The following is a 227,083-nucleotide window of genomic DNA, read 5'->3' on the forward strand; positions in this document are numbered from 1 at the left end:
CGGTCGCTGGCGCGGGTCGTCGTGACGCCTGAAATGCGCGAAAGCGCCGATGCGCTGGTGGAAACCCTGATGGGCAAGAAACCTGAACTGCGCTTCCAGTTCATTCAGGACAATGCTCCCTTCGTGGAAGACGTGGACGTCTAGGCTCCATACCGGCCCATTGATCGACAGCCTTCATCGCTAGCGGGAAGAGTCTCGACCCGGGACTCGCCTATGGGTTGTTTTTCGATTAACGTCATTCTCCTGACAGGCGCGCGCCCTCTGCGCGTGTGATCAGGGTCTGGCGCATCGGAGGCCCCATGACGGCACGTCTCTTCTTGATCTTCATGGCATTCACCCTGCTTCTCGGTGGATCGCAGGCGCTTGCACAGGATGACGAGCCGCCCCGAGCGGACGAGTACCAGACGAGAACCGATTTTCTGGCGTGCCGCGGCAATGGGTATGCGCTGTGCTATTATTCGGGGCCCTCTGGCGAACAGCCCACAAAGGTCGGGACCACATCCCCGCCACTGCCCTGCAATCCCAATATTTCCAATACTGCGGCGTGTACCTGTTACGCCCTGCCGGATGGCCGCTATCAAGGCGAGCAAACCTGGAACTATGTTGAAGTCGGCTCGATCCTCAATGAAACGGTTCGCGAGCTGACGATCGCACGTTGCGGCGAGACCGGCGAACGCTGTCTCAATCTGTACTCGCTACACCATGACTGCCGGGAGCCGGACGGAGTCATAGCTGCCCGGGCCGAGTGCGAGCAGGCGCCTGTATGCGGCTTTCTGGGCAATCCCGCGGAGGGCGTGCCCCAGACACTGTACCCGGAATTGGGCGATGCAGTCCTGATCTCGACATTCTCATTCGCCTATCGGGACGTGCATGAGCTCGGAACGACCGATTGCACCCAGCTTGAGTCGGCCTCCTATGCCGGCTGCATGACTGCTCCATGCCGGGCGGATGAGAATGGGCTGACCAGCTGCGAATGTCCGGTTTATCAAGGCCCCTATCAGGTCGGGCAGCGCTATCCCGAACTTCAGTGCACGCTCGACGCCCATATCTGGTCCGCCGCCTATCACGAGACCTCCGACGCCGAAGAGTGATTCCCCTCGGTGTAAATCTGCGGGCCCTCCCAGGGAGGGCCCGCATTTTTTTACGGATGTGCGTACGAGGTGGCGTCGGTCAGCAATCGCTCCGCCATTTGTCGGCGAAAGAGCCTGACATCATCAAAGCTGGATGCTTCGGCATGGAGAGCGAAAACGATCGGGGCTCGCTCCTCCCGAACCAGATAGCCGACATACCAGCCCTCATAGCGGCCATCCTGGTCGGTCAGCACAACCGGGCCTGCGCCCGTCTTGCCATGAAGCTCGCCATCAGGGCGCTGGCCTGCGAGAGACACCTCATCAAGCGCTGCGAGGCTCGCTTCACTGACGCCAAGCTCTCGCTTCAGAAGATGCTCGAGAAAATTGATCTGCTCTCTGGGAGAGATTTCCAGCGTATGGTCGAGCCAGAACCGGTCCGAGCCGTCTGCGACTTCTGCATCCCCATACGACCAGGCCGGCAGGATGTCCTGATAGATGTCCGTCCCGATCTCGAGCGCCAGATCCTGGAACGCCCAGGCGGCCGACCGGACAAAGGCGCTTCTCAGGGTCTGGTCCTGCCGCCAGTCCTCTGGCCAATAGCTGGCGGGCGGACGCTGGGCCGAGTCCCAGGGCAGCTCAGTGTCGAGGCTCTCCGCCGCCCCGGTTTCAAGCGCAATGACCAGATTGGGAATCTTGAAGGTCGACCACGGACCACGACGATGATCCGGCTCACTGCCCTCCAGGATATGTGTTTCGCCAGTTTCCAGATCCCGGGCAATGAAACTGATCTGCCGATCTCCGATAAACTCGAGATGGGGTTGGCGACTGATCCTGATTTCCGACGGCGCCTGCTGCGCCCAACCTGACGCGCTTGCGGTCAGGCCGAGAAACAGCGCGCACAGGCCAATAGATGCAGATTTCATAGGTCGTCCCCTGTGATGAAGTCTGTGGGGTGTCTCACTGCAAAGGGGCGAAGACGAGGCGGAAATGGCGCCATTGAGGGGGAGCCGGGTCGAACCGCCTTTCGGGGTTATCAAGTAACACCTTCCCTCACCCCTTCAAATTAAGCCAGTCTGCGGCTTCGCGATCCGCGCCTCACGACCGGCGCGATAATAAGGGGAGAGTTCCGTGCACAGAACACTGAAGGCGCTCGGCGCGTCGATAGCGGCCTTGTCCGTTGTCGGCCTCGCCGCGTGCTCAAACGACACCAGCTCCGGATCGGATCAGAACGGCGATGTCGATGTCGTCCGCTATGATCCCAATCCGTTTCCGAGCACCTATGAACCGGTCCCGTCCGGCGTGACGCTCCTGACGGGCGCCACGGTCTTCGACGGCGTGGGCGGTCAGCTCGAGAACACGGATATCCTGATCGAGAACGGGCGCATCGCAGCGATCGGTTCAGGCCTGTCCGCGCCAGAGGGCGCCAGCGTTATCGACGCTCGGGGCCGGTTCATCACGCCCGGCGTCGTGGACATTCACTCACACCTCGGGGTGTATCCCTCCCCCAGCGTGAACGCGCACTCTGATGGCAACGAAGCTGTGGCGCCCGTCACCGCCGAAGTCTGGGCCGAGCATAGCGTCTGGCCCCAGGATCCCGGCTTTGATACCGCGCTGGCCTCCGGCGTGACCACGCTGCATATCCTGCCCGGGTCCGCGAACCTGTTTGGCGGACGCGGCGTCACGCTGCGCAATGTGCCCTCGCGGACCATGCAGGGCATGAAGTTTCCGGACGCGCCCTATACGCTGAAAATGGCCTGTGGCGAAAACCCCAAGCGCGTTTACGGCAACCGCGGCGGTCCCGCCACCCGCATGGGCAATCTCGCCGGTTACCGGCAAGCCTGGCAGCAGGCGAGCGATTACCGTCAGAGCTGGCACGAATACTGGGAGGCCGCCGAGGCGGGCGAGGATGTCGATCCGCCCACCCGCAATTTCGAGCTCGACACGCTGATGGGCGTGCTCGAAGGGGAAATCCTGGTCCAGATGCACTGCTATCGCGCCGATGAAATGGCGATGATCCTCGATCTCGCCGAGGAGTTCGACTACCAGGTCACCACCTTCCATCACGCTGTGGAGGCCTACAAGATTCCTGACCTCCTGGCCGAGCACAACACGTGCGCCGCCGTATGGGCGGACTGGGGCGGCTTCAAGATGGAGGCCTATGACTCCATCCGTGAGAACCTGCCGCTCACCCATGCGGGCGGGGCCTGCGCCATGATCCATTCGGACTCCGATCTCGGCATCCAGCGCCTCAATCACGAAGTCGCCAAAGCCCTGTCGGATGGGCGCCGGATGGGCATCGAGATCTCCGATGCCGAGGCCGTGAGCTGGTTCACATCGAACCCGGCCCGCGCTCTGGGAATCTTCGACCAGACGGGCTCCATCGAGGAAGGCAAGCGCGCCGACCTCGTCCTGTGGTCCGGTCACCCGTTCTCCAGTTATGCGCTGGCGGACAACGTCTATATCGACGGCGCGCTGATGTTCGACCGCGCCGATCCCGAGCGTCGCACCGTGCGCGACTTCATGCTCGGCCAACCCGGTGAAGGAGACTACTGATGAAAAAGCTCCTGACATCGCTTCTGCTGGCAGCGGCCGTCATCGCCCCCGCCAGCGCGCAGACGCTCGTCATCAACAATGGCCGCGTGATCACCAACACCAGCACCGGCGTGATTGAGAACGGCGCCGTGGTGATCCGCGACGGCGTCATTGTCTCTGTGGGCGATTCCGGTGAGGTGCAGGATGACTCGATCGAAGTCATCGACGCCCAAGGCGGCTGGATTACGCCGGGCCTGTTCCATCCCCAGACCCAGCTCGGTCTGATCGAGGTGGGCGCCGAGCCTTCCACCCATGACGACGCCGCCGATGACAGCAGCTTCACCGCTGCGTGAATGTGGGGCGGACGGTTTCAACCCGTCCGCCACCCATATCGACTCGGCGCGCCTTGAAGGCGTCACCCGGTTTGCCGTTCATCCCACGACCGGCTCGGCCATTCTGGCCGGACGCGGCGCGCTGGCGGATGCGACGGGGTCGGAAGACAGCCTGTTTGCAACCCGCCAGTTCATGCTGGTGGACATGTCCCAGTCCGGGGGCCGCACAGCGGGCGGATCACGGACGGCGGCCTGGGCCTTCCTGCGCGCCGCCATCGAGGACGCCCGCTTCTATCCGGGGCGCTTCATGTCCCATCATGAAGGCGACGCCATTGACCGCTATGACGCAGCGGCGCTGGTCAGTGCGGTGCGGGGCGAAATCCCGCTGATCATGCTGATGGACCGGGCGGCGGATATCCGTCGCGCTATCGCCTTCGCCGATCAGTATCCCGCGATCCGAGTGATCATCGCCGGCGGGGCTGAAGCGCATCTCGTGGCGGATGAACTCGCGGACGCCAGCATTCCGGTGATCTATGATCCCATGCGGAACCTGCCCGACAGCTTTGACACCCTCGCCTCCACCAATGAAGGCGCGTCGATCCTGCACGAGGCGGGCGTCCAGCTCGCATACACCACGCTGGGCTCCGACCTCTACTTCAACCCGCGGCTTCTGGCCCAGCATGCCGGCATCGCCGTCGCGCACGGGGCCGACTGGGCGGACGCCTTCCGGGCGATCACGCTGACGCCGGCCGAGATCTATGGCGTCGGCGACCGCTTTGGCGCCCTGGCGTCCGGCTATGCGGCTGATGTGGTGGTCTGGGACGGTGACCCGCTGGAAGTGATGAGCGCGCCCACCAGCGTCATCATCAATGGCGAGATCCAGAGCCTCGAAACCCGTCAGACCCGTCTGCGGGACCGCTATGCGGAGATCGTGGACGAGCATCAGTACGCCTACGAGCACTGATCGCGTCCCTTAAACGTCACACACTGGCGTTTAAGTCACAGAAAAGGGCCGGCCGCGTTGACAGCGCGCGCCGGCCTTTTATGTTCGCGCCACGCAAATGCGCCGGATGAGCTGGCGCCGGTTAGCCAGGATCGACCCCGCTCCTGACCGAATAAGCGACTTCAGAGGCGCATGACGTTTGAAGACCTCGGGCTGAGCCCCGCACTCCTGTCAGCTATTGCTGACGCCGGCTACGAAAAACCCACTCCGATCCAGGAGGGCGCCATTCCGGTTGCGCTCACCGGGCGGGATGTTCTGGGCATCGCCCAGACCGGCACCGGCAAGACCGCATCCTTCACCCTGCCCATGATCGAGCGCCTCTCGCGCGGTCGCGCCCGCGCCCGCATGCCGCGCTCTCTGGTGCTGGCGCCGACCCGGGAACTGGCGGCGCAAGTGGCGGACAACGTCAAGCTCTACGCCAAGAACCACAAGCTCAACATGGCGCTGCTGATTGGCGGCGTGTCGTTTGAACCGCAGAAGAAGATTCTGGATCAGGGCGCGGACATCCTCATCGCGACGCCAGGCCGGCTTCTGGACCACTTTGAACGCGGCGGCCTCCTGCTGACCGGCGTCGAGATCCTCGTGATCGACGAAGCCGACCGCATGCTCGACATGGGCTTCATCCCCGATATCGAGCGGATCCTGAAATTGCTGCCGCCACGCCGTCAGACCCTGTTCTTCTCCGCCACCATGCCGGGAGAGATCAAGCATCTGGTGGACACCTTCCTGCGTGATCCCGAGCGGGTTGAAGTGACGCGCCCGGCTCAGACGGCTGATACGATCACCCAGTTCATCCTGCGCGTGTCCGACAATCAGGCTCGCACCAAGCGCGAAGCCCTGCGCGCCGCGATCAACCGGGACGGCGTGAAGAACGGCATCATCTTCTGCAATCGCAAGCGCGACGTGGATATTGTCGCACGCTCGCTGCAACGCCACGGCTTTTCCGCCGCTCCGATCCATGGCGATCTTGACCAGAGCCAGCGCACGAAAACCCTGGCCGAATTCAAATCCGGAGAACTGCGTCTTCTGGTCGCATCTGACGTGGCCGCCCGCGGTCTCGATATTCCGGCGGTGAGCCATGTGTTCAATGTCGATATTCCGCGCAATGCTGACGACTATGTGCACCGCATCGGCCGGACCGGCCGCGCGGGACAGAAGGGTGAAGCCGTCACGCTCGTGTCCTCAGAGGACAACAAGGCGCTCGCCAAGGTCGTCAAGCTGATCGGCAAGGAACCGGCGGAGCTGAAGCTGTCCGGCGAAGCTCCCGAGGCACCGGTTGCAGAAGCGTCCAAGGCGGAAGCCGTCGACGAGAAACCCAAATCCCGTCGCCGTTCGCGCTCCCGCGCCAAACCTGAAGCCGAGGCGCCCGCCGCTGAAGCCGCAAAAGCCGAAGCAGTCTCCGAGCGCGCCCCGGCTCCGGCCCCGGCCCAGGACAAACCCGAACGCAAGGAACGGTCGTCCCGCAATGAACGCTCCTCGCGTCAGGATCGTCGGGACCGCCATGAGCGCGATCTCAGCCCGGTCGGGTTTGGCGATCATGTGCCGGAATTTTTGCTCCGTCCCGCGCTTCCCTAGGCAAAATCGACGTTGCGTTTACCCGATCTTTTGATTCAGATGCGATAGTTCCCGCCAAGAACCGCAGAATAGCGGTCCAAGGTCAGGGGTTCGTTTTGAACGGTCGTCTACACGCAGCTGAGGGTATCGAGATCGGGCGCAAAGCGCTTGATTTGATGGCAAGTCTCGGGCTTGTGCCCACGCCTCACAACTATGCGATTTTCACCGCATATGTGTCTGATACGATACCGGAGTTGTGTTCGGTCATTCAGGGACATCTGGATCGGGATGAACCGATGTCTCCCGACCTTCTGGAAGACCTTTACGACACCCATTTCAGTTTCAAGCGGATCCAGAGCGCCGTCCTGGACGCCGGCGGCGCGATGAGTCGCGAACTGGGCTCTGTGGTGCAGACCCTTCAGGCCGCCGAGCGTGACACCGCCGCCTATGGCGCGGAGCTGGCCGGCGCTTCAGGCCGTCTCGACAAGGTGACGGACGCCAGCGCAATCAAGCAGATGGTGGAAGGCCTCGTCGCCGCCACGGCGCGGATGCAGCGCCGTTCGCGTGATCTGGAACGCCGCCTGCAGGAAACCAGCCAGGAAGTGAACCAGCTTCGCAGCAATCTTGAAAAGGTGCGCGAAGAAGCGATGACCGACGCCCTGACCGGAGTCGCCAATCGCAAACGCTTTGACGAATCCATGCGCAAGTCACGCCGAGAGGCGGATCTGACCGGCGCGCCCTTCTCGCTCGTGCTCTGCGATATCGACCACTTCAAGCGCTTCAACGACACCTGGGGACATCAGACCGGAGACCAGATCATCCGCTTTGTCTCCGCCTGTCTGGCGCGCTACGCGTCGGACCATCATGTCGTGGCGCGCTATGGCGGCGAGGAATTCGGCATAGTCATGCCCAACACCTCCTTGCAGGATGCAACCGAAATCGCTGAAAAGATCCGACAGGTGGTTGAAAGCAAACGCCTGTTGCGCAAGTCGACCAATGAAGACCTTGGCAATATCACCGTTTCGATGGGCGTGTCGCAATTCCGACCGTCCGAGGTTGTGGAATGCCTGATCGAGCGCTGCGACGCCAATCTGTACAAGTCCAAGCAGAAAGGCCGGAACCGCGTCACGGTCGATGGGGCCGAGATGAACGGAGGCCGCGGCACGGCTGCTGCCTGACGCAACTCACAGCGCTATAAGAAAGCCCTCATCCATGGATGAGGGCTTTCTTGTTTCCCGGATTGGTCAGGCCGCTGGCGGGCGCGTCTGTTCGAAGCTGGCGCGCTGATCCCAACGCGCGGCGAATTCGCCCAGTTCAGGATAGTCTCCGCGCCAGTCGAGCTCAGGGTAGCGCAGGTCCAGATAGAACAGCGCAACTGCAACGCTGAGCGCCCCTAGATCCACAGACCGCTCATACTGGCCGCGGTCGGCGTATAGCGCGTCGAGCGTGCGGCGAATGCCCCGCTCCCACCGCTCGGACCAGTAATCCCATTGCTTGTCCGCCTCCCGTTGCATTTCGATGCGGCGGCCAATGGTCAGATCGATCAGACCGTCGGCCAGAGCCTGCTGGCGCAGCACCAGAATGCGGCTGGCGCCCCGCTTGGGAATCCAGTTCTCGTCATCCAGACTGTCGATGAACTCGCAGATCAGAGGGGAATCCATCAAGGCCGGCGCGCCTTCGCGGGTCAGGGCGGGAACCTTGCCCAGCGGATTGGCGTCCAGCAGCTCCGCCGGATCGCTGCGTGGGTCGCACTCGATCACTTCGATCTTGTGCTCCAGGCTTTTCTCGATGATCAGCGCCCGGCATTTGCGTGCATAGGGCGAGGTCGGCGACACAAAGAGTTTCACAGCACCAGTCCTCCGTCAGAACCGGCATGAGGCCGTGCGTCCCGCAGAAAGGCAAGCTTTGGTGGCAGGCTGAAGGCTAGTCCGCGACCTGCGCAGGCACGAGGGTCACACTCTCGCCGCAGCCGCAGGCATCCGTCTCATTGGGATTGCGGAAGACGAACTTGGCGTGCAGCGGAGTAACCTCATAATCGATCTGGGCGCCCAGCAGGAACAGCAAGGACTTGGCGTCCACCACGATCTCGACGCCCTGATCCTCGACCCGCTCATCGAGTGGATCGGGCTCGGCGACATAGTCCATGACGTATTCCATGCCCGCACAGCCGCCATTCTTGACGCCCACGCGCAGATAGCCGAGATCCCGGTCTGCCATGAGCTTCTTGACGCGCGTGGCGGCGGCTTCGGTCAGGGTGACGGCCTTGGGTCGTTGTCGGGCCATAATCGGCTCCTCAGAACATGTTCAGCGTCAGCTTGGCTTCGTCGGACATGCGGTCCGGCGACCAGGGCGGGTCAAAGGTCAGCGTGACATCGGCGCGGTCCACGCCCTTGACGGTCTCACAAGCGTCCCGGACCCAGCCGGGCATCTCGCCCGCCACCGGACAGCCCGGGGCCGTCAGGGTCATCTCGACCTTCAGGACATGATCCGGCTCAAGATCAACCTGATAGATCAGGCCGAGCTCATAAATGTCGACCGGAATTTCCGGATCAAACACCGTCTTGAGCGCTTCAATCACATCGCGGGTGATCCGCTCGATCTCTTCCTGCGGAATGTCGAGCTCCTGCTTGGCGTCTGCCTCAACCTCAGGGACCGAGACGGTCGCACCCGCTTCAGCCGGCTTGTCTTCGGTCATGGACGGGGCGGCGCCCAGATCCAGCACGTCACGTGCATCGGCCTTGTGTTCAGTATCCATGCTCATCATGCCCTCTAGATGAGAAAGCTCTTGGCTTTTCGCAATGCTTCAAGCGCCGCGTCCACATCCGCCTCATTATTGTAGGCGGCGAAGCTGGCGCGCACCGTTCCGACCACGCCGAAGCGCTGCATCAGAGGATGGGCGCAATGATGCCCGGCCCGCACAGCGACGCCATACTTGTCCATGAGTTGCGCCAGATCATGCGGATGCGCGCCCTCCAGACTGAAGGAGGTGATGGCGCCCTTGTCCTGGGTCCGACCAAGAAGCGTTACGCCCTCAAAGTCCGCCAGACCGGCTTCGAACCGGTCCATCAGCTGACGCTCATGCTCCATCAGTGCGATGCGGTCGAGGCTCGTGAGCCAGTCAAGCGCGGCGCCCAGACCGATCACCTCGGCGATCACGGGTGTTCCGGCCTCGAACTTGTGCGGTACGTCGGCATAGACCACGCCGTCCTCGCGCACTTCCGCAATCATCTCGCCGCCGCCCTGATAGGGCCGCAAGCGATCCAGCCAGTCACCCGACGCATAGAGCGCCCCGACGCCGTTGGGCCCATACAGCTTGTGCCCCGTGACCACGTAGAAGTCACAGCCAAGCGCCTGCACATCGACCGGCATGTGTACCGCGCCCTGGGAGCCATCCACCAGCACCGCCGCGCCAACCGCGTGCGCCTTCTCCACTATGGCTTCGATCGGAGACACCGTGCCCATGACGTTGGACATGTGGGTGATGGCGACCATCTTCGTGCGCTCGGTCAGCAGGCTCTCGAACGCCGCCATGTCGAGCGCGCCGTCATCGGTCACCGGCGCCCATTTGAGCACCACGCCCTTGCGTTCACGCAGGAAATGCCAGGGGACGATGTTGGAGTGATGCTCCATCTGGCTGACGATGATCTCGTCGCCCTCTTTGAGCGTCGCGCCAAAGCTGTCGGCCACAAGGTTGATGGCCTCGGTGGCGCCGCGTGTGAACACGATCTGGTCCGGCGATGCGGCGCCCAGAAAGCGCGCCAGCTTGCCCCGGCTCGCCTCGAACGCCTCAGTGGCCTCATTGGCGAGGGTATGCAGACCCCGGTGCACGTTGGCGTAAGAGTGACGCCAGACATTCGCCACCCCTTCAATCACGGCTTCCGGCTTCTGGGCCGAGGCCGCGCTGTCGAGATAGACGAGCGGCTTGCCATTCACTTCACGCGTCAGGATCGGGAACTGACGGCGCACCGCCATTACGTCCAGCCCGGCCACAGGTTTCAGCTCTGCGGTCATGACAGCGCCTCCAGCCCGACCATAAGACGCGCCAGCAGGCGCTCACGGTCATCCTCATCGCGAATGCGCTCGATCGGTTCCGCCAGGAAGCTCTGTGTCAGAAGAGCCCGCGCCTTGCTCTCGGGCAAGCCGCGCTGACGCATGTAGAACAGGGCGTCCTCATCCAGAGCGCCAAAGGCGTTGCCATGAGCGCAGACCACATCATCGGCGTAAATCTCAAGCTCGGGCTTGGCGTCGATCTCGGCCTTGTCATCCAGCAAAAGGCCGCGATGCTGCATCTGGGCATCGGTCTTCTGCGCCGCCTGCTCCACATGGATCTTGCCCTGGAAGACGCCTTTTGCGCCCCTGGCCGCCGCGCCCTTGAACAGCTCCTTGGTCACCCCGTTCGGGCCCTCATGGCGCACAAGCGAGGTCTGATCGAGATGCAGGCCCTCATCGAGCACATAGGCGCCATCAAGCTGCAGCTCGGCGCCCTCGCCGGCATGGCTGACATGGGTTTCAAGCCGGGCGAGTTTTGCGCCGAAACCGAGCGTCGTCTGGTTGAGCTTGGCGCCCGGCGCCAGATCAATCAGGCTCGTCACGACCAGCGCCGCATCCGGGGACGCATGCTGCTCGATCACACGATCCAGCTCGGCGCCCGGCATCACGACGATAACCAGCGTCAGATTGGCGAAGCCGTCCGGTTCCACCGCATAGCTTTCAACGAGCTCGGCCTTCACGCCTTCAGGCACCAGCACCAGAACCTGCTGGTTGGAGACGCCGGAGCTGGCTTCCAAGCCCAGTTCCAGACGCTCGCCGTCTTCCAGCGTGTAGACCTGAATATCCTCGCCAAGTGCAGAAGCGAGGCGCGGCATGAGAAGGCTCGGCTCCTCGTCCTGTTCAGCCCAGGCGTCAGGCTCACGTGAGATGGTGAAGGTCAGGACGCCCGGCTCGGCGGGCAGCTTGCCCACCACCGTGCGCAGATCGGTCCATTTCCATTCTTCCACCCGGCGATGCGGCAAGCCGTGTTCGGAGAGGACGGCGCGCAGGGGCGCGTCCTGCGGCAGCTGATCGATCAGCGCCGTTTCCATGTCCGTAAGTTTGAGCGCAACCGTCATTACGCCGCCTCGCCTGCGTATTTGTCATAGCCCTCTTTTTCGAGCTTGTGCGCCAGCTCGGGCCCGCCGGTTTCCTGAATGCGGCCCGCCGCCATGACATGAACCACGTCCGGCTTGAGGTAATCGAGCAGCCGCTGATAATGGGTGATCACCAGCATGCCGCGCTCTTCATTGCGCAGGGCGTTCACGCCTTCTGCGACAACCTTCAGAGCGTCGATGTCGAGCCCGGAATCGGTCTCATCGAGGATCAGGAATTTGGGCTGCAGCATCAGCGCCTGGAAAATCTCCATGCGCTTCTTCTCACCGCCCGAAAAGCCCACATTCACCGGGCGCTTGAGCATGTCATTGCTGATGCCCAGCTGAGCCGCAGCTTCGCGCGCCAGCTTCATGAAGGCGGGCGCCGGGACTTCGTCCTCGCCGCGCAGACGCTTCTGGGCGTTCAGCGCTTCCTTGATGAAGGTCAGGGTCGGAACGCCCGGGATTTCCACCGGATACTGGAAGGACAGAAAGACGCCCGCCGCGGCGCGCTCTTCGGGCTCCATCTCGGCGAGGTCCTGACCGTCAAAGCTCATCGAGCCGCCGGTGATCTCGTAACCGTCCCGACCCGAGAGCACATAGGACAGCGTGGACTTGCCGCAGCCATTGGGCCCCATGATCGCGTGCACCTCGCCCGCGGGGACTTTCAGGCTCACGCCCTTGAGGATCTGGCGGCCGTCGCCGTCTTCCGCATCAACGCGCGCTTGCAGGTTCTCAATCACCAACATGGTCGTCTTCCTTATCGTCGCGCCGGCGCATGAGAGGGAGGCCGGCTCGAACCCTTTATCGTTTCAGGCGCAGCGCCCGAAGGCGCGCGCCCCGTCTTCATCCTAAAGCTCCGCCTCGCAGCCGTTCAGCAACAGGTCGGCGTCATGGCTTGAGGCTTCAAAGGCCGGACCTTGCGTCAGCACGCAGGCGGCGTCGGCGTAATCGGCATCAAGTTGATAGACGAGCACCAGCCCGTCCTCGGTGAGCACATGGGTTGTGTAGCTGTACTGAACCGCAGAGCCGCGCGAGGAGATGCCGATCAGGCCGGTCTGAACATCCGGCGTCAGATCAAACCCGCTCACCTCGCCTGCAGGCTCGAAGCGCTCTTCGCTGACCTGCTGCCAGATGCGATAGACCGTGTTCACATTGCCGGTGAAGTCCGGAATGATCAGTTCGAGATCGCCATCCTGATCGAGATCTTCAAGCGACGGTCCGGACACGGCGTTGCCATGCTCTTCACCGAACCGCTGCAGCTCCGCGCCGTCTTCCAGCGCCAAGAGGCGGAATTCATATCCGCCGTCGGTGGATGAATAGATCAGACCCGTCGTATCGCTCACGGCTTCCACGCAGCCTTCCGCCAGTCCGTCGCCACACATGGCGAGACGGGCAGAGTGTGCAGGCGCGTCAGCTTCCGATGACGATGACGGCTGGGAGCACGCACCCAGAAGCGTCAGGCTGACAACACCGAGGGCAGACCAATACACGTTCATCACCCCACGCTCCCCTCGAGCGAGACTTTCAGGAGCGCCTGGGCTTCCACGGCGAATTCCATGGGCAGTTCCTGCAGCACTTCGCGGCAGAAGCCATTCACCAGCAGCGCCACGGCGCTTTCCTCATCGAGGCCGCGCTGGCGGGCGTAGAAGAGCTGTTCTTCGGAGAGCTTGGAGGTGGTCGCCTCATGCTCCAGCGTCGCCTTGGGCGTCTTGCACTCGATGTAGGGCACGGTGTGCGCGCCGCAGGTATCACCGATCAGCAGGCTGTCGCACTGGGTGAAGTTGCGTGCGCCCTCGGCCTTGCCATGCACGGAAACAAGCCCGCGATAGGTCTGGTCGGATTTGCCCGCCGAAATGCCCTTGGAAATGATCCGCGACTTCGTATTGCGCCCCAGATGGATCATCTTGGTGCCGGTGTCGGCCTGCTGACGGCCATTGGTCACGGCGATCGAATAGAACTCGCCCTGGCTGTTATCGCCCTTCAGAACGCAGGACGGGTATTTCCAGGTGATCGCGGACCCGGTCTCGACCTGGGTCCAGCTCACCTTGGAGTTCCGCCCCCGGCAGTCGGCGCGCTTGGTGACGAAGTTATAGACCCCGCCCTTGCCGTCCGAGTCGCCCGGCCACCAGTTCTGCACGGTGGAGTATTTGATCTCGGCGTCATCGAGCGCCACCAGCTCCACCACGGCGGCGTGCAGCTGGTTCTCGTCGCGCATCGGCGCGGTGCAGCCCTCGAGATAGGACACATAGGCGCCCTCATCCGCGACGATCAGCGTGCGTTCGAACTGGCCCGTGCCTTCGGCGTTGATCCGGAAATAGGTCGACAGTTCCATCGGACAGCGCACGCCCTTGGGCACATAGACGAACGAGCCGTCCGAGAAGACCGCGCTGTTGAGCGTGGCGAAGAAATTGTCCGTCACAGGCACGACCGAGCCGAGATACTTCTTGATCAACTCGGGATGCTCGTGAACCGCTTCAGAGATCGGCATGAAGATCACGCCGGCCTTTTTGAGCTCCTCCTTGAAGGTCGTCGCCACCGACACGGAGTCAAAGACTGCGTCCACCGCCACCTTGCGCTGGGAGCCCTCATTACGCGCTTCAGCCGCGCTCGCCTCGGCGCCTTCAACGCCCAGCAGAACCTCGGCCTCTTTCAGCGGGATGCCGAGCTTCTTGTAGGTGTCGAGCAGCTCCTGAGGAACTTCGTCCAGGCTCTTGTATTTGGCTGCATCTTTCGGGGCGGCGTAATAATACGCCTCCTGATAGTCGATGGGCGGATAGCCGACCTTGGCCCAGTCGGGCTCCTTCATCTGGGTCCAGCGCTTGAACGCTTCCAGACGCCATTCGAGCAGCCATTCCGGCTCGCCCTTCTTCGCCGAGATGAAGCGCACGGTGTCTTCGCTCAGACCCTTGGGCGCGCGCTCTTGCTCGATCTCGGTGGTGAAGCCGTATTTGTACTTGTCAGACTCGAGCTGACGTACGTCTTCAATGGTTTCCTTGACCGCAGGCATAAGCCGCTTCCTTCTTCAGTCTCACACCGCCGCGCGGGGGCGCATGCGGGCATATTCATTCAGCCAGGCGTTCGCGAACGCCTCGATATCATCTTGCGTCGTCGTCCAGCCCAGCGAAATGCGCAGCGCGCTTTCCGCATCCGCCGCCGACGCGCCCATAGCTTCGAGCACCTTGGATTTGCGCACCTTGCCTGAGGAGCAGGCCGAGCCGGCGCTGACGGCAAAGCCATTGAGATCGAGCGCGATCACCTGAATTTCACTCGGCCAGCCCGGCGCAGACAGGCACAAGGTGTTGTCCAGTCGCTCTGCATCTTCGCCCCAGATTGTAATTTCGGGTGCGCCCGCTTTCAGTCGCGCTTGCAATTCGTCTCGCAAAGCCCTGATTTGGCTGAACTCTTCCGCGCCGCCAGCAACAGCTGCCGCGGCGCCAAATCCGGCGATACCGGCGACATTCTCGGTGCCCGCACGGCGGTTCTTCTCCTGTCCGCCGCCGATCAGTTGCGGCGCCACACCCGCTTCACACGCCACCGCCAGAGCGCCCACGCCTTGGGGTCCGCCGAGCTTGTGGGAGGAAAACGCGGCGAAATGAGCGAACGATCCGGCGAAATCAAACCCGGCCTTGCCCAGCATCTGAACCGCGTCGATGTGATAGAGATGACCCGCTTCGCGGATCATGCGCCCGGCCTCGGCATAGGGCTGGATCACGCCGGTTTCGTTGTTGGCCGCCATCAGCGCGAACAGGATCGGGGTTTCGCCTTCGGTTTCAGCGCGTTGAAGGCGATCCTTGAGCCAGTCTATGTCTGCCTGACCGGTCTTCAGAACCGGCCAGATTTCGCAAGAAACGCCCAGCGCCTGTGCGGCAGCGCCGACGGCGTCGTGCTCAATCGCCGAAACGATCACACGGGTCGCGCCCGCCGCGATCCCGGCCCTAAGACCCAGATTGTTCGCTTCCGTGCCGCCCGAGGTGAAGACGAGGTCTTCCGCCCGTGCGCAGATCTTTTTCGCGATCACGCCGCGCGCCATCTCGATCCGGGCGCGCGCCGACCGCCCCGGCCCATGGACCGAGGACGGATTGCCCACAGCTTCCAGCGCCGCCATCACGGCGTCGCGGGCTTCAGGCCGGACCGGAGCGGTCGCATTATGGTCGAGATAGACCGTCACTCCGCCGCCGCCTCCAGCGCTGCATCCGGCGCCCGACGTCGCATGGACATGCCCATGACGCGGCGCTCCAGCACGTCTTCCAGCGTCACGTCATTGAGGAAGAGATGGATATGGCGGCTCAACTCATCCCACAGATCATGGGTGATGCAGCGGCGCCCGCTTTCCAGACAGCCTGTCGCCTTGCCCTGGCAACGCGTTACGTCTACCGGCTCTTCAACCGCCAGCATGATGTCCGCGATGCGGGTTTCCCCCAGAGGACGCGCCAGCTTGTACCCGCCGCCCGGACCGCGCACGGATTTGACGACGCCTGCACGGCGCAACTTTGCGAACAATTGTTCGAGATAGGAGAGAGAGATTTCCTGACGCGAGGCGATATCGCCCAGCGGCACGGGCTTCTCGAGGCTGGCCTGGGCGAGATCGACCATGGCCATCACTGCGTAACGCCCCTTGGTGCTCAGCTTCATGACATTATCCTTGGCTAACCCGAACAAATAAGCGCGGCGCGCTCGCATTATGCGGCCCTGCTGTGCTATGAGGCCGACCCGTTTGTCTCACATCTGTCGCGCTACAGGGAGCTAATATCCCAAGCGCGAGAGTCAAGTATTAGGACTTGGTTTTCCCATACCCCTTGCACCACCTGGAAATCAATTCCTGAGTGCAGAGCTAGGGAAATTGCAGCAGGACCCGTAATCCTTCCATGCCCGACGTTATCATTCCCGGCCCTGCCGGCCGCCTTGAAGGCAAATACAGCCCGTCCAAGACCCCTGGCGCGCCCGTTGCGCTGATCCTGCATGCGCACCCGCGCGGCGGCGGTCATATGGACACGCCGGTCACGACCATGATGTACGACGAGTTCAAGGCGCGCGGCTTTTCCGTGCTGCGGTTCAATTTCCGCGGCGTGGGACGCAGCCAGGGCACGTATGATCAGGGTCTGGGCGAGCTCTCTGATGCGGCGACCGCGCTCGACTGGGCGCAGGCGCACAACCCGAACGCCTCCTATTGCTGGGTGGCCGGGCATTCCTTCGGCGCCTGGATCGCCATGCAGCTCTTGATGCGCCGCCCCGAGATCGCAGGCTTCATCTCGGTGTCTCCGCCCACCAACATGTATGATTTCAGCTTCCTCGCGCCCTGCCCGGCCTCTGGCCTGATCGCGCACGGGGAATCGGACGCCATCGTGCCGCACGATGAAATGGAGCGCGCCATGAGCAAGGTGCGCACCCAGAAGGGCATCGTGATCACCCACGACATCATCAAGGGCGCCGGTCATTTGTTCACCGACCACCTGGATCCGCTCGAAGCGTCGGTTAAAGGCTATCTCGACAAACGCTTGCCTGAAGTGGAAGTCGAACGCTCTGAAATGGCGAGCACCGGCAAACGCTAGAACCGACTCTGAACGATATGAAAAGCCCCGGTCAGCTGGCCGGGGCTTTTTCTATGAAGGATGAGCGATCCGGCCACCCGTTTGCGGCTGATCGACACCCGTCGTTCCCGGAAAACTTAGCGGCAGGCCGCGCTGCGTGCGTGCGGCGAGAACGGCGAAGGCTTCCGCCTCGATCAGATCCCCACGCCAGCCCACCGCTTCGGCGCTGCACACCGAAATGCCTGTCGCCGCGCTGATCCGGCGCAGGAGGTCGGCATTCTTGCGGCCGCCGCCGCAGACGATCAGGCGGCGGGGCCGTTCACTGCAGGCCTTGAGCCCCAGCGCGATGGACTCTGCGGTGAATTGTGACAGCGTCGCCGCTCCATCCTCCACGCCGAGATTGCGCGCCGCGTCGAGGGAGAAGTCCCAGCGATCAAGTGATTTGGGGCCCTCCAGCGCAAAATGCGGATGCGCCAGCAATTCCGCCAGCCCCGCCTCCAATACCCGCCCTTGGGACGCCAACGCGCCGTCGCGGTCCATGGGAGCGCCAGTGTGGTCCTCCACCCAGGCGTCGATCAGGCCATTGCCGGGGCCGGTGTCAAAAGCGTCGAGCGCGCCATCCGAACGGAGCAGCGTAAGATTGGCCACGCCGCCAATATTCAGAACGCCCAGAGGCTGTTCCAGCCCGGCCCAGCGCGCCAGCACCTGGTGATAGATGGGCGCCAGCGGCGCGCCCTGACCGCCCGCCGCCATGTCCGCGGTGCGGAAATCATAGGCGACCGGGACGCCCAGCCGGCCCGCCAGGGACTGTCCATCCCCCAGCTGGCGGGTCTGACCGTCGCGCCCGTCCTTGGGAGGGTGGTGCACCACGGTCTGACCGTGAAAACCCACGAGTTCAATATCGGCGACGGCGATGCCCGCCATCACGGCGACGCGCTCCACCGCCCGCGCGTGAGTGGCGGTCAGAACGCGCTCGGCCTCGCGGAAGATCGCAGGCTCATCACCGTCGAACCGCCAGACCAGAGCTGCGTCCACAGCCGCTTTCAGAACCGCGCGTTCATCTGGCTCGAACGGCGTTTCGCACCCGGGACCGAAGCGGGCGATCATTTCTCCGTCCGTCTCGAGCAAGGCTGCATCCACGCCATCCAGAGAGGTGCCGCTCATGAGTCCGATCGCGATCATGGAGCATCCTCCTGTGGTTCCGGTTCGGCTTCGGGTGGGGTGTCAGGCTCCGGTGTCGTCGCACCGTCCGCCTCGCGCGATTGAGCGGCTTGCGCCTGTTCAGCACGGCGTTCCGCTTCCAGCGCGTCCAGTTCGCGTTCGGCCGAAGTGCCCTCAAAAATCCTGCGAAACACGCCCGGCGCCAGCGCAGACAGCGGGTTCGCGGTCACGCGGGTCTCACTGAAGGGGCCGCTAACGGAGAAGGTGACGCCAATGACCCCCTCGCCCTGACGCGATGTGAACAGCTCCCCCAGAACCGGCACCGAGCCCAGAATGGAATTGACGCCATAGGACGGCAGAAGTGTCCCGTTGACCGTCAGACGCTCGTCACTGAAATCGACTAGCCCGTTCCAGGTCGCGCCAAGCGATGGGCCTGCAACGCGCGCCTCACGCATTTCGAGAATGCCGCCCTGCCAGACAAACTGGCTTTCCAGTCGTTCAAAGCCGATGCCCTGGCCGCTGAGAAGCCCTCCCAGGCCTTCGAGCGAGCCAGCTGCAAGAATGCGGGCCAGGAGCGGCATGCGGTTGAGGGTGAAACCATCCACCTCGATCTCACCGCTGACGCCTCCCGGCTGCCCGAGCGGGGGAGCGGCGCCATTCAGCCTCAGGGCGCCGCCCGAGATATTATCGAAACCTGCGAAGGCGCTCAGAAGAAGCCCGGCATCCGGACCCAGCGCGCTCAGGCGACGCACGCTCGTCTCTTCTTCCGGCTCAAATCGGACAATGACCGGTCCGCCGTCAGCATCCGCCTCCAGCACGAAACGCGCAACGCCTTCCGGGCGCGCGTTCAGGGTCAGGCCGACATTGCTGAATGACTGGTCGCGCACCAGGACGCGGTCCAAAACGCCTTCGAAGTTGACCGCGGCGGCCAGGTCCCCGCCGCCTGAGGGCGCCGCCATGCCGAACAGGTCCCGCGCATCCAGAAAGGCGCCGCGCACAGCGATGTCCAGCACGCCTTCGGGGCCGTCAGGTCGGGAAATCTCGGCGCTGAGGTCCATGCGCCTATCGATGAAGACGCGAGAGGCCTCAGCCGCCAGCAAGCGCCCATCCACCGCCATCTCGGCGCTGGTGTCGAGCGCCACGCCCTCTGCGTTGAGCTGCAGCCGGTCGAGCTGGATCGCGCCCTCGCTGGAAATGTTGGCGGCCAGTGAGGCCGTGGCCGGCTCACCGGCCGCCTTGTCCCAAAGATTGGCGGGGAGCGCGATCGCAGCGTTCTGAAGATCGAGATCAAGACTTACATCGGAGAAGTCCATGCCCCGGCCGTTCAGCACGGCTTCCACGCCGACCGCCCCGTCCATGAAGCGCCGCAAGGGCAGGCCGATCTGATCGAGCTCCCGCGCCGTCATTGTCGAGGTTACACGCACCTGGGTGGGCTTGGCCGCTTCGCCCAATCCGAAGGTTTCCGTCCAGACGATATGGGCATCGGCTGAAGCGATGCGGGCGTCGCCTTCGGCGTTCAGTCCCTCGGGCGTCACGGAAATGGAGACGACGCCGTTTGACAAGTCCACTCCGGGCGGTCCGGCAGGACCGGAGACATCCTCGAAGCGACCGGAGAACTCAAAGCCCAGATCCTCCGCAGGCACGGTCCGCAGCATGGGGCGGCGGATCTCGAAGCTCAGCTCCCCCTGCCCGCCGAACGCTTGTGGATCGAAGCCGTATTCGCTGGCGAGATTAAGGGGCGGCTCGCTGACCAGCATGAGCACGTCGGCCACATCGCCCCGACCGGCGCCGCCGAAGCGGGCGATCGCGCCCTTGGGATTCAGACGCGGTATGTCGACATAGATACGCGTCGCTTCAATTGCGCCGATGGCGCCGCCGTAGCCCTCCAGCGACAGTGAATTGCCGCGCAGAACCGCATCGCCGGACAACCCCAGCAATGGGGTCATGGTGCTCATATAGCGGACGTCGGCATCTGTGAAACTGAAGCTGAGCGTCAGATCCTCATCCGCGATGGTTTTCGCGGCCAGCGCCTCCGCTCTGAGATTGATATCCAGCGTCGCGCCGGTCACGCGTCCGTCCAGAATGCTGTCGCGCACCCAATCCCGGGCGCCCAGCGCGAAATCGACGGGCCAATGATTGAGCACATCGCGTTTGGTCAGCGTGCCTTGCACCGGTCCATTGAGCTTGAGTGTCGGAAGCAGGCCCGCAGACGTATCCTCCAGGGCGAGGGAGCCTGAGAACTCTGCGGCGGCGGCCGGCAGGACAGCGTTCAGCTCATCAAAACGGATCTGTCGTTGATCAATGTCCAGCCCGCCGGCAAGCGCAACCGACCGCCATTGCAGGGGTTCGGGAAAGACACCGCTCAAATCAAGACGCCCCTGCCCGGCGTTCAGTTCATAAAGGGCCCGCGCCGGTATGGCGTCGTCATAGGCGGTGAAGTCATGCAGGGCCCCGTTCAGAGACAGGGTCAGCAGATCTGAATCCACGCTCAGCTCATGCAGGTCCAGACGGCCCGCCTCCACATCAAGCGAAGCGTCGATGCGCGCCGCCCGGATATCGGTCTGACGGCCTGCCGACCGGATCACGCCGGTATCCGCCTCCATCTGGAGACTCGCCTGGCGCAGTCCGGCCTCACGTGAGGCGTCAAAGACCAGATGCATGTCAAAAGGCGCGTCCAGCGCCGAGAGCCCGGTAAAGGGGCCCTGAAGCGGCGCAGCGGCGGCCGGAACGAGGTCCGTGAGCGCTGCGTCGACAAAGACGCTTTCCAGCGACCGGCCTGACTGGACGTCCAGCGTGATGGGTGCGAGCCCCGCAGAGGTCACAAGCGCGCCTTCCGCGCGCAGGGAGAGCGCCCCGTCACTGAGCTCGAGCGCACCGCCCATTCCGGTGAAAAGGCCGGTCCAGTCGTGATACTCGTCTCTCACCTGCAAGCTGACATTGGAGACATCCACGCGCAAAAGCCGGGCGAAGACCCGACTTGCCCGATCCATGTTGAAGTCAGGCGCGGCGTCCTCGGACTCCTGAGCGGCTCCGAACCGGTCCTCCAGGGCGCCCAGACCGCCGGTCAGACGCCCGAGCTCATCGCGGTAGAGCCAGAGGGTGCCTCCCCGCGCTTCCAGACTGACCGGCGCGACACGTCCGGCCAGCAGCAGGTCAAGGGCGACGCCGGCTTCAATCCGCTCCGAGGCGATGATGGTATCCCCGTCAGCGCGGGAAATGCTCACATCGCGCGCTGTGACCACAAGCGCGGCGTAAGCGGGATCGAAGCTGAGCTCGAGATCGCCGATGGCGGCGGCGTCGCCCTTCACCGCCTCGAGCAGGATCTCGGTGACGGCCGGACGGATCATTTCCGCATTCACGGGCCCTTCCGCCAGCCGCCAGAGCGCCGCCCCGAAAGCCACCACAGCCAGAGCCAGAAGCGCAGCAATCGCTTCAAGCAGGTAGAGAAGTGACAGGCGGGCGATACGGCGCATATGAACTCAAAGTCGGGTCGCGACTGGACGCGGCGGGACGAAATGACAATCTTCCGCACCAATGGTTCGGAAATCATCAAGGATGACACTCATGAGCGAGCTCAAGCCCGGCGACAAGGCCCCTGACTTCACGCTTCCTGCAGATGGCGGTCGCCAGATCTCATTACGGGAGCTGCAAGGCAAATCGGTCGTCCTGTATTTCTATCCCAAGGACGACACCCCGGGCTGCACGACAGAGGCGATCGGTTTCTCCGAGGCGATTGACGATTTTGAGGCCGCTGGCGCTGTGGTTATCGGCGTGTCCAAGGACAGCGTAGCCAAACATGACAAGTTTCGCGACAAGCATGAGCTGAAAGTGGTCCTGGCGTCTGACGAGGCGGGCGATACGGTCGAAGCCTATGGCGCCTGGGTCGAGAAAAACATGTATGGCCGCACCTATATGGGTATTGAACGCTGCACCTATCTGATCGGCCCCGACGGCGTGATCCGGCAGGTCTGGCGCAAGGTGAAGGTCAAGGGCCATGTGGACTCCGTGCTCGAGGCCGTGAAGGCCTCCTGATGACCCGTGAGGCCCCGACCTGCGTGATGGAGATGGCGGCCCGCGTAGTCGCGACCGCCGACCCGTCCGAAAAGGTGCGCCTGGCGCACGAAGCTGCGCACGCCTGGAGCTCAGGACAGCTTGACGCTCCACGGTCGGGAGCGGCGTCCTGCGCGCCGGATGCGCCAGGCCGCCCCCCTCGTCCTGAACTCAAGCCGCCGGCTCAGGTTCCCCGACGCAGATTGGGCAATCCCGCCGGTCGCTTCGCGCTGATGCACGCCGTCGCCCATATCGAGTTCAACGCCATCGATCTGCATTTCGACATGGTCGCCCGGTTCGCCGGAGACGCCCGCATTGCCGACGCGCAACGTCACGGTTTTGTCTCGGACTGGATCTGCGTTGGGGATGACGAGGCGAGACACTTCACGCTGGTGCGCAGACGATTGCAGGAGATGGGCGGTGATTACGGCGATCTGCCCGCCCATGACGGACTGTGGGAGGCCGCCAGCAACACTTCAGGCGATCTGGCCGCCCGACTTGCAGTCGCGCCCATGGTGCTCGAAGCGCGCGGTCTCGACGTCACTCCGATGATGATCGAGAAACTCGACTCGGTCGGGGATGAGGCGAGCGTGGCCATCCTCCGGATCATCTATGAGGAGGAAGTCGGACATGTCGCCGCAGGCTCGCGATGGTTCGAACATGTGTGCCGCGATGAGACGGATAGCGCCGAACACTGCTTTCATCGCCTTGTCTCGACATACTTCCGTGGACCGTTGAAGCGCCCCTTCAATGCACCGGCGCGCTCCGCCGCAGGCCTGCCCGGATGCTTCTATGAGCCCTTGGCGGAAGCCCTGTCCTGAAACCAGCGCTTGCAAGACGCGCCGACGCACGAGACATATTTCATAACAATCCATGGGAGCCGGTACGCGGCTTGCAACGGATCAGTTGATAAACGATGCGTTATCATGCGAGATAGCGCATCGAGGGGCGAGGATAGCGAGGCGACGCAGTCGGATGGTGAAACGACTACTGGCCGGACCTTGGGAGCAGATCAAACAGCGCTTCCCGGATCGGCAGATCTATCACCGGACCGAAGGTCAGGTGAGATACTTCGCTATCACTACCGAGATGCAGCTCTCGGCGATCGGCGGCGTGTGCCTGCTGGCTGTCTGGCTGTCTCTGACTACGGTCGGCATGCTGCTGGACGGTCGCGCCGACCAGCGCGCCAAACAGCAATTCGCCCAGATCGAAGCGGAATACCGAAACGAGGTTGATGAGGCGCGTGCGGCTGAAGCCGCCGCCATCGCCTACATGGAATCGCGCACCGACGCCTTTGACCGCACGGCGGGCGAGTTCCAGATGCGCCATGACACGCTGCGCCGTCTGCTCGATTTTGCGGACGATCTGTCCGTGGGCGAGGAGCGCGAGAGCCCCAGCCTTGATGAAGGCCGTATCCTGATGGCCGCCTCGCCAGCGGATCCCGATCCGCGTCAGGCGCTGCTTGACCCGGTTGGTGAAGAAGCTTTTGACGGCCTCGCGGAAGAACGCGTCGCCGCTCTGCTCGCAGATCAGGAATCCGCTCTGGCCGAGGCAGAGAACGCTGCCGAACGCCGTCTCGAAAATCTGCGCGCTGTCCTGCGCCTTACCGGCATGCGCGTGGACGAAGCCATGCAGGAAGGTCCGTTGGAAAACGAGGATGGCGGCACGGGCGGCCCGCTGATCAGTCTCGATCAGGCGCCATTGTTCAGCGACGCTCTCAATCTCGAGGACCCGTTCAATGCCCGCGTCGCCCGCATCGCCAACCGGCTTGTGGAAAGCGAGCAGGTCGAAGCTTTGCTGAACGCGACGCCGCTCGGCTTGCCGATTGATGGCCCGTTTCGTGAGACATCGCGTTATGGCGCGCGAATTGACCCGTTCACGCGTCGTCTGGCCATGCATGCGGGCAAGGACTTCGCGGCGTTCCGAAACGCACCGATTGTGGCGCCTGCGCCGGGTCGGGTCGTTTACGCGGGCTGGCGGGCCGGGTATGGTCGGACCGTCGAAGTGGATCACGGATACGGGTTCCGCACGCGATATGGCCACCTTCACTCCATCGACGTGCGCCGCGGCGATGATGTGGAGCTGGGACAAAGACTGGGGGGGATGGGGTCGACCGGTCGTTCAACCGGGACGCACCTCCACTATGAAATCTGGTTCCGCGGCGAACACATTGACCCCGAAGACTACATAAGAGCCGGACGCTATGTTCACTAAAAAAGATATGCCCCCGAGCGACAACTCAGCAGCCGCCGCCGCTCCTGCTCCGACCAAGAGGTCCGCCATGAAAGCCAAAGCCCCCTCCATCCTGAGCGCTGATCTGAAGATCACCGGCTCCATCGTCTCTGATGGCGAAGTGCAGCTGGACGGCACCGTTGAAGGCGATGTGCGCGCCACCGACCTCACCATTGGCGAGGAAGCCTCGATCAAGGGCGAAGTGATCGCCGAGAATGTGGTCATCCGTGGCCGCGTGAACGGATCCGTTCGCGCCCGTCAGGTGCAGCTCTCTTCCACCGCCCGCGTGGAAGGCGACGTCATTCACGCCACCCTGGCAATCGAGAGCGGCGCGTATTTCGACGGCCTGTGCAAACGCTCCTCCGACCCGCTGTCTGATGTGAAGGCGCCGCCTGCCAGCGCCAAGCCGGCTGCGCAACCCGCCAGCTCGAGCAGCAGCTCCACGGCGTCCTCCACCACTCCGCCTCCCGCGACGACAGCCAGCGCCGACAAGGCCGTGGCCAACGATCCGTTCACGTCGAAGTCCTGAGACTGCAGACGCCTCCGATGAGAAAAGGGCCGGTGCTGAGCACCGGCCCTTTTGCGTTCAGGCATACCTGAGGGCTAGTCCTCTTCGGTCTTTCCGACGCGCTGCGCCAACGCAGCGGCCATGAAGTCATCCAGATCCCCGTCGAGCACCCCTTGGGTGTCCGAGGTCTCCACCTGCGTGCGCAGATCCTTGACCATCTGATAGGGCTGCAGGACGTAGGAGCGGATCTGATGGCCCCATCCGATATCGGTCTTGGACTCCGCATCCGCCTGGGCGGCTTCCTCGCGTTTCTGCAATTCGAGCTCATACAGGCGCGCGCGCAACATGGTCCAGGCGTTCGCCCGGTTCTTGTGCTGGGAGCGATCGGTCTGACACGCGACCACAATGCCTGTGGGTTCGTGGGTCAGGCGCACGGCGGAGTCCGTCTTGTTAATGTGCTGCCCGCCCGCGCCCGAAGCCCGGTAGGTGTCCACACGCACATCCTTGTCCTCGATCTCGATCTCGATGGTGTCGTCCACCAGCGGATAGGTCCAGACAGACGCAAAGCTGGTATGGCGGCGGCCCGAGCTGTCATAAGGCGAGATGCGCACCAGACGGTGCACCCCGGCCTCGGTCTTCAGCCAGCCATACGCGTTCTCGCCTTTCACCAGGATGGTGATGGATTTCAGGCCGGCCTCCTCGCCCGCCTGCGCCTCGATCACCTCGACCTTGAAACCGGACTTCTCCGCCCATCGGGTGTACATGCGCGCCAGCATGGAGGCCCAGTCCTGCGCCTCGGTGCCGCCGGCGCCGGGGTGAATCTCGAGATAGCTGTCATTGCCGTCCGCTTCACCAGACAACAGAGCTTGCAGTTCGGCCTTGCCCGCCCGCGCGCGGAGCGCTTTCAGCGCTTCGGTCGCGTCCTGATAAAGGTCGTCATCGCCCTCCATCTCGGCCATCTCGGCAAGCTCGAGCGTGTCGGCGAGATCGGCGACGATCTCCTGAACCTCGGTCATCGACTGATCGAGGCGATTGCGTTCGCGCATCAGCGCCTGTGCTTCAGTCGGGCGGTCCCAGAGTGTGGGGTCTTCCGCCCTGGCGTTCAGTTCATCCAGTCTTTTCTCAGCCGTAGGCCAGTCAAAGACGCCTCCGTAGCAAGGCGGTGGACTGTTCGATGGCGTCTTTGAGTTCAGCGATCTCGGCGCGCATGGCGGATCTCCTGAGAGTCTGGGTAAAAGGGTCGGAGGGGGTCGATAAACGAGGCGCAGCCCCTGGACAAGAGACTGCGCCTGTTTCGATCAGGAACCAGAGGACATACTGCTAGTAAAGGCCGCCCAGTGCGTCCTCATCCTCTTCATCATCGGGTGTGTCGGACGGGTTTCCATCCGAGAAGTCCACCCCAAGGGCGTTCGCGCCAAAACTCAGAGTTTCTTCCGCCGCCGTCTGGCCGCGTTGCGGCTCAGTGCCCGGCTTGAAGGCTTCCAGAATGACGCCGGGCCGCCCGATCACGCCGGGTTCTCCGGTTTCACGATCGATCGGCGCCAGGCTCACCCCGTCAGGAACGCGGAAAGGCGCCACCGAATAGGTCTCCAGCGCGGCGCCCAGGAACTCCGCCGCCACAGGCGCCGCCACACGGCCGCCCGCCTCGCCCGAGCCCAGCGGGCGCGGATTGTCGAAGCCGACATAGACGCCGACGACAAGGTCGGGGCTGAACCCGACAAACCAGGCGTCATGGAAATCATTGGTGGTGCCGGTCTTGCCGCCCAGCGGACGGCCGAGCGAGCGCAGGGCCGTCGCGGTGCCGCGCTCAACGGCGCCTTCCAGCATGTGCACGATCTGATAGGCGGTGACAGGATCAACCACCTGTTCGCCCAGTTCGGGCAGACGCGGCTCTTGTAGGGAGGGATCATACCCGCCCGGCACATCACAGCCGACGCACTCGCGCTCATCATGAATATAGATGGTATCGCCCGACCGGTCCTGAACCCGGTCGATCAGGGCCGGCTCGATCAATCGTCCGCCATTGACCAGCGCGCCATAGGCGCCGATCAGACGCATCAGCGTGGTTTCCCCTGCGCCCAGCGACATGGCGAGGGTGGGCTGAAGCTCGTCATAAATGCCCGTCCGCTCACCCATGTCGACGATGGGGGCCATCCCCATATCCTGCGCAAGACGCACGGTCATCACATTACGAGACAGCTCGAGCCCGCGACGCAGGGTCGAGGGGCCGTAGAAGACCTCGGAATAGTTCTGCGGGCGATAGAACCGCATTTCCGCATCGCCCGACGCCACAAAAGGCGCGTCCAGAATGATGGAGACCGGCGTATAGCCGTTTTCCAGCGCGGCGGCATAGACGAACGGCTTGAAGGAGGAGCCAGGCTGACGGCGCGCCTGAACAGCGCGATTAAACTGGCTGTGCTGGAAGGAATAGCCGCCTACCATGGCCAGCACCCGGCCCGTGAACGGGTCGATGGCGACAATACCGCCATTCACGGCCGGAATCTGGCGCAACCCGTAATGATCCTCCTCGACCGTCTCGTCCGGCGCGTCTTCGGCCACCAGATCCTCAACGATCACCACATCGCCCAGCTCGAACACGTCCGAAGGCTGGCGAATGGCGCCGCCTGTGCGGGGAAAACCATTCTCGTCGCGGCGCGGTTCCCTCGCCCAGGCCAAGGCATAGAGCGGGATCCGGCCCCGGCTGCGGTCGGCGAATCCGATCAGCGCGTCCGTGTCGGTCAGCTCCAGCACCACCGCGAGCCGCCAGCCATCATCCATATCGGCAGGCGGTTCAATCTCGGACAGCTGGTCAGGCCAGGCATCAAAACTTTCAAGCGTGGCCACCGGACCACGATAGCCGTGACGGCGGTCATAGGCCTCAAGCCCGTTGCGCAGGGCCTGACGAGCGGCGAGCTGCATGCGGGTATCAAGCGTGGTGCGGATCGACAGGCCGCCTTCATACAGCTGGTCCTGACCATACCGATTGAACACTTCACGGCGCACCTGCTCGACGAAGTATTCCGCCGCCAGATATTCGTCGCCGTCCAGGCGCTCGGCGGTTTCCAGCGGCATTTCCATGGCCGCCTCGCCCGCCTCGCGGCTGACGACGCCATTGGCGATCATGCGCGAGATCACCCAGTTGCGACGACCTATGGCCTCTTCCGTGTTCCGGGTCGGATGATAATTGCTCGGGCCTTTGGGCAAGGCCGCAAGATAGGCCGCTTCATGCAGCTCAAGCTCATCGAGCGACTTGTCGAAATAGTTCAGCGCCGCCGCCGCGATGCCGTAGGCGCGATTGCCCAGATAGATCTCGTTCAGATAGAGCTCGAGAATCTGATCCTTGGTGAAGGCCCGCTCCATGCGACGGGCGATGACGATCTCGCGAATCTTGCGGTCAATGCGCTGGTCGGAACTGAACAGGAAGTTCTTGGCGACCTGCTGGGTGATGGTCGAACCGGACTGCAGCGCCGCATTGGGATTGCGCATGCGTGCGATGATCGAGCGGATGCCCCCGCGCACCATGCCCAGATAGTCCACGCCGCCGTGGTTGTAGAAATTCTTGTCCTCGGCGGACAGATAGGCGTCGATCACCAGAGGCGGGATATTCTCGATCGGCACGAAGACCCGATGCTCGATCGCGTATTCCTGGATCAGACGTCCGTCGCCGGCATGAACACGGCTCATGATGGGCGGTTCGTATTCAGCCAGCTGCTGGTAGTCGGGCAGGTCGTCCGTCACCCGGACCACATACACAGCGCCGGCGATCACGCCGATCACGCCCAGAACGACCGCCGCGCCTGCGCCCCAGATCAGGACCCGCAAGGCGTTACTCCAACTCAACAGCTTCATCTTGCCCTCATAGACGGCGCGCAAGGCCTGCCCGCCCACGCCTTATTACGCCCGCTGATGGCGCTATTATGGCGTGGGTTGGCCGTCAACCCAATGACAGATGCAGATATGAGGCCAGATCAGCGGGTGCTGGAGGCAGAGGCGGCGTTCTGGGCGATATAGCGCTCGCCCTCGCCGCCCTGACAATGCGCAAAATGAGCGTCAATGGCTGCAGCGGCAGACTGCATCAACCGGCGCCGGTCCGTCGCGCTGTTCAGGCGGCGCGCATCATTGCGATTGGTCAGGAAGCCCATCTCAAAGAGCACCGCCGGGACTTCCGCATCGATCAGCACAGCGAAATTCGCCCGCATCGGCGTGTTGCGGAACAACGGATTGACCCGGCCCACCTCGCTGCGCAGCGCATCCGCGAAACGCTCGGACTGGCTTTCCTTGTTGGTCAGCGACATCTCGACAAGGATGCGCGAGACTTCTTCGGGACGGTTGGAGTCCACCCAGTCACCCTGGCTGATGGCGCGCGAACGCGCCCGGTCCACGGCCCGGTGATTCATCGAATACACGGTGGCGCCCTCCGGGGTGGACGAGCTACCCGCCGAATCCGCATGCAGGGAGATGAAGAGATCAGCTTCCGCCTCACGCGCAATCTCGACCCGATCATACAGGTCCACGAACACATCGCGATCCCGGGTCATGATGACCTCATACCGGCCCGTCGCATTGAGAAGGTCACGCAGTTCGAGCCCGGCAGCCAGATTCACATCCGCCTCATCCCCACCGCCAAATCGGGCCAGGGCGCCCGGGTCGCGGCCGCCATGGCCCGGATCAATAACCACGCGTACGGCTTCACACGCCGGCGGCGCGGCGGAGACCACGGCGTTCTCGACAAGGAACTGGGCCATGTTCGTCGTTTCGGCCGGAAATCCGGACACCTGCTGAAAGGTGCTGGAGCCAACCGGAATCAGGTCCACGACGGTGCGGTAGCCGCCGCCATCGGGATCCAGCGAGAAATGGTGATCAATCGTGGACGGCGCTGTCAGCGCGAAGACCAGACGCGGCGCACCCGCCTGTCCATCAAACTGGAAACGCCCCACCAGGCCGTCGCCCTCGCCCTGACGATTGGGCAGTTCGGGCACGTCCCATCCGGCCTGGTCAAAGGAGACAACCAGTCGCGAAACAGGCTCAGCCAACGTGAAAGCGCGAGAATCAAGCGGGGTTTCGCTTTCGATGACGATGCGCGTGTGCGTTTCGTAGGCGCCGAACCGCACTTTCGTGATGTCGGACGCGAACGCTGACCCTGAAATCACCGTCAGGGCGCACGCGACAAGACTCGCCATCAATCGCATCATGACCACCACCATCCCGAGGTCCCAAGCGGGTTTTGCGTCATTTCAAGGCGCGCAAAACTCCATTCGACGACAAGGTAAAACGACACGCCTTGAGATTCGGTTAGCGAGTCCTTTACGAGACTCTAACACGGCGAAGCTCGCTTTTCATTGGCGACATTCTCGTGCAATGTGATTATGTTCGAAGGTCAGGAACGGACGCGTCCGCGCGCCGCCTGCATCGAATACCCTTGAAGATGGGCGCACAGGCGCAAATCTTCAGATCAGACAGATTTCTGGACGACGCGGGAGGGCCAAGGCCCGCCGCCGGCGCCACAAGCCAGAATAACTGGCGCACGGGTGACAGTTCGAATCAGAACCGCCCTTGCCCGGTTAAGGACAGACCCATGATGCGCGCTCCCGCCGCGAGATCATCTTTACTAAGAACAGATCGCCGCCGAGCGCGTTCCATCCACAATCGCTGCATGTCTGACGCCGCCTCCCAGTCGAGCGCGGCGATCGGCATGCGGTATGGAGCGTTTTTTAATGTCACGCAAAATGCTGATCGACGCCGCCCACCCGGAAGAGACCCGGGTGGTGATTGTCGACAACAATCGGGTTGAGGAATTCGATTTCGAATCGGCTTCCAAGAAGCCGATCCGGGGCAACATCTATCTTGCCAAGGTCACTCGCGTAGAGCCGTCGCTGCAGGCGGCCTTTGTTGAATACGGGGGCAACAAGCACGGCTTCCTCGCCTTCAACGAGATCCACCCCGATTATTACCAGATCCCGCACGAGGATCGCGCCGCCCTGCGCGAGGCCGAGGCCGAGGTCGCCGCAGACCTCGGAGAAGACGCCGGTTCGGACGAAGAGAACGAGGACGCCCCGGCGCCCGACGAGGATGATCTGATCGATGAAGCGGCGCGCCGTCGCCGCTCCTTCCTGCGCAAGTACAAGATCCAGGAAGTCATCAAGCGCCGTCAGGTGCTGCTCGTTCAGGTCGCAAAGGAAGAGCGCGGCAACAAGGGCGCCGCGCTGACCACCTATCTGTCGCTGGCCGGCCGGTATTGCGTGCTGATGCCCAACACCGCCCGCGGCGGCGGCATTTCTCGCAAGATCACCAATGCGTCGGACCGCAAGCGCCTGAAGTCAGCTGTCTCCGAGCTGTCCGTGCCCCAGGGCATGGGTCTGATCATCCGCACTGCGGGCGCAGCGCGCACCAAGGTCGAGATCAAGCGCGATTACGACTATCTGATCCGCCTCTGGGAGACGATCCGCACGACGACGCTGGAATCCAGCGCGCCCAAGCTGATCTATGAGGAAGGCAATCTCGTCAAACGCGTGATCCGCGATCTCTATGACAAGGAAATCGACGAAGTTCTGGTGGACGGCGAAGAGGCGTACAAGGAGGCCAAGGCCTTCATGCGCATGCTGATGCCCAGCCACGCCAAGAAGGTCCAGAACTATCGCGACGCCACTCCGCTGTTCCTGCGTCATCAGGTGGAAAGCCAGCTTGAAGCAATCCATTCGCCTGTCGCACAGCTGAAATCGGGCGGCTATATCGTCATCAATCCGACAGAAGCGCTCGTCTCCATCGACGTGAACTCGGGCAAGGCGACCAAGGAACGCAATATCGAGCAGACTGCGCTCAAGACCAATATGGAAGCGGCTGAGGAGGCCGCCCGCCAGATGCGTCTGCGCGACCTCGCCGGGCTGCTGGTCATCGACTTCATCGACATGGACGAGAACAAGAATGTTCGCGCTGTCGAGAAGAAGATGAAGGACTCCCTCAAGCGCGACCGCGCCCGCCTGCAGGTGGGCCGTATCTCCCAGTTCGGACTGATGGAGATGAGCCGTCAGCGCCGCCGGACCTCGCTGGTGGAAGGCTCCACCGATGTATGTCCGCACTGCCAGGGCTCGGGCCATATCCGCTCGATCGAATCGAGCGCACTGGTCGCCCTGCGCACGCTGGAAGAGGAAGGCGTGCGGGGCCGGACGGCCAAGGCGCGTCTGCGCTGCTCGCCTGAGGTCGCGCTGTATATTCTCAACGAGAAACGCGATCACCTCACCGCCATCGAGGCGCGCTACGACATGAGCGTCACGGTGTCCGCCGATGACAGCCTGATCCGTCCCGATTGTCAGCTCGAACGCCTGGAAAGCCGTCGCGAAGCCGCCCGCGCAGTCGCCGAAGCCGCCCGCGCCGACACCCCGCTGACCAGCGCAGACGCCGTGGAGCCGGACCTGGATATCGATGAGGACGAGTCTGACGAAGCAGAAGACAGCGCCGAACGCGACACTCGCCCTGCCCGCTCCGCATCGGATGAGACCAATGAAGACGGCTCCAAGAAGCGCCGTCGCCGTGGTCGTCGGGGCGGACGCAACCGCCGCAAGCGGAATGATGAAGCTGGCGGTCAGGACGACGCCCAGGCCGCGCTCGATAATGCGGACGATGAAAACCGTGCCGAGACCACCGACACCGCTTCGGATGATGAGGTGGCGGGCCTGCAGGTGATCGAACCTTCCGAGTCTGAACCCTTTGGCGCCAGCGAAGGCGAAGACGGCGAAGAGGCCGCACCGCGCCGCAAACGCCCCAGCCGTCGCCGTCGCAAACCCTCGGAGCGTAGCGAATCCGCCCCAGATGACAGCGAGTCGTCTGAAACCGCCGCAACTGACACGTCTGAGGACGCCCAGGCTTCTGACGACAGCCCCGCCGCGGATCAGGATGAGGCGCCGGCGAAACCCAAGCGTCGCACCCGCCGCAAGAAACCGGCTGAGACTGAGTCTGCAGCCGAGGCTGAGGACGCGGGCACCGCGAAACCGACTGCAGACGCTCAATCTGGCGATGCAGAGGATGAGGCGCCCGCCAAGCCCAAACGGCGCACCCGCCGCAAGAAGGCCGAGCCCGCTGCTGACGCCGCGTCTGAAACCAATGCGGCTGACGACGAAACGGCATCCGCTGATGCGGGTGACTCTGCGAAGCCCAAGCGTCGTACGCGCCGCAAGAAGGCCGAGCCGGAAAACACCGACAAGGCGGCGCGCGAAGCCATGGAACAGGCCAGCGCACCGGCCGAACTGAGTGTTGAAGAGGCCAAGGCCGAGATCCAGGCGTCAGAGACCAACGCCGAGCCTGCGGCAGAGGCGAAAAGCGCCGAGAGTGACAAACCGGAAGACGCTGCCTCCGAGACCCGTCAGGAAACCGGCGACAGCGAAGAGGCGCGCCCCGCCAAACGCGGTTGGTGGCAGAAATCCTCCAAATTCCTTGGTCTGAGCTAGGCGAGCGAACGGCGCCGGATGTCACAAATCCGGCGCCGTTCTCACGTTCTCTGGCGTATCGTCCGCCAAGTAGATAGACTTTCGCTTCGGCTGGGCGGCTGACACTGAGGAAGGCGTTCTGAATGCTTACATCCGTGCGTCACAGCTTGACCCGACTGGCCGCCGCCGCAGGCCTGGCGCTCGCCAGCCTCTCCAGCGCCCATGCTCAGGGACTGATCCGCGATACAGAAACCGAGCTTGCCATGCGGCAATATTCAGATCCGCTTCTGGAAGCGGCAGGGCTGGATGTGAACGCTGTCGATTTCTATCTCGTCGGCGACATGGACTTTAATGCCTTCGTGACGGGCGGCCAGAATATATTCCTCAATACCGGCACCATTATTCGAGCCGAAAACCCTAACGAAATCAAAGGTGTTATTGCTCACGAAATCGGGCATATCGAAGGCGCCCATATCATCCGTCGCGGCGAAGCCAGTCGCGCGGGCCTCGCCACCATGGCGGCCTCGCTGGGCGTGGGTCTGATCGCCGCGCTCGCTGGCGCCCCGGACGCCGGGGCCGCGATCATGGCTTCCGCACCGCAATTCGGTCAGCTCAACATGCTGACTTATACGCGCGCCCAGGAAGCCTCGGCCGATCAGGCGGCCGTCCGCTTTCTGACCGAGACCCATCAGTCCGGCCGAGGCCTGGTCGCCACTTTCGAGCGCCTCGCCTATCAGGAGCGCATCTCCTTCCAGCGCCGCTGGGAGTACTTCCGGTCTCACCCCCTGTCCGCCGACCGAGTCGCCGCCCTCCGCCGGAATGTGGAAGCCTCCCCCTATGCGGATGTGCCCGATACAGAGGCGGAAATTGCAGAGCTCCAACGCCTGCAAGCCAAGATCATTGGCTTCATGGCGCCGCCCGCGCAAACGTTCTCGCGCTATCCCGAAACCGACACCTCCATTCCGGCGCGTTATGCCCGGGCCGTGGCCTATTACAAGCAAGGTCTGACCGAGAGCGCCGAGACGGCCGTCAACGAGCTGCTGGAAATCGAGCCGGAGAACCCGTTCTTCTTCGAACTCAAAGGCCAGATGCTCTATGAAAGCGGTTTCATCGAACGCTCGATCGAACCCTATCGCCGGTCCGTGGAACTCCTGCCGGACGCCCCGCTTCTGCGCATCGGCTACGCCTCCGCGCTCATCGCGACCAATGATGAGGCGAATGCCCGCGAGGCCCTCAGCCAGCTCCGGGTGGCGCTGGTGAGCGAACCGCAGAATGCCTACGCCTGGTTCCAGCGTTCCCTGGCGCACCAGCAACTGGGCGAAACCGCGGAGGCCGAACTGGCGACGGCGGAGCGCGCCTATGCAGTAGGCGACGAAATGCAGGCGCATATTTTCGCAACGCGCGCCCAGGAAGAGCTGGAACGCGGTACGGAAGCCTGGGTCCGGGCGACCGAGATCCTCGCCGTGACCCGGCCGGACACCCGCGAAATGCGCGAATGGAACCGGCGGGAGCGTGAACGCCGGCCCAACTTCCAGCCTCAGAGCCGGCAGATGCTGTTGCAGCCCTAAACACGCTTGTGATTGTGCCTGTTGCATCAAACGCGCTAAACGCACGGTCATGTAAGACCTGAATCCTGACTGGAGCTTTCATGCGCACCTTGCTGCTCGCCCTCGCCGTCTCTCTGGGCATGACCGCCTGCGCCCCGGCGCAAGAACCGGCCGACCGCGCCGAGATCGAACAGATCGTTCGCGATTACATCCTGCAGAATCCCGAGATCATCGAGGAAGCGCTGATCGAGCTTCAGCGCCGCGCGCGACAGCGGGAGCAGGACGCCCTGATGGGCGCTGTGACCTCCAGCGAAGACCAGCTTTTCGGGGATTCGCGTGATCCGCAGGTCGGCGCTGAGAATCCAGTGATCACCGTCGTCGAATTCTTTGACTATCGCTGCCCGTACTGCACCGTCTCCAACGAGTGGATCCAGTCCGTCCTGGAAGAGCATGGCGATCAGGTGCGCTTCATCTTCAAGGAATTTCCGATCCGCGGCGAACAATCGACCAACGCCGCGCGCGCATCGCTCGCAGTCTGGCGCGTGGCGCCTGAGAGCTATGAGGCGTTCCATAACGCCGTCATGAATGCGAGCGGCCCCCTGCCCGACGAACGCATCGACGCTTTCGCCGTCACGGCCGGGGTTGATGTGGCCGCCATGCGGGCGGAAATGGAGTCCGAAGAGATCACTCGTCAGCTCGCCGATGTACGCCAGCTGGCCCAGTCGATCGGCATTACCGGCACGCCGTTCTTCATTGTGGGCGATACGGTCATCCCGGGCGCCGATATAGACAGCCTCGATCGCGCGGTCTCCGAGGCCCTGACGCGTTAATCACAAAATGACTGCGGCGCCGGGATTTATCCCGGCGCCGTTTACAGCTTGTTTCCCTCTCAGGGTTAATCATCCCCGCAATCTGGAGGGGATGATGACGCATTTCAGACTTCTGCTCGCTGCCTGTGCAGCGCTGTCCGTGGCCGCCTGCGCCAGCAAGGACGCCATAGCCGCCCGTCAGGCGCCTCAGCCGTTGACGACCCAGAGCGTCAGGGTGGACGCCGCAAGCCCCTTCTACCATCAGATGGCGCTTGGTCCTGTCACTGGAACCTCGCAATTCTCCTGGTTCCTGCCGGAACCCAACCGCACCATCCTACGACCGCGTTTTGAGACCGCACTCGAACAGGCGGGTCTTGCCGCGCCGGATCGCGATCAGGCGCGATACGTCATATCTCTGGACTTTGACGCCGTGCACGGTCCCGACTTCGGCTCTCATATGGACGCCGCCCTTCTGGGCCGGGTCTGGATCACCGACCGCCTGACCGGACGGATCATCATGGATGAACCCGTCGCCGCCCGCCGCGAGGCCTATTGGCCCGGCGTGGAAGAAGCAGGCTGGGCCGATGGCCGCGTCTATGGCGTGCTGAACATCCTGCCCTTCTTCTATGACAGCCCCTGGTTCAGCGTCGGCGCCCGCTGGGACACCACCTACACGCCCTATAATGGACCGGAATGGTTCCCCCTCGTCCCGATCCGCATGCGCGAAACTGATAATGCGCTGATGGTCGGCCCGTCGGGTCGCGCTTATGGCGCCTGGTCTGGCGCAGAGCGCGCCTGGCAGGTCAATGCGCTCGTCAGCGACGCCCTCGCCGCCGCGGTCATGCGTGGCATGGCCGAGCGGGACATGATCGAGATCACCCATGTGCTGCCCTGCATGGGCGGCACAGCGATGCGCGAGTATGAGCGCAGCCTGCTGATGCGCGGCGAACGCGTGTCCCGCCCGGTCTGTGGCGAAGTCGTGGATGACCTGCCGGTGGGTGCGGAAGCGCTGCGCCGGTCCAGCGCGTCCTAGATCAGTCCCGCCAGCGGGCTCGACGGATCGGCATAGCGCTTTTTCGGCATCCGGCCCGCCAGATACGCTTCCCGACCTGCAATGACCGCGTGCTTCATGGCGCTGGCCATGCGGATCGGGTCCTTGGCCTCGGCAATGGCGGTATTCATCAGGATTCCGTCACAGCCGAGCTCCATGCCCACCGCGGCGTCCGACGCCGTGCCGACGCCCGCATCCACGATCACCGGCACCTTCGCTTCTTCAATGATGAGACGGATATTGACCGGGTTCTGGATCCCGAGCCCCGAGCCGATCGGCGCGCCGAGCGGCATGATCGCGCAGGCGCCCGCCTCTTCCAGGCGCTTGGCGTAGACCGGATCGTCCGAGCAATAGACCATGACCTCAAAGCCTTCCTTGACCAGCATTTCGCAGGCCCGAAGGGTTTCCGCCATGTCCGGATAGAGGTGCTTGGGATCGGACAGCACTTCGAGCTTCACCAGATCCCAGCCGCCCGCTTCGCGCGCCAGACGCAAGGTGCGCACCGCGTCCTCGCCGGTGAAGCAGCCCGCCGTGTTGGGCAGGAAGGTGTATTGCCTGGGATCAATGAAATCGACGAGACGCGGCTGGCTGGGATCGGACAGGTTGACCCGGCGCACCGCAACCGTGATCATCTCCGCGCCCGAGGCCTCGAGCGCCCGCGCGTTCTGCTCATAGGTCTCATACTTGCCCGTGCCGATGATCAGGCGCGACTTGAACGTCCGGCCCGCAATGACAAGCGGGGAGTCTTGCTGGGTCTGAGCGGTCATGGCTCACCCTCCTCCGACAAAATGCACGATTTCGAGCCGGTCGCCCGCTTCGATGCGAATCGAATCATAGCCGTCGCGTGGGGCGATCTCGAGATTGCGTTCCACGGCCACCTTTCGCGGATCCAGCTCCAGATGCTCCAGCAGCCCTTTGAGGGTCAGGCTGGAAGGGATCTGGCGGGTTTCCCCGTTCAACTCGACATCGATCTGGCTCATAACCTGCGTCCCACGCACGGGTTTGCTTGTTCACACCCCCATCAGGTCGTAGAACCGGGGCTGGCAGTCAAGGCGCGCAGGCGCCCTTCAGCCTCGTCGGAGTGAGCAAACGTGTCGACCCTGAAACCCGTTTTTGTGCTGAACGGCCCCAATCTCAACCTTCTTGGGACTCGTGAGCCGGAGATCTATGGTTCGACGACACTTCAGGATATCGAAGCGCTGTGTCAGCAAACCGCTGAAAGTCTTGGCGCATCCATCGTCTTTGAACAGACCAATCATGAAGGCGCGCTGGTGGAGCTGATCCACAGGGCGGGCGCCGACGGCTCCGCCATCGTGATCAACCCCGCCGCCTACACGCACACATCGATTGCGCTGCTCGACGCAATCAAAGGGGTAGACGTGCCAGCGATAGAGGTGCATCTGTCGCAGCCTGTTGCGCGAGAGGCCTTTCGTGCGGTCTCTTATGTGTCACTTGCCGCCGCTGGCACCATCAGCGGTTTAGGCGCGCGCGGCTATGAGCTGGGGGTTAGAGCCGCTGTGCAACTGGCGCAGGCGCGTGCGAAATAATGACTAGAAAGGGTAGTGAACCTATGGCGTCCACCACGTCGAACCCGCAGGTCGATTCCAAACTCGTCCGCGAGCTGGCCGATATTCTCAATGACACCGAGCTGACCGAGATCGAGGTCGAAAAGGGCGAACTGCGCATCCGAGTCGCGCGCGAAATCACCGCTGCGCCCGCTGTTTATTCCGCCCAGCCCATGCATGCGCCGATGCCAGCGCCCGCCGCCGCACCCGCTCCTGCGCCGGCCACCGCTCCGGAAACCCCGGCCGCGACCGGCGCCGCCGACGCCAAGAGCCATCCCGGCGCCGTCACCTCTCCGATGGTCGGCACCGTCTATCTGCGTCCCTCTCCGGAAGCGGACCAGTTCAAGAAGGCTGGCGACAGCGTGAAGGAAGGCGAGACCATCCTGCTGGTTGAGGCCATGAAGACCTTCAACCCCATCACCGCCCCGAAATCGGGCACTCTGACCGAGCTGCTGGTCGATGACGCGCAGCCGGTGGAATACGGCGAAGCCCTGTTCATCATCAGCTAGGCGGCCGCTCATGTTTGATAAAGTCCTTATCGCCAATCGCGGCGAGATCGCCTTGCGGGTCCACCGGGCCTGCAAGGAAATGGGCATCAAGACGGTCGCGGTGCACTCCGAAGCCGACGCCAACGCCATGCATGTGAAGCTGGCCGATGAAAGCGTCTGCATCGGTCCGCCGCCCGCCGGCCGCTCCTATCTCAACGTGCCCGCCATCATGGCCGCGGCCGAGATCACCGGCGCCCAGGCGATCCACCCCGGCTATGGGTTTCTGTCCGAGAACGCCCGCTTCGCCGAGATCGTGGAAGCGCACGGCCTGACCTTCATCGGCCCCACCGCGGAGACGATCCGCCTGATGGGCGACAAGATCACCGCCAAGCAGGCCGCCATGGACGCCGGCATTCCGGTCGTCCCCGGCTCTGACGGCGCGATCACCGACATGGACGAGGCCCGCAAGGTCGCCAAGGCCATCGGCTTCCCGGTGCTGATCAAGGCCGCATCCGGCGGCGGCGGTCGCGGCATGAAGGTCGCGGAAAGCGAAGACAAGCTTGAAAGCGCGCTGCAGACGGCCTCGTCCGAAGCCCAGGCGGCGTTTGGCGATGGCGCGGTCTATATCGAGAAATATCTCGGCAAGCCGCGTCATATCGAGATCCAGGTCCTCGCTGACCAGCACGGCAATGTGGTGCATCTGGGCGAGCGCGACTGCTCGTTGCAGCGCCGCCACCAGAAAGTCCTCGAGGAAGCGCCGTCAGTGGCGCTGGACGCCGAAGCCCGCGCCAAGATCGGCAAGGTCGTCACTGACGCCGTGAAGGCCATCGGCTATCGCGGCGCCGGCACGGTCGAGTTCCTGTATGAGAACGGCGAGTTCTATTTCATCGAAATGAACACCCGTCTTCAGGTGGAGCACCCGGTCACCGAAGCCATCACCCGTATCGACCTGGTGCGCGAGCAGATTCGCGTCGCAGCGGGCCACAAGCTCGATTTCACCCAGGACGACATCAAGTTCGAGGGCTGGTCCATCGAGTGCCGCATCAATGCGGAAAACCCGGAAACCTTCACGCCCTCCCCGGGCACGGTCACCGAATTCCATGCACCAGGCGGTCTGGGCGTGCGTCTCGATAGCGCGCTTTATACCGGCTACCGCATTCCGCCCTATTACGACTCCATGATCGGCAAGCTGATCGTGCACGGGCGCAATCGTGAGGAGGCCCTGCTGCGCCTCAAGCGCGCCCTGTCGGAAATGGTGGTGAGCGGGGTTGAGACCACCATTCCGCTGCATCTGGCGCTTCTGGAAGAACCTGCATTCCTCAGCGGGGACTACCATATCCGCTGGCTGGAAAGCTGGCTGGCCGAGCGCCAGGGCTCATAGACCGCGGAGATTTGTCATGCGCGGCTTCGGCGTTGAGGAATTGCTGGCTTGCTATGCACGCGGCGTATTCCCGATGGCGGAGTCGCGCAGCGACACGCGCGTCTATCTCCTGGAGCCCGATGAGCGCGGCGTGATCCCGCTCGACCGGTTTCACATCCCCAAATCCCTGAAGAAGACCGTTCGCCAGGATGCCTTCACCTTCACGGTGAACCGCTGCTTTGAGACCGTCGTGCGCAGCTGCGCCGCGCCCGCTCCCGGTCGCGAGGACAGCTGGATCAATGACCAGATCCTGATGCTCTATCTGGACATGCATGCCGAGGGCCATGCCCATTCCATCGAGGCGTGGAAGGACGGCAAACTTGCGGGCGGGCTCTATGGAGTCTCGCTGGGCGCGGCTTTCTTCGGGGAAAGCATGTTCTCGCGGGAGACGGACGCCTCCAAGGCGGCGCTGGTGGCGTTGGTGGCGCGGCTCCGCACGGGCGGTTACCAGCTGCTCGACACGCAATTCAATACGGACCACCTCAAGCGATTTGGCGCCGAGACGATCTCTCAGGCAAGCTATCGAGACCTGCTGGATGCGGCGATTGAACAGCCGTCAGATTTCTTCGCCCTGCCCGAAGGCGTCAACGGCGATCAGCTTCTGCAGTCGATCACCCAGACGTCATAGACGGGATGCTCCAGCGCGTTGAGCGCCGGGTTGGATGCAAACATCCAGCCCGAAAACATCAGCTCGCCTTCCGCCTGGACGCCAAAGCCGTCCGTCCGCCGATCCTCGATCTCGAGAAAGGCATAGACCTCCGGCGGCTCTTCCGGGGGACGTTTGCGGCAATAGGGCACGGTGATCGACAACGCGCCAAAGCGCACTTCCTCACCGATCGGGGCCTCAAAATCGCGCGTGCGGGCCGTCACCTTGTCCAGACCGCGCAGAACCACGACCGATCCCGGTTCGGAGGTCAGCTCCGGCGCCTCGGGATCTTCAAGGGCTTGCAGTCCGGACGGGGCTTGCTCAGGCGCCTCGGCGCTCTGGGCGAAGAGCGAAGCAGACGCCAGTGAGGCGACGGAAAAGGCTGTGGCGGCGGTAAGAAACAGGGTGCGGATCATGGTCATCACTGTGTCAGACGTTTGAGGCGAGACCAAGGCTGTCTCAGGAGCCAGACCCTTCGCTCTGCGAAGATCCGCGGTTCATCACCGCCTGACCAATGAGGTCAAACATGTCCACTGCGCCCTGCGTGTAGGAAATCTCACCACCCGCGGCCAGAACATCCATGTCGCCGCCCGGCTCGATCTCGACGAAGGAACCGCCCAGAAGACCGGCCGTCGCGATTTTCGCGGTGGAATCCGTGGGAATTTCGATATCGCCGCTCAGCTCGAGCTCGGCCTCGGCGAAATAGGTCTCCTGGTCGAGTCGAACCGCCGTCACGGTGCCGACGGGCACACCCGCTACCCGCACATCTGCTCCGCGCGTCAGATCCCCGACCGAGGAAAAGCGCGCCGTCAGCTTGTAACCGTCCGCACCCGAGCCGTCGTCCACCTGCCCCTGAGCGTAGATGAAGAACGCCCCCGCAGCGATGAGCACGATCAGACCCAGAACGGTTTCAAGGATGGCGCCGCCACGCATGGGCTTAATCCCCCGGGGTCCAGGCTTCGTAATCGGATGCGGTCGCCTGGCGCTGCCGGGCGGACCCAGCGGTCAGCGAGCCGGTCGGGCGATAGGCGTGAAGCGTGCCTGTCAGATTGGGCTGGTGCTCCTGCTCCCAGTCCTTGCGCGGCAGCGGCGTGTTGACCGGCGCTTCATCGAAGGTGTGATGCATCCAGCCGTGCCAATCTGAGGGCACGCGGGAGCCGTCGGCATAGCCATTATAAACGACCCAGCGACGGACCTTGCCGTCCGCGCCCGTGCCGCCCTTGCGTTCCTGATAGTATTTGTTGCCGAACTCGTCCTCACCGACGAGCTCGCCCGAGCGCCAGATCGTCCAGGCCGCGCCGGCTGAGGCGCCATTCCACCAGGTGAAAGCTTTTGACAGCAGGCCAAGCATGGCGTGCTCCTTCGAACTAAAACTCGTAACCGCTATATGCCCCTGTGCATGCTCCGGGTCCAGTCATGCACCCTCATTTGGGCGCCAAAACCCTGCTTTCAATCACGCAGCGTGGCCCTTTGGCCGCTCTAGCCAGCCAGTTTTCCACGTTCAGGTTAAGACCGTCCTGTTCAGTCTTCGACTCCGGACCAGAGGCTCCGGTACCATACGGGTGATTCGCGCGCCCGATCGGTAGGAGCCGTCATGAGCCAAAATCGTCGCCTGTCCCGCAAGGGCGTTTCACCGCTGGATGATTTCGCCTTCCTCAGCCGCCAGGCGGACAGCCCGGATCCCGATACCGTGGGTGAGGAATCTGAGGTTGAACTTCTGGCCCCCGAAGGCTGGGACGCGCGAAACATTGCGGCGCTGGTGGCGCTCAGCGACGCCCAGCCGGGTGATCAGCTCCACGCCGGGCATGTACTCGGCGAGCTGGCCGAGCTTCTGTCACAAGACAGCGAGGTCGAGCGGGACGAGATGCTGGCGAGCCTGCTTCATCGCGAAGCGGCTCCCGTTGCGGCCATGTGGCGCGGCGCCCCCCTGTCGTCCCAGAAGACCCGTCCTGTCATCGGCGCAGAGGGGCTGACGGACGCCCTTTATACGCTCAACGCCGCGGAGATGGGACAGGCCGCCGCCAATGTGGGCGCACGCGTTCTCGCCGAACGGCTGGAAGCTGTGGCCTTGGCCTGCGTCAATTGCGACGGCGCGGATGATGAGTGCTTCGACCCCCGCCGCAACCGCGCGCTGGCCCGCGCCGTGCGCGCGGCCCGACGCGACGGCGCGCCGGATCCCATGATCGAGCGCGCGATCGCTCGCGCCCGTCAGGGTCTGATCACGCCGGAACAGGGGCTGTTCGCCACGCCCCAGGCGCCGGAGCTGCCCGATGTTCAGCTTGATCCCGCCTTCTTTGAAGCTGTGGAAGCAGATGCGCGCCTGGCTGATGGCGAGAGCGCCCGCGCCGTCATGAACCGCCTGTCCGAAGCGGTCTGGACCCATGGCCGCCCGGTCCTGCATTTCACCGAACCGCAAGCGGTCACCCCGGCCGCCATCATTCTGAACCTGGCGCGGTTTGTTCGCGAGCAGACGCTGGATGAAGACGGGCTGGCCTACGCCGCGCGCCTGTGGGGCCAGACCGCCGCGCATCAATCAGGGTCGCTCTTGCTTGCGGGACTGGGGGCGTCCCTGACCGCTCTCGCCCTGCCCTTTGACAGCGAAGCGGCGCGAGACCGCGCCCAGCACATCCTGCGCATTGTGCGCAGCGAATGTCCGGCGCCCGTCAGCCTCGAACGCCCGGACGCGCTGGCGGCAGGACTGATCGGCGCGGAATCGGTTGGCGTTCATCCGCCTGCCGCGCTGGACGCGCCGGGCGGCCGGCAGTTCGCCGCTTGCGTGAACGCCGCTCTGAGCGCGCTGACGCAAGACGAGCAGATTGGCGCCCGCAGGCACGCGCTTGGCGCAGGCGCCCTTGCCGGTCACAGCGCCAACTGGATCACCCAACTTGAAAACGCCGGCGTGGATCAGGCCGGGTTTGCGCGCATTGACGCCGCCCTGAGCGACGGCGTGCCGTTGCGCTTTGCGATCAACCGCTGGAGCCTGGGCCCGGAAGTTGCGCGACGGTGCGGGTTGAGTCCCGAGCATTTTGACGAAGCCGGCCCGCGTCTTCTGGAAAAGCTGGGTGTGGACCCGCTCGAAGTCGTTGCGGCCGAACGCTATGTGCACGGCGCTGGACGCCTGGATGATTGTGAAATCCTGAGCCCCGAGCTGCGGGCGGTCTTCGCCGACCCGGCGCCCGAAGCGCGTCTCGCCATGGCGGAAGCGTGCGAGGATGTGCTGGAAGGCACGGCGAGCCTTGAGCTGGCGCTTCCAGGATCGAGCTCGATTGAGGAGCTGGGCGCCCTGATCGCCTCCAGCGCCCGTCGCGGTCTGACAGGCCTTTCCATCCGCCGTGAGGGTGATGCGCTCTACGATCTTCTGAACACCATCGAATACGAAACGGGCGACTCCGTGCGCCGCTCGGTGATCGCCGAGGAGCGCGTCGTCGAACGTGTGGTGGAGAAATATGTCGAGCGAGCCGCCGAGCGCCGCAAGCTGCCCGACCGACGCAAGGGCTATATCCAGAAATCCACCGTGGGCGGCCACAAGGTCTATCTGCACACTGGCGAGTTCGAGGATGGCGAACTGGGCGAGATCTTCATCGACATGCACAAGGAAGGCGCCGCCTTCCGCTCGCTGATGAACAATTTCGCCATCTCCATTTCCATCGGCCTGCAATACGGCGTGCCGCTTGAAGAATATGTGGACGCCTATCTGTTCACCCGCTTCGAACCTGCTGGCGATGTGGACGGCAACGACTCCATCAAGCACGCCAGCTCGATCCTCGATTACATCTTCCGCGAACTGGCGGTGAGTTATCTGGGCCGTGAAGACCTCGCCCAGACCGATCCGCACAATTACGATCCCGGCGGGCTGGGCAAAGGCGTCGAACAGGAGAAGCTGGTGCGAGAGGCCGATCCTGCGAGCCTGATCTCCAAGGGCTTCTCCCGAGGTCAGCTGCCCGACAATGTGGTCATGCTGGGGAGCCGCCCCAAGCCGGGAAAGTCTGAGGACGCTGCAGAAGGCAGCGGGTTCGAATTTGATCCCAAACCCAAATCTGGCGGCGGATCATCCGGCGGCGCCCATGTGGAGCGGCTGGAAGACCATATCGTCAACTATCATGGCGACCCCTGCCCGGAATGCGGACATTTCACCGTGATTGAAAACGCAGGTCTGTTGGGGTGCGATGCGTGCGGCTGGGCCGGAAAGGTCTAGGGGGCAGGCCTGAAACTTGCGAGACCCGGACCGGTAACTGACAGGGTATGCGCCATGATGAAACAGATTTCGGTCCTTCTGGGTCTCGCGCTGAGCGTCGCCAGCCCGGCTTTCGCCCAGAACGCCAGCGAGATAGCGCGCGTTCAAGCCGGCCAGTCCTGTCCGGGCTGCAACCTGTTCCAGGCGGATCTGAGCTATCTCGACCTTCCGGACGTGGATGTGTCCGGAGCGCGTCTGCGTCAGGCCGATCTCAGCCTGGCCACAATGAACCGGGCGAATTTCACCCGCACCAATCTGTCGATCGCCAACCTGTTCGGCGCCCGCTTCACCGCAGCGAGCTTCGCCTACGCCGATATGAGCCGGGTGACCGCGGTCGGCGCCTATTTTGGCGGCGCGGACCTGACGGGCGCGCGTCTGGACGGCGCGAATCTGTCGGGCGCCGAGATGGCTGCGACGCGCGGACTGACCCAGTCACAACTCGACCGCGCGTGCGGCGACGAAAGCACGCAATTACCGGCAGGGCTGTCGATTTCACCTTGCCGCTAAACGGGTTCACTGCAACTTACTACGAATTAAGTCGCTCCCTGACGGCAAGCGGACTACATCTAAATCATGCATTATCGCACCGTCATACTGGCTCTGGCGCTCAGCACGGTATTGTCCGCCCCCGGACAAGCCGGCGAACCGCATCGCCGTCTCTACATTGGCGGTGATTGTCGGTCCTGCGTATTCGCAGACGGCAACTTGGCCGGCGCCCAGATCGTGGGTGGCGACCTGTCCGGCTCCAATTTTTCCGATGCTCAGATGCTGGGCGCCCAGCTGGTGGACCTGAACCTGACGGGCGCGGACTTCATGGACGCCACCTTGACCGAGGCCCGTCTGTCCAATGTCACGCTCGACGGCGCCAATCTGCAGGATGCGCAATTGCAGCGCCTGCGCGCTCATCAGGTCAGCCTGCGCAGTTCGGATCTTCAGGATTCCGACCTTCAGGGCAGCGTCTTCCTGTTGTCTGACCTGACCGCCGCCAATCTGCGCGAAGCCAACCTGCCTGACTCCGTGTTCCGGCAAGCCGATTTCAGTCACGCCAATCTGCGCGACGCCAGTCTGACCCGGGCGCACTTTTTCGGAACCCGGCTGCGCGGCGTGGACGCCCGCGGCGGCCTGTTCCAGAACGTGATTTTCGAGAACACCGACCTCAGCTATGCAGACCTGCGCGACACCGAATTCTCGAATGCGCGTTTCATAGCGGTCAATCTGTCATCGACGGATCTGCGCGATGCGAGTGGTCTGACGGCGGAGAGCTTCCAGCATGTTTGCGGCGATGAGAACACCCGTCTGCCCTTCGACTACACGCTGACGCGCTGCTCGGAAGATGGCGCGCTGGTCTTCACGCTGCGCCGATCATCTGAGGCTGTGGCCGCTGTCCCTTCACCAAGCCTTGAAACCCAGCGCGACGAGCTGGAACGCGTCAGCGCCGAACTTGAAGCCGCGCTGGCCGAAAACGGTCTCACCAATCGCATGCGCGAGCGCGAAATGACTCTGGCCCTGCGTCAGGCCGTCGCCGAATTGCGCAGCGCCGCTCAGGACATCACCGTCCGCATCAACGAATCCGAAAGTCAGGACAGCGTCGAACTGGCGATCGAACAGGCCACGGCCGAAGTCGTCCGCGACTCCCTGCGCGTTGCTGCGCGCGCCCTCGCTGAAGCCCAGGCGAATGGCGATCTACAGGATGTGAGCTGGGAGTTCGACATTCATCCGACGGAGCTGGGCGATCACATCCGCACGATTCTCGAACAGGCGGGCCCTGCCCCGAAACCTGTCCTGGAGACGCCGTCCGATCCCGCTGCCGCCCCGGTTTTTCCGCCCAAGCAACCGACCCCGCGCATGCAGGCGGAGCTGGAGCGGATCGAGGCTCGTCGGGCCGAACAGGAGGCCGAGCGGGCGCGTCGCCAGCAGGAGGCCGCCCAGCGGGCCGAGGAGCGACGTCAGCGCCAGGAAGACCGCGACCAACGGCCCCAGCCGCCGCGACCGCCACAACCTCCCCAGGAAGAACGCTGAACCCATAAAAAAAACGGCGGGTCGATGACCCGCCGTTTTCCTGTCTGGCTGACGCCTGGCCCCTAGCCTTCTTTTTTGGCTTCGGGGACCACGGTGCGCAGGTGCAGTTCGCGCAGCTGACGCATCTCGGCCGGCGCCGGCGCGTTCATCATCAGGTCGCGGGCCTGCTGGTCTTTCGGGAACATCACGACTTCGCGCAGATTCTCCTGATCGGCCAGCATCATCACGATACGGTCCACGCCCGGCGCGATGCCGCCGTGCGGCGGGGCGCCATAGCGGAAAGCGTTGAGCATGCCGCCAAAGGCTTCTTCGACCACGTCCGCGCCATAACCGGCGAACTCGAAGGCTTTCAGCATGACGTCCGGGCGGTGGTTCCGGATGGCGCCCGAGGACAGCTCGATACCGTTGCAGACGATGTCGTACTGCCAGGCTTTCAGGCCCAGAAGCGTCTCATGGTCGTCCTTGCTGAGCGCCATGAACGCTTCGGGATCCATTTGCGGCATGGAGAACGGGTTGTGGGAGAACTCCACCTTCTTGTTCTCGTCATCCCATTCATACATGGGGAAATCGACGATCCAGCAGAAGCGGAAGACGTTCTTCTCAAACAGATCAAGCTCACGGCCGACCACGTCGCGCGCCTTGCCGGCGAAGCTGGCGAAGGCGGACGGCTCGCCCGCCGCGAAGAAGACCGCGTCGCCAGCCTCAAGGCCCAGCTGGGTGCGGATCGCATCGGTGCGTTCGGGGCCGATATTCTTGGCGATCGGGCCCGCGCCTTCCAGCGCGCCGTTCTCTTCACGCCAGAAGATGTAACCCAGACCCGGCTGACCCTCTTTCTGCGCCCAGGAATTCATCCGGTCGCAGAAGGCGCGGCTGCCGCCCTTGGGAGCCGGGATCGCCCAGACTTCCACTTTCGGGTTCTTCTCGATCATGCCCGCAAAGACCTTGAAGCCCGAACCGGCGAAATGCTCGGTGACGGCTTCCATCTCAATCGGGTTGCGCAGATCTGGCTTGTCCGAGCCGTATTTGCGCATGGCTTCGGCGTACGGGATGCGCGGGAAAGCGCCTTCAGGCACTTCACGGCCATCGGCGAATTCGTTGAACACGCCCGCCAGAACCGGCTCGATCACGCCGAACACTTCGTCTTGGGTGACAAAGCTCATTTCCATATCGAGCTGGTAGAATTCACCCGGCGCCCGGTCGGCGCGGGCGTCTTCGTCACGGAAGCAGGGCGCGATCTGGAAGTAGCGGTCAAAGCCGGACACCATGATCAGCTGCTTGAACTGCTGCGGCGCCTGGGGTAGCGCGTAGAAATGGCCCGGATGCAGACGGGACGGCACCAGGAAGTCGCGCGCGCCTTCGGGCGAGGACGCCGTCAGGATCGGGGTCTGGTATTCGGTGAAACCTTCATCGACCATGCGGCGGCGCAGGGAGTCGATGATCTTCGAACGCAGCACGATGCGCTTGTGCAGGCTCTCCCGGCGCAGGTCGATATAGCGGTGCTTCAGGCGCACTTCCTCGGACCAGTCCGGCTCGCCGAACACCGGCAGCGGCAGCTCCTCGGCGGCGGACTGGACCACAAGGTCTTCCACCAGCAGCTCGATCTCGCCCGTGGGCAGGTTCGGGTTGATGGTGTCCTCGGTGCGCGCCACGACCTTGCCGGTCACGGTGACCACACTCTCTGCGCGCATGCGCTCGAGGGTCGCGAAATTGGGATTATCAGGCTCCAGCACGCATTGGGTCAGACCGTAATGGTCGCGCAGGTCCACGAACAGCAGACCGCCATGGTCGCGTTTACGGTGGATCCAGCCGGAAAGACGCGCGGTTTCGCCCATTTGGGCTTTGCGCAGCTGTCCGCAGGTATGAGTGCGATAGGCGTGCATGGAAATTCGTCCGTTTCAATTGGGCGGTCGAGAAGCGGTTGGAAAAGGAACGTTTGCGGCCTTTCTGTCAAGCCATGCAACAGAGTTAAGCGCAAAGCGCTGCACACTGAGCGCTTGTGAGGCGGAGCGAACACAACGAATTTGCCTCCATGCGCGCCAAGATCTTCCATACCGGCTTCTGGGCGCTGGCGGGAACGCTGGCGATTCTGTGCTCACCGCTTCTTCTATGGCCGGGCCCGAGACCTGCGACATTCGCCATCGGCGCGTTCGCCAAACTCTTCCGGCGCTGGCTGCAACTCTGCGGCGTCAGGGTCGAGTATCGCGGCCTTGAGCATATTCCGAAGGATCAGCTCGTCATCCTCGCCGCCAAGCACCAATCCTATGGCGACGGCCTGTGTCATCTCGCGCGTGACCCCGCCCTCGCCTACGTCATCGGCGACCATATGCTGCGCTTCCCGCTGGTCGGCCTCTACCTTCAGCGCGCCGAAGCGGTGGTGGTGGACAATGACGCCGGCCGGCGCGCCAATGGCGCGCTGGATGAAGGCGTGGCGCGTCTGGCGCGAGACAGCCGCTCGGCCCTGATCTTTCCCGAAGGCGGCCTGACGCCCGTCGGCGGCGGACGCCGCTTCCGCAAGGGCGTACACCGTCTGGCCCAGACTCTGGATCGTCCAGTCATCCCCGTCGCCACCAATCTGGGCTGTTTCTGGCCCGAACAGGAGCCGGTGCTCTATCCGGGCACGGCCGTGATCGAATTCCTGCCTGCTATGAGCGCAGATACAGACAGCCGCAGTTTCATGACAGAGCTTCAGACGCGTGTGGAGGCCCGTACGCGGGAGCTGGAGGCGGAAGCCCTGGCGTCGAGATCACACATCGCCTGACCCGGCGAGTTTCATCCCCCTCACCGATGCCGCGCTAGAGACCGGGTTTCCCCTGGATCATCTTCACCTTCAGAACCCTTCGCCTCCCATGGTCCACCTGAGATGGTCCGTCTACGACCATGTTTCGCCCGGGAGTTTGCGAAACGAGAGCACAAGAGTGAGTGAACACTCACTCAGTATTGACAGCCCCGATTTTGAAAGGCAGATTGACGGCGCGGTGAGTGAACGCTCACTCGGCATACGAGCGCCCTCCAAGACAGGGCTGAGAGAACTGGAGATGACAATGGCGAATGACGCACTTCCGGACGCCCCTGACCCGCGCGGCGTGACGGCCGTGGACGGCACCGCCAAGGCGCGGATCGAACGCGCGGCGCTGGTGCTGTTCTCACAAAACGGCGTCGACGCGGTCTCCACCCGCGAGATCGCCGGCGCCGCTCAAGTGGCGGAAGGCTCGATCTACCGTCACTTCAAGAGCAAGGAAGTGCTGGCCGAGGCCCTGTTCGAGGCCATCCACTCACGCCTGTTCGATCTCGTTGAAACCGCGCTGGAAGACGCGGACGGGTTTGAGGACGCCGTGACCCGCGTTGTGGAGGTTTATTGCGAGGCGGCGGACGAAGACCCGGCGCTGTTTGAATACCACCTCATCCACATGTTCCGCTTTGGCCGCACAGACCGTGAGGGCCGCCCCGACCCGGTCCGCCTCATCGCAGAGGCCGTCGCGCGGGGCATCGAGGCTGGCGACTGTCCGCCCGGCGATCCGGAGCTGAAGACCGCCGCCGCGCTCGGCGTGGTGCTCCAGCCCGCCGCTCACCGCATGGCTGGACGGCTGCACGGCTTGATGACCGTGCGCAAGGCCGAGCTGGCCCGCGCTGCGCTCGCCGCCCTCAAGGGAGCCTGATCCACTCCCCTTTTCACGACGGCTACAGGAGGATTCCCATGATCCGCTCCGCCGCCTATTTCGTCGCCTACTGGCTGATCACCGTGATCTTTGCGCTGGTCTGCTCGCTGCTGGCGCTTATCCCAGGCCGCAAGCCCCTCGCCTATGGAATCCAGATGTACGGCTCGGCCCAGCGGGTCGCGCTCTATTTCATCGCCGGCGTCAGCGTCGAGGTGCGCGGCCGGGACCGCCTGCCGCGCCAGCCCGCCGTGATCGCCGCCAAGCATCAGAGCTGGGGCGATGGCTTCGTGATGATCTCCGAACTCGCCAATCTGTCCTTTGTGGCGGGCGACCACCTCTATCGCTTCCCGCTTGTCGGCCGCATCCTGAAAAAGCTGGGCGCCATCGTGCTGTCCAATGGCGGCGGCGATGGGGCCCGCGCCCGGATGAATGAGGGGCTGGACGTGCTGCGCGGCGAAGGCCGCGACGTTCTGATCTATCCCGAGGGCCATCTGGCCGCGCCGGGCGAGAAACATGCCTATCGCAAGGGCGTCTGGCACCTATACGCTGATCTCAACCGGCCTTGCGTTCCGGTGGCCACCAATCTGGGCCTCGCCTGGGACCAGCAATCCTTCCGCAAAACCCCGGGCCGCGCTGTCGTGGAGTTTCTCGACCCGATCGAACCCGGCCTTGAGAAGGATGCATTCATGGAACGGCTGGAAGCCGTGATCGAAGCGCGCACCGACGCGCTGGTGAAGGAGGGGCTGAAATGAGCCTGAAGATCGTCTCTGCGCTGATGACCCAGCGTCGCTTCCTGCCGCTCTGGATCGCCCAGACCCTGGGCGCCTTCAATGACAACCTGTTCCGCTATGCGCTGGTGGCGCTGGCGACCTATCAGGGCTGGACGGTGTTCGGCCTCGACAATCAGATCATGGTGCCTTTGGCGGCCACCGCCTTCACCGTTCCGATCTTCGCCTTCTCCGCCATTGCGGGTCAGGTGGCGGACCGGTTTGACCGCACGAAGATCATGCGCATCGCCAAGTTCGCCGAGATCATCCTGATGATCCTCGCCGCCATCGGATTCTTGTTCCAGCTGCCGCTGGCGCTCCTCGTCACGCTCTTCCTGATGGGCGTGCAATCGACCTTCTTCCTGCCCGCGCGCAATTCCGCGCTGCCCTCTCTGATGGCGCCCGAAGAGCTCGTCCCCGCCAATGCCGCGCTCTCGGGCGCCATCAATGTCGCCATCCTTGTGGGCGCCATTGGCGGCACGCTGCTGATCGCGCCGGACTGGGGCGTGCCCCTGATCAGCGCGCTTCTGGTGGTGATGGCCGTGCTGGGCTGGTTCGCCATGCGCCAGCAAACCCCGGCCCCGGGCGGCAATCCGGATCTCAAGGTCCGCTGGGGCGTTCTGGGCGTGGTCTGGGAAACCCCGCGCATGCTGGGCTTTGCGTTCCGGGCGCCGGACGTGATGCGGCCCTTGCTGGGCGTGGCGTGGTTCTGGATGCTGGCCGCGGCGGTCATCACCGTGCTGCCGCTCTTCACACGCGATGTTCTGGGCGCGGATGAAGGCGTGGTTGCCGTCTTCCAGCTGATCTTCACCATTGGCGCGGCTCTGGGCGCAGTGATCTGCGGGTCTCTGGCCAAATCCGGCGACGCCCTGCGTTTCTCGCTCATTGGCGCGATCATGCTGACCGTCTTTCCGACCGATATTGCGCTCTACACGCTCGGTCGCACGCCCGGCGAGGCGTTGATCAGCGCCGACGCCTTCCTGACAGATCGCGCGAACTGGCGGATCCTGTTTGATCTTGCGGCCTCGGCGGTTGGCGGCGGACTGTTCCTGGTGCCCTTGCAAGCCATGGCGCAACGTCGCGCGAAGGAAGAGATGCGCGGGCGCCTTCTGGCGGCGTCCGGCGTGCTCAACGGGCTGGGCGGCACTCTGGGCCCGCTGGTGCTGCTTGTGATCGGGGCCAGCGCCCTGCCCTTGCAGGCCGCTTATGGATTTGTCGCCCTGGGCTCTTTGGGGGCCGCGCTTTTCATCATCTGGCGCATGCTGGCGCGGCGAAAAAGCGCTCAGTGAGCAGAAGGCTCGCCAAAGGGCGAAGTTCGGTATAATCGAGCACGCTATGGAATGGATCGCCGATACTGAGTCCCTCGCCCAGGCGTGCGCCAAGCTGCGCCAGGCTGAATATGTCGCCGTAGACACAGAGTTTATGCGCGAAAGCACCTTCTGGCCGCAGCTGTGCCTGATTCAGGCCGCAGGCGATGACACAGAAGTGCTGATCGACCCTCTGGCCGAAGGCCTCGACCTTCAACCCTTCTATGATCTTCTGACCGATCAGAACGTCATCAAGGTCTTCCATGCCTGCCGGCAGGATCTGGAGATCTTCTTCCACGAAGGCGGCGGCATCATCCCCAAACCGCTCTTTGACAGCCAGATCGCGGCCATGGCCGTGGGGCTGGGCGACTCGATCTCCTACGACAATCTGGTGCGCGCGCTGGTGAAGGTGAATCTCGACAAGGGGTCGCGCTTCACCGACTGGTCGCGCCGCCCGCTGTCGGACAAGCAGAAGGAATACGCGCTCGCCGATGTGACCCATCTGCGCGACCTGTTCCCGATCCTGCGCGAGAAGCTCGCCAAGGTGGGCCGCGAGGCCTGGCTGGCCGAGGAGATGAAGACCCTCACCGACCCGGCCACCTATGAAATGCACCCTGAAGACGCGTGGAAGCGTCTGAAGCTGCGCAAGACCACCGCAAAATGGTTGGCGGGCCTGAAGGCCGCCGCGCTGTGGCGCGAGACCGAGGCGCAGACCCGCGACATTCCCCGCTCGCGCATCATCAAGGATGATGGCCTGTATGAGCTGGCCCATGCCGCCCCGACCTCGCTCGATGATCTCAAGGGCCTGCGCGCGGTGCCCAAGGGCTTTGAACGCTCAAAACCGGCCGAGCGCCTGATCGCGCTGATGACCGAAGCGCTGGCGGACCCCAAGGCCTATGCCCCCAAGGTGGACAAGCCCGAAGCGAGCCCGCCCAATCTGGGCCCGATCATCGAAATGCTGAAAGTCTTCCTCAAGGTCGTGTCCGACCAGGAAGGCGTCGCCAGCCGCCTGATCGCCACCGTGCCCGATCTGGAAAAACTCGCCGCCGACGACAATGCCGACATCCCCGCCCTCAAGGGCTGGCGTCGGGACGTCTTTGGCGCCGAAGCCCTGCGCCTCAAACGCGGCGAGCTGGCGCTGGTGCTGGAAAACGGCAAGGTCGAAGCTGTCGAGCTGGAATAGCGGTTTCGCTATGGGTCCCCGGATCAAGTCCGAGGACCGAGATACAAGCGCATAACGAAAAAGCCCCGGTCCAGATGACCGGGGCTTTTCAGTAATCAGTGCGACACGCTTTAGAGCGGAATATTGTCGTGCTTCTTCCAGGGATTGGTGAGTTCCTTGTTGCGCAGGGTGCGCAGGGCCTTGATCAGGCGGAAGCGGGTGTTGTGCGGCTGGATCACATCATCCAGGAAGCCGCGTGAGGCCGCGACGAACGGGTTCGCGAAGCGGTCTTCATAGGCCTTGGTGTGTTCGGCCATCTTGGCTTCATCACCCAGATCCTTGCGGTGGATGATTTCCGCCGCGCCCTTGGCGCCCATCACCGCGATTTCCGCGCTCGGCCAGGCATAGTTGATATCGCCGCGTAAATGCTTGGACGCCATCACGTCATAGGCGCCGCCATAGGCCTTGCGCGTGATGACAGTCAGCTTGGGGACGGTGGCTTCGGCATAGGCGAACAGAAGCTTCGCGCCATGCTTGATCAGCCCACCATACTCCTGCTTGGTGCCCGGCAGGAAGCCCGGCACGTCCACAAAGGTGATAAGCGGAATTTCAAAGGCGTCGCAGAAACGCACGAAACGCGCGGCCTTCTTGGAGGCGTCAATGTCGAGCACGCCCGCGAGCGAGAGCGGCTGGTTGGCGACGAAGCCCACGGTCTGGCCTTCCAGACGGCCAAAGCCCACCACGATATTGGTCGCATAGTCGGGTGCGATTTCATAGAAATCGCCCTCATCGGCCACTTTCTCGATCAATTCCTTGATGTCATAGGGCTTGTTCGGGTTCGGCGGAACCAGCGTATCAAGGCTCGGCTCGGCGCGGTCGGGCGCGTCGAACACCTCCCGGAGCGGCGGCTTTTCACGGTTGGACGCCGGCAGGAAGTCGATCAGGCGACGGACCTGAACCAGCGCCTCGATATCGTTCTCGAACGCGCCCTCGGCGACGCCGGATTTCTTGGCGTGGACGGACGCGCCGCCTAGCTCTTCATGGGTGACGACCTCGTTGGTGACGGTTTTCACCACGTCGGGGCCGGTCACATACATGTAGGAGGTGTCCTTCACCATGAAGATGAAGTCGGTGATGGCGGGCGAATAGACATCGCCGCCCGCGCACGGGCCCATGATGACGGAGATCTGCGGGATCACGCCCGAGGCCAGCGTGTTGCGCTGGAAGATCTCGGCATAGCCGCCCAGCGCGTCCACGCCTTCCTGGATACGGGCGCCGCCGGCGTCAAACAGGCCGATGATCGGCGCGCCGTTCTTCAGCGCCGCGTCCTGCACCTTGCAGATCTTGCGGGCGTGGGCGGCGGACAGCGAGCCGCCGAACACGGTGAAATCCTTGGCGAAAACATAAACCAGACGGCCATTGATCGTGCCGGAGCCCGTCACCACGCCATCGCCGGGGGTCTTCTTGTCGGCCATGCCGAACTCGGTGCAATCATGCTCGACGAACATGTCGAGCTCTTCAAAGCTGCCTTCGTCCAGCAGCACGTCCAGACGCTCGCGCGCGCTCAGCTTGCCCTTTTCATGCTGGGCCTTGATGCGGGCTTCGCCCCCGCCCATGCGGGCCGCTTCACGTTTCGCGTCGAGCTGTTCCAGGACGGCTTTCATCAGCCTTCACTCCCAAGTTTTTTGTTCGTTGTGAGCTAGCTAGCACCGGTCTGGCGGTGGGCGCAAATCATGGGTGGTGCTGAGCTGAATTCCCTCATCCTCTTTCCCCGCATAGGCGGGGATCCAGAGGTAATGAAACGTTGAGCTCTCGGCTCTGGGCCCCCGCCTGCGCGGGGGAAGAGAAGTGAGTGGGTTTGGTCGCTCCGCTTGGCCGGGATTCAACGTCTGAGCTAAAGCCCCGCCTCATCAAGCGCCCGCATGACGGTCTCGCTGGCGATGAGATCGCGCTTGCGGTTGGCGGCGGCGAGCGCGGCTTCGGCGTCTTCGCCCCAGCGCTCGATCTGATAATCGTCATCCACGCGCGCCGCTTTCCAGACGGCTTCGGCGTCCGCCTCGCCTTCGAGCAGCGCGAACGCCAGGATCGCCGAGCCAAGGATGGGCGTGACGCTGACCAGAGCCGTCAGACGCAGATCATCCTGCGCCAGAGCGCGGGCCTTGAGCGCCGCGATGGAGCTTTCAGGCTGTTCCAAAGCCAGCACGGTCGCAGCGGCGTTGAGCGGCGCGTCGAGCGCGGTTTTCGCCCATTCGAGATACGGGTCCCACAGTTCCGCCTGACGGGCGGCGAGCTGGGACTCCTCAGCGCGATGGCTCAGAAGGTCAGTGCGGCCGAAATTCGCCACTTCCTCGGCTGCGCCTTCGCGCACCGCTTCCATCCGGTCGAGCGCCACGTGCAGGATGCGGGTGATCGGCATGGTGAAAGGGTCGATCACCGTCTCCTGCGCCGCCCATTCCGCCGCGAGCGCCGTCGCCAGCGTTTCGGACGGCACGTGCAGGGCGCGCTTGGCCGGGGTCTTCACTGGACGTCCATCGAGCAGGATCGACCAGCCGCCCTCGCCGGGCTGAGTGCTGACCTCCTTATAGAACCGCTTGGGCAGTTCCCGGTTCTCGGCTTTCGCCTTGGACATGCTCATGCCGCGCTGGCTCCGTTTTCCGCAAAGGCGTCGAGCGCCGCATTCAGACAGTCAAATTCATCATGGATGGAGTGGGCGCCGCCCTCGGCGATCTCCTCAGGGGTGTGAAAGCCCCAGCTGACGCCCAGCGCATGAGTATTCGCCGCTCGCGCCATGCGCATATCCCAACTGGTGTCGCCAATCATCACGGTGCGATGGGCGTCGACGCCGGTTTCCTTCATCGCATCCAGCACCATGCGCGGATCGGGCTTGCCCGCCCCGCCATCCACGGTCTGGAAGGTCTGGAAGTATCTGTGCAGGTCGTGATGCTCGAACACGATGTCGAGCCCGCGCCGCGCCTTGCCGGTCGCCACGCCCAGAAGCCAGCCCTCATCGGCGAGCCGTTCAACGGTTTCTTTCGCGCCCGCATAGAGCGGTTCTGAGAACCCGTCCTGGGCGCGCATCTCCACAAAGGCCTGCTTGTAGAAATTCGCCAGCTCGGGCACGCGCTCGGCGGGATAGTCGGCCGGGGCGAGTTGTGCGACGGCCTCGCCCAGCTCCAGCCCGACGATCATGCGAACCCGGTCATACGTGATCTCGCCCAAACCGGCGCGATCAAAGGCGCGTGTCATGGCGCGGTGGATCACCTCGCGGCTGTCAACGAGCGTGCCGTCAATATCGAAGACGGCGAGCTTGAGTTCGCTCATTCGAGCGCCTCCTCGACCAGCATCAGATTGTCGCCCGGATTGAACCCGAGCGCGTCAAAGCTGTCGGCCATGTGTTTGGGCAGGTCCGCCTCGATCACCAGCGGTTTCTGGCCTTCGCGCGGAATCTCGATCTTGCGCGCATGCAGGTGCAGCTTGCGCGACAGGCCTTCGGGATCGGGATAATCGCAGGTGTACTTGCCGTCGCCATAGATCGAATGCCCCATGGCCTGCATGTGCACGCGCAGCTGATGGGTGCGCCCGGTCTCGGGCCGCAGCACGACCCAGCTTGCCCGCGCGCCGGCATTGTCGGCCACCGCATAGCGGGTCAGCGCATGCTGGGCGCCCTCCTCGCCATGGCGGGCGCCGACCATCAGCTCGCGATCGCCTTCCATGGATTTCTTCATGAAGCCCTTGATCTCGCCCGCGCGCGGCGCCGGAAGCCCCAGGCAGATCGCCCAATAGGTCTTCTTCACGTCACGGGTCTGGAACAGGCGCGCCAGACGCTTGGCGCTCTGGGCGGTCTTGGCCACCACCAGAACGCCGGAGGTGTCCTTGTCGAGCCGATGCACCAGCCTGGGCTTCTGATCACCCTTGCCGAAGGCCTGCAGCAAATGATCCAGATGCATCGTCACCTTGGAGCCGCCCTGCACCGCCAGTCCCGGCGGCTTGTTCAGCGCGATCATCTGCTTGTCTTCATAGATCACCAGCGAACGCGCGAACTGCGCATCCTGACGGGTGATCGAGCCCTGCTCGCGCGGCTCGCCGGCGTCGGGCATGGGCGGCACGCGCACGGACTGGCCCGCGCTGAGGCGCTGATTGCCTTTGGCCCGGCCGCCATCCACGCGAATCTGGCCGGTGCGCAGCAATTTCTCGATCATGCCATGGCTGACATGGGGAAAATGCTTCTTGAACCAGCGATCGACGCGCATCTCGTCTTCATCGCGGGTGACTTCAACCGTCTGTACTCCGCTCATGCGGCAAACACCTTTCGCGCCAGGATCAGCCCGACGAACACTGCGGCCAGAGAAGCCATCAGCGTTCCGCCCGCATAGATCGCGGCCATCACATAAGTCTTGCGCTCTATCATCACCAGCACATCCAGGGAGAAGGCGCTCATCGTCGTGAACGCGCCCAGAAACCCGACGCCCAGCGCATAGCGCAGCTCGGTGGCGTCCGGACGGCCAGCACTGGCCAGCCAGCCCACCAGCAGCCCCATCATCAGACAGCCCAGCACATTCACCGTGAACGTGCCGTACGGCCATTCCGGCCCGATGAGCCTGAGACCCGCCTGATTGACGAAGTGCCGCGACACCGCGCCCAGCGCGCCGCCCAGCGCTATGAGAAGCACATGTTGCATGGGCGAGAGGGTTAGGCGCGTGAGCGCGATGGCGCAAGGGGATCAGGCGGCATTCAGGGCATTCAATGCCCAGACCGTCAGCCCGCCCATCGCCGCCGCCCAGCCAAAGCTCGTCAGCGTACCGATAATGACATACTCGCTCTGGCTGCGTTTGTGAGCGTATTGGAAGCGCAGCACGGATTTGGCGGCGAGCAGGAAGCCGATGGCGGTAAACTCGCCGATCAGGATCAGCACGAAGATCACCGCCCGCTCCAGTAGGCCGATCCAGGCGCCGCCATCCTCTAGCCCGGAATCAGGGGCTTCGGCGCTTGGTGCGACGGCCTTTGTTTCCAGCTCGGGCAAGGCAAACCGGTCCAGGAACTTCCCGATGGTGAACTGCCCCATCCGGGTCGCTGCGATCAAGCCGGCGAAACAGGCATAGACGCTGACAAGTCCTTGAGCGTGCTCCCCTAATCGCCAGCTCCACTCGCCTTGCGCAAACGCATCAGGGAACATAAACGCCGCCAGCACGATGACGCCCAGATGCGCCAGCTGGTCGAGACTGAACGCGGCAAAGTCCCAGCGCGGCTTCTCCCAGCGCTCCACCGTCAGCCCATAGGTCTTGATGGCGTCTATGACCGCATGACTGACTGTCACAACAGTAATCGCCCACAGGGCGTCCGAGGCTTCGAAGCTCAACACCCCCAGCGCCAGCACGCTCGTCAGCAGCACGATCCCGGTATGCAGGGCGAACGCTTCAGGCTTGCGTTTGTTCGTGATGATCCAGTTGAACTGGAGCACGAAATCCGCAGCCATATGGGCGGCCAGCAGCGCGATCGCCGTTTCAAGCATTCTGACCGCTCCACAGGTTCATAACCCTGTTTCCGTCCTTTACAGGCTCTGGGACCTGTCTGGAAACGCCTGCCCACCGGCGCATGCCGGGTAACAGCCTCTGGAGCCTGTAAAGCCCAATTACAGGCTCTGTGACCTGTAATACGATCACAGCCATTCCACCGCCTCAACTTGCTCAAGCAGATCAAGAAGGAGCGGGCCATGCGCACTTTCAAAATGCTGCTGAACGGTCTGTTGGGTAACCCCGATGCGAGAGGCGATGTCGGTTTGCGTCGGCGCGGGGAGCGGCAAGATGTGACGCATCACCAGCGCCTGTTTCTGCGTCCAGTTCTCTGCAACAGCCCCCGCCAGCGCGAAAGACACCGCGCGCCAGCTGTCTTCGGACACGGTCAGACCCGTGCGCTTCAAAGCTATCTGCGCACCTCTAGGCATGGCTTCCAACAATCGGCCGGAAATGCGGAAGGCCGGGCCGTCAGACGCGCCCAGCCCGGCCGGGTTAAGTCCTTCAAGCGGACCTGTTCCCACAGCGATGCGGGTGGCGATGGACCGGTCCACGGACGCCACCGCCGCCGAAAACATTAGCGCCGCACGCAGGGCGAAGCGCGGATCACGCACCAGCACTTGCCAGCCATCGCCGCGATACCGCTCGATGGCCGTCCCGCCCTGAGAGTCGAAATCACGCACAGCGTCACCCGCTTTGAACAAAGCGTCAAAGGCCCGCTCGACAATCTCGCGATCCGTCTTGGTGGAATTAATAAGATCGCCCGTCAGGACGGCGCAGAACTGGGACACGTTTCGCCTCGAACCAGAAAGAAGTCCAAAGTCTAAAAGGGTTCGCTCAACCGACCAACACCCTTAATCCCCGCGCTTCGCCCGCTCCGCCCTGACCGCGCGAAACCGCTCCAGCCGTTCCAGCAGGGCTGCTTCACGGCCCTGGGGTTTGGGTTCGTAGAAGGTGGGGGGCTTGCCCATTTCGGTGGGGAAATAGTTCTGGCCCGAGACGCCGCCCTCCACGTCATGGTCGTACTCATAGCCCTTGCCATAGCCCACCTCTTTCATGAGCTTGGTGGGGGCGTTGAGGATATGGGCGGGCGGCATCAGAGAGCCTGTGCCCTTGGCGGTGCGCAGGGCGGCTTTCCAGGCGGTGTAGACCGCGTTTGATTTGGGCGCGCAGGCGATATGGACCACGGCCTGGGCCAGCGCCAGATCGCCTTCCGGACTGCCCAGAAACTCATAGACATCTTTGGCCGCCAGCGCGGCGTGTACGGCGCCGGGATCGGCGAGGCCAATTTCCTCATTCGCCATGCGCACGATCCGCCGCGCCAGATAGAGCGGGTCTTCCCCCGCGCTCAGCATACGCGCCAGCCAGTAGAGCGCGGCATCCGGGTCCGAGCCGCGCACGGACTTATGCAGCGCCGAGATGAGGTTGTAATGCTCCTCCCGGTCCTTGTCGTAGACCGGGGCGCGCTTTTGCAGCACCGAGGAGAGGTCCTTGAGGTCCAGAGGCGTCTCGGGTTTCAGCGCGATCAGCTCTTCAGCGAGGTTCAGCATGTAGCGGCCATCGCCATCCGCCATGGCGATCAGGCCTTCGCGCGCCTCTTCGGTGAGGGGCAGCGTCGTCCCCTCCTCGGCCTCGGCGCACCTGAGCAGCTTTTCCAGCGCTTCGGCGTCGAGCCGCTTGAGCACCATCACCTGACAGCGCGACAGGAGCGCGGCGTTGAGCTCGAAGCTGGGGTTTTCCGTGGTGGCGCCCACAAGGGTGATGATCCCCTCCTCGGCGACCGGCAGAAAGCCGTCCTGCTGGGCGCGGTTGAAGCGATGGATCTCGTCCACGAACAGCAGCGTGCCTCGCCCCGCCTGACGACGGGCGCGGGCGCGATCAAACGCCTTCTTGAGATCGGCGACGCCGGAGAAGACCGCCGAGATAGCGTCAAACTCGAGCCCCGCCCTTTCAGCCAGGAGACGCGCAATGGTGGTCTTGCCCACGCCCGGCGGCCCCCACAGGATCAACGAGGACAGGCGCCCCTGCGCGAGCATGCGCCCCAGCGGGCCATCCGGGCCCAGCACATGGTCCTGGCCCACCACATCCTCGAGCGTTTGCGGGCGCAAACGGTCGGCCAGCGGGCGTGGCGCTTCGGTCTCAAGACCGGCGGAGGAAAACAGATCGCTCATGGCGCGGACTATGGGCTAAGCTGACCCGTGTTCGCAAATGTTCACACCAGCGGAGCGCAGAGATGAGTGAGACGACGAAACCCAACCCCGTCACGCCCTATCTGAGCGTTCGCAATGGCATAGAAGCCATCAGCTTCTATGAACAGGCCTTCGGCGCGGAAGAAGCTGAACGCTATGAGTTTGAAGGCAAGCTCGGCCACGCCGCCCTGCGCATCAATGGCGGAGTGATCTTCATGGCGGACGAGTTTCCCGAACACGAAGCCATGACCGGCAATGTGGCGCCGCCAACGCTGGGCGACCGCACCACCTTCACGATCAGTCTTCAGGTGGACGACGCGGACGCCTGGCACCAACGCGCGGTCGAGGCCGGATGCACCTCGATCCGGGATGTCACCGAGGAGTTCTTCGGCCGGCACGGCAAGGTGCGCGACCCTTACGGCCATGTCTGGTCATTGGTGACGATGAAGGCCAAGGCCTGATCAGGCGTCCGGCCCCACCTTGTAGTGATTGCCGATCAGCATGACTGTCAGGAGCGCGCCGGCGATGATGCTGGCGAAGCCGAACCAGGGCTCCCAGTGGAGCGCGTAGCTGAGGATCAGCACGAGGATGCCCGCCAGTACGGGCAAAGCCCAGAGAAGGATGGTTTTCGGCGTCAACGCGGGACGGGCGGGCGTTTCACTCATATCGGCTCTCTCTGGCCCGGACTGCGACAAACAGCCGGGAACGGTTCTCTTTTGTACGCTTTGCCTGTATATGGCGCGCCTTGCTTGAGCATGAAACCCTGACCATGACCGATCTGCACCTGGAAATCTCGAAGGACTTCACCTTCGACGCCGCGCACCATTTCGAGCACAAGGACGCCAATCATCCGTTTTCGCGGATGCACGGGCATTCCTTCGCCGGCACGGTGACGCTGACCGGTTCGCGTGCGGCCGAAAGCGGCATGGTCAAGGATTTCTGGGAAATCGAGGCCGAGATCAACAAGATCCGCGAACAGCTCGACCACCGCCTCCTCAATGATGTGGAAGGTCTGGAGCATCCGTCTCTGGAAGCGATCGCCTATTGGGTGTTCGAGCGCCTCGAGAAAACCCTGCCAGGTCTGACTGCTGTCGAGATCCGCCGCCCGAGCTGTGGCGAAAAGGCCGTGGTGCGTCGGGGTTAGCGTTCCGATACTCGGTGAAGGTCTCAGAGAACCGCTTGTCCGGCTAACGCGGATTCATCCTGTCATTAAAACACTTCTCTTGCCCTGCGAAGGCAGGGGCCCAGAGCCGAATGCGCAGCGCCAGACGATCTCTGGATCCCGGCCTACGCCGGGAAAGAGGGTTTAATGTCCCCATTCACTCTTCAGGATGAAGCGTAACAGCAAACCGAACCCGCAGGGCTCGCAAGCGCGACCGCGCGCCCGCAGCTTTAGCGAGGATCGTCACGCCCACGGGCGTGACCCCAATCATAACGCCTCAAACACATCCCGGCTGAGCCTGGGGTCGAAATGCTGGCCGCCATCCACGCACAGCACCTGACCGGAAACAGACGGCGTATTCACAAAGAAGCGCAGCGCCGCGACCAGATCCTCCGGCGTCGAGCCGCGCTTGAGCGGATTGTCGTCATGCACCCGCTCGAACTCGACCTCGGAATGATGCGCGCTCGGCAAGGTCAGACCCGGCGCAATACCGTTCACCCGCACCTTCGGCGCGAGGGATTTCGCCAGCATCTCCGTCATCGTCTTCAACGCGGCCTTGGAGAGTGTGTACGAGAAATAATCGGCATTGAGATTGAAGAGCTTGTAATCAAGCACATTCACGACGCTGGCGCGCTCAAGCCCTTGCCCGGCCACCGCCTTTGTCAGAAGCGCCGGCGCCAGCGTGTTCGCCGTCATGTGACGGTGAAAGCTCTCGGCGCCCAGATCCTCAAGCTGGTCCTGCTCGAAGATCGAGGCGGAATTGACCAGAACGCCCACGGGACCCAGCGCTTGATTGGCGCGTGCGACCAGGCTTGCCGCCTCTTCCGGCTTTGACAGATCGGCGCCCAGCGCGATGGCGCGCACGCCTCGGATCTCTTTGACCAGCGCCTCGGCCTCATCCGCCGAGCTGTTGTAATGGATGATCACATCATGGCCGTCCGCAGCCAGCGCCTCGATGAAGGCGCGGCCCAGTCGCTTGGCGCCGCCGGTGACCAGCGCTGCAGGTTTTTGGCTCGAAGGGTCGCCCATGATCATCCTATCTGCACTCTATCGGCCCAGAGCGGTTTGGCGCCGGGCCATTCCGGCTTATACCGCTCCTGAAGACTGGATGTAGAGGCCGCTTTATGAAACTCGACGCCCTGGCTGCACAAAACGCCGCGAACGCCCGTCCTGATTATGCAGGCGAGCGGGTCAGCGTGCGCGTCAATCGCCTCCGCCTTGAGGCGGAAGTGGGCGTCTATGATTCAGAGCGCGGCCGCAAGCAGCCTTTGGAGATCAGCCTGACCGCCGAGGTCGCGCCTGAAGCCACGCATCCCAATGGCGCCCTCGGGGAAGCGGTGAACTACGCCGCCATGGCCGAGACCGTGCGTCAGATCGTGGGGTCCGCGCACCATGATCTGCTGGAAGACCTCGCCCAGACAATCGCCGACACCCTGTTCGCCGATCCGCGCGTGAAACGCCTTGACCTGACGCTCGACAAGCTGACCGCACTCGAGGATGCCGAGAGCGTGGGCGTCAGCCTCAGCCGCTGGCGCTGACGACTCAGAACTTCGCGCCTATCTTAGGCCCATGGTCAAAGCCAACCGCCCCGACGCGCCCCCGCTCGACAAAGCCTCCGACGCTGGCCCCAGGCCTGCGCCGAAGGAGTATCGCACCGGGCCGGAGATCATCGCCGACTATGTAAAGAACCTGTCCCAGGGGCCGGGCGTCTACCGCATGTATGGCGAGGATGGCGAGGTCCTCTATGTGGGCAAGGCCAAGAAGCTCAAGAACCGGGTGTCGAACTACGCCAAGTCCGGCGGGCACACCAATCGCATCGCCCTGATGATCTCGCTGACGCGGTCGATGGAGTTTGTCCTCACCCGCACCGAGACCGAAGCGCTGCTGCTGGAAGCAAACCTCATCAAGCGCCTGAAGCCCCGCTTCAACATCCTGCTGCGTGATGACAAGAGCTTTCCCTACATCCTGATCCGCCGCGATCATGAAAGCGCGCAACTGACCAAGCATCGTGGCGCGCGCAAGGCCAAGGGCGATTATTTCGGCCCCTTCGCCAGCCCCAGCGCGGTCAACAACACGCTGAACACACTGCAGAAGGCTTTCGGCATAAGAACCTGCACCGACAGCGTTTATGAGGGCCGGACCCGTCCCTGCATGCTCTATCAGATCAAGCGCTGCGCAGGGCCTTGCGTCGATCTTGTCAGCCCGTCCGACTATGACGAGCTGGTGCGCGAGGCGAAGGACTTTCTGTCGGGTCGGTCAAACAGCCTGCGCCAGCGGCTTCAGGACGAGATGACCGCGGCCTCTGAAAATCTCGACTTTGAGACCGCCGCCAAGCTGCGAGACCGCATCCGCGCCATCGCCGCCGTCACAAGCCAGCAGGACGTCAATCCGGACGGCGTGGAGGACGCCGACGTCATCGCGCTCCATCAGGAAGGCGGGAAGACCTGTGTGCAGATCTTCTTTTTCCGCGCCGGGCAGAACTGGGGCAATCGCGCGCTCTATCCCAAGCATGAGCAGGACGCCGCGCCGGACGAGGTCCTGTCGGCCTTCATCGCCCAGTTCTATGACGACAAGCCGGCGCCGCGCCTGATCCTCACGAGTTCTGACCCGCAGCAGGCCGAGCTCCTGGCCGAAGCCCTGACCCTGCGCGCCGGTCATCCGGTCGAGATCCGGACCCCCAAGCGCGGCTCGAAGAAAGCGCTCGTGGAAGCGGCCGAACGCAACGCCAAGGAAGCGCTGGGCCGCAATCTGGCGGAAAGCCGCTCCCAGGCGCAACTGCTGGACGGCGTGGCGCGGGTCTTTGGTCTGGAAGAGCGACCGGAGCGGATCGAAGTCTATGACAACTCCCACATCCAGGGCACGAATGCGCTCGGCGCGATGATCGTGGCGGGCCCTGAAGGGTTCGAGAAGCAGAGCTATCGCCGCTTCAACATGAAAGGCGATGACGCGGCGACCAATGACGACTTCGCCATGATGCAGGCGATGATCCGGCGCCGCTTCACCCGGCTCCAGAAGGAGCGTGAGGAAGGAGCGCCAGTCCCTGACCTGATCCTGATCGATGGCGGCAAGGGCCAGCTTTCATCGGTCATGGAGGTCATGGAAGAGCTCGGCGTGGATGATGTGGCCGTCGCTGCGGTCGCCAAGGGCCCGGATCGGGATGCGGGCCGCGAAGTCTTCTACATGCCCGGCAAGCCGCCTATCCGCATGCCGATGAACGATCCGGTGCTCTATTACCTCCAGCGTATCCGCGACGAGGCGCACCGTTTCGCCATCACGGGTCACCGCGCCAAGCGCGCCAAGCAGATGCGGGAGAATCCGCTCGACGAGATCGACGGCGTTGGCGCCACGCGCAAGAGCGCGCTTCTGAAGCATTTCGGCTCTGCCAAGGCCGTCTCCCGCGCCAATCTGGCGGATCTCGAAGCCGTTGAGGGCGTCTCCAGAGCCCTCGCCCGGAAGATCTATGAGCATTTCCATGAATAGCGTCCTGCGACAGCTGCCCAACATCCTCACCATCGGACGCGCCCTGGCGGGCGTGATTGGCGGCTGGGTGCTGGTGCAAAGTTCGCTGGCGATGCTGGAATCAGACGCGGTCCGACTGGGGCTGATTGCCGCAGCAGTCTTCGTGGTCGCGGCCCTCACGGACTGGCTCGATGGATGGCTCGCGCGGGCCATGGGCGCGCAGAGCGCCCTCGGCGCCCTGCTCGACCCCATCGCCGACAAGGTGCTGGTGGGCGGGTATCTGATCGCCTACTGCGTCATTAGCGGTTTTGACGCCTATCTCGTCTTGCCCGTCATCGCGATCATCGGGCGGGACGCCGCCATTACAGCCCTACGTTTTATCCGCCCCTCCAAAGCCGCTCTGACCGTAACCTCGACCGCCAAGATCAAGACCGCGCTTCAGATGGTGATTACCGCCGCGCCCTTCGTTCTCGTGATGATCGGCATGACCGACCTCGCCCTGTGGTATCATTACTGGGTTGGGGCAGTCTGGTTTCTGGCGCTGCTGACGGTCTGGTCGGCGCGTCCCTATGTGCTGGCGGCCTTCAAGAACTGACGCCACACAACGCAGACGCGAAATGACCTGTTAACCAGACTGAATCGAGTGTGTGAACGTGCTCAATTTCGACGCTTCACAGCTATCCCGCAGGTCACCATGTCGTTCTCGATCGATTATAAAACGCGCATCGCCTTCATGAAGATCAAGGAGCAGGAACGCGAGCTGCTTCGAGAACTCAAACCTGTCATCGCCCGGGAATTTCCCGCCACCCTGGACGCTTTTTACGAGCATCTTAAGGGCTGGCCGGAAATCTACGGCATGTTCGGCGGTGATGCTGGCGTCAAACATGCTCGCGACAAGCAACTCGAACACTGGATGAAAATCGCGGACGCCAAGTTCGATGACGAGTACACCCGCTCCGTCACCGCCATCGGCGACGCGCACGCCCGACTGAAACTCCAGCCGCAATGGTATTTCGGCGCCTACAACTTCCTGATGATGGGACTGATCGAAGCCGTGCTGAACGATCAGCGCAAGAAAGGCTCACCCATCAACTGGAAACGCCATTCCGAAGCCGCGCGTCAACGGGTCTCGGTTCTGGTCAAGGCTGTCATGCTCGACATGGAGCTGGTGCTGACCGTGATCTATGAGCGTCAGAACGAAGAGCGTCTGGCGATCTTCGATCAGCTGGCCACCGAAATGGAAGGCCAGATCGGAGCGATTTCAGACACACTCGCCAAGACCTCGACCGATCTGGCGGAAAGCGCGCGCTCCATGGCGAGAGACGCGGAAACCTCATCCCAGCAGGCCTCCACCGTCGCCGCGGCCGCAGAGGAAGCCACCGCGACCGCACAAAGCGTTGCGGGCGCGTCATCGGAACTGACCAAGGCCATCCAGGAGATTTCAGCCAGCGCAGGCGAAGCGGCCTCCGGATCCTCGCAGGCCGCCCAACAGGCGGAACGCACACGCGTCACCATGAATACGCTGGATGAAGCCGCTCAGAAAATTGGTGAGATCATCACCCTGATCGAGGGCGTGGCCGAACAGACCAATCTGCTGGCGCTGAACGCCACGATCGAAGCGGCGCGCGCCGGCGACGCCGGCAAGGGCTTTGCCGTCGTGGCCAGCGAGGTGAAGTCACTGGCCGGACAAACCGCCAAAGCGACTGACGAAATCTCCCAACAGATCAACAATATCCAGACCGTCGTGAAAAGCGCGGTCGAAGCCATTGAAGACGTGGCGCGGTCGGTTGAACGGGTGAATGGCGTCTCCACCTCGATTTCCGCCGCCGTGGAAGAACAGAACGCGGCAACCGCCGAGATCAGCCGGAACACGGAACAGACCGCCCAAAGCTCGGGGTCTGTATCCCAGACCATCGCTGGCGTGCTCAACAGCGTGCAGAGCACGGCGACGTCCGCCAAAGGTTTGGTGCGGTCTTCTGATGAACTGGGCCAACAGGCCGCCAAGCTCCGCTCGGATGTGGCCGACTTCCTTGCCCGGTTAAGGGCCGCTTAAACCTCAGACCCTATGCAGGACGCCACAATAGAGATGTAGTTCCAAGTTATTGTATAATAACGTTATTCGGAGCACTCTGGCGCAACTTGCATCGGGTACTAATGATATGAGCGAAGTGTCTGACTCCTTCTCTGCGGATGTGGCCGAAGCCTCCGCCAGAATTCGAGCCGACTTGGGTTCCCGCTTGGAATTTCTCGACTTTTCAGAGTCGGACCGTGAATCTCTGCGCCGGCTGAAACCCTTTATCGAGCAGATACTGCCGGGCGTGCTGGACCAGTTCTATGCCGATGTCCTCGACACGCCTGCAACCGCAGCTTTCTTTCCCACTGACGCCATTCGCCGCCATGCGCAGCAGAAGCAGTTCGAGCACTGGATGGAAATCTGCTCGGCCCGTTTTGCTCAGGACTACGTGACTTCGGTCTCCAGGATCGGGATGACCCACGCCCGCCTTGAACTGGAGCAGCGCTGGTATTTCGCCGCCTACCAGAAAGTGATCAGCGGCGTGCTGTGCGCACTCAATCGCCTGCGCCTGAAAGAAGCCGGACTGATGCGCCGAGGCGTCATCGAGCGTCTCGACGCCGATATCCAGGCGCTGACCAAGGCGGCCTTCCTGGATATGGATCTGTGTCTGAGCACGATCGAGGCGGATATGCGCAATCGCCGGGACGCCGAACGTCGACGGCTGGCGAACGATTTCGAGCGGTCTGTCTCCACGATCGTCCGAACCGTCTCGAGCGCGGCTGCAGAACTCTCCGAGACAGCCCGCTCCATGTCCCATACCGCCCAATCGGCCTCGTCCCGCTCGGAGACCGTCGCCGCCGCTGCAGAAGAGGCGAATGTCACAGCGCAAATAGTGGCCCAGGCCGCATCCGAGCTCGACGGCGCCATTCAGATGATCGCGCAGAATGTGACTCTGTCCTCCGAAACCGCCAGCGGCGCGCATGCGGAAGCCGAAGAGACGAGCGAAACCATGGCCCAGCTGAGCGCTGCGGCGGATACGATCGGTGAGATCATCTCGCTCATCGAAACCGTGGCGGACCAGACCAATCTTCTGGCGCTGAACGCCACCATCGAGGCTGCGCGCGCCGGTGAAGCGGGCAAGGGTTTCGCCGTCGTCGCAAGCGAGGTCAAGGCGCTGGCAAGCCAGACCGCCCAGGCCACCGATCAGATTTCACAGCAAGTTTCCCATATCCAGAGCGTGGTCGCGCGGGCTGTGAGCGCCATCCAGGCCGTCACCCGCTCGATCCAGCAGGTCAATGAGGTGAGCACCACCATTTCAAGCGCCGTGGAAGAACAAAGCGCAGCTACAGCCGAGATCAGCCGCACCACGGATCAGACGGCCCGAAGCGCCGGTTCGGTGTCCGAGGAGATCCTGCTGGTCCAGACTGGCGCCGAGGAGACCAGCACGGCGGCGCACTCCGTCGTTCAGGCCTCTGATTCGCTTGGAAAGCTGGCCAGCCAGCTTCAGAGCGACATGACCGAATTCCTGGCCAAGCTGAACGCCGCCTAGAACAGGCTGCCCTGATCCGGACTGGACGGTTTCTTTCGGGATTTCGTCGCGGATTTTGGACGCGCAGCAGGCTTGGAAGCGCTGGAGGGCGAGGCCGAAGATGCGCCGTCAACGATGGCCCCCCTCGTCGTGTCCTCAAATACCAGCGTCACCGCCTGACCGGAGGTCAAGGCCGCGCCCTGGCGCACCAGCGCGCCGGACTCATCCTTCACCAGAGCAAACCCGCGCCTGAGCACCGATTTGTGCGAGAGCGCCTCGAGTCGCGCGCCCAGAGATCCGAGCGTCCGGGCCTGATCACCGAGTTCCCGGCGAAACGCCTGTTCCAGCCGGGCGCCGGACTGCTGGAATCGATCGCCCTTGATCGCCAGATCGCGCCTGAGGGCCGTGGGCCGCATCTGGAGCGCCGCCGCCTGCAATCGGGTCTGCTTGCGCTCCAGACCCGACTGAGCCGCGCCATTGAGCCGGCTGGCGATGAAGTCGAGCTTTTGGTTGTTCTCATTGAGTGTGGCCCGAGGGCTGGGCAGGCCGCGAGAAGCGGATTTCAGATCCGCCGCCTTGCGATCAAGACCGCGCACCAGGGCGCTCATCAGCCGGGCGGTGGTTGTGGAGATGCGTTCAACCAGTTCGCGCCGGACCGGCACGGCGATCTCGGCCGCGCCTGTCGGCGTGGGCGCGCGACGGTCCGAGGCGTAATCGATCAGCGTGGTGTCGGTTTCATGCCCAACCGCTGAAATCAGCGGAATGCGAGAGGCAGCGGCGGCGCGCACGACGCGCTCTTCGTTGAAGCACCACAAATCCTCGATCGAACCGCCGCCTCGCGCCACAATCAGAACGTCGGGAACTGGCACTGGCCCGCCCGGCTCAATCGCGTTGAAACCCTCGATCGCATGGGCGATCTGATCCGCCGCCTTCTCGCCCTGCACCAGGACGGGCCAGAGCAGAACATGGACCGGGAAGCGGTCTTCCAGACGATGCAGAATATCGCGGATCACCGCCCCTGTCGGAGAGGTCACGACCCCGATCACGCGCGGCAGGAAGGGCAGTGCGCGCTTTCCATCAGGAGAGAACAGGCCTTCGGCCGCGAGCGCCTTCTTGCGCGCTTCCAGAAGCGCCATAAGCGCTCCTTCGCCCGCCGGCTCCATCCGCTCGATGATCATCTGGTATTTCGAGCGCCCGGGGAAGGTCGACAGACGCCCCTCGGCGATCACCTCCAACCCTTCCTCTGGCCGGAAATTGAGATGAGCGGCGACGCCTTTCCACATCACCCCGTCTATGACCGCCTTGTCGTCCTTCATGTCGAGATAGACATGGCCGGACTTGGCGACGGTCACGCGGCCCAGCTCCCCCCTCACACGCACATGGTCATAGGCCTGCTCGACCGTCCGCTTGAGAGCGTTGGAGAGTTCGGAAACCGTATATTCGGGCGTGTTGGAAGCGCTGGCGTCTGTCATCCCGTCACCCTAGCCGCGGATTCGGATTGCGTGTACCGCTCAGGCGCCGTTGACCTGCGCGCCCGTCGGGGCCATTCAGCTGTCGCAGACCTTCTGACTTCTCGCTTTCAGGACCACAAGGGCGGACCATGAACATTCTCATCATCGGATCGGGCGGCCGCGAGCATGCCCTTGCCTGGAAGATTTCCCAAAGCCCGCTGGTGGACACCATCTGGTCTGCGCCCGGCTCGCCGGCCATGGACCAGTTCGGTCCCTGCTTCGACGTGCAGCCTGATGATGTGGAGAAGCTCGAACAGCTCGTCCTGCAGCTAGAACCCGATCTCATCGTCATTGGTCCTGAAGTCCCCCTCGCGCTCGGCGCCGCGGATCGTTTGCGCGCACGCGGCTTTGACGTGTTCGGCCCGAACAGGGAGCCGGCCCAGCTTGAAGCCTCCAAAGGCTTCTCCAAGGATCTGATGGCCAAGCTGGGCGTGCCGACCGCCCGCTATGGCCGCTTCACCGAGGTCGACAAGGCCAAGGCGTTTCTCGACACGCTGGAGGCGCCCTATGTGCTCAAGGCGGACGGTCTGGCCGCAGGCAAGGGCGTCGTCATCGCCCCTACCCTGGACGAGGCCAAGGCGGAAGCCGAGGAGATGCTGTCGGGCAAGTTCGGCGATGCTTCGGCAGAACTGGTCATTGAAGAATTCATGCATGGCGAGGAGGCCAGCGTCTTCGTCCTCACCGACGGGGTGAACCGCATCACCCTGCCCGCCTGCCAGGATCACAAGCGGCTTCGGGACAATGACGAAGGTCCCAACACCGGCGGCATGGGCGCCTATTGTCCCGCTCCCGTGATGACGCCTGCGCTCATGGCCGAGGTGGATGAAAAGATCGCCGCGCCGATGATCAATGGCCTGAATGAGGCCGGCCATCCCTATCAGGGCGTTCTTTACATAGGCCTCATGATGACCTCGGAGGGGCCGAAAGTCGTCGAGTTCAATGTGCGTTTTGGCGACCCTGAATGTCAGGTGCTCATGGCGTCCATGCTCGACGATATCGTGCCCGTGCTGCTGGCTTGCGCCACGGGCGGCATGCCAGCGCGGGATTTCGCACAATTGCTGCCAACTGTGGACCAGGCCCGTCCGTCAGCCACCGTCGTGATGGCGACCCGGGGCTATCCGGGCCATTACCACAAGGGCTCGGTCATCTCGAACGTCAAGGAGGCCGGAGAGGTCGAAGGCGTCACCATTTTCCACGCCGGGACCGGGACCAATGAAGTCGGCGAGCTTGTGGCCAATGGCGGTCGGGTGCTGAACGTCACCGCTGTCGGCGATGACCTCAAACAGGCCGTGGAGCGCTGCTACACCGCGGTGGACATGATCGACTGGCCCGAGGGCGTCTGCCGCCGCGACATCGCCTGGCGCGCCCTGGCGCGAGATTGATGCGGACCGCGCACACTCTTTTTTTGTGACAGTCTTGTAACGGCTCCGAACGGACCTACTTACAGTGTGGTTATGCCTTTATAACTCACTGGACGCCTCATGCGCATTCTCGAAGAAGGACAGGGTCGGGTCATACTTGATGTGGGGGACGCCTTCACGGCTGAGGCCGCTCAAAGCTTCCTTCAATTCATGCAGACCTGCCCCTATCGCAACCGCATTCGCCTGCTTGTCCTGCCAGGCCTCTCAAAGTCGCATCTGGACGAGGCTGACGCGATCGCGTTCGGGCGTGCTATTTCCGCCTGCCTGAGCGGCGGGTCGGGGCGGATTGCGGTCGTTTACGACCCCGCCTCCGAGCGCCAGGAGCTGGAATACACCCTGATCGACACAACAATCAGTCTGAATCACCGGCTGATCGCGCAATTTCGCGACATCGACGAGGCCAAGTCCTGGCTGGACTGGGACCTCGCGATATCCGAACGCAAGCAGACCGGTTAGAGAGACAGCGTCCGTGAGAAGCGTTCGCCCCGCCGTTCGATTTCCATCGGCCAGCTGTCCGCGCCCTCTTTCTCTCGCAGAATGCGGTTGAGATCGACCAGATTGTCCACGCGCTCATCCTGAATGGACAGGATGCGGTCGCCGGGCTGGAAACCGAAATAGGCGGCGGCGGAGCGGCGCGCGACCGAAGACACCAGAACCCCGTTCATGAAGGGGTCGATGCCGTTCTCTTCGTTGAAGGCCGGGCTGAGCTGAACCAGCTCGGCGCCATGAAGCGGGTTCTCGCCCGTGATCTCCATGCGCGCGCCCTCAATCGCGCCTGGCGCAGGTTCCGCATCCACGCGCAAGACACGCTCACGCCCGTCCCTCAGAACCGAAAGCTCTGCAGTGTCGCCAATCATGCGCGTGGCGAAGCGGAAACGGGCGCCCACCTCATCATTCACTTCCACGCCATCAACGGCCACCACCACATCCCCCTGCTGGAGACCGGCCCGGTCCGCGGCCCCGCCCTGCCAGATATCGGCGACAATCGCTCCACGCGGGCGGTCCAGCCCCAGGGAGCTCGCCAGGTCCTGGGTGACCGGCTGCAGGCGCGCCCCCAGCCAGGGGCGGATGATCTCGCCATCCTGAAGCGCGGCCTCGACGACCGTGCGCACCATTTCAGACGGAATGGCGAAGCCGATGCCGTTTGATCCGCCCGAGCGCGAAAAGATCGCCGTGTTCACGCCGATCAGCTGTCCGTCCATATCCACAAGCGCGCCGCCGGAATTGCCCGGGTTCACGGCTGCATCGGTCTGGATGAAGAAGGCATAGTCTGAAATGCCGACATCGGTTCGGGCCAACGCCGACACAATGCCGGAGGTGACGGTCTGGCCCACGCCAAACGGATTGCCGATGGCCAGCACCAGATCGCCAACCTCGCTGTCGCCCGCCTCATCGAACGGCAGGACCGGCAGTGCTTCGTTCGTGTCGATTTTCAGAACTGCGAGATCGGTGCGCTCATCCGCCAGGAGCAGCTCCGCCTCGAACTCCCTGCGGTCGGACAGGACGACGCGCAGATCCTGTGCGCCCTGCACGACGTGATTGTTGGTGACGATGACGCCGGTGGAATCCACGATCACGCCGGAGCCCAGCGAGTTCACCTCGCGCTCTCGCACCTGCGGTCCGAAAAAACGCTCAAAAAAGGGATCGCCTGCGAATGGGGTGCGTTGAGCAATCACGCGACGCGAATAGACATTCACCACAGCCGGCGCCGCCTCCCGCACAACAGGGGCGAAGGAGAGCTGAACCTGAGCCTGTGTTTCAGGGACCGCCCGCTCCTGCGCCGCTCCCGGAGCGACAAGGGCCACACTGGTCAACAGCGCAAGCGACAGGGTTCGGATCATGGAGCAATCTCCTCGGGCTAAGCCAGCAAACACGAAAATATTGATAGGCCGATGTAAGATCAGGCAAGCGGCCTGAACAGGGGCTGAGCGATTACGGTTTCGCAAGATCGTCGCGGCGTTCGCTCTCAAACGGGATATACTGCCCCCAGGGGGATGCATCATGCGCAAACAGATCGAGACCTTCATCTTCAGACGCGGCAAGGGCGACAAGGCTCTGGAGAAGATCCAGTCCCGCGCCGAGAAAGCCTATGCGCCGCTTTACAAGGACGGCCGGACCAAAGCGCTCGACCGGGCGGAAGAGCTGGCCCATCAGCGGGTGGAGGAAGCATCCGAGCGTACCGAGGCGGAGTTCGAGCAGGATGAAGCCAAGGTCGAGGCCAATTTCTGGCCGAAGGTCCAGCGTGTGGCGCGCCAGATCCCGTTCCTGGAGGATCTGGTCGCCGCCTATTACGCCATGCGCGATCCTGAGACGCCCTTGCAGGCCCGCGCCGCCCTCGCCTTCGGCCTGCTCTACTTCCTGTGGATCGTCGACATCATTCCCGATTTTCTGGGACTCGTCGGCTATGCCGATGACGGCACAGTGCTGACGACCATCATCCTGCAAGTTGGCGGCGCCATTACCGATAAGCACCGCGCCAAGGCCCGCAAGGCGCTTGGCGGCGATTAGCCGACCTCAGGCGAGCAGACCGCCTTCAGTCCAGATATGCTCGAATTGCGATTTGGGCCGAAGCGTGAAGCGTGCGCCGGTCAGCCGCGCCTCCCGGATCCGGTCACATCTCAGCGTCCGCGGCTCGCCCCTGAGATGATCAAAGGCGATGACATACCAGACCGGGTATTTCAGCAGCAGGTAATGCGGCTCGATCCGCCGCTCTGTGACCATCAGGTCCTCGCGCTGATAGCAGATATCGAGGACTTCCTTGTCGATGAACGCCTGGTGCAAAGCCTTCACCACTGGATCGGGCGGCAAAGACGCGCTCGCCTGTACAAAAGTGGACGAGGTGACGCCGACGAGAATTCTCGATTTCAGCGCCTCCACCCTCTCGCGCTTCTCTGGCGAGAAGGAAGCGATCAGCTGGCGTCGGACCGCGTCCAGGCTGGCCAGGAAGATCGGCGATCCTAATTGCTGCGCCACCTCGATGCCGATGAGCAGATCCACCGCCTCTGCATAAGCGAGGTTCAGTCGTCCGACGCCCCAGCGGCGATCCAGTCGCACGCCGCCTCCGCGTCCGCGATCAGTCTCGATCGGCAGCCCCTGCTCGCGCAACAACGCCAGGTCCCGCGTCAGGGTGCGCTCGCTGACCCCATGGGTCTTGGCCAAATCCTTGATGACGCAAAACGGCTCAGCCTTCAGCTGCGCCGTGAGCCTTTCAAGCCGCTGCATTCTGGTGGACGCGTCTGATCTCGTCATTCACCAAATACGACATAAAATGTCATATTTGGAAATAACCTTGTCTCTCAACGTCACAGACGCACTCAGGAGAGACAGACGTGCAAATGAATTATTTCGTCGCCGGTACGAACAATATGGAGGCTGCAATCCGCTTCTACGACCAGCTCTTCAGCCATTTCGGCATCGTACAGGCCGCACAGACCGACCGGATGTCCTACTGGCTGGGCGACGGGTTCGCTTTTGCGGTGGCGGCCCCCTTTGATGGGAAGCCAGCGACACACGGCAACGGAACAATGATCGGTTTTCATGTCGGCGCGCCCGAGCAGGTCGACGCGATCTACAGGAGAGTTCTCGAACTGGGCGGGACGGATGAGGGAAAGCCGGGACAACGCGGCCCCTATTACTCCGCCTATGTGCGCGATCTCGATGGCAACAAGATCTGTTTCAACGCCTAGAGGCGCTTAGTCCCGCGCAAACGAAAAGGGCCGCATCCCGAAGGATGCGGCCCTTGTCTCGTTCGAAAGTGCGAAGACCTTAGTCTTCAGCGCCCTCGACAGCCTCCTCACGCGCACGATCGGCGGCGCCTTTGGCTTCGGGATCGCGATCAACCAGCTCGATCACAGCCATCGGCGCGTTGTCGCCATGACGGAAACCGGCTTTCAGAACGCGGGTGTAACCACCATTGCGTTCTTCGTAGCGCGGGCCGAGGGTTTCAAACAGCTTGGCCACCTGATCCTTGTTGCGGATCTTGGAGATCGCCTGACGGCGAGCATGCAGATCACCGCGTTTGGCCAGGGTGATGAGCTTGTCCATGATCGGCTTGAGCTCTTTGGCCTTCGGCAGGGTGGTGACGATTTGTTCGTGCTCGATCAGCGACGCGGCCATGTTGGCGAACATGGCGCGACGGTGAGTCGAGGTGCGGTTAAGCTTGCGGTGGGCGACGCCATGACGCATCGGTTTTCTCCTTCAATCCCGGTTAGGGACGCCTCGCGGCGTTCCTCCTAGATTTGATCCTCATATTTCTTGGCGAGATCTTCGATGTTCTCCGGCGGCCAGTTCGGCGCGTCCATGCCCAGATGCAGACCCATCTGTGCGAGAACTTCCTTGATCTCGTTGAGCGATTTGCGACCGAAGTTCGGGGTGCGGAGCATTTCCGCCTCGGACTTCTGAATGAGGTCGCCGATATAGACGATGTTGTCGTTCTTCAGGCAGTTCGCCGAACGCACCGACAGCTCCAGCTCGTCCACCTTTTTCAGAGGGCCGGGTTGAAGTCCAGCTCCGGCTTGTCGTCCTCGGCCGCACGGGCTTCGGAAGGCTCTTCGAAGTTCACGAAGATCTGGAACTGGTCCTGCAGGATGCGAGCGGCATAAGCCACGGCGTCCTCGGGGGTCACAGCGCCGTTGGTTTCGACTTCCAGGATCAGCTTGTCATAGTCGAGCACCTGGCCTTCACGCGTGTTCTCCACGCGATAGGCGACGCGCTTGACCGGGCTGTAGAGCGCGTCCACGCCGATGAGGCCGATCGGGGCGTCCTCGGGGCGGTTGCGGTCAGCCGGGACATAGCCCTTGCCGGTGTTCACGGTCAGGACCATGCGCACATCCGCATCCTCGTCGAGGGTGCAGATGACGTGATCCTTGTTGATGATCTCGACGTCAGCGGTCTCTTCGATGTCGCCGGCGGTCACTTCGCCCGGGCCCTGCTTTTTCAGGGTCAGACGCTTGGGACCTTCGCCATGCATGCGAAGCGCGACCTGCTTGAGGTTCAGGATGATGTCGGTGACATCCTCCCGCACGCCCTTGATGGACGAAAACTCGTGCAGAACGGAATCAATCTGCACCGCCGTGATCGACGCGCCCTGCAGCGAGGACAGCAGAATGCGGCGCAGCGCATTGCCCAGGGTCATGCCGAAGCCGCGCTCGAGCGGCTCAGCAATGATCTTGGCTTGGCGCACCGGATCAAAGCCAGGTTGGATTTCCGGCTTCATCGGGCGGATCAGTTCCTGCCAGTTCTTTTCAATCACGGACATCACCCCTTCAGGCGTGCGGCGCGACAGCCAGAAGGCTGCGCGCCGGACCAAAGTCGTCAATCAGCGCCTCGGACGCTGAAAGAATTTAGACGCGGCGGCGCTTCGGCGGACGGCAGCCATTGTGCGGAATCGAGGTCACGTCGTGGATCGTCGTGATCGTGAAACCGACAGACTGCAGCGCACGGAGCGCGGACTCACGTCCCGAACCCGGGCCGGAGACCTTGACTTCAAGCGTCTTGACGCCGTGCTCTTGCGCCTTGCGGCCTGCATCTTCAGCAGCCACCTGGGCAGCGTACGGCGTGGATTTGCGCGAGCCCTTGAACCCCATGGCGCCAGCCGACGACCAGGAAATCGCGTTTCCTTGCGCGTCGGTGATGGTGATCATGGTGTTGTTGAAGCTGGCGTTCACATGCGCGACGCCAGCCGTGATGTTCTTGCGCTCGCGGCGGCGGACGCGGGACGGTTCTTTTGCCATTACCCTCGTTCCTTATTTCTTCTTGCCGGCGATCGGCTTGGCCGGGCCTTTACGGGTGCGCGCATTGGTGTGCGTGCGCTGGCCGCGGACCGGAAGGCCACGACGGTGACGCAGGCCACGATAGCAGCCCAGATCCATCAGACGCTTCACGTTCACCGCGACTTCACGGCGAAGATCGCCTTCCACGGTGTAGCCAGCGTCGATGGCTTCACGGATCTGCAGAATTTCAGCGTCGGTGAGCTGGCTCACACGCTTCTCGGCGGGAATACCCACCTTTTCACAAATTTCCGCCGCCATAGCCGGGCCGATGCCGTGGATATAGCGCAGCGCGATCGTGACGCGCTTGTTAGTCGGAATGTTGACGCCGGCGATACGTGCCACGACGCTCTCCTTGTCTCATCAGCCTTCGCAGCAGAAGACGCTGAAAGAGCGCAACCGGTTTGGCGGCGCTTATTTCGACGTCTGCCCCTGCGAGCGAAGGGCGCTTATTATAGGCGCTCACCTGTCGCGTCAACCGCGATAGGAAGCCACCCGTCCTGTTTTTCCAGACCGGACCGGCCTGGAAGCTGCTCTTTACTGGTCGAGCGCCGCTGCAATACGTGCAGCAACCTCGTCCATCTGACCCATGCCGTCCACATCAGACAATTTGCCCTGCCCCTCATAGTAGGGAATCAGCGGCGCGGTCTGGGCGTTGTAATTCTCGAGCCGAACCTTGAACGCCTCGACGGTGTCGTCGGCGCGGCCTTCCTGGGCGGCGCGTTTTTCCATACGCGACACCAGCTCGTCCTGATCCACCACAAGCCGCACGACCTTGTCGATCTGCGTGCTGCGTGACGCCAGGAGTTCATCCAGCGCTTCGGCCTGGGCCACGGTGCGCGGGAAACCGTCGAAAATGGCGCCGCCGGCGATTTCAGCCTCCGGCAGGCGTTCCTCGATCAGGGCGATGACGATCTCGTCGGAAACAAGATCCCCACGGTCCATGATATCCTTGACCTTACGGCCCAGTTCGTTGCCGGCCGCAATGGCGGCGCGCAGCATGTCGCCCGTGGAGAGCTGAAGCCATCCGTAATCGGCGACCAGACGCTTGGCTTGGGTGCCCTTCCCCGCCCCCGGCGGGCCGAACAATACCAGGTTCATCGCTTGCGCCCCCTCAGTTTGGTCTTCTTGATCAGGCCTTCATACTGGTGGGCCAGCAGATGGGACTGGATCTGACCAACCGTATCGAGCGTCACCGACACCACGATCAGCAGCGAGGTGCCGCCAATGTAGAACGGAATGCCCGAAACTTGCGCCTTCAGGAACTCGGGGAGAACACAGACCAAAGTCAGATACGCAGCGCCAATGACGGTCAGGCGCGTCAGCACATAGTCCAGGTACTCGGCCGTACGCTTGCCAGGGCGGATGCCCGGCAGGAAGCCGCCATACTTCTTCAGATTGTCCGCGGTTTCTTCCGGATTGAAGACCAGCGAGGTGTAAAAGAAGGTGAAGAAGATGATCATGGCGGCGTAGAAAGCCAGGAACAGCGGCTGTCCCGGGCCAAGCATGGCCACGATATTGGCCAGCCAGTCCGGACCGGACTGGGAAAAGCCCTGAATGGTCGCCGGCAGGAGCAGCAGCGAGGAGGCGAAAATCGCCGGAATCACGCCCGCCGTGTTCAGCTTGAGCGGCAGGAAGCTCGATTCCCCGCCCATCATGCGATTGCCCACCTGACGCTTGGGATACTGGATCAGCAGACGACGCTGGCTGCGCTCCATGAAGACAACGAACGCCAGCACGACGACGATGCCGACCAGCATGGCGATGATGACCGGACCGGCGATGCTGCCTGAAGCGCCCGCCTGCAGCGCATTGACCAGCGCGCGCGGAAGCTCGGCCACAATGCCGGCGAAAATGATCAGGGACACGCCATTGCCCACGCCGCGAGCGGTGATCTGCTCACCCAGCCACAGCAGGAACATGGTGCCGCCCACCAGGGTGGTGACGGTCGTGATCAGGAAGAACGGACCCGGATTGATGGCGATGGACGCGCCGTCTGTCACGGTCTGCATGCCGATGGCGATCGCGAAGGCCTGGGCGGCGGCCAGAACCACGGTCAGATAACGGGTGTACTGGTTGATCTGCTTGCGACCCTGCTCCCCGCCATCCTTCTTCAGACGCTCCAGTGACGGAATGGTCGCCGCCATGAGCTGCATGATGATGGAGGCCGAGATGTACGGCATCACGTTCAGCGCAAAGATCGCCATGCGCTCGACGGCGCCGCCGGACATCATGTTGAACATGCCCAGCACGCCTTGGGATTGCTGCTGGAAGGCCAGCGCAAACTGTGCGGGATCGATGCCCGGGACCGGCACGAAGGTGCCGACACGGTAGATGACCAGGACCAGGAGCGTGAACAGAATGCGCTTCTGCAGCTCCTTCGCTTGGGCGAACGCCCCGAAATTCATGTTCTGGGCGAGCTGTTCAGCGGCTGACGCCATATCGGTCGGATGCTCCCTGAGAAAGCCCTCAAAGCGCGGAGGGACCGCTTCCAGTTAGGAAGCGGTCCATCTCAACGCCAGCTTATTCGGACTGATCTTTGGCGGATTTGGCGAGGACGGTGACTTTGCCGCCTGCTTTCTCCACCGCTTCGATCGCCGGCTTGGAGCCGCCAGCCACCGTCAGCTCAAGTTTCGCTTTCAGCTCGCCGCCGCCGATCACACGCACGCCGTCCTTGGCGCGGCGGATGACGCCAGCCTTGATGAGCGCTTCGGCGTCGACCGGCGTTTTCGCGTCGAGCTTGCCAGCGTCCACAGCGGCTTGCAGCTTGGCCAGGGTCACTTCAGCGAACGCCAAGCGGTTCGGCTTGTTAAAGCCGCGCTTGGGCAGACGTTGATAGAGCGGCATCTGACCGCCCTCAAAGCCCTTGATGGCGACACCCGAGCGAGACTTCTGGCCTTTAACGCCGCGTCCGCCGGTTTTGCCCTTGCCAGAGCCGATGCCACGGCCGACACGCATACGCGACTTGGTCGCGCCGTCGTTATCGCGCAGTTCATTCAAGCGCATCGTTTGTCTCCTTGGTGAGAGGGCGCGGGATTAACCGCGCTCCTCCACGATCTCAACCATGTGAGCGACCTTGCGGATCATGCCCCGAACAGACGGGGTGTCCTCAAGCTCGCGCTCGCGGCCGATGCGGCCCAGGCCCAGACCCTTGAGGGTCGCGGTCTGGTCCTTCGGACGGCGGATGGGGCTGCCGGTTTGGCGCACCACCAGGGTTTTCTTGTCAGCCATGCGTCCCTCCTAGGATTCGATGGCTTCCGGCGAGCTGGCGCCATCTTGGCGACGCTCGACCAGATCCGCGACCTTGATGCCACGCTTGGCGGCCACGGTGCGCGGGCTGTTCTGGGCCTTCAGGGCCTCGAACGTGGCGCGAACCATGTTGTACGGGTTGGACGAACCGGTCGATTTCGCGACCACGTCCTGAACGCCGAGTGATTCCAGCACCGCACGCATCGGACCGCCGGCGATGACGCCGGTGCCCGGAGGGGCGGAGCGCAGGATCACCTTGCCGGCGCCCCAACGGCCTTTCGCATCATGGTGCAGGGTGCGGCCTTCACGCAGCGGCACGCGCACCATCATCTTCTTGGCTTCTTCGGTCGCCTTGCGGATGGCTTCCGGCACTTCACGCGCCTTGCCCTGCCCGAAGCCGACGCGGCCCTTCTGGTCACCGACCACCGCGAGTGCGGCGAACTGGAAGTTCCGGCCGCCTTTCACGGTTTTGGCGACGCGGTTGATCTGGACCAGCTTGTCGACCAGTTCCGGTTCGGCGTTGTCGTCGTCCCGGCGGCGGCGATCGCGGCCGCGATTGTCTTCTCGTGCCATGCGTTCGCTCCTTAGAAGTTCAGACCGCCCTCGCGAGCGGCGTCAGCGAGCGCTTTCACACGCCCGTGGAAGATGTAACCGCCGCGGTCGAACACCACATCGGTCAAACCTTTTTCCTTCGCCCGCTCTGCGACCAGCTTGCCGACCTCGGCAGCGGCTTCGACGCCGGACTTGGTGATCTTGTTGTCTTTTTCCATCGTGGAAGCCGACACCAGGGTCACGCCGTTCGCATCGTCGATGATCTGGGCGTAAATGTTCTTGGACGAACGGAAGACCGAGAGTCTCGGACGGCCGTTGCCCATTTTGCGGAGCCGGGTGCGCGTGCGCTGAGCGCGGCGCCGCATTTGTTCTGCAGCAGATTTCATCGCCTGGCCCCTTACTTCTTCTTGCCTTCCTTACGGCGGACATATTCGTTCGAATACTTCACGCCTTTGCCTTTGTAAGGCTCCGGCGGACGGAATTCGCGAATTTCCGCCGCGGTCTGACCCACGGTCTGGGCGTCAGCACCCTCAATGGTGATCTCGGTCGGCTTCGGCGTCGCGATCTTCACGCCCGCGCGCGGGGTGTAGACGACGTCGTGAGAGAAGCCGAGCGAGAGCTTGAGGTCATTGCCCTGCATTTGAGCGCGATAACCGACACCGATCAGTTCGAGGTCCTTCTTGAAGCCCTCGGTCACGCCTTGCACCATATTCTTGATGCGGGCGCGCGCGGTGCCATACATGGCTTTCGCGAATTTCGAATTTTCAGCCATTTCGACCGAAATGGCGTTGTCCTCTTGCTTGATGCGCACGCATGCGGGCGCTTCGAAGCTGAGTTCGCCTTTCGGGCCTTTGACCGACACCTGCGCCCCGGTGACGTTCGCCGTCACACCGTTGGGGATTTCGACAGGCAGTTTGCCTAGACGCGACATAGTTCTGGCCTCCCTGTCTCTAGCTGACGTGGCAAAGGATTTCGCCGCCGACGTTCTTGGAGCGAGCGACTGCGTCGCTCATCACGCCTTGCGGGGTCGAAATGATGGCGATGCCCAGGCCGTTCATGACGAGCGGCAGATCGCGCACCTTGCGGTATTCGCGACGGCCCGGCTTGGACACGCGTTTGATGTCGGAGATCACCGGCTGGCCTTCATGATACTTCAGTTCGATCTCGAACTGCTTGAAGCCCTTGGCGTCGGTGGTCTCGGTGTAACCGCGGATGAAGCCCTCTTCCAGGAGCACTTCGAGCACGCGGCCGCGAAGTTTCGAGGACGGGGTCACCACGGAGGTCCGCTTGCGCATCAGCGCGTTGCGGATACGGGTTAGCATATCGCCGAGAGGATCGTTCACGGACATCTAAATCCCTCCTACCAGCTCGACTTGACCATGCCCGGGATCAACCCGTGGCTGGCCAGCTGACGCAGCGCAATGCGCGACATCTTCAGCTTGCGATAATACGCGCGCGGGCGGCCGGTCACCTGGCATCGGTTACGGATGCGGGACGGCGCCGAGTTGCGCGGCAGCGAGGCCAGCTTCAGTTGCGCCGCAAAGCGCTCTTCAACCGGCTTGTCCGTGTCGCGTGCGATCGCTTTCAGAGCTTCACGCTTGGCAGCAAAACGCTGAGCCAGGCGTTGGCGCTTGAGATTGCGTTCGACTGCACTCTTCTTAGCCATTCAGTTTTCTCCTCGCGTGCGAGACCCTCACGGTCCCGCTCTCCTGCTGCGTTAGTTCGAGAACGGAAAGTCGAACTCGGCCAGCAGGGCCTTCGCTTCTTCGTTGGTGCGGGCCGTGGTGCAGACGACGATGTCCATACCGCGGATCTTCTCAACCTTGTCGTAGTCGATCTCGGGGAAGACGATGTGCTCTTTCAAGCCCATCGCATAGTTGCCCCGGCCATCGAAGCTCTTGCCGTTCAGACCGCGGAAGTCGCGGACGCGCGGCAGAGCAATGGTCACCAGGCGATCAAGGAATTCGTACATACGATCCTTGCGCAGGGTCACCTTGGCGCCAATCATCTGTTCTTCGCGCAGCTTGAAGCCGGCGATGGATTTCTTGGCGACCGTGCCAACCGGCTTCTGGCCGGCGATGGCTTCGAGATCGGCAAGCGCGCCGCGGATTTTCTTGGAATCCTGAGCCGCTTCGCCAACGCCCATGTTGATCACGACCTTGTCCAGGCGCGGGATCATCATCTCGTTCGCATAACAGAACTTTTCCTTCAGACGCGCGCGGATTTCCTCGCGGTATTTCGTCTTCAGGCGCGGTTCGTATTCAGCAACGTCAGCCATCGATCACCTCACCGGATTTCTTGGCTACGCGCACTTTCTTGCCGTCCTCGACCTTGAAGCCCACACGGGTGGCTTCGCCGGATTTCGGATCGACCAGAGCCACGTTGGACACGTGGATAGACGCGTTTTTCTCAACAATACCGCCCGGGGTCGTCTGGGCCGGACGCTGGTGGCGCTTGACCACGTTGACGCCCGACACCACCACACGGTCTTCCTTGGGAAGGACCTGGGTGACCTCGCCGGTCTTACCTTTGTCGCGACCGGTCAGAACGATGACCTTGTCGCCCTTTTTGATCTTCGCAGCCATGGTTACAGGACCTCCGGCGCGAGCGAGACGATCTTCATGTGGTTCTTGGCGCGCAGTTCACGGGGAACCGGGCCGAAGATCCGGGTGCCGACCGGCTCGTTGTTGTTGTTCAGAATAACAGCCGCGTTGCCGTCGAAACGGATGACGCTGCCGTCGCGACGCTTGATGTCGCGAGCGGTGCGTACGACGACGGCCTTGCGGACGTCGCCCTTCTTAACGCGGCCCTTGGGCGTGGCTTCCTTGACCGAGACGACAATGATGTCGCCGACGCCGGCATAGCGGCGTTTCGCGCCGCCCAGCACTTTGATGCACTGCACGCGGCGGGCCCCGGAATTGTCGGCCACGTCCAGATTGGTTTGCATCTGGATCATCGCGATCCTCCGTTAATAGTGGATCATCCACGATCAGGCTTACGCCTGGTCGGAGACGACCTCCCACCGCTTGAGCTTCGACTTCGGCGTGCATTCCTGGATCTGGACACGCTCGCCAACCTTGATCGCGCCCGACTCGTCGTGGGCGTGATATTTCTTCGTACGGCGCACGGTTTTGCGCAGCAGGGGGTGCAGGAAGGTGCGCTCAACGCGCACGATCACGGTTTTAGCCTGCTTGTCGCTCACCACGACGCCTTGAAGGATGCGCTTCGGCATGGACCCAAGCCCCCTTAATTTTCAAGCGCGCGGCGGCGCTGATCCGTTTTGACCCGGGCGATGTCCCGGCGGATCTGCTTAAAGCGCGCAGTGTTTTCCAGCTGGCCGGTGGCCTGTTGGAAACGCAGGTTGAACTGTTCTTTTTTCAGCTTGAGGAGTTCGTCCTGAAGCTGATCGTCGCTGAGAGCGCGGACGTCTTCGGCTTTCATGCTTCCCTCCTCTTACTCACCCGGACGGGTGACGACTTTGGTCTTGATCGGCAGCTTGGCTGCGCCCAGGCGCAGTGCTTCGCGTGCCACATCATCCGGAACACCATCGATTTCGAAGATGATCCGGCCCGGCTTGACTTTGGCCACCCAGTATTCCGGCGAGCCTTTACCTTTACCCATCCGGACTTCGGTCGGCTTCTTGGACACCGGCAGGTCCGGGAACACCCGGATCCACACGCGACCGGCCCGTTTCATGTGACGGGTGATCGCACGACGGGTCGCCTCGATCTGACGGGCGGTGATCCGCTCCGGCTCGACCGCTTTCAGGCCATAGGATCCAAAGGTCAGCGTGAAGCCGCCCTTGGCCTGACCGTGAATGCGGCCTTTGTGCGCCTTGCGGAATTTGGTGCGCTTCGGCTGAAGCATGGTGCTACTCCCTCGTTCCGCTTACGCTGCCTGACGGCCAGAGCGGGTGCGCTGCTCGCCAGAGTCGAGCATGCGACGCTCTTGCGCCATCGGGTCGTGTTCCATGATCTCGCCTTTGTAGATCCAGACCTTGATGCCGATGATGCCCATCGCGGTCTTGGCTTCAGCGAAACCGTAGTCGATGTCCGCACGCAGGGTGTGCAGCGGAACCGAACCTTCAGAATACTTCTCGACGCGTGCGATCTCGGCGCCGCCCAGACGGCCGCCGCACATGATCTTGCAGCCTAGGGCGCCCATGCGCATGGCGGTCTGCAGCGAACGCTTCATGGCGCGGCGGAAGGCCACGCGGCGTTCGAGCTGCTGGGCCACGCTCTCGGCGACCAGGGTCGCGTCGACTTCCGGCTTGCGCACTTCGACGAGGTTCAGGAACACTTCGCCCTCAACCATCTTCGAGACCTTGCGACGCAGCTTCTCGATATCCGCGCCTTTTTTGCCGATCACGACACCCGGACGCGCCGTGTGAATAGTGATGCGGCACTTCTTGTGCGGACGCTCGATGATGATGCGCGACACGGACGCGTTCTTGAGTTCCTTTTTCAGGTACTCGCGAATGCGCAGGTCTTCGTGCAGCAGATCGGCGTATTCCTCGCCCTTGGCGAACCAACGCGATTCCCAGGTGCGGTTGATGCCGACGCGCAGGCCGATCGGATTAACCTTCTGACCCATTAGGCGGCCTCCTCAACTTCACGCACGACGATCGTCAGCTCGGAAAACGGCTTCAGGATCTTGGCGCCGCGACCACGCGCACGGGCGCGGAAGCGTTTCATGACCAGGTTTTTGCCCACATAGGCCTCGGACACGACCAGAGAGTCGATATCCAGACCGTGGTTGTTTTCCGCGTTGGCGATGGCGCTCTTGAGCACCTTCTTGACGTCGGCGGAATGACGCTTGCGCGAGAATTCCAGGTCAGCCAGAGCGCGTTCAACCTTCTTGCCACGGATCAGCTGGGCAATGAGGTTGAGCTTCTGCGGGCTGATGCGGATCATCCGCAGCTTTGCGCGCGCTTCATTATCCGCGACGCGGCGGGGATTTGCAGCCTTGCCCATCGCTTACTTCCTCTTGGCTTTCTTGTCCGCCGCGTGGCCGTAATAGGTCCGAGTCGGAGCGAATTCGCCCAGCTTGTGACCGACCATCTCTTCGGAGACGAGAACCGGAATGAACTTGTTGCCGTTGTGGACCTGGAAGGTCAGACCCACAAACTGCGGCATGATCGTCGAGCGGCGCGACCAGGTCTTGATCGCTTGCTTGCGGCCGCCGTCATGAGCAGCTTCGGCTTTCTTCAGGAGGTATCCGTCGACAAACGGACCTTTCCAGACAGAACGAGGCATGGCGCAGCCGTCCCTTAGCGTTTCTTGCGCTCGTGGCGCGAGCGAATGATGAATTTGTCAGTGGCTTTGTTCGACCGGGTCTTGCGGCCCTTGGTCGGCTTGCCCCACGGGGTGACCGGGTGACGACCGCCCGAGGTGCGGCCTTCGCCGCCGCCGTGCGGGTGATCGACCGGGTTCATGGCCACGCCGCGAACGGCTGGGCGTTTGCCCATGTGACGCTTGCGACCGGCTTTACCCAGATTGGTGTTCAGGTGGTCCGCATTGGAGACCGCGCCAACGGTCGCCATGCAGTCCTGGTGCACCATGCGCAGCTCGCCGGACATCAGGCGAACCTGAGCATAACCGGCATCGCGGCCCACCAGCTGAGCGTAAGCGCCGGCGGAACGGGCGATCTGCCCGCCTTTGAGCGGCTTGAGCTCAACATTGTGGATGATGGTGCCGACCGGCATCGCTTTCAGCGGCATGGCGTTGCCCGGCTTAACGTCCACGCGCTCGCCTGCGACAACGATGTCGCCGGCAGACAGACGCTGCGGAGCCAGGATGTAAGCCAGTTCGCCGTCTTCGTACTTCACGAGTGCGATGAAGGCGGTGCGGTTCGGGTCGTATTCCAGACGCTCGACAGTCGCCGGCACGTCAAACTTGCGACGTTTGAAGTCGATGACGCGATACAGCTTCTTGGCGCCGCCGCCGCGACGACGAGACGTCACGCGACCGGTGTTGTTGCGACCGCCGGATTTGGTCAGACCCTCAACGAGGGTCTTTTCCGGACGACCGGAGTGCAGCTCGGACTTGTCCACCAGCACGAGAGCGCGGCGGCCAGGCGAGGTCGGCTTGAAAGTCTTCAGAGCCATGGGTCTCTCTCCTCTGCGCGCTTACAGGCCGGTGCTGACGTCGATGGAGTGGCCCTCTTCCAGGGTCACAACCGCCTTTTTGACGTCGTCACGCTTGCCCGCAATACCGCGGAAACGTTTGGTTTTGCCTTTTTGAACGATGGTGTTCACGGCCTTAACCTTGACCTTGAACAGCTCTTCGATCGCTTCGGCGATGTCTTTCTTGTTCGCAGACAGCGGCACGCGGAAGACGACCTTGTTCTCTTCAGAGAGAATGGTGGCCTTCTCGGTGATCACCGGCGACAGAATGGTGTCGTAATGGCGAGCAGCGGGCATGTTACGCAGCCTCCTGCGGCGCGAGCCGCTCGTTGATCTTCTCGACAGCCGCTTTGGTCAGGACCAGCACGTCACGACGCAGCACGTCGTAAACGTTCAGGCCTTGCGCCGGCAGAACGTCGATCAGCGGGATGTTGCGGGCGGCGCGGGCGAAGTTCTCGTCCAGCGTCTCGCCATCAATGATCAGCGCGTTCGACCAGCCCAGCTTCGAGAATTTCTCGGTCAGAGCCTTGGTCTTGGCTTCATCAAGACGCGCCTCGTCCAGGATCACCAGCTGCTTGGCGCCGGCTTTGGTGGACAGGGCGTGCTTGAGCGCCAGGGCGCGCACTTTCTTCGGCAGTTCGGTCGCATGGGAGCGAACGCGCGGGCCATGGGCCACGCCGCCGCCCACGAAGATCGGGGCGTTGCGGGAACCGTGACGGGCGCCGCCGCCGCCTTTCTGGCGACCAAACTTTTTCTTGGTGCGGGCGATCTCACCGCGCTCTTTCGTCTTGTGGGTGCCGGCCTGACGGCGCGACAGCTGCCACTTGACGGCGCGCTGGAGGATGTCCGCGCGGACCTCTTCGATACCGAACACGGCATCAGAGAGATCAATCGAGCCGGCTTTGCCGGCATCGAGCGTCACAACATCGAGTTTCATCAGTTAGCCCCTTCGTCCTGGGCTTCTTGAGCCTCAGCCGGAGCCTCGGCCGGAGCCGAATCGGCTTTTTCGAGCAGCTTGGCCGGATACGGCAGATCCTCAGCGCCAACGCCTTTGACAGCGTCGCGGATCTCGACCCAGCTTTCCTTGGAGCCCGGCACGGCGCCCTTCACGAGCACGAGGCCGCGCTCAGCGTCGACACGGACGATCTCAAGGCTCTGGATGGTGACACGCTCGGAACCGAGGTGACCGGCCATTTTCTTGCCCTTGAAGACCTTGCCCGGGTCCTGACACTGGCCGGTCGAACCGTGGGAACGGTGAGAGATCGACACGCCGTGCGAGGCGCGCAGACCACCAAAGTTCCAGCGCTTCATGCCGCCAGCGAAGCCCTTACCGATCGAGGTGCCGGACACGTCGACTTTCTGACCGACCACAAAGTGCTCGGCGGAAAGCTCGGCGCCCGCTTCGATCAGCGCATCTTCCGGCACGCGGAACTCGACCAGCTTGCGCTTGGGCTCGACAGAAGCCTTTGCGAAGTGGCCGCGCATCGCCTTGGAGGTGCGCTTGGCCTTGGCTTTGCCCGCGCCCAGCTGGACAGCGGTATAGCCATCATTTTCAGAGGTGCGCTGTGCCACCACCTGGAGACCGTCCAGGTGAAGCACCGTCACCGGCACATGATCGCCGTCTTCGGTGAAGACGCGGGTCATGCCCAGCTTCTTGGCCAGAAGGCCAGTGCGCATGGATGCAGCCTGCTTCATGGCCTTACGCTCCCAGCTTGATCTCGACGTCCACGCCGGCAGACAGGTCGAGCTTCATCAGCGCGTCCACGGTCTGCGGGGTGGGGTCTACGATGTCCAGCATCCGCTTGTGCGTGCGGATTTCGAACTGCTCGCGCGACTTCTTGTCGACGTGCGGACCGCGCAGAACAGTGAATTTCTCCAGCCGCGTCGGCAGCGGAATCGGTCCACGCACATTCGCGCCGGTGCGCTTTGCGGTGGAAACGATCTCACGCGCCGAAGTGTCGAGCACGCGGTGGTCGAACGCCTTCAGGCGGATTCTGATGTTTTGTTGCGCCATCGGTCCGGTCCCAACATGCACAAGAGCCGCGCAAAGGACGGAACGCCCCGGCAGCTCTTGCAATCCAAATTTTTTTCGCTTCGAGAACTGCGTTTGCCCAAGGGCACTGCCAGTTCGTCAGAGGGACCGTGCAATACGCGTTCCGCCCCTCCCCGTCAACACCTAGTCACAAGATTCACCACCACATCGGCAGTTTAAACTCTTCGCCAGGTGCGGCTTACGCACAGACGGGGAATTGATCGCCCTGTCGGGCTGTCAAAGAGCTTAAACGACGCCAAAGCGTCCGGTGCGGCGAGTGACTCGACGCTGACACCGCGTATGTATCCCGAGCGCGGTTGATTCACAACAGACCGTCGCAGATGCGACTGCGAGAATCATCACGATCGCCACACCCCCACATGCAAAACGCCCCGGAGCGGGGCTCCGGGGCGTTCTGTCAGCTTGCGCTGTCGAGTGAAGCGTAAGGCTTACTCGATGATCTTGGACACAACGCCCGCGCCGACCGTCCGGCCGCCTTCACGGATGGCGAAGCGCAGCTTCTCTTCCATCGCGATCGGCTGGATCAGCTCGACAGACACTTCCACGTTGTCGCCCGGCATGACCATCTCCGTGCCCTCTTTCAGGATCACCACACCGGTCACGTCCGTCGTGCGGAAGTAGAACTGCGGACGGTAGTTGGAGAAGAACGGGGTGTGACGACCGCCCTCTTCCTTCGTCAGGATGTAGGCCTCAGCCTCGAACTTGGAGTGCGGGGTGATCGAACCCGGCTTGGCCAGAACCTGACCACGCTCAACGCCTTCACGGTCGATGCCGCGCAGCAGCAGGCCGACATTGTCGCCCGCTTCGCCCTGGTCGAGCAGCTTGCGGAACATCTCAACGCCCGTGCAGGTCGTCTTCTGGGTGTCGCGGATGCCCACGATCTCGATCTCGTCGCCCACGTGGATGATGCCGCGCTCGATACGACCGGTCACCACGGTGCCGCGGCCGGAGATCGAGAACACGTCCTCGATCGGCATCAGGAAGTCCTGATCCTTCGGACGTTCCGGGGTCGGGATGTACTCATCCACAGCCGCCATCAGTTCGCGGATCTTGTTCTCGCCGATTTCCGGATCACGGCCTTCCATCGCCGCAAGCGCAGAGCCCGCGATGATCGGAATGTCGTCGCCCGGGAAGTCGTAGGAGGACAGAAGTTCGCGAACTTCCATCTCCACGAGCTCCAGAAGCTCCTCGTCGTCAACCTGGTCGACCTTGTTCAGGAACACCACCAGAGCCGGCACGCCGACCTGACGGGCCAGAAGGATGTGCTCGCGGGTCTGCGGCATCGGGCCGTCAGCCGCGTTCACCACCAGGATGCCGCCGTCCATCTGCGCAGCGCCGGTGATCATGTTCTTCACGTAGTCGGCGTGGCCCGGGCAGTCCACGTGCGCATAGTGACGGTTGTCCGTCTCGTATTCCACGTGCGCGGTCGAGATCGTGATGCCGCGCGCCTTCTCTTCCGGCGCGCCGTCAATCTGGTCATACGCGCGGAAGTCACCGAAGTACTTCGTGATCGCGGCGGTCAGCGTCGTCTTGCCGTGGTCAACGTGACCAATCGTGCCGATGTTGGCATGCGGTTTCGTACGCTCAAACTTTTCCTTGGCCATTGTCTCTTCCTACTCTTCAGACAGGCGTCGTTTCTTTGGATCGATGATCCGAATTACGCGATTTTGGAGATCACTTCGTCGGCGACGGCTTGCGGCACCGGCTCGTAGTGGTCGAATTGCATGGTGAACTGGGCGCGCCCCTGAGTGGCCGAACGCAGGTTGTTCACATAGCCGAACATGTTGGCAAGCGGCACGAAGGCATTCACCACCGTGGCGTTGCCGCGCATCTCCTGGTCGCGGATCTGGCCGCGGCGGGAGTTCAGGTCGCCGATGACGGAGCCGGTGTACTCATCCGGGGTCACCACTTCGACCTTCATGATCGGCTCAAGCAGCTTCATGCGCAGCGCAGACTTGGCTTCGCGAAGCGCAGCACGGGCGGCGATTTCGAAGGCCAGCACGCTGGAGTCCACGTCGTGATAGGCGCCGTCGACCAGGGTCACCTTGAAATCGATGACCGGGAAGCCCGCCAGAAGGCCGGTTTCGCGGACCGAGTTCAGGCCCTTTTCGACGCCCGGGATGTATTCCTTCGGCACGGAGCCGCCGACGATCTTGGACTCGAAGGTAAAGCCTTCGCCCGGCTCGGCCGGTTCGATCTGCAGCTTGATCCGCGCGAACTGACCCGAACCACCCGACTGCTTCTTGTGGGTGTAGTCGATCTCGTGAGCAACGCCCACGGTCTCGCGGTAAGCCACTTGCGGCTGGCCCACATTCGCTTCGACCTTGAATTCACGCTTCATGCGGTCGACGAGAATGTCGAGGTGCAGTTCGCCCATGCCGGCGATGATCGTCTGACCGGATTCCTCATCGGAGGACACGCGGAAGGACGGATCTTCAGCCGCCAGGCGCGCCAGAGCCACGCCGAGCTTCTCCTGGTCGCCCTTGGATTTGGGCTCGATGGCGATCTCGATCACCGGATCCGGGAACTCCATGCGCTCCAGGATGACCGGAGAGGAGGGGTCACACAGGGTGTCGCCCGTGGTGGTGTCTTTCAGGCCCGCGATTGCGACGATGTCGCCCGCATAGGCGTCCTTGATGTCTTCACGGTTGTTGGAGTGCATGAGCAGCATGCGGCCGATGCGCTCTTTCTTCTCTTTCACCGTGTTCAGCACGGTCTGCCCCGTGGACAGGGTGCCCGAATAGATGCGGCAGAAGGTGAGCGAGCCCACGAACGGGTCGTTCATGATCTTGAACGCCAGCAGGCCGAGCGGCTCGTCGTCCGACGCCTTGCGCACGATCGGCTCTTCGGTCTTCGCATCGATGCCCTTGATCGCGGACACTTCCACCGGAGACGGCAGGAAGTCCACAACGCCGTCGAGCAGAGGCTGAACGCCTTTGTTCTTGAACGCGGTGCCGCACAGGATCGGGTTGAAGGCCAGAGAGATGGTGCCCTTGCGGATCAGCTTCTTCAGCGTTTCCTCGGACGGCTCTTCGCCTTCCAGATACGCTTCCATGGCCGCTTCGTCCTGCTCGACGGCGGTCTCGACCAGCATCTCGCGGTATTCAGCGGCCTGGTCGGCCAGCTCGTCACGGATGTCGCGCACTTCCCAGGTCGCGCCCAGGTTCTCGCCCAGCCAGATCAGCTCTTTCATGGCGACGAGGTCGATCAGGCCCTCGAAGTCGCTTTCCATGCCGATCGGCAGCTGCACGCACAGCGGGTTGGCGCCCAGGCGGTCCTTGATCATCTCGACGCAGTTGAAGAAGTCCGCGCCCAGCTTGTCCATCTTGTTGATGAAGATCATCCGCGGGACTTTGTACTTGTCCGCTTGACGCCAGACGGTCTCGGTCTGGGGCTCGACGCCGGCGTTGGCGTCCAGGCAGCACACCGCGCCATCGAGCACCCGCAGCGAACGCTCGACTTCGATGGTGAAGTCCACGTGGCCGGGGGTGTCGATGATGTTCAGACGCTTTTCTTTCCAGAAACAGGTCGTCGCAGCAGACGTGATCGTGATGCCACGCTCCTGCTCCTGCTCCATCCAGTCCATGGTCGCAGCGCCATCGTGCACTTCGCCGATTTTGTGCGATTTGCCGGTGTAGTAGAGGATCCGCTCGGTCGTGGTGGTTTTACCAGCATCGATGTGAGCCATGATGCCGAAGTTGCGGTAGTCCTCGATTTTATAGTCGCGGGCCATGGGGAGGGTCCTTAATCAGGATTCAAGCGTCAGCTGGAATTACCAGCGGTAATGCGCGAACGCGCGGTTGGCTTCGGCCATCTTGTGCGTGTCTTCACGCTTTTTGACCGAGGAGCCGCGGTTGGAAGCGGCGTCCATGAGCTCAGCGGCCAGCCGCTCGCGCATGGTGTTCTCGTTGCGGTTCCGGGCCGCGGCGGCCAGCCAGCGAATGGCGAGCGCCTTGCGGCGATCCGGACGAACCTCGACCGGAACCTGGTAGGTGGCGCCGCCGACCCGGCGGGAGCGCACTTCGATTTCCGGAGCCACATTGTCCATGGCTTCGTGGAAGACGCGAACCGGCTCGCGCTTCACTTTTTCCTCGATGATGTCGAGGGCGCCGTAGATGATGGCTTCAGCGGCGGATTTCTTACCGTCGATCATGATGTAGTTCATGAACTTGGTCAGATCGCGATCGCCGAATTTCGGGTCGGGAAGAATCTCGCGCTTCTCAGCGCGGTGACGACGAGACATGAACGCCTCTCCTTATTTCGGACGCTTGGCGCCGTATTTCGAACGACGCTGACGACGGTCTTTCACGCCCTGGGTGTCCAGAACGCCGCGCAGGATGTGGTAACGCACGCCCGGCAAGTCTTTCACACGGCCGCCGCGGATGAGCACGACGGAGTGTTCTTGCAGGTTGTGACCTTCGCCCGGAATGTAGCTCACGACTTCATAGCCGTTCGTCAGGCGAACCTTGGCGACTTTACGAAGCGCTGAGTTCGGCTTCTTCGGGGTCGTGGTGTACACGCGCGTGCAAACGCCACGGCGTTGCGGGCACGCCTGAAGCGCGGGAACCTTGTTCCGCTTCGGCTTGTCTTTCCGCGGTTTGCGGATGAGCTGGTTAACTGTAGGCATCAGGCCTCTATCCGTTCCTGTTCCTGTTTTCCCGTCCGGTTGCGTGACGAAGACGCGAAAACCCGACCGGGGCGCGACGACTGTTGCCGTTCGTCCGCGGACGGTGTTGAAGCTTGTGTTTTTCTGTTCCGGGCGACGTCTAATCCAAACCCTCGCCCGCAGCGGACTCAGGACGGATTACGGCTCACCCCCGAAATCGAGCGCGGAACCTACTCAGGGCAGGCCATTCCGTCAAGATCACTGACAGGGGAAATTTGCAGGCCCGGCAAGTACCGGATATCGCCCGTCTTTCCCTGTCAACCAAGGGGTTCACACCCCCCTGCCCGCCTCACTCGCCTCATCGATTGCCGAATGCGGGCGGGACAGGCGCCGGATACAGGATTGATTTCCCCTTAACAAAAGCCGTCCGGGACGGCTGCGAATCCCTGAATGCGACCTTCACCAGCAAAAAGCCCGCCAGCATGCGCTGACGGGCTTTCCGTTTTAGATCGGGGCGGGAACGCTAGTCCTCGCCCTGAGCCTCTTCGGCGGCGGCTTCGGCGATTTCGGCCGGCAGGGCCTCGTCGCCTGAGTCCACGGCTTTCTTCTGCTCCGCAATCCGTTCCTCGTCACGCGCATCGGCCTCGACCTGATACTCGCGCATCATCGAGCCCGTGCCCGCCGGGATCAGACGGCCCACGATCACGTTCTCCTTGAGGCCCTCAAGGGTATCCACCTTGCCCTGCACCGAAGCTTCAGTCAGCACGCGGGTGGTCTCCTGGAAGGAGGCCGCGGAGATGAAGGAGCGCGTCTGCAGCGACGCCTTGGTGATGCCCAGAAGAACCGGGTCAGCCACCGACGGACGCTTGCCTTCCGCTTCCAGCTTCTCGTTGGTTTCAAGCCATTCGATCTTGTCGACCTGCTCACCGGTGAGATAGCCGGAATCGCCCGGATGGGTGACTTCCATCTTCTGCAGCATCTGCCGGACAATCACTTCGATGTGCTTGTCGTTGATCGGCACGCCCTGCAGACGATAGACCTCCTGGATCTCGTTGATCAGGTAGTCCGCCAGCGCTTCCACGCCCAGGATCCGCAGAATGTCGTGCGGAGCCGGGTTGCCGTCGAGCAGATACTCGCCGCGCTGGATGATGTCGCCTTCCTGGACCGTCAGGTGTTTGCCCTTCGGCACCAGGTATTCCACCGGTTCCGCATCATCGCCTTCAGGCGTGATGGAAATGCGGCGCTTGTTCTTGTAGTCGCGACCGAATTCGACGCGGCCGGTCATCTCGGCGATGACGGCGTGGTCTTTCGGTCGACGCGCTTCGAACAGCTCCGCCACACGCGGCAGACCGCCGGTGATGTCGCGGGTCTTGGCGCCTTCGGTCGGGATACGGGCCAGAACGTCGCCCGGCTGGACCATGTCGCCGTCATTGACGGAGAGAATGGCGCCCACCGACAGCATGTAGTTCGCCGGCTTGTCGGACAGCTTGACCGGTTCGCCGTTCTCGTCGGTGACAACCATGGCGGGCTGGATCGACGCGGACTTGGAGCCCGTGCCGCGCCAGTCGACCACAACCTTCGAGGCGATGCCCGTGGCTTCGTCGACGTCTTCCTTCACCGACAGACCGTCGATGATGTCGATGAGCTTCACGCGACCGCCCGCTTCGGTGACGATCGGCATGGTGTACGGGTCCCACTCGGCCAGACGCGCGCCGCGCTTGACCTGCTCGCCGGCGTCCACGCGCAGCTTGGCGCCGTATTGCAGCTTGTAGGTCTCGAGCGGATTGCCGTCCTGGTCCGTGACCTGCACCTGCATGTTCCGGCTCATCACGATGAAGGAGCCGTCAGAGGCTTTCACCGTATTGCGCTCCACAAAGGCGACCTTGCCCTCGTGGGTGGCTTCGATGAAGGACTGCTCGGACACCTGCGCCGTACCGCCGATGTGGAAGGTCCGCATGGTCAGCTGGGTGCCCGGCTCGCCGATGGACTGGGCCGCGATCACGCCGATCGCTTCGCCCATGTTCACCTTGGTGCCGCGCGCCAGATCGCGACCATAGCAGGTCGCGCAAACGCCGACGCGGGTTTCACAGGTCAGCGGCGAGCGCACCTTGATGGTGCTGACGCCGGCGTCTTCAAGCGCCTGGGCCAGCTCTTCATCAAGATAGGTGTCTGCCGGAGCCAGGACCTCGCCCGAGGACGGATCCTTGACCGCTTCCGCAGTGTGACGCCCCAGAACGCGCTGGCTGAGCGGCTCCACGATGTCGCCGCCATTGACCACGGCGCCCAGGGTGATGCCCTGAGAGGTGCCGCAATCATGCTCGGTGACGATGCAGTCCTGCGCCACGTCGACGAGACGACGGGTCAGATAACCCGAGTTCGCCGTCTTCAGCGCGGTATCCGCCAGACCCTTACGAGCGCCGTGAGTGGAGTTGAAGTACTCCAGGACCGTCAGGCCCTCTTTGAAGTTCGAGATAATCGGCGTCTCGATGATCGAGCCGTCCGGTCGGGCCATCAGGCCCCGCATGCCGGCGAGCTGTTTCATCTGGTTCTTCGAACCCCGGGCGCCGGAATGGGCCATCATGTAGACCGAGTTCACCTCGCCGTCGCGGCCATCCTCGGCCTTAACGGGTTTGGAGATCTCGTCATACATGGCGTCCGCCACCTTGTCGGTGCACTTCGCCCAGGCGTCGACGACCTTGTTGTACTTCTCACCCTTGGTGATCAGGCCGTCCACATATTGCTGCTCGTAATCACCAACCAGAGCGCGGGTTTCACCCACGAGGTCCTTCTTGGCGTCCGGGATCAGCATGTCGTCCTTGCCGAAGGAAATGCCGGCGCGCGCCGCTTCCTTGAAGCCCAGGGCCATGATCTTGTCGCAGAAGATCACGGTCGCCTTCTGGCCGGTGTGGCGATAGACGATGTCGATCAGGCCGCCGATGGCCTTCTTGGTCAGGAGGCCGTCGAGCACGTCCGGCTGCACTTCAGGGTGCTTGGGCAGGTGCTCGAGCAGCTTCATGCGGCCCGGCGTGGTCTCGATGACCTTGGTGTACTCATTGCCTTCGCGATCGACGCCGGAATAACGCGCCTTCACCTTGGCGTGCAGGGTGACGACGCCGGCATCGAGCGCCGCCTCGATCTCGCCCATGGAGCCGAAGACCATGCCCTCGCCCGGTTCGCCGTCCTTGATGATGGACAGGTAGTACAGGCCCAGCACGATATCCTGGGACGGCACGATGATCGGCTTGCCGTTGGCGGGCGACAGGATGTTGTTCGTCGACATCATCAGGACGCGCGCTTCGAGCTGGGCCTCAAGGCTCAGCGGCACGTGCACGGCCATCTGGTCACCGTCGAAGTCGGCGTTGAACGCGGCGCAGACCAGCGGGTGCAGCTGGATGGCCTTGCCCTCGATCAGCTTGGGTTCGAACGCCTGAATGCCCAGACGGTGCAGGGTCGGCGCACGGTTGAGCATGACCGGGTGTTCGCGGATGACTTCATCGAGAACGTCCCAGACTTCCGGACGCTCTTTCTCCACCATCTTCTTGGACTGCTTGACGGTGCCCGACAGGCCCTTGGCGTCCAGACGCGCATAGATGAACGGCTTGAACAGCTCGAGCGCCATCTTCTTGGGAAGACCGCATTCGTGCAGTTTCAGCTCCGGGCCCACCACGATCACCGAACGACCGGAATAGTCCACGCGCTTGCCGAGCAGGTTCTGACGGAACCGGCCCTGCTTGCCCTTGAGCATGTCGGACAGCGATTTCAGCGGACGCTTGTTGGCGCCGGTGATCACGCGGCCGCGACGGCCATTGTCGAACAGGGCGTCGACGGATTCCTGCAGCATCCGCTTTTCGTTGCGGATGATGATGTCCGGCGCGCGCAGCTCGATCAGGCGCTTGAGGCGGTTGTTCCGGTTGATGACGCGGCGATACAGGTCGTTGAGGTCCGACGTGGCGAACCGGCCGCCGTCCAGCGGGACGAGCGGGCGCAGTTCCGGCGGAATGACCGGCACGATGGTCAGGATCATCCATTCCGGCTTGTTGCCGGAAAGCATGAAGGATTCGATGAGCTTGGTGCGCTTGGCGAGCTTTTTCAGCTTCAGCTCGGAGCCGGTTTCACCCATCTCCTCGCGCATCTGCTCCACTTCTTTTTCCAGATCCATCGTGGAGAGGATTTCGCGGATGGCTTCCGCGCCGATGCCGGCGGTGAAAGCGTCCTCGCCGTACTCGTCGACGGCTTCGTAATACTCTTCCTCGGTGAGGATCTGGTTCTTCTGAAGCGGGGTCAGGCCCGGTTCGATCACCACATAGCCTTCAAAGTAGAGCACGCGCTCCACATCCTTGAGGGCCATGTCCAGGAACAGGGCGATCCGGGACGGCAGGGATTTCAGGAACCAGATGTGAGCCACCGGCGCAGCTAGCTCGATATGGCCCATGCGCTCGCGGCGCACGCGCGCCAGGGTGACTTCAACGCCGCACTTCTCGCAGATGATGCCCTTGTACTTGATACGCTTGTACTTGCCGCACAGGCACTCATAGTCCTTGATCGGGCCGAAGATACGGGCGCAGAACAGGCCGTCACGCTCGGGCTTGAACGTGCGGTAGTTGATGGTTTCGGGCTTCTTCACCTCGCCGAACGACCAGGAGAGAATCTTCTCCGGGCTGGCCAGCGAAATCCGGATCCGGTCGAAGGTCGGGCCTTCGGCGGAAGGATTGAAGATGTTCATGACCTCTTGGTTCATGGTCCGTCTCCTTGACGGTGGCGGCGGCGGGGCCGGTTTGAGGGGGCCGGGCCCGCCGCCTGATATCCGCTACGCGATCGCTCGCTCTCTTGTCTGATCCGGTCAGCCTACTGGTTGACCAGCTCCACATTCAGACCAAGCGAACGCATTTCCTTGACCAGCACGTTGAAGCTTTCCGGGATGCCGGCTTCGAAGGCGTTGTCGCCGCGCACAATGGCCTCGTAGACCTTGGTGCGGCCCGCCACGTCGTCCGACTTCACCGTCAGCATCTCCTGCAGGGTGTAGGCGGCGCCATAAGCCTGCAGGGCCCACACTTCCATCTCGCCGAAGCGCTGGCCGCCGAACTGCGCCTTGCCGCCCAGCGGTTGCTGGGTGACGAGCGAGTACGGGCCGATGGAGCGGGCGTGGATCTTGTCGTCCACCAGGTGGTGCAGCTTGAGCAGGTACTTGATGCCCACAGTGACCGGGCGCTTGAACTGGTCGCCGGTCCGGCCGTCGTAGAGGACGGACTGGCCCGACTTGTCAAAGCCCGCACGCTGAAGGTGATCAACGATGTCATCTTCCCGTGCGCCGTCAAAGACCGGGGTCGCGATCGGAACGCCGTTGGCGAGGTTGCGGCCCAGTTCGGCGCGCTCTTCCTCGGTCTCCGGCAGCTCCTGATCATCGCCATAGGCCTTGATCAGCATCTTGTTCAGATCACCCTGGTCGCCATTGCGCTTGTACGCTTCATAGGCTTCGCCGATCTGACGACCCAGGCCCTTGCAGGCCCAACCCAGATGGGTTTCCAGGATCTGACCCACGTTCATGCGCGACGGCACGCCCAGCGGGTTCAGAACGATGTCGACAGAGGTGCCGTCTTCCAGGAAGGGCATGTCCTCGATCGGATTGATCTTGGAGATAACACCCTTGTTGCCGTGACGGCCGGCCATCTTGTCGCCCGGTTGCAGCTTGCGCTTCACCGCGACGAACACCTTGACCATCTTCATCACGCCCGGGGGCATCTCGTCGCCGCGCTGCAGCTTCTCGACCTTGTCCTCGAAGCGACGATCCAGGCGCGCCTTGGACTCATCGTACTGCTTCTTCAGAGCCTCAACGCCGGCCATGGCGGCTTCGTCTTCAAGGCCGATCTTCCACCACTGGCTGGCCGGAACCTCTTCCAGCGCCTCAGCGGTGACTTCGCCCTTCTTGAAGCCTTTGGGGCCCGACACGGCGGACTTGCCGATCAGGATCTCGCGCAGACGGCCATAGATGTCGCGCTCGAGAATGGCGAGCTCGTCGTCCCGGTCTTCGCCCAGACGCTCGATCTCTTCACGCTCGATGGCGATGGCGCGTTCGTCCTTGTCCACACCATGACGGTTGAAGACGCGGACTTCCACGATGGTGCCGGTGGTGCCCGGCGGCAGACGCAGCGAGGTGTCGCGCACGTCAGACGCCTTCTCACCGAAGATGGCGCGCAGCAGCTTCTCTTCCGGGGTCATCGGGCTTTCGCCTTTCGGCGTCACCTTGCCCACCAGAATATCGCCGGCTTCCACTTCGGCGCCGATCGCCACAATGCCCGCTTCGTCAAGGTTGCGCAGGGCTTCCTCGCCGACGTTCGGGATGTCGCGCGTGATCTCTTCCGGGCCCAGCTTGGTGTCGCGGGCCATGACCTCGAACTCTTCCAGGTGCACCGAGGTGAACACGTCGTCACGCACGATACGCTCGGAGATGAGGATGGAGTCTTCGAAGTTGTAGCCGTTCCACGGCATGAACGCGACGAGCACGTTCCGGCCGAGCGCCAGATCACCCAGATCGGTCGACGGACCGTCCGCGATGATGTCCCCGGCCCGCACATTGTCGCCCACGCGCACGATCGGGCGCTGGTTGATGGCGGTGGACTGGTTGGAGCGCTGGAACTTGGACAGGCGATAGATATCGACGCCGGATTCCGCCGCGCCGATCTCGCCGGTCGCACGGACCACGATACGCTGGGCGTCCACCTGCTCGACCACGCCGTCCCGGCGCGCCGCCACGGCGGCCCCGGAGTCACGCGCCACGACAGCTTCCATGCCGGTGCCCACGAGCGGAGCTTCCGCTTTAACGAGCGGCACGGCCTGGCGTTGCATGTTCGAGCCCATCAGAGCGCGGTTGGCGTCGTCATTTTCCAGGAACGGAATGAGCGAGGCCGCAACCGACACCACCTGCTTGGGCGACACGTCGATATAGTCCACATCCTCACGCGGCACGAGCGTGGCGTCACGGCCCGGACCGACGCGGCAGTTGACGAACTCGTTCGCCAGCATGCCGTTCTCGTCCACGCCGGCGTTCGCCTGCGCGATGGAATAGCGGCTTTCCTGCATGGCCGACAGATAATCGACCTGGTCGGTCAGCTTGCCGTTCTCGACCTTGCGGTACGGGCTCTCGATGAAGCCGTACTTGTTCACGCGCGCATAGGTGGACAGCGAGTTGATCAGGCCGATGTTCGGGCCTTCTGGCGTCTCGATCGGGCAGATCCGGCCATAGTGGGTCGGGTGCACGTCACGGACTTCAAAGCCGGCGCGCTCGCGGGTCAGGCCGCCCGGGCCAAGCGCGGACATGCGGCGCTTGTGGGTGACTTCCGAGAGCGGGTTGGTCTGGTCCATGAATTGCGACAGCTGCGAGGAGCCGAAGAATTCGCGCACGGCGGCGGCCGCCGGCTTGGCGTTGACCAGGTCGTGCGGCATCACGGTCTCGATATCCACCGAGCCCATGCGTTCCTTGATGGCGCGTTCCATGCGCAGCAGGCCGACGCGATACTGGTTTTCCATCAGTTCGCCGACGGAGCGGACGCGACGGTTGCCCAGGTTGTCGATATCGTCGATCTCACCCTTGCCGTCCCGCAGGTCCAGAAGGACGCGCAGCACTTCAATGATGTCTTCCTGACGCAGCACGCGGACATCGTCCGGGCACTCGAGGTCCAGGCGCATGTTCATCTTCACGCGGCCGACCGGGGACAGGTCATAGCGCTCGGGATCAAAGAACAGGCCCGCGAACAGCGCTTCGGCCGTCTCCGGCGTCGGCGGCTCGCCCGGACGCATGACGCGATAGATGTCGATCAGCGCCTGCTCACGGGTGTCGTTCTTGTCAGCGGCCAGCGTGGTGCGCATGTGGCCGCCGATGGACAGGCCATCTATGTCTAGCACATCCAGGCTGTCCACGCCTGCTTCGTTGATCGCGTTGATCACTTCCTCGGTCAGCTCGTCGCCGGCTTCGGCGAAGATTTCACCGGTTTCGGCGTTCACGAGGTCCTCGGCGGCGAACTTGCCCATCAGCTCTTCAGACGAGACAAGCAGTTTCTCGAGACCGTCCTCGGCCATCTTGTTGGCGGCGCGAGCGGAGATCTTCTTGCCTGCGGCGGCGACCACTTCACCGGACTTGGCGTCGATCAGGTCGCGCTGCGGCTTGATCCCGCGCCAGCGTTCCTTCACGAACGGCATGGTCCAGCCGTCCTTGCCCGCCTCATAGGTCACACGACCATAGAAGGTGGACAGGATCTCTTCCTTGTCGAGACCGAGCGCGTACAGCAGGGTCGTCGCCGGCAGCTTGCGGCGGCGGTCGATGCGCACATGCAGGATGTCCTTGGCGTCGAACTCGAAGTCCAGCCAGGAGCCGCGATACGGAATGATGCGGGCGGCGAAGAGGTATTTGCCAGACGCGTGGGTCTTGCCGCGGTCATGGTCGAAGAACACGCCCGGGCTGCGGTGCATCTGGGAGACGATGACGCGTTCGGTGCCGTTGACGATGAACGTGCCCTTGTCGGTCATGAGCGGAATATCGCCCATGTAGACGTCCTGCTCCTTGATGTCCTTGACGGACTTGGAACCGGTCTCTTCGTCCACATCAAAGACGATCAGACGCATCTTGACCTTCAGCGGAGCGGCATAGGTCATGTCGCGCTGAACGCATTCTTCAACGTCGTATTTGGGGGGTTCGAATTCGTAGGAGACGAACTCAAGCAGAGCGCGCTCGGAGAAGTCCTTCACCGGGAACACGGACTTGAACACCGCCTGCAGCCCTTCATCCGGGCGGTCCGCAATAGCGGTGTCCTTCATCAGGAACTGTTCGTAGGAATGCTTCTGAACCTCGATGAGGTTCGGCATTTCGACCGCACCGGGAATACGGCCGAACGATTTGCGAATGCGCTTCTTGCCGGTAAACGACAGACCCATTTCCGCTCCCTTCGCAGGCTCTACAGCCTGGCGCTTGCGTTAGGACCCTAAGGTCCCCCAAGACCCGCTCTGGTCAACCGCGCCTGGAACGAGGGGTGTTCCGTCGCGGTCCATCTGCAGGCCCCAGAACGGAACGACCTGCAGAGGAAACTTTAACGGCGTGACGGGCGCGCGGGAATCCCCGCACGCCCGTACGTCGTATTACGTCTTCGGACCAGAACCAAGCCCGGCCCGAATACGCCTTACTTGAGCTCGACTTTAGCGCCTGCGTCTTCGAGCTTCTTCTTGATGTCTTCAGCTTCGGCCTTGGCGGCGCCTTCTTTGACGGCCTTGCCGCCGGCTTCCACCAGTTCCTTGGCTTCTTTGAGGCCCAGGCCGGTGATGGCGCGGACTTCTTTGATGACGTTGATTTTCTTGTCGCCAGCGTCGACCAGGATCACGTCGAACTCGTCTTTCTCTTCAGCAGCAGCGGCTTCGCCACCAGCAGCCGGGCCAGCAACGGCCACAGCAGCGGCGGCCGGCTTGATGCCTTTTTCTTCAAGAAGGTCGTTGAGTTCTTTCGCTTCCAGGATGGTCAGCGACAGCAGTTCTTCGCAGAGTTTGGCGATATCAGCCATGGTTCAGTTCCTTGCGGTAATCAGGGTATCGGTTCGATGTGCAGAGACGACTAGGCTTCGGCTTTTTCCCGGATGGTCTCGATCTGAGCGGCCAGCGTGTTGCCCGGCGCGGTGAGGCGCGAGACGATTTCGCCAGCTTGGCCCAGGAGACGACCCGCGATGGCGCCGATAAGCTCTTCGCGAGACGGCAGTTTGGAGAGTGCTTCCACGCCCTTGGCGTCGAAGATTTCCTCTTCCATGAAGCCGCCCACCAGGTCGAACTTGTCGTTCGACTTGGCGAATTCCACGACAACTTTCGGCGCAGCCGTGAAGTCTTCAGAATAGGCGATAGCGACCGGGCCTTCGAACATGTCGGAGGCGGCCTCGCCTTTCTGACCCTTCAGCGCGATCTTGGCGAGACGGTTGCGGACAACTTTCAGTTTGCCGCCCACCTCGCGCAGATCACCACGCAGCTTGGTCATTTCCGCAACGGTAAGACCCGAATAACGGGTCAGCACGACGGATCCGGCGCTTCCGAAGATTTCGGAAAGCTCCTCGACCGCCGCTTCTTTGGTCGTACGATCCATTGCGGTCTCCCTTTTTGAGCCGCCCCCTATGGACGGCTCGCTCAAGCCGCCGCAGGTAAGCCTGCTCCACATCGGATCAGGCCGCCTTGCGGCGTTGGCCTGTCCCAGGGCTCGAACCGACCCTTCCAGCGCGAGGCGGAAGTATCGATTGTCGCTCTGTCTCACCCGGGGCCGGTTGGATTAAGAGGCGCGAAGCCTCCCCCAGGATCTCGGACAGGTGGACCGGTTCATGAGCCGAAGCCCCCTTCCCGGTCCGGACATCCGTCAGGACGATCAGATCGCCCCGACGGAAACTCAGGTCCAGCGATTACGCTTACGCGTTTTCCGCCGGTGCAGACGCTTCAGCCACGTCCACTTTCACGCCCGGGCCCATGGTGGAGCTCAGCGCGATGGCCTTGACGTACTGGCCCTTGGCGCCAGTCGGCTTGGCTTTCACCAGAGCTTCCAGCAGAGCGCGCACGTTCTCGGCAATGGCGGCTTCAGAGAAGCTGGCCTTGCCGACGCCGCAGTGAACGATACCGGCTTTTTCAGCGCGGAATTCAACAGCGCCGCCCTTGGACGCTTCGACCGCTTTGGTCACGTCCATGGTCACGGTGCCGACTTTCGGGTTCGGCATCATGCCGCGCGGACCCAGCACCTTACCCAGGCGACCGACCAGCGGCATCATGTCCGGGGTGGCGATCACCTTATCAAAGTTGATCTCACCGCCCTGGATCTGCTCGACCAGGTCTTCCGCGCCGACGACTTCGGCGCCAGCAGCCTTGGCTTCATCAGCCTTCGGACCACGGGCGAACACAGCCACGCGCATGGAGCGGCCGGTGCCGTTGGGCAGGTTGGCGACGCCGCGGACCATCTGGTCAGCGTGACGCGGGTCAACGCCCAGATTGACGGCCACTTCAATGGTTTCATCAAACTTGGCGGTCGCACGCTCCTTCACCAGCTTCACAGCTTCAGTGACGGTGTGCAGTTTTTCGCGGTCCAGACCTTCGCGGCCGGCGGCGATACGCTTAGCAATCTTGGCCATGCTTACACCACCTCAAAGCCCATGGAGCGCGCAGACCCTTCAATGATCTTGGTCGCAGCGTCCAGGTCGTTAGCATTCAGGTCCTTGAATTTCGCTTCCGCGATTTCACGGCACTGGGCCGCGGTCACGGTGGCGATCGGCGCAGCCTTGCCGGCCTCGCCAGAACCCTTTTGAACTTTCGCGGCCTTCTTCAGGAAGAAGCTCGCCGGAGCGGTCTTCGTGATGAAGGTGAACGATTTATCCTGATAGACCGTGATGGTGGTCGGGATCGGCATCCCTTTTTCCATCTCTTGGGTCTTGGCGTTGAACGCCTTACAGAATTCCATGATGTTCACGCCGCGCTGACCCAGAGCCGGCCCGATGGGCGGCGACGGGTTGGCTGCGCCGGCGGGAACTTGCAGGTTGATGTAACCCGCGATCTTCTTCGCCATGTCCCTGTCCTCCTAACAGCGCCGCTAGCAGCGCCTGGGGATTGCACAATAAGCCGCGCTCATGAAAGCGCGGCTCCTCTCGATGGGCGGCGCGGTGCGGCCCCGGCATGGTCTTTCGCCGGAACCTCCCGCACCTGTCTACGATCAGGCGATCTTCTCGACCTGAGCGTATTCCAGCTCGACCGGGGTGGCCCGGCCGAAAATATTGATGGCGACCTTGAGAACGCCCTTCTCGTCGTCCACTTCCTCGACGAGCCCGTTGAAGCTCTGGAAGTGACCGTCGATGACGCGCACGGTCTCACCCACTTCGTAAGAGACAGTCGGCCGCGGACGCTCGGCGTCCTCTTCCATCTGCCCCATGATGCGGCGCACTTCAGCTTCCGGAACCGGGGTCGGACGGCGGCCCGAACCCAGGAAGCCCGTCACGCGCGGGGTGTCCTTGACGAGGTGATAGGCCTCGTCGGTCATGTCCATTTTCACCAGCACATAGCCGGGGAAGTATTTGCGCTCTGCGTTGACCTTGCGGCCGCGGCGCACCTCGACAACCTCTTCGGTCGGCACGAGCACTTCCTCGAACTTGTCCTCAAGCCCCTGCAGGGCCGCTTCGGCCTTGATCGCCTCGGCCACCTTCTTCTCGAAGTTGGAATAGGCGTGAACGATGTACCACTTTGCAGCCATTCGCTCAGGCTCCCAGACCCAGAAGAAGATTGACGACAAAGCCGATGATCGAATCGACCCCGAAGAAGAAGAGCGCCGCGAACGAGGCCATCACAACGACCATGATCGTGGAGACCAGGGTTTCATTGCGCGACGTCCAGGTGACCTTGCGGCCTTCCTGACGCACCTCGCTGAAGAATTTCAGCGGGCTCGTCGTCCGCTTGCGGGCGGGCGGCGCAGATTGCGCAGCGCCTGCCTTGCCAGCAGCGCCGGTCTTGCCGGACGGACGGTTTTTCGTGTCTCGCGCCATGGCGTTCGTCATCTTCCCTTCGGCACGTCACCGATCACGTGTTGCGGGCCTGGCAGGGGCGGAGGGGCTCGAACCCCCGACCTACGGTTTTGGAGACCGTCGCTCTACCAGCTGAGCTACACCCCTAGACCCAGCGGCCCGCGGCGCGTGCTCGCACCATCCATGTAGGGATTGCGCGCGCACAAACGAAGCGGGCCGTTATTCGGAAGCCGGTCTTTTAACGAGCCTGAGCCCAGAAGAAAAGCCCTTTTCCCATATAAAAGCGGCGGGCCTCACACAAGACCCGCCGCCCTTCAAATATGAGGTTCGATCAAGACTTAGAAGGTCTTGCGCGCACCCACATACCAGCGACGACCAATGGCGTCGTAGATGGCGCCGTCCGTGCCGGTGCCAGTGGAGTCAAAGCCTTGACCGTACTTGATGAACTCGTCGGTCAGGTTGTCCACGCCGAAGACCAGCTCGAGCTGGTTCTCGAACGCCCAGCGCACCTGCACGTCCTGGAAGGTCGCAGACGGGACCATGGCTTCAGACAGGTCGCCCGTGGCTTCCAGACGGGTTTCCGGCATCCAGTTCATGTCATAGGCGACGGTCAGCGGGCCGTTGCGGTAGACGGTGGAGAACAGGACTTCGTGCTCGAACAGACCGGCGGTGTCGGAATAGTCGATCACCTCCGCGCCCGGGAACGCCTGCTGCTCCCACTTCTCCAGATAACCGTAGGTCAGGGTGAAGTTCAGATCGCCCAGACCCCAGCTGGAGTTGGTGAACACGTCGTTCAGGCCCAGGAAGTAGCTGGCCTGCACGTCGATGCCGGCGGTTTCGATGGTGGCCAGGTTCTGCTGCAGGGCGTTCAGCTCCTTGATGGCGCCGATGGACGGGCCGGAATTGTAACGCACGATGTTGGAGCAGAAGACGGAATTGGCGTTATAGGCGCCCGTGCCGTTGTCATAGCACTGGTTGACGGACGTCTGACGCGCAATCCCGGCGATCGCGTCTTCGATCTCGATGTTGTAGTAATCAACAGAGAGCGCGAAGTTGTCGATCCACTGATTGCCGAACTCCGGAGAGAAGACCGCGCCCAGCGTGATGGAGGTCGCCGTTTCCTCGGAGAGGTTCGGGTTGCCGCCGTTGAAGCCGGCGATGCCCTGGATCTCGCCCTGGGTCGGGATGTAGAAGCCGTCCCGGTCCACACGCGCCGCAACGGACGGATCCGCAAAGCAGGCCTGGGCCAGCGAGGAGTTGACCGTGGAGGAGTCCACGCCGGAGGTGGCGTCGTCTGCGGCGTTGAAGAAGGCCGGATCGGAACCGGACAGGGTCAGGCCCGCACAGACGTCATCAGCACCCTCAAAGGTCTCTGACGGCGGCTGGAACAGCTCGCCAATGTTCGGCGCACGCACGGATTCCGAATACTGCGCCCGGAAGCGAAGCATATCGATCGGGGTGTACTGAACGTTGGCGGCCCAAGCGAAGGTCTGGCCCACAGTGGTGTAGTCAGACGCACGCGCGGACAGGTTCAGACGCAGGTCCTCGACATACTGACGCCCTTGCACAAGCGGGATTTCCGCTTCTGCGAAGAGCTCGGCCACCTGGAAGTCACCGTAAACGGCCGGAGACACGTTGCCGCCATTCAGGCCCGACTGGCTCAGCGCGTCCGGAACGCTCTCGGATTCCTCGGAGCGGTATTCCGCACCGACGACAACCTGGACATTCTCTTCCGCGAACGGGGACGCAAAGCCCAGATCGCCGGACAGGAAGCCCGAATAGACCTGCTGGGTGATTTCCGCCTGACGCGAGGACGGGGCGTTGATGTAGGCGGCAGCCTCCGGCGAGATCGAGCCCTTGCCGAAGATATTGACCGGCACGCAGCCCTGAGCCCGCGCGATTTCATCTGCGCAGACGATTTCGCCGTTCAGCGTGGTCGCGTTGAGCGCCTGACGCAGGTTCAGGACGTTGACCTGACCCGAAGAGCGTTGCGACTGGGTCGTGCGACCCAGGTTGGCGCTGACTTCATAGGACCAGTTGTCCGTCAGATCCCCTTCCAGGCCGAACACGATCCGTGCGGTCTGGCGGGTGTTGGCGGAAGCGCGCTGACCGACCTCGGTCATACGACGCACGAAACCGACCACCAGATCCTCGTCGGCCACATCCTGGATGCCGTCGCCGTCAAAGTCGGCGGCGTCACGGGCCGCCTGGCGCATGGCCAGCGGGACGTAGGGGTTGAGGATGGAGATGCCGTTGGTGGAGCGGTCATAGACGCCGTCGCCGTCAACATCGACGAACTGGGCGGCGTTGTCGCCGAACACGTCATCAGAGGCCAGAGCGAACGGCTCCAGGGAGGACGTGGTCTCGGTCGAGGCGTAGGTGCCCTCGAAGAAGAAGTTCATCTTCTCGTTCACTTCGTAGTTCACGAGCGAGGAGAAGGTGAAGCGTTCGGTCGGCACGGCGATCGCGCGGTAGGCCTGACGGTTGAAGCCGTCGAGCGCGGAGCCGTCTGGGTTCGCGGAGGTGAAGGGACGCACCTGACCGGTGGTCTCGTCAAACACCAGATTGGCCGCGTTCGTCGGCGTGCCGCCTGCGGACAGGCCCGGGATGAGGATGCGGCCGCGCTCGGAATAGGAAGAGTAATACGGGATCACGTCTTCCTGCCAGTTTTCGACGGTCGGGTCGAAATAGGCGCGAGACAGGCCGTCACGGTCCAGACCTTCACGGTCGCGGGCGTAGACGCCGTTCTCACGCGACCAGGTGGTGGAGACGACGGCATTGCCGCGGCCCTGGTCGAACATGGAGCCCATGGTCAGCGAGGCGCGGTAGGTTTCGTCATCGCCCTCGTCGGAGATGCCAGCCTGAGTGGAGGCGACAACACCTTCGAAGTCATCCTTCAGGATCACGTTCACGACGCCGGCGAGCGCATCGGAGCCGTAAACGGCGGACGCGCCGCCGGTGACGACGTCAACGCGATCGATCAGCTCGGTCGGGATGGAGTTGAAGTCCACATTGTTGGTGCCCGGCAGGCCCGCCACGAAGCGACGGCCGTTCATCAGCACCAGCGTGCGATCTTCAGTCAGGTTGCGCAGCTCAATGGTGTTTACACCCGAAGAGGCAACCGTGAAGTTGGAGTTGGTGGAGGTCAGCGAGGACACGCCGACCGCCGGCAGGGTGCGCAGCAGTTCCGCGGTATTCACGGCGCCGGACAGTTCGAACTGCTCGGAGTTGAAGGTGTTGACCGGGGTCGCCTCGGTCATGTTGCCGCGCTGAATGCGCGTGCCGGTCACCTGGATAATGTCTTGCTGGGCGTCAGCGCCCTCTTCCTGAGCCAGAGCCGGCGCGCTGACAGCGCCCAGACCAGCAAGCAGGCTTGAGGCCAGCGCCCAAGTCTTGAGATTCTTGTAGGACATTCATGTCTCCCCGAAATCAGAGGCAAGACCTGCTCAGGGCAGGTCACGAAACAGGTCGCACTCGAAGCCGAGTGGATGCCCCACGGTAGGCGCCGCATATTTCGCCTTAAAAGTGAACTTTTCAGGGTGACGTGTTTGCGCAATATCACTGTTGCAAATTTGCCCAATATACGATTTTGAATTGTGTTCTTATCCCCCAATATACCTCTTTATGTCCAGAATAGACATATTTTGTCCACAATATGGCAATGTGTCTAATTGGTAACTATTACCTCGGGGCAATGATCTCGAAAGCTTCCGGCAACAACCTGTGATGGATTTCCACGAAAGAGGCGCTTTCCCAAGCCTGCGAGGCTGTAACGCAGACGCCGGAGTACGGCTTTTCGCCGAACCGCCCGCCCCGGCGAGCATCAGCCTCGGACGAATCAAAACGAAAGGGGCGGCCAGTGGCCGCCCCTCTGCATGCCGGACGCGATGAACGCCCTAGAAGTTGGCTTTCACCGCCACCGTATAGGTGCGTCCCAGAATATCGTAGAGGCTGGGGAAGGTGTTGCCGCTGTTGAACGAGGTCGTGCCCGTATCGGAACCGATGATCGGAGGCTGCTCGTCCAGCAGGTTGTCGACGCCAAAGGACAGATTGACGTTCTCCGTCATGTACCACCGAGCCGTCAGATCGAAATAGCTGTAGGCATCAATGGAACGGAACTCTTCAAACAGGGCGGAGGCCTCGTTTGGCTGGGCGTCCAGGGAGCCGAGATAACGCCACAGCAGGCTCACGTCGAAATTGCCTGCGGTCCAGGTGGTCCGCTGCACGAAGCGGAGCTCCGGAACCGGATCGCAAGAGCTGCCGTAGAAGCCGTTACAATCGGTGACCGGGCTGAACTCGGCCGACAGACGCTCATTGGCCAGATAGTAGTTGGCGTTCAGGCCGATATTCAGGCTGCCGAAGCCGTCGGGCAAATCGATGTCGGTAGAGGCCGACAGCTCGAGACCTTCAGCCTTGCGCCATTCCAGATTGGTGATGAAGGCCTCAACGCCCGCACCCGCGGTGCTCAGACCGCCGCCGATCCGCTTGACGCCTTCGCAAGCCGCGTCATCGCCGACCACATAACAGGCGTCCAGAGCTTCCTGACCGGACAGCGTGCCGATGTAATCCTCGATCTTGATGTCATAGTAATCAAGCGAGATGGACGTGTTGGAGAACACGCCTCCCAGCTCCGGTTGCCACACGGCGCCCAGAGTGAAGGAGGTGGAGGTTTCCGGATCCGGCAGAATGTTCGGGTCGGTGCCTGTGAACACATTGATCTGCCCCGACACGATGTCGTTCACATTACCGACCTGGCTATCACGCATGCCGGTAGCGATACAACGCGCACGCAACTCGGCGTCGATATTGCCGGCATTGGTGGACGAGCACGGATCAGACAGAGCGTTGTCCAGGCCCGTGGTCACCGGAGACGCCAGCTCACCCACGTTCGGCGCGCGAACAGCTTGCTGCTGCATGATGCGGAAGCGCAGCTGATCATTCACAGCCCAGCTCAGACCGGCTTTCCAGGTTTCGTTGCCGTCGCCAGGATCATACTCGGAATAGCGGAAGCCCAGTTCAGCCTGCAGGCTCTCCATGAACTGACGACCTTCGACCAGCGGGATGATAGCTTCGCCGAAGCCTTCATAGACGCTGAAGCCGCCCGCAATCGGCAGTTGGTTGCCGCCTGCGCCGCCCTGGCAACTGACCGGCGGAAGTTTCAGGCATTCATCCGGAATGAACTCGCCGTTTTCTTCACGATACTCGGCGCCGAAGGCCAGCAGGACAGAGTTTTCAGCAAACGGGCTGGTGAGAGGAACCGAGCCGGACATGCTGGCGGATGCGATGGTCTGATCATACAGCTGCTGTTGCAGCGCTGTGGCGCTGGCGTAGGCGGCCGCTTCCGGAGTGATGGATCCGAACGGGCCGAAGATATTGATCGGCACGCACCCCGCGGTCACAGAACCGTCAGGGGTTTCACACTCGGTGTCGGAAATCGTGTTCAGAGCCGTCGCGACATTGGCCACGTTGGTGTAGCCGCCGCGAACGGTGGTCCGGTCCGATTCCGCATACTGGAACGAGGTGTCATAGGTCCAGTCGCCGAAGAACAGGTCGCCACGCATGCCGACCACGATCTGGAAGATGTTGGAGTCGAAATCTTCCGATCGGGTGCCCAGTTCCAACGTGCGACGACGAACCGGAACGCTGATGGAATCGCCCATATCCAGGACGCCATCGCTATTGCGGTCAATCACGCCCGCATCAACCAGGGTCAGAGTCGGATCCGCCGCCAGCTCGCCATTGATGTTGGCGATGATGCTCTGACGCGCAGAATCGGTCAGGAACGGATTCATCAGCGGGATTTCGAAGACGTTGCCGAACACGCCCGACGGAGCCACCTGCTGGCGGACATTCGTCGCAGAGAAGGTCGCACGGGTATAGAAATCAAAGTTGTTGTTGATTTCGTAGTTGCCGACCGTCGTGAACGAATAGCGTTCCTGCGGGGTCTGGTAATAGTTGTACGGGTTGAAGTTGAACCGCGTGCAACGGCTGCCGAGCGATCCGTCAGCGCGGAATTGCAAAGAGCCGCCAACCAGGTCGAGCACCGCCGGCATGGAGGTGGTGGAACCCGAGCCGGACACGCCGACGACATTCGGGCTCTCGCATTCTGCGGGTGGTGGAACGATGGAGCCGTCCAGCCCCGAGCCATTGGTCGAACTCACCCCGACGATGCCGAAATCGCGATCGCCCAGAAGCACGCCTTCGCGACGGGTATAGTTCGCGCCGAGCATGACATGGCCAGCGCCGTTGTCGAACTGGGTGCCGAGCAGCGTGTCGAGGGAATAAACCTCGCCGTCCGCGTCTTCCGTGATCGAAGTGGAGCCCGAGACTTCCAGGCCTTCGAAGTCATCGCGCAGGATGAAGTTGATCGCGCCCGCCATGGCGTCGGAGCCGTACACGGCAGAGGCGCCGCCGGTGACGATGTCGATCCGCTCCACCATGGAGGCCGGCAGGGTCTGGATGTCGACAAGCCCATTATAGTTGTAGGGCACCATGCGCTTGCCGTCGATCAGGATCAGCGAGCGTCCAGAGCCCAGCCCGCGCAGGTTCACCGTGGCTGCGCCAGCGGTGCCGTTGTTGACGTTGGCGCCATCCCCGGGAATGGTCACGGGCAGGTCCCGGAAAACCCGCTCGAGCTCAGGCGTCAGTTGGAATTCAAGCTCCTGCTGACCGATGGAATTCACCGGGCTTGTCGCAACCACATTGGGCGCCTGGATGCGCGTGCCCGTCACCGTGATGGTTTCGGTATTCGCGTCATCATCCTCTTCCTGGGCCAGAGCCGAGGGCGCTGCCATGGCCATGCCGGACAGCATGGTCGCGCAGAGCAGAGTTCGAGTCAGTGCTTTGCTTCGAAGCATAAGTATCTCCCCGCTTCATGTGAAAACAAAGCCGTCCGCACCTCCCCTTTTAAAAGATGCTGACAGCCTATGCATGAGCGCCCCTTTGCACACGCAAAAGGGGTGCAGGGAAAGCCTATTCCCCTGAAAAGAGAGTGGTCAACCAAGGATTGTGGCCCCAATCCCCCTTATGGGGAACGGTGACAGAGTGATCACAGTTTTTCCAACAGGTCACTGAAGCCGGAATTCATTCCGCTTGGGGGGCTTCTTGTAAATGAACTTTGAAATAGGCGAACCTTTTGTGCGCCTTATGCGGGCAAGGCCGAATCCGCCTCATCCCGGAAACAGCAGATGCGCGCCTCACGACGAGCAACAATCTGTGCGGGAGCTCTTTCTATGAGCTTCGCTTGTGAAGGCTTTCATCCCACATGCAAAACGCCCCGGAGCGGGGCTCCGGGGCGTTCTGTCAGCTTGCGCTGTCGAGTGAAGCGTAAGGCTTACTCGATGATCTTGGACACAACGCCCGCGCCGACCGTCCGGCCGCCTTCACGGATGGCGAAGCGCAGCTTCTCTTCCATCGCGATCGGCTGGATCAGCTCGACAGACACTTCCACGTTGTCGCCCGGCATGACCATCTCCGTGCCCTCTTTCAGGATCACCACACCGGTCACGTCCGTCGTGCGGAAGTAGAACTGCGGACGGTAGTTGGAGAAGAACGGGGTGTGACGACCGCCCTCTTCCTTCGTCAGGATGTAGGCCTCAGCCTCGAACTTGGAGTGCGGGGTGATCGAACCCGGCTTGGCCAGAACCTGACCACGCTCAACGCCTTCACGGTCGATGCCGCGCAGCAGCAGGCCGACATTGTCGCCCGCTTCGCCCTGGTCGAGCAGCTTGCGGAACATCTCAACGCCCGTGCAGGTCGTCTTCTGGGTGTCGCGGATGCCCACGATCTCGATCTCGTCGCCCACGTGGATGATGCCGCGCTCGATACGACCGGTCACCACGGTGCCGCGGCCGGAGATCGAGAACACGTCCTCGATCGGCATCAGGAAGTCCTGATCCTTCGGACGTTCCGGGGTCGGGATGTACTCATCCACAGCCGCCATCAGTTCGCGGATCTTGTTCTCGCCGATTTCCGGATCACGGCCTTCCATCGCCGCAAGCGCAGAGCCCGCGATGATCGGAATGTCGTCGCCCGGGAAGTCGTAGGAGGACAGAAGTTCGCGAACTTCCATCTCCACGAGCTCCAGAAGCTCCTCGTCGTCAACCTGGTCGACCTTGTTCAGGAACACCACCAGAGCCGGCACGCCGACCTGACGGGCCAGAAGGATGTGCTCGCGGGTCTGCGGCATCGGGCCGTCAGCCGCGTTCACCACCAGGATGCCGCCGTCCATCTGCGCAGCGCCGGTGATCATGTTCTTCACGTAGTCGGCGTGGCCCGGGCAGTCCACGTGCGCATAGTGACGGTTGTCCGTCTCGTATTCCACGTGCGCGGTCGAGATCGTGATGCCGCGCGCCTTCTCTTCCGGCGCGCCGTCAATCTGGTCATACGCGCGGAAGTCACCGAAGTACTTCGTGATCGCGGCGGTCAGCGTCGTCTTGCCGTGGTCAACGTGACCAATCGTGCCGATGTTGGCATGCGGTTTCGTACGCTCAAACTTTTCCTTGGCCATTGTCGTGGACCCTCAAGCTGGAACATGGATTTGCGGCGCTTGCATCAGCCGACGGTCCGACTGCTGAACGATGCGCCAGGGCGATTGCGCGGGGCATAGCGCCCGTTCTCGTCCAAGGCAAGGGAGAAAGCGTCCGGAGCGCAGGCTTCTGCAGATGAAGGCGCCCGCCCACCGCCTCTGCGCCGGCTTTCCAGACTGTTGGAACGAAGGCCCAGCCTCAGCCGTTTTACCGGCCGAGGCTGGGATTTGTCTCATGCCGTCATGAAAGGAGAACACCATGCGTATTCTCATCGCTGGCGCGACCGGCCTGACCGGCCGCCATCTGACTCGCAAGATCCAGCAATCGGGCCGCACTCCGGTCGCCCTCGTCCGCAAAAGTTCTGATCTCGGCGCCCTGCCTTCAGGAACGGAGACCCGCACCGCCAACCTCGTCAGCCTGCCTGACGATGTGGCGGAGGGCATGGATGCGGTCATCTTTGCGGCGGGCTCGGGCGGCGACACCCCGGCGGAGCTGACCGACAAGATCGACCGCGATGGCGCCATATCCCTGATCGAGAAGGCCAAGCGCGCCGGAGCGCGCCGCTTCGTCATGCTCAGCTCGGTCGGAACCGACAATCCTGAAGAAGGCCCGGAAGGCCTGCGTCATTATCTGAAGGCCAAGAAGGCGGCCGACGAGCATCTTCAGACCGCGGGCATAGACTTCGCCATCGTGCGTCCGGTCTCCCTCACCAACGATCCCGGAACAGGTAGCGTCGAGGTTTCGCCCGAGCAGGTCAGCGGCTCTGAAATCCCGCGTGAGGATGTCGCCGAGGTGCTGGAACGGTGCGTCAGCGTTTCTGAAGCTTCAGGCGCGGTTTTTCAGCTCAGCCAGGGCAAGGACTCCATCAGCGACGCCATGGCGCATGTGAAAGCGGCCTAGTCCGGCGCGTCCGGGTCGGAGCGCGCCTGGTCGCGCTCCACCCGTACATCCTTGGGCGTCGGCGGCGACCAGCGCCGATCATTCATCGCGCCCAGAACACGCCCGCCTCCGCTCAGCTCATCCTGCTGCCGGGCGAAGACCTCACGGGCCCGGGTCACGAAGGCCAGGTTCTTGTGGTTGGGAATTTCCGGATCATAGACTTCAGCCATCTCGCGCAGCATCTTGCGGTCTTCCTGAACAAAGGCGCGTGACATCTGTTCAGCGTCGAACGCATGCGCTCCCAGCGCCTCGAAGGCGCTGCGGCCGATCCGGACGCTCGAATCAAATGTTTCCCGGATCATGTCCCGACACCCCACCGCATACAGGTCATAGACATGTTCGCGCGAGACGGCTCTCGCGATCACGTGAACATGCGGGTGATGCTTGCAGACATGGCGGACCAGCTCGGTGATCTGGTCACGATTGTTCAGGGCCACGATCAGCAATTTCGCCTTTTCGATGCCCGCGGCATGCAGCAGGTCCGGACGCGTGGCGTCGCCAAAGAAGACCTTGAATCCGAACGCCCTCAGCGCCTCAAGCTGGCTGGAGGAATAGTCGAGCACGGTCGTCTCGTGGCCATAGGCGCGCAGCATGCGGTTGACGATGCCGCCCACGCGGCCGTGACCGGCGATGATGATCTCGGCATGGGAATCGATCTCGTCCGCCTCGGCGGGCCGGGTCTGCTTGGCCATGAGGGCGCAGATCCGGTCATAGAGCACGAACAGGCCGGGCGTGAGCAGCATGGAGAGCGCCACCACCAGCAAGAGCTGGCTCGACACCGTCTGCGGCAGGATGCTCTCAGACACGGTCAGCGTGAGCAGAACGAAGCCGAATTCGCCCGCCTGCGCCAATCCCAGCGTGAACAGCCAGCGGTCCGAACCGCCAATGCGGAAGGCGAGGCTGAGAGCAAACAGGATCAGCGCCTTGATCACGATGAGCCCCAGCGTCATCGCCAGCGTGGTCCACAGCTGGTCAGCCAGGAGCTGGAAGTCCACGGCGGCGCCCACAGTGATGAAGAACAGGCCCAGCAACAGACCGCGAAACGGATCGATATGGCTTTCGAGCTCGTGCCGGTATTCGGAATTGGCCAGCACCACGCCCGCCAGAAACGCGCCCAGCGCCGGAGACAGACCGGCCAGCGTCATCAAGAGGGCGATTCCCACCACCAGCATCAGGGCGGCGGCGGTGAACAGCTCGCGCAGGCGCGCCATGGCGATGAAGCGGAAGAGCGGCCGGGTCAGATAGCTGCCAATGCCCACGACGATCGCGATGGCCGCAAGACTGACCAGCCCCTTCGCCCATCCTGGCAGATGCTCGAACGGCGCGAGATCGCCACCCGCGCCATGCCCGCCGGCCGCGTCGGCGCCATGCGCGCCCGCGCCATGGGAGGCCACGCTCGCGACCAGGTCCGGCGCTGAGAGGAGCGGAAACAGCGCCAGCATGAAAATGACGGCGATGTCCTGAAACAACAGCACGGAGAAACTGCTGCGGCCGCCATCCGAACTCATCAGCCCGCGCTCGGTCAGGGTCTGCAGCACAATGGCGGTCGAGGACAGCGCCAGGATGAAGCCGATCGCCACCCCCTGTCGCCAGGGCAGTTCAAGGAACAGGCACACGCCGAACACGACAAGCGCCGTGATCCCGACCTGCAGACCGCCCAGCCCCAGAAGACGTCCGCGCATCTCCCACAGGCGCCGCGGCTCCAGCTCCAGCCCGACAATGAACAGCATCATCACCACGCCGAACTCGGCGAAATGCTGGATGGCGATCACATCCACATGCAAAAGCCCAAGGATCGGGCTCAGCACAATTCCGGCCAGCAGATAGCCCAGCACCGACCCCAGGCCGAGTTTCGACGCGATGGGCACGGCCAGAACGCCGGCGCCCAGAAACAGGGTCGTCAGCAACAGGAAATCACCCATGACCCGTCTCCCCGTCATTCAGGACCGCGTCGAGCGTTCCGGCTTGCAGAATGTGGACCTCCCGCGCCCGCTCATAGTCGTAATGACCTTCACGCAGACCGATCAGCAGGCGCTTGTAGCCGTCTTCATGCACCTGAAGCCGCTCATCCTCGGCCGCCTTCAGCGCCTCATAGAGCACATAGGGCGGCAGGAAGCGCATCTGGCACAATCGTGCGGCCTGCTCGAGCGGGGTCAGGAAGGTGCGCAGCGGATAGTGCTGGAAGCCTTCGGATGAATACGCGTCTTCCGGCGACGAGGTCGTGATGGCGCAGAGCAGCGCCTTGCCCTTCAGAGCCTCCCCGCCCTCGCCATAGGCGAAGCCGTGTTCGAGCACGAGATCGATCCAGTCTTTCAGGAGCGAGGGCGTGGAATACCAGAACAGCGGGAACTGGAAGACGATGACGTCATGCTCCAGCAACCGGTCCTGCTCGGTTTCGATCTCGATATCGTGGCGGGGATAATGCTCGTAAAGGTCGATATAGGTGATGCCCGCCAGATGACTGACTGTCTCCGCCATCCCCAGATTGGCTCGCGAATAGCGCCGTCCGGGATGGGCGAAATAGACCAGTATGCGTGACATGCTTCGCCCCTCTCACCCCGGATGACCCGTTCAAGTCAGCATGCCGCGCTTCGGGTGCAGAGTGCAATCGGGCTGGACGAGCGCTGGGCGCTACTCCCCCACCTCAACGCTGATCCGCTGCTGCGCGCGATCAAGCACGCCCTGGGACAGGCCGGCCCAGAGCGGGCCTTTCAGGCGGGTTTCGATGATCTCGTCCATGGTGGCGCCCGTGGGTTCGAGGTCCTCTATGTAGATGATCATCAGCTCTTCGCGCGGATCATTGGGATCGATGACGTGCTTCATGGTCGCGTTGATGGTTTCCGCCGGCAGGGCATAGCCCGCATCGGCCAGGACAGCCCGCATCATGGCGTTGTCGGAACCGGGCTCGGGCGTATCCCCCTCGCCTTCGCCAAAGCGCGCCCGTACGAAGAATTCGGCTTCTCCAAGCTGACGCCGCTCCAGATCGGACAGGTGAAAGTCATACCCCGCATTGGGCAGGCTTGGCAGATAGGCCTCGAACTGAATCCAGTAGAGCCGGTCGACAATGCGATCCTCGCCTGCCTCCACAAACAGATGCATCTCGGCATCCACCGCATCATGGAGCGCCCAGCGCTGCGCCCCGACATGGACCGCCTCGTCCGGCACGCTGATGCGGGCGTCAGGCTGGTAGGGCGAAGACAGGCTGGCGCCGTCGACCGTGCGCATGGGCGCTGGCCAGGTCCGCGCCTCCAGACACGCCGCTCCGGAGCAGGCATTGAGGACGGCTGTCAGGGCGAGCGTGCAGATAGTCAGGGGCATTCAGAGCGGTCTCCGTCTGGCTGAGGCAAGACCCAGCAGACCCGAGGCAGGCCGCAAACCCTAGTGAAGCATCGGTAATATGAGGCTCGCGCGCAAAGTCGCTGCGCGTTCCAGGGCCGTCAAAGGAAGAAGAAGAAGAATGGAGCGGGTGATGGGCTTCCGCACCCTGTCCAGCAATGTCCAAGCCTGTTCAACGTACCCGGTTTTCACTCTGATTCTATTGAGCAATTCAGACCCACCTGTCCAAGGCGATATCAGAAGGCCTACGGGTTTCCAGCCCGATTGTGAGTAGAAATGTGAGTAGAGAGCTGAGCCAGCCATGCCCCTGACAGATGCCAAAATCCGGGCCCTCAAGCCTGCCGACACCCTATACCGCGTATCAGATTCCAACGGACTCTCGATTGAAGTGACTCCGAAAGGAGACCGATACTGGCGCTTCCGATACCGTTTCAACGGCAAGGCCCAGATGATGGGCTTGGGACGATACCCTTCAGTCAGCCTCAAGAAAGCCAGATCAAAGCGCGATCATTATAGAGAGCTGCTGGATGAAGGCCTGAACCCTTCTTTAGAGCGGCAAACAAGACAACAAGAACTGGCGCAACTTGAACAATCCTCCTTCGGCTCGATAGCGACGGAGTTCTTGCGCAAACGCGAGACCGAAGGCGCGGCGCCTGCAACGCTCAAGAAACTACGCGCGCTCCTTCGTTTGCTTCTCCCTGATCTCGCGCCCCTACCCATTCAGGAAATAACTGCCCCGCAGCTCTTGCAGGTTCTGAGAGCCACAGAGTCGCGCGGCAAGCATGTCGTCGCCACCGAAGCGCGCGCCCTAGCAGGCCGCATCTTCCGTTACGCCATCGCGACCGGACGATGTGAACAAGACCCCAGCTATATGCTCCGTGAGGCACTGGTGACGCCAAGGGTCAAAGGTTACGCGGCCATCAGAGAGCCAGAAGCCTTTGGCGCTCTTCTCGCACGTATCGAGACTTACGAAGGCGACACTCTGATCAAGAATGGCCTCCTTCTGCTTGCCCATACATTTGTACGGCCAGGCCAGTTGCGTTTGGCCCAATGGGAGGATTTTGACCTTGAAGCGGCTCTATGGCGTGCGCCTGCAGACCGTACGAAAATGTCCCGCTTTCATATCACGCCGCTCTCCAGCCAAGTCGTCTGTCTCATCAAGGAAATGCACCGCAACAAGGCAGACGACACACTGGTAATGGGCTCCCGCGTCAAACCCGGCCACCCCATCAGCGATATGACGTTCAACAAAGCTCTGCGCTCCCTCGGTGTGATGGGTGATGTTCATGTTGCTCACGGATTTCGAAAGTCCGCGAGCACCATGCTCAATGAGCAGGAGTACAATTATGACTGGATCGAACGCCAGCTTGACCACGTGAGTCAAAACCGCATCAGAGGCATCTACAACGCCGCCCAATATCTGCAAGGGCGAACACGCATGATGCAGGAATGGTCCGATTATCTGGACCGTCTGAAAGATGACGGCACGCGGGCCAACCACCTTGTTCCTGCGGCTGAGTAAGCTCAAATGCACTTCAAAAGAGACCTCAGCTTTCGCAACATCGCGATCGACTATCTGATCGATTGCGAGTTCCGGGGCGCCGCTCCCGCGACGCTCAAAAAGATGGAGAGCCTGCTACGCGTTTTGTTACCAGTCCTGGGGCCCTGGGACATATCAGAGCTCACCGCAAAACGGCTGCTGGTCGCGCTCAAATGGAAGGTCAAACGAGGCAGGCATGACACTGTCAGAGACGCCATCAAGCTGACCAATCAGATCATCAAATATGCGATCGAGACGGATCGGTTTGAGGGTGACAATGAGTGTGATTTTCTCCTCTACCATCTGCCCAAGCGGAAGAGGAAAGGCGTGCGTCCGGCCCGAAGTTCGCAGGCTTTGGGCAACCTGATTTCAAGCATCAAAACCTACCATGGAGATCTACTTGTGCGGGCGGGATTAATGGCGCTCGCACATACATTGGTCATGCCCATGCGCGTGCGATTTGCGCGTTGGGAAGACCTTGATCTTGAGGCAAGGCTCTGGCGCTTGCCCACTCACGGAAAGAGCCCTGAGCGGTTAGTTCGGCTCTCCGAACAGGCCGCTTCAATTTTCGTGGATACCGCACGGTTTCGAACGCCTCGCTCCGAATGGATATTCAGCTCATTGCGCCAACCCAACTACCCTGTCAGTGACATGACATATACCAGCGCACTGCGTGCGCTCGCCCATGACGAGAAGCCATTTTCCGGAAGCAGTTTCCGCAAGTCGGCAAGGCATCATCTGAAGCGTTTTGGGTATACGCCAGCCGCGATCAACCGGCGCCTTTCAGGCCTGAATCCTGATGTGCTGGAAAGCTCAAATGAGTACGAACAGGCGCTTGAAATGTCGCAAACCTGGTCTGATTTTCTGGAAGCCTTGCCTGCCCAACCGCACCAGCCTCCGTCACACGTGTAACGCGAGCGCCGGGCCCGATTTGGACCTGGGAACAGATAAGGTACACATCGCAAATCTTCCCGCGACAGGATAGAGCTTTGATAAGTCTGCCACATCCCGATTTGGGTACAGGGTGTTCCTTATTCGATTCTCACTATTCAAACGCCAATCGAGCCTTAAATTTCATTTATTTCAAAAGGTTGACGCAAGGCTCAACCCTTGAGCGCACCGTGCATATTGTGTGATCAAGTACGCCGCTCATGCGGTGGCGACCTTCGGCTTCCAAATTACTCCTGACACACTCCGCAAAAGCGTTGTCGGGTACGTCTCAGAACATGTACGGCAGCCTCAGGGAAATCATCGCTCTTACACGGCGAAACTTGTTCGCGTCTCGTCGCAACCATACGCTCGCAATTGAGCGCAACTGCTAGGCGATTCTTCCATGCACATTTCTGCCCGACAACTCGCTGATTGGGCGAGCACGCCGCAGGCCCGCTCAGAGCTTCCACGTATTATCCGTCGCCTCTCGGCCAGCGCCGGATCGGTCACCGCACTCAGCATGCCGGCAGGCGCCTCCGTGCAAGCGCCGGGCTGGGATGGAGAGCTTCTGAGCACAGAGGGAGATCCCTGGGTGCCGTGTGGGCGATCGTTCTGGGAGCTGAGTTGTGAAGGCAGTTCCGCTGGCGCAATAACCCGAAAAGCCAACCGCGATTATTCGAAGCGAATGGAGGAAACGCCTGCCTCGGTTCGACAGAACTCAACGTTCATATTTGTCACCGCGCGACACTGGTCGACGAAGGCGAAATGGGTCACTGAACAACGCCAACAGGGTCTTTGGGCGGATGTCCGCGGCTATGACGCCGACGACCTTGAAGCCTGGCTCGAACACAGACCCGCCGTCAGTCTGTATCTCGCCAGTCAACTCGGTCTGGCGGGGCCCGGAGTCGCACCCCTTGAACGCTTCTGGTCAGGCTGGGCGGATCAGTGCGCCCCGGCTATTTCCAGACCAGCCCTTCTGGATCATCGGGAAGCCACCAAAGGACTTCTGCTGCAGACGATAACATCAGAACTGGCCAAGCCCTCGCCGGTCTCCCCGATCCCGATATGGGCGGACAGCGCGGGAGAAGGCGCGGCTTTCGCCTGCGCGTCTCTGCTTGATGACCTGCCGCTCTCTCGCGAGGCGGTAGTCGTGACCAGCGAGGAAGGCTGGCGGTTTGTAGAGACGAACGAGACCATCAAAATCGCCATTGCAACACGGCCCGAATTTTGTGAGGCGCCGCCGCAAAGGCGCGGCCTTGTAATCGTGGTCCCACATGCTTCGGGTGAGAGCTTGAATGCGCGGCAGGTGGATGACTCGCCCGACGCCCCCAGCCGGATCAAACTTGACCGGGTGGAACACCACCAGTTTCGCGACACACTCATCGCAATGGGGGTTGAGAACAGCGACGCAGAAAAGCTGGCCAACTCAACAAGCCGGTCCTGGTCGATCTACAGGCGCCTGCGAGCCACCAATACGGCCATCACTCAGCCCAAATGGCCCCTCCGCGCCCCGACCGCCCTGCTCCCGGCGCTCAGCCTTATAGACGGATGGGTCGCAGGCAATCTGACTGACGAGGCGATCGTTTCTGACATCACAGGCCTTGATATTGAAACGATTGAGCGAGAACTCGCGGGTATCGCACGCTGGGACGACGCCCCGATCATGCGGATCGGGAAGGTCTGGAAAGTGCGATCCCGGCTAGAGCTCCTCTTGCTGTACGGGCCCCAACTGACGCGCGGCCAGCTTGAGCGTTATTTCACCCAGGCGGCCGAGCTTCTCAGCGATCTGGATCCCACGCTCGAACTCCCCGCAGACAAGCGTCACGCTGCCCAGATCTATGGCAAGACGCGCCCTGAATCGCCCTTGTTGCGGCGGTCCTTGCTGGGCGCTTTGCCCATGCTTGCGGTCCGCGGGCGGGAGCTTGAACCCCTTGCCTCCCTTGATGTTGAGGGCAGAGTTCAGAGGGTTGTCCGAGACGCACTGATAGACGCCAGCCCAGAACAATGGCTCTCCCGCACCTCAGACTTGCGCAGTCTGGCGGAAGCGGCGCCCGACGCGTTCCTGGACGCCGTCCTGAGCGATCTTCGCCGTCCCGGACCCGCTATCAAAGCATTCTTCAGCGAGTCCGATAGCGATCCGCTCTGGGGCAGGAGATGGCATGTGGACCTTCTCTGGGCGCTGGAACTGCTGGCCTGGGCGCCCCAACGGCTGGAGCGTGTCTGCGACGCGCTGTGCCAACTGTCGAGTTTCAAACTACCAGACAACCTCTCCAATCGCCCTTTTAACTCGCTCATCAGCGTTTTCAGATCGTGGATGCCTCAAACCGCGGCAACGCTTGAACAGCGCCTGAAGGTACTCGACCGCCTCATCGCGAAGCATCCTGACCTTGGATACGAGCTTATCAATAAGCTCCTATATACAGGTCACGATTACGCCACACCCTCATCTCGCCCAGTCTGGCGGGAGGAGGACGCCGGCGCCGGGCGCGGCGTGTCCCCTAAAGAGCGAAATGATGCCCTGTGCGCCTTCGCAGACCGAGAGGTCAGCATGGCTCATGGCGTCCCGGAGCGACTGGCAGCCCTTTTAGACAAGATCGACAATCTGTCGGATCGATGGGCGGATCCGATCCTCGCCGCTATTCGCGACATCGGGAGCGAAAAGCCCGGTGATGACGCCCTCGCCCTCTTGCGTGACGCTATACGCAAAAAAGCTGCACAGGCTCCTGAACTATCGCGATGAAAGTGACGCCGGCGCCTCGATCCTGATCGAACAACTGCAAGAACTTTACGCGCTCACCGAGCCGGATGATCTGAGTTGGCGTCATGCCTGGCTGTTCGAGAACAGCTGGGTCGATCTGCCCGCCTTTAAGCGTCTTGAAGACTACAAGGCGGAAGACGCTCTGAGAACTGAGCACCGCAAACAGGCCCTTCAGGAGATTCTGGACCATTCCGGCCTGGCTGGCTTGCTTACCCTCGCTGCGCACAAGACCGATGCCTATCTGATTGGCTGCACTCTGGGTCAACTGGACGCCGCTCCTCCCCTCGATGAAGTCGTGACCTTTCTCGTGTCTCGACAGAACGGGTATCTGAGACAGGACCCGATAGGCCAGCTGACCTCAGGGTATCTCAACCACATCCTGAAGTCAGGCGAGGCTGAGCCCCTTGAACGCGTCCTGCTCCTCGCGCGCGAGGCGGGTCACGATGCAGACAGGCTTGGACGTCTGCTGAGCTGCGCGCCACAGCGCGCATTCGTATGGGATTTTCTGGAGAGCCAACCGGCCGACGTTCAGGCCAGCTATTGGCGCTCTGCGACGCCTTACTTTCTTCAAGACGCCGGTTCAGACCGCGCAGAGACAATCATCAATTGCTTGCTCGATGCGAAACGGCCTTACACCGCCTTGAATGCCCTCAAGGGACAATTTGATACTGTCTCAGCTGACACGCTGGCCAGAATTCTGGAGGCCATCGCCCAGTCTCAAGACGATGAGGAACGCTGGCCCCTTGATAGCTATAGCGTGACAGAAGCGATCAAGGCGATTGAGAACGGCGACGGCGTTGCCGAACATCGCATCGTCCAACTCGAGTTTCTCTTTTTCAGAGCCTTGAGCTTTGGCCGGTGGAGTGAGGCCAAATCCCTCTACCGTGCGATCACGACCCAACCCGCTCATCTGATCGAGCTTATCAAGATGGCCTTCAAGGAACGCTCCGCTGAAGCCAGAGACATGACGGATCAGGAGGTGTTCAACGCCGAAAACGCACTTGATATCCTGATGGATGGCAAAGCCTATCCAGGACTGGATGAGACCGGAACGATCCGCCCCGACATTCTGGATCGATTTGTCGACGAATCCCTGGCTCTGGCGGAGGCGTGTGACCGGCGCGAGATAACGGAACAGATCATCGGCCAGATGCTGTCTCACGTTTCGGACGGATCAGACGGCGTCTGGCCGCATGAGGGCGCCAGAGCGCTGCTGGATCGTGAAGCGTTTGAGGACCTGCGACTAGGTTTCGTCATTCAAATCCACAACAACAGGGGCGTGCATTCCGCCACAGACGGCGCGGAAGAGCGCGCGCTGGCCGCCCGCTATCGCGCCCATGCGGATGCCTTGATGCTGGACTGGCCCAGACTGGCGGGCGCGCTCAACTCTGTGGCCGAGGACTATGAACGGCAGGCGCAGCGAGAAAGCGTCGAGAGCCGCTTGCGGCGGGAGATTTGAGCCCACTCGGGCAGGCCAGACGCGCTTCGCCTGAACCGCCGTCTCACCGCGCAAGTCTCATTCGCCGAGAAAGACGGCCGCCAGACCAGATCCTCGCCGCTGAGCGTGCTGCCGAGGCTTTCACTGAGGGTCTGACCCACGTCGTTCGACGTGAAGTCATACGCGACCTCCGCCCCCGCGCCATTACACGCCGAGGCCGCAGCGCCGGTCAGATTGATGTCATGACAGCGGATATCCCCGCGCGCGGAATAGCCAAAGAGCGCCGCCCCGCCATTGGCGTAGCTGACGCTCTGCCGGCGCGACTGGGCGTACGTCAATTAACTTCCATTGACCACCCAAACAATGAGCGCAGTAAAAAAGCCAGAATATTAGATTGCAAACCCTAAACACTATTCGTCTACAAAAGAAACTAATATTGGGATATCACCACCTCCAATATCATAAGAATTTAAACCGCATCTGGCTCTTGCTTGAATTTGCTCACCCCCCGTATATATGACACTACCCTCAAAGCTCTCAATATTGGATACTATTGATTCAACCTCCACAGAATTAAATGTATCTTTTGAGAAGCCAAATTTTTGAATAGTGTATATGCAATAGTCTTCACCATTAAGACGAGAAACCGCACTGCCATTGCCACATGATGCAGTGAATACAAGCAGGACAAAAATCCAAAAGCCTTTAATCATTTTAGTACTCCGGACTTAGTGTAGGTATTGTACCGTTCAGGACTTCACGCGGGATACCTCGATAGGGCGTAATACGATACCACAAGACCTGATTAAGCCCTGCATCCATTTCAACATGCACCCTATAATTATTGTAGTTCTTGTTATCAATCCAAATACTACCTGGAGTCTCAAAACCAACATATCGCCTACTTCTAAAGGTCCCTATTTTCTCCCCCATCACGACCCTAGAGACTGAAAGATTAAAGGTTACTGTTGTATCAGGCAAGAACTGGTCAGCAAGAAATGTTTCAACACTTCGACGCTCCAACATTTCAGCGGCTTCATCAACATTTCGAATAAGCACTCGCCCGTAGGCTGCGGCCCCTCGAATATCCACAGCGTCCCCATAAGGCCAGACAGTAACCATCATACCTGAAACGTCAGCGGGCATCTCGAAGCTCGCAGCACGGGCGCTAATTTGGGATGACACACCTTGAATTGTAGGAAGTGAACGCGCCGATGCCTCTGGATCACTATGACCCCTTTGATCAGATAAGCTGCCCAGATTCAATTTTCCGCTGCAATTCGCGCCTTCCCGATTGTCTCCATTCTCATCCTTGATCCGTGTTCCGCACAAGCCGCTTGAGTCTCGCAGGTTCACCGGATCATTGCCCACATAGGCGTAGAGATTCATCTGGTCGGCATAGCCGATGGGATCGGTCTGCAGAAAGCGCCCCAACTCCGGATCGTAATACCGCGCCTTGTAGTAATAGAGCCCGGTTTCCGGATCGAGTTTCTGCCCCGTAAACCGGAACGGGAAGCCGCCATCGCCCTCGCCCGCCTGGCCGAAGGGGGAGTAGGTGTGCGTGTCGATCACCGCGCCCGCACTATCGCTGATCACAATCGTGGAGCCCAGACGGTTGGGATGCGCCCAGCGTTCGCGGTCGCCCGCAGGCAGGCTCTGATCGATCATCAGGACCGCTTCATCGACCGAGCCTGGCAGGCGCACATAGCGCCGGAGCAGGGTCGCGCCGTCATATTCGGCGATCTCCTGATTGGCGGCGAACTCAGTGTCCCCGGCGTCGAGATAGCCGAGGCCGCCCATATAATAGAACTGGCTGGTCAGATTGCCGGGCGCGATCTTCTCTGCCCGCGTGCCGTCCGCGTAATAGCGGTAATCGGTCGTGCCCGTGCCCGAGACCGTCGCCGTACGCAGCACATTCTCGGCGTCGAAGACATAAGACCGGCCCCGCCCATCCGAGGTGAGATTGCCATTGCCGTCATAGCTGAGCGTCGTCCCCGCGACAGTCGTGTACTGGTTCAGGCCGTTTACGGCGTAATTATCATTGGCCGAGAAGGACGGTCGCCAGACCAGATCCTCACCGCTGAGCGTGCTCACAAGGCTTTCACTGAGGATCTGCCCCACGCCGTTCGACGTGAAGTCATAGGCGATCTCCGCCCCCGCGCCAGTACACGCCGAGGCCGCAGCGCCGCTCAGATTGATGTCATGACAGCGGATATCCCCGCGCGCGGAATAGCCAAACAGCGCCGTTGAACCATTGGCGTAGCTGACGCTCTGCCGGCGCGACTGGGCGTCATAGGCGATACTGGCGAGGCGCCGCCCCGCAGACGCGCAGGGATCGTTAAAATTCGCCGCGCCCTCTTCGGCGCAGACCACCCGGTTCAGCGCGTCATAGCCATAGGCCACCCGGCTGGCGTCAGGATAGGTGAGCTCAACAAGATTGTTCGCCACGTCATAGGCGTAAGACACCGCAAGCCCGTTCTGATGGGTTTGGGATGTGATCCGCCCGAACGTGTCGTACTGATAGCCCAGCGTCAGCCCGTCATGCACCGCCGTTGTGCGCAAGCCCATCGGATGGGCATAGGCATAGGAATGGGTGACGGTGCGGCCGTTGGCCGAGTGGGTCGGCGCGCCGGGGACATGCCGGTCCAGAAGCTGACCCAGGGCGTTATAGTTGTAATCGATCACATCGCCACGACGGGTGCGCTTGCTGGCCATGAAATCAAGCCCGTCATAGCCATAGGCCTCGTAATCAGAGCTGGACCAGGTGCCCGGCGTCGTCGGCGAGGGGAAGTTCACCTGCGTCAGGCGGTCATGGGCGTCATAGGCGTATTTGGTGACATTGCCGCCCGCATCCATGATCGTGTCGATCTGGCCGGTGGAGGTGTAGGTGGTGTGGCTGTAGCACACCTGTTGCTGGCCCTGGGCGGCGAGCGTTCGCATCTGGGCGCAGTCAAGCGTTGAGCCCGTGCCATTATCATTGCCCGCCCAGGCCTGAATGACTGTCTCGATCTGATTGAGGGCGGTGTAGACTTGGCGCGTGCGGCGCCCTTCGCCATCCTGGGTGACGATGGGCCGGTCCAGCGCATCATACCAGGTGTAGCTGGTGTGATTGTCAGGGTCGCGCACCGAGTAAAGACGCTGGCGCGCATCATAGGTATAATCCGTGCTGGCGATCACGGTGGCGCCCACCAGCTGCTCGGTCAGATCCAGCAGGCCGTGACTGTTATAGGTGTGGCGCACATCCGCCCCGAGGGGCGCATCAATAAAGACCGGCGCAGCGGCGTAGGAGCCATCGGCTTGCAGTGCGCCGTCATCCGGCCCGCCAAAGCCCAGATAGGTCGTTGTGGTGACATTACCGCGCGGATCCGTGACCCGGCGACGATTGCCCGACAGATAGGCGGTCGTGACGCTGGAATAAGGCTGGACGCTGGCGTCAAAACCGTTGGCCGTGAGACGCGCGGCGATGACGCGGCCCAGGCCATCATATTCGGTCAGCGTGCCGACAATCGCGGTGGATGCGCTGTTTGACGGCAGGGATTCAAACGTCACCCGATTCAGCGCGTCATAGGTGCGCCGGCTGATGCGGGTCTGCCCCGTGCTGGTGTCGGAGATTTCGTCCTGCACCGGACGGAGGAAACCATCATACCGGATGACCGTCTGAAGATCGCCGCGCGTGATGGTCTGAACCAGCCCCTGGCTCGCGCCCGGCACATAACTGATCGTGGTCGGAGCGGAATACTGGCCGGAGACATTGGGCGGGGTGACCCCGCTAAGCCAACCGGTCGCGGTATAACTGTAGCTCGTCGTGAAGCCATTGGCATTGGTGCGCGTGCTGACCCAACCATTATCGTCAATCGTCTGGGTGAGAACCACGCCATCAGGCCGGGTGATCGTCTCGGCCTGACCGCGCCGCCAGTCATCCAGACTGACCTGCTGGTTCAGCGCATCGCGCACCCAGGCGAGCGCGCCTTGCTGGCCGCTCGTCGTGTGATAGCCGAAGGTGGCGTAAAGCGAACCGTAACGGTCCTCGCGCGTAACACGGCCGAGCGCATCATAAGTGAAATCCTTCCACAGGATCCCGTTGCGCGTCACGGTGTCCGTGAGACCCAGAATCCAGTGGTTGAGATTGTGGGCGTAAGTGGTGGCGATGATCCGGGAGCCCGATTGAACAGAGCTCGACCGGGTGACGCTCACCGGGTTGCCGAAACTGTAGTTCGAGGCGGTTTGCGTCGTGTTGAACGCTCGCAGCGTGGTGTAGGAATCCCCGTCCTGGGACAGGACCTCGGTCGTGACATGGCGCGGACGGTCGAACTTCGCGGCGTTCTCGTTGAGCAAGAGCTGGGAGCCCAGCGAAGCCTCTGCAGTCATCGTGTAGTCCACGGAGCGGACCAGCACGCCGTCAGCATAGGTTTCCGTGCGTGACAGCATGCCTTCAAACAGGCCGCCGCGGTGATAATGCGTGCGCAAACGCTCACCCGTCGGCAGCGTCACCTCGCCCCATTTCGTGGCCGGAATCGCCCCTGAGGTATAACCCGAATAGGCATAGGTCCACGTGACGGGACTGGCGCCGCGATCGCTCAGGCTGCGTGAGATCAGCGACATGTGGTCGTAATAGGGTTTGTCATCGGCCAGATGATCGGAAATGCAGCTCGCGGTCATGCTGTCATTGATCACATCCCCTTTCAGATGACGGGTTTCACGGAAGGTGAAACTGCCTGTCACGCCATCGGGATGGGTGACCGAGATGGTGTAATCGGGCGCTGCGCAATCATGTTCCGAGCGCGCGCCTGATCCGAATGCGTTCATGCTGAACGACCAGGACCGGTTATCGGGCAGCGTGACCGTTTCAAGCAGGGAGCGCCCGTTCACCAGCGTATAATCGTACACCCAGTCCCGACCGTTGACGCTGACGGTGGTTACAAGACCGTCCGAGCGTCGGGTGAGCGTGATCTCGCGTCCGTCATTGGAATGAATCCGCGTCAGGCGGTTCTGGGCGTCATACTGGTAGCGCACCCAGTTGCCGTTCACATCGGTGACCTCGGTGGCCAGCAACACGGCATCCACCCGGCCAAGCGCGCTGCTCTTCTCACCCTGGGTGACGGGAATGGCCGTCTGCGGCGCCCAGTCAAACAGATCAAAACGGTATTGGTCGCCATTGGGCGCGTGGGCGATCATGCCGCTTTGCGCGCCTGTGGCTGTGGCGCACTCGAACCACCAGAAATCGCGTGTCACCGCGACGGCTCCGCTGGGCCAGCTCACCCCGGAAGGAGAGGCCAGCAAGCGCTGGGACCCGCGACCCGGCACGGTCATCGTCATGCCATTGGAGATCTGGTACCCCTCGAAGAAGGGGTCCTCGAGCGACGGCGCATCGCCCGGAAATGTGTAGAACGCGCCTGCAGGCAGCGGCAACGCACACATGTCCGGCCCTGTGCTGGCGGCGGTATAATGGCGCGACAACTCGGTCAGCTCGATTCTGGGCAGCTCGAGAGTCCAGTCCGAGAAATCGTTCGAGATCGTTCCGCCAAAGGTCAGCGCATCAAGGTGAGGAAACGGGAAATCCTGGCCCCTTGATCGACGCAAGGCGACCTCGAGCCCGGAGTTCCCGGGTATTGAAACATCCACATGTTCAAAGCTGACCGACCCGGTGTTCAGATCAACGCTATCCCCCAACAGACCATCTGAATGCATCTGGAGGCGGTCTTCAACATTGGCCCGCTTGATATGCTCGACCGCAATCGTGGCGGGCGGCGCCTCCTCCTCTCCGCCGCCCTGCGCCTGAGCGTTGGACGCGCCCAATGCGCAAGCGGCGAGCACGCACGCCAGGGTGCTGACACAAGATTGAAGCATGGACTGTTCCAGTATTCTGATCCGCATGACCGCCCCCGGTTAGAAGCCTGGCAGGCAGATAAATCCGCCGCAGCCACCTGTTACATTCACGGTCACGGTCGCCGTATCTGTACCGCCTTGCCCGTCACTGATGGTGTAGTTGAAAGTGTATGAGCCAGCCTGCTGCGGTGCGAAGTAACTCACCGCTTTCTGGTCCGGCATCACCTGGGCGCTCGCCCCTCCGCTCACAGCGCTAACGCCTGTCACCAAGAGATCATCATCATTGAGATCGGTATCGTTGCTGAGAACAGGCAACACCAGGATCTCACCCGCGGTCATGGAATATGTGTCATTGACCGCGTTCGGGGCCTGGTTCGGCGGTGCGCTCGTGGTCACAGTCACGGTCGACGTATCGCTGCCCCCGCGACCATCAGACACCGTATAGGTAAAGGTCGAGCTCGCGGGACCCATCGGCGCGACAAATCGCGCCTGGTTGCCATTCCTGCTCACAGAACCCCCACCCGAAACGCTTGACACGCTTGCAAGCGAGAGGCTGTCGCCATCCGGATCGCTGTCATTGCCCAGAACGCTGAAGTTCGTCGTAGAGCCGGACGCCACCGTATAGCTGTTATCGACGGCTATAGGCGCCTGGTTCGGCGGTGCGCTCGTGGTCACAGTCACGGTCGCCGTATCGCTGCCCCCGCGACCATCAGACACCGTATAGGTGAAGGTCGAGCTCGCGGGCCCCGTCGGCGCGACAAATCGCGCCTGGTTGCCATTCCTGCTCACAGAACCCCCACCCGAAACGCTTGACACGCTTGCAAGCGAGAGGCTGTCGCCATCCGGATCACTGTCATTGCCCAGAACGCTGAAGTTCGTCGTAGAGCCGGACGCCACCGTATAGCTGTTATCGACGGCTATAGGCGCCTGGTTCGGCGGTGCGCTCGTGGTCACAGTCACGGTCGCCGTATCGCTGCCCCCGCGACCATCAGACACCGTATAGGTGAAGGTCGAGCTCGCGGGCCCCGTCGGCGCGACAAATCGCGCCTGGTTGCCATTCCTGCTCACAGAACCCCCACCCGAAACGCTTGACACGCTTGCAAGCGAGAGGCTGTCGCCATCCGGATCACTGTCATTGCCCAGAACGCTGAAGTTCGTCGTAGAGCCGGACGCCACCGTATAGCTGTTATCGACGGCTATAGGCGCCTGGTTCGGCGGTGCGCTCGTGGTCACAGTCACGGTCGCCGTATCGCTGCCCCCGCGACCATCAGACACCGTATAGGTAAAGGTCGAGCTCGCGGGCCCCGTCGGCGCGACAAATCGCGCCTGGTTGCCATTCCTGCTCACAGAACCCCCACCCGAAACGCTTGACACGCTTGCAAGCGAGAGGCTGTCGCCATCCGGATCGCTGTCATTGCCCAGAACGCTGAAGTTCGTCGTAGAGCCGGACGCCACCGTATAGCTGTTATCGACGGCTATAGGCGCCTGGTTCGGCGGTGCGCTCGTGGTCACAGTCACGGTCGCCGTATCGCTGCCCCCGCGACCATCAGACACCGTATAGGTGAAGGTCGAGCTCGCGGGCCCCGTCGGCGCGACAAATCGCGCCTGGTTGCCATTCCTGCTCACAGAACCCCCACCCGAAACGCTTGACACGCTTGCAAGCGAGAGGCTGTCGCCATCCGGATCACTGTCATTGCCCAGAACGCTGAAGTTCGTCGTAGAGCCGGACGCCACCGTATAGCTGTTATCGAAGGCTATCGGCGCCTGGTTCGGCGGTGCGACCACGTTGATGTTGAAGCCACAATTCACCGTACCCCAACGTCCGTCATTAATTCGGCAGTTCAGGATCGCCTGCCCCGTGGAGGACGGGGCCTTGAGATGAATCGTCTGACCGTCCTGGCTGATCTCGGCTCGATCGAAAGCCAGCAAGAGCACGTACACATTTTCAAACTGCAGCTGATCCCCATCCGGATCAGACGCGCCGAGGTCCACCAAGGTCAGATCAAGTTCCTCACCGGGAGCCATTTCAATCGAAGGTGGCATTGGGGAGGTCAGAACAGGTTTGCGGTTGACCGTCAGGGTCAGCTGGGCCGCATCCTGCTGACCGGAAGCGTTTTCAACAGTGTAGCGGTACACCTCGGCTTGATAGGCTCCCGAGGTCGGATAGCTCCCATTGTCTATGATGCGAACACGGTTGTTCACGACAGATGCCGTACTATTGCCAGATACTCGCTCAACCGAAATCAAGGTCAAACCCGTCCCGGCATCATTCGCCAGGACATCAAAGCTCTTGGTCTCGCCGACAACCATGAAACCCGTATCACCCGTCGCGAAATCGCCCGGTGTGGGATCTGGGTCAGGACCGGGATCAGGGTCAGGATCGGGATCGGGATCGGGATCGGGATCGCCGCTTGTCTGAACCGTGAGTTGAACTTGGGCCTCATCTGTCAGGCCGAACGCATCCTCAATGCGATAAGAGAACCCATAGTTTCCGTTTACTCCAGGCGCCGTGATCCGAACCTGCCGACGATCATCTTGAAGCTGCACGCCTAGAGCGCCCGAGGAGGCGGCAGGCACAGAGCCCTGAGTGACAGAGACAATGCGGATGGGATCGCCATTGGGGTCATCATCTGCGCTTCCGCTCCCGTGAACGGCGAGCAAGTCAAAGAGCCCGGTCGCCCCAGGAGCAAGGACAATCGTGTCACTGGCAGCTACCGGAGGCTGATTGCCGGCGCAACTCCCATCGCCCGCAAGCACGATCCGCTCGGTGCGGTTCCCCGCAGCGTCATAGAAATACCGGATAGTGGAGCAATCGCTATAGCTTGCACGGATGAGCCGGCCTCGTTCGTCATATTGATAAGATTGGGCGGCCGCATGAGAGGCGCAAACGACAAAAAGCGCCCATAAGGCAAGCGACCGAACAATCATGAGATTCCCCCTCAAATCCCGTAAAAAGAGATTTGTGAGGCAGAAAACACCGATTGAGGCGCATCGCGCAAGGGGCGACTAACAAAAAATTTATCACCTGCGGCGCGCAAGCTCGCAGTCTTCCGGATTAATCGACCCGAGGTTTCATCAATCAAACAAGCTGATAGTCTGTGTCTGCTCGCCTTCAAATCGCACAGAGTCCAGCCCTATAAAGGCGACACGTCCCGCTTCGGTCTCGCTCCCGACCTGGAGTGTGCTTTCAACGCCATCCAGCAGCACAACCGCAGATCGCTCGCCATTTTCGACAACAATACCGATCAGATCGATGACGACATCTCTTCTGGGCGGCGTCGGAGCAGGCTCTGGGGCAATCACCGGACGTGCATAAGGCTCGCGGTCAGGCGAAAAGGGCGAGCCTAGAGACAGAGCGACCGGGTCTGGCTCAGCCCGATTCTGGACAGGGACCGGAATGCGCTCCGCAGCCCACGTATTTTCAGACAAATCTTCAGGCGAAAATGGCGCGAACACGCCCGAAACGGCCACAGCCAAAAGCGCCACAGCCGCCAAACCTGGGTAAATCTCTGCGCGAAAATGGCGCATCATTCCGCCCCCTCCCGGTCAACGAGAACCACGAACTCCGCAACAAGCGCGAGCGTATCTTCCGGGCGACGCAAACCTATGACCTCGACAGAGAGCGACCGGACTTGAACAGGCTGCAGGTCTTCACTGAGACGGTTGAGCGCCTCATCCAGGTCAATGAGATCACCTCGCCCCTCTACGCGAACAACAGCCCAGCTAAAGCCGCTCTCTTCAGTCTCAATCTGCGAAGCGTATCGCGCTCCCTCAAAGCCCTCAAAAGCTCGCCTTACGCCTTGGTCTAGTCGGGAAAGGACAAACGACGGGTCCCCCGAGACAGACGCAAACTCAATATCGCGCACTTCAGGAAAGCGTCTCGCCAGCTCTGAGGATTGGTCTTTTAGGCGTTCCAGCCTGTCTTTCTGCGACTGTACGGAGGCAAACCGGTCGAACAGCGTGGAAGCGGGTTGTAGAAAAACGAAAACGAACAGCGTTAGCAGTATCAAACCAGCAGCGGCTTTGGAGACAGATGGGGTCATTCCGACGCCTCCTCAGAGAGACGTTGAAACTGCAGCCCGGCGCTCTCGGCGCTGCCTGTGACCTCAGTGGAGCGCCACCAGCCCCCGATCTGAACATCAACGCTTTCGGGCGCCTCCTCGCGAAACACCATTCCCAAATGGTCTGGGGACCAGGTCAGACTTCTCAGAGCGGCAGCCGGGGGAAGGTCTTGCATGATCGCGGTCAAATCAGACCGAAGGGTCGAAATCGAGCTATAGTCCAAACCCGCCCCGAGGGCGCTATTCAGCTCAGCCTGGGATAAAGCGTCCCGTAACTCCACAAGGTGAGTTCGGGCTTTAGCTTCACGCTGGGTCAAGAGGTCGCTTTCACGCTCAAGCGCGCTGTTCCAGCTGACCAGGGCCAGCCAGAGGGCGCCCGTAAGAGCCGCCCAGCTCCCGTAACTCAGCCCCAGTTGGCGAATATGGCGTTTATAACCGGCCTCGCTCAGGACCTTTAGTTCCGGTTCGCTCTCAAGCGCAAAACTGACCGAGCGAGCGCCCCCTTTCAGAAGCTCCTCGGTCCAGGCCTGAAGATCGGAATTGCGGAACGCGACAATGGCATAACGGGCGCTCTCTTCCTTTTGCTCTGGAGTTTCTCCCATCACCACAGTCAGCTGACGGGGCGGAAGCGGCAACAGGGAGTCCAGCTTAAGCGCCAAGCCCCGCTTGTGCTGATCGGCTTCGCCCTGCGGCAAGGTCATGCGAGTGCGAAAACCAAGATGATCTGGCATCAGGCAGAGAACATCCCGCCCCTGAACGGACACCTGATGGCGTTCACGCCAGCCTATGCGTTGTTGTGCCGGCTCCAGAAGCGCACGGACTTCCCGAAGCCACCACCGCAAGGCCCGTTCATGGAAGCTGACTTTGGCGTAGGGGGTGGGCTGATACTCAAATCTCATCAGCGACACCGTTTCGCGACGCTGTCATAGCGGCAGTTGAAAGGAATCTCTCGCGTCCTTGGAAAAGCGATAAGCAGCTGATTGTTCTGAGCGGATGCAAGCGTCATGACATGATCGTTAAAGCTCCAGTCCGCCGCAACGATCTGAACAAGATCGCGTTCAAGACTGACGCCATTATGCGTCAGGCTTAGTGAGGCGGCGCCCTCCGGCTGAAGCGCGACCTGGAGCACTGAGTAATCCCCTCTTCGCAGTTCAAGCGCGTCAGGAGCCAAGCTCCCGGCATCGCTATCTGCTGCTTCCAAAAGGCTCAGGAACCGGTCAAGGCTGCGATACTCACGCAAGGTTTCGACTGAGCCCGTTACGCGGTGATAGGCGCGCGCGGTAAGCGACAGAAGCTGACCGACCGAGACGATCAAAGTGCTGGCCACAGCCAGCGCCACAAGCATTTCCGTAAGCGTGAAACCTGCCTGGTTTTGGTCAGTCTTCTTCATCTTCAAACCCCCGACGATACCCGACCAGGGAGACGCTCCTGATGTCCTGCCCCACACGCCATGGGACTTCGATGCGGACCTCAAAGACATCATCGCCAATCGCCAGAGGCGAAATAGTGCGCGTCCAGACCAGACCGTCCTCACCATAGGGGCCTTCCGTCGCCAGCTCCGCCGGGTCGCCGGTTCGCGCGCTCCAAAACAGCGTCTCCGCCATCTGGAGCGCAAAGAAACGCTCTTGCGCTTCGGTGCTGGCGCGAACAGCCGTTCGCACGCCCGCCAGGACGCCGACTGCCGCGGTGGCGACCACGACAAACGCGACAACGGTCTCGACCAGAGAAAACCCGTCTTCTTTCGATGGCTGTGTTCTCATCAGATCACCCCATCGCCAATACTCGCGAGCCCGCCCAGGAAGCTGGTCATCACCCACGCAAGAAATCCGCCCATAGCCACGATCAGCGCTGGTCCTGCTGCCGCAGCCAGGCGGTCGAGACGTCGAAGCGCACGCCCCAACATGATTTCGCTGGCGCGCACGACCATGGGCCCGAGCGTGCCCGTCTCTTCGCCGACCATCGCGAGGTGGCTGATTTCATGGGGCGCGTCTTTGACCGCCATCAGGGCTCCCGCCATGCTGGCGCCATCGCGCAGCGCCTCGCCGCAGACCTCAAGTTTCTTGCGCCAATATGCGTTGGCCACGGTCGCGCGCGCGAGATCCACAGCTTTCGCCGCCGGCGTTCCCCCTGCGAGCAACGCGCCTAGCGTCTGGGCGAAAGCGCCGATATTGAGGTCCCTGACAACACCTTTGACCAAGGGGATACGCGCCCGCAGGACCGCCAGCGCAAACTTGACCGCCGGTCTTTGGAACACCCAGACAAGACCCGCGCTGACAGCGATGAGCGCCAGAACGACAACGACCGCCTGCTCACGCACAAAAGCCCCGAAGCCCAGCACCATGCGCAAGCCATCTGCCTTGCCGTTGGTCGTCTCGGCCAATAACGGCTCCAGAGCCGGGCCTGCGACGAGAGACAAGGCGATCACGGCAAAAAGCGAGAGCACAAGCAGGAAGCTCGGATAGGCCATCGCGGATCGCAGGCGTTTGACGAATTCCGCCTGACTGCGCAGCACTTTCGCGCCTGCCCTCAGGGTCAACTCAAGCTCACCTGACAGCTCACCAGCCTTGGCGAGCTCGGCGGCGAGCTGGATATCATTCGCGTCGTCCACACGGGCGGCTGCGCTCAATTCAGCCCCGGCGTCCAGACGATCCGCCATGAGGCGCGCCAGCCTTGCAACTCGCGGCGTCACCGCCTCACCGGACAAGACATCGAGCGCTCGGCGCAAAGGCACGCCGGCCTTATGAAGCGCGGCGAGATCATCCATGAAGTCCGCAAGCTCCAAGCGGCCGGGACGCGCGGAATCCAGAAAGCGCAGCAAGCCTCTAGCATCCGCAATCCGAACCGCGAGCTCGCCGCGGCCTTCGAGAATGCGCGCGGCGTCCTCTGGAGATGCGGCTTCAACGAGCCCTTTGCGGGCCTGTCCCGAGCGTGTCAGAGCGCTATAGCGATATCGGGTCATGAGCTCAGAACCCGCATCAGTTCAGTCGGCGACGTCTGCCCCGTCCTGACCTTCAGCACGCCATCCTCTATGAGGGAGTTCGGCATCAACCGCTTGGCGTGGGCCGAGAGATCTTCGTGTTGCCTGATCGATTGGGCGAAGTCCTCATTGGCCTGAAAGGCTTCCGCAATCACGATTCGCCCTTGATAGCCGGTCTCAGAGCAATAGGCGCAGCCCTTGCCCTCGAACACCGCCTCCCCTGCTTCGAGCCCCAGAGCTGCGGCCTCGCTTGCTGTGGCCTGACTCTCGGTCTTGCACTCCGGGCAAAGCCGTCTGACCAGACGCTGGGCGACAACGCCCCGCAGACAGGCCGACAACTGAAACGCCTCAACGCCCATATCAAGAAGGCGCGGCACTGCCCTGCTCGCATCGATCGTGTGAAGCGTCGCGAGCACCAGATGCCCTGTCAGTGCAGCCTGGATGGCCGTCGCTGCGGTCTCGCCATCGCGAATTTCTCCCACCAGAATGACGTCCGGATCCTGCCGCAAGAAAGCACGAATAGCCGAGGCGAACGTCACTCCTGCTTTCGGGGCGGTCTGGACCTGTGTGACGTGCTCGAAATGGAACTCCACCGGATCCTCGACCGTGATGATCTTGCGATCATCCCTGTGCAGCGCCTCAAGGGCGGCGTAGAGGGTGGTCGTCTTTCCCGACCCGGTTGGGCCGGTCACAAGAAACAGGCCATGCGGCCATTCAATTGCGCCGTTCAGCAGATCAAGCTGACGTGGCGAAAAGCCGAGCTTGTTAAAATCGAGCTCGACCCCGCCCCGGTCCAGGATCCGCATCACGGCCGCTTCACCATGAACGGACGGCACAATGGAGACGCGGATATCAATAGGCCGTCCCGCAACGACGACCGTCGTCCTGCCATCCTGTGGCGCGCGACGCTCACCTAGATCAAGATCCGCAAGGACCTTCACACGCGCCATGACGGCATTGGCGGCTTCCAGGCGTTCCATAGCGACCGTGTGGAGCACGCCATCAATGCGATAACGCACGGTCAGCGCATTGGGTCTGGGTTCAATATGAACGTCTGACGCTCGCGCTTCGACAGCGCGCATCAACCAGTCTGCGACGCGGCGCGCGACCGGGGCGTCGCGATCAAACTCAAGGGCATTCCTCAGCGCATCATCTGCGCGGTCGCTGTTCTCCAGCTGCCACCCCTCGCCGCCCTCTTCAAAGAGCTGGCTGTGAAGACGTCGCTGATCGCCCGCTTTTAGAACCCCGATCCGCATCTCGCGGCCCAAAGCAAAACGCAAACCGGAAATCGCTGCGTCATCGAGCGGATCAACAAGCCCGATCTCGGCCCAGTCTTCATCACAATCGAGGAGCAAAGCGCGTCGCGCGCGCAGAAAAGCTTTGGAAACCCGCCGCTCCTCTACCAGCGCCAATGCACTCTCACTCACCTGTGGCTTGGCCAGAGGCAATCCTGTGAGCGTTGAGAATGCCGACTGGAGCTCACCGTCATCAAGCGCGCCGAGCCTGTTGAGCACCAAAGGTCTGGGCTCGCCGCGCGTCGCCATGGCCTTTGCGACCATATCTTCGGATATAGCACTTACCAGACCGCGCTCGCTCAGCCAGCTGCAAACCGCATCGTATGTAAGGTGATCACCCATGGGCGGAGCCCATCCGCCCCGCCATCAAGGATAGCTGATGTCTGTCGCCCGGCCTTCTCCGCCGGCAGCGCCGTCGGCGCCGTAGGACACAATAGACGGCGGAACGTTGTCAGAGTCAGAGGGCACAATGACATAAGGATTGCCCCACGGGTCATTGAGTGTGCGCTCAGAGCGGACATAAGGGCCGCTCCAGCCCTCGATATCAGACGGCGCCGTAAGAAGCGCTTCAATTCCCTCTTCCACAGTGGGGTAGCGGCCAACATCCACAAAAAACTCATCCATCGCAGCTGCAAGCGTTCCGGCTTGAAGGGCTGCTGAACGCTCCTGGCTCGTATTAAAACGGCCTAGTACAGCGGGCGTGATCGCAGCCGCCAGAATGCCCAGCACCGCAATGACGATGACCAGTTCGGTCAGTGTGTACCCAGCCTCTTTCGACGGTTTCGCTTCTTGCCGTGTCTCTTGAATGCTCATCCCTCACCCCTCCTATCCGCAAGCGTTTAATTGCCCGCGATCAATCAAGCGCCAATCCATCATCCGCGACGGATCAAAGCGGTCCCCAGTCATCAACAGAACCATGTCCGCCATCTGATCCTGCCCCTGCTCCACAGCCAGGAGCCTGATCCGCGTACCCGGCGTCGGCCTGTCAAACACGCCCTCGCGATCAACCCCTTCGCCGAATCTGCGGCGACCGCCGAACACAGTGAAACCAGCCCTCAGACATTCTGTGACACGGGCATCTTCAAATGACAAATCCCCAATCAGGCGTATTGGCGTCCCGCTCTCACGGGCCGTTTCGACCTGACTCATCAGTGCCTGGACATGAGAAGTGTGGCTCAGCAGGTCTTGAGCCTGGGTCTCGATCATGTCGAGCTCGGCGTAATTGAGATCGAGCTTCTCGCTCTCCCACTCAAGCGACACATCAAAACTCACGCCCTCAATCGACAGCGTCTGCCGGGCATCATCAAAGCGCAAAGTCCGTGCGTCGGGCTCCTTGGTTAGCTCTGCGGCTGTTAGGACAGCCACGGATTCATAGAGCAGCATCATCTGGACACGCTCTTCTTCCGCACGGACTCGGCGAAGCTCCCCGACTGCGATCATCAAAATACCTGTCGCAAGCGCCCCCAGTATGATCATAGAAATGGTCGCGCTGGCGAGGATATATCCGTCTTCGCCTGACCGGCTCATTGGAACTCTTCAAGTCGGAGGCGCAGACGCTCAAGGGCGGCCGGCAAAGCCAGCCAGACATCCGAGGGTTGGCTCGGATCCGTGATAACAGTCGGCTTGAGCAGAATGACCAACTCTGTGCGATCAACGCTCTCGCTGTCGGATCCGAAGACGCGGCCAACAACCGGAAGCTCCCGCAGAACTGGCACCCCGCGCTCATTGGTCGTGCGTGTGGTCGCAATCAGACCGCCCAGCGCCACCGACTGCCCTGACGGCACGAGGAGTGTCGACGTGATCCGGCGCTGGCGAATGGTGGGCGAGTCGATCCCAGAACTGCTGGTCTGCACCACAGACGAGACTTCCTGAGTGATGTCGATCTCGACAATCCCGCCAGCACGTACATGGGGCGTCACGCTCAGAATGACGCCGGTATCGCGATAGGCGGTCTGATTGACAATAGGCGCGTCCGGATTGGTCACAGAGACGGCGCTCTGGGTGATGACCGGCACCTGGTCGCCCACTTGCAACTCGGCTTGCTGGTTATGCAGCGCCATCACATTCGGCCGAGAGATGACCTCGATCTCCGTGACTGCGTCGAGCATGTTCAGCGTCGCTTCAATATCTGTGTTGAGATAGGTCGCGGAGAAACCGGGAAAGACAGACGCGGCGGTCCCGTCTGCATTGTCGGCGAAACGCACGTCAATCTGCTCGCTGGGTGCCGCGCCCCAGTTCACGCCAAACCGAAACTCATCCTGCAGGCTGACCGAGATGATCGCCGCTTCAATCGAGACTTGCGCTCGCGGCTGATCCAGCAGCTCCACAAGGTCGCGCACTTCAGAAATGCGTGCCTCTGGACCGCGCGCAATGATCTTGTTTTGGCTCGGCACGGCGCTGATCTGCAGGCGGTCCTCGTCATTGTAGGACTGGGAAGAGCTCTGGCTCGAACGTGAGGCTGAGCCCGTGTTCACGCCTGAAGCATTTCCACCATAGACCCCGCCATACTGCCCGTATCCCAACAGCTCCCGAACCGCCGAGACAAGCTCCTCAGGGTCGGCATGACGGACCGTATACACAAGCTGGCGCGGATTACTGGACGCGCGGCGCGGCTGATCAAGTTCCCGAACCCAGCGCTCGACCAGAGCGATGCCATTAGGTCTTGCCGAAAGCACCGCGAGAGCGCTGATCCTGTCCAACGCAATCAGTTCAATCGTTGATGCGTACGGCCCGAGTAGCGGTTCAATGTCCTGGATCAGGTCAGACGGCGCCGTTGACTGAAGCGGGATGAGACTTGTCGAAATCTCATCAAGCCAGTCCACATCCATCAGAGCTAGCGCTTCCGATGCGGCGGTGAGCGCCGCAGCTTCCCCTCTGACGACAATCACTTGCCTTTGATCATCAGCCAATACGACCTGAGCGCCTGTTCCAAGGGCGTTCAAAAGCGTCTCCACATCAGAGGGATGGGCCTGCTCCAAACTCAGCATGGCAACGCCGGCCCCGGCCGGCGCGGCCTGCCCTGGCGTCAGAATGACAGAAGCCCCTTGTTGCTGACCTCCGCCTCTGACCACGGCGATAAAGTCGCCTCGATCAATCAATGAGATCGATAGAGGGGCCAATACATCGCGGAGATTCTGCAACGCATCGCCGCGGGTCGCAACATCCTGCATGCGCAAGGTCACTTGGCCCTGAACGTCCGGCGCGATCGTAAAGTCAGTCTGTAGATGCTCACCCAACACCTGATTGATCACGGTGGCGATGTCGGCATTTCGATACACAAGGGAAAACGGACCGCCCGGCAAGGTATCTGCGCCCCCCACCCCCGCCTGATCAAATGGTTTGAAGAATTCTCCGCGGCCAATCTCATGCACAGGCGCCTCATGCTGTGGCACCGGCTCATCCCCGACGGCTTGTTGGACCTGCGCGGAGGCGAATTCAACCCACAGGCACGCCATCAGACACACCGCTCCGACAACGGCAATTTCGCCAAGCTTCGACATTGTATGCAGTATTCCCCTGCCGCCCGATAAAAGCGGTCAGGAGACATTATCGGAGAAAACCAAGCCGACAATCAACCAATAAGGGAAGCTCTGATCCACGAAACCTGTGGACGCGTATGTTTCAGAGATAGCAAAAGCAGTGCTGTCATTTAGCGGCAGTACAAGCGTTCATCCATTGCCGGACATCTTCCCGACTCCACGCCACCCGCCTTGCCGCCAAACGTCGAGGCCTTGGAAACCTTCCCGCATCCACCAACGCATAGATCGTAGATCGGCTAAGCGAGGTGAGTTTTGTCACCTCTTTGATTTTCAGCATTTGCTCGGTGGCGTCCGGTTCAGAAGTCATGAGTTTCGATCCCCTTGTTTGAGATTGCTTTACAGACCTGGTGCAATTCTGCACCCCAGACCTCCTAGACCGAAGTCAGCTTGCGTTCCAAGGTTACTGAAGAGCAAACGCCATGCCCGCTTTCAAAGACACAGATGCCGACGGTAAGACGCAAAAAAACGAACCGCGAAAAGGTATTACATTCCGCTTCCCGAGCCCTCTTTATGATGAGTTGAGCGCTTCCGCCGAGAGAAACCAGCGAACGATCACGCGTGAAATAGAAGTCAGGCTTACCCGGTCGGTCGATCAAGATGTAGGACGAGGGGGGCGGGAAATCGCGGCTTTTCTTGACCATCTTGGGGCAATGGCCCAGCTGATAAGCTCTCAGATGGAAGGTGAAAGCCCTGCAGCGCGAATAATCGCTATTGAGCAAGCTTTTCTATCGTCCATTACTCGGTTTCTAAGGCTTCCACTCGAAGAAGCACGAGAAGCGTTAACCGGACAGATCCAGCAACCAGATCCAGACAAGTATCATGCTGCACTATCTGCGCGTCAGGAGGCTGGGGCAGCTTCCACGTGTGAACAAGAAGCGGTGCCGCTTGCCTTAACCCATGCGGTAGCTCCTGGCGTGCTTGAGTTCGCAATGGAGCCCCCTACACGGACAATCGCGAATATACAGAGCTTGTTATACCGGCGGGCAATATTGGAACGGGCCGGTGTATCCCCACGAGACTACGCGCTCGTCATTCATGACTTCGAATTCAGCAAAGTGAGCTTTCCTGCTTCAAGCTCGGACGCGCTTAAGAACGGGGCGGTCGATGGTCTGAAACAGGAACAGCTCTATGGCCTCAGAGCCCATCCCGTCACATCTGAGGAATGGGACTGGGCTGAAAATTACGACTCTTGCCTAGCTCAATATCACGATATCGAAAAGGAGACGCTCAGCGCTCAACTGACTGCAAAAGGAGCGCTTCAACTGATCGAAGATCGCTATGGGTTCAAATTTACGGGCAACCCTTAACCGCCCCCCCTTAACAGCTCATGTGAAATCAAGGAGCATGCTCACCATCAAACTCAGCGGTTGCTATTGTGAGTAGAAATGTGAGTAGAACCTCGGCCGAGCCCAAACAAAGCTCTAATAAATCAATGCTTTTCGGGAGGGCGCTGGAGCGGGTGATGGGAATCGAACCCACGTATGCAGCTTGGAAGGCTGCCGTTCTACCATTGAACTACACCCGCGCCGGGACCGACTTGATAGCGCGGCCCGCCTGCCCTTGTCGAGACGGCACAGGCGGCTGAGTTGCAGATGGAAGTGAGGGGGAAGATTTAGGCTTGCCCAGACGAAGCTCGCGCAGCGAGCCCTCAGAGACGCTTCTTCGCAAACGCTCTTCCCGAACCGGATTTAAGATAGGTCTCAAATTCTAGCGCCCGAGCGCGATCTTCAAACCCGATATAGGTGCGCAGCTTCCATGGTCTGCACTTGGATGTATGTCTCACCTGTCCATCATTGTGGGACGACAACCGCTTTTTCAAATCCTGAGTTTGGCCGACGTAGAAGTGAGCCCCACAACGCGATTCAAGGATGTAGACATAATGCATGCGTCACCTCTAACGCATGCTGTGTCCTGACCCTGATTGATTATATCGCGAAACTGAAACGCCGGTAGTCCGCTTTCGCCTACGGCTTCAGCGCGACATCCTTCGCTCGAATGAAAGGTACGGGCTTGCCCAGCCAAAGCTCGCGCAGCGAGCGAATGATGGTGGAGGGGGCTGGATTCGAACCAGCGTACGCCGAAGCGGGCAGATTTACAGTCTGCTGGATTTAACCACTCTCCCACCCCTCCACAGGGTCCGCATCCGCGGCGACGACTGATTGGGAGCTCAGCCGCCGGGCCATTTCGAGGATCTACCGCATCAAGCGATTGCGCCGGAGCGCCAAGGGCTTTAACGAGGCCGCTCCCCGATTTGGAGCGCGGACTATAGTCATGGCTTTTCAACGGCGCAACACCGATAAAAAGGGTTCTGCAGCGCGAAATGCAGCCCGGCGAGACAGCCCCGATCAGGGCTGGATCTGGGGCCGCCATGCGGTCCTGGCCGCCCTGGCTAACCCCAAGCGAAAACACATCTCTTTGCATGTGACGCGCAACGCCGCGACCGAGCTGGACGACACGTTCAGGAAGCTTGCGGACATCGAATTGCCCGGTCAGATCACGTCCCGCCTGCCCGACGGCGCGGTGCACCAGGGCTTTGCCCTGAAGACCAGCGCGCCGCCCGCGGAATCACTCAACGCCGTGCTGGAGCCGACCCACGGTCTTCTGGTGGTGCTCGACCAGATCACCGATCCGCACAATGTGGGGGCCATCCTGCGCTCCTGCGCGGCCTTCGGCGTGCGCGCCGTCATCTGTCAGGACCGCAAATCCCCGCCCTTCTTCGGCGCGCTGTGCAAGACGGCGGTCGGCACTGCGGAGACGATCCCGCAGGTCCAGGTGACCAACATCGCTGACACGCTGATCGCGCTGCAGGAGGCCGGACGTCATGTCATCGGGCTGGCTGGCGAGGCCGAGGCGCGGCTGGGCGACGAGATCGCCGCCCATGCCGGACCGGGTCTGGTGCTGGTTCTGGGCGCTGAAGGGTCGGGTCTGCGCCCGCGTGTGGCCGAGCATTGCTCTTCACTGGCGCGTATTCCCATGGGTCCCAAGGCGGAAAGCCTCAATGTGTCGAACGCGGCGGCGATCGCATTGTATGAGGCGTCCCGCTTTGATCCCCGGATCAATCCGAAACCGGAATGACCTTACCGGCCGGTGGTGAAATCGCCGCCGCCCGAGGTGTGGATGCGGCGCTCGCCGGTCACCGTACGGATATAGGCGTCCGACCCGCCGCTGATGCGCAGATCCACATCCTCGGCCGTGCCGCCGAACCACAGATCGGAGGATCCGGCGAGGACGGCTTCCACACTGATCGCGCGGCCCTGCTCGATTCGGATATCACCGGACCCGCCGCTGGAGACGTTGAGCACGCCATCCATGCTGGCGACCGTCAGGTTGGACGAGCCAGAGCTGCGCACATGAACGTCGGACGTTGCGCCGACGCTGAGATCGCCGCTGCCGGATGCTGCGTAATGCACGCCGGACGGAGCATTGCCGATCTCGACATTGCCGGAGCCGGACACGCTGGCGTCCAGGCTGGCCACATGGCCGGCGCGCACATGGCCGGACCCGGAAATGCCGATCTCCATATCGCTGCCCACATCCCCAAGCTCAACATCGCCGGAGCCCGAAACCGCAAGCTCCGCCGTTTCGCCGATATCACGAGCCGTCAGGGCGCCGGAGCCCGACAGCGCGGCCTGCAAGGCGCCGCCAACTTCGCCGATGCGGGCATTGCCCGAGCCGCGAATGGCGAGACGGGCGTCATTGTCCACATCACCGGCAGACAGTGACGAGCAATGCGAGAGTTCGATATCGAGACGGGATGAATCCCCCATTTCAGCCCGCACAATGGACTCACCCAGTTCAATGGCCGCCGGCGCGGGCGTGGTGATGATCAGGACCGGCAGATCATCAAAGGATTTCGCGTCCCGCCGGCTGCGTCCGACACGCTGCTCGCGCCAGCCGCCATAGCACTGCACGCGACGCATGCTCACGCCGCCGTCAATCGCGAGCTCACCGCCCGAATTGCGAATATCCGCCCGGGTTTCCCCGGAGTTTTCAATGCGGGCGTCCAGCGTGGCGCCTTCAACCACGCGAACCGTACCGATGAAATTTTCAATCTCGACAACCGGAGCGCCGCCCGCTTGCATCGCCGTCGCCAGCGCCAGAACCATGACCGTCATATCGACCCTCATTCGTTGAGTTTTATTGTCAGACCGGCTCCGGATGTCCCCCCGATCGCCGACCCTGCCTGCATGCTGAACGAACACACCCCACGACAACATTGCAGCAGTCTAAACTTTTCGCCATGTCGCTCCTGTCGACAGACACCGCGCATCGCGCTTTGATGCGCGTCATGAGACATCACGCCCCCCGCTCCGACCTTTCCACCCATACTGTCGCCAATCAGTCCGAGCCGCTTGTCGGCGTGAACTGGTATGCGGATGACGCCATGCTCAAGAGCGCGCTGTCGCGCAATGGCGCGGATGTGCATGCCGAACGGCTGTCGTCCATGGGCGCCGAGGTCGGATCGGACGGCGTGCAGGACCTGGCCCGGATGGCCAATGAAAACCCGCCCAGGTTCAAACCCTTCGACCGGTTCGGTCACCGAATTGACGAAGTGGAGTTCCATCCCGCCTATCACGCGCTGATGGAGTTGGGGCTGGGGCATGGCGTGTCCTCCGCCGCCTGGACGGTGGAACAGGCGCCGCATTCGCTGCATGCCGCCCTCTTGATGCTGATGGGCACGGCTGACGCCGGCGTGTGCTGCCCGCAATCGATGACCTATGCGAGCGTTCCCGCCCTGAGGAAGTCTGACTGGACCGGCCCGTGGATCCAGGGCGTCACGGCGGGGCGGTATGATCCACGCTTCCTGCCGCCGGAAGAGAAGGTCGGGCTTACGCTGGGCATGGCCATGACCGAGAAACAGGGCGGATCCGACGTGCGCGCCAACGCCACTCGGGCGGAAAGTGCGGACGGCGACATCGTCACCCTGACCGGTCATAAATGGTTCTGCTCGGCGCCCATGAGCGACGGATTCCTGACCCTCGCCTATGAAGGGGATGGGGATGACGCCCAGCTCAGCTGCTTTCTCGTCCCGCGCTGGACCCCGGACGGCGAGCGCAACACGATCGAGATCCAGCGCCTGAAGGACAAGCTGGGCGACAAGTCCAACGCCAGCTCGGAGATTGAATACAAGCAGGCCTGGGCCCGCCGGGTGGGCGAACCCGGCCGCGGCGTCCGCACCATCATCGAGATGGTCAACCATACGCGCCTGGACTGTCTGGCGGGATCGGCGGGCCTCATTCGAAATGGCGCCGCCTATGCCGTCTGGCATGCAGATCGTCGCAGCGCTTTTCAGCGGCGTCTGATCGACCAGCCGCTCATGCGAGAAGTTCTGGCCGAAATGGCCATGGAGGCCGAAGCCGCGCTCGCCCTCGCCTTCCGCGTCGCCGAGAGCTTTGACAAGGCGGACAGCGATCCCAACGAAGCGGCGTTGGCGCGGCTTCTCACGCCTATCGCAAAATACTGGATCTGCAAGCGGGCGCCCTATCTGACCTATGAGGCGATGGAGGCTCATGGCGGCGCCGGCTATGTGGAAGAGCACCCCCTGCCCCGCATGTTCCGCCAGAGCCCGCTCAATGCGATCTGGGAAGGGTCGGGCAATGTCATTGCGCTCGATGTGCTGCGCGCCCTGGCGCGCGACGAAGCCGCGCGCGAAGCGCTGACCGCCGAGCTGGCGCCCGCCTATGGCCGTCACCCCGCGCTTGATGCGCGCCTGAACGCCCTCACAAGAATGGCGGCCGGAGGGATTGGCGAAGCGGACGCCCGCCGGTTTGCGGAATGGGCCGCGACCGCGCTGACCGCCAGCACCCTGATCCGGGCCGGGCTGGACCCTGCGGCGGACGCCTATATCGGTCGCCGCATTGCGGAAAACCCGACTTCGCTCGGCGCTGGCGAAGCGGCCATTGATCATGAATGGCTGATCAATCGCGCCCGGCTTGCCGTCTAGATCAGGATTTGATCAGCGGTTTGGTATCTGAAGGCCCGACGGACGTGACCTGCGGCTTCTTGCCGGTGAGGGTTTCGCCCAGCGCCTCACACTGCTCAATCACCACGACCTCAAAACCGGCAGCCGCTTTCTCCCGGTCGGAATCCGGGAGACGATCCGCTGCGGCTCCCATCAAGGTGACAGCCGCCGCCAGAACATTGACGACCTGTACCACGGCCTTGCCGACAGCCTTGAGCCTGATCCCGATCCGCATGATGACGCTGCCGGCGCGCGCCTCCAGCAGCTCCACGCTCAGCTCGTGCTGGCTATCAAATTCGAGTTCGGAAGCGCCGGACCACCACTCATCTTGAGTGCTCAGCGCCTCATGCAGCCAGGCCTCAAGGCGGGGCCTGATCATCTGACGGAACGTTTCTGCATAAGCTTGCGGATCATCGGTTTGCGCATCGAGACGCACCTCAAGCTCGAGACGCATCTCGAACTCGTCATCTCCGCCCTCGTCCATCCAGAGGCGGTTCCCTCCCCCGGAGCCATTCGATTGCGGTAGAGAATAATCAACCATGTGCGCCCCCAGCCACCCGATATGAGAAGTATTTACAACCCAGAATAAAAGAGCAAGACCATTCGCTCTTCACCTCGAAAGGCCGCGTCCCGGACGCGCGAGCGAACGCGACTTGCCTGTGCGCATGGAGATCGGCTAACCGCCCTGTTGAACAACTGGAGGGGGAGACGGCATGTCGGCGCTGACGATCGGGCTGATCGCCTACATTATCCTGCAAATGGGCATCGCCTATTGGGCGTCGCGCAAGATCGCCGGGGATTCCGACTATCTGGTCGCGGGCCGGCGCCTCGGCGTTTTCACGCTTGGGGTCTCGCTGTTCGCCACCTGGTTTGGCGGAGAGACCGTGATGGGGGCCAGCGCCGCCATCGCCAATGAAGGTTTGGCCGGCGCGCGCGCCGAACCGGTTGGATACGCGCTGTGTCTGGTCGCGTCCGCCCTCTTCGTGGCCGGCGCCATGCGCGCCAAGGGCTATATGACCCTGGCGGACTTCTTCCGCGAGCGCTTCGGCAAGCGCGCCGAGGTCACGGCAGCGCTGGTCGCCATCCCGACTTCCATCATCTGGGCCGCCGCCCAGCTCATCGCTCTCTCCGCCCTTCTGAGCGCAGTGACAGACCTGCCGGTGACGGCCACGCTGCTGGGCGCCGGAACGCTGGTGATCGCCTACACATTGATGGGCGGTCTGTTGGGGGATGTGGTCACCGATCTCGTCCAGACGATCGTGGTTCTGGCGGGGCTTCTGATCATGATGGTGCTGCTGCTGCAGCGCACGGATGGGCTCGCCAATGGCTTAGCCCTGATCGACCCTGCCCAGTATGTCCTCGTGCCGCCCGGAGAAAGCTGGATCGAACGCATCGACGCCTTCGCCATCCCGATCCTGGGCTCCATTGTCGCCCAGGAGATGATTGCACGCTTTCTGGGGGCCAGAACCGCGAAGACAGCCGTTCGCGGCGGTCTTCTGGCCGGCGGCCTGTATCTGTTGTTCGGCGCCTTCCCGCTGGTCTTCGGCCTCATCGGCGCAGGGGCCGGATTTGACCCCGCAGCAGGCGATCTCTACCTGCCGCTCATGGCGGCTGAGCTGATGCCCAGCGCCCTGTTTGTGGTGTTCGTCGGCGCGCTGTTCTCCGCCGTTCTGTCCACTGTGGATTCCGCGCTTCTCGCGGTTTCCGGCCTGGCCAGTGAAAACCTCTATGGGCGGCTGCGCCCCAACGCAAATCCGCAGGAAAAGTTGATCGCCGCACGCGCACTGACCGTTGTCGCCGGTCTCGCCGCCCTGATCGTCGCCTTTTCCGGGGACAGCATTTACGGGCTGGTGGAGCTGGCCAGTTCGCTGGGATCCGCAGGCCTGTTCGTGTCGCTCCTGATCGGTTTGCATTTCCGCTTCGGCGGCGAATGGAGCGCCCTCGCCGCGCTGGCCGCCGGTCTGGTGACGATCTGGCTTGCGGACTTTGTTCTCGTCATCCCCGGCGGGTTTCTGCTGTCGATCACGATGGCCGCCATCGCCTATCTCGGCGTCGGCTTTCTGGCGCCGGGCACAGCGGCTGCAAGCGCCGAATAGACGCCGGGGCGGACTGTGTCCGCCCCGGCGCTTTGTCCCAGGAGATCGGGCCTAGCCCAGAATGCTGAACACCAAAGTGCCAAGCACTGTGCCCAGCGCATAGCCGAGAACGCCCACGAGAACGCCCGGCGTCACAAGATCGCGCCAGCCTTTCGCCGCCGCGAGCGCCGGAGCCGTGGTGGCGCCCAGAATTGCGGCGTTCGACGCGATGATGATCTCGGGCAGGGACAGCTTGCAGAACTTCGCCAGCGTGAAGGCGATCCCGGTGTGGATGGACAGAAGGATCGCGATATAGGCGATGATCATCGGCGCATTGGTGACGAGCTGGACGACGTTGGCGCCCGCCGCGATGGCGGCGAAGAACAGGAAGGCGAACACCACGCCGAGTTCAAACCCGCCATGAAGTTTCGCCATCCGGTTCGGGATTGCGGTGGGCAGAACCAGGGCCAGCACCGTGATGATCACATAGCGCAATTGCGGCTGACCGCTCAGCCGGGTCAGGAAATCGCCAACCGCCACGACGATCAGCGCATAGGCCAGAGTCAGTCCGAGGCTCAGAGGCGTTGCGCGACCCTCGCTGGCCTCACCGGATTCCTCGACTTCACCCGCCGTATGATCACGCTTGACGAAGCGCCTGGCGATGAAGGCGAAACCGGGAAGGATGGCGAGCAATCCCAGATAGGCGGCGCTGGCCATATTGTCAGCGGCCAGCATGGCTGAAACGATGCCGGGCGCCGTCTCGGCGAGGCCTGTCACATCCGTCAACGCGGCGAAGTTCACCGAGCCGCCCACATAGGAGGCGGTCAAAGAGGACGCGATGCCGACCTCATGCTCGCCGAGCGGCAAGACGAAAGCGGCGACCAGAGCGCCCACCAGCGTCGCGAACGCCGCGATCAGGAAGGCGCCTGTCATGCGGGTCGTTTCAAAGAAGATGCGCTTGAGGTCCGCCTTCATCAGGAACAGCGGGATCAGCACCGGGACGGCATAGGTGAATACAAAACCGTAGGCGGGCGCATCAAAGGGCAGAAGGCGCAGATTGGACGCCAGAATCGCCAGGAGGATCGTCCAGACCGTGCCGGTCAATAGCGCGCCGAACTTCGTCTTTTCCAGAAGGAAGCCGGCCGCGGCGATGGCGGTCAGGCCCGCCATGACCGCGAGATTGTTGTCTGCGGGGATCAGGGATGCGTCCATGATGGAGTCCTGGGGTTTTAGGCGCCGGGCGGGATCACCGCGTCGGCTTCAATTTCAATGATGAAATCAGGGCCGGCCAGCGCCGCGACCCCGATCATGGAACAGGCCGGCGGAAAGTCGGCGAACACCTTGCGGTGCGCCTGCCCGACCGCCCTCTGCGTTTCAAGGCTCATATCGATCACGAACAGGCGCGTTCGCACCACGTGGCTGATATGGGAGCCCGCCTTCTCCAGCGCTTGCGCGATGATTTCAAGACATCGTGAGGTCTGGGCCCCGGCGTCTCCCGGGGCGAAAGGCTGACCGGCGTCATCCACGGCGACCGTGCCCGCCACGAACACCTGATCGCCCACACGCACGGCGCGTCGATAGGCGACCAGGTCTTCCCAGGGCGCGCCCGTGGTGACGCGTAGACGGTCCCGCCCCGCCTCGCTCATCCCTCCTCGCCCTGCGGCACGCCGTTGGCGAACAGATCGAGCGCAATCGCGACCATGCCTTCAGAGGATACCGTCACGGCGCCTTCGCCATCGGGATAGAAGAAGGGCGAGTGGTTGGCCGGCGGGGTCTCGCCGCGCGCCTGATACTCGTCCCACACGGTCTGCGGAGCGCCGCCGACCCAGAACATGAAGATCGGCACGTCCTCATCGGTGCGGCCATAGCGGGAAAAGTCCTCGCCCCCGGTCACCGGATCCGCCGTCGCGACAGCGTCCTCGCCGAACCGGGCGGCCAGGACGGCGCCGGCCTGATCGGACAGGGCCGGGTCATTGTAGAGCGCCGGCGTATAGGTCTCCTCGACCTCCATCACCGGCATCAGCTCCTCCGGCAGGCCTGCGGCCATCGCCTGACCGCGCGCGATGCGCTCGATCCCGCTGATCAGACGCTCGCGCACCTCATCGGTATAGGAGCGCACGGTGATCTGAAGATGGGCTTCATCGGAGATGATGTTGTGCTTGGTCCCCGCATTGAAGGCGCCGACCGTGACGACCCCGGTTTCAAACGGCGACAATTCGCGGCTGACCAGCGTCTGCAGGTTGGTCACGATCTGGCTGGCCAGCACCACCGGGTCCTTGCCCAGGTGCGGCGACGCGCCATGGGCGCCCACTCCGCGCACATACAGATCGACCGAGTCCACATTCGCCATGGCCCAGCCCGGCGCATAACGGATCACGCCCGCCGGCATATAGCCCCAGGTATGATAGGAGACGACGGCGTCCGGCGTGGGAAAGCGCTCGTACAGGCCATCTGACAGCATGGCGAGGGCGCCCAGCCCCACTTCCTCGGCTGGCTGGCCGATCAACACCAGCGTGCCGGACCAGTCATCGCGGTTCTGGCTCATATAGCGAGCCGCCGCGACCAGAGAGGTCATATGGGTGTCGTGCGCGCAGGCATGCATGACCGGGAAGGTGTTGCCCATCCGGTCCTCGCCCATCACTTCAGACGCATAATCGACCGGCGTGTCCTCTCGAACAGGCAGACCGTCCATATCGGCGCGCAGCATGATGGTCGGCCCCTCGCCGTTTTCCATCACGGCGACGACGCCTGTGCGACCCACGCCTTCGGTCACCTCGAACCCGGCGTCGCGCAGCTCCTGCGCCAGACGCGCGGCGGTTTCGGTCTCCATGAAGGAGAGTTCCGGGTTTTCGTGGAAATGCTCGTAGAGCGATTGCAGATGATTGTCCCAATCCGCGCTGATGGCGGTGCGCAGATCATCCTGCGCAAGGGATGGTGCGGTCAGCGCCAGCCCAGCGGCGGCGGCCATGAACAAATGACGCATAGTGCGACTCCCCGATTATCTGGGCGGCATTGCAGACCGCCAGCCCGGAGAGGTCAACGCATAAAGGTAAGGCTGCTTGCGACCGCCTAGTCGAACAGGGCGTCCGCCGCGGCCTGGGCGGCGGCGCTGTCATCAATGCCCTCGCCCTCGATACGACCCTGCACCGCGGCTCGCGCCGCCGCCAGCAGGGATTCGATCTCGCTTCCCGCCATGGCGGATGCGCCTGCGAAATCGCCGTCCCGGACCTTGTCCTGCGCGCGTTGCAACTCGACATTCACGGCCGCAACGATGGTTTCCAGATGCGCCTTGAGCGCGTAGTCGACCGCTGCATAGGCCGCGATCACCGTTTCCTTGCCCACATAATTGGTGCGCTCGAAATGCTCCTCATAGCCCACAGGCTCCCAGGCCAGCACGTCTTCGGCGAAATCGGGCATATCGGGCAGCATTTCAAGAAGCATGACCACTTCATTGAAATGGTTGAGATAGTCGGTCGCGAGCCCGGTGTCGGGATGCACGTTGGCGGCTTTCAGCGCGTCCGCTGACAGCACCCCCTCGCCCAAGGTCGCCGCTTCGCTCATGGCTAGCCCCATCGTCCAGTCAGGCGCTGACAATGCCAAGTCAGCCTAAACGAAAGACTAACCGTAATGTGGGAATTCAGCGTCGCAGTTCGCCTCTAGCTGGCGCCGCCAAAGCGCTCTGACCATTCGGCCACCTGATCATCCTCGATCTTGGCGAACAGGATATCGGCCGGTTCAAAGCTGCGACCCGGCTCCAGCGCGGACAGCATCGCCTTTGCGTCGCCCGTGGGCCAGTCCTGCGCGCCCTCAAGACCCAGCGCCGCCAGGATCTTGCCCGCAGCCTGAGGAATGACCGGTTGCGCCACGATGGCGCACAGACGCACCAGATTGATCCCCATGCGCACGCCCAGCGCGGCCTGGTCCTTGTCGGTCTTGAAATGCACCCAGGGCTCGGCCCTGGTCAGGTATTCATTGCCCGCCGCCCAAAGGGCGCGGGTCTCGGCTGCGGCCTTGCGGAACTCCATCGCCTCGTAATGGCTGGCGATGTTGGCAAGGCGCGTTGCGACTTCGGTCTCTAGCCAGGCTTCCGCCTCGCCCGGCGTTCCGCCCTCGGGGATGACGCCTTCAAATCGCGAAGCGCCGAATTTGAGAATCCGGTTCACGAAATTGCCCAGAACGTCAGCCAGATCCTTGTTCACGCTCGACTGGAAATGATCCCAGGTGAACTGGGCGTCAGAGCCCTCGGGGCCATAGGCCGTCAGATACCAGCGCCAGTAATCGGCCGGCAGCAATTCGAGCGCCTGATCCATGAAGACGCCGCGCTTGTTGGAGGTGGAGAACTTGCCGCCATACCAGGTCAGCCAGTTGAAGGCTTTCAGCGCATCCACCGTCTTCCATGGCTCTTCAGAGCCCAGAAGCGTCGCGGGGAAGCTGACGGTGTGGAAGGCCACATTGTCCTTGCCCATGAATTCCACATAGCGGACGTCATCTGCGCCCTTGTCGGTGCGCCACCAGCTTTCCCAGTCGCCGCCATTTTGCTCCGCCCATTCCCGGGTTGCGGAAATGTAGCCGATGGGCGCGTCGAACCAGACATAGAAGACCTTGTCTTCAAAGCCTTCGCGCGGCTGGCCGTTCTTGGTGACCGGCACGCCCCATTTCAGGTCGCGCGTGATGGTGCGGTCACGCAGCCCCTCATCAAGCCATTTGTAGGCGATGGACTTGGCGAAGCTCGGCCAGCCGTCAGCCGCATCCACCCAGGCGCGAATGCGCTCCTCCATCACCGTCTGTTTGAGCTGGAGATGCTTGGTGTCGCGCACTTCAAGGTTTTTCGAGCCTGACACGGCCGAATAGGGTTCGATCAGCTCGATCGGATCGAGCAGCTTGCCGCAATTATCGCACTGGTCGCCGCGCGCTTTCTCGAACCCGCAATTGGGGCAGGTCCCCTCAACATACCGATCCGGCAGGAAGCGGCCATCATCAATGGAATAGACCTGCTGCTCGACGACTTCGGCGATCAGACCGTTCTTCTCGAGCGTTTCGGCGAAATGCTGGGTCAGTTCGGCGTTCTGCGGCGAGGAGGTGCGTCCGAAATAATCCCAGCTCAGACCAAACTGCTCGCCGATGGACTTCTGGATCTCGTGCTGCTCGTCGCAATAGGCGCGCACATCCTGACCGGCGGCGGCGGCGGCCAGTTCAGCGGGCGTGCCGTGCTCATCGGTGGCGCAGATCGCGAGCACATCATGACCTTGCAGGCGCATGAAGCGCGCATAGACATCCGCCGGCAGCATGGATCCGGCCAGATTGCCGAGATGCTTGACGCCGTTAATGTACGGCAGAGCGCTGGTGATGAGAATGCGGGCCATGGGCGGTCACGTCCAACTGATGACAGAGTATGCGCGCACACATAGCGCTGCAGGGCGCAAAGGGGAACCGGCCCCTTCACTCAGTCGGCCCGTCCCCGTGCAAACCCTCAGGGCACCACAAGGTGACGCTGTCATCTTGCAGATCGAACACCAGCCGGGCGCATTGTCTCAGGACATCCCGCCCCAGGCTGGCGCGTGGGACACGGTTTGCGCCCGAACGCTCGGTGATGGTGATGACATCAATACGCTCTGCGTGACCCGAGCCTGTCTGCGCTTCATGCATGGCCAGTTCGGCGTTACTGAGCTGGTAGGCGAGCATCTGTGGGAAATATCCGGCGATCAGCAGCCCGTGATTGGGGTGCAGCAAGGCCTGCCCCATGGCGAACATGCCGATGGGTTCGTCAACAGCGTCGGGGAGAGGCTCATCAACCAGCCCGGTTTGCTCAGCCTGTCGGAATATGCGTCTGTCCAGATGCGTCCGCTGGATCAGGCTGAGCCCCAGATCGACAGCCCCCAGCGTGGAGGAGGCTTCGAATCGCCACTCCAGCAGCCCCCTCTTTCCCGGGAGCACAGTTGCAGCGGTTTCGGGGGCGGACGCGTCCATAATCAGTTCGATCTGATCGAACGCCTCCAGAGCGCCAAGCCCGACATAGCCGTCTGCAAGCGGGGTGAACTCATAGTCAGGAATCCATATCGCTCGCCGGCGAATTCCGGCTGCGGACCCAACAGACAGGCGGGGCCTCCCCGTCCGGCCACGCAATGTCGCTTCGTCCCGGATCTGAATGGAGACCCCACGCGACAAAAGCGGCGTGGCGCGCAAACCGGCGCGTTCGGCCGTACTGGCGTTGACCAGCAAGAAGGCCGGAGCATCCAGGGCAACAATCAAACGCACCGGCTCTCCTGAGAGCGTCGCCTCCACGATAGGCTGCGCACCGTCCAACGCTTCCACGCGCAAGACCTGCGCCCGGGCTGACGGAGGGAAGGCCCCGAACAGGCACGCTGTCAGCACGACCCAGCCAACCGCCCGCCTTAATCGACCCGACATCTATCGACACCCTCTGATTGCCGTCTCTTCAGAATTCCCTCAAATGGCTAGGAACGCAAGCTTCACCCCGGCGCCTCTCTCTGTGCAATCAAGCCTGCAAGCCTGCTTGCCGAACCGGTCGTCTCCCGCGTAGAAAGCGCTGATGCGCCGGCTTAGCTCAGCTGGTAGAGCAGCGGTTTTGTAAACCGAAGGTCGGGGGTTCGAGTCCCTCAGCCGGCGCCAGATCTCCCGAATTCCCCCTGCCTGTTCACGCGCAGTCGCGCGCTCGAGCCTTCGGCGTCGCCGGGTTCACGCCGGGCCATCGCTGCGCTGCCGACCTGATTTCCGTCACATTGTGCTCTATCTGTAGCGCCTGAAAGGGCATGCCGCAGGCGCCTGCGACTCTTGGCGCGTTTGCCGGCTGTCGGCCTGCGCGCTAGATGCATGCCCGAACCTGAGTGCAACAGGAGTAAGCGCCCATGCGTATGATTTTCGCCGGTTTCGCCGCCCTCGCCCTGACCACAGCCGCGCACGCGCAGGATGACGCCGAGTCCGCCATCCTGTCCGAGCTGGGTGAGCCCTATGTGAGCGCCAATGTGGACAATGGCGCACGGATTTTCCGTCGCTGCCAGGCCTGCCACACGGTGGAAGAAGGCGGACGCAACATGGTCGGCCCGAACCTTCACGGCGTGTTCGGCCGCGAGTCCGGTCACAAGGACGACTTCCGCTATTCCCCGGCCATGTCTGAATCCGAAGTGGTCTGGTCCGCCGAGACGCTGGACGCCTATCTGACCAATCCGCGTGAATATATCCGCGGCAACCGGATGAGCTTTGCGGGTCTGCGCGATGAACAGGATCGCCACGACCTCATCGCCTGGCTGGCGATCAACACGCACTAGGCGGCCTGTCGCCAAAAACAAAAACCCCGGAGCCTCGCTCCGGGGTTTTTCCTTACTCGGCCGGGGCCGCAGGCGGATCGACCGGATCGGCGCCGCGCACATCGCGGGCTTCCTTCTCCAGCTGCCGTGACACCCAGTTCGGCGTCTTCGTGTACCGCCCCAACACGCCATACACGGCAGGCACCACGAACAGGGTGAAGAGCGTCGCCACCATCACGCCGGTGAAAATCACCAGACCGATCGTCACCCGCGTCTCCGAACCCGGGCCCGTGGCGATGACCAGCGGAAAGGCGCCGATGGCGGTGGAGACGCCGGTCATCAGGATCGGACGCAGCCGTGTGACCGAGGCTTCCAGCGTCGCTTCAGCGAGGCTGAGCCCCTCTTCACGCAGCTGGTTGGCGAACTCCACGATCAGGATGCCGTTCTTCGCCGCGAGCCCGATCAGGATGATCAGGCCGATCTGGGAGAAGATGTTCAGGCTCGATCCGCCCATATAGAGGCCGAACAGGCCGCCCGCGACCGCCAGCGGCACGGTCAGCATGATCACGGCGGGCTGGATGAAGCTCTCGAACTGGGCCGCCAGCACCAGGAAGACGATCAGCAGGGCGAGCCCGAAGGCGAAGTAGATCGCATTGTTGGATCGCAGGAATTCACGCACCTCGCCCACATAGGTGGTGCCCACTTCCGGAGGCAGGGTGTCCGCCGCCCACTGGTCGAGCCATTCCACGGCCTGACCGATGGTGTAATCGCCCTGGATGGTGGCCGACACCGTCACCGCGCGCTGACGATCAATGCGGGCGCGGCTGGGCGCCTCGCCCACTTCACGCAGGTTCACGAGGCTGGAGAGCGGAATGAGATCGCCGGACTCGGCCCTGACAAACAGGGTCTCAAGATCGTTCTGGCTGGAACGGTCCGCCTGACGGTTCTCAAGGATGACGTTGTAGGCCTCGCCCCGGTCGATGAACTGGCCCACGCGACGCGATCCCAGATGCGTCTGCAGCGTGCGGCTGATGTCGGAGACCGACACGCCCAGCGCCGCGGCGCGTTCCCGATCAATATCCACCAGAAGACGCGGCGCGGTGGGCTGATAGTCCTTGCGCGCCCGGATCAGGTTCGGATTGCGTTCGGAGATGTCGGCGATCAGGCGATCCGCCTCACGGTTGAGCATGTCGTAGTCGGGGCCCTGCAGGACGAACTGGATGTCGTCGCCGCCCCCGCCGCCGCCCAGGGGCGAGCGCATGGAGACGAAGGCCCGCACGCCGGGCAATTGTCCGAGACGCGCATTGATCTCGTTGACGATCTCATCACCCGGACGACGCTCGTCCCAGTCCGCCATGCTGCCGATGACGATCCCGGAATTATAGCCCGATCCGCCCCATCCCGGAGACACAACCAGCACCCGGCGCAGCTCGCCAGTCTCGAGATAGCTGTTCACGACCTCTTCGGCCTGCATCATCTGGCCGGTCATGTAATCAAAGCTGGCGCCCTGATGCGCCTGAACGAAACCGAAGAAGCTTCCGCGATCCGAAGGCGGGGTCAGCTCGCCCGGCAGTTTTGAGAACATGAAGGCCGAGCCCGCCACAGCGACGAGAATGAGCGGCGCCACGATCCACGGCACGCCCAGGATCAGCTTAAGGCTCTGACGGTAGGAATTCTGAACCTTGTCCAGGCCGTCATTGACCCATTTCGCAGGACCACGCAGCTCCGTGCTGGGTTTGAGGAGCTTGGAGGTCATCATCGGAGACAGGGTCAGAGCGACAAAGCTCGACAGCACCACCGCGCCGGTGATCGTCACAGCCAGTTCCGCAAAAATGCGACCAATCAGCCCAGGCAGGAAGATCAGCGGCATGAACACGGCGACCAGCGTCGCCGTGGTCGCGATCACCGCAAAGAAGACCTGACGACCGCCGCGCTCACTCGCGAGCATGGGCGGCTCGCCCAGATCCACCCGACGCTGGATGTTCTCGAGCACCACAATGGAATCGTCCACGACCAGACCAATGGCCAGCACCAGCGCCAGCAGGGTCAGGATGTTGATGGAAAAGCCCCCGGCCGCAAGAATCGCAAAGGTGCCGACCATGCAGACCGGAACCACCGCGGCGGGCACGATGGCGGCGCGGAAACTGCCCAGGAACAGGTAGATCACCAGCACCACCAGCGTCGCGGCGACCGCAAAGGTGCGCCACACTTCCTTGATGGATTCCTTGATGAAAACGGTGTCGTCGGAACCGCGAATGATCTCCATGCCTTCAGGCAATTGAGGCTGGAGCCGGTCGATGGCGGCGTTGATCTGCTCGGCGACGGCGACGGAGTTCGCCTTGCTCTGACGCACAAAGCCCAGGCCCACCATGTTCTGGCCATTGCCGCGGAACATCGCACGATGCTCTTCCGCCGCCAGTTCGACATCCGCCACTTCTCCCAGACGGATGACATGACCGTCCTCGGAAACGCGGATCGGCATGCGGGCAAAGGCCTCCTCATTGGCGAAGAGACGCTCGACGCGCACGAAAAGCTGGGTGTCAGTGGTCTCCACGGCGCCGCCGGGCGCCTCGACATTCTCCGAGCGCAGCGCATTCTCGATATCAGCGACCGTGATCGACCGGGCCGCCATTTCATAAGGATCAAGCCAGATGCGCATGGCGTAGCGGCGCTGACCGCCGATACGAACGTTCGCAACGCCGTCGAGCACCGTGAACCGGTCCACGATATAGCGGTCGGCATAGTCGGTGAGCTCTTCGGAGGTCATCCGGTCCGAACCGAGCATATACCACAGGAAGGGCCGCGCATCGCTGTCCTGCTTGGACACTTCCAGGTTCTGCACGTCATCGGGCATGCGGTCTCGAATACGCGACACCGCATCCCGCACATCGTTCGCCGCCGCTTCGATATCGCGTTCCAGCGTGAATGTGATGGTGACCCGGGACGATCCATCGCGGGAGGACGAGCTGATCGTGTCCACGCCCTCAATGCCCGACAGGCTGTCCTCAATGACCTGAGTGACGCGGTTTTCCATCACTTCGGCATTGGCGCCGGGATAGTCCGCGCTCACCGAAACCACGGGACGGTCCACATCGGGCATTTCCCTCAGGGGCAGGTCACGCAGCCCCATGAAGCCGAAAACAATGATCAGGGCGCTCGCGACAAAAGCGAGAACCGGCCTGCGGACAGCAACATCGGTCAGGGTCATTGCGCAGCCTCCCCGGTCTGGATTTCAAGGCCGCGGCCGCCGCCCTGGGCGGGCGCATTCGCTATACGCAGGGCGCCGCCCTCTCGTACGCGGTGAACGCCTTCGGCCACGATGCGTTCGCCGACCTCAAGACCACTGGTCACCTCCACCATGCCTGCGATCCGCAATCCGAGCTCGATATCTCGGCGCACGGCGACTGGCGCGTTTTCCCCTTCGGCGATGACGTAGACAAAGGTCTGTTCGTCAAACCTTACGATGGAAGAGCCCGGTATGGCCGGGCTGGTGCGTTCATCACGACGCAGCTCGACCGTCATCAGCATGCCCGGACGCAGGCGGCCGGCCTCATTGTCGATCAGGGCGCGCACCGTGACCGTGCGTGTGGCGGGATCAATCCGGCTGTCCACCTGATCCACCTGCCCGGCGAAGACCTGGTCGGGAAAGGCCGAGCTGCGCGCCCGCACCGTCTGCCCCCGCTCGATGACCGAAAGGAAACGTTCGGGGACAGTGAAGTCGAGCTTGATGACCGAGGTGTCGTCGAGCTGCGCAATCACGTCGCCCGGGCCGACCAGCTCGCCCACGCTGACATTGCGAAGGCCGATGACGCCCGAGAAGGGCGCGCGAATGATGCGGTCGGCCATGCGGGCCTCAATGGCCTCGACCCGGGCGCGGGCGCGGTCATAGGCCGCCTGCGCTTCATCAAGCCGGGTGCGCGAGGCCACGCCCCGATCCGTCAGGTCCTGGATCCGGGAGATGTCACGCTGGGTTTCCCGCAAGGTGGCGCGGGCTTCGTTCAGCCCCGCCGCTTCTTCGGTATCCAGAAGCTCGACCAGGATATCGCCTTCCTCGACCCGGGCGCCGGAATCAAAATCGAGCCGGGCGATAATGTCTGACACCTTGGCGGTGAGGTTGACGGATTCGTTCGCTCCGGCCGTGCCCAGCGCTTCAACGACGTCCGCAAAGACTTCCGGCTGGACGGTGTACGCCGAGACCAGGGTCTCCTCACCGCGCCATCCGCCTGCCTGTTCACCACCACCGGATAAGGCGCGAACGGCCACTGCAAGCGCCATGATCGCAAAGATCACCCCCGTAGCGGCCAGAAAAAGCCAACGCTGCATAACCCCGTCTCCTGAAGAATTTCACATGCCCGATATGCGCCGTTTAATGCGAAAATCAAAAATCGCACATTTCATTGCATTTAGAATTCACGCCAAAACGACAGCATGTACGCCTGCTCGGGCGCCAATCTGTCGCTGTGCACTGAATTAATCACGCCAATCTGTAAGGAAAGCCTCTCACACAGGGGCGCAATCACGGAAAGGTGAAGGCGATGGCTCTCAAAGGGGCTGTGATAGCCGCCCCAACCGTTCTGGCCCCATGCCGAATAACCTTGGGCCAGAACGCGCCAGCCTTCAGCCGGACGGACGCCCAGCGTGAGGTCCAGACGCGTCTCGGCCCGTGCTCCGTCCCAACCTGATCGGCGTCCGAGCTGGGCCTCCATGAAGACCGCCTCTCCCACGGACCGCCCGATCTGGAGACGAGCGTCTGCGCCCCAAACCGCTTTGCCGCCCAGCAGGGGGTTCGGATCCGCGCTGAACCGCACCAGGGACGTCTGGGCGCTCACCACCCAGTCGCCGGAAGTCAGGAGATTGGCCCGCAATCCGATCTCGCTCTCCCCCAAAGCCTGACTGACGGAACTGAGGGATCGAAGGGTCGGGGCGCCGCCCTGGCGTTGTTCAACTTGGAACCGGCGCTGTCGTGTCTCCTGCGACAAACGTCCGGTCAGCGTGAAACGGTCGGTCAGGCCGTACTCGGCATAGAGCGCGGTTTCAAACTTGGAATAGCCAAATCCCTCCGCCCCCAGGTCAAACCGATGATGCCCGAACGAGGTGATGAGCAGTCCGTCTCCGGCCGGCCGGGTCCAGGCGCCTGCAAACGCAGGGGCGGAGATGATCGAAAGCAGGGCGGCCACAAGAAAGGCGGCCCCGGGCAAGAGGCCGCCAGTTCTCCGAAAGTGCTGGACGCCGCCACACATCGCGCCTCTCCCCTGAGGGAATACAAACGCAAGGGTGGCGATCCGTCCAGAAAATTCCCCTTATGGGGGATTTCTACGCGTCGTAGCCCGGGCTTTCACGATCCACGCGGCCGCGCAATGCGTGCCAGGCGATTTCAAGGAAGAGTTCATTGGTCACGCCTTCCTCGCCCTGCTTGAAGACGCGGGTCTGCATGGCGTCATCCCATTCGATCAGCTCCGCCCCGGCGCCCTGCGCCAGTGTCTGGATCGAGCAGGCCCGCTCCAGAAGATACATGCGCAGATAGCAGTTGAAGGGATGGTCCCCGACCGTGAGCGTGCCGTGATTGCGCAGGATCATCAGGTTGTTCTTGCCCAGATCCCCGACCAGACGCTCTTTCTCGTCGGCGTCGAGCGCGATGCCTTCATAGTCGTGATAGGTGACATCCTTCATCACATTCATCGCGAGCTGGGAGATCGGCAGCAGACCGCGCTTCTGCGCGGAGACCGCAACTCCCTGGTCGGTATGAAGGTGCATGGCCACTTTAACGTCCGGTCGCGCATGATGAATGGCGGAGTGGATGGTGAAGCCTGCCGGATTGATGCCATAGCGAGATGGCGGCAGCACATTTCCGTCGATATCAACCTTCACCAGATTGGACGCTGTGACATCCTCGAACAGCAAGCCGAAGGGATTGATCAGGAAATGCTCATCCGGTCCCGGCACCCGCATGGAGATATGGGTGAAAAACAGATCATCCCATTTATGCATCCGGACAAGGCGGTAAAGCGCAGCGAGATCACAGCGCGCCTTCCATTCTTCCTCGGTGACCTGATCCTTGACTGAGATTTGGCTGGCGTCGTCCATAACGCTCCTCCCTCTTGATGCGGCGTGCGATCCCCGCTCTGCGGCGGCTTTGTAAACACTGTTTACCGCATTTTCGCGCCCCTGCCCATGCCTCTGCAGGCCTGAGGGCGCGGCTAAAGGTCCTTCGCCAGGCGCAGGCCCGTCATCTGCCATTGAGCGTCCGGCGGAAAGAAATTGCGATAGGTCGGCCGGGCGTGATCCGGCGGTGTCAGACAGGAGCCGCCGCGCAGCACGAACTGCCCGCACATGAACTTGCCATTGTATTCGCCGATCGCCCCTTCCGCCGGCTGATAGCCGGGATAGGCGGAATAGGCCGAACGGGTCCATTCCCAGACCTCGCCATACAGGGCCTGAAAACTTGACCCCTGTTTCAGGGGCTGAGGCTCGAGCAGCCCGTCAGGGTCAGCCCAACGCCCCTGTGAAGGGTCCATATCCCGCGCGGCGCATTCCCATTCGCGCTCTTCAGGCAGACGACACCCGGCCCAGCTGGCGAACGCGCTGGCCTCGAAATAATCGACATGACTGACCGGGGCGTCCGGGTGCAGCATCTGTTCGCCATGCAGGGTGAAGTGCGTCCACCGCCCATCCTGACGACGCCAGTAGTAGGGATGGGAACGGCCTTCCTCCTGCATGCGCGCCCAGCCTTCAGACAGCCAGTGTTCGGCTTGCTGGTAACCGCCATCCTCGATAAAGGCGAGAAACTCGGCATTGGTGACAGGCCGGCTCGCCAGGGCGAACGGCTCCAGCCACGCCTTGTGGCGCGGACCTTCATTGTCAAAGGCGAATTCAGCCCCTTCATGCCCGAATTCGATCAAGCCGCCCTCGAACCCGATCCAGACCGGATCCGGACGCGCGCCGGCCAGTTGAGGCGGCGTCTGCATCTGGCGCGGATATCCGGCTTCAGGAAAGCTGTTTCGGGACAAGACATGCTTGATGTCGGTCAGGAACAATTCCTGATGCTGCTCTTCATGCGCGAAGCCGGTTTCAATCACCGTCCGGAAGCCCTGGACCGCTTCAGCGTCCGCCTGATCGAACCAGGCGCTGACCGCCCGGTCCACATGAGCGCGATAATCCAGCACCTCGTTCAGTCCCGGCCGCGTCAGGAAGCCCCGCTCCGGGCGGGCATGGCGTTCTCCGACAGCTTCATAATAGGAATTGAACAGATAATTGAAGCGCGGATCGAACGGCGTGTAGCCAGCCTGGGCCGGCTTGAGGAGAAAGGTCTCCCAGAACCAGGTGACGTGGGCGAGATGCCATTTGCCCGGCGACACGTCCGGCATGGTCTGTACGCAAAGATCTTCAGCAGTAAAGACTGCAGCCAGGGCCTCCGTTCGCGACCGAACCGCATTAAAGCGGGCCTTGAGATCAGTAAAAGCACCTGCATTCATGTCTTTAGGCACTGCAATCTCCGCCGTTGCTAATGATTCACTAACTAAGATTCAGTCAGTTTGTTTCCTACGAATCGCATGGTCAGGCCGATTTCGCATGAGGGGTTAATGCTGCGTTCGACCTCAGACCCGCTGGCTGGACGCCCGCCGCCCTCGGAGCGCGCGGGGCGAAAGGCGTTGGCTCTGGCCGATCTTTGCACGCTTCGGGCGCTGCCTGAACCGGTGCTGTGCGAGATTGACGCGCATCTCACAGGGTTTTTACGCGCAGCGGAAGCGCGCGTCCGGGCCCGGGCCGCCATTCGGCTGGCCGAGTGCCCGTGGGCGCCGGTAGAGGCGATCCGCTCGTTGGCGTTTGACGCCTTTGAAATCGCCTCGCCCGTCCTTCAGCATTCCGAAAGGCTCAAGGAACAGGATCTGTTGGCGCTCGCCGCCTTGGGACCGCAGCAACGCCTTGCACTCGCTCGGCGCAACACGATCAGCGAAAAGCTGGCGGAACGCCTGTGTTCCTTCGGCGACCGCGATTGCCTTGAAAAGCTCTTCCGCAATCTGGGCGCCAGGCTTAACGCCCGGTGTGCAGAACAGACCGCCGATCTGATCAAGGCGGATTGCCTGCTGCGGGAGGCCCTGTCCGGGCGTGGAGCGCTTGAGGTCGAGTTCGCCCGCAGCATGTATGAGATCGCTGGAGACGCCGTCTACGCGCTGCTGGACGACATCTGCCCCCAGGCCCTGCCCCGACTGGCGGGGCTGGATGCGAGGCCGGACGCAGTCGATCTCGACGCCCTGGGCGAGACACTGAGCCACCAGCTTCACGAGATCGAGGCGCTGAACGCCGAGGATGTGCTGCGCGCCACGCAGAACGGTCGCACCGACATCGCCGATCATGCGGTGGCGCGCCTGACCGGACTGGAGCCGGCGGACTGGCGCCAGACCCTGCGACGTTCGCCCGTGCGCGTGGCGATTCTTGCGGCGCGCGCCATGGCGATGAGCATTGATCACGCCCATCTGTTCTATGCCGCCCTGTGCGAGCAGGGTCGCGCTCATCCCTTGCCCGTTGAATCCGCCAAGCGCGCCGTGGGGGAGCTTTATCAGCAATACTCACGCGACGCCGCACGTCAGGCCTTGCACCGGATGAGTGCAGACGGTTCAATCCATTAAGCCCTTCCCCCTTCCCGAATTTCAGGGCGAGCTGACTGGAGCCGACATGCGCCTGGCTTACCACGCCTCCGATCGTGACGACGCCCAAGCGGCGAAGGCGGAACTGATTGAACGCTATGGCGAAGTGGACTTGCTGGACGCTGACGTGCTGATCGCCCTGGGCGGGGATGGCGTCATGCTCGACGCCCTGCATTCGGTCATGGGACGCAAGATACCGGTTTTCGGCATGAATTTCGGCTCTGTCGGCTTTCTGATGAACGAGCCGCGGATGGATGAGCTGATCGAGCGCCTGAGCCAGGCTGAGCGCGCTGAAATCCACCCCCTGCGCGCCATTGTGCGCGACACGCGCGGACAGACCTTTGAAGCGCTCGCGATCAATGAGGTCTCGCTGCTGCGTGAAACCCGCCAGACCGCCAAGATCCGGGTCAGCGTGGACGGCAAGACGCGCCTTGAGGAACTCGCCGCGGACGGCGTCCTCGTGGCCACGCCCGCCGGATCAACCGCCTACAACTTCTCCGCCCATGGACCGATCCTGCCGCTGGACGCCACCTTGCTGGCGCTGACCCCCATCAGCGCGTTCCGCCCCCGACGGTGGCGCGGCGCGCTACTGCGTCAGTCCTCGATGGTGCGCTTCGACATTCTCGAGCCGCGCAAACGCCCGGTGGCGGTCGTGGCGGACAACAAGGAGTTCCGCGACGCGGAAACGGTCACGATCTGCCAGGCGCCGGGCCACACCCTGACGATGCTCTTTGACAAGGGCCGCGCGCTGGATGAGCGCATCCTTCTGGAACAGTTCGCCACCTAACCCCATGGCTTACCGGGCATTAAAGACTGATTGCTAGGGTGGGGACACACTGGCAGGGAGCCCCTCTTGAAGCCCAGCGACGCCTATCTGACCCTGGATCGCATGACGGTGCTGATTGTTGACGACAATGCGCCGCTGCGCGGGATATTGCGCACGATCCTTCACGCCATGGGCGCTGCAAGAATCTATGAAGCCAGCGATGTCCCCGCTGCAATGGATATCCTCCAGCATGAGCATCTGGACCTGCTCATCTGTGACTGGAAGATGAAGCCTGTCGACGGGATCGAGCTGGTGCGCTGGGTTCGCAATCCCGCGAAAAGTCCGTGCGCCACCCTGCCCATTCTCATGCTGACCTGTTATGCTGACGCCGAGCGCGTGAAACGCGCGCGAGACGCTGGCGTGACTGAATTCATGGTGAAACCGTTCAGTCCGGAAAGCATTTACCAACACATTTCGTCGATGTTTAGAAAACCAAGGCGTTTTGTGGATTCGAAGAGCTTTTTCGGACCTGATCGGCGCCGTAAGATGGATTCGCGCATTGGCGATGACCGACGCGTGCGTTCAGGGGTCAAGAGTTAGATCGGGAAGCGGAGCCTCCTCAGCATGGCAAAACCTGACAAATCGGTTGAGATCATCAATCCGCCGAACATGCTCAAGGCCAAGGTGGGCGGCAAACTGCCGCCTGCTGACCAGGCAGCGATCGAACGCGCGGAAATGGCTCTGGGCCAGATCAAGCATCAATTCCAGGACTGGCTGGCCGAAGAGGTCACCAAGATGGAAGCCCTGATGGATTCAGTCAGTCAGGACGGTCTGCTGGGCGAGAGCGGCGAAATGCTCTTCACCTGCGCCCATGACCTGCGCGGTCTCGGCTCCACCTATGAATTTCCCATCATTTCGCGGATTTCAGGCTCTCTGGCCAAGCTGATCGAGACCAAGCAACGCCGGTCGATCGCCCCGATCGCGCTGGTTCGCGCCCATGCAAGCTCGATCCGCGCAGCGCTCATCCAGAATATCCGTTCTGATGAAGACCCGGTCGGTCGCCAGCTCGCTGAAGAGCTGGAAACCCAGGTTGTGGCGCTTGTCGGCGCGGATTGATCCGCGCCGACCGCAATCATTTCTGTAATCGAAGTCCCGGTTTACGGACGTTAGCTGGCCGCCGCGAGATGGCGACGGCTCAGCTCGGTCTCGTCGGCATCCAGACGATCCATGATGTAATCCAGCTCGGCCTGAGGCACGCCCTGGAACTGGGTCAGGATGCGTTCGGCGAGCAAACGGCGGAAACGGACAATGTCCGGCGTGCCGTTCGGGCCGATTTCAAGCGAATGCCAGGCTGACACGGCGGCGCGCGCCACCGGCAGGATCCGTTCGGGCATGCCTGCGCGTTTGAAGAGGGTCTCAAGCCCCAGAGAGCCGGCGTCATGAACCAAAAGCCAGGCCTTCTCATGGCTCAGGCCGGTCATTTCGGCCATGCAATGCTCGAAGAAACTCATATGGCCGCGGAAGAGCGAGCGCAGGATCAGGGACGGCGTCAGCCGGCCATTCATCTGCAATTGCTGCACGAAACGGCGCGGCTCGTCCGACAGGCCCGCCTGCTCGACGAGATCCACGGTCGCCCGCTCACGCGCGCCTTCCGCCAGCTCGACAGCCAGCTGGGCCGGCAAGGCATGCCGGTTGACCAGCTTCTGCATCGCCTCGTCCGATATGTGGGCGATGAGCTTCTCGGTGATGTTCACGGGCAGCGCATTGCGCAGGACGAACTGGTCCAGCACATCCGCATCGCCATCAAACCGGTTGAGCGCTGAGGCATAGCCGCGCTCGTCGAACCGGGCGCCATTATTGGACGCCAGGATCTTGACCGCCTCGCGATCGCCCAGCTCCACAAGCTCGTGAACCACGCTTTCCGACACCGAGGAACGGGCCGCCACAGCCGCCTGACGTCGCGCCGAGGAGGTGCGGACGATCTCCACAAGGTCGTCATCGCTCAGAACCGGAGATCCGGCGATGACCGGCAGGGCGATGGAATCCACATCCTTGGCGAGTTTGCGCGCGACATCCGGGGGCAGATGCGTGGAACGCTGCAAGGTCACCGACAAGGAACGGCGCACCATTTCAGCCGCGTCTTCGGCGAGGAGGCGGACCACCTCGGCGCCAATGGCGCGTTCGTCGTCACTCAGGTCCACGGACGCAAAGCGCGCGCAGAATTTGCGGGCGGCGAGCGCGCGGCCTTCAGAGTCTGTCGCACTGGACAGGCGCTGAATGTCGTCACGGGTCAGTCGCGCACGAAGGGTCTGAACAGTCATGGCACTACAAGCCTCATTCTAGGTCTGTTCGCGCCTCTAGCGTCTCAACAAGAAGTTAACGACCTGTTGCGCGACTTATCGCCGTTTCATCTTTCGGAAGAGGAACGCTCCGGAGCGCGCAGGGACGCGAGGATCTCGACCACCGCTGGAGAGAGCACCCCGTCGCCTACCCGCGCCGCGCCATATCCGCCCTGGGCGAAACGCGCCCAGGACGAGGCCATGGCCGTCACCGGCGATGAGGCGTCCGTGACCTGGGCGACCTCACGCGTCAGCGTGACCGCTTCACCCGTCAGCTTCTCCATCAGCTCCCCGGCGTTCAGCGCCCGCCCATTGTCGTAAAACACTGGACGGTTCGCCGCCGCAGCGTTCGGGAACAGCTGATCAGCCCTTTGGGTCGGGTTGGATTCCACACCCTGGATAAGGCGGATCGCGCCGCCTGCGCCGAGGAAATGCGCAGCATAGAGTTCGCCGCTTGTCGGAGAGCGGCCAATGGCGCTCTCGATCCGCGAGGCGTTTTCCGCCGCCAGCTCGCCCGCCATGAAAGCAGCGGCCTGCGGATCAAAGCGCAGATTGAGCACGGCCTCTCTTTGAGACGGATCTGAAATTTGGAAGCGTCCGTCAGCATTCTGTTCGATCGAGGCCGCAGCGTCGCCCATGCCATGCTGGTCGCCATAGCGGGCGACCATGGCGAACCAGGTCTGCTCGATGAACTGGAACATGCCCGCTGCGCTGGACGTTGCGGCCCGCGCCCCGGCGTCAAAACCACTTTCGCGAGACGCCGTACGCATCAGGAAATCGAAATCCGCCCCTGTGCGCTCCGCCGCCTGCGCAATCAGTCTGGAAGGCGTGAAGGCGTTGCCGCCCGCAGGATTGATGGGATTGGACATGGCGCTCACCGCGAATCGTTACCCGTTCACGATGACAGCGATGTGGTAAACATTCGTTAAGACCTGAGCGCCTGGCGCTGCGGGGAAAAGTAGTCAGCAGTCGCGCTTCGGGGCGTCGCGCCCATGGCTTCCAGCATGAGTTCGGCCATGCCCGGCGCCGAGAGCACGCCATTGCGATAGGCGCCCAACGCCAGATACAGCCCCGGCGTCACTTCCCCGACGACCGGCATGGCATCGCGCGATTGCGGACGCAGCCCGGCCCAATGCTCCACGAAATCAGCCGACTGCAGCCCGGGCAGGGCCTGTCGGGCCGCCTTCACCAGACGCTCAAGCGTCTCAGGATCAGTCTCAAGACTGGTCTTGCCGGGCTCAACACTGGCGCCGGCGATCAGGCGTCCTTCGGACTTGGCGGCCAGATAGATCGAGAGCCCGCGCACAACACGCCGCGGCGCCTGCCCTGACGGCAGGTCAAACCGGACCATCTGCCCTTTCACGGGGATCATGCGCGCACCCTCGGCAAGCTCGACAAACCGCTCCGCGCCGGTGGCCAGGATGACGCAATCCGCCTGGCGCTCCGCCCCGTCCGACATGCGGACGCCAACCACCCGGCCGCCCTGGCGCACCAGGGATTCCACACGCATTCCTTCCTGGACTTCGCCGCCCCTGGCGCGAATGGCGTCTGCAAGAACAAGGCCCATGATGCGGTTATCAAGCTGGCCATCGTGCGGAAACACCAGGGCGCCCAGCCCCGGGGCGAGCACAGGTTCAATCTGGCTCAGAGTGCGGGCGTTCACACGCTCCGTAACGACGCCGAACCGGCGGGCCAGAACCTCCGCCCTATCAAGCCGCTCATGGTCCTGTGGCTTGAACGCCGGCGTCAGCGATCCCCGCTGATCATAGCCCAGGCGATGGGGGCTGAGCGCCTGCACTTGCGGCGCCCAGTCGCCCCACAGCCTCTGGGACCGCCTGAGAAAGCCCGCATAGGGATCGGCGAGCGGATGCCCCGGCTCCAGTTCAAAACAGGCCTCGAATCCGGCCGCCAGCATTCCGCCAGAGGCCCAGAGGGCGCCGCGCCCGACCTGCGCGGCTTCAAGGACAGTCACACGTGCGCCCGCACTCGCCAGCGCCCAGGCGCAGGCCAGTCCGACCGCGCCGCCCCCAACGATCAGGGTGCGATCGGGAAGGTTCTGGGCTAGACTGCGAGCGGGCATGGGGCGGGTCATCCCGTAGGGCGTGAAGACATCAGCGCGTTTGATGTACTCCGACATGAAAGGCATAGCCATGGCGCAAGCTGCAACCGTATCGGCCCTGTGTGCATGGGTCGCGCTCTCCGCCGCGCTGACCGCGCCTGAACAGGCCCGGGCCCAGGACGCTGACGAAACCACACGCGACTGCGTCCGCATCATGAACGTCAACGGCTATTCGACGCTGGATGACCAGCATCTGCTGCTCAATAGCGGAGCCAGCCGACACTATCTCGTGACCACGAGGCGCTCCTGCTACGGGCTTGAACGCGGCATGCAGGTGGGCCTCAGCTTTCCCGAACGCACCCGGATCTGCAATGCGAGCCTTGAGTATGTGGTCGTGCCGGATGGCGGGCGTTGCCGCATCTCCACGATCGAGGAGGTGGAGGACGCCGACGCCGCCCGCGCCCTGATCGAGGCGCGCGCCGAAGCCGGCGCCGACGGTGACAGCCGCTAGCAGCGGTCAGCTTCCAGGTGCAGTCAGAGCCTAGCTCGCCGCTTCGGACGCGCGTTCTTCCTGCTCGACACGCGCGGCGCCGTCTTCAAGCACGGCGAGGCAATCGCGGATGAAACGCTCGCCGTCATGCTCGGTGCCCGTATCCATCCAGGACCGGCCCAGCGTGCGCGTGTAGAATTCGATGATCGGGCTGCGCCAGCGATCAAGAGTGCGCGTGCGTTCGGGCGCTCCACGGGCGCCCCGAGCCGCACTCTCCAGCGCCGCTTCGTAGACATCGCGCAGATAGGTCAGGGTCGAGGGCGCGTCCGCGAGCAGAGCGAGAGAGGTTTTCGCGGCGGACTTCACCTGGCGGTCGCCTTCGCGCAGGGCCGCGGCATGGGCGGAATCCGCGCCGGCGGGGCCAGCCTCGTGCATGTCCGGCACGAGCTCGATCAGTTCAGAAAGCAGGCATAATCCCTTGCGCAGATCCTGGCGCAGGCGAATGGTCTGGGTGGGACGCCCGCTGAGCTGCATCTGGTCGAGATAGACCCGCCCGGCCTCCTCCAGCACTCGCTTGAGTGCGCCGCGATGAAGGGTCTTGATGTCATGCCGAGCGGAAATCCGATCGAGATCCGAGTCCGTATAGATCGGATCATTCTCGATGATCACAAACTGGGCGCCGCCTGAACTCAACCGTCCCATATCCGCCTCATGGCTGGAGATTCGCTTAAGGAAAATATGGTGTCGGAAAACGCCGAACTAACAAGACCTCGCGTTAACGATTTGGGCGGAACCTGTGGAGCAACTCGATAACCCCCAGCAGAACAAGGGCTTGAGAATCACAATTCGCCCCACACGCGAAAGCCGCATCTGAAGGCTCCATCCTGTCTTGAAAGGAAGATGGTACCGCCTCCCCGGTTCGAACGGGGGACCTCTAGATCCACAATCTAGCGCTCTAACCAACTGAGCTAAGGCGGCACGCTTTGCGCCCTGTCGGGGCGGGAGCCCTCACGACAGGGCGCGGAAACTAGCGCCGGGCGCGACGGCGCGCAAGACCCGTTTCTGCGCTTTGCGCACCCGTGCTCAGCGCCCTAGGCATAGCCTTGTTCAGCAATGTGACGCTGCAGATTTTCAATGCGCGTGGCGTCAGACGGGTGGGTCGACATGAACTCCACCGGGCGACGGGCGTTCTGGGCCGATTTGGCGCGCCAGAACTCCAGCGCCTCGGATGGGCGATAGCCGGCCCGGGCCATGTAATCGACGCCCAGGATATCGGCTTCCAGTTCATGCTGACGCGAATAGGGCAGCAGCACGCCATAGGTCACGCCCGTGCCCAGAATGCCTGACCAGGTGTCGAGATTCTGCACGTTGGCCGCCCCGAGCCCGGCATTGACCACAGCGAGCCCGAGGCCGGCCGTCGCTTGCTGGCGCGCCCGCTGGGCGGCGTGATTACGGCTGAGATGCGCCACTTCATGGCCCATCACGGTGGCTACCTGGTCATCATTGCTCATGGTCTCAAGGATGCCGCGATAGAAAGCGACCTTGCCGCCGGGCAGGACCCAGGCGTTCTGCTGATCTGAATCGAAGACCACGAATTCCCACTCATACTGGGTCAGACCCGAGGCGGGCACGATGCGTTGCCCGACGCGGCGGACGGTGTTGTTCAGCGTCCGGTCCCGGCTGATGGTTTCCTGCTGGCGCGCCTGCTCCCAGGCGGCCTGGGAGGCCTGCATGATCTGGGCGTCCGAGACCAGCGCCGCGCCCAGCCCGCCGCCATCCGTCGCACACCCGGCGAGCGGGAATACGGTTCCAGCCGCCAAGCCCACCAGCAATTCCCGCCGGCCCATGGTGACGCGCGGCAGTGCGTTGAGTTCGTCTTCGGTCATGGATCGTCCCCTGTTCCAGCTTTTTGGCGCTTCGCCATCAAATCGCCCTCACCTTCCCTTACCGGCTGGGGTCTGGTTGAGCGATATGGTAAATCATTGTCGCTGATCGCGGGAATTCCGCAAGCTCAGCCTCGTCGCCGCCGCCCTACCGCGCTCTCGGGAGACACCTTCATGCGCCGTCTGCTTATCGCTCTTCTGGTTCTTGTCATTCTCGTGATCGGCGTCGCCGTTCTGGCGCCCGCCCTGGTCCCCACGGACCTGATCCGCGAGCGCACCGAGACCGCGGCGCAGGAGGCTCTGGGCCGGGAGGTGACGCTGGCCGGCGATATCCGCTTGCAGGTGCTGCCCCAGCTTCAGGTGCGCGCCAATGACGCCCGCATCGCCAATGCCGAAGGCTTTGGCGAGGAGCCTTTCGCCGAGATGCAGGAAATGCGGGTCGCGGTGGCGCTGATCCCGCTTTTGCAGCGCCAGATCGAAATCGAGGAGTTCGTCCTTGTTGATCCGGTCATCCGCCTGCAGAGCAATGCGCGCGGCAACAACTGGACCTTTGGCGACAATACGGAGGCTGTTGCGCAAGCCACTCCTGAAGAGGGCTTCCAGCGTCAGCCCGGCGCCCTGCCCTTCGAGGCCAGCTTTGGCGATGTGCGGATCGAGAATGGCGCCGTCACCTTTGATGACGGCGTCCAGACCCGCCGGTTTGATGCGCTCAATCTGTCCATTGATCTGCCGTCGGTGGACCAGCCGGTGCGCTTGCGCGGTTCGTTCGAGGCCGATGGCCGCCCGATGAATTTCAACGCCGAGCTTGGATCCCTGCGCGGTTTCTTCGAGGGCCGGGAAACGCCCTTCTCGACCACGCTGAACGGCCCCCTCGCCGATCTCACGCTGGAAGGCCGCTTCCTGGAAAGCACCGAGCTGGCGTTTGACGGGGATATGGATGTAACGCTGCCCTTGCGCGCACTTGCGCGCTATCTGGGCGCAGACCTGCCCGATGGCGACATTTTCCGCCAGTTCAGCGCGCGCTCCGCGGTCTCCGGAGAGCCGGGTCTTTTGCGCCTGCGCGAGGCGCGCATCAGCTTTGACGATATCGACGCCCAGGGCGCCATGACGCTGAATTATGGCGGCGCCCGGCCACGCATTACGGGGGAGTTGAGCACCGCCATGCTGGACCTCACCCCTTACATTCCTGCGGACAGTGAGCCGGACGCCAATCGCGCCGGCGCCCCTGCCGGCATTTCCCAATGGAGCAATGAGCCGATCGATCTGGCGCCGCTTCGCACGCTCGATTCCGAGCTCACCATACGCGCTGAAGAGCTCAAAGCGCGTGACATCGAAGTCAGCGACGTCACCGCTCTGGTGACCGTGGATCAGGGCCGCATGACGGCGCGCCTCAACCGCTTCCAGCTGTATGGAGGCACGGGCGAGGCCGTGGCGGTCATTAATGCGCGCAGCAATACGCCGAGCTTCTCCTTCAACGCCAATCTGGATGCGCTGGAAGCGCAGCCCTTCCTGCTGGCGGCGGCGCAGTTTGACCGTCTGATCGGGGATGGCGGCTTCAATCTGGATCTCACCGCCAGCGGCTCGAGCCCGGCGGCGATCATGAATTCCCTGTCCGGGACCGGCGGGTTCGAATTCAATGACGGCGCCATCAAGGGCGTGAACCTCGCCCAGATGATCCGCACCGTGCAGACCGCGCTTCAGAACCGCGCCCTGCCCACCGCCTTTGCCGAATCCGAGCAGACCGACTTCTCGAGCCTCGGAGGCACCTTTACCGTGACCAATGGCGTGGTGAGCAACCAGGATCTGCAAATGCTCAGCCCGCTTTTGCGCGTGCTGGGCGACGGCCGCATCGATCTGGGCGCCCAGAGCATCGACTACCGCCTCACCCCGCGCGCCGTGCAGTCCCTGACCGGTCAGGGCGGCCAGCTCGATCTTCAGGGTCTGGAAGTGCCGGTGCGTCTGCAGGGCGGGTTCAACAATGTCTCCGCCCGCATCGATTTCGAGGCCGTGGCCCGCAACCTTCTCAGCCAGCAGGCGGGGCGCCTGCTGCGTCAGAATGGCGACAGTGAAACGGACGACGACGCCCCCGCCTCGCCTGAAGATGTGGTCCGCGGCCTGTTCGGGCAGCTCCTGAACAACAACCGCAATCAGCCGGATGAAGAGGCGCCGGACGAGGAAGATGGCGGCGAACAGCCGAACTAGTCCTTGATCGCAGACCAGTCGGCTTATCTACTGGCCCCGAAAGGGCGGACCTCGACGTCCGCCCCTGCACTCGGGGAGCAAGCCAATGAACAAGATCGCAGCCGCCGGTATGGTCGCCGCCATGGCCTTTAGCGAATTCGGAGCGTCAGCCGGCGCGCAGGACTTCTATCCCGGAGACCGGGTGAGCGGTGATCATTTCGCGACCCGCTCTCCGGTGACCGCGGTCCATGGCATGGCCGCCACGGCCCATCCGCTGGCCACTCAGATAGCGCTCGACATCCTCAAATCCGGCGGCAACGCCGTGGACGCCGCCATAGCGGCGAACGCGGCGCTCGGCCTCATGGAGCCGACCGGCAATGGCATTGGCGGGGACATCTTCGTCATTGTCTATGATCCCGAGACGCGACAGGTCTATGGCCTGAACGGCGCCGGACGCTCGCCCCTTGGCCTGAGCTATGAAGAGGTCGTCGAGACGGTCGGCGAAGACGGCGCCATTCCGCCGCTGGGCGCCATGCCGGTCTCCGTGCCCGGCACGGTGGATGGCTGGTATACCCTGCACGAACGTTTTGGCGAAATGCCGATGGATGAGGTGCTGGCGCCCACGATCCGCTATGCCGAGGAGGGTTTCCCCCTCACCCAGACGATCGCCTATTACTGGGATCGGAACATGTCGATCCTCGAGGCCCGCCATGCACAGGACGAGATCGAGGAATTCGACAACGCCCGCGCCACCTATCTCACCGAGGATGGCGACGCGCCCCGCGAGGGCGAGATCTTCCGCAATCCCGACCTCGCCAGCACCCTGCGCCAGATCGCCGAGGGCGGACGGGACGCCTTTTATGAGGGCGAGATCGCCCGCACCATCGACGCCTATATGCAGCGCATTGGCGGCTGGATTCGCTATGAGGATCTGGCGAACCATCGCTCCGAATGGGTGGAGCCGGTCAGCGTGAACTATCGCGGCTATGATGTGTGGGAATTGCCGCCCCAGGGTCAGGGCATCGCCGCCCTGCAGATGCTGCAGATCCTTGAAGACTACGACCTCGCCTCCATGGGCTTCATGAGCGCAGACGCCCTGCATGTGCAGATCGAGGCCAAGCGTCTCGCCTTTGAGGACCGCGCGCGTTTTTACGCCGATCCCGACTTTGCGCCGGCTCCGGTCGAAGCGCTTCTGAGCGAGGAGTACGCCGCCGAGCGCCGCGCTCTCATTTCCATGGACCAGGCGATGCAAAGCGTCACCCATGGCGACCCGGCGATCCTTGAGGATGGCGACACCACCTATCTGACGGTCGCGGACGGCAATGGCATGATGGTCTCGCTGATCCAGTCGAACTTCCGGGGCATGGGCTCGGGTCTTGTGCCGGACGGGTTGGGCTTCATGTTCCAGGATCGCGGCGAGCTGTTCAGCCTCGACCCGAACCACCCCAATGTCTACGCGCCGGGCAAACGCCCCTTCCACACCATCATCCCGGCGATGATCACTCAAGACGGTGATGGCGTGATGAGCTTTGGCCTTATGGGCGGCGGCATGCAGCCCCAGGGCCATGTGCAGATCGTTTCCAACATCATCGATTTCGGGCTCAATGTTCAGGAAGCGGGCGACGCGGCGCGCTGGCGCCATGAAGGCTCCACCTCCGAGACCGGCGTCGCGGGCGAGACCGCAGGCGTCGGCGTTGTGCATCTGGAAAGCGGCGTGCCGGCCGAAGTTCGCGCCGAACTGGAGGCCCGCGGCCACGTCATCGGCGCATCCGATGGCGGCTTTGGCGGCTATCAGGCGATCTGGCGCGACCGCGAGACCGGCGTGCTCTACGGCGCCAGCGAGATGCGCAAGGACGGAAACGCCCAAGGCTATTAAAGCCTTGTCATGAACACGGGGGCGACTTCGCTTTCAGTCCCGGTTCAGGTTGGACGGCCCATAAACCCCGGCATAGTCTGATCTGGTCATTAGGAGACTGAGATGCGTTTCGCCCCTGTTCTGCTTGCCGCCATGGCCGGTCTTGCCGTGACCGCCGACCTCGCTGAAGCCCAGCGCCACGATCGGGGCCGCGGTCCGTCGATCACCCTTTATGACCAGCCCAACTATCAGGGCCGATCTGTGGTGATCGACACTGACGCCGAAAATCTTGACTGGCTGAACTTCAACGACATGGCCAGCTCGATCCGGGTCAGCGGCGGGCAATGGGAAGTCTGCATCGATGCGAGCTATCGCGGCACCTGCCAGGTTATCGACTCTGACCTGCCGAATATGAGCCAGTGGGCCTTCAATGACCGGATCAGCTCGATCCGTCCCGTTCATGACCAGGGTCGCCGTGGCCGGACGCGCGACAACGGCGTCACGCTCTGGTCCGGACCGAACTTCACGGGCCGCAGCGTCACCCTGATCGAGCCGAGCGACAATCTGAATCGTCTGGGGTTCAACGACGCCGCCCAGTCCATTGAGGTGCATTCGGGCGACTGGACCTTCTGCCAGCACGCTGACTATGGCGGACGCTGCGTCGAGATTGATCGCGATGTACGCAATCTGAACGCCTACAACCTCAACCGAGAGATCAGCTCGGCCACCAATCAGCACCGTCCGCGCGACGATGATTACGGCTATCCGGGACGCCCCGGTCACGGCTCCAACCGCATCGAGGGCGGCGTGCAGGGCGTGCAGTCGGTCTTCTTTGCGCGCCCGACCGCAAACGGCTACGCCATTTCCGCCTGCGACAGCCGCAGCTATGGCCGGTGCGGAGATCAGGAAGCCGACGCGCTGTGCCGCGTCAGCGGCATGAACCGTGCGGTTCATTATGGCGTCGAGCGGGCCCGGGGATCGGTCTGGTCGCTGGATGAGCGTCGTCCGGTTCGCGGCGACGAAGCACTCGTGGACGTGCTGTGCGTACGCTAGGCGCATCCACATAAGTCAAAAGAAACCCCGGCTCCGGGCGCCGGGGTTTTTTATGTCCAGACCGGACTGAGATCAGGCGCCGGCGCGCTGGAACGGATAAAAGTCTGATCCCAGACCCAGAATGCTGGTCAGCGCATCCAGCGCCTCGCGGCTTTCATTCACAAGGGCCGGATCGCCCAGATCCCCCGGCGCCAATGCCTCGCGATAATGGGTTTGCGCCCAGTCGGTGAGCTGCGCATAGAGCGCGTCATCCATCATCACTTTGGGATTGACGGCGTGGCGCTCGGCCTCGGTCAGCACCACGCGCAAGCGCAGGCAAGCTGGCCCGCCGCCATTGCGCATGGACTGGCGCACATCGGCGAACTTCACCGCGCCAATGGGCGTATTGCCGTCCACAAGACGCTGGCAATAGGCGTTGGTGGAGGCGGTTTCCTCGGTCTCTTTCGGCGCCACGAGAACCTGGCGCGCCTCGCCCGGCCAGATCAGAAGCTGGGAGTTGAAAAGGTAGGACGTGATGGCGTCCTCCAGCGGCACCTCGGCGTCGGGCACTTCCACAAAGACCGGCTCGAAGAGGCCGTCCGCCGCCTTGCGAATGGCGTCCAGTGCAGCGGCCTTGTCCTCAAAGGCGTGCTCATGGAAGAACAGGACAGGACCGGTTCCCACGCACACGACATCATTGTGGAAGGCGCCCGCCTCGATCGCCTTGCGCGACTGGCGGATATGGACGGTGCGCTCAGACTTCAGACCATGGCGGCGCTCCACCGCTTCGCACGCCTGCAGGGTCTGGCGCGCCGGGAACTTGCCGTCCCAAGCCTCGAACGCATCCCGGCCATGAACGAAGATTTCAACGCCTTCCGCGCCATGCTCGGCGCACAGGCGCACATGGTTGGCGGCGCCCTCGTCTGCGAAGGCGGACTGATAGGGCAGCGTGTCGTGCACGGCGAAGCGCGCCGCGTCCGGAAAGATCGCCGACAGGGCGCGACGGGTCTGCTCGCCTTCGATGGAACGGTGCAACGCCGTCAGCAGGTTGGCGGGGGTGAAGTGAAGACGCCCGTCCGCCGTATCGGCGCTCGGGCTGACCGTGGCGGCATTCGCCGCCCACATGGAGCTGGCGGACAGCATGTTCAGCGCCAGCGCAGGCTGGGCCTTGTACGCGGCTTCCCAGATTGCGCCGTCACTGGCGCCTGAAAAGCCCAGCGCTTTGAGGTGCGGAATGTACGGGCGCTCCTGCGGCGGCAGCACGCCCTGCACCAGACCGGCGTCGGCGAGGCTTTTGGCTTTCGCCAGCCCTTCCAGCACGCCCGCACGCGGCGCGGCGATGGAGCCGGAATTCTTGGCGCTCGCCAGATTGCCCGGCGCGAGCCCGCCATAATTATGGGTCGGGCCGACAAGGCCGTCGAAATTGGCTTCCACCGCGCTCATGATCAGAGCCCTTTCACAGGCATTTTCTCGACCGTCGCAGCGGCCTGGGTCGCCACCGGATAGGCCACATAGTCCGCGGCGTAATAGGCGCTCGGGCGCAGATTGCCCGACTGGCCCGGCCCGCCGAACGGCATGGTGGAGGCCGCGCCCGGCGTCGGACGATTGCGGTTCACGATGCCGGCGCGGCTGCCCGCCCAGAACTGCTTCCAGAGATCTTCAGAGTCAGACACCAACCCGGCCGACAGGCCATAGGCGGTATTGTTGGCTTCCTTGAGCGCCGCCTCGAAACTGTCCGCCCGGCGTACCTGCAGGAGCGGGCCGAAGACTTCCTCGTCCGGCGTGTCCACGCCATCCACATCCAGAAGCCCGGGGCTGACAAAGGCGTCGCCGAGCGCCATGGCTTCGGACTTGACGATGGGTCTGGCGCCCAGAGCAATGAGCTCATCCTGCGCCTTGAGAACATTCGCGGCCGCCTGAGCCGAGACCAGCGGCCCCATGAAGGGTTCGGGATCGGCGTTCCACACATTGACGCTGAGCTTGCCGATCATGCCGACCAGCTGCTCGACCACGGCATCGCCCGCTGCGCCCTGGGGCAGGATCAGGCGACGCGCACAGGAGCAGCGCTGCCCTGCTGTAATGTAGCTCGACAGCACCGCAATGCGTGCGGCGGCCTCGGCGTCGGCCGCATCCCAGACCACGAGCGGGTTGTTGCCGCCCATTTCGAGCGCCAGTTGCACGCCCGTGCGGCCTGCAAACTTCTTGTGGATGAAGGAACCGGTGTTCCAGCTGCCGGTGAACAGCACGCCATCCAGTTCGGGATCGTCCAGCGCCGCGGCGCCGGTTTCACGCGCGCCCTGCACCAGGTTCAGAACGCCGGCGGGCAAGCCCGCCTTCTCCCAGCACTGGACCATGAATTCGCCCACGGCCGGAGTCAGCTCGGACGGCTTGAACACCACGGTGTTGCCCGCCAGAAGCGCGGGAATGATATGCCCGTTCGGCAGGTGTCCGGGGAAGTTGTACGGACCGAGGACGAACATGACGCCCAGCGGCTTGTGATCGAGCACAGCCTCGCCGAATTCGGTTTCGGTGACCTTGCGCCCGGCGCGCTCATCATGGGCGGCGATGGAAACGCCGACCTTGGCCGCCATGGCGCCCGCCTCGCCCTTGGTTTCCCAGAGCGGCTTGCCGGTCTCCCGGCTGATCAGCTGGGCGATGTGATCGGCTTCCGCCTTGACGATGTCGCCATAGGCCTCAACCACCGCCCGACGCTCTTCATAAGGGGTCAGCGCCCATTCGCCGAACGCGGCGCGGGACGATCCGAACGCCTCCTTGACGATGTCAGGCGTGGCGCTCTTGCCGGTCCAGACCGTGTCGCCCGTGGCGGGATCGGTTGAGCTCATCGCGGCGGCGCCGCCTGACACCCATTGTCCTGAGATAAAAGCGGAATGCGCCATCAGCTTAGCTCCTTGGTCCATAGGCGTACGGTTTGTCCCGCGCTGACATTCAACGCGCGGGCGGCGTCTGCATCCAGAGAAACGGCGTCCCCGGTGACGCTGACCTCTGCATGCACGCATCGGAAATCAGGCATCTGATTGTTGGAGACCAGAGCGCGCAGCGTGTCGCCGCCCGGCGCGCCGTCCGCCACGCTCATCAGATGACTGTCCTTGATGGTGCGGACATCATCGGTCTCACAGCTGACCAGCGGCCCGCCATCGAAAATGTCCACATAGCGGTCATAGCGAAAGCCTTCCGACTCCAGCAATCGCAATGCATTGGCGCCATGGGGATGGGTCTTGCCGATCACGGCCTGGACCTCGTCCGGCAAGAGATCGAGAAAGATCGCCGAGCGCGGCATCAGGTCGAGGATGAACTGGTTGTCCGTGGCTGCTGACAGGGAATCCGCTTCCTCAAAACTCATGCGGAAGAAGGGACGCGTCACATGCTCGTAGAAAACGGACTCGCCCTTGTCGTCTACAACGCCGCGCAACTCAGACAGCATGCGATGGCCAAAGCGGGTTCGGTCCGCCGCCACCAGCATGTAGCGGCTCTGCGAGGTGAGCCGCCCTGCCCCTGACCCGCGCAGCGCGTCGCTGACAAACAGCGACCCCACTTCCGTGCAGCCGGCGAAATCATTCACGAGCAGCATGGCGTCCATGTCAAAGCGGCGATCCGCTTCTCTGGAAGACTGGGCGATGGTGAAAATCTTGAAGTCGAAATAGGGCTTCTTCACCCCCACTTCGGCTTTCACCGCCGCGGTGCCGTAGACCTGACCAGTGACGGAATCCTCCAGCATCAGCTGGTAGACGCACTCGGAACGGTCCTCGAGCACGCCTTCAAACGCCTGCTCGGACTTCAGGAGTTTGGCGTGCAAGGCCTCGTCATCCAGCGACAGGCTGGTGAAACCCGGACCCGCAGCCCGCGCGAGTTCTACGAATGCGGCATGGTCATCTGACCGTGCGGCGCGCACCACGAGCATGGCGCGTCCCCCTTGTTCTAACCGGCCTCTGACAGAGCCCGGGCATCCTGCGCATTGAACCGTCCGCGCGCGAACTGCATCAACATCACTGCTGACAACTGCGCCCGTTCGACGAAGCTCGAAAGCTTCGCGATCTCGCGGTCAGAGTGAATGTCGGCGCCGCGCACACCCAGCGTGTCCACATTGGGACAACCGGACGCCCACAGATTATTGCCTTCGCAGACGCCGCCGGTATCGGCCCACTTTATGTCCAGACCTATGGCCTGACCCGCCGTCCGCGTCCAGTCGAACATGCGCTGGTTGGCGGGGCTCATGGGTTTGGGAGGGCGCGTGAAACCGCCGTGAAGGTCTGCAGTGATGCCGTCCCGCGCATCGGCGGCCCGCACCAGCTTTTCCATCTCGGACTTGGCCCAGATGGCGTCCTCTTCGGTCTTCACCCGCACATTGAAGCGGCAAATCCCCAGATCCGGCACCACATTGGGCGCCCCGCCCCCATCAATGCGGGAGACATTGAAGGTCACGTCAGGGCGCTGACCATTGAGAAGGTCGAGTGAACGCGCGAAATCCGCCGCCGCCACGATGGCGTTCCGGCCCAGATGGTGCTCGCGCCCGGCATGGGCGGCGCGTCCCAGACAGCGTAGCGAAAAATTACCCGAGCCCTTGCGGGCCCCGGCCAGCGAGCCATCCGCCAGCGCCGGCTCATAGGTCATGCCCACATGGGCTTTCGAGCCCAGTTCCATCAGGACAGGGCCGGACCCCAGCGAGCCGATCTCCTCATCCGGGCTGACAAGGATGTCATAGCCGATCTGTTTGGCCCAGGGGCTGCGCTCAAGCGCCAGAAGGCCATGCAGCATCACAAGAAGGCCGCCCTTCATGTCCGCCACGCCCGGCCCGTTGATCGTGTCGTCATCCACAAGACGCCAGTCCTGAAACCCGCTGTCCTTCGGGAACACTGTGTCATGGTGCCCGGTGAGCACGATGCGGACCGGCGCTTCGGGCCGTTTGGACACCTTCATCGAAGGCGTATAGGGCACCTCGCGGATTTCGCCGTCGAGTTCGACCGTGGTGGAGGGTTCGAGCTCCACTGCGCTGACATCTCCCTCAAGCTCGGAGAACGCCTCGGACAGGGCCGTGCGCATGGTCTCAAGACCGTCAGCATTGCGGCTGCCCGAATTGATTTTCGACCAGGCCTTCACCGTGTCGATCATGTGATCGCCGCGGCTTTCGATCCAGTCGAGGATGGCGCGTTCGTCCTTGTCGAGGGAGATATCAGTCATGGCGGTCCTTTCCGATCAGGCGTCCTTGAGAGCTTGTTCAAAGTCGGCGATCAGGTCGTCCGGATTCTCGACCCCGATCGACACGCGAACCATGCCCGGATCAAACCCCAGGCGCTGCTGAAGCTCCCGGTCCACCGCGGCGTGGGTGGTGCTGCCCGGATGGCAGATCAAGGTCTCGGTGCCGCCCAGCGACACGGCCAGCTTGGCCACCTTCAGCGCATTGAGCATGCGGAAGGCCGCATCCTGCCCGCCCTCGACGTCAAAGGCGAAGGTCGAGCCGTGCATGTCGCCGGACTGGCGCTTGTGCACTTCGTAATCGCGCGTGCCCTCCTCCAGGAAACCCAGATAGCGGACCTTCTTCACCTTGGGGTGATCGCGCAGATATTCCGCCACCTTGCGGGCGCCTTCGAAGGCGGCGCGCATGCGCAGCGTCACGGTTTCAAGCGAGCGCGCCAGCATCCAGCAGGTATGCGGGTCCAGATTGGTGCCCATGCCCGAGCGCAACTTGCGCACCGGAAGCATCTGGTCGGACTTGCCCAGCGCCGCGCCCCCGATCAGGTCGGAGTGGCCGCCGATATATTTGGTCAGCGAATAGACGACGATATCGCCGCCCAGCTCCAACGGCTTGTGGCCGATGGGGCCGAGAATGGTGTTGTCCACCACCACCGGCGGGCGGTGGCCCTGACGCTCGCCGATCTCATCGGCCAGCTTGGCCATGAGCTTGAGGTCCACCACCTCATTGGTCGGATTGGTCGGGGTCTCGCAATACAGAACCGAGATGCGCCCTTTATCCAGGGCCGCATCCACGACCTTGCGGATTTCCTCTTCAGAGGCGCCCGCGAAGAAGTCGGCGCTGGCGATGCCGTATTGCGGCAGGATCGAGCGGATGAGGGTCTCCGTGCCGCCATAGAGCGGCGTCGATTGCAGGATCACGTCGCCAGCGCGCGAATGGGCCATCAGCACCGTCGAGATCGCGCCCATGCCCGACGAGAACACCAGCGCGTCTTCGGCCCCTTCAAAGACCGCGAGCCGGTCCTCGAGCACTTCCATGTTGGGGTTGTTGAAACGCGAGTACAGCAGCCCCGCCGTCTCCGGATCACCCGCTTCCTTCTTGCCGCCCATGATGCGGAAATAGGCCGCGCCCTCTTCCGCCGTCGCGAAAGCGAAGGTCGAGGTGAGAAAGACGGGCGGCTTGATGGAACCTTCCGACATCTTAGCATCGAAGCCGTAGCTCATCATCAGGGTTTCAGGGCTCAGCGCGCGGTCGCCCAGCGCGCGTTTGCGATAGGGAGTGTCCGGCTTGCTCATGGGCCAGGTCCTTGTTCAGAACGCCCTGCCGGGACCGGGCGGGCGTAAAAATCTAAATCGGTGATGGCAGGTACTTGCGATGCGTGCGCGGCCTGGTCAACCCGCTCCCAGGGAAGGATGCCAGCCCTGCGGCGCCTGCACACAGGAGATTGCGTTGCGATCACGCAAGCCAGGCCAAGCGGGCTTTACGGCGCCAACGAAAACGGCCCGGGGCGAGACGCCCCGGGCCGCAATCTTTCGCCAGTGCGATAGACCTAGTTGAGGTCGATCATCACTTCAGCGCGACGGTTGAGCGGCTCACGCACGCCATCCGGGGTCTCGACGGCCGGACGGCTTTCGCCGAAGGCTTCGAGAGAGATGGCGGACGCCGGAACGCCGAGGCGAACCATTTCGTCGCGGACCGCACGCGCACGGCGCTCGGACAGGCCGACGTTGTAGGACGCAGCGCCCGAACGGTCAGCGTGGCCGTCGATGCTCACGGAAGCCACGCCGCAATTGCGAGCCTGACTGACCGCCTGGTTGATCACGGCAGCCGCCTGGCTGGAGATCTCGGAACGGTCCCAAGCAAAGTACACCACGAAGCCGGCGTCTTCACATTCCGGCGCCGGAGGCGGCGGAGGAGGCGGCGGCGGGGGCGGCGGCGGCGGGGGCGGCGGCGGGGGCGGCGGCGCAGCAGGCTCCGGAGCGGAGAACAGATAGCGCAGGCCGATCCAGGCCTCATGACCGCCAACGCGACCCAGCTCCAGGTTCGGAGCATAATCGGTCTCGCCGTAGCCGAAGTAACGGTACTCGGTGTCGAGGGTCAGGTTGCGGGCGAGCTCCCAGCCGATGCCGGCGATCAGCTGATAGCCGACCGTTGCATCAGAATCGTCGACCGTCACGAAGGTCGAAGCCGGGGAGTAGGTGCCAGTGTCCCAGCCCATGGCGGAAATGTCGGACTGAACCCAGCCCAGACCAGCGCCGATGTAGGGAGTCCAGAACGAACCCGTGTCGAAATCATAGATGAGGTTCAGCATGCCGGACCACACCTGGAAGTCCGAGCTGCTGTTCTCGAAGTTGCCGACAGCGCCGGTGTCGTTGAAGCGGTGAGCCAGCTCACCTTCAAGACGCCAGTTGTTGGCCCACTGGTAGCCGAGAGCCAGCTTTTCGCGAATATCGCCTTCGCCCTGGATCTCGCCGTTCAGGCTGCCGGAGACATCAACGTCGCCCGGAGCGCCATAACCAAGCGCACCGCTGACGTACCAACCTTCATCCGCAACCGCCATGGACGGCGCGGCGAGGATGGCCCCAACGGCGACTGCCGAAAGAAGCTTTGTTTTCATCCTATCCCCCTCCGGGCGGAGAACGCCCTTCGTGTGAGCATTAAAATTAACATCGTGCCCAACGCACCAAGACGAGCATTGGTTCCATGTCACGCACATCGATAACTGATTTGATTGCACAACACCACTGGAATGGCGCGGATTCCGCCCCCGTTAGCGCACGACGGAACGCTCCTGGAGCGCCAGAAACTCATTTTCATCCACCCCGAGGCGTTCGTGCAACACCTCCTGGGTGTGTTCCGCGAAACGCGGCGGCGCGCGATGATATTGCGGCGGCGTCTGGAGCAGGCGCATCGGATTCGCAATCATGGGCGCGTCGCCAATGCCGGTCATGGGCAGCGTGAACGCCAGCTCTCGCGAGCGGGCCTGTTCATGGCTGAAGACCTGATCCAGTTGCAGGATCGGCCCGCATGGCACGCCCGCCTCGTGCAGTGCGCCTATCCAGTGATCCGTGCCCCGTGTCGCCAGGACCAGGGTGATCTCAGCGACGAGGATTTCCCGGTTGGCGACGCGATCCGAATTTCGCCTGAAACGCGAGTCCGCCCCCCATTCCGGTCGCCCCAGAGCCGATGCAAACGCCTGGAACTGGCCATCATTGCCCACAGCCACCGCCAGTCGCCCGTCCGCCGTTGGGAAGTCCTGATACGGAACGATATTGGGATGCGCGTTTCCGGCGCGCCCTGGCGGCTTGCCGGAAACGAAATAGTTCGCCGCCTGGTTGGCCAGCATTGCGGCCTGCACATCAAACAACGCCATGTCGATATGTTGGCCGCCCCGACCCGTAGAGCGGGCGATCAGCGCCGCCATGACCGCGCCCGCCGCATACACGCCGGTAAACAGATCGACGGCCGGCACGCCCACCTTCATCGGCGCATCTTCGCCGGTCACGCTCATCAGGCCGCCCATGGCCTGGATCAGAAAGTCGTAGCCGGGCTGGTTCGACCACGGGCCCGTCTGGCCGAAGCCGGTCACCGAGCAATAGACCAGATCAGGGTTGATCGCGCTCAGGCTGTCGTAATCGAGCCCGTACTTGCGCAGGCCGCCGGTCTTGTAGTTCTCGATCACCACATCGCTCTCGGCGGCCAGCCGCTTCAGAATCGCCTGACCGTCCGGATCCGTAATGTTGACGGCGATGGAGCGCTTGTTGCGGTTGGCGCACAGATAATAGGCCGCATCCGCCTCCGCGCCGCTCTCGTCCTTGAGAAAGGGCGGCCCCCAGCGACGCGTATCATCGCCGGATGCCGGGTTCTCCACCTTGATGACGTCGGCGCCCAGATCCCCCAGGATTTGCGCGCACCAGGGCCCCGCGAGAACCCGGGACAGGTCCAGAACCTTGATATGGGACAACGGCGCGAGGGTCATGTACGGCTCCAGAGCAGAACGGTTAGGGCGATGTCCTGTCTGGGCTAGCCCCGCCTCAGGCCCAGCGCAAGCAGCGCTTGTGTGTTGCCCCGGCTTTTGCGCCGCCTAGCCTGCGCACATGCTCCACTCCGATTCGCCCCCCTCCCCCCAACTCGACAAGGCTCGCGCCAAGATGGCCGAGGTATTCGGCTATCACGACTTCCGGCCCGGGCAGGGGGAAATCATCGAGAGCGTTCTGCAGGGCCGCGACGTGCTCGCCGTCATGCCGACCGGACGCGGAAAGTCGATGTGCTATCAGCTGCCTGCGCTGATGCGGGGCGGCCTCACCGTGGTCATCTCCCCGCTTATCGCCCTGATGCGCGACCAGGTGAGCGCGCTTCAGACGGCCGGGGTCAACGCCGCCGCCCTCACCTCTGCTGATGAGGCGGATGACCGCGAGGCGGCCTGGAGAGCGCTCGACGAAGGCAGTCTCCGGCTTCTCTACATGGCTCCCGAGCGGATGGCGGTTCCAGGCCTTGCCGAACGCCTGGGACGAGCGGGGCTGACCATGATTGCGGTGGATGAAGCCCATTGCGTCTCGCAATGGGGCCATGACTTCCGCCCCGACTATCTGCGCATCTCGGACTTCGCCCGGGCCGCCGGTCGCCCGCAGATCGCCGCCTTCACGGCCACCGCCGACGCAGCGGCGCGGCGGGACATTTCTGCGCGCCTGTTCGAGCAGCCCCCTGCGGAATTCGTGTCCAGCTTTGACCGTCCGAACCTGCATCTGGCTGTTGGCGCGCGCCGTCAGGGCAACAGCCAGGTCATCGACTTCGTCAAGGCAAGGCCCGACCGGGCAGGCATCATCTATTGCGCCAGCCGAAAGGCCTGTGACGACATGGCCGAGAAACTGCGCGCCGAGGATGTGTACGCGCTCTCCTATCACGCCGGACTGGATTCAGAGACGCGCAGCTTTCGTCAGGACGAGTTCGTCAAGGGCGACGGGGTTGTCATGTGCGCCACCATCGCCTTCGGCATGGGTGTGGACAAACCTGATGTGCGCTACGTGGTACACGCCGCCCTGCCCAAATCCATGGAGGCCTATTACCAGGAGATCGGACGCGCCGGGCGCGATGGCGATCCGGCGGATACATTGATGCTGTGGTCGCTTGGCGATGCCGCCCTGCGGCGGCGCCAGATCAATGACAGCGACTCCGATGATGACCGCAAGCGCATGGAGATGCGGCGCCTGTCCGCACTGATCGCGTATTGCGAGGCGCCCCAGTGCCGCCGGCAAACCCTGCTTGGCTATTTCGGCGACGAGATCTCGCCCTGCGGTCATTGCGACCTGTGTGATGACCCACCTCAACTGATCGACGGCGCGGTGCTGGCCCAGAAGGCCATGTCGGCCATCGCCCGGACCGGGCAGCGATTCGGGCTTGAGCACCTGATCAGCGTTCTGCGGGGGCTGAAGACCGACAAGGTCATGGCGCGCGGGCACGACGCCTTGCCCACCTTCGGCGTCGGAGAGGACCTGTCCAAGGAACAATGGATGAGCGTGTTCCGACAGCTCTTTGCGTCGGGCGCCATAGATCAGCCCATCGACGGCCATGGCGAATGGATCATCACCGCCAAGGGCAAGGACATCCTGTTCGCAAAACAGGGCATCCGCTTGCGGCCGCCCGAGGAGCAGCGTGGAGTGCGGTCCTCTCGGGCCCGCCCGAGCGATGCAGCAGATCAGCTGCTCTCCGAGGCGGATCGCACGATTTATATTGCACTGCGCAAAAAGCGGCTGGAGCTCGCCAAGGAGAGCGGCAAGCCGGCCTATACTATATTTGCAGACCGCACTCTGATCGAAATGGCGGCCGAAAAACCCCAGACTCCTGAGGCGCTATCGCGCATTTTCGGGGTCGGCGCCCGCAAACTCGAGCGATACGGCTCAGAATTTCTCTCGGTGATCAAATCTGAGATTTAGAACCACTTTAGTGAACAATTGGAGCCAGTTTTTACGAATCATGCACGATTTTGTAGATTGACCGCTCTTGCATCGAGCACCTTATCCCTCTTTGTCCGAATATTTTTCTTTTTCTTTTGCTGAACCGTCATGAAGCTGTGAGCGTTCACGGGCGGCCTCGGGGTCGTCTCTAAAACTAGAAGGCGGGCTTGACCCGCCTTTTTTTCTTCCTTCAAAATTTTCCATGTATTCATCGCGACTGTGACCTCACGGCCATAATTGTCGCTATGGGAAACAAAAATTTTCACTTTTTTGTTGCAGCGCAAAATACACTCTGCAAAGCTTTTGTTAACGAGAGACGCGGCCCGAGCCGCGCCCGCCCTTAGAGACGCACCGCCGGCCGCCGCAAACCGCGACGGAGGCAAGGATGAGACAGGATCCAGTCGGCGCTGACCGGCTTTCAGGTACGCCATCACAGCGCGTCCTTCGTCGCTTTCATTCGACCCGACTGGCCGGCTCCGGGGAGCACCCGGCCCGTCAGCGTGCGACCGAGGACAAAATCATGACAGACTTTAACGGCGCGCAGTCCGTACTGCGCGCACGCGCCACGCGCCTGGGGGCTATGGCGCTTGCGGCGCTCAGCTTCACCTTTCTGGCGTCTCAACCCGCCTTCGCCGAAGTCAGCGAGGAGACGGCCTATATCTTCAATACGCTGCTGTTCCTGATCGGCGGCTTTCTGGTGATGTGGATGGCGGCCGGTTTCGCCATGCTCGAAGCCGGTTTTGTCCGCACCAAGCACGCAGCCGTCATCTGCCTGAAGAATATCGGCCTCTACGCCATCGCCGGCCTGATGTTTTTCGTCATCGGCTATAACCTCATGTATTCGGGCGTGGATGCGCATGGCGGCTTCTTTGGAACGCCCTCCATGTGGTCCCCGTCCGAGACCGCTGCCGATGAGGTAATCGACATCACCGCCAGCGGCTACGCCAGCGCCTCTGACTGGTTCTTCCAGATGGTGTTCGTGGCGACCACCGCCTCGATTGTTTCCGGCGCTGTGGCTGAACGCGTCCGGATCGGTTCCTTCTTCATCTTCACCGCCATCCTGGCCGGCGTGATCTATCCGATCCAGGGATCCTGGGAATGGGGCGCAGGCTGGCTTGACAGCCAGTTCGGCTTCTCTGACTTCGCAGGCTCCACCCTGGTGCACTCCACGGGCGGCTGGGCGGCGCTCGCCGGCGTCATCCTGCTGGGCGCGCGTCGGGGCCGGTTTGTCGACGGCAAACCCGTGACCATGCACGGATCCTCGCTTCCCCTGGCCACGCTGGGCACCTTCATCCTGTGGTTTGGCTGGTTCGGCTTCAACGGCGCCTCCCAGCTCGCTCTGGGCAGCGCCGCAGACGCCACGGCCGTGTCCCAGATCTTCGCCAATACCAACATGGCCGCTGCGTCAGGCGTCGTCGTCGCCTACATCCTCTCCATGCTGCTGGGCAAAGGCAAAGCCAATCTCGGCTCTGTCCTGAACGGCGCCCTGGCGGGCCTGGTCGCGATTACGGCGGAGCCGCTGACTCCGACCATTCTCGAAGCCGTCCTGATTGGCGCGGTCGGTTCGGTCATCGCCACCTTCGGCGCGGTGCTGCTCGAGGCCGTGCGCCTAGATGATGTGGTCGGCGCGATCCCGGTCCACCTGATGGCCGGCATCTGGGGAACGATGGCGGTTCCTTTGACAAACTCGGATGCAAGCTTTTCCGGTCAGGCTGTCGGTGTTGTTGCAATCGGAGCCTTTGTATTTGTGACCAGCTTCGTGCTCTGGCTGGCGTTGAAAGTCACGCTCGGCATCCGCCTGAACCCTGACGAGGAAGACGTCGGCGGCGATCTGTCCGAACTCGGACACAGCGCCTATCCCGAATTCGTCCCCGACAAAGTCAAACCGGCTGAGTAAGCCCGAGGCGAGGCGGCGCCGCCGCCTCGCCTTCCTTTCCCGGACGCAGCCCGATCCCAATTACAACCTTCGATGGAGAATACTCATGAAAACCACTATTTCTCTCGCCAGACGTGCGCTTCCGGCCCTGCTTCTGGGCGGCGCCTGCCTGACCCCGCTCACAGGCGCGGCCAGCGCCCAGGAAGTCTCGGCCAATGTCGCCATGACCACCGACTATCGCTTCCGCGGGGCTTCGCTCAGTGATGAGGCCATCGCCATCCAGGGCGGTTTCGATCTGGCCCTGGACACCGGTTTCTATATCGGCGCCTGGGGCTCCAGCATCGAACCCGTCGGCAATTCGGAGATGGAGCTTGATCTCTATGCCGGCTATGGCGGAACCGTCGGAGCGCTCAGCTATGATGTGGGCGTGCTGGGGTATTTCTACCCGGGCGGCGAGGATGTCGCCTATGGCGAGGTTTATGGCAGCCTGACAGGCACGATCGGCCTCTTTGAAACCACAGGCACCATCGCCTACGCCCCCGAGCAGGACAATCTCGGCGATGATGACAATCTCTATCTCAATCTCTCCGGCTCCGCGCCGATCGGGGATTCCGGCCTGAGCCTGTCGCTGGGCGTCGGGTATGAGACCGGCGCGTTCGGCGATCTCGACGGGGACGGCGATGACAAGATCGACTGGACCCTCGGCATTGGCGGATCGGCCTATGGCGTGGACTGGACGCTGGCCTATGTGGACACCAGCGAGGACACCGATGGTTCGGACGCCACGGCGGTCTTCACCATCGCCAAGGAATTCTAGCCCTAATCGCCACCTGATGCGGCCTGAAGCGGTGATTCCGTTTCAGGCCGCCCGTGTTTTCCTCTTTCGCCAGAGCCTCTGCCATGCGCCCCGTCTTCCGTCTGCCCCATGACGTCACGCTGACAGCTGCAAGCGATATGGATCTTCGCCTGTTTGTCGCCCGTCAGAAATACAATGTGCGCGCCAAGCGCCTGGCCGAGAAGGAGTTGCGACGACGCATGATGGCGCCGATCGCGACGTCAGCGCCTCGGCCAGCTGGGGAGACCGCCCCGATCCAGAGCCGCAAGACGGACCGCCCCAAGGGCAGCCTGGCGGACATCGCCTGGCTCGGCGTCATGCTGGGCGCCGGCGCCCTGGCCCTTCACGTGATCGGCTGGTGGGCCAGGCTTTGAACGATCAGAGCTAGGACGCCCGGATCTGGGCCAGGAACTGATCGACCTGGGCGCGCAGGGTTTCGGCCTGCACGGTCAGCTCACTCGAAGCGGTGTTCACCTGCGCCGCGGCGGATGACGATTCTGTCGCCGCCATGACGACCCCGTCGATATTCTCCGAGACATTGCGCGTATTGTCCGCAGCGCCCGACGCGCTCCGGGCGATTTCAGAGGTGGCCGCCGCCTGCTCTTCCACCGCCGCGGCGATCTCCTGCGCCGTCGCGCTCAGCGCCCCGATTACATCCGCGACGCTCTGGATTGCAGCGGAGGATTCCCCGGTCGCAGACTGAATCTGGGAAATCTGGGCCGCAATGTCCTTGGTCGCCGAAGCGGTCTGTGAGGCCAGCTCCTTGACTTCCTGGGCCACGATGGCGAAGCCCTTGCCCGCTTCTCCGGCCCGCGCCGCCTCGATGGTGGCGTTCAGGGCCAGCAGATTGGTCTGTTCGGCGATGGAATTGATCAGGTCAACCACTTCCCCGATCCGGCTGGCCGCCTCCGTCAGATGGCTGACCTTCTCAACCGTACCGGCCGCTTCGCCCATCACATGGCGCGCCTGATCCGCCGTCATCTGCGCGCGCGATCTCATATTGGCGATGGAGGAAGACATTTCCTCCGCCGCACTGGCGACATTCTGGACATTGTTCGTGGTCTCGCTCGCAGCGGAAGACACCACCTTGGTCTGCACCGACGTCTCCTCAGCGGCGGCCGACAGGCTCTGAGAGGCCGCACTCAGCTCGGTCGCCGCGGAACTGACAATGGTCACAACCCCGCCGACCTGCTGTTCAAAGGCGTCCGCCAGGCGTGTGCGCTCTGATTTGCGCACCGTCTTGGCCTCTTCCTCCATGTCTCTCTGGCGTTGTTCCAGCTCGCGCTGACGGATCGAGCTCCGACGGAAGCCGTCGAGTGCTTTTGACAGGGCGCCGATCTCGTTGGTCGCCTCCTGATAGGGCACCTGCAGCGCCAGTTCACCGCCCGAGATCCGATCCGTAATCCTTGCTAGCTGGGAGATGGGCTGCGCCAGCTTGCGCGCCAAGAAGAAACTCAGGGCTGACACGATCAAGGTCACAACAATGGCCGTGATGATGATGCGCCAGGTCAGCGCCCGCGCCACGGCGAAGGTTTCGTGGGTGGATTGGGTCACCACGACGCCGAAATGCACGCCGAGAAATTCGAAATGATCCCCGATGGCCATGGCGTGCACGCCCCGCCAGTCATCGGCTTCGATCACATGGCCCTCGCCAGCCGCGTGGAACGTCATGTCCACAATGTCCGCGGGCAGCTCGATGCTCAGGCGGGCCTCGCCATTATTGAAGCGCGGCTGAGTGCGCAGAATTCCATCCTCACCAATCAGATAGGCGTCCCCGGTCTCTCCCAGACCGACCGTCTCGGCCATCAGACGGTCCAGTTCACGGGTCGGCATCTTGACGACGATGGCGCCCAGCCGGTTGCCGTCATGGTCGAACACGGGCGAGCCCATGAAACTTGAGGGCAGCCCTCCGCCCGGGGCATAGGCGGCATAGTCCGATAGCGCAGTCGCACTCTGATCAATGGAGAGCGACTGCTGCATCACGCGCGACAGATGCGTGTCCCGGTAGGGGCCGGTGAGCAGGTTCGTTCCGAAATCATCCTTCTTTTCCGTGCTGTAAAGAAGATTGCCCTGCATATCAAAGAGATAGATGTCGGCGTATTCGCGCTGATCATGATAGTCGCGGAACCAGGGGTGCAGATCCTCATGTACGGCGGAATACATTGAGCCGTCCCCGGCATCGACCAGATTGATGCGCTCCGCCCCCTCATAGGGGTTCTCCTCGCGATACAGGCGCCGAATTTCCGCGCCTTCCGCCCCGGGCATCTGCATCCACGCCTCGTGAAAACGCTCGATCGCATGGATCACGGCCGTGCTGTGCGCGAGCAGGTGCACATCATCCTCGACATATTCGAGATAGTTCCGGATCGAGGTGAGACGGGATCGCTCGACCGCCTCCAGTCGGGAAATCGCGGAATGGCGCTCCGCCTCCCGGCTTTCAAGGACGGCAGCGCTCCCAAGGACTCCGCCCAGCACAAGACACCCGCCCAGGCTGATCAGGCCGAACAGGTGGGCGACTGGCATTTTGTGAAACATGATTCACCCTCAAGGCTTTCAATCGAGGGTGCTGATAAAGTTGTGATGAAAGTCTAAATCACCTGCAGCGTGAATTTTCTGATAACCATGATTTCAAGGACTTGCTCGATTGCCTCCTGCCAACTCTCTAGTCGGCGGCCGAGGTATGGTCGTGAACGACGCGCCAGCCCTCCTCCTGCTTGCGCAGGATCAGTGTGAACAGCCCCGTCGGTTCATCACTCTCGCGGTACAGCGTCCAGCGTCCGAACACATAGGCCGCGTCATCAGACAGCTGGGTGACATCCAGATCGGTGAAGGCCAGCCAGCCCATGGCTTCGGGGGTGTCGTAGCGCGTCAGATATCGCTCCAGCGTCGCGCTCCAGCCCGAGGTGACAGACCCGCCGGAGGCGAACCGCAAATCCTCGCTCCGCCAATAGCCGGCCATGAAGCCGGGAATGTCGCCCTCATTCCAGGCGTTTTGCTGGGCGCTCAACACCGCGCAGATCGCCTCCACTTCAGCGCCGACGCCTGTGCAGGTCGACTCCTGAGGCTGCCCTTGAATGAGAAATACCGCCGCCAAAGCACTGACAATCATGATGTGAAGCCCCATCTGTTCTCTGAAGACAGACACAGTGAAGCGCGCCCCGAGCTCAGGTCAACGTTTCAAGCAATCATGAGGACAAGTGAAGACGAGGATTGATCCCGCCATGCGGGAAACACCACTGTCCGCCAGTCACTGAATTTTCAGGGGGAGGAAGTGGTGAGCCGACAGGGATTCGAACCCTGGACCTACTGATTAAAAGTCAGTTGCTCTACCAGCTGAGCTATCGGCTCTCCGTCTCGAGAGGCGCGGAACCTATAGCCGGTTCCGAAAGTGGTCAACCCGGCTATATGCGGGAAATCACCTCTTTTGCAGTTGCGTGATCGTGATAGGACAAAACCATGAAGAGCCTCTTTCTCAAAGCACAGATCAGCGCCTTTGCCGCCCTTGTCCTGACAGCCTGCTCGAGCCTGCCAGACCTGCCGCGGACCCCGCTGGGTCGGACCGAATCCGTTGCGTCCGACACGGTCGGCCTGCCGCGCGCGCGCCCGGGTCAGATCGTCATTGATGATGGCGATGAAACCGTGCCCACCCCGTATGGCGGCTCCGGGGCTGAACGGACCTGCCAGACCGTCGCGCGGGATATTGCACGTTTGACCAGTCTTCTGGGCCCGGATGTGGAGGCGCCGGGACCTGAGCCGGTCTCTGAAGGAATGGATGAAGAGGAAGGCGTGATCGACCGCTCGACGCGCTTCGCCAGCTCCATCGCGGAGGATGCGCCCGAGCTCGCCGCCGACACGGCGCGGGACACCATTGTGGGGCTGAACCCCACCCGTCCGGTTGTGCGCTTTCTGGGCCGGGCCAGCGAAATCGAAGCCGCGGCGGCGCAAGAGCGTGAACTGGCGCAGAAACGCCGCGCCTGGCTGCGCGGCGCCTTTGATGTCCAGGCTTGTGAACGCGAGACCCTGATCGAGGCGCTCGCCGCCTATAATCTGCTCAGCACTGAGCAGGAAGGGCTCGACTAGATCGCGTCCGGGCCCTCGGCCATTCGGGCGTGGAACTGGTTGCGGAAGGCCTCGAACTCGCCTGCTGCGATGGCGGCGCGCATGCGGGCAGTCAGGTTCTCGAAATAGGCAATGTTGTGCCAGGACAAGAGCATCGAGCCCAGATACTCGCCCGCCCGGATCAGATGGTGCAGATAAGCGCGCGAATAGTCCCGGCTGGCCGGGCAGTCGAGCGTCTCGTCCATCGGGCGGGTATCTTCGGCAAAGCGGGCGTTCTTGACGTTCACCGGCCCCCAATCCGTCCAGGCCTGACCGTGGCGGCCCGAGCGGGTCGGCAGCACGCAGTCGAACATGTCCACCCCGCGCGCGACCGCTTCGACGAGATCAATCGGTTTGCCCACCCCCATCAGATAGCGCGGGCGCTCATGGGGCAGATGGGGCGTCGTGACGTCGAGGACCTGGCACATCATCTCGAACCCCTCGCCCACAGCGAGGCCGCCAATGGCGTAGCCGTCAAAGCCGATCTCGATCAGGCCTTCCGCGCTTTCCCGGCGCAAATCCTCATAGGTGCTGCCCTGGACAATGCCGAACAGCGCCTGGCTTGAGCGCTCGCCAAACGCTTCTTTCGAGCGCAAACCCCAGCGCCGTGACAGCTGCATGGAGCTCGCCGCCGCATCGCGCTCGCACGGATAGGGCGTGCATTCATCGAGCTGCATGGAAATGTCCGCGCCCAGAAGGTCAGCCTGAATCTCGATGGAGCGCTCGGGCGTCAACATGTGCTTTGAGCCATCAAGATGGCTTTTGAACGCCACGCCCTTCTCGCTCATCTGACGCAGATCGGATAGCGACCAGACCTGGAAGCCGCCTGAGTCTGTCAGGATCGGGCCGTCCCAGCGCATGAAATGATGCAGCCCGCCCAGACGCTTCACCCGTTCTGCGCCGGGGCGCAGCATGAGATGATACGTATTTCCCAGTATGATATCCGCGCCCGCTTCCTTAACCTGTTCAGGATAGAGCGCCTTCACCGTCGCCGCCGTGCCGACGGGCATGAAGGCGGGGGTCCGGATACCCCCGCGCGGGGTCTTGAGCACACCGGTGCGGGCGGCGCCATCCGTGGCGTGAAGATCGAAATCGAAGCTGGGCATCAGAACCTGGCGAGACAGCGGGAGTGACTTGAATGAGCTGGAAAGACGAAATCGCCCATTTGCGCAAGCGTCAGGCGCTGGCCCATAACATGGGCGGGGCGGAAAAGCTCGCCCGCCAGAAGGCGGCAGGGCGCCTCAACGTTCGGGAAAGACTGGACCTTTTGCTTGATCCGGGCAGTTTCCGCGAAATCGGCTCCATCACAGGAAAAGCGCGCGCCGGGTCTGATGGCGGGCTTGAGGACTTCTCCCCCGCCAATTGCATCTTCGGGCGCGGCACGGTGCGCGGACGGCCCGTGGCGGTGGTCGCGGACGATTTCACGGTGCGCGGCGGCGCCGCTGACGCCGCCATCGTCGAGAAACAGATCGAGGCGGAGAAGATGGCGGGCGAGCTGGGCCTGCCGCTGATCCGTCTGATCGAGGGCACGGGCGGCGGCGGCTCGGTCAAATCCATCCTCGACATGGGCGCGAGCTATGTCCCCTTCAATCCGGCCTGGGACCAGGTGGTCGCCAATCTTGAACGCGTGCCGGTGGTGTCTCTCGCCCTGGGCCCGGTGGCGGGCCTCGGCGCCGCGCGCGCCGTGTCGTCGCACTATTGCGTGATGGTCAAGGGCCAGTCGCAAATGTTCATCGCGGGCCCGCCCGTGGTCGCGGGCATTGGCGAACACGTCACCAAGGAAGAGCTTGGCGGATCGGATCTGCAGCTCGCCGCCGGCGCCGCAGACGACGCCTATGCCAGCGAGGCGGACGCCATGGAGGCCGCGCGCTGGTTCCTCTCCTACCTGCCCGACATGGCGGGGGATGCGGCTGAACGGGTCACGCCCAGCGATGATCCGAACCGGCTGGATGAGAGCCTTCGGGAGATCGTGCCCAAGGACAAGCGCTTTGGCTATGACATGCGCGCCATCCTCAGTACGACGCTCGATCAGGGCAGCGTGTTCGAGATGGGCCGTCATTTCGGCAGCTCGGTCCTCACCGCGCTGGCCCGGCTTGATGGCTGGCCGGTCGCCGTGCTCGCCAGCAACCCCAATGTCTATGGCGGCGGCTGGACGGCGGAAGCGGCGCAGAAGATCATCCGCTTTGTGGATCTGGCGGAAACCTTCCGCCTGCCGGTGGTTCATTTCGTGGATGTCCCGGGCTTTGTGATCGGCACCCGCGCCGAGCGCGCCGGCACGATCCGTCATGGCGCCCGCGCCCTGTCGGCGATCTATCAGGCCAGCGTGCCCTGGTGCACCATGCTGATCCGCAAGGCCTATGGCGTCGCGGGCGCAGCGATGATGGACCATACCCGCTTCCGCTATCGCTATGCCTGGCCGTCGGGCGACTGGGGCTCGCTGCCGCTCGAGGGCGGGGTGGAAGCCGCGTTCAAGTCGGTGCTGGAAAAAGCCGAAGACCCCGAAGCGCTGAAAGCTGAATTGCGCGCGCGGATGAAGGATCTGTCGGATCCGTTCAAGACCGCCGAGCGGTTCTGGATCGAGGAGATCATCGACCCCGCCGAGACCCGGCCGCTTCTGACCGAATTTGCGAACCTGACCGCCAAGCTGCGCACACGCCAGAAACCGGGAACGCGTTACCGCCCCTGATCGCGGCGCTCGCGTTCCAAGCGGATCATCGCGTGGATGCCGTTGAGGTCTTCAATGTCCTCGACGGTCATCCCGTGCGCCCCGCAAATCATCTCGGCCCGCTGCGCAATCTTTTCGGCCTCTCTCAGAAGCGCCAGCTTGTCCCTCCCGAACCAGTGCAGGAAGAGGTAATTCAGAGTCAGTCCCGGATGCGTCCCCGTCAGAAAATACAGCGCTCTGGAGAGCCAGTTGCGCGGCCAGTCGCGCATCCAGACGACCAGTTCATCGAGGTAAGCGACAGTCTTCCCGCCCCGGCTTGAAATCATGAACAGGCTGCCGCTGGTCACGCCGGGGGCCTCGTATATGACCAAGCCCTCGGGCGCGATGATCCGGCTGACCGGCTGGACCACCTCCCCGCACGCCTTCGCCACTGTCGCGGCAATCGCGTCCGCCGCATAGATCCCGGCATCCGGACAACGCGCCTTCCAGGAGGCCAGACCAGACGTATGTGCGGCGTTGGGGGCGATCAGGGCGGTGATCCGACCCAGATGGCTCAGAGCCTCCAGATACACGCCGTCCGGATCCGGCGGCGGACTGAGCACCGCCAGCTCCAGCTCGCCCAGACGGATCGCCAGCGCGTTGACCTCGCCAAAGGCCGGGCAGTCATAGACCGCACGCCAGACGCCGCTTCCTTCCAGGCATTCCGTCCAGACCGCCGTCATGGGGCCGCTCCTGTGCTGCGCTGCACGCACTATAGACCCGCTCACTCACACGCACACAAACTATCGATTGGACCGTGATCGCGATGATGGCGCAGTGTGACGGCTCACAAAGGAGCCCGCCATGATGAAAGACGAATACGAGTATCTGTGCCTGATGGTGCTCGATGACGCCGAGGCCGTGAAAGCCGATCCGGAGCTCGCTTGCGGCTGCGCGGTCTATCTCAGCCGCCAGGGCTATGACGAGGTGGATAACCAGGCCTATTGCCCGGCCGAGTAACGGATTTATTCGCAGTCCGCGCCGACGCGATGATTGCGTCTCGCCTGAGCGCATCCCATGTTGGCCCCGCTCCCGGGCGCCCTGATGGCAGCCGCGATCAGTCCCGGTCGAGCTGACGGGCGGACTCATGGATCTGGTGCTTTTGGGACTTGGCCTCGCCGGGCTGGTCTTCGGCGGCGACATGCTGGTGCGGGGCGCGTCCGACCTCGCCCGTCGGGCCGGATTGCCGCCGCTGGTGATCGGCCTGACGCTCGTGGGCTTTGGCACCTCGACGCCGGAACTGGTGACCAGTCTTCAGGCCGCCTATCTGGGCTCGCCGGGCATTGCCGTCGGCAATGTGGTCGGCAGCAATATCGCCAATATCCTGCTGATCCTCGGCGCAGCGGCGGTTCTGGCGCCCATCGCCATCGACAAGACCGCCTTCCGCCGTGACGGCCTCGTGCTGGCGCTGTCCACCCTCCTGTGCGCCGTGATGATCCTCTACGGCCAGCTCACACCGCTGTTCGGCGCCGTCTTCATTCTCGCCTTGCTGGCCTATCTCGCCTTCACGGTCTGGAGCGGATTGAAAACGCCGCAAGCGGCAGGGGAGGCGCCGGACGACGCGGCGCAGGATACCGCCCTAATCCCGGTCTGGCGCGATATCGCCTTCTTCGTCGGCGGTCTGGTGCTGACCATTCTGGGCGCCCGCTTTTTTGTGACGGGCGCGATCAGCGTGGCGGAGTTCCTGGGCGTCTCCGAAGCCGTGATCGGGCTGACGGTGGTGGCCGTCGGCACCTCCCTGCCCGAGCTTGTGACCACGCTGGCCGCCGCCCGGCGCAAGCAGGCCGATATCGCCTTTGGCAATATCGTCGGCAGCAACATCTTCAACGTGCTGTTCATTCTGGGCGCCACGGCGCTGGTGAACCCGATCGAGGTTCCGCGCAGCATCCAGAGCTTTGACGTCTGGGTGATGTGTGCGGTCACGGCGCTATTGCTGGTCTTCTCGGTCACCCGCTGGCGCATCAGCCGGATCGAGGGCGGCGTCTTCCTGCTGGGCTATGCCGGCTATATTGGCTGGCTGGCGCTCGGGGCCTAGCCCTTGCGCCAGAGCAGGCTGGAATCGCCATAGGAGAAGAAGCGGTAGTGCTCACGAATGGCGTGGGCATAGGCCGCGTGCATGTCCTCAAACCCCGCCAGCGCGCTCACCAGCATGAAGAGCGTGGATTTGGGCAGGTGGAAATTGGTCATCAGCGCGTCGATCACCTTGAAGCGACAACCCGGCGTGATGAAGATCGCGGTGTCGCGCGCCTCGGCGCGGACCGTCCCGTCCTCCTCCGCCGCGCTTTCCAGCGTCCGGATCGAGGTGGTGCCCACCGCGATGATGCGCCCGCCCGCCTTGCGGGTCTCGTTGATGGTCCGCGCCGCTTCTTCGCTGACCGAATACCATTCGGCATGCATCTGATGCTCGGACAGATCCTCGGTCTTCACCGGCAGGAAGGTCCCCGCCCCCACATGCAAGGTCACATGGGTGCGCTTGATCCCGCGCGCATCGAGCGCGGCAAACAGACGATCGGTGAAGTGCAGTCCCGCCGTGGGCGCAGCGACAGACCCCGCCTTGTCCGGCGCGGCGTAGACCGTCTGATAGTCCTCAAGATCAGCGGCGTCCGCCGCGCGCTTGGAGGCGATATAGGGCGGCAGCGGCGGCGCCCCGGCCTCCACAATCGCCTTGTCGAGTTCAACGCCCGCACGATCAAAGGTCAGAACGACTTCCCCGCCCTCGCGCTTCTCGCGGACTTCAGCGGTCAGCCCGCCCTTGAAGTGCAGCGTGTCGCCCTCTTTCAGGCGCTTGGCGGGCCGGACAAAGGCGCGCCAGACGGCTTCATCATCGCGCTTGTGCAGATTGATCTCGATCTCCACACCCCCGCCGCCGCCATGGGCGCGCGCCGGGCGCACACCGGTCAGCGCCGCCGGGATGACGCGGGTGTCGTTGAAGACCAGAAGATCGCCCGGTTCGAGCAGGTTCGGAAGATCGAGCACGCCCAGATCAGACAGACCGCCATCCTTCACCTGCAACAGGCGCGCGCTGTCACGCGGCCGCGCCGGGCGCAGGGCGATCCGGTCCTCGGGCAGGTGAAAGTCGAAATCGGACAGTCGCATTTGGGTCATAACCTTCCTTCAAGCTGGCGGTGATATACGCACCCTATCGCTCGCCTGCCAGACATCCGGACAGATCGCTTCATGACCCCGACGCCGAGCCGCCTGCCTGCGGCGTATCAAATTCTCGCCTGGCTGGCCTGCATGGGCGCATGTCTGGGACTGGCGCTTGTCATCGGGCTAAGCTTGACCGGACGGGTCTATCCCAAGGCGGATGTCTTCAACATGGTCTGGCCCCTGCCGGTGCTGGCCGGGGCGACGGTCTTCACCACGCTATGGGTGTTCAAGGCGAAGGGATTGTTCGCGCTGCGCGCCATTGGCATGGCGCTCAGTGAGGCGCTGGTCTTTCTCGCCCTGCCCTACGCCCAGCTTGTTCCCCGGCCCGAGGCCCTTCCGCCCCGCAGCGAAACCGGTGAGGCGCTAAGGCTAATCAGTTTCAATATGTGGAATCTCAATCGCGATCCGGATGCCGCTATCGCCTTTTTGCGGGAGGGCGATTTTGACGTGGTGTTTCTGCAAGAAGTGGGGGGCGCGCTGCGCGGCGTGCCCGCAAGCCTTCAAGAGACCTACCCCTACCAGCAGCGTTGCAGATGGGGGGCCGCAGTCATTTCGCGTCTGCCGCTTCTGGAGCGGGGCTGCGACCCGTACGAGACCGTGCCTGTCGCCTTCATTGAGATCGAGTTCCAGGGCGCGCCCCTGCGCCTGACCAGTACGCATTTTGCGCGCCCCACCCGCCCGGACCTCTATCAGTATCACCGCGAGCAACTTGGCGAGCTGATCACAGATCATGCCCATCAGTCCCAGATCCTCGCGGGTGATTTCAACACGGCGGAAAACGGCTTCCAGATGCGGCTGCTGGCTGACGCCCTCGCCCCGCTGGAGCGGATCACACATGGTCTTCGGACCTGGCCTTCAGAGCGGGTTCTGCCCCTGCCCGTGATCGGGATCGACCATATCTGGGTCAGCGAGGGGCTTTGCGCCTCTTACACCGGCGCAGCGGCGGACGCTGGTTCGGATCATCGCCCCGTCTTCACGCTGGTGGAGCGCTGCGACGCCTGATCCCGCATATGAAAACGGGCGGCCCGATGGACCGCCCGCTTCAAATCGAGAACCCAATCGCCTAGCGCAGGAACGCCTTGACGATCTTGCCCGGGTTGGCCGGCGGCTCGCCCTTGGGCAGCGCGTCCACATGTTCCATGCCCGAAGTCACTTCCCCCCAGACGGTGTACTGACCATCCAGATACGGCACGGCGTCCAGGCAGATGAAGAACTGGCTGTCGGCGGAATTCGGGTCCATGGCGCGGGCCATGGACATGGTGCCGCGCACATGCGGCTCGTCATTGAACTCGGCCGGGATGTTCTGGCCGGAACCGCCCATGCCATTGCCATTCGGGCAGCCGCCCTGGGCCACGAAGCCGTCGATCACGCGGTGAAAAGTCAGGCCGTCATAGAAGCCGTCCGCCGCCAGCTCGGAAATGCGAGCGACGTGCTTGGGCGCCAGATCGGGGCGCAGGCGAATGACGACATCGCCGCCTTCAAGGGTGAAAACCAGTTCTTGGTTGGCGTCGGACACGACGGCCTCCTTTGGGGATGTGTTCTTAGTCGAGGACGCGCACAGGCACGTCGATTGAGCAGATATCAGGCACGCGGCCGTTATCGCGGCTTGCGGCCAGGGCTTCAAGATAGGCGCTGAAACTGGCGGAGCTGGTGTCCATCACCTGTACCGTCGGCGGATTGTCCATCTGGGTCGCCATCTCGAATTCCTCGATGATATCGGGACGGAAGCCCAGGGTCTGGCCCTGGGTGCCCACATTCAGGCTTTCCACGACGTCCTGGCCGAGGCGAACCTTGCCCCACACCGTGTACTGGGTGTTCAGATGCTCGGCCTCGCCGCGCACAATGTAGAACTGGGCGGTGGCGGAGTTGGGATCATTGGTGCGCGCCATCGCGGCGGCGCCGTCGCAATGGATCAGCCAGCTGTCGACGCGACCATCCGCCACGATGCCCGCCAACGCAGAGGGCTGGGTGCCGACCGGAAACCCGTTCCAGAACCCGGCTTGCGCCATGGCGCCGCGGGGGACGGCCCGACGTTCCTGGATCTCGTTGACCATGATCTCGTTCGGATCGCGACGGATGCCGAACTCGCCCTGAATGGACTCAAACGGCGCATCGATATTGGGATTGTCCACGGCGCCGCCGCCCTGGGCCATGAAGCCGTCAATGACCCGATGAAAGACCTTCCAGTCCATCCAGTTCGCCTCGGCCATCTCCCGAATGCGTGCGGCATGGATCGGCGTGAACTCATCCTGGATCTCGATCCAGACCTCGCCCTTGTTGGTGACCAGATGCAGCAGGTCGTCAGGGTCCACCGTACGCCATGCGCTGTCCGGCGCGTTCGCGACAATGTCGGCGCCGGGCGCCGGCGCATCGGCGTCAGCACTGGAGGCTTCGGCGGCGGTCTCCGCCTCCTGGGCGTTCGTTCCGGTTTCGGCTTCAGCGCAGGCCGTCAGCATGAGGGCGGAGAGACAGGCCGTGGCGAACAGAGGGGCGGTGCGACGCATCAGACGAATTTCTCCAGCAGGCGCTCTTTGACAAGCTGCGGCACGAAGGGATCGATATCCCCGCCAAGCTTGGCGATTTCCTTCACAAGACGCGAGGCGATCGCCTGATGGCGCGGATCGGCCATCAGAAACACGGTCTCGATGTCCGCATTAAGGCGCTGGTTCATGCCGACCATCTGGAATTCATACTCGAAGTCGGAAACCGCGCGCAGGCCGCGAATGATGGAGCTGGCGCCCACCTTCTCGGCGAAATGCATCAGCAGCCCTTCAAAGGGCAGCACCTCGATCTCGGTGTCGCCAGCCACGGATTCCGCCAGCTCGCGGGCCATGTCCACACGCTCGTCAAAGCTGAACAGCGGCCCCTTGGCGTCATTGCGCGCCACGCCGATGACCAGCTTGTCATAGAGCTTCACGGCCCGGCCGATGATATCCAGATGGCCGTTCGTGATGGGATCGAACGTACCCGGATAGAGCGCGACGCGCTTTTTCATGGCTTAACTCCCCAAAGCCAGGCCTGGTGGTGAAGACCCGGTCTAGTTCTCGTCTTCCGGCGCGTCCGGAGTGTTCGGGGCGTCGCCCGCTTCACCGCCGTCCTCTTCCGCGCTGGCGTCATCCTCGCTCTCGGCGATGCGGACAACAGACACGACTTTTTCGCCTTCCGCCAGACGGATCAGACGCACGCCCTTGGTGGCGCGCGCCGCGATGCGCACCGTGTCCACCGGGAAGCGGATCAGCTGACCGCCATCGGTGACGGCCATCACCGTGTCGCCATCAATGACCGGGAAGCAGGCCGCGAGTTCCTTGACCTTGCTCATATCGTGCGCGGCCACGCCCTGATTGCCCCGTCCCATGACGCGGTAGTCATAGGCGCTCGAACGCTTGCCGAGGCCGTCCTGGGCCACGGTCAGCACGAACTCTTCCGCAGCGCCCAGCTCGGCGATGCGTTCAGGGCTCAACGCCACGTCTGCGCCGGCTTCGCCGTCTTCAGGCGCGCTGACGACAGCATCGTCCTCTTCAAGCCCGGCGGCCCGCCGCATGGCGTTAGCGTGTCTCATGTAGGCGCGCGCCTCGTCGGTGGTGACGTCGATATGGTTCAGGATCGCCATGGAGATCAGACGATCGTTTTCTTTCAGGCGGATGCCGCGCACGCCGGTGGAGTTGCGCGATGCGAAGACGCGCACATCGCCCACCGGGAAGCGGATCGCCCGCCCCCCGGCCGAGACCAGCAGCACGTCCTGATCCTCATTGCACAGCCGCACGTCGAGGATTTTCGAGCCCTCTTCGTCCAGCTTCATGGCGATCTTGCCGTTGCGGTTCACCTGCACGAAGTCGGACAGCTTGTTGCGACGCACCGTGCCCGCCGTGGTGGCGAACATGACATCGTACTGATCCCAGCTCTCCTCATCCTCGGGCAGCGCCATCACCGAGGTGATCCAGGCGCCGTCATTGAGGCTGGGCAGAAGGTTCGTGAGATACTTGCCCTTGGTGTTGGGCGCGCCCAGCGGCAGGCGCCAGGTCTTGGTCTTGTAGACCATGCCGTCCGAGCTGAAGAACAGGAGCGGCGCATGGGTCGAGGCCACGAACAGCGTCGCCACGAAATCCTCGTCCTTCATCGCCATGCCCGCACGGCCCTTGCCGCCGCGGTTCTGGGCGCGATAGGTCGAGAGCGCGGTGCGCTTCACATAGCCGCCATGGGTCAGGGTGACGACCATGTCCTCCCGCGGGATCAGGTCTTCATCCTCGATCCCCAGATCACCCTCGATGATAGCCGAGCGCCGCTCGACGCCGAAGCTGGCCTTGGAGTCCAGAAGCTCGTTGCGGATGATGTCGCGGATGCGGGTCGGGCTGCGCAGGATGTCCAGTAGGTCGGCGATGGTTTCGGCCAGCTTGTTGGCCTCATCGCCGATCTCGTCGCGGCCCAGCGCCGTCAGGCGGTGCAGACGCAGATCGAGGATGGCTTTCGCCTGCTCTTCGGTGAGGCGGATCTCGCCGTCCCTGATCTGCGAACGCGGGTCGGCGACCAGCTCCACCAGCGGCGCCACATCCTTGGCCGGCCAGGCCTTGTCGCGCAATTGCTGACGCGCGGTCTGCGGATCGGGCGCGCGGCGGATCAGGGCGATGATCTCGTCGATATTGGCCACGGCCACCGCCAGGCCGATCAAGACGTGGGCGCGGTCGCGCGCCTTGCGCAGATCGAACTTGGTGCGGCGGACCACCACCTCCTTGCGGTGATGGATGAAGGTCTCAAGAAAGACCCGCAGGCCCGCCTGTTGCGGGCGACCGCCGATCAGCGCCAGCATGTTGACGCCGAACGAGGTCTGCAGCGGGCTCCAGCGATAGAGCTGGTTCAGGATCACCTCGGCGTTGGCGTCCTTTTTCAGCTCGATCACCACGCGCACGCCCGAGCGGTCGGATTCATCGCGCAGATCGGAGATGCCCTCGATACGCTTGTCGCGCACCAGCTCGGCGATCTTCTCCACCATCGTGGCCTTGTTCACCTGATAGGGAATCTCGTGCACGATGATGGCTTCGCGTCCCTGACGGATATCCTCGATCGAGGTCTTGGCGCGCAGGATGACCGAGCCGCGGCCTTCCAGGAGCGCCTTGCGGGCGCCCGACCGGCCGATGATCTCGCCGCCCGTGGGGAAGTCCGGCGCTGGCACGAATTCCAGAAGCTCGGTGTCGGTGATGTCGGGCTGATCGAGCAGCGCCACGGTCGCGTCCACCACCTCGTTGAGGTTATGGGGCGGGATGTTGGTGGCCATACCCACCGCGATGCCCCCGGCGCCGTTGACCAGCAGGTTCGGATAGCGCGCGGGCAGCACGACCGGCTCCTGCTTGGAGCCGTCATAGTTGTCCCGGAACTCGACCGTATCCTTGTCGATATCGGCCAGCAGCGCTTCAGCCGGGTGGTCCATGCGGATTTCGGTGTAACGCATGGCCGCGGGCGGATCGCCGTCCATGGAGCCGAAATTGCCCTGGCCGTCCATCAGGGGCAGGCCCATGGAGAAGGGCTGCGCCATCCGCGCCAGGGCGTCATAGATCGCACTGTCGCCGTGCGGGTGATAGCGGCCCATCACGTCGCCGACCACGTTGGCGGACTTCTTGTACGCCTTGTCCTTGCTGTAGCCGCCCTCATGCATGGCCCACAGGATGCGGCGGTGCACCGGCTTCAGGCCGTCGCGCGCATCGGGAATGGCGCGGCTCACGATCACGCTCATCGCGTAATCGAGATAGCTGCGCTTCATCTCGTCTTCGATGGCCACCATCGGGCCGCTCGGCGCGGCGGGAAGGTCTTCATCCATGGGCGTTTCAGGGGGCAAATCGCTCAAAGTCGTTTCGTCCTGGCTGGCGCGCGCCCCTCACCCTCAAGGATGCGGCGCGCGAAAAGAGACGTCGGTCGGGCGCAGGCCGGCGGACACCGCCGTGAATCACCTGCGCACGGTTAGAGGACATGTCTAGCAAGGCTGGGAACGGGCGGCAAACGCGGGTGACGGCTGTGTCCACGGTTTCATGGCGGTTTCAGGTTCAGGACCGGATTGGCCGCAAAAACGCGACGGATTTCAATGTCCGGGCTCGCATCCCGCAAGATGTCCATTAGGTTATGCGTGTAGCCAAAAAGGAGACGCCTCATGAAACGCCCATTTCGCACCCTGGCCTGCACCGCAGCTCTGGGCGCATCCGCCTTCAGCGTCCCGGCCCTCGCCGCCGATCACCATCAGGAGAGCGCACACGCCCCCGACGAAGCGCACGCCACGCTGATCGATCGCGCGCGCAACGAGATCGGGCATGCGCGTTTCCAGCAGGGACCAACCGGCGTGCTGATCACCATCGAACTCGACACCCCGGTTCAGTCCGCCCATGGCTGGCACGGCGTGCACCTGCACATGATCGGCGATTGCTCGAACGAGGATTTCACCAGCTCCGGCGGCCATATCAATCCGTCGAGCCATGAGCATGGTCTTCTGAATGCTGAGGGCCCGGACAATGCGGACCTGCCCAACATCTATGTGCATGAGGACGGCGCCCTGCGCGCCCAGGTCTTCACCGACCGGGTGAGCCTGCATGGCGAGTACGACGCGCCCGCGCTTCTTGACGACAACGGCTCGGCGCTCGTCATTCACGACAATCAGGACGACCATTCCAGCCAGCCCATTGGCGGCGCCGGCGCCCGCCATGTGTGCGGCGTCATCGAGGCGTCCCGCTAATGCTGTCGCGGCGGGAAACGCTTGCAGGGATCGGCGCCGCCGGACTGGCGCTGAACCTTGGCGGACGCGCAGGGGCGCAAACCGCGCCCGAGCCGCAATGGAATGCCGGCCCGGACCTGCCCATGCGCGTTCAGGAAATCTATCCCGCCGTGCTGGACGAGGTGATCTATGTGGCGGGCGGGCTGAGCCCCAATGCCGGCCGGGGACGCATCGGGGTATCCGATCGCGTCTTCTCGCTGGCGCCGGATGCGACAAGCTGGCGCGAACGTCCGCGCCTGCCTGTTCCGCTGCATCACCCCAATCTCGTCGGCCTGGAAGGACTGGTCTACGCCGTGGGCGGCTTCACCGCCCAGACCGGCGGCCTGTGGGCGATGAGCGAGGGCGTGCGCGTCTTCGACCCTCAGCGCAATCGCTGGCGCAATGGCCCGGCCATGCCCCAGCCCTATGCTGAAACGGTCGCCGTTGCGATGAACGGCAGACTGCATGTGGTCACCGGACGGCGTCCGGCCGGCCTCTCCAACAAGGCCTGGTCAGACCACGCGGACACCAACGCCCATATCGTGCTCGACCCCGCCGCCCAGATCTGGACCACGGCCGCCCCGGCGCCCACGGCGCGCAATTCCGCGGCGGGCGCTGAACTGAACGGCCGCCTGCACGTGGTGGGCGGTCGCACCGTGTCGGGCGGCAATACGCCGGTGCACGAGGCCTACGACCCCGCAAGCGACAGCTGGGAAATGCGTGCGCCCCTGCCCGAACCCGAGGCGGGTCCGCGCGGCGCCGGCGGGTTGGCCTGCGCCAGCGTGGAAGGCGCGCTCTATGTGTTCGGAGGAGAGTGGTTCGACAACTCCGGCGGCGGCGTCTACGCCCAGGTCTGGCGCTATGATCCCCAGTCAGACAGCTGGACCGGCATGGGACGCATGCCGACGCCGCGACATGGTCTCGGCGCCGTGGCCGTGCGCAATGCGATCGCCACGATCGCCGGCGCCGCCCAGCCCAGCGGCGTCGAGACCACCGCCAAGCTCGACTGGTTCACCCCCTGAGACGAGCCTTGAGCGAGCCATGCAAAAAGCCCGGCGCGACGCGCCGGGCTTTTCGGTTTCATCGACAGGACAAATCCTAGAACGGAATGTCGTCATCCAGCGTGTCGGAGGTGAAGTCCTCACGCGGGGCGTTCTGGCGCTGTCCGCCGCCGCCCTGACCGCCGCCATAACCGCCGCCGGACCGGTCATCCATCTGGTTGTTGTTGTAGCCGCCGCCCATGCGGTCGCCGCCGCCGTCGCCGCGACCGTCCAGCATGGTCAGCTCGCCGCGATAGCGCTGCAGCACCACTTCGGTGGTGTATTTGTCATTGCCGTCGCGATCCTGCCATTTGCGGGTCTGAAGCTGGCCCTCGATATAAACCTTGGAGCCCTTCTTGAGATAGTTCTCGGCGACCTTGGCGAGGTTGTCGTTGAAGATGACGACATTGTGCCATTCGGTCTTCTCGCGGCGCTCGCCCGTGGCCTTGTCGCGCCAGTTCTCCGAGGTGGCGATGCGCAGATTGACGACCGGATCGCCATTGTTCAGCCGGCGCACTTCCGGGTCCGCACCCAGATTGCCCACCAGGATCACCTTGTTCACACTGCCCGCCATGCCGCGTCTCCCGCTTGTCTTTCGCGTCGTATTTGTTCACATTCCGTTCCGCGCGTCAATTGAAGCGCGAGTCGGAAGTTAACGAAGCCCATCCGGGGCTCCGAGTCCATCACCGGGCGCCGCTGTCGGCGCCTGAACGGTGGATAGCGGGCCGGGAGAGTCCTAAGTAACGCCCGATACGCCGGCCCGGCAGACCGCCAGTGAAGGATTTTGCGTCATCCATGTCTGACAAGCTCAAAACCATTTCCGTGCGCGGCGCGCGCGAGCACAATCTCAAGGGCGTGTCGGTGGATCTGCCGCGCGACGAGCTGATCGTGTTCACGGGCCTGTCGGGATCGGGCAAGTCCTCGCTCGCCTTTGACACCATCTACGCCGAGGGCCAGCGCCGCTATGTGGAGAGCCTGTCGGCCTATGCGCGCCAGTTCCTGGAGCTGATGAGCAAGCCCGATGTGGATTCCATCGAAGGGCTGTCCCCCGCCATCTCCATCGAGCAGAAGACCACCTCGAAGAACCCGCGCTCGACCGTGGGCACGGTCACCGAGATCTATGACTATATGCGCCTTCTTTGGGCGCGGGTGGGCGTGCCCTATTCCCCCGCCACCGGCGAGCCGATCTCGGCCCAGACCGTGTCCCAGATGGTGGACCGCATCACGGCTCTGGGCGACGGCGCCCGGCTTTACCTGCTGGCCCCCATCGTGCGCGGCCGGAAGGGCGAATACCGCAAGGAGTTCGCCGAGCTGCTGAAGCAGGGCTTCCAGCGCGTGAAGGTGGATGGCGAGTTCTACGCCCTTGAAGAGGCGCCCGAGCTCGACAAGAAGTTCAAGCACGATATCGACGTGGTGGTGGACCGGGTGGTCACCAAGGAGGGGCTCGAACAGCGCCTCGCCGACAGTCTCGAGACCGCGCTGCGGCTCGCCGACGGCATCGCCATGGCCGAGTTCGCCTCTGACCATGGCGAACACAAGACCGGCGAGCGGATCGTGTTCTCCGAGAAATTCGCCTGTCCGGTCAGCGGCTTCACGATCGAGGAGATCGAGCCGCGCCTGTTCTCGTTCAACAATCCGTTCGGCGCCTGCCCCGCCTGTGACGGCCTCGGCCAGAGTCTTGAGTTTGACGAGGATCTGGTGGTCCCCGACCGGGACAAGTCGCTCTATGACGGCGCCATTGCGCCCTGGAGCCGCGCCACCTCCAAGCTCTACCAGCAGACCCTGCAGGCGATCGCGGACCATTACGGCGCCAGCATGTACACGCCCTGGCGTGATCTCGACAAAGCCTTCCAGAAGACCGTGCTTTACGGGACCAGGGACAAGATCAAGTTCACCTATGAGGACGGGCTGCGCCAGTTCACCACGTCCAAGGCGTTTGAAGGGGTGATGCCCAATCTGCAGCGCCGCTGGCGGGAGACGGATTCAAGCTGGGTGCGCGAGGATCTGGCGCGCTTTCAATCGAGCCAGCCTTGTGATGTCTGCGACGGCAAGCGCTTGAAGCCCGAAGCGCTGGCTGTGAAGATCGCCAAGCACGACATTTCCGAAGCGGGCGAGAAATCGATCAAGGATGCGCGCGACTGGTTCTCCTCCATCGAGGAGACGCTGTCGCCCAAGGATCAGGAGATCGCGCGCCGCATCCTGAAAGAAATCCGCGACCGCCTGAAATTCCTCGTCGATGTGGGGCTCGATTATCTCACGCTCAGCCGCGCCTCGGGCACGCTGTCGGGCGGGGAAAGCCAGCGCATTCGTCTCGCCAGCCAGATCGGCTCGGGCCTGACGGGCGTTCTGTATGTGCTCGACGAGCCGTCCATCGGCCTGCACCAGCGCGACAATACCCGTCTGCTCGATTCCCTGCGCGGACTGCGCGATCTCGGCAATACCGTCCTCGTCGTCGAACACGATGAAGAGGCCATCGAGACGGCGGACTATGTGGTCGATCTCGGTCCGGCTGCGGGCGTGCATGGCGGCGAGGTGATCGCGGCGGGCACGCCGGCAGAGATCGCCGCCAACCCTAAATCGCTGACCGGGCAGTACATGTCGGGCAAACGCATGGTGCCGGTGCCCGAACAGCGCCGCCCGGTGGACCTCAAGCGCGCCGTGACCGTGAAGGGCGCCACCGGCAACAACCTTCAGAACATTGACGCGGCCTATCCGCTGGGCGTCCTGACCTGTGTGACGGGCGTCTCGGGCGGGGGCAAATCAACGCTCACGATCGAGACGCTCTACAAGGCGGCGGCCAGGCGGCTCAACAACGCCTCCCAGGTCCCCCTGCCCCATGACACGGTGGAAGGCCTCGATCAGGTCGACAAGATCATCGATATCGACCAGAGCCCGATCGGCCGGACGCCGCGCTCAAACCCCGCCACCTATACCGGCGCGTTTACACCCATCCGCGAATGGTTCGCCTCCCTGCCTGAATCCCAGACGCGCGGCTACAAGCCGGGCCGCTTCTCCTTCAACGTCAAAGGCGGGCGCTGTGAGGCGTGTCAGGGCGATGGCGTGGTGAAAATCGAGATGCACTTCCTGCCCGACGTCTATGTCGAGTGCGATGTCTGCCACGGCAAACGCTTTAACCGCGAAACGCTGGAAGTGACCTTCAAGGGCAAGTCCATCGCCGATGTGCTGGACATGACCGTCGAGGAAGCCGCCGAGTTCTTCAAGGCGGTCCCCTCCGTGCGCGACAAGATGGAGACGCTCAAACAGGTGGGCCTGAGCTATGTGAAGGTGGGTCAGCCCGCCACCCAGCTTTCGGGCGGTGAGGCCCAGCGGGTGAAGCTGTCCAAGGAACTCGCCAAGCGCTCAACCGGCAAGACGCTCTACATCCTCGATGAGCCGACCACCGGTCTTCATTTCGAGGATGTGCGCAAGCTCCTCGAAGTGCTCCATGAGCTCGTCGATCAGGGCAATACCGTCATTGTGATCGAGCACAATCTTGATGTCATCAAGACCGCGGACTGGCTGATCGATCTGGGCCCCGAAGGCGGGTCCGGCGGCGGCGAGATTGTCGCCGAGGGCACGCCCGAAGACGTGGCCGAGGTCGAGGCGAGCTGGACCGGCCGCTATCTCAAACCGCTTCTGGAGCGGGACAAGGCGCGTCAGGCGAAGCTGGCGGGGTAGGTTCCGCTACCCCTTCCGCCCCCGGATGATCAGGCCGATCAGCATGATCGCGCTCAGCCCGCCCATGGCGATGAGCTGGGCGTAGGTTTCCGGACCAATTGTGACGCTTTCAACGCCCGCCATGCCGGTGGCCGAGCTGAACACCTGCGCCACGGCGGTGTGGATGGTCTGTTCGGGGTCGGAAGCCATGAGGGCGAAGGTCGGCGCGATGACCGCGACGGCGTTGAAGGCGCCATGAGCGGCGGCGGCCTCGATCATCGAGCGGCGCCACAGCGCGGTTAGCGCGAAGACGAGCCCGGTCAGGCCGATGCCCGACAGCGCGAGCACGCCATACATCAGCCCGGAAATGAAGACATGCAGGTGCAACAGGGCGAAGGCGAAGCTCGCTGTGAACACGCCGAGAACCTTGCCCCAGCGCGCCGTCAGCGCGCTCATCAGCCAGCCGCGAAAGACCAGCTCTTCAACCCCGCCCTGGATGAGAAATCCGATGAACAGCCCCGCATAGGCGATCAGCGCCGCCTGACCGAGCGCGCGCGCCGGATCCAGCTCTCCCAGTGCGTCGTTCGCCGGCGCGGCGCCGAGATTGAGCAGTGTGGCGGCGACGGAAACGAGCACCACCAGCACCATTCCGAGCGGCAGCCCCAACAGGTACCGCCCCAGAAAGCCTCGCCCCTCGATCCCGATGGTGGAGAAGGGCCGCTTCTCGAACAGCTTCACCCAGACCAGCGTCATGACCACCCAGGTGATGAACTGCAGCAGCATCAGGGGGAGCAGGATGGTGAGCGTGTTCTCGCTCAACGCGGACTGCGCCGCCATGGGATCGGTGGCGCCGGAGGAGACCGTCAGAACGAGGGTGTAGATCACCGTCCCGATCACCACGGGCACGGAGGAGACGAGATAGCCCGCCACCATCAATCCAAGGGCGCCCCACCCCCAGGTGCGTCGGGCGGTTTCGGGCCAGGGCGCATACAGGGCTTGGGTCATCTCAATCAGCCTTTTCAGAGGGAGCCGGCATGGCCAGAGCCAGCTTGGCGCTGACGCCGCGTCCCATCAACATGATGACGCCCATGATCAGCATGACCGAGGCTGAGGTCAGCCCCATCCAGGGCAGGTCCTGATCCGTCGGCAGGGTTTCAGCATAGAGACGCATCATGATGAACGGGTCCTCTGTCCGGGTGCTGATCGTTTCCATCATGGCGAGCACTTCGTCCATGACATTCACCGTGTACACCCCGTAGACGACAGCCATCGCCAGGAGATAGACGAGGAAGAAGACCAGCCAGGCGATACAGACCCCGACCAGATGGCGCCAGGCCGTGCTGACCGCCTGCCCGATATCGAAACGGCCCGTAACCGCGTGCGCCGGCAAGGCGGTGAACAGGGCCAGCCCGGCCAGCATCAACCCGAACAGGATCAGCCCCAGCACAAGGGCGATGACGCCTATCCCGGCGGGATCCCCTCCGCTCTCCTGCACCAGCGCGACCCCGACGAGGCTGGTCGTCATCACGATCACCAGCACGATCAAGGCGGCGAAATAGACGCCGAAGATCACGATGAAGCCCAGCGTCATCCGGCCCAGATTGCCCCAGCCCGGCCACAGGGTGAATCGCCCGCTCATGAACAGCACCAGCCAGACCGCCTCCAGCCAGAGCCAGAGCGGCGCGCTGATGACCGAGAACAGGGAGCTGAGTCCCGACAGGCGCATGTTCAGCGCTAGGGCCTCGACCATGTCGCCCGCTTCCGCAAGCATCAGGCCCTCACGCGCCATGCGCCCCATGAGGCCGTACTGGACCGCCATCAGGGCCGCAAAGACGACGGCCTGAAGGACCAGCAGGAAGGCGACGGCTCCCGGCCGCGCCCGCAAGACCGCAAAACCGAAGCCCAGCGCCCCGCCCACCGTGAATCGGTGAGCGGGCGTCGTCGCCATATCCGTCATGATCAGCCCTCGGAGGGCGCCTGTCCCACCGAATCCGCGGGCGCTTCCAGCGGGGTTTCGGGCGGGAAGCCTCCATCATGGCGCACCGCCACATAGGCGCCCACGCCGTGCCAGCAGCCGTGCACGAACATCTCAAAGATCATCTGCAGAACGATGGCGATGCCGGCCATCACCCAGAAGAGCGGATTCTGCAACGCCTGCATGAGAGCGTTCATGAAGACTTCCGGGTCGGAGCCGTCCTCGATCTGGATGAGGGCGCCAATCAGTTCGGCGCCGCCGATCATGATGAACCCCTGCTGGATCACGCTCAGCACCACATAGCCGATGATGGCGACCAGAATCAGCACGAGATAGGACAGGAACATCCACCCCATCACGCCGCCCGCGGCGCTGAAGCCCTGGAAGATTTTCACGCCCCGCTGGCGCACCGTCAGGCCGGGCGCCGGCGCCATGCCCAGGGCGAACAGGATCCAGCCCACGACCAGCACAATGGTCAGGAGCGTGTTGGCCAGCGCCTGAAGCGCCACGCCGCCGCCCTCTCCGCTCGCCATCAAGCCGGCGTTCACCGCCGCGTAGAGCAGGACCGTCACGATATAGCCGGCGAAGATCAGCAGCCCCATGACGATGTTGACCAGCAACAGCCGCAACTCGTCCGCGCCGAACCGGAGCGGAATGCCGCCCGCGACTTCGTTGCGCGTCAGCAGGCGCAGCCACGCGCCCTGCATCATGAGCGCGGTGATCAGAAGGCCGATCGTGCCCAGCGAGTAGAATCCCACGCCCTGCATCACCGCCTGTATCGCTTCCGCGTCAGAAGGCTCGCCCTTGCCGCCATAGCTGATGACCAGGTCGATCAGCGGCCAGAAGCCGTAAAGGATCAGGGCCGCAAAGGCGGCATACAGGATGATCTGCCACACCGCGATCCAGGCCACGCTCAACGGGCGCGCCCCGAAAACCTTGAAGAAATAGAAGGTGGCGTCGATGAAGTTATAGCTGGGCTTGGACATGGTTCCCCCCGAGTGTCCGAACGAAGCATTCGCGTGAGAAGATAGCCCAGACGCCCGAAAAGGTCTTGTCCTAATCGGCCTGAATTTCGCCTTCTGCGGCGTATTTGCGATAGAGCGCGGACAGCGCCGCGATCAGGGGCGCAGCCAGCAGGGCGATCTTGCCCGCGCCGTACAGGGCCGAGATCAGCAGCATGAGCACCGGGCTGACCGTCAGCTGTCCCGCCTCGCCTGCGGCGGACTGGGCGATGACCGGGCCAGCGCCCAGCAGCGCCAGACAGATTGCATTGAAAACAGCGAGGATCAGCACGCCTGGCGCAAGGCTGGCGAGGCTGGTGAGCGTGATCTCGATGCTGCGCGCTCGCGACAGCGGCCAGATCGACAGGACGCGAACCGCCCGTTCGTTCAGGGTGGCGGGCGCGGTCAGCGCCAGACGCGTGATGAGCCACAGGCTGAACAGCACGAAAACCGTCACGAGCACCACCGAGACCGCAAGCGCTCCGGGGCCCATCAGCTCGAACAGGTTCACATAGCCCTCCGGCTGCGGCGCCCCCGGATCCATGTCCGTAAAGGCGAGACCGGCGATCATGAACGCCATGGCCACGCCGGCTGTCATCAGGATGATGGTCAGAAGCAGCAGGACCAGGAAGAGCGCCCAGGCGAGCCGCCCTTCATCCCCGCCCAGCGTCAGACCGTGAAAGCCTTTTTGCGGCAGTCCCAGCGCCTGACGCCCCAGGCTGGCCCAGCCGACCACAAAGGCGCCGAAGGCGGCGATCATGAACAGGATCATGCCCGGCGCGGCGCCTGGCGCATAGGCGTGCGCATAGGCGGTCAGTAGCGATTGCACCGAAAACACCACGCCGTATAGCCCGGCCGCAGCCAGCACAGGCGTCGGGTTGTCCAGCACAAAACGGTAAGCGGCGCCGACAGCGCGAAGATCGATCAGTTTCATGGTGCGCCAGTTAGCCCGAAATGCGGGTCAGGCCAAGGATCAGGGCGCCGAAAGCCTGTTTGGGAACGATTGAGCCGCACCCGCTTCGCGACTATATGCTCGGGCCATGACTGATATGACCCCGATCCACATCATCGGCGGCGGCATGGCCGGCTCCGAAGCCGCCTGGCAGGCCGCAAACGCGGGCGCCCGCGTCATCCTTCACGAGATGCGCCCGGTGCGTCCGACCTTCGCCCACCAGACCGGGGGCCTGGCGGAGCTCGTGTGCTCGAACTCCTTCCGCTCAGACGATGCGGAAACCAACGCCGTCGGCCTCCTGCATGAAGAGATGCGCCGCGCCGGATCATTGATCATGGCCATGGGCGACAAGCACCAGGTGCCCGCCGGCGGCGCGCTGGCGGTGGATCGCGAAGCGTTTTCGGCGGATGTGACCGCCGCGATCGAGAACCATCCCAATATCGAGATCGTGCGTGAAGAGATTGCAGGCTTGCCTCCCGAGGACTGGGACAGCGTGATCGTGGCCACCGGCCCCCTCACCTCGCCCGCGCTGGCCGAGGCCGTGCACGAGCTCAGCGGCGAAGGCGAGCTGGCCTTCTTCGACGCCATTGCGCCGATCCTCTATGCGGAGTCCATCAATATGGACATCGCGTGGAAGCAATCGCGCTATGACAAGGGCGACACCGAAGAAGACCGCGCCGCCTATATCAACTGCCCGATGGACAAGGACCAGTACGAGGCGTTCGTGGACGCGCTTCTCGCGGCGGACAAGACCGAGTTCAAGGACTGGGAGAAGGACACGCCCTATTTTGATGCGTGCCTGCCCATCGAGGTGATGGCCGAACGCGGCCGCGAGACCTTGCGCCATGGCCCGATGAAGCCGCGCGGGCTGACCAACGCCCATGACCCGGACACCAAACCCTATGCCGTGGTTCAGCTGCGCCAGGACAATGCGCTGGGCACGCTGTTCAACATGGTCGGCTTCCAGACCAAGATGAAATACGGCGCGCAAACGGACGTGTTCAAGATGATCCCGGGGCTGGAGAACGCCAGCTTCGCCCGCCTCGGCGGCATTCACCGCAACACCTTCCTGCATTCGCCCAAGCTTCTCGATGGGGTCATGCGTCTGAAAGCGCGCCCGTCCCTGCGCTTCGCCGGTCAGATCACCGGGGTCGAAGGCTATGTGGAAAGCGCCTCCATGGGGTTGCTGGCGGGCCGGTTCGCCGCCGCCGAGAAGCTGGGTCGTGAGATCTCGCCGCCGCCGCCCACCACGGCGCTGGGCGCGCTTCTGACCCATATCACCACCGGTCATGTGCCGGGCAAAAAAGGCGCGTTCCAGCCGATGAACGTCAATTTCGGCCTGTTCCCGGATATCGAGGCGCCCACCAGGGACGCCGAAGGCAAACGCCTGCGCGGCAAGGACAAGTCCGTCGCCAAGAAACGCGCCATGAGCGCGCGCGCCCTGAGCGATATTGACGCCTGGCTGGGCGAGAAAGCACAAGCTGCTGAATAAAGGGCTGTTACAGACTCTTCTCTTGATTTGAGGGAGCGCTGCATGAAGGTTTCCCCCAGAGGGGGATTCCATGCTCACATCCATACTGCGCGCCGCTGGCGCTCTTCTCATGTCCTCGGCGCTGGCCTCCGGCTCAGCAGCGCACGCTCAGGACTTGCCGGCTTCCGCCTTTGCCCGGCTGCCGGGCACCCAGGGCGTTTCGATCTCTCCTGATGGATCGCGGTTCGCGTTCGTCACCCATGAGGGCGAGGAGCGCTATGTGGTGGTCATGGACCTTGAGACGGGCGTGCAGGAAGCCGCCGATTTCAGCACCATGCGCGCCTATTCCACGTTCTGGACGGATGAAGACACGCTGATCGCCACAGCCGGACGGACCCGAGAGCTGGGAATCGTCTCAGGTGATGTGAACTTCCAGGCCTTCGTCACCATCAACGCGGATACGATGGAGGCCGAACAGCTGATCCGCGAAGGCCGGGATCTGGGCTATAATTTCGACACGGCGAGTCTCGCCGGCGAAGACCCTGAAACGGGCCGGTTATTCATGCCGCTGCGAGACACGCGCGGGGCGCTGAACCTCTATTCGGTCGATCCTGAAAACGGGCGTCGCATGTCGCTCGTAGCGCGTGGCGACGAGACGACCAGGGGCTGGATATCCTCGCCGGACGGGCGGAGCTTTGTCCGCCTGAGCTTTAATAACAGTCTCAACCAGTACCAGATCGCGATCGAGGAGAACGATCAGTGGCGCATCCTGTATGAAGCGCGGCAGAACCTGATCGACATGTCAGTGGCCGGCTTCACCGCCGATGGACAAGCGCTGCTGGTGAGGCGGTATACTGACGGGCCTGGACGCGTCAGCGGCTTGCAGCGCCTCTCCCTGAGCGACGGCGCCTGGGGCGATATCTACTATCAGAATGACCGCTATGATGCAGGCGACGTCCGGATTGATCCTCACCGGGGCTACGTGGCCGGGGTCACAATCACGGCGGAACGAACCTCCACGCAATGGTTCGATGAAGAGCTGGCGGCGCTGCAGGCCAATCTGGATCAGGCCTTCAATGGCGCCCGCGTCACGCTTGTGGACTGGACGCCGGACCGGATGAAGTTTGTCATCGCCGTGTCCGAGGCTGATGCGCCATCCGTGTATCATCTGGTCGACCTTGCGAGCTGGAATGTCACTCCGCTCCGGGCGCGCTATCCCGAACTCTACGGACAGACGCTGCCCCAACGAGACCCTGTCAGTTATACGGCGCGTGACGGCGTCACGATCCCGGCCTATCTCGCCCGGCCTGCAGGCGAGGGCCCTCACCCCTTCGTCCTTCTGGTCCATGGCGGCCCGGCTTCGCGAGACGTGGACGGGTTTGACTATTTTGCCCATTACCTGGCGAGCCAGGGATTTGGCGTCCTGCAGCCGCAATATCGCGGCTCAGCCGGCTTCGGCGAACGCTGGATGGAAGCCGGTTATGGCCAATGGGGGCGTGGCGTGATGCAAGATGATCTCACGGATGCTGTGAACTGGCTTCGCGAGCAAGGACTGGCGAACCGGGTCTGCATCGCCGGGGGCAGCTATGGCGGCTATGCGGCTCTGGCGGGCGCAGCCTTCACGCCCGGCCTGTATGATTGCGCCATCGCCATCAACGCCCTGTCGGACGCCGACAACTTCCTGAACTATATCGAGAACCGGTTCGGGCGGGAGTCACAGTCCTTCCGCTACTGGAACCAGCATTTCAGCGGCGAACCGGATGGACGCGCCAGCGGTGAGCAATTGCGCGCCCTCTCCCCCGCCCAGCATGCGGAAGCGGTTGAAGCCCCTGTTCTGCTTCTTCACAGCCGCGATGATACGGTCGTTCCCGAGGAACAGAGCCGGATCATGGAGCGTGCGTTGCGACGGGCAGACAAGGAGGTCGAGTTCACCCGCCTGCAAGGCGGCGATCACAGCCTGGAGGATTACCCAACGCGACTTGCCGTTCTGGAAGCCATGGCGCAATTCCTGGACACGGAAATCGGCGACTAGACCCGTCCCGTCAGCGACGCCCAGGTCAGGCGCGCGTTTTGCCCAAGCGGCGCGCGCGCGATCTGTTCGCGGAAAGGATCGCCTAGCCCCTGAGCGCTTTTCAGATACCCGCGGGCCAGCGAGGCATAGCCCACCGCCGGAAAGACCTCGGCCGGCAGGGCGCTGCGGGTTCGGCTGAGCATGCCCGCAGCCTCCTGCGCTTCGGTGATCAGCCCCGAGAGCGCCGCCCTGGCGACCTCGGGCTTGCGCCCCGCTCTCAGATCCGCCTCGCTCATGTCCGCGCCCGCGAGCTCGTCCGCGCTGTAAGGCGGACGTCCGGCCTGAACGAGCGGCGCAAAGGCGCGCAGCAGCCCTGCAAACCCCCACAGGCGGCCCGCCGCCTGGATGGCGGCGCCCGCTTCGCCGCCGAGATCAAGATCCGGCTTCAGCAGCCGTGCGGCGATCCGCATCAGCGCGGCTGAGGTCCGGTCCACATAATCGCGGCGGTCTTCGCGGGTCGGAAACGGCCCCTCCCCCAGGTCGGCGCTGCGCGCCTCTACAAGGCCGACCAATGCAGCCTCGTCAGGAGCGCCCGGCGCTTCGCGCAATTCAGACAGCGCTTCATAGACGTCATGGCGGCGCACCTTGGGCGGGGCTGCAAACAGATCCGCCGTCGCTTCGCGCGCCCAGGCCAGCCGCATCTCCCCGATCACAGGCTCTGACACCTTGTCGGGAATCTGCGCGATCTCGTGATAATAGGCATAGAGCGCATACAGGCGTGCGCGAAGTTCGGCCGGCGCAAACAGCGCGGCCATGCGCCGTTCAGGGTCGTTCGCGGCCAGCAGGCTGTCGAAATCAGTCACGCTTTTCTCTCTCGCCAGTAGACACATACGGGTTGGAACCCATATCTAGCTCGTGCGTAATACCTGAGTATGGCGGTCTTCCAACAGGCCGCCGCACCCTATGAGCACCCTCTCGCTCACACTCCCAAAGGAGGCCGACATGGCGTTCACTCTTCCCGACCTGCCCTATGCCCAAGATGCTCTGGCGCCGCATATCTCCGGCGAAACCCTGAGCTTCCACCACGGCAAGCACCATAAAGCCTATGTCGACAAGGCCAATGACGCCATCAAGGGCACCGACTATGAAGGTCTGAGCCTGGAAGAGGTCATCAAGAAAAGCTGGTCCGAGAAGAATATGGGCGTGTTCAACAACGCAGCCCAGATCTGGAACCACACCTTCTACTGGAACTCGATGAGCCCCAATGGCGGCGGCAAGCCGACGGGCGCCATCGCCGAAGCCATCGACAAGTCCTTCGGTTCCTACGACAAGTTCGCTGAAGAGTTCAAAGCCGCCGGCGCCGGCCAGTTCGGGTCGGGCTGGGCCTGGCTCGTCAAGAACGGCGACAAGCTGGAAGTGCGCAAGACGCTGAACGCGGAAAACCCGATCACCGACGGCGCCACCCCGCTGCTGACCATGGATGTCTGGGAGCACGCCTATTATCTCGACTACCAGAACCGCCGTCCGGACTATATCGGCGACTTCCTGGGCAAGCTCGTGAACTGGGACTTCGCCAACCAGAACCTGGCCAGCGCCTGAATTCTTTAAGCGTTGACGAAAAGAGCGGCTGCGGTGACCTTCACCGCAGCCGTTTTTTTTATGTCTTTGGGGGCCATATGCGGATCGACCTGTCACACTGGCGCACCGGCGCCTCTCTCGCCGCGCTTGCGCTGGCATTCACCCTGTCCGCCTGTGGCGACCCTGCAGGAACGTCAGCGCCCGAACCGGCGCCAAGCCAAAGCGCCGCCCCGGCGCCCGCCGCTCAGGGCTTCAGTGAAGAGGGTCTCGCCCAGCTCGACAGTCGGCTCGTGGAGCTGGCCGCCGCGCGTCAGCGCGCCGGTTATGTCGCCGTGCTCGCGCGCAATGGCGAGGTGATGCACACCGCCACGGCCGGCTACGCCGATCTGGAAGCCGAGCGCCCCATGACAGCCGATACCGTGGTGCGCGTCGCCTCCATGACCAAGCCGGTGACGGCGGTGGCTGCGCTGATGCTGGTTGAGGACGGCGTGATCGCGCTGGATGATCCGGTCAGCGATTACATCCCCGCTTTCGCGAATGTCCGCGTCGCCACCTCGCTGCAACGCGATGAGAACTATGAAATCCCCACGGTCCCGGCCGCGCGCGCGATGACGGTGGAAGACCTTCTGACCCACACGTCCGGGCTCGGCTATGTCTTTGACTATGAGAGCAATCTGGGCGCGCTCTATATCGGGAATGACATCTATTCCGCCGAAGGCGACATGAACAGCCGCATGGAGACCCTGGCGGGCCTGCCTCTGTATTTCCAGCCGGGTTCGGCCTGGTTCTACTCCTACGCCAGCGATGTGCTGGGCCACCTGGTGGCCGTGGCGTCAGGACAGAGCCTTGAGGACTTCAGCCAGCAGCGCATTTTCCGCCCTCTGGGCATGAGCGACACCACTTTTTTCCTGCGCGATGATCAGCGCGATCGTCTCGCCGCCGTCTACACCCATGGGGAGGACGGCGCCCTGACCCGATTGTCTGACAGTCAGGACACCATTCCGGACAGCCCGATCGAAGCGGGCGGCGCGGGGCTGCTGTCCACGGCGAATGACTATATCCGCTTCGCCCAGATGCTCGCCAATGGCGGCGAATTCGAAGGCGTGCGCCTGCTATCGCGGGACACCGTCGCGGACATGGCGACCGCTCACGTCCAGGCGGACCGCATGCCCGATCGCATGGATGCGATCGATCTGGGCTATGGCTATGGCGTAGGCGTGATCTATGACGGCCCTGGTGAGCACCCGGTCCGCAATACGGGCGATTTTGGCTGGTCGGGCT

The 227,083-nt window shown here is 62.8% G+C and carries 208 protein-coding genes, 6 tRNA genes and 1 pseudogene (2 of these 215 cut by a window edge); 74 read left to right on the top strand and 141 right to left on the bottom strand.

Translation table 11 applies throughout. From position 1 onward, the window contains the following. Together parE and OA2633_RS03160 are read left to right on the top strand one after the other, a co-directional pair. Positions 1-144 carry the final stretch of a DNA topoisomerase IV subunit B gene (gene parE / locus OA2633_RS03155; protein ID WP_009801036.1) on the top strand. It extends 1,995 nt beyond the left edge of the window, so only the last 144 of its 2,139 coding nucleotides appear in the window; the start codon falls outside the window, past its left edge; its stop codon occupies positions 142-144. Positions 145-299: 155 nt separating this feature from the next. Next, positions 300-1,091, top strand: coding sequence for a hypothetical protein (locus OA2633_RS03160; RefSeq protein WP_009801037.1), 792 nt, complete (start codon positions 300-302; stop codon positions 1,089-1,091). Between the two features lie 50 nt (positions 1,092-1,141). On the opposite strand, the gene OA2633_RS03165 is transcribed toward OA2633_RS03160, so the two are convergent. Continuing rightward, positions 1,142-1,993 (bottom strand): serine hydrolase, encoded by an 852-nt coding sequence (locus tag OA2633_RS03165; RefSeq protein ID WP_009801038.1) that lies wholly within the window; start codon positions 1,991-1,993, stop codon positions 1,142-1,144. Positions 1,994-2,198: 205 nt separating this feature from the next. On the opposite strand from OA2633_RS03165, the gene OA2633_RS03170 reads away from it, so the two are divergent. The 5 genes from OA2633_RS03170 to OA2633_RS03185 all read left to right on the top strand — a co-directional run bounded on the left by OA2633_RS03170 (position 2,199) and on the right by OA2633_RS03185 (position 7,669). Continuing rightward, positions 2,199-3,623 carry an amidohydrolase gene (locus OA2633_RS03170; RefSeq protein ID WP_040612416.1) on the top strand — a complete coding sequence of 475 codons (1,425 nt, stop codon included), beginning with the start codon at positions 2,199-2,201 and terminating at the stop codon, positions 3,621-3,623. Next, positions 3,623-3,955: a putative amidohydrolase family protein gene (locus tag OA2633_RS16450; protein ID WP_009801040.1), complete on the top strand. Its 333-nt coding sequence runs from the start codon at positions 3,623-3,625 to the stop codon at positions 3,953-3,955. The genes OA2633_RS03170 and OA2633_RS16450 overlap by 1 nt, the downstream gene beginning before the upstream one ends. Beyond that, positions 3,930-4,898: an amidohydrolase family protein gene (locus OA2633_RS03175; protein WP_009801041.1), complete on the top strand. Its 969-nt coding sequence runs from the start codon at positions 3,930-3,932 to the stop codon at positions 4,896-4,898. Before OA2633_RS16450 ends, OA2633_RS03175 begins: the two co-directional genes overlap by 26 nt. A gap of 171 nt (positions 4,899-5,069) precedes the next feature. Continuing rightward, entirely contained in the window at positions 5,070-6,512 is a 1,443-nt protein-coding gene (locus OA2633_RS03180; protein WP_009801042.1) for a DEAD/DEAH box helicase, read from the top strand. A 275-nt stretch (positions 6,513-6,787) separates the two neighbouring features. Further along, entirely contained in the window at positions 6,788-7,669 is an 882-nt protein-coding gene (locus OA2633_RS03185) for a GGDEF domain-containing protein (RefSeq protein ID WP_241760686.1), read from the top strand. A 66-nt stretch (positions 7,670-7,735) separates the two neighbouring features. Here OA2633_RS03185 and OA2633_RS03190 read toward each other — a convergent pair whose 3' ends face one another. From OA2633_RS03190 to OA2633_RS03235, 10 genes are all read right to left on the bottom strand, one after another. After that, positions 7,736-8,338, bottom strand: a complete 603-nt coding sequence (locus tag OA2633_RS03190) for a glutathione S-transferase (protein ID WP_009801044.1) — start codon at positions 8,336-8,338, stop codon at positions 7,736-7,738. 76 nt (positions 8,339-8,414) lie between these two features. Further along, entirely contained in the window at positions 8,415-8,774 is a 360-nt protein-coding gene (locus OA2633_RS03195; protein ID WP_009801045.1) for an iron-sulfur cluster assembly accessory protein, read from the bottom strand. 10 nt (positions 8,775-8,784) lie between these two features. Continuing rightward, positions 8,785-9,186: an SUF system Fe-S cluster assembly protein gene (locus OA2633_RS03200; RefSeq protein WP_040612998.1), complete on the bottom strand. Its 402-nt coding sequence runs from the start codon at positions 9,184-9,186 to the stop codon at positions 8,785-8,787. A 74-nt stretch (positions 9,187-9,260) separates the two neighbouring features. Next, a complete protein-coding gene (locus OA2633_RS03205) occupies positions 9,261-10,502 on the bottom strand; it encodes an aminotransferase class V-fold PLP-dependent enzyme (RefSeq protein WP_009801047.1) in 1,242 nt (413 codons plus the stop codon). Then, the gene (gene sufD / locus OA2633_RS03210) at positions 10,499-11,599 is read right to left on the bottom strand and encodes a Fe-S cluster assembly protein SufD (protein ID WP_009801048.1); all 1,101 of its coding nucleotides are present in this window, start codon (positions 11,597-11,599) and stop codon (positions 10,499-10,501) included. Before sufD ends, OA2633_RS03205 begins: the two co-directional genes overlap by 4 nt. Beyond that, on the bottom strand, positions 11,599-12,363 hold the full coding sequence (gene sufC, locus OA2633_RS03215; protein ID WP_009801049.1) for a Fe-S cluster assembly ATPase SufC: 765 nt from the start codon (positions 12,361-12,363) through the stop codon (positions 11,599-11,601). The genes sufD and sufC overlap by 1 nt, the downstream gene beginning before the upstream one ends. 102 nt (positions 12,364-12,465) lie before the next feature. Continuing rightward, the gene (locus tag OA2633_RS03220; RefSeq protein ID WP_206740545.1) at positions 12,466-13,116 is read right to left on the bottom strand and encodes a hypothetical protein; all 651 of its coding nucleotides are present in this window, start codon (positions 13,114-13,116) and stop codon (positions 12,466-12,468) included. Further along, a complete protein-coding gene (sufB, locus tag OA2633_RS03225) occupies positions 13,113-14,624 on the bottom strand; it encodes a Fe-S cluster assembly protein SufB (RefSeq protein ID WP_009801051.1) in 1,512 nt (503 codons plus the stop codon). The genes OA2633_RS03220 and sufB overlap by 4 nt, the downstream gene beginning before the upstream one ends. Positions 14,625-14,645: 21 nt before the next feature. Then, positions 14,646-15,785 (bottom strand): cysteine desulfurase family protein, encoded by a 1,140-nt coding sequence (locus OA2633_RS03230; protein ID WP_009801052.1) that lies wholly within the window; start codon positions 15,783-15,785, stop codon positions 14,646-14,648. Further along, positions 15,782-16,249, bottom strand: coding sequence for an Rrf2 family transcriptional regulator (locus tag OA2633_RS03235; RefSeq protein WP_009801053.1), 468 nt, complete (start codon positions 16,247-16,249; stop codon positions 15,782-15,784). Before OA2633_RS03235 ends, OA2633_RS03230 begins: the two co-directional genes overlap by 4 nt. Before the next feature lie 233 nt (positions 16,250-16,482). Here OA2633_RS03235 and OA2633_RS03240 point away from each other — a divergent pair, with 233 nt between their 5' ends. Beyond that, the gene (locus OA2633_RS03240) at positions 16,483-17,166 is read left to right on the top strand and encodes an alpha/beta hydrolase (protein ID WP_009801054.1); all 684 of its coding nucleotides are present in this window, start codon (positions 16,483-16,485) and stop codon (positions 17,164-17,166) included. 51 nt (positions 17,167-17,217) lie between these two features. On the opposite strand, the gene OA2633_RS03245 is transcribed toward OA2633_RS03240, so the two are convergent. Then, positions 17,218-18,327: an anhydro-N-acetylmuramic acid kinase gene (locus OA2633_RS03245; RefSeq protein WP_009801055.1), complete on the bottom strand. Its 1,110-nt coding sequence runs from the start codon at positions 18,325-18,327 to the stop codon at positions 17,218-17,220. After that, positions 18,324-21,779 (bottom strand): AsmA-like C-terminal region-containing protein, encoded by a 3,456-nt coding sequence (locus tag OA2633_RS03250; protein WP_009801056.1) that lies wholly within the window; start codon positions 21,777-21,779, stop codon positions 18,324-18,326. Before OA2633_RS03250 ends, OA2633_RS03245 begins: the two co-directional genes overlap by 4 nt. A gap of 91 nt (positions 21,780-21,870) precedes the next feature. On the opposite strand from OA2633_RS03250, the gene bcp reads away from it, so the two are divergent. From bcp to OA2633_RS03270, 4 genes are all read left to right on the top strand, one after another. Next, complete coding sequence (bcp, locus tag OA2633_RS03255) at positions 21,871-22,338, top strand: thioredoxin-dependent thiol peroxidase (RefSeq protein ID WP_009801057.1); 468 nt, start codon at positions 21,871-21,873, stop codon at positions 22,336-22,338. Continuing rightward, complete coding sequence (locus OA2633_RS03260; protein WP_009801058.1) at positions 22,338-23,177, top strand: ferritin-like domain-containing protein; 840 nt, start codon at positions 22,338-22,340, stop codon at positions 23,175-23,177. The genes bcp and OA2633_RS03260 overlap by 1 nt, the downstream gene beginning before the upstream one ends. 154 nt (positions 23,178-23,331) lie before the next feature. Beyond that, complete coding sequence (locus OA2633_RS03265) at positions 23,332-24,570, top strand: M23 family metallopeptidase (protein ID WP_009801059.1); 1,239 nt, start codon at positions 23,332-23,334, stop codon at positions 24,568-24,570. Positions 24,571-24,637: 67 nt separating this feature from the next. Then, the gene (locus OA2633_RS03270) at positions 24,638-25,117 is read left to right on the top strand and encodes a polymer-forming cytoskeletal protein (protein WP_009801060.1); all 480 of its coding nucleotides are present in this window, start codon (positions 24,638-24,640) and stop codon (positions 25,115-25,117) included. Between the two features lie 74 nt (positions 25,118-25,191). Here the strand turns inward: OA2633_RS03270 and prfB are convergent. The 3 genes from prfB to OA2633_RS03285 all read right to left on the bottom strand — a co-directional run bounded on the left by prfB (position 25,192) and on the right by OA2633_RS03285 (position 30,276). Beyond that, positions 25,192-26,305 (bottom strand): peptide chain release factor 2 gene (prfB, locus tag OA2633_RS03275; RefSeq protein WP_156776082.1). Its coding sequence is split into 2 segments (ribosomal slippage): positions 25,192-26,235 and positions 26,237-26,305, totalling 1,113 coding nucleotides; the frame shifts between segments, so codons are not numbered across the junction. A gap of 111 nt (positions 26,306-26,416) precedes the next feature. Then, a complete protein-coding gene (locus OA2633_RS03280) occupies positions 26,417-28,945 on the bottom strand; it encodes a penicillin-binding protein 1A (RefSeq protein ID WP_040613006.1) in 2,529 nt (842 codons plus the stop codon). A gap of 119 nt (positions 28,946-29,064) precedes the next feature. Next, positions 29,065-30,276 (bottom strand): N-acetylmuramoyl-L-alanine amidase, encoded by a 1,212-nt coding sequence (locus tag OA2633_RS03285; protein WP_162010960.1) that lies wholly within the window; start codon positions 30,274-30,276, stop codon positions 29,065-29,067. A 534-nt stretch (positions 30,277-30,810) separates the two neighbouring features. On the opposite strand from OA2633_RS03285, the gene OA2633_RS03290 reads away from it, so the two are divergent. From OA2633_RS03290 to OA2633_RS03305, 4 genes are all read left to right on the top strand, one after another. Continuing rightward, positions 30,811-33,537: a ribonuclease E/G gene (locus tag OA2633_RS03290; RefSeq protein WP_009801065.1), complete on the top strand. Its 2,727-nt coding sequence runs from the start codon at positions 30,811-30,813 to the stop codon at positions 33,535-33,537. Positions 33,538-33,659: 122 nt separating this feature from the next. Next, entirely contained in the window at positions 33,660-35,084 is a 1,425-nt protein-coding gene (locus OA2633_RS03295) for a M48 family metalloprotease (protein WP_009801066.1), read from the top strand. An 80-nt stretch (positions 35,085-35,164) separates the two neighbouring features. Further along, a complete protein-coding gene (locus tag OA2633_RS03300) occupies positions 35,165-35,893 on the top strand; it encodes a DsbA family protein (protein WP_009801067.1) in 729 nt (242 codons plus the stop codon). A gap of 94 nt (positions 35,894-35,987) precedes the next feature. Then, positions 35,988-36,905, top strand: a complete 918-nt coding sequence (locus OA2633_RS03305; protein WP_156776084.1) for a hypothetical protein — start codon at positions 35,988-35,990, stop codon at positions 36,903-36,905. On the opposite strand, the gene OA2633_RS03310 is transcribed toward OA2633_RS03305, so the two are convergent. Continuing rightward, a complete protein-coding gene (locus OA2633_RS03310; RefSeq protein ID WP_009801069.1) occupies positions 36,902-37,690 on the bottom strand; it encodes a thiazole synthase in 789 nt (262 codons plus the stop codon). The two genes, OA2633_RS03305 and OA2633_RS03310, sit on opposite strands and share 4 nt — an antisense overlap. 3 nt (positions 37,691-37,693) lie before the next feature. Then, positions 37,694-37,903: a sulfur carrier protein ThiS gene (thiS, locus tag OA2633_RS16345; RefSeq protein WP_009801070.1), complete on the bottom strand. Its 210-nt coding sequence runs from the start codon at positions 37,901-37,903 to the stop codon at positions 37,694-37,696. Positions 37,904-38,023: 120 nt separating this feature from the next. Between thiS and aroQ the strand changes: the two genes are divergently transcribed. Genes aroQ through aat form a run of 4 tightly spaced genes read left to right on the top strand, consistent with a single transcriptional unit; the run spans position 38,024 to position 41,024 of the window. Beyond that, the gene (aroQ, locus tag OA2633_RS03320; RefSeq protein WP_040613010.1) at positions 38,024-38,470 is read left to right on the top strand and encodes a type II 3-dehydroquinate dehydratase; all 447 of its coding nucleotides are present in this window, start codon (positions 38,024-38,026) and stop codon (positions 38,468-38,470) included. Between the two features lie 23 nt (positions 38,471-38,493). Beyond that, entirely contained in the window at positions 38,494-38,997 is a 504-nt protein-coding gene (gene accB, locus OA2633_RS03325) for an acetyl-CoA carboxylase biotin carboxyl carrier protein (protein ID WP_009801072.1), read from the top strand. Between the two features lie 10 nt (positions 38,998-39,007). After that, on the top strand, positions 39,008-40,357 hold the full coding sequence (accC, locus tag OA2633_RS03330) for an acetyl-CoA carboxylase biotin carboxylase subunit (RefSeq protein WP_009801073.1): 1,350 nt from the start codon (positions 39,008-39,010) through the stop codon (positions 40,355-40,357). A 16-nt stretch (positions 40,358-40,373) separates the two neighbouring features. Further along, positions 40,374-41,024, top strand: a complete 651-nt coding sequence (gene aat, locus OA2633_RS03335) for a leucyl/phenylalanyl-tRNA--protein transferase (RefSeq protein WP_009801074.1) — start codon at positions 40,374-40,376, stop codon at positions 41,022-41,024. Here the strand turns inward: aat and OA2633_RS03340 are convergent. Genes OA2633_RS03340 through OA2633_RS03350 form a run of 3 tightly spaced genes read right to left on the bottom strand, consistent with a single transcriptional unit; the run spans position 40,991 to position 42,393 of the window. Continuing rightward, positions 40,991-41,464 (bottom strand): DUF2155 domain-containing protein, encoded by a 474-nt coding sequence (locus tag OA2633_RS03340; RefSeq protein WP_009801075.1) that lies wholly within the window; start codon positions 41,462-41,464, stop codon positions 40,991-40,993. The genes aat and OA2633_RS03340 overlap by 34 nt on opposite strands. A gap of 37 nt (positions 41,465-41,501) precedes the next feature. Next, entirely contained in the window at positions 41,502-41,975 is a 474-nt protein-coding gene (gene mlaD / locus OA2633_RS03345; protein WP_009801076.1) for an outer membrane lipid asymmetry maintenance protein MlaD, read from the bottom strand. A 4-nt stretch (positions 41,976-41,979) separates the two neighbouring features. Next, entirely contained in the window at positions 41,980-42,393 is a 414-nt protein-coding gene (locus tag OA2633_RS03350; protein WP_009801077.1) for an NADH:ubiquinone oxidoreductase subunit NDUFA12, read from the bottom strand. A gap of 243 nt (positions 42,394-42,636) precedes the next feature. On the opposite strand from OA2633_RS03350, the gene OA2633_RS03355 reads away from it, so the two are divergent. The 3 genes from OA2633_RS03355 (at position 42,637) to OA2633_RS03365 (ending at position 47,295) form a co-directional block, all read left to right on the top strand. Next, complete coding sequence (locus OA2633_RS03355) at positions 42,637-45,237, top strand: ribonucleotide reductase-related protein (protein ID WP_009801078.1); 2,601 nt, start codon at positions 42,637-42,639, stop codon at positions 45,235-45,237. A gap of 54 nt (positions 45,238-45,291) precedes the next feature. Next, on the top strand, positions 45,292-45,783 hold the full coding sequence (locus OA2633_RS03360) for a pentapeptide repeat-containing protein (RefSeq protein ID WP_009801079.1): 492 nt from the start codon (positions 45,292-45,294) through the stop codon (positions 45,781-45,783). A gap of 66 nt (positions 45,784-45,849) precedes the next feature. After that, positions 45,850-47,295, top strand: coding sequence for a pentapeptide repeat-containing protein (locus OA2633_RS03365; RefSeq protein ID WP_009801080.1), 1,446 nt, complete (start codon positions 45,850-45,852; stop codon positions 47,293-47,295). 62 nt (positions 47,296-47,357) lie between these two features. Here OA2633_RS03365 and aspS read toward each other — a convergent pair whose 3' ends face one another. Then, positions 47,358-49,175: an aspartate--tRNA ligase gene (aspS, locus tag OA2633_RS03370; RefSeq protein ID WP_009801081.1), complete on the bottom strand. Its 1,818-nt coding sequence runs from the start codon at positions 49,173-49,175 to the stop codon at positions 47,358-47,360. A gap of 149 nt (positions 49,176-49,324) precedes the next feature. Here aspS and OA2633_RS03375 point away from each other — a divergent pair, with 149 nt between their 5' ends. From OA2633_RS03375 to rnd, 5 genes are all read left to right on the top strand, one after another. Beyond that, on the top strand, positions 49,325-50,053 hold the full coding sequence (locus tag OA2633_RS03375; RefSeq protein WP_009801082.1) for a 1-acyl-sn-glycerol-3-phosphate acyltransferase: 729 nt from the start codon (positions 49,325-49,327) through the stop codon (positions 50,051-50,053). Positions 50,054-50,336: 283 nt separating this feature from the next. Next, complete coding sequence (locus tag OA2633_RS16570) at positions 50,337-50,951, top strand: TetR/AcrR family transcriptional regulator (protein WP_156776086.1); 615 nt, start codon at positions 50,337-50,339, stop codon at positions 50,949-50,951. 38 nt (positions 50,952-50,989) lie between these two features. Beyond that, positions 50,990-51,703, top strand: a complete 714-nt coding sequence (locus tag OA2633_RS03385) for a 1-acyl-sn-glycerol-3-phosphate acyltransferase (protein ID WP_009801084.1) — start codon at positions 50,990-50,992, stop codon at positions 51,701-51,703. Further along, a complete protein-coding gene (locus OA2633_RS03390) occupies positions 51,700-53,007 on the top strand; it encodes an MFS transporter (RefSeq protein WP_009801085.1) in 1,308 nt (435 codons plus the stop codon). Before OA2633_RS03385 ends, OA2633_RS03390 begins: the two co-directional genes overlap by 4 nt. Positions 53,008-53,053: 46 nt before the next feature. Next, on the top strand, positions 53,054-54,208 hold the full coding sequence (rnd, locus tag OA2633_RS03395; protein WP_009801086.1) for a ribonuclease D: 1,155 nt from the start codon (positions 53,054-53,056) through the stop codon (positions 54,206-54,208). A gap of 110 nt (positions 54,209-54,318) precedes the next feature. Here rnd and OA2633_RS03400 read toward each other — a convergent pair whose 3' ends face one another. The 8 genes from OA2633_RS03400 to OA2633_RS03435 all read right to left on the bottom strand — a co-directional run bounded on the left by OA2633_RS03400 (position 54,319) and on the right by OA2633_RS03435 (position 61,868). Then, on the bottom strand, positions 54,319-55,851 hold the full coding sequence (locus tag OA2633_RS03400) for an acyl-CoA carboxylase subunit beta (RefSeq protein WP_009801087.1): 1,533 nt from the start codon (positions 55,849-55,851) through the stop codon (positions 54,319-54,321). A gap of 230 nt (positions 55,852-56,081) precedes the next feature. Further along, the gene (locus tag OA2633_RS03405; protein WP_009801088.1) at positions 56,082-56,822 is read right to left on the bottom strand and encodes an ATP12 family chaperone protein; all 741 of its coding nucleotides are present in this window, start codon (positions 56,820-56,822) and stop codon (positions 56,082-56,084) included. Then, a complete protein-coding gene (locus OA2633_RS03410) occupies positions 56,819-57,508 on the bottom strand; it encodes an HAD-IA family hydrolase (RefSeq protein WP_009801089.1) in 690 nt (229 codons plus the stop codon). The genes OA2633_RS03405 and OA2633_RS03410 overlap by 4 nt, the downstream gene beginning before the upstream one ends. After that, positions 57,505-58,482: an RluA family pseudouridine synthase gene (locus OA2633_RS03415; protein ID WP_009801090.1), complete on the bottom strand. Its 978-nt coding sequence runs from the start codon at positions 58,480-58,482 to the stop codon at positions 57,505-57,507. The genes OA2633_RS03410 and OA2633_RS03415 overlap by 4 nt, the downstream gene beginning before the upstream one ends. After that, the gene (gene crcB / locus OA2633_RS03420) at positions 58,479-58,865 is read right to left on the bottom strand and encodes a fluoride efflux transporter CrcB (protein WP_009801091.1); all 387 of its coding nucleotides are present in this window, start codon (positions 58,863-58,865) and stop codon (positions 58,479-58,481) included. Before crcB ends, OA2633_RS03415 begins: the two co-directional genes overlap by 4 nt. Positions 58,866-58,907: 42 nt before the next feature. Further along, positions 58,908-59,696 carry a DUF3307 domain-containing protein gene (locus tag OA2633_RS03425; protein ID WP_009801092.1) on the bottom strand — a complete coding sequence of 263 codons (789 nt, stop codon included), beginning with the start codon at positions 59,694-59,696 and terminating at the stop codon, positions 58,908-58,910. Between the two features lie 147 nt (positions 59,697-59,843). Continuing rightward, positions 59,844-60,488 carry a MarR family transcriptional regulator gene (locus OA2633_RS15155; RefSeq protein ID WP_009801093.1) on the bottom strand — a complete coding sequence of 215 codons (645 nt, stop codon included), beginning with the start codon at positions 60,486-60,488 and terminating at the stop codon, positions 59,844-59,846. A 63-nt stretch (positions 60,489-60,551) separates the two neighbouring features. Beyond that, a complete protein-coding gene (locus OA2633_RS03435; protein ID WP_009801094.1) occupies positions 60,552-61,868 on the bottom strand; it encodes a replication-associated recombination protein A in 1,317 nt (438 codons plus the stop codon). Positions 61,869-61,930: 62 nt separating this feature from the next. Between OA2633_RS03435 and OA2633_RS03440 the strand changes: the two genes are divergently transcribed. After that, positions 61,931-62,347: a VOC family protein gene (locus OA2633_RS03440; RefSeq protein ID WP_009801095.1), complete on the top strand. Its 417-nt coding sequence runs from the start codon at positions 61,931-61,933 to the stop codon at positions 62,345-62,347. Here the strand turns inward: OA2633_RS03440 and OA2633_RS03445 are convergent, their stop codons facing one another. Next, the gene (locus tag OA2633_RS03445) at positions 62,348-62,551 is read right to left on the bottom strand and encodes a hypothetical protein (RefSeq protein ID WP_009801096.1); all 204 of its coding nucleotides are present in this window, start codon (positions 62,549-62,551) and stop codon (positions 62,348-62,350) included. It lies immediately after the preceding gene. Positions 62,552-62,655: 104 nt separating this feature from the next. Here OA2633_RS03445 and OA2633_RS03450 point away from each other — a divergent pair, with 104 nt between their 5' ends. Next, positions 62,656-63,030, top strand: coding sequence for a 6-carboxytetrahydropterin synthase (locus OA2633_RS03450; protein ID WP_040612426.1), 375 nt, complete (start codon positions 62,656-62,658; stop codon positions 63,028-63,030). A 285-nt stretch (positions 63,031-63,315) separates the two neighbouring features. Here OA2633_RS03450 and OA2633_RS03455 read toward each other — a convergent pair whose 3' ends face one another. Further along, on the bottom strand, positions 63,316-64,083 hold the full coding sequence (locus tag OA2633_RS03455; RefSeq protein ID WP_009801098.1) for an SDR family oxidoreductase: 768 nt from the start codon (positions 64,081-64,083) through the stop codon (positions 63,316-63,318). Positions 64,084-64,172: 89 nt separating this feature from the next. Between OA2633_RS03455 and folB the strand changes: the two genes are divergently transcribed. From folB to OA2633_RS03480, 5 genes are all read left to right on the top strand, one after another. Beyond that, the gene (gene folB, locus OA2633_RS03460; RefSeq protein ID WP_009801099.1) at positions 64,173-64,586 is read left to right on the top strand and encodes a dihydroneopterin aldolase; all 414 of its coding nucleotides are present in this window, start codon (positions 64,173-64,175) and stop codon (positions 64,584-64,586) included. 31 nt (positions 64,587-64,617) lie between these two features. Next, positions 64,618-66,528 carry an excinuclease ABC subunit UvrC gene (uvrC, locus tag OA2633_RS03465; RefSeq protein ID WP_009801100.1) on the top strand — a complete coding sequence of 637 codons (1,911 nt, stop codon included), beginning with the start codon at positions 64,618-64,620 and terminating at the stop codon, positions 66,526-66,528. Beyond that, entirely contained in the window at positions 66,521-67,102 is a 582-nt protein-coding gene (locus OA2633_RS03470) for a CDP-alcohol phosphatidyltransferase family protein (protein ID WP_009801101.1), read from the top strand. Before uvrC ends, OA2633_RS03470 begins: the two co-directional genes overlap by 8 nt. Before the next feature lie 99 nt (positions 67,103-67,201). Next, positions 67,202-68,560 (top strand): globin-coupled sensor protein, encoded by a 1,359-nt coding sequence (locus OA2633_RS03475; protein WP_009801102.1) that lies wholly within the window; start codon positions 67,202-67,204, stop codon positions 68,558-68,560. Positions 68,561-68,666: 106 nt separating this feature from the next. Then, positions 68,667-70,070 carry a globin-coupled sensor protein gene (locus OA2633_RS03480; protein WP_009801103.1) on the top strand — a complete coding sequence of 468 codons (1,404 nt, stop codon included), beginning with the start codon at positions 68,667-68,669 and terminating at the stop codon, positions 70,068-70,070. Here OA2633_RS03480 and xseA read toward each other — a convergent pair. Beyond that, complete coding sequence (gene xseA, locus OA2633_RS03485) at positions 70,067-71,521, bottom strand: exodeoxyribonuclease VII large subunit (protein WP_009801104.1); 1,455 nt, start codon at positions 71,519-71,521, stop codon at positions 70,067-70,069. The genes OA2633_RS03480 and xseA overlap by 4 nt on opposite strands. Positions 71,522-71,649: 128 nt before the next feature. On the opposite strand from xseA, the gene purD reads away from it, so the two are divergent. Then, complete coding sequence (gene purD, locus OA2633_RS03490; RefSeq protein WP_009801105.1) at positions 71,650-72,942, top strand: phosphoribosylamine--glycine ligase; 1,293 nt, start codon at positions 71,650-71,652, stop codon at positions 72,940-72,942. 99 nt (positions 72,943-73,041) lie between these two features. Further along, positions 73,042-73,437 carry a hypothetical protein gene (locus OA2633_RS03495; RefSeq protein ID WP_009801106.1) on the top strand — a complete coding sequence of 132 codons (396 nt, stop codon included), beginning with the start codon at positions 73,042-73,044 and terminating at the stop codon, positions 73,435-73,437. Here OA2633_RS03495 and OA2633_RS03500 read toward each other — a convergent pair. Beyond that, positions 73,434-74,822, bottom strand: a complete 1,389-nt coding sequence (locus tag OA2633_RS03500) for a Do family serine endopeptidase (RefSeq protein ID WP_009801107.1) — start codon at positions 74,820-74,822, stop codon at positions 73,434-73,436. The two genes, OA2633_RS03495 and OA2633_RS03500, sit on opposite strands and share 4 nt — an antisense overlap. Before the next feature lie 160 nt (positions 74,823-74,982). On the opposite strand from OA2633_RS03500, the gene OA2633_RS03505 reads away from it, so the two are divergent. Next, complete coding sequence (locus OA2633_RS03505) at positions 74,983-75,489, top strand: YkvA family protein (protein ID WP_009801108.1); 507 nt, start codon at positions 74,983-74,985, stop codon at positions 75,487-75,489. A gap of 6 nt (positions 75,490-75,495) precedes the next feature. Here OA2633_RS03505 and OA2633_RS03510 read toward each other — a convergent pair whose 3' ends face one another. Beyond that, entirely contained in the window at positions 75,496-76,203 is a 708-nt protein-coding gene (locus OA2633_RS03510; RefSeq protein ID WP_009801109.1) for a YafY family protein, read from the bottom strand. Positions 76,204-76,310: 107 nt separating this feature from the next. Between OA2633_RS03510 and OA2633_RS03515 the strand changes: the two genes are divergently transcribed. Then, positions 76,311-76,667, top strand: a complete 357-nt coding sequence (locus OA2633_RS03515; protein WP_040612429.1) for a VOC family protein — start codon at positions 76,311-76,313, stop codon at positions 76,665-76,667. 79 nt (positions 76,668-76,746) lie between these two features. Here OA2633_RS03515 and rplQ read toward each other — a convergent pair whose 3' ends face one another. The 43 genes and pseudogenes from rplQ to tuf (OA2633_RS03730) all read right to left on the bottom strand — a co-directional run bounded on the left by rplQ (position 76,747) and on the right by tuf (OA2633_RS03730) (position 116,351). Continuing rightward, positions 76,747-77,166 carry a 50S ribosomal protein L17 gene (gene rplQ / locus OA2633_RS03520; protein ID WP_009801111.1) on the bottom strand — a complete coding sequence of 140 codons (420 nt, stop codon included), beginning with the start codon at positions 77,164-77,166 and terminating at the stop codon, positions 76,747-76,749. Between the two features lie 47 nt (positions 77,167-77,213). Further along, positions 77,214-78,232: pseudogene (locus OA2633_RS03525) on the bottom strand (DNA-directed RNA polymerase subunit alpha). A gap of 91 nt (positions 78,233-78,323) precedes the next feature. Continuing rightward, positions 78,324-78,713: a 30S ribosomal protein S11 gene (rpsK, locus tag OA2633_RS03530; protein ID WP_009801114.1), complete on the bottom strand. Its 390-nt coding sequence runs from the start codon at positions 78,711-78,713 to the stop codon at positions 78,324-78,326. A 12-nt stretch (positions 78,714-78,725) separates the two neighbouring features. After that, positions 78,726-79,094, bottom strand: coding sequence for a 30S ribosomal protein S13 (gene rpsM, locus OA2633_RS03535; RefSeq protein ID WP_009801115.1), 369 nt, complete (start codon positions 79,092-79,094; stop codon positions 78,726-78,728). 192 nt (positions 79,095-79,286) lie between these two features. After that, the gene (locus OA2633_RS03540) at positions 79,287-79,850 is read right to left on the bottom strand and encodes an adenylate kinase (RefSeq protein WP_009801116.1); all 564 of its coding nucleotides are present in this window, start codon (positions 79,848-79,850) and stop codon (positions 79,287-79,289) included. Beyond that, positions 79,847-81,190: a preprotein translocase subunit SecY gene (gene secY / locus OA2633_RS03545; RefSeq protein WP_009801117.1), complete on the bottom strand. Its 1,344-nt coding sequence runs from the start codon at positions 81,188-81,190 to the stop codon at positions 79,847-79,849. The genes OA2633_RS03540 and secY overlap by 4 nt, the downstream gene beginning before the upstream one ends. 82 nt (positions 81,191-81,272) lie before the next feature. Then, complete coding sequence (gene rplO / locus OA2633_RS03550; RefSeq protein WP_009801118.1) at positions 81,273-81,755, bottom strand: 50S ribosomal protein L15; 483 nt, start codon at positions 81,753-81,755, stop codon at positions 81,273-81,275. A 30-nt stretch (positions 81,756-81,785) separates the two neighbouring features. Then, entirely contained in the window at positions 81,786-81,980 is a 195-nt protein-coding gene (gene rpmD / locus OA2633_RS03555; protein WP_009801119.1) for a 50S ribosomal protein L30, read from the bottom strand. A 9-nt stretch (positions 81,981-81,989) separates the two neighbouring features. Continuing rightward, the gene (rpsE, locus tag OA2633_RS03560; protein WP_009801120.1) at positions 81,990-82,571 is read right to left on the bottom strand and encodes a 30S ribosomal protein S5; all 582 of its coding nucleotides are present in this window, start codon (positions 82,569-82,571) and stop codon (positions 81,990-81,992) included. 11 nt (positions 82,572-82,582) lie between these two features. Continuing rightward, entirely contained in the window at positions 82,583-82,936 is a 354-nt protein-coding gene (rplR, locus tag OA2633_RS03565) for a 50S ribosomal protein L18 (protein ID WP_040612431.1), read from the bottom strand. Positions 82,937-82,947: 11 nt separating this feature from the next. Further along, positions 82,948-83,481 (bottom strand): 50S ribosomal protein L6, encoded by a 534-nt coding sequence (rplF, locus tag OA2633_RS03570; protein WP_009801122.1) that lies wholly within the window; start codon positions 83,479-83,481, stop codon positions 82,948-82,950. Between the two features lie 19 nt (positions 83,482-83,500). Next, on the bottom strand, positions 83,501-83,899 hold the full coding sequence (gene rpsH / locus OA2633_RS03575; RefSeq protein ID WP_009801123.1) for a 30S ribosomal protein S8: 399 nt from the start codon (positions 83,897-83,899) through the stop codon (positions 83,501-83,503). A gap of 11 nt (positions 83,900-83,910) precedes the next feature. Next, positions 83,911-84,216, bottom strand: a complete 306-nt coding sequence (gene rpsN, locus OA2633_RS03580) for a 30S ribosomal protein S14 (RefSeq protein ID WP_009801124.1) — start codon at positions 84,214-84,216, stop codon at positions 83,911-83,913. Positions 84,217-84,267: 51 nt separating this feature from the next. Further along, positions 84,268-84,828, bottom strand: coding sequence for a 50S ribosomal protein L5 (gene rplE, locus OA2633_RS03585; RefSeq protein ID WP_009801125.1), 561 nt, complete (start codon positions 84,826-84,828; stop codon positions 84,268-84,270). Beyond that, positions 84,821-85,135 carry a 50S ribosomal protein L24 gene (rplX, locus tag OA2633_RS03590; RefSeq protein WP_009801126.1) on the bottom strand — a complete coding sequence of 105 codons (315 nt, stop codon included), beginning with the start codon at positions 85,133-85,135 and terminating at the stop codon, positions 84,821-84,823. The genes rplE and rplX overlap by 8 nt, the downstream gene beginning before the upstream one ends. Before the next feature lie 2 nt (positions 85,136-85,137). Next, positions 85,138-85,506: a 50S ribosomal protein L14 gene (gene rplN / locus OA2633_RS03595; protein ID WP_009801127.1), complete on the bottom strand. Its 369-nt coding sequence runs from the start codon at positions 85,504-85,506 to the stop codon at positions 85,138-85,140. A 39-nt stretch (positions 85,507-85,545) separates the two neighbouring features. Beyond that, positions 85,546-85,782, bottom strand: coding sequence for a 30S ribosomal protein S17 (rpsQ, locus tag OA2633_RS03600; protein WP_009801128.1), 237 nt, complete (start codon positions 85,780-85,782; stop codon positions 85,546-85,548). Between the two features lie 14 nt (positions 85,783-85,796). Next, positions 85,797-85,991, bottom strand: a complete 195-nt coding sequence (gene rpmC, locus OA2633_RS03605; protein ID WP_009801129.1) for a 50S ribosomal protein L29 — start codon at positions 85,989-85,991, stop codon at positions 85,797-85,799. A gap of 12 nt (positions 85,992-86,003) precedes the next feature. Continuing rightward, complete coding sequence (rplP, locus tag OA2633_RS03610; RefSeq protein ID WP_009801130.1) at positions 86,004-86,417, bottom strand: 50S ribosomal protein L16; 414 nt, start codon at positions 86,415-86,417, stop codon at positions 86,004-86,006. Positions 86,418-86,438: 21 nt separating this feature from the next. Then, on the bottom strand, positions 86,439-87,143 hold the full coding sequence (rpsC, locus tag OA2633_RS03615; RefSeq protein WP_009801131.1) for a 30S ribosomal protein S3: 705 nt from the start codon (positions 87,141-87,143) through the stop codon (positions 86,439-86,441). Beyond that, positions 87,143-87,523, bottom strand: coding sequence for a 50S ribosomal protein L22 (gene rplV / locus OA2633_RS03620; protein WP_009801132.1), 381 nt, complete (start codon positions 87,521-87,523; stop codon positions 87,143-87,145). Before rplV ends, rpsC begins: the two co-directional genes overlap by 1 nt. A 3-nt stretch (positions 87,524-87,526) precedes the next feature. Then, positions 87,527-87,805 (bottom strand): 30S ribosomal protein S19, encoded by a 279-nt coding sequence (gene rpsS, locus OA2633_RS03625; protein ID WP_009801133.1) that lies wholly within the window; start codon positions 87,803-87,805, stop codon positions 87,527-87,529. 14 nt (positions 87,806-87,819) lie between these two features. Further along, positions 87,820-88,656 carry a 50S ribosomal protein L2 gene (gene rplB / locus OA2633_RS03630; RefSeq protein ID WP_009801134.1) on the bottom strand — a complete coding sequence of 279 codons (837 nt, stop codon included), beginning with the start codon at positions 88,654-88,656 and terminating at the stop codon, positions 87,820-87,822. Between the two features lie 21 nt (positions 88,657-88,677). Beyond that, entirely contained in the window at positions 88,678-88,971 is a 294-nt protein-coding gene (locus tag OA2633_RS03635) for a 50S ribosomal protein L23 (RefSeq protein ID WP_009801135.1), read from the bottom strand. A gap of 1 nt (position 88,972) precedes the next feature. Next, positions 88,973-89,611 (bottom strand): 50S ribosomal protein L4, encoded by a 639-nt coding sequence (gene rplD / locus OA2633_RS03640; RefSeq protein WP_009801136.1) that lies wholly within the window; start codon positions 89,609-89,611, stop codon positions 88,973-88,975. Next, positions 89,611-90,351, bottom strand: coding sequence for a 50S ribosomal protein L3 (rplC, locus tag OA2633_RS03645; protein ID WP_009801137.1), 741 nt, complete (start codon positions 90,349-90,351; stop codon positions 89,611-89,613). Before rplC ends, rplD begins: the two co-directional genes overlap by 1 nt. A gap of 22 nt (positions 90,352-90,373) precedes the next feature. Continuing rightward, entirely contained in the window at positions 90,374-90,688 is a 315-nt protein-coding gene (rpsJ, locus tag OA2633_RS03650; protein WP_009801138.1) for a 30S ribosomal protein S10, read from the bottom strand. A 467-nt stretch (positions 90,689-91,155) separates the two neighbouring features. After that, the gene (tuf, locus tag OA2633_RS03655) at positions 91,156-92,331 is read right to left on the bottom strand and encodes an elongation factor Tu (protein WP_009801139.1); all 1,176 of its coding nucleotides are present in this window, start codon (positions 92,329-92,331) and stop codon (positions 91,156-91,158) included. Positions 92,332-92,384: 53 nt separating this feature from the next. After that, the gene (gene fusA, locus OA2633_RS03660) at positions 92,385-94,460 is read right to left on the bottom strand and encodes an elongation factor G (RefSeq protein ID WP_009801140.1); all 2,076 of its coding nucleotides are present in this window, start codon (positions 94,458-94,460) and stop codon (positions 92,385-92,387) included. Positions 94,461-94,499: 39 nt separating this feature from the next. Beyond that, positions 94,500-94,970 (bottom strand): 30S ribosomal protein S7, encoded by a 471-nt coding sequence (gene rpsG, locus OA2633_RS03665; RefSeq protein WP_009801141.1) that lies wholly within the window; start codon positions 94,968-94,970, stop codon positions 94,500-94,502. Positions 94,971-94,982: 12 nt separating this feature from the next. Next, positions 94,983-95,354, bottom strand: a complete 372-nt coding sequence (gene rpsL / locus OA2633_RS03670; protein ID WP_009801142.1) for a 30S ribosomal protein S12 — start codon at positions 95,352-95,354, stop codon at positions 94,983-94,985. Between the two features lie 502 nt (positions 95,355-95,856). Then, the gene (gene rpoC, locus OA2633_RS03675) at positions 95,857-100,071 is read right to left on the bottom strand and encodes a DNA-directed RNA polymerase subunit beta' (RefSeq protein WP_009801143.1); all 4,215 of its coding nucleotides are present in this window, start codon (positions 100,069-100,071) and stop codon (positions 95,857-95,859) included. A 107-nt stretch (positions 100,072-100,178) separates the two neighbouring features. Beyond that, the gene (gene rpoB, locus OA2633_RS03680; RefSeq protein WP_009801144.1) at positions 100,179-104,258 is read right to left on the bottom strand and encodes a DNA-directed RNA polymerase subunit beta; all 4,080 of its coding nucleotides are present in this window, start codon (positions 104,256-104,258) and stop codon (positions 100,179-100,181) included. Positions 104,259-104,500: 242 nt separating this feature from the next. Next, positions 104,501-104,875, bottom strand: a complete 375-nt coding sequence (rplL, locus tag OA2633_RS03685) for a 50S ribosomal protein L7/L12 (RefSeq protein WP_009801145.1) — start codon at positions 104,873-104,875, stop codon at positions 104,501-104,503. A 50-nt stretch (positions 104,876-104,925) separates the two neighbouring features. After that, positions 104,926-105,441, bottom strand: a complete 516-nt coding sequence (gene rplJ / locus OA2633_RS03690) for a 50S ribosomal protein L10 (protein WP_009801146.1) — start codon at positions 105,439-105,441, stop codon at positions 104,926-104,928. 313 nt (positions 105,442-105,754) lie between these two features. Next, positions 105,755-106,465, bottom strand: a complete 711-nt coding sequence (rplA, locus tag OA2633_RS03695) for a 50S ribosomal protein L1 (RefSeq protein WP_009801147.1) — start codon at positions 106,463-106,465, stop codon at positions 105,755-105,757. A gap of 2 nt (positions 106,466-106,467) precedes the next feature. Beyond that, on the bottom strand, positions 106,468-106,896 hold the full coding sequence (gene rplK, locus OA2633_RS03700; RefSeq protein WP_009801148.1) for a 50S ribosomal protein L11: 429 nt from the start codon (positions 106,894-106,896) through the stop codon (positions 106,468-106,470). Positions 106,897-107,040: 144 nt separating this feature from the next. Then, positions 107,041-107,574: a transcription termination/antitermination protein NusG gene (gene nusG, locus OA2633_RS03705; RefSeq protein ID WP_009801149.1), complete on the bottom strand. Its 534-nt coding sequence runs from the start codon at positions 107,572-107,574 to the stop codon at positions 107,041-107,043. A 4-nt stretch (positions 107,575-107,578) separates the two neighbouring features. Then, positions 107,579-107,875, bottom strand: coding sequence for a preprotein translocase subunit SecE (secE, locus tag OA2633_RS03710; protein WP_241760690.1), 297 nt, complete (start codon positions 107,873-107,875; stop codon positions 107,579-107,581). A gap of 38 nt (positions 107,876-107,913) precedes the next feature. Further along, positions 107,914-107,989 (bottom strand) — tRNA-Trp (locus tag OA2633_RS03715). Between the two features lie 191 nt (positions 107,990-108,180). Beyond that, a complete protein-coding gene (locus OA2633_RS03720; RefSeq protein ID WP_009801151.1) occupies positions 108,181-111,255 on the bottom strand; it encodes a TonB-dependent receptor domain-containing protein in 3,075 nt (1,024 codons plus the stop codon). A 483-nt stretch (positions 111,256-111,738) separates the two neighbouring features. After that, on the bottom strand, positions 111,739-114,699 hold the full coding sequence (locus tag OA2633_RS03725; RefSeq protein ID WP_040612434.1) for a TonB-dependent siderophore receptor: 2,961 nt from the start codon (positions 114,697-114,699) through the stop codon (positions 111,739-111,741). Between the two features lie 476 nt (positions 114,700-115,175). Continuing rightward, complete coding sequence (gene tuf, locus OA2633_RS03730; protein WP_009801139.1) at positions 115,176-116,351, bottom strand: elongation factor Tu; 1,176 nt, start codon at positions 116,349-116,351, stop codon at positions 115,176-115,178. A gap of 277 nt (positions 116,352-116,628) precedes the next feature. Between tuf (OA2633_RS03730) and OA2633_RS03735 the strand changes: the two genes are divergently transcribed. Beyond that, positions 116,629-117,270 (top strand): SDR family oxidoreductase, encoded by a 642-nt coding sequence (locus OA2633_RS03735; protein WP_009801153.1) that lies wholly within the window; start codon positions 116,629-116,631, stop codon positions 117,268-117,270. Here the strand turns inward: OA2633_RS03735 and OA2633_RS03740 are convergent. The 3 genes from OA2633_RS03740 to OA2633_RS03750 form a co-directional block, all read right to left on the bottom strand. Next, positions 117,267-119,231, bottom strand: a complete 1,965-nt coding sequence (locus tag OA2633_RS03740; RefSeq protein WP_009801154.1) for a cation:proton antiporter — start codon at positions 119,229-119,231, stop codon at positions 117,267-117,269. The genes OA2633_RS03735 and OA2633_RS03740 overlap by 4 nt on opposite strands. Further along, positions 119,224-119,850, bottom strand: coding sequence for an NAD(P)H-dependent oxidoreductase (locus OA2633_RS03745; RefSeq protein WP_009801155.1), 627 nt, complete (start codon positions 119,848-119,850; stop codon positions 119,224-119,226). The genes OA2633_RS03740 and OA2633_RS03745 overlap by 8 nt, the downstream gene beginning before the upstream one ends. Positions 119,851-119,940: 90 nt before the next feature. After that, positions 119,941-120,627, bottom strand: coding sequence for a hypothetical protein (locus tag OA2633_RS03750; RefSeq protein ID WP_009801156.1), 687 nt, complete (start codon positions 120,625-120,627; stop codon positions 119,941-119,943). A gap of 319 nt (positions 120,628-120,946) precedes the next feature. Here OA2633_RS03750 and OA2633_RS03755 point away from each other — a divergent pair, with 319 nt between their 5' ends. The 4 genes from OA2633_RS03755 (at position 120,947) to OA2633_RS03770 (ending at position 127,332) form a co-directional block, all read left to right on the top strand. Beyond that, entirely contained in the window at positions 120,947-122,167 is a 1,221-nt protein-coding gene (locus OA2633_RS03755) for an integrase arm-type DNA-binding domain-containing protein (RefSeq protein WP_009801157.1), read from the top strand. 6 nt (positions 122,168-122,173) lie between these two features. Beyond that, positions 122,174-123,097, top strand: a complete 924-nt coding sequence (locus tag OA2633_RS03760) for a tyrosine-type recombinase/integrase (protein ID WP_009801158.1) — start codon at positions 122,174-122,176, stop codon at positions 123,095-123,097. A 421-nt stretch (positions 123,098-123,518) separates the two neighbouring features. Next, the gene (locus tag OA2633_RS03765; RefSeq protein WP_156776090.1) at positions 123,519-125,855 is read left to right on the top strand and encodes a hypothetical protein; all 2,337 of its coding nucleotides are present in this window, start codon (positions 123,519-123,521) and stop codon (positions 125,853-125,855) included. Next, a complete protein-coding gene (locus OA2633_RS03770) occupies positions 125,785-127,332 on the top strand; it encodes a hypothetical protein (protein ID WP_009801160.1) in 1,548 nt (515 codons plus the stop codon). Before OA2633_RS03765 ends, OA2633_RS03770 begins: the two co-directional genes overlap by 71 nt. 389 nt (positions 127,333-127,721) lie before the next feature. Here the strand turns inward: OA2633_RS03770 and OA2633_RS16015 are convergent, their stop codons facing one another. The 14 genes from OA2633_RS16015 to OA2633_RS16680 form a co-directional block, all read right to left on the bottom strand. Then, positions 127,722-128,024, bottom strand: a complete 303-nt coding sequence (locus tag OA2633_RS16015; protein WP_156776092.1) for a hypothetical protein — start codon at positions 128,022-128,024, stop codon at positions 127,722-127,724. A gap of 1 nt (position 128,025) precedes the next feature. Then, a complete protein-coding gene (locus OA2633_RS03775) occupies positions 128,026-133,158 on the bottom strand; it encodes an RHS repeat-associated core domain-containing protein (protein ID WP_162010961.1) in 5,133 nt (1,710 codons plus the stop codon). 39 nt (positions 133,159-133,197) lie between these two features. Then, positions 133,198-136,065, bottom strand: a complete 2,868-nt coding sequence (locus OA2633_RS03780) for an Ig-like domain-containing protein (protein ID WP_083783184.1) — start codon at positions 136,063-136,065, stop codon at positions 133,198-133,200. 147 nt (positions 136,066-136,212) lie between these two features. Further along, positions 136,213-136,668 carry a hypothetical protein gene (locus tag OA2633_RS03785; RefSeq protein ID WP_009801163.1) on the bottom strand — a complete coding sequence of 152 codons (456 nt, stop codon included), beginning with the start codon at positions 136,666-136,668 and terminating at the stop codon, positions 136,213-136,215. After that, positions 136,665-137,180 carry a hypothetical protein gene (locus OA2633_RS03790; protein WP_009801164.1) on the bottom strand — a complete coding sequence of 172 codons (516 nt, stop codon included), beginning with the start codon at positions 137,178-137,180 and terminating at the stop codon, positions 136,665-136,667. Before OA2633_RS03790 ends, OA2633_RS03785 begins: the two co-directional genes overlap by 4 nt. Further along, entirely contained in the window at positions 137,177-138,097 is a 921-nt protein-coding gene (locus tag OA2633_RS03795; protein WP_009801165.1) for a hypothetical protein, read from the bottom strand. The genes OA2633_RS03790 and OA2633_RS03795 overlap by 4 nt, the downstream gene beginning before the upstream one ends. Continuing rightward, on the bottom strand, positions 138,097-138,588 hold the full coding sequence (locus tag OA2633_RS03800; protein WP_009801166.1) for a type II secretion system protein J: 492 nt from the start codon (positions 138,586-138,588) through the stop codon (positions 138,097-138,099). The genes OA2633_RS03795 and OA2633_RS03800 overlap by 1 nt, the downstream gene beginning before the upstream one ends. Further along, on the bottom strand, positions 138,575-138,958 hold the full coding sequence (locus tag OA2633_RS16230; protein WP_009801167.1) for a prepilin-type N-terminal cleavage/methylation domain-containing protein: 384 nt from the start codon (positions 138,956-138,958) through the stop codon (positions 138,575-138,577). Before OA2633_RS16230 ends, OA2633_RS03800 begins: the two co-directional genes overlap by 14 nt. Continuing rightward, the gene (locus OA2633_RS03810) at positions 138,958-140,157 is read right to left on the bottom strand and encodes a type II secretion system F family protein (protein ID WP_009801168.1); all 1,200 of its coding nucleotides are present in this window, start codon (positions 140,155-140,157) and stop codon (positions 138,958-138,960) included. Before OA2633_RS03810 ends, OA2633_RS16230 begins: the two co-directional genes overlap by 1 nt. Further along, positions 140,154-141,812: a GspE/PulE family protein gene (locus OA2633_RS03815; RefSeq protein WP_040612440.1), complete on the bottom strand. Its 1,659-nt coding sequence runs from the start codon at positions 141,810-141,812 to the stop codon at positions 140,154-140,156. Before OA2633_RS03815 ends, OA2633_RS03810 begins: the two co-directional genes overlap by 4 nt. Before the next feature lie 24 nt (positions 141,813-141,836). Beyond that, on the bottom strand, positions 141,837-142,283 hold the full coding sequence (gspG, locus tag OA2633_RS03820; protein ID WP_009801170.1) for a type II secretion system major pseudopilin GspG: 447 nt from the start codon (positions 142,281-142,283) through the stop codon (positions 141,837-141,839). Between the two features lie 12 nt (positions 142,284-142,295). Then, a complete protein-coding gene (locus OA2633_RS03825; RefSeq protein ID WP_009801171.1) occupies positions 142,296-142,997 on the bottom strand; it encodes a hypothetical protein in 702 nt (233 codons plus the stop codon). Next, complete coding sequence (locus OA2633_RS03830) at positions 142,994-144,970, bottom strand: secretin N-terminal domain-containing protein (protein ID WP_009801172.1); 1,977 nt, start codon at positions 144,968-144,970, stop codon at positions 142,994-142,996. The genes OA2633_RS03825 and OA2633_RS03830 overlap by 4 nt, the downstream gene beginning before the upstream one ends. Before the next feature lie 145 nt (positions 144,971-145,115). Next, entirely contained in the window at positions 145,116-145,316 is a 201-nt protein-coding gene (locus tag OA2633_RS16680) for an AlpA family phage regulatory protein (protein ID WP_083783186.1), read from the bottom strand. 112 nt (positions 145,317-145,428) lie between these two features. On the opposite strand from OA2633_RS16680, the gene OA2633_RS03835 reads away from it, so the two are divergent. Further along, complete coding sequence (locus OA2633_RS03835) at positions 145,429-146,316, top strand: hypothetical protein (RefSeq protein ID WP_009801173.1); 888 nt, start codon at positions 145,429-145,431, stop codon at positions 146,314-146,316. A 144-nt stretch (positions 146,317-146,460) separates the two neighbouring features. On the opposite strand, the gene OA2633_RS03840 is transcribed toward OA2633_RS03835, so the two are convergent. The 3 genes from OA2633_RS03840 to OA2633_RS03845 form a co-directional block, all read right to left on the bottom strand. After that, positions 146,461-146,534, bottom strand: a tRNA-Gly gene (locus tag OA2633_RS03840). Between the two features lie 123 nt (positions 146,535-146,657). Further along, complete coding sequence (locus OA2633_RS15745; RefSeq protein ID WP_083783187.1) at positions 146,658-146,894, bottom strand: GIY-YIG nuclease family protein; 237 nt, start codon at positions 146,892-146,894, stop codon at positions 146,658-146,660. A 159-nt stretch (positions 146,895-147,053) separates the two neighbouring features. Next, positions 147,054-147,139: transfer RNA gene (locus OA2633_RS03845), tRNA-Tyr, on the bottom strand. A 141-nt stretch (positions 147,140-147,280) separates the two neighbouring features. Here OA2633_RS03845 and OA2633_RS03850 point away from each other — a divergent pair. Next, complete coding sequence (locus OA2633_RS03850; RefSeq protein ID WP_083783188.1) at positions 147,281-148,084, top strand: RNA methyltransferase; 804 nt, start codon at positions 147,281-147,283, stop codon at positions 148,082-148,084. A 2-nt stretch (positions 148,085-148,086) separates the two neighbouring features. On the opposite strand, the gene OA2633_RS03855 is transcribed toward OA2633_RS03850, so the two are convergent. Further along, positions 148,087-149,124 (bottom strand): GIN domain-containing protein, encoded by a 1,038-nt coding sequence (locus OA2633_RS03855; protein WP_009801175.1) that lies wholly within the window; start codon positions 149,122-149,124, stop codon positions 148,087-148,089. A gap of 173 nt (positions 149,125-149,297) precedes the next feature. On the opposite strand from OA2633_RS03855, the gene OA2633_RS03860 reads away from it, so the two are divergent. Next, positions 149,298-150,953: an acyl-CoA dehydrogenase family protein gene (locus tag OA2633_RS03860; RefSeq protein ID WP_040613022.1), complete on the top strand. Its 1,656-nt coding sequence runs from the start codon at positions 149,298-149,300 to the stop codon at positions 150,951-150,953. A gap of 1 nt (position 150,954) precedes the next feature. Here OA2633_RS03860 and OA2633_RS03865 read toward each other — a convergent pair whose 3' ends face one another. Continuing rightward, on the bottom strand, positions 150,955-151,512 hold the full coding sequence (locus OA2633_RS03865; RefSeq protein ID WP_206740485.1) for a hypothetical protein: 558 nt from the start codon (positions 151,510-151,512) through the stop codon (positions 150,955-150,957). Positions 151,513-151,684: 172 nt separating this feature from the next. Between OA2633_RS03865 and OA2633_RS03870 the strand changes: the two genes are divergently transcribed. Then, positions 151,685-153,067 (top strand): sodium:solute symporter family protein, encoded by a 1,383-nt coding sequence (locus OA2633_RS03870; RefSeq protein ID WP_009801178.1) that lies wholly within the window; start codon positions 151,685-151,687, stop codon positions 153,065-153,067. Between the two features lie 51 nt (positions 153,068-153,118). Here OA2633_RS03870 and OA2633_RS03875 read toward each other — a convergent pair whose 3' ends face one another. The 6 genes from OA2633_RS03875 to OA2633_RS15160 all read right to left on the bottom strand — a co-directional run bounded on the left by OA2633_RS03875 (position 153,119) and on the right by OA2633_RS15160 (position 159,364). Continuing rightward, positions 153,119-154,258 (bottom strand): DUF819 domain-containing protein, encoded by a 1,140-nt coding sequence (locus OA2633_RS03875; RefSeq protein WP_009801179.1) that lies wholly within the window; start codon positions 154,256-154,258, stop codon positions 153,119-153,121. A gap of 17 nt (positions 154,259-154,275) precedes the next feature. After that, positions 154,276-154,692 (bottom strand): RidA family protein, encoded by a 417-nt coding sequence (locus OA2633_RS03880; RefSeq protein ID WP_009801180.1) that lies wholly within the window; start codon positions 154,690-154,692, stop codon positions 154,276-154,278. Continuing rightward, entirely contained in the window at positions 154,689-156,029 is a 1,341-nt protein-coding gene (locus OA2633_RS03885; RefSeq protein WP_009801181.1) for an amidohydrolase, read from the bottom strand. Before OA2633_RS03885 ends, OA2633_RS03880 begins: the two co-directional genes overlap by 4 nt. An 86-nt stretch (positions 156,030-156,115) precedes the next feature. Beyond that, positions 156,116-156,607 (bottom strand): hypothetical protein, encoded by a 492-nt coding sequence (locus OA2633_RS03890; RefSeq protein WP_009801182.1) that lies wholly within the window; start codon positions 156,605-156,607, stop codon positions 156,116-156,118. A 95-nt stretch (positions 156,608-156,702) separates the two neighbouring features. After that, a complete protein-coding gene (gene metG, locus OA2633_RS03895; RefSeq protein ID WP_009801183.1) occupies positions 156,703-158,409 on the bottom strand; it encodes a methionine--tRNA ligase in 1,707 nt (568 codons plus the stop codon). Between the two features lie 76 nt (positions 158,410-158,485). Further along, on the bottom strand, positions 158,486-159,364 hold the full coding sequence (locus tag OA2633_RS15160) for a hypothetical protein (RefSeq protein WP_156776093.1): 879 nt from the start codon (positions 159,362-159,364) through the stop codon (positions 158,486-158,488). Positions 159,365-159,600: 236 nt separating this feature from the next. Between OA2633_RS15160 and OA2633_RS03905 the strand changes: the two genes are divergently transcribed. Continuing rightward, positions 159,601-159,676: transfer RNA gene (locus OA2633_RS03905), tRNA-Thr, on the top strand. Between the two features lie 236 nt (positions 159,677-159,912). After that, on the top strand, positions 159,913-160,332 hold the full coding sequence (locus tag OA2633_RS03910; RefSeq protein WP_206740486.1) for a cytochrome c family protein: 420 nt from the start codon (positions 159,913-159,915) through the stop codon (positions 160,330-160,332). A 52-nt stretch (positions 160,333-160,384) separates the two neighbouring features. Here OA2633_RS03910 and OA2633_RS03915 read toward each other — a convergent pair whose 3' ends face one another. The 5 genes from OA2633_RS03915 to egtB form a co-directional block, all read right to left on the bottom strand. Then, positions 160,385-163,519, bottom strand: coding sequence for an efflux RND transporter permease subunit (locus OA2633_RS03915; protein ID WP_009801186.1), 3,135 nt, complete (start codon positions 163,517-163,519; stop codon positions 160,385-160,387). Beyond that, positions 163,516-164,634, bottom strand: coding sequence for an efflux RND transporter periplasmic adaptor subunit (locus tag OA2633_RS03920; protein ID WP_009801187.1), 1,119 nt, complete (start codon positions 164,632-164,634; stop codon positions 163,516-163,518). The genes OA2633_RS03915 and OA2633_RS03920 overlap by 4 nt, the downstream gene beginning before the upstream one ends. Positions 164,635-164,714: 80 nt before the next feature. Next, positions 164,715-165,551 (bottom strand): hypothetical protein, encoded by an 837-nt coding sequence (locus OA2633_RS03925; RefSeq protein ID WP_156776095.1) that lies wholly within the window; start codon positions 165,549-165,551, stop codon positions 164,715-164,717. A 73-nt stretch (positions 165,552-165,624) separates the two neighbouring features. Next, positions 165,625-166,395, bottom strand: coding sequence for a class II aldolase/adducin family protein (locus OA2633_RS03930; protein WP_009801189.1), 771 nt, complete (start codon positions 166,393-166,395; stop codon positions 165,625-165,627). Between the two features lie 113 nt (positions 166,396-166,508). Further along, positions 166,509-167,783, bottom strand: a complete 1,275-nt coding sequence (egtB, locus tag OA2633_RS03935) for an ergothioneine biosynthesis protein EgtB (RefSeq protein ID WP_040612446.1) — start codon at positions 167,781-167,783, stop codon at positions 166,509-166,511. Positions 167,784-167,891: 108 nt separating this feature from the next. On the opposite strand from egtB, the gene OA2633_RS03940 reads away from it, so the two are divergent. The 4 genes from OA2633_RS03940 to OA2633_RS03955 all read left to right on the top strand — a co-directional run bounded on the left by OA2633_RS03940 (position 167,892) and on the right by OA2633_RS03955 (position 170,838). Continuing rightward, on the top strand, positions 167,892-168,938 hold the full coding sequence (locus OA2633_RS03940) for a DUF2336 domain-containing protein (protein WP_009801191.1): 1,047 nt from the start codon (positions 167,892-167,894) through the stop codon (positions 168,936-168,938). Positions 168,939-168,984: 46 nt separating this feature from the next. Then, positions 168,985-169,743, top strand: a complete 759-nt coding sequence (locus OA2633_RS03945; protein ID WP_009801192.1) for an NAD kinase — start codon at positions 168,985-168,987, stop codon at positions 169,741-169,743. 66 nt (positions 169,744-169,809) lie between these two features. Continuing rightward, positions 169,810-170,322 carry a response regulator gene (locus tag OA2633_RS03950; protein ID WP_009801193.1) on the top strand — a complete coding sequence of 171 codons (513 nt, stop codon included), beginning with the start codon at positions 169,810-169,812 and terminating at the stop codon, positions 170,320-170,322. A gap of 24 nt (positions 170,323-170,346) precedes the next feature. Further along, on the top strand, positions 170,347-170,838 hold the full coding sequence (locus OA2633_RS03955; protein WP_009801194.1) for a hypothetical protein: 492 nt from the start codon (positions 170,347-170,349) through the stop codon (positions 170,836-170,838). A 50-nt stretch (positions 170,839-170,888) separates the two neighbouring features. Here the strand turns inward: OA2633_RS03955 and OA2633_RS03960 are convergent, their stop codons facing one another. The 3 genes from OA2633_RS03960 to OA2633_RS03970 all read right to left on the bottom strand — a co-directional run bounded on the left by OA2633_RS03960 (position 170,889) and on the right by OA2633_RS03970 (position 174,213). Then, positions 170,889-172,043, bottom strand: coding sequence for a DUF2336 domain-containing protein (locus OA2633_RS03960; RefSeq protein WP_009801195.1), 1,155 nt, complete (start codon positions 172,041-172,043; stop codon positions 170,889-170,891). A gap of 86 nt (positions 172,044-172,129) precedes the next feature. Further along, entirely contained in the window at positions 172,130-172,930 is an 801-nt protein-coding gene (locus tag OA2633_RS03965; protein ID WP_040612449.1) for a hypothetical protein, read from the bottom strand. A 56-nt stretch (positions 172,931-172,986) separates the two neighbouring features. Beyond that, positions 172,987-174,213, bottom strand: coding sequence for an FAD-binding oxidoreductase (locus OA2633_RS03970; RefSeq protein WP_162010963.1), 1,227 nt, complete (start codon positions 174,211-174,213; stop codon positions 172,987-172,989). Between OA2633_RS03970 and OA2633_RS03975 the strand changes: the two genes are divergently transcribed. Next, positions 174,212-174,631: a DUF6491 family protein gene (locus tag OA2633_RS03975; RefSeq protein WP_009801198.1), complete on the top strand. Its 420-nt coding sequence runs from the start codon at positions 174,212-174,214 to the stop codon at positions 174,629-174,631. The two genes, OA2633_RS03970 and OA2633_RS03975, sit on opposite strands and share 2 nt — an antisense overlap. Positions 174,632-174,661: 30 nt before the next feature. Here the strand turns inward: OA2633_RS03975 and OA2633_RS03980 are convergent, their stop codons facing one another. The 3 genes from OA2633_RS03980 to OA2633_RS03990 all read right to left on the bottom strand — a co-directional run bounded on the left by OA2633_RS03980 (position 174,662) and on the right by OA2633_RS03990 (position 176,496). Continuing rightward, positions 174,662-175,312, bottom strand: a complete 651-nt coding sequence (locus OA2633_RS03980; RefSeq protein ID WP_009801199.1) for a hypothetical protein — start codon at positions 175,310-175,312, stop codon at positions 174,662-174,664. 199 nt (positions 175,313-175,511) lie between these two features. Continuing rightward, positions 175,512-175,588: transfer RNA gene (locus tag OA2633_RS03985), tRNA-His, on the bottom strand. Positions 175,589-175,701: 113 nt separating this feature from the next. After that, positions 175,702-176,496, bottom strand: a complete 795-nt coding sequence (locus OA2633_RS03990) for a M48 family metallopeptidase (RefSeq protein WP_009801200.1) — start codon at positions 176,494-176,496, stop codon at positions 175,702-175,704. Positions 176,497-176,667: 171 nt separating this feature from the next. On the opposite strand from OA2633_RS03990, the gene OA2633_RS03995 reads away from it, so the two are divergent. From OA2633_RS03995 to OA2633_RS16235, 3 genes are all read left to right on the top strand, one after another. Next, positions 176,668-178,695, top strand: a complete 2,028-nt coding sequence (locus OA2633_RS03995) for an AsmA family protein (protein ID WP_009801201.1) — start codon at positions 176,668-176,670, stop codon at positions 178,693-178,695. 85 nt (positions 178,696-178,780) lie between these two features. After that, positions 178,781-180,550, top strand: a complete 1,770-nt coding sequence (gene ggt, locus OA2633_RS04000; protein WP_009801202.1) for a gamma-glutamyltransferase — start codon at positions 178,781-178,783, stop codon at positions 180,548-180,550. Positions 180,551-180,652: 102 nt separating this feature from the next. Next, positions 180,653-181,582 carry a beta/gamma crystallin-related protein gene (locus OA2633_RS16235; RefSeq protein ID WP_009801203.1) on the top strand — a complete coding sequence of 310 codons (930 nt, stop codon included), beginning with the start codon at positions 180,653-180,655 and terminating at the stop codon, positions 181,580-181,582. A gap of 72 nt (positions 181,583-181,654) precedes the next feature. Here OA2633_RS16235 and astB read toward each other — a convergent pair whose 3' ends face one another. The 7 genes from astB to OA2633_RS04040 all read right to left on the bottom strand — a co-directional run bounded on the left by astB (position 181,655) and on the right by OA2633_RS04040 (position 190,749). Continuing rightward, positions 181,655-183,004 (bottom strand): N-succinylarginine dihydrolase, encoded by a 1,350-nt coding sequence (gene astB / locus OA2633_RS04010; protein ID WP_009801204.1) that lies wholly within the window; start codon positions 183,002-183,004, stop codon positions 181,655-181,657. Between the two features lie 2 nt (positions 183,005-183,006). Continuing rightward, positions 183,007-184,458: a succinylglutamate-semialdehyde dehydrogenase gene (astD, locus tag OA2633_RS04015; protein ID WP_009801205.1), complete on the bottom strand. Its 1,452-nt coding sequence runs from the start codon at positions 184,456-184,458 to the stop codon at positions 183,007-183,009. Next, positions 184,458-185,480, bottom strand: a complete 1,023-nt coding sequence (locus tag OA2633_RS04020) for an arginine N-succinyltransferase (protein ID WP_009801206.1) — start codon at positions 185,478-185,480, stop codon at positions 184,458-184,460. The genes astD and OA2633_RS04020 overlap by 1 nt, the downstream gene beginning before the upstream one ends. A 17-nt stretch (positions 185,481-185,497) precedes the next feature. Beyond that, the gene (locus OA2633_RS04025; RefSeq protein WP_009801207.1) at positions 185,498-186,757 is read right to left on the bottom strand and encodes a hydrolase; all 1,260 of its coding nucleotides are present in this window, start codon (positions 186,755-186,757) and stop codon (positions 185,498-185,500) included. Positions 186,758-186,772: 15 nt separating this feature from the next. Beyond that, on the bottom strand, positions 186,773-188,065 hold the full coding sequence (locus OA2633_RS04030; RefSeq protein ID WP_009801208.1) for a cystathionine gamma-synthase family protein: 1,293 nt from the start codon (positions 188,063-188,065) through the stop codon (positions 186,773-186,775). Positions 188,066-188,319: 254 nt separating this feature from the next. After that, positions 188,320-189,387, bottom strand: a complete 1,068-nt coding sequence (locus OA2633_RS04035; protein ID WP_009801209.1) for an OmpA family protein — start codon at positions 189,385-189,387, stop codon at positions 188,320-188,322. Between the two features lie 153 nt (positions 189,388-189,540). Continuing rightward, on the bottom strand, positions 189,541-190,749 hold the full coding sequence (locus OA2633_RS04040) for a CaiB/BaiF CoA-transferase family protein (protein ID WP_009801210.1): 1,209 nt from the start codon (positions 190,747-190,749) through the stop codon (positions 189,541-189,543). 118 nt (positions 190,750-190,867) lie between these two features. Between OA2633_RS04040 and recQ the strand changes: the two genes are divergently transcribed. Further along, complete coding sequence (gene recQ / locus OA2633_RS04045; RefSeq protein ID WP_040612455.1) at positions 190,868-192,703, top strand: DNA helicase RecQ; 1,836 nt, start codon at positions 190,868-190,870, stop codon at positions 192,701-192,703. A gap of 38 nt (positions 192,704-192,741) precedes the next feature. On the opposite strand, the gene OA2633_RS16025 is transcribed toward recQ, so the two are convergent. Further along, positions 192,742-193,155: a hypothetical protein gene (locus OA2633_RS16025; RefSeq protein ID WP_156776097.1), complete on the bottom strand. Its 414-nt coding sequence runs from the start codon at positions 193,153-193,155 to the stop codon at positions 192,742-192,744. A gap of 89 nt (positions 193,156-193,244) precedes the next feature. On the opposite strand from OA2633_RS16025, the gene OA2633_RS04050 reads away from it, so the two are divergent. The 3 genes from OA2633_RS04050 (at position 193,245) to OA2633_RS04060 (ending at position 195,809) form a co-directional block, all read left to right on the top strand. Beyond that, complete coding sequence (locus OA2633_RS04050) at positions 193,245-194,621, top strand: ammonium transporter (RefSeq protein ID WP_193371799.1); 1,377 nt, start codon at positions 193,245-193,247, stop codon at positions 194,619-194,621. 85 nt (positions 194,622-194,706) lie between these two features. Further along, entirely contained in the window at positions 194,707-195,417 is a 711-nt protein-coding gene (locus OA2633_RS04055; RefSeq protein WP_009801213.1) for a TorF family putative porin, read from the top strand. Between the two features lie 83 nt (positions 195,418-195,500). Then, positions 195,501-195,809, top strand: coding sequence for a hypothetical protein (locus OA2633_RS04060; RefSeq protein WP_009801214.1), 309 nt, complete (start codon positions 195,501-195,503; stop codon positions 195,807-195,809). Between the two features lie 10 nt (positions 195,810-195,819). On the opposite strand, the gene OA2633_RS04065 is transcribed toward OA2633_RS04060, so the two are convergent. The 3 genes from OA2633_RS04065 to OA2633_RS04075 all read right to left on the bottom strand — a co-directional run bounded on the left by OA2633_RS04065 (position 195,820) and on the right by OA2633_RS04075 (position 198,783). Continuing rightward, on the bottom strand, positions 195,820-197,970 hold the full coding sequence (locus tag OA2633_RS04065) for a methyl-accepting chemotaxis protein (protein ID WP_009801215.1): 2,151 nt from the start codon (positions 197,968-197,970) through the stop codon (positions 195,820-195,822). Positions 197,971-198,097: 127 nt separating this feature from the next. Continuing rightward, a complete protein-coding gene (locus OA2633_RS04070; RefSeq protein WP_009801216.1) occupies positions 198,098-198,559 on the bottom strand; it encodes a DUF4440 domain-containing protein in 462 nt (153 codons plus the stop codon). 148 nt (positions 198,560-198,707) lie between these two features. Then, positions 198,708-198,783 (bottom strand) — tRNA-Lys (locus tag OA2633_RS04075). A 108-nt stretch (positions 198,784-198,891) separates the two neighbouring features. Between OA2633_RS04075 and OA2633_RS04080 the strand changes: the two genes are divergently transcribed. Next, positions 198,892-199,515, top strand: a complete 624-nt coding sequence (locus tag OA2633_RS04080; protein WP_009801217.1) for a hypothetical protein — start codon at positions 198,892-198,894, stop codon at positions 199,513-199,515. On the opposite strand, the gene tgt is transcribed toward OA2633_RS04080, so the two are convergent. Further along, the gene (gene tgt, locus OA2633_RS04085; protein ID WP_009801218.1) at positions 199,512-200,639 is read right to left on the bottom strand and encodes a tRNA guanosine(34) transglycosylase Tgt; all 1,128 of its coding nucleotides are present in this window, start codon (positions 200,637-200,639) and stop codon (positions 199,512-199,514) included. The genes OA2633_RS04080 and tgt overlap by 4 nt on opposite strands. 32 nt (positions 200,640-200,671) lie before the next feature. Here tgt and OA2633_RS04090 point away from each other — a divergent pair, with 32 nt between their 5' ends. After that, on the top strand, positions 200,672-202,219 hold the full coding sequence (locus tag OA2633_RS04090; protein ID WP_009801219.1) for an acyl-CoA carboxylase subunit beta: 1,548 nt from the start codon (positions 200,672-200,674) through the stop codon (positions 202,217-202,219). Here OA2633_RS04090 and OA2633_RS04095 read toward each other — a convergent pair. Further along, positions 202,207-202,920, bottom strand: coding sequence for a hypothetical protein (locus OA2633_RS04095; RefSeq protein WP_009801220.1), 714 nt, complete (start codon positions 202,918-202,920; stop codon positions 202,207-202,209). The genes OA2633_RS04090 and OA2633_RS04095 overlap by 13 nt on opposite strands. 121 nt (positions 202,921-203,041) lie before the next feature. Here OA2633_RS04095 and OA2633_RS16030 point away from each other — a divergent pair, with 121 nt between their 5' ends. Further along, positions 203,042-203,197 carry a hypothetical protein gene (locus OA2633_RS16030; protein WP_009801221.1) on the top strand — a complete coding sequence of 52 codons (156 nt, stop codon included), beginning with the start codon at positions 203,042-203,044 and terminating at the stop codon, positions 203,195-203,197. Positions 203,198-203,324: 127 nt separating this feature from the next. After that, positions 203,325-204,272 (top strand): calcium/sodium antiporter, encoded by a 948-nt coding sequence (locus OA2633_RS04100; protein ID WP_009801222.1) that lies wholly within the window; start codon positions 203,325-203,327, stop codon positions 204,270-204,272. Here OA2633_RS04100 and queA read toward each other — a convergent pair. Next, complete coding sequence (gene queA, locus OA2633_RS04105; protein WP_040613028.1) at positions 204,269-205,333, bottom strand: tRNA preQ1(34) S-adenosylmethionine ribosyltransferase-isomerase QueA; 1,065 nt, start codon at positions 205,331-205,333, stop codon at positions 204,269-204,271. The two genes, OA2633_RS04100 and queA, sit on opposite strands and share 4 nt — an antisense overlap. Positions 205,334-205,414: 81 nt before the next feature. Between queA and OA2633_RS04110 the strand changes: the two genes are divergently transcribed. Then, positions 205,415-206,389: an endonuclease/exonuclease/phosphatase family protein gene (locus tag OA2633_RS04110; RefSeq protein ID WP_009801224.1), complete on the top strand. Its 975-nt coding sequence runs from the start codon at positions 205,415-205,417 to the stop codon at positions 206,387-206,389. 61 nt (positions 206,390-206,450) lie between these two features. Here OA2633_RS04110 and OA2633_RS04115 read toward each other — a convergent pair whose 3' ends face one another. The 4 genes from OA2633_RS04115 to gyrA are packed head-to-tail and all read right to left on the bottom strand — an operon-like array spanning position 206,451 to position 211,196. Next, positions 206,451-206,903, bottom strand: coding sequence for a peptidylprolyl isomerase (locus tag OA2633_RS04115; protein ID WP_009801225.1), 453 nt, complete (start codon positions 206,901-206,903; stop codon positions 206,451-206,453). Positions 206,904-206,928: 25 nt separating this feature from the next. Next, positions 206,929-207,891: a peptidylprolyl isomerase gene (locus OA2633_RS15170; protein ID WP_009801226.1), complete on the bottom strand. Its 963-nt coding sequence runs from the start codon at positions 207,889-207,891 to the stop codon at positions 206,929-206,931. Then, complete coding sequence (coaD, locus tag OA2633_RS04125; protein ID WP_009801227.1) at positions 207,891-208,382, bottom strand: pantetheine-phosphate adenylyltransferase; 492 nt, start codon at positions 208,380-208,382, stop codon at positions 207,891-207,893. Before coaD ends, OA2633_RS15170 begins: the two co-directional genes overlap by 1 nt. A 42-nt stretch (positions 208,383-208,424) precedes the next feature. After that, positions 208,425-211,196 (bottom strand): DNA gyrase subunit A, encoded by a 2,772-nt coding sequence (gene gyrA, locus OA2633_RS04130; protein WP_009801228.1) that lies wholly within the window; start codon positions 211,194-211,196, stop codon positions 208,425-208,427. Positions 211,197-211,523: 327 nt separating this feature from the next. Between gyrA and OA2633_RS04135 the strand changes: the two genes are divergently transcribed. After that, on the top strand, positions 211,524-212,099 hold the full coding sequence (locus OA2633_RS04135; protein WP_009801229.1) for a superoxide dismutase family protein: 576 nt from the start codon (positions 211,524-211,526) through the stop codon (positions 212,097-212,099). Beyond that, complete coding sequence (locus tag OA2633_RS04140) at positions 212,099-213,139, top strand: kelch repeat-containing protein (protein WP_009801230.1); 1,041 nt, start codon at positions 212,099-212,101, stop codon at positions 213,137-213,139. The genes OA2633_RS04135 and OA2633_RS04140 overlap by 1 nt, the downstream gene beginning before the upstream one ends. Positions 213,140-213,215: 76 nt before the next feature. On the opposite strand, the gene ssb is transcribed toward OA2633_RS04140, so the two are convergent. Continuing rightward, positions 213,216-213,731, bottom strand: coding sequence for a single-stranded DNA-binding protein (ssb, locus tag OA2633_RS04145; RefSeq protein WP_009801231.1), 516 nt, complete (start codon positions 213,729-213,731; stop codon positions 213,216-213,218). Between the two features lie 221 nt (positions 213,732-213,952). Here ssb and uvrA point away from each other — a divergent pair, with 221 nt between their 5' ends. Further along, positions 213,953-216,835: an excinuclease ABC subunit UvrA gene (uvrA, locus tag OA2633_RS04150; RefSeq protein ID WP_009801232.1), complete on the top strand. Its 2,883-nt coding sequence runs from the start codon at positions 213,953-213,955 to the stop codon at positions 216,833-216,835. Positions 216,836-216,841: 6 nt separating this feature from the next. Here uvrA and OA2633_RS04155 read toward each other — a convergent pair whose 3' ends face one another. The 4 genes from OA2633_RS04155 to OA2633_RS04170 form a co-directional block, all read right to left on the bottom strand. Continuing rightward, positions 216,842-217,819: a CPBP family intramembrane glutamic endopeptidase gene (locus OA2633_RS04155; protein ID WP_009801233.1), complete on the bottom strand. Its 978-nt coding sequence runs from the start codon at positions 217,817-217,819 to the stop codon at positions 216,842-216,844. A 1-nt stretch (position 217,820) separates the two neighbouring features. Further along, on the bottom strand, positions 217,821-218,771 hold the full coding sequence (locus tag OA2633_RS04160) for a hypothetical protein (RefSeq protein WP_009801234.1): 951 nt from the start codon (positions 218,769-218,771) through the stop codon (positions 217,821-217,823). 2 nt (positions 218,772-218,773) lie between these two features. Continuing rightward, positions 218,774-219,775 carry a hypothetical protein gene (locus tag OA2633_RS04165; RefSeq protein WP_009801235.1) on the bottom strand — a complete coding sequence of 334 codons (1,002 nt, stop codon included), beginning with the start codon at positions 219,773-219,775 and terminating at the stop codon, positions 218,774-218,776. Between the two features lie 70 nt (positions 219,776-219,845). Beyond that, positions 219,846-220,724: a hypothetical protein gene (locus OA2633_RS04170; protein WP_009801236.1), complete on the bottom strand. Its 879-nt coding sequence runs from the start codon at positions 220,722-220,724 to the stop codon at positions 219,846-219,848. Between the two features lie 106 nt (positions 220,725-220,830). Here OA2633_RS04170 and trmFO point away from each other — a divergent pair, with 106 nt between their 5' ends. Continuing rightward, on the top strand, positions 220,831-222,234 hold the full coding sequence (trmFO, locus tag OA2633_RS04175; protein ID WP_009801237.1) for a methylenetetrahydrofolate--tRNA-(uracil(54)-C(5))-methyltransferase (FADH(2)-oxidizing) TrmFO: 1,404 nt from the start codon (positions 220,831-220,833) through the stop codon (positions 222,232-222,234). 70 nt (positions 222,235-222,304) lie between these two features. After that, entirely contained in the window at positions 222,305-224,245 is a 1,941-nt protein-coding gene (locus tag OA2633_RS04180) for an alpha/beta fold hydrolase (protein ID WP_009801238.1), read from the top strand. Here the strand turns inward: OA2633_RS04180 and OA2633_RS15175 are convergent. Then, positions 224,242-225,087: a squalene/phytoene synthase family protein gene (locus OA2633_RS15175; RefSeq protein ID WP_009801239.1), complete on the bottom strand. Its 846-nt coding sequence runs from the start codon at positions 225,085-225,087 to the stop codon at positions 224,242-224,244. The two genes, OA2633_RS04180 and OA2633_RS15175, sit on opposite strands and share 4 nt — an antisense overlap. A gap of 139 nt (positions 225,088-225,226) precedes the next feature. On the opposite strand from OA2633_RS15175, the gene OA2633_RS04190 reads away from it, so the two are divergent. Together OA2633_RS04190 and OA2633_RS04195 are read left to right on the top strand one after the other, a co-directional pair. Continuing rightward, on the top strand, positions 225,227-225,823 hold the full coding sequence (locus OA2633_RS04190) for a superoxide dismutase (protein WP_009801240.1): 597 nt from the start codon (positions 225,227-225,229) through the stop codon (positions 225,821-225,823). Positions 225,824-225,900: 77 nt separating this feature from the next. After that, positions 225,901-227,083: the 5' portion of a serine hydrolase gene (locus tag OA2633_RS04195; protein ID WP_009801241.1), read on the top strand. 152 nt of this gene lie beyond the right edge of the window; 1,183 of the gene's 1,335 nt are visible here — the first part of the coding sequence; the start codon lies at positions 225,901-225,903; the stop codon falls past the right edge of the window.

This window comes from Oceanicaulis sp. HTCC2633 (genome assembly GCF_000152745.1).
GTDB lineage: Bacteria > Pseudomonadota > Alphaproteobacteria > Caulobacterales > Maricaulaceae > Oceanicaulis.

Excerpts from the sequence above, each read along its gene's own strand:
- OA2633_RS03160 (WP_009801037.1), top strand. The coding sequence starts at position 300 with ATGACGGCACGTCTCTTCTTGATCTTCATGGCATTCACCCTGCTTCTC.
- OA2633_RS03165 (WP_009801038.1), bottom strand. The coding sequence starts at position 1,993 with ATGAAATCTGCATCTATTGGCCTGTGCGCGCTGTTTCTCGGCCTGACC.
- OA2633_RS16450 (WP_009801040.1), top strand. The coding sequence starts at position 3,623 with ATGAAAAAGCTCCTGACATCGCTTCTGCTGGCAGCGGCCGTCATCGCC.
- OA2633_RS03175 (WP_009801041.1), top strand. The coding sequence starts at position 3,930 with ATGACAGCAGCTTCACCGCTGCGTGAATGTGGGGCGGACGGTTTCAAC.
- OA2633_RS03180 (WP_009801042.1), top strand. The coding sequence starts at position 5,070 with ATGACGTTTGAAGACCTCGGGCTGAGCCCCGCACTCCTGTCAGCTATT.
- OA2633_RS03185 (WP_241760686.1), top strand. The coding sequence starts at position 6,788 with ATGTCTCCCGACCTTCTGGAAGACCTTTACGACACCCATTTCAGTTTC.
- OA2633_RS03195 (WP_009801045.1), bottom strand. The coding sequence starts at position 8,774 with ATGGCCCGACAACGACCCAAGGCCGTCACCCTGACCGAAGCCGCCGCC.
- OA2633_RS03200 (WP_040612998.1), bottom strand. The coding sequence starts at position 9,186 with ATGACCGAAGACAAGCCGGCTGAAGCGGGTGCGACCGTCTCGGTCCCT.
- OA2633_RS03205 (WP_009801047.1), bottom strand. The coding sequence starts at position 10,502 with ATGACCGCAGAGCTGAAACCTGTGGCCGGGCTGGACGTAATGGCGGTG.
- sufD (WP_009801048.1), bottom strand. The coding sequence starts at position 11,599 with ATGACGGTTGCGCTCAAACTTACGGACATGGAAACGGCGCTGATCGAT.
- sufC (WP_009801049.1), bottom strand. The coding sequence starts at position 12,363 with ATGTTGGTGATTGAGAACCTGCAAGCGCGCGTTGATGCGGAAGACGGC.
- sufB (WP_009801051.1), bottom strand. The coding sequence starts at position 14,624 with ATGCCTGCGGTCAAGGAAACCATTGAAGACGTACGTCAGCTCGAGTCT.
- OA2633_RS03235 (WP_009801053.1), bottom strand. The coding sequence starts at position 16,249 with ATGAAGCTGAGCACCAAGGGGCGTTACGCAGTGATGGCCATGGTCGAT.
- OA2633_RS03240 (WP_009801054.1), top strand. The coding sequence starts at position 16,483 with ATGCCCGACGTTATCATTCCCGGCCCTGCCGGCCGCCTTGAAGGCAAA.
- OA2633_RS03245 (WP_009801055.1), bottom strand. The coding sequence starts at position 18,327 with ATGATCGCGATCGGACTCATGAGCGGCACCTCTCTGGATGGCGTGGAT.
- OA2633_RS03250 (WP_009801056.1), bottom strand. The coding sequence starts at position 21,779 with ATGCGCCGTATCGCCCGCCTGTCACTTCTCTACCTGCTTGAAGCGATT.
- bcp (WP_009801057.1), top strand. The coding sequence starts at position 21,871 with ATGAGCGAGCTCAAGCCCGGCGACAAGGCCCCTGACTTCACGCTTCCT.
- OA2633_RS03260 (WP_009801058.1), top strand. The coding sequence starts at position 22,338 with ATGACCCGTGAGGCCCCGACCTGCGTGATGGAGATGGCGGCCCGCGTA.
- OA2633_RS03265 (WP_009801059.1), top strand. The coding sequence starts at position 23,332 with ATGGTGAAACGACTACTGGCCGGACCTTGGGAGCAGATCAAACAGCGC.
- OA2633_RS03270 (WP_009801060.1), top strand. The coding sequence starts at position 24,638 with ATGAAAGCCAAAGCCCCCTCCATCCTGAGCGCTGATCTGAAGATCACC.
- OA2633_RS03280 (WP_040613006.1), bottom strand. The coding sequence starts at position 28,945 with ATGAAGCTGTTGAGTTGGAGTAACGCCTTGCGGGTCCTGATCTGGGGC.
- OA2633_RS03285 (WP_162010960.1), bottom strand. The coding sequence starts at position 30,276 with ATGGCGAGTCTTGTCGCGTGCGCCCTGACGGTGATTTCAGGGTCAGCG.
- OA2633_RS03290 (WP_009801065.1), top strand. The coding sequence starts at position 30,811 with ATGTCACGCAAAATGCTGATCGACGCCGCCCACCCGGAAGAGACCCGG.
- OA2633_RS03295 (WP_009801066.1), top strand. The coding sequence starts at position 33,660 with ATGCTTACATCCGTGCGTCACAGCTTGACCCGACTGGCCGCCGCCGCA.
- OA2633_RS03300 (WP_009801067.1), top strand. The coding sequence starts at position 35,165 with ATGCGCACCTTGCTGCTCGCCCTCGCCGTCTCTCTGGGCATGACCGCC.
- OA2633_RS03305 (WP_156776084.1), top strand. The coding sequence starts at position 35,988 with ATGACGCATTTCAGACTTCTGCTCGCTGCCTGTGCAGCGCTGTCCGTG.
- OA2633_RS03310 (WP_009801069.1), bottom strand. The coding sequence starts at position 37,690 with ATGACCGCTCAGACCCAGCAAGACTCCCCGCTTGTCATTGCGGGCCGG.
- thiS (WP_009801070.1), bottom strand. The coding sequence starts at position 37,903 with ATGAGCCAGATCGATGTCGAGTTGAACGGGGAAACCCGCCAGATCCCT.
- accB (WP_009801072.1), top strand. The coding sequence starts at position 38,494 with ATGGCGTCCACCACGTCGAACCCGCAGGTCGATTCCAAACTCGTCCGC.
- accC (WP_009801073.1), top strand. The coding sequence starts at position 39,008 with ATGTTTGATAAAGTCCTTATCGCCAATCGCGGCGAGATCGCCTTGCGG.
- aat (WP_009801074.1), top strand. The coding sequence starts at position 40,374 with ATGCGCGGCTTCGGCGTTGAGGAATTGCTGGCTTGCTATGCACGCGGC.
- OA2633_RS03340 (WP_009801075.1), bottom strand. The coding sequence starts at position 41,464 with ATGACCATGATCCGCACCCTGTTTCTTACCGCCGCCACAGCCTTTTCC.
- mlaD (WP_009801076.1), bottom strand. The coding sequence starts at position 41,975 with ATGCGTGGCGGCGCCATCCTTGAAACCGTTCTGGGTCTGATCGTGCTC.
- OA2633_RS03350 (WP_009801077.1), bottom strand. The coding sequence starts at position 42,393 with ATGCTTGGCCTGCTGTCAAAAGCTTTCACCTGGTGGAATGGCGCCTCA.
- OA2633_RS03355 (WP_009801078.1), top strand. The coding sequence starts at position 42,637 with ATGAGCCAAAATCGTCGCCTGTCCCGCAAGGGCGTTTCACCGCTGGAT.
- OA2633_RS03360 (WP_009801079.1), top strand. The coding sequence starts at position 45,292 with ATGATGAAACAGATTTCGGTCCTTCTGGGTCTCGCGCTGAGCGTCGCC.
- OA2633_RS03365 (WP_009801080.1), top strand. The coding sequence starts at position 45,850 with ATGCATTATCGCACCGTCATACTGGCTCTGGCGCTCAGCACGGTATTG.
- aspS (WP_009801081.1), bottom strand. The coding sequence starts at position 49,175 with ATGCACGCCTATCGCACTCATACCTGCGGACAGCTGCGCAAAGCCCAA.
- OA2633_RS03375 (WP_009801082.1), top strand. The coding sequence starts at position 49,325 with ATGCGCGCCAAGATCTTCCATACCGGCTTCTGGGCGCTGGCGGGAACG.
- OA2633_RS16570 (WP_156776086.1), top strand. The coding sequence starts at position 50,337 with ATGGCGAATGACGCACTTCCGGACGCCCCTGACCCGCGCGGCGTGACG.
- OA2633_RS03385 (WP_009801084.1), top strand. The coding sequence starts at position 50,990 with ATGATCCGCTCCGCCGCCTATTTCGTCGCCTACTGGCTGATCACCGTG.
- OA2633_RS03390 (WP_009801085.1), top strand. The coding sequence starts at position 51,700 with ATGAGCCTGAAGATCGTCTCTGCGCTGATGACCCAGCGTCGCTTCCTG.
- rnd (WP_009801086.1), top strand. The coding sequence starts at position 53,054 with ATGGAATGGATCGCCGATACTGAGTCCCTCGCCCAGGCGTGCGCCAAG.
- OA2633_RS03400 (WP_009801087.1), bottom strand. The coding sequence starts at position 55,851 with ATGAAAGCCGTCCTGGAACAGCTCGACGCGAAACGTGAAGCGGCCCGC.
- OA2633_RS03405 (WP_009801088.1), bottom strand. The coding sequence starts at position 56,822 with ATGAGCATGTCCAAGGCGAAAGCCGAGAACCGGGAACTGCCCAAGCGG.
- OA2633_RS03410 (WP_009801089.1), bottom strand. The coding sequence starts at position 57,508 with ATGAGCGAACTCAAGCTCGCCGTCTTCGATATTGACGGCACGCTCGTT.
- OA2633_RS03415 (WP_009801090.1), bottom strand. The coding sequence starts at position 58,482 with ATGAGCGGAGTACAGACGGTTGAAGTCACCCGCGATGAAGACGAGATG.
- crcB (WP_009801091.1), bottom strand. The coding sequence starts at position 58,865 with ATGCAACATGTGCTTCTCATAGCGCTGGGCGGCGCGCTGGGCGCGGTG.
- OA2633_RS03425 (WP_009801092.1), bottom strand. The coding sequence starts at position 59,696 with ATGCTTGAAACGGCGATCGCGCTGCTGGCCGCCCATATGGCTGCGGAT.
- OA2633_RS03435 (WP_009801094.1), bottom strand. The coding sequence starts at position 61,868 with ATGAGCGATCTGTTTTCCTCCGCCGGTCTTGAGACCGAAGCGCCACGC.
- OA2633_RS03440 (WP_009801095.1), top strand. The coding sequence starts at position 61,931 with ATGAGTGAGACGACGAAACCCAACCCCGTCACGCCCTATCTGAGCGTT.
- OA2633_RS03445 (WP_009801096.1), bottom strand. The coding sequence starts at position 62,551 with ATGAGTGAAACGCCCGCCCGTCCCGCGTTGACGCCGAAAACCATCCTT.
- OA2633_RS03450 (WP_040612426.1), top strand. The coding sequence starts at position 62,656 with ATGACCGATCTGCACCTGGAAATCTCGAAGGACTTCACCTTCGACGCC.
- OA2633_RS03455 (WP_009801098.1), bottom strand. The coding sequence starts at position 64,083 with ATGATCATGGGCGACCCTTCGAGCCAAAAACCTGCAGCGCTGGTCACC.
- folB (WP_009801099.1), top strand. The coding sequence starts at position 64,173 with ATGAAACTCGACGCCCTGGCTGCACAAAACGCCGCGAACGCCCGTCCT.
- uvrC (WP_009801100.1), top strand. The coding sequence starts at position 64,618 with ATGGTCAAAGCCAACCGCCCCGACGCGCCCCCGCTCGACAAAGCCTCC.
- OA2633_RS03470 (WP_009801101.1), top strand. The coding sequence starts at position 66,521 with ATGAATAGCGTCCTGCGACAGCTGCCCAACATCCTCACCATCGGACGC.
- OA2633_RS03475 (WP_009801102.1), top strand. The coding sequence starts at position 67,202 with ATGTCGTTCTCGATCGATTATAAAACGCGCATCGCCTTCATGAAGATC.
- OA2633_RS03480 (WP_009801103.1), top strand. The coding sequence starts at position 68,667 with ATGAGCGAAGTGTCTGACTCCTTCTCTGCGGATGTGGCCGAAGCCTCC.
- xseA (WP_009801104.1), bottom strand. The coding sequence starts at position 71,521 with ATGACAGACGCCAGCGCTTCCAACACGCCCGAATATACGGTTTCCGAA.
- purD (WP_009801105.1), top strand. The coding sequence starts at position 71,650 with ATGAACATTCTCATCATCGGATCGGGCGGCCGCGAGCATGCCCTTGCC.
- OA2633_RS03495 (WP_009801106.1), top strand. The coding sequence starts at position 73,042 with ATGCGCATTCTCGAAGAAGGACAGGGTCGGGTCATACTTGATGTGGGG.
- OA2633_RS03500 (WP_009801107.1), bottom strand. The coding sequence starts at position 74,822 with ATGATCCGAACCCTGTCGCTTGCGCTGTTGACCAGTGTGGCCCTTGTC.
- OA2633_RS03505 (WP_009801108.1), top strand. The coding sequence starts at position 74,983 with ATGCGCAAACAGATCGAGACCTTCATCTTCAGACGCGGCAAGGGCGAC.
- OA2633_RS03510 (WP_009801109.1), bottom strand. The coding sequence starts at position 76,203 with ATGCAGCGGCTTGAAAGGCTCACGGCGCAGCTGAAGGCTGAGCCGTTT.
- rplQ (WP_009801111.1), bottom strand. The coding sequence starts at position 77,166 with ATGCGTCATGGCGTCGCCCACCGCAAGCTTAACCGCACCTCGACTCAC.
- rpsK (WP_009801114.1), bottom strand. The coding sequence starts at position 78,713 with ATGGCAAAAGAACCGTCCCGCGTCCGCCGCCGCGAGCGCAAGAACATC.
- OA2633_RS03540 (WP_009801116.1), bottom strand. The coding sequence starts at position 79,850 with ATGAACCTGGTATTGTTCGGCCCGCCGGGGGCGGGGAAGGGCACCCAA.
- secY (WP_009801117.1), bottom strand. The coding sequence starts at position 81,190 with ATGGCGTCAGCCGCTGAACAGCTCGCCCAGAACATGAATTTCGGGGCG.
- rplO (WP_009801118.1), bottom strand. The coding sequence starts at position 81,755 with ATGCGCTTGAATGAACTGCGCGATAACGACGGCGCGACCAAGTCGCGT.
- rpmD (WP_009801119.1), bottom strand. The coding sequence starts at position 81,980 with ATGGCTGACAAGAAAACCCTGGTGGTGCGCCAAACCGGCAGCCCCATC.
- rpsE (WP_009801120.1), bottom strand. The coding sequence starts at position 82,571 with ATGGCACGAGAAGACAATCGCGGCCGCGATCGCCGCCGCCGGGACGAC.
- rplR (WP_040612431.1), bottom strand. The coding sequence starts at position 82,936 with ATGAAATCTGCTGCAGAACAAATGCGGCGCCGCGCTCAGCGCACGCGC.
- rplF (WP_009801122.1), bottom strand. The coding sequence starts at position 83,481 with ATGTCGCGTCTAGGCAAACTGCCTGTCGAAATCCCCAACGGTGTGACG.
- rpsH (WP_009801123.1), bottom strand. The coding sequence starts at position 83,899 with ATGTCCGTGAACGATCCTCTCGGCGATATGCTAACCCGTATCCGCAAC.
- rpsN (WP_009801124.1), bottom strand. The coding sequence starts at position 84,216 with ATGGCTAAGAAGAGTGCAGTCGAACGCAATCTCAAGCGCCAACGCCTG.
- rplE (WP_009801125.1), bottom strand. The coding sequence starts at position 84,828 with ATGGCTGACGTTGCTGAATACGAACCGCGCCTGAAGACGAAATACCGC.
- rplX (WP_009801126.1), bottom strand. The coding sequence starts at position 85,135 with ATGGCTGCGAAGATCAAAAAGGGCGACAAGGTCATCGTTCTGACCGGT.
- rplN (WP_009801127.1), bottom strand. The coding sequence starts at position 85,506 with ATGATCCAGATGCAAACCAATCTGGACGTGGCCGACAATTCCGGGGCC.
- rpsQ (WP_009801128.1), bottom strand. The coding sequence starts at position 85,782 with ATGCCGAAGCGCATCCTTCAAGGCGTCGTGGTGAGCGACAAGCAGGCT.
- rpmC (WP_009801129.1), bottom strand. The coding sequence starts at position 85,991 with ATGAAAGCCGAAGACGTCCGCGCTCTCAGCGACGATCAGCTTCAGGAC.
- rplP (WP_009801130.1), bottom strand. The coding sequence starts at position 86,417 with ATGCTTCAGCCGAAGCGCACCAAATTCCGCAAGGCGCACAAAGGCCGC.
- rpsC (WP_009801131.1), bottom strand. The coding sequence starts at position 87,143 with ATGGGTCAGAAGGTTAATCCGATCGGCCTGCGCGTCGGCATCAACCGC.
- rplV (WP_009801132.1), bottom strand. The coding sequence starts at position 87,523 with ATGGGCAAGGCTGCAAATCCCCGCCGCGTCGCGGATAATGAAGCGCGC.
- rpsS (WP_009801133.1), bottom strand. The coding sequence starts at position 87,805 with ATGCCTCGTTCTGTCTGGAAAGGTCCGTTTGTCGACGGATACCTCCTG.
- rplB (WP_009801134.1), bottom strand. The coding sequence starts at position 88,656 with ATGGCTCTGAAGACTTTCAAGCCGACCTCGCCTGGCCGCCGCGCTCTC.
- OA2633_RS03635 (WP_009801135.1), bottom strand. The coding sequence starts at position 88,971 with ATGCCCGCTGCTCGCCATTACGACACCATTCTGTCGCCGGTGATCACC.
- rplD (WP_009801136.1), bottom strand. The coding sequence starts at position 89,611 with ATGAAACTCGATGTTGTGACGCTCGATGCCGGCAAAGCCGGCTCGATT.
- rplC (WP_009801137.1), bottom strand. The coding sequence starts at position 90,351 with ATGCGCACTGGCCTTCTGGCCAAGAAGCTGGGCATGACCCGCGTCTTC.
- rpsJ (WP_009801138.1), bottom strand. The coding sequence starts at position 90,688 with ATGGCGCAACAAAACATCAGAATCCGCCTGAAGGCGTTCGACCACCGC.
- tuf (WP_009801139.1), bottom strand. The coding sequence starts at position 92,331 with ATGGCCAAGGAAAAGTTTGAGCGTACGAAACCGCATGCCAACATCGGC.
- fusA (WP_009801140.1), bottom strand. The coding sequence starts at position 94,460 with ATGGCCCGCGACTATAAAATCGAGGACTACCGCAACTTCGGCATCATG.
- rpsG (WP_009801141.1), bottom strand. The coding sequence starts at position 94,970 with ATGTCTCGTCGTCACCGCGCTGAGAAGCGCGAGATTCTTCCCGACCCG.
- rpsL (WP_009801142.1), bottom strand. The coding sequence starts at position 95,354 with ATGCCTACAGTTAACCAGCTCATCCGCAAACCGCGGAAAGACAAGCCG.
- rpoC (WP_009801143.1), bottom strand. The coding sequence starts at position 100,071 with ATGAACCAAGAGGTCATGAACATCTTCAATCCTTCCGCCGAAGGCCCG.
- rpoB (WP_009801144.1), bottom strand. The coding sequence starts at position 104,258 with ATGGGTCTGTCGTTTACCGGCAAGAAGCGCATTCGCAAATCGTTCGGC.
- rplL (WP_009801145.1), bottom strand. The coding sequence starts at position 104,875 with ATGGCTGATATCGCCAAACTCTGCGAAGAACTGCTGTCGCTGACCATC.
- rplJ (WP_009801146.1), bottom strand. The coding sequence starts at position 105,441 with ATGGATCGTACGACCAAAGAAGCGGCGGTCGAGGAGCTTTCCGAAATC.
- rplA (WP_009801147.1), bottom strand. The coding sequence starts at position 106,465 with ATGGCCAAGATTGCTAAGCGTATCGCCGCCGGCCGCGAAGGTCTGGAC.
- rplK (WP_009801148.1), bottom strand. The coding sequence starts at position 106,896 with ATGGCGAAGAAGATCGCGGGTTACATCAACCTGCAAGTTCCCGCCGGC.
- nusG (WP_009801149.1), bottom strand. The coding sequence starts at position 107,574 with ATGGCTGCAAAGTGGTACATCGTTCACGCCTATTCCAACTTCGAGAAG.
- secE (WP_241760690.1), bottom strand. The coding sequence starts at position 107,875 with ATGACGAACGCCATGGCGCGAGACACGAAAAACCGTCCGTCCGGCAAG.
- OA2633_RS03720 (WP_009801151.1), bottom strand. The coding sequence starts at position 111,255 with ATGTCCTACAAGAATCTCAAGACTTGGGCGCTGGCCTCAAGCCTGCTT.
- OA2633_RS03725 (WP_040612434.1), bottom strand. The coding sequence starts at position 114,699 with ATGCTTCGAAGCAAAGCACTGACTCGAACTCTGCTCTGCGCGACCATG.
- tuf (WP_009801139.1), bottom strand. The coding sequence starts at position 116,351 with ATGGCCAAGGAAAAGTTTGAGCGTACGAAACCGCATGCCAACATCGGC.
- OA2633_RS03735 (WP_009801153.1), top strand. The coding sequence starts at position 116,629 with ATGCGTATTCTCATCGCTGGCGCGACCGGCCTGACCGGCCGCCATCTG.
- OA2633_RS03740 (WP_009801154.1), bottom strand. The coding sequence starts at position 119,231 with ATGGGTGATTTCCTGTTGCTGACGACCCTGTTTCTGGGCGCCGGCGTT.
- OA2633_RS03745 (WP_009801155.1), bottom strand. The coding sequence starts at position 119,850 with ATGTCACGCATACTGGTCTATTTCGCCCATCCCGGACGGCGCTATTCG.
- OA2633_RS03750 (WP_009801156.1), bottom strand. The coding sequence starts at position 120,627 with ATGCCCCTGACTATCTGCACGCTCGCCCTGACAGCCGTCCTCAATGCC.
- OA2633_RS03755 (WP_009801157.1), top strand. The coding sequence starts at position 120,947 with ATGCCCCTGACAGATGCCAAAATCCGGGCCCTCAAGCCTGCCGACACC.
- OA2633_RS03760 (WP_009801158.1), top strand. The coding sequence starts at position 122,174 with ATGCACTTCAAAAGAGACCTCAGCTTTCGCAACATCGCGATCGACTAT.
- OA2633_RS03765 (WP_156776090.1), top strand. The coding sequence starts at position 123,519 with ATGCACATTTCTGCCCGACAACTCGCTGATTGGGCGAGCACGCCGCAG.
- OA2633_RS03770 (WP_009801160.1), top strand. The coding sequence starts at position 125,785 with ATGACGCCCTCGCCCTCTTGCGTGACGCTATACGCAAAAAAGCTGCAC.
- OA2633_RS16015 (WP_156776092.1), bottom strand. The coding sequence starts at position 128,024 with ATGATTAAAGGCTTTTGGATTTTTGTCCTGCTTGTATTCACTGCATCA.
- OA2633_RS03775 (WP_162010961.1), bottom strand. The coding sequence starts at position 133,158 with ATGCTTCAATCTTGTGTCAGCACCCTGGCGTGCGTGCTCGCCGCTTGC.
- OA2633_RS03780 (WP_083783184.1), bottom strand. The coding sequence starts at position 136,065 with ATGATTGTTCGGTCGCTTGCCTTATGGGCGCTTTTTGTCGTTTGCGCC.
- OA2633_RS03785 (WP_009801163.1), bottom strand. The coding sequence starts at position 136,668 with ATGATGCGCCATTTTCGCGCAGAGATTTACCCAGGTTTGGCGGCTGTG.
- OA2633_RS03790 (WP_009801164.1), bottom strand. The coding sequence starts at position 137,180 with ATGACCCCATCTGTCTCCAAAGCCGCTGCTGGTTTGATACTGCTAACG.
- OA2633_RS03795 (WP_009801165.1), bottom strand. The coding sequence starts at position 138,097 with ATGAGATTTGAGTATCAGCCCACCCCCTACGCCAAAGTCAGCTTCCAT.
- OA2633_RS03800 (WP_009801166.1), bottom strand. The coding sequence starts at position 138,588 with ATGAAGAAGACTGACCAAAACCAGGCAGGTTTCACGCTTACGGAAATG.
- OA2633_RS16230 (WP_009801167.1), bottom strand. The coding sequence starts at position 138,958 with ATGAGAACACAGCCATCGAAAGAAGACGGGTTTTCTCTGGTCGAGACC.
- OA2633_RS03810 (WP_009801168.1), bottom strand. The coding sequence starts at position 140,157 with ATGACCCGATATCGCTATAGCGCTCTGACACGCTCGGGACAGGCCCGC.
- OA2633_RS03815 (WP_040612440.1), bottom strand. The coding sequence starts at position 141,812 with ATGGGTGATCACCTTACATACGATGCGGTTTGCAGCTGGCTGAGCGAG.
- gspG (WP_009801170.1), bottom strand. The coding sequence starts at position 142,283 with ATGAGCATTCAAGAGACACGGCAAGAAGCGAAACCGTCGAAAGAGGCT.
- OA2633_RS03825 (WP_009801171.1), bottom strand. The coding sequence starts at position 142,997 with ATGAGCCGGTCAGGCGAAGACGGATATATCCTCGCCAGCGCGACCATT.
- OA2633_RS03830 (WP_009801172.1), bottom strand. The coding sequence starts at position 144,970 with ATGTCGAAGCTTGGCGAAATTGCCGTTGTCGGAGCGGTGTGTCTGATG.
- OA2633_RS16680 (WP_083783186.1), bottom strand. The coding sequence starts at position 145,316 with ATGACTTCTGAACCGGACGCCACCGAGCAAATGCTGAAAATCAAAGAG.
- OA2633_RS03835 (WP_009801173.1), top strand. The coding sequence starts at position 145,429 with ATGCCCGCTTTCAAAGACACAGATGCCGACGGTAAGACGCAAAAAAAC.
- OA2633_RS15745 (WP_083783187.1), bottom strand. The coding sequence starts at position 146,894 with ATGCATTATGTCTACATCCTTGAATCGCGTTGTGGGGCTCACTTCTAC.
- OA2633_RS03850 (WP_083783188.1), top strand. The coding sequence starts at position 147,281 with ATGGCTTTTCAACGGCGCAACACCGATAAAAAGGGTTCTGCAGCGCGA.
- OA2633_RS03855 (WP_009801175.1), bottom strand. The coding sequence starts at position 149,124 with ATGACGGTCATGGTTCTGGCGCTGGCGACGGCGATGCAAGCGGGCGGC.
- OA2633_RS03860 (WP_040613022.1), top strand. The coding sequence starts at position 149,298 with ATGAGACATCACGCCCCCCGCTCCGACCTTTCCACCCATACTGTCGCC.
- OA2633_RS03865 (WP_206740485.1), bottom strand. The coding sequence starts at position 151,512 with ATGGTTGATTATTCTCTACCGCAATCGAATGGCTCCGGGGGAGGGAAC.
- OA2633_RS03870 (WP_009801178.1), top strand. The coding sequence starts at position 151,685 with ATGTCGGCGCTGACGATCGGGCTGATCGCCTACATTATCCTGCAAATG.
- OA2633_RS03875 (WP_009801179.1), bottom strand. The coding sequence starts at position 154,258 with ATGGACGCATCCCTGATCCCCGCAGACAACAATCTCGCGGTCATGGCG.
- OA2633_RS03880 (WP_009801180.1), bottom strand. The coding sequence starts at position 154,692 with ATGAGCGAGGCGGGGCGGGACCGTCTACGCGTCACCACGGGCGCGCCC.
- OA2633_RS03885 (WP_009801181.1), bottom strand. The coding sequence starts at position 156,029 with ATGCGTCATTTGTTCATGGCCGCCGCCGCTGGGCTGGCGCTGACCGCA.
- OA2633_RS03890 (WP_009801182.1), bottom strand. The coding sequence starts at position 156,607 with ATGAGCGAAGCGGCGACCTTGGGCGAGGGGGTGCTGTCAGCGGACGCG.
- metG (WP_009801183.1), bottom strand. The coding sequence starts at position 158,409 with ATGGCCCGCATTCTCATCACCAGCGCTCTGCCGTACATTAACGGCGTC.
- OA2633_RS03910 (WP_206740486.1), top strand. The coding sequence starts at position 159,913 with ATGCGTATGATTTTCGCCGGTTTCGCCGCCCTCGCCCTGACCACAGCC.
- OA2633_RS03915 (WP_009801186.1), bottom strand. The coding sequence starts at position 163,519 with ATGACCCTGACCGATGTTGCTGTCCGCAGGCCGGTTCTCGCTTTTGTC.
- OA2633_RS03920 (WP_009801187.1), bottom strand. The coding sequence starts at position 164,634 with ATGCAGCGTTGGCTTTTTCTGGCCGCTACGGGGGTGATCTTTGCGATC.
- OA2633_RS03925 (WP_156776095.1), bottom strand. The coding sequence starts at position 165,551 with ATGTGTGGCGGCGTCCAGCACTTTCGGAGAACTGGCGGCCTCTTGCCC.
- OA2633_RS03930 (WP_009801189.1), bottom strand. The coding sequence starts at position 166,395 with ATGGACGACGCCAGCCAAATCTCAGTCAAGGATCAGGTCACCGAGGAA.
- egtB (WP_040612446.1), bottom strand. The coding sequence starts at position 167,783 with ATGAATGCAGGTGCTTTTACTGATCTCAAGGCCCGCTTTAATGCGGTT.
- OA2633_RS03940 (WP_009801191.1), top strand. The coding sequence starts at position 167,892 with ATGCTGCGTTCGACCTCAGACCCGCTGGCTGGACGCCCGCCGCCCTCG.
- OA2633_RS03945 (WP_009801192.1), top strand. The coding sequence starts at position 168,985 with ATGCGCCTGGCTTACCACGCCTCCGATCGTGACGACGCCCAAGCGGCG.
- OA2633_RS03955 (WP_009801194.1), top strand. The coding sequence starts at position 170,347 with ATGGCAAAACCTGACAAATCGGTTGAGATCATCAATCCGCCGAACATG.
- OA2633_RS03960 (WP_009801195.1), bottom strand. The coding sequence starts at position 172,043 with ATGACTGTTCAGACCCTTCGTGCGCGACTGACCCGTGACGACATTCAG.
- OA2633_RS03965 (WP_040612449.1), bottom strand. The coding sequence starts at position 172,930 with ATGTCCAATCCCATCAATCCTGCGGGCGGCAACGCCTTCACGCCTTCC.
- OA2633_RS03975 (WP_009801198.1), top strand. The coding sequence starts at position 174,212 with ATGGCGCAAGCTGCAACCGTATCGGCCCTGTGTGCATGGGTCGCGCTC.
- OA2633_RS03970 (WP_162010963.1), bottom strand. The coding sequence starts at position 174,213 with ATGGCTATGCCTTTCATGTCGGAGTACATCAAACGCGCTGATGTCTTC.
- OA2633_RS03980 (WP_009801199.1), bottom strand. The coding sequence starts at position 175,312 with ATGGGACGGTTGAGTTCAGGCGGCGCCCAGTTTGTGATCATCGAGAAT.
- OA2633_RS03990 (WP_009801200.1), bottom strand. The coding sequence starts at position 176,496 with ATGACCGAAGACGAACTCAACGCACTGCCGCGCGTCACCATGGGCCGG.
- OA2633_RS03995 (WP_009801201.1), top strand. The coding sequence starts at position 176,668 with ATGCGCCGTCTGCTTATCGCTCTTCTGGTTCTTGTCATTCTCGTGATC.
- ggt (WP_009801202.1), top strand. The coding sequence starts at position 178,781 with ATGAACAAGATCGCAGCCGCCGGTATGGTCGCCGCCATGGCCTTTAGC.
- OA2633_RS16235 (WP_009801203.1), top strand. The coding sequence starts at position 180,653 with ATGCGTTTCGCCCCTGTTCTGCTTGCCGCCATGGCCGGTCTTGCCGTG.
- astB (WP_009801204.1), bottom strand. The coding sequence starts at position 183,004 with ATGAGCGCGGTGGAAGCCAATTTCGACGGCCTTGTCGGCCCGACCCAT.
- astD (WP_009801205.1), bottom strand. The coding sequence starts at position 184,458 with ATGGCGCATTCCGCTTTTATCTCAGGACAATGGGTGTCAGGCGGCGCC.
- OA2633_RS04020 (WP_009801206.1), bottom strand. The coding sequence starts at position 185,480 with ATGCTCGTGGTGCGCGCCGCACGGTCAGATGACCATGCCGCATTCGTA.
- OA2633_RS04025 (WP_009801207.1), bottom strand. The coding sequence starts at position 186,757 with ATGACTGATATCTCCCTCGACAAGGACGAACGCGCCATCCTCGACTGG.
- OA2633_RS04030 (WP_009801208.1), bottom strand. The coding sequence starts at position 188,065 with ATGAGCAAGCCGGACACTCCCTATCGCAAACGCGCGCTGGGCGACCGC.
- OA2633_RS04035 (WP_009801209.1), bottom strand. The coding sequence starts at position 189,387 with ATGAAAACAAAGCTTCTTTCGGCAGTCGCCGTTGGGGCCATCCTCGCC.
- OA2633_RS04040 (WP_009801210.1), bottom strand. The coding sequence starts at position 190,749 with ATGACCCTCGCGCCGTTGTCCCATATCAAGGTTCTGGACCTGTCCCGG.
- recQ (WP_040612455.1), top strand. The coding sequence starts at position 190,868 with ATGCTCCACTCCGATTCGCCCCCCTCCCCCCAACTCGACAAGGCTCGC.
- OA2633_RS16025 (WP_156776097.1), bottom strand. The coding sequence starts at position 193,155 with ATGGCGTACCTGAAAGCCGGTCAGCGCCGACTGGATCCTGTCTCATCC.
- OA2633_RS04050 (WP_193371799.1), top strand. The coding sequence starts at position 193,245 with ATGACAGACTTTAACGGCGCGCAGTCCGTACTGCGCGCACGCGCCACG.
- OA2633_RS04055 (WP_009801213.1), top strand. The coding sequence starts at position 194,707 with ATGAAAACCACTATTTCTCTCGCCAGACGTGCGCTTCCGGCCCTGCTT.
- OA2633_RS04060 (WP_009801214.1), top strand. The coding sequence starts at position 195,501 with ATGCGCCCCGTCTTCCGTCTGCCCCATGACGTCACGCTGACAGCTGCA.
- OA2633_RS04065 (WP_009801215.1), bottom strand. The coding sequence starts at position 197,970 with ATGTTTCACAAAATGCCAGTCGCCCACCTGTTCGGCCTGATCAGCCTG.
- OA2633_RS04070 (WP_009801216.1), bottom strand. The coding sequence starts at position 198,559 with ATGGGGCTTCACATCATGATTGTCAGTGCTTTGGCGGCGGTATTTCTC.
- OA2633_RS04080 (WP_009801217.1), top strand. The coding sequence starts at position 198,892 with ATGAAGAGCCTCTTTCTCAAAGCACAGATCAGCGCCTTTGCCGCCCTT.
- tgt (WP_009801218.1), bottom strand. The coding sequence starts at position 200,639 with ATGCCCAGCTTCGATTTCGATCTTCACGCCACGGATGGCGCCGCCCGC.
- OA2633_RS04090 (WP_009801219.1), top strand. The coding sequence starts at position 200,672 with ATGAGCTGGAAAGACGAAATCGCCCATTTGCGCAAGCGTCAGGCGCTG.
- OA2633_RS04095 (WP_009801220.1), bottom strand. The coding sequence starts at position 202,920 with ATGACGGCGGTCTGGACGGAATGCCTGGAAGGAAGCGGCGTCTGGCGT.
- OA2633_RS16030 (WP_009801221.1), top strand. The coding sequence starts at position 203,042 with ATGATGAAAGACGAATACGAGTATCTGTGCCTGATGGTGCTCGATGAC.
- OA2633_RS04100 (WP_009801222.1), top strand. The coding sequence starts at position 203,325 with ATGGATCTGGTGCTTTTGGGACTTGGCCTCGCCGGGCTGGTCTTCGGC.
- queA (WP_040613028.1), bottom strand. The coding sequence starts at position 205,333 with ATGCGACTGTCCGATTTCGACTTTCACCTGCCCGAGGACCGGATCGCC.
- OA2633_RS04110 (WP_009801224.1), top strand. The coding sequence starts at position 205,415 with ATGACCCCGACGCCGAGCCGCCTGCCTGCGGCGTATCAAATTCTCGCC.
- OA2633_RS15170 (WP_009801226.1), bottom strand. The coding sequence starts at position 207,891 with ATGCGTCGCACCGCCCCTCTGTTCGCCACGGCCTGTCTCTCCGCCCTC.
- coaD (WP_009801227.1), bottom strand. The coding sequence starts at position 208,382 with ATGAAAAAGCGCGTCGCGCTCTATCCGGGTACGTTCGATCCCATCACG.
- gyrA (WP_009801228.1), bottom strand. The coding sequence starts at position 211,196 with ATGGATGAAGACCTTCCCGCCGCGCCGAGCGGCCCGATGGTGGCCATC.
- OA2633_RS04135 (WP_009801229.1), top strand. The coding sequence starts at position 211,524 with ATGAAACGCCCATTTCGCACCCTGGCCTGCACCGCAGCTCTGGGCGCA.
- OA2633_RS04140 (WP_009801230.1), top strand. The coding sequence starts at position 212,099 with ATGCTGTCGCGGCGGGAAACGCTTGCAGGGATCGGCGCCGCCGGACTG.
- ssb (WP_009801231.1), bottom strand. The coding sequence starts at position 213,731 with ATGGCGGGCAGTGTGAACAAGGTGATCCTGGTGGGCAATCTGGGTGCG.
- uvrA (WP_009801232.1), top strand. The coding sequence starts at position 213,953 with ATGTCTGACAAGCTCAAAACCATTTCCGTGCGCGGCGCGCGCGAGCAC.
- OA2633_RS04155 (WP_009801233.1), bottom strand. The coding sequence starts at position 217,819 with ATGACCCAAGCCCTGTATGCGCCCTGGCCCGAAACCGCCCGACGCACC.
- OA2633_RS04160 (WP_009801234.1), bottom strand. The coding sequence starts at position 218,771 with ATGACGGATATGGCGACGACGCCCGCTCACCGATTCACGGTGGGCGGG.
- OA2633_RS04165 (WP_009801235.1), bottom strand. The coding sequence starts at position 219,775 with ATGTCCAAGCCCAGCTATAACTTCATCGACGCCACCTTCTATTTCTTC.
- OA2633_RS04170 (WP_009801236.1), bottom strand. The coding sequence starts at position 220,724 with ATGAAACTGATCGATCTTCGCGCTGTCGGCGCCGCTTACCGTTTTGTG.
- trmFO (WP_009801237.1), top strand. The coding sequence starts at position 220,831 with ATGACTGATATGACCCCGATCCACATCATCGGCGGCGGCATGGCCGGC.
- OA2633_RS04180 (WP_009801238.1), top strand. The coding sequence starts at position 222,305 with ATGCTCACATCCATACTGCGCGCCGCTGGCGCTCTTCTCATGTCCTCG.
- OA2633_RS04190 (WP_009801240.1), top strand. The coding sequence starts at position 225,227 with ATGGCGTTCACTCTTCCCGACCTGCCCTATGCCCAAGATGCTCTGGCG.